Source organism: Delftia sp. BGA-UO-ETr-SB1, assembly GCF_059567865.1.
On the sequence record NZ_JCAQOW010000006.1, the window covers coordinates 1,438,322 to 1,663,036 of the forward strand.

Here is a 224,715-nt window from a genome sequence, read left to right on the forward strand (position 1 = left end):
GGTGCGCATCGCCGACCTGGCCCTGCTCTATGTGCTGCTGGCACTGGGCCTGAACGTGGTGGTGGGCTATGCAGGCCTGCTGGACCTGGGCTACGTGGCGTTCTACGCCGTGGGCGCCTACATGTTCGCGCTGATGGCCTCGCCGCATCTGGCGGAGACCTTCGAGGGCTTTGCCGCCATGTTCCCTGACGGGCTGCATACCTCCATCTGGCTGGTGATACCGCTGGCGGCGCTGCTGGCGGGCATCACGGGAATACTGCTGGGCATCCCGGTGCTCAAGCTGCGCGGGGACTACCTGGCCATCGTCACGCTGGGCTTCGGCGAGATCATCCGCATCTTCATGAACAACCTGGACCAGCCGGTCAACATCACCAACGGCCCCAAGGGCATAGGCCAGATCGATTCGGTGAAGATTCTGGGCCTGGACCTGGCCAAGCGCCAGGAGATCTTCGGCTACGACATCAGCTCGGTCACGCTGTACTACTACCTGTTCCTCTTCCTGGTGCTCGTCAGCATCGTGATCTGCTGGCGCCTGCAGGACTCGCGCATCGGCCGCGCCTGGATGGCCATCCGCGAGGACGAGATCGCCGCCAAGGCCATGGGCATCAACACGCGCAACATGAAGCTGCTGGCCTTCGGCATGGGCGCTTCCTTCGGTGGTGTCTCGGGCGCCATGTTCGCTGCCTTCCAGGGCTTCGTCTCGCCCGAGTCGTTCAGCCTCATGGAGTCCATCATGATCGTGGCCATGGTGGTGCTGGGCGGCCTGGGCCATTTGCCGGGCGTGATCCTGGGGGCGGTGCTGCTGTCGGCCCTGCCCGAGGTGCTGCGCTATGTGGCCGGTCCCTTGCAGCAGATGACCGACGGGCGGCTTGACGCCTCCATCCTGCGCCAGTTGCTGATCGCGCTGGCCATGATCGTCATCATGCTGATGCGTCCGCGTGGCCTGTGGCCGTCGCCCGAGCATGGCAAGAACCTGCCGCACCAGTCCTGAGCATGGAGACAACGCAGATGGCGAACACGGCAGACAACGGCTCCACCTCCCCGGTGCTCAGGGTTTCGGGCATTTCCAAGCGCTTTGGCGGACTGCAGGCCCTGTCCGATGTGGGCATGACCATTGGCCGTGGCCAGGTCTACGGCCTGATCGGTCCCAACGGCGCGGGCAAGACCACTTTCTTCAACGTGATCACGGGCCTGTACACGCCCGACAGCGGCAGCTTCGAGCTGGCCGGCAAGGCCTACGAGCCCTCGGCCGTGCACAAGGTGGCCAAGGCCGGCATTGCGCGCACCTTCCAGAACATCCGGCTGTTTGCCGAGATGACGGCGCTGGAGAACGTGATGGTCGGGCGCCATGTGCGCACGCATTCGGGCCTGATCGGCGCGGTGTTCCGCACGCCAGGCTTCAAGGCCGAGGAAGCCGCGATCCGCGCGCGGGCCCGCGAACTGCTGGACTACGTGGGTATTTCCAAATACGCCGACTTCAAGGCCCGCACGCTGAGCTACGGCGACCAGCGCCGCCTGGAGATCGCGCGGGCGCTGGCCACCGACCCGCAACTGATCGCGCTGGACGAGCCGGCCGCCGGCATGAACGCCACCGAGAAGGTGCAGCTGCGCGAGCTGATCGACCGCATCCGCCGGGACCAGCGCACCATCTTGCTGATCGAGCACGACGTGAAGCTGGTCATGGGCCTGTGCGACCGCGTCACCGTGCTGGACTATGGCAAGCCCATCGCCGAAGGCACGCCGGCCGAGGTGCAGAAGAACGACAAGGTGATCGAAGCCTATCTGGGCACCGGAGGACACTGAACCATGGGTGAGCAAGTGCAAGACAAGGGCGTGTCCGCGCCGGTGCTGTTGAAGGTCCATGGACTGAAGGTGGCCTATGGCGGCATTCAGGCCGTCAAGGGCGTGGACTTCGAGGTCCGCCAGGGCGAGCTGGTCTCGCTGATCGGCTCCAACGGTGCGGGCAAGACCACGACCATGAAGGCCGTCACGCGCAGCCTGCAGATGGCGGATGGCGACGTGCACTACCTGGGCCGCAGCATCCGCAACGTGGGCGCCTGGGATCTGGTGGCCCAGGGCCTGGTCATGGTGCCCGAGGGGCGCGGCGTATTCGCGCGCATGACCATCACCGAGAACCTGCTCATGGGCGCCTACACGCGCAACGACAAGGCCGGCATTGCCGCCGACATCGAGCGCATGTTCGGCATCTTCCCGCGCCTGAAGGAGCGCCGCGACCAGCTGGCCGGCACCATGTCGGGTGGCGAGCAGCAGATGCTGGCCATGGCGCGCGCGCTGATGAGCCAGCCCAAGGTGCTGCTGCTGGACGAGCCCTCCATGGGCCTGTCGCCCATCATGGTGGACAAGATCTTCGAGGTGGTGCGCGATGTGCATGCGCTGGGCGTGACGCTGGTGCTGGTCGAGCAGAACGCCAGCCGTGCGCTGGCGCTGGCCGATCGCGGCTATGTGATGGAGTCCGGCCTGATCACCATGACCGGGCCCGGCCAGACCCTGCTCAGCGATCCGCGCGTGCGGGCCGCCTACCTGGGCGAGTGACCACCGGGGTCGCCGCCTGCGCACAGGTTGCTGGAATGTCCCGTGCCATCGACGGGATATGGCAAAAATATGACGATTTGATGAAGATTCATCGAATGCCTATTGATGCGGGATGTTGCGTATCTGTGCGATGAAGCAGGTTTTTCAAGAAAATTCGCGCAAAAAAGCAATTTTTGGAAAGCAATCGAAAACCCGGCTTCTGGCACTGCGGGCGCGATAATTCAGGCCTTCCAGCACCCGGGCGCACCTCAGATGAACTGGCTCCAACACATCCCCGTCGGGCTGCAGACCGTGGTCCTGCTGGCCATGAGCAATGTCTTCATGACGTTTGCCTGGTATGGGCACCTGAAGAACCACGCCTCGTCGCCCTGGTACGTGGCAGCCCTTGTCAGCTGGGGCATTGCGCTGTTCGAGTACCTGCTGCAGGTGCCCGCCAACCGCATAGGCCACACGCAGTTCAGCGTGGCGCAGCTCAAGATCATCCAGGAGGTGATCACGCTGTCGGTGTTCGCGCCTTTTGCCGTGCTCTATCTGAACCAGCCCCTCAAATGGGACTTCCTCTGGGCCGGCCTGTGCATGGTGGGCGCGGTGTATTTTATTTTTCGCAGCGGCTGACAAGGCGGCGCGCCGGCGCGCAAAAACGCGCTTGGGACTCAAGAGTACACTTCGCCCCGTTCAAGCCGGGAAGCCATGCCAAGCATCCGCAATGTGACGCAGTGAGTCGCCTGGTTCCCACTTTTCCCGGTAAGGAGCATTCATGCTTTTTGGCAAACTATTGCCACGCGAAGGCAATTTCTTCGAGATGTTCAACCAGCATGCCGACCGCATCGTCGATGCCGCGCATGCCTTCTCGCAGCTTGTCGCCAACTACAACGATCCTCATCTTCGCGAGAAGTACAACGAGGACGTGAACAACGCCGAGCGTGCCGCCGACCGCGTGACGCATGACGTCACCAAGGCGCTGCACAAGACCTTCATCACGCCGCTGGACCGTGAGCAGATCCACTCGCTGATCAACACCATGGACGACGTGGCCGACCTGATCCAGGACTCGGCCGAGACCATGGCGCTGTACGACGTGCGGCACATGACGGATGAGATCACGCGCCTGACCGACCTGTGCGTACGCTGCTGCGAGCGGCTGCGCGATGCGGTCAAGCTGCTGTCGCGCATCTCCGATCCATCGGTGGTGGACGCGGCGATGAAGACCTGCGAGGAAATCGACCGCCTCGAATCGGACGCCGACCGCGTGATGCGCTCGGCCATGAGCAAGCTGTTCCGCGAAGAGCCCGATGTGCGCGAAGTCATCAAGCTCAAGGCCATCTACGAGCTGCTGGAGACGGTGACCGACCGCTGCGAGGACGTGGCCAACCTGATCGAGGGCATCGTCCTCGAGAATTCCTGAGCCCTCGCGGAGTCGTTTCGTTATGGAATCCGTACAAGCGGCCCTGTGGGTCGTGATCCTGCTGGTGGTGCTGGCCTTGCTGTTCGACTTCATGAACGGCTTCCACGATGCTGCCAACTCGATCGCCACCGTGGTCTCCACGGGCGTGCTCAAGCCCACGCAGGCCGTGGCCTTCGCGGCCTTCTTCAACGTGGTGGCGGTCTTTGTCTTCCACCTCAGCGTGGCGGCCACCGTGGGCAAGGGGATCGTCCAGCCCGGCATCGTGGACACGCACGTGGTCTTCGGCGCCCTGGTCGGTGCCATTGCCTGGAACGTGATCACCTGGCACTACGGCATCCCCAGCAGCTCCTCGCATGCGCTGATCGGCGGCATCGTGGGCGCCGTGATCGCCAAGGCCGGCGCGGGCGCACTGATCGCCAGCGGCATCTGGAAGACCGTGGCCTTCATCTTCGTCTCGCCGCTGCTGGGCTACCTGCTGGGCTCGCTGATGATGGTGCTGGTGGCCTGGATCTGCCGCCGCGCCGCTCCCAACCGGGTGGACCGCTGGTTCCGCCGGCTGCAGCTGGTCTCCGCCGGCGCCTACAGCCTGGGCCACGGCGGCAATGATGCGCAAAAGACCATCGGCATCATCTGGTTGCTGCTGATCGCCACCGGCTATGCCAATGCCGGCGACGCGGAGCCGCCGCTGTGGACCATCGTCAGCTGCTACCTGGCCATCGGCCTGGGCACCATGTTCGGCGGATGGCGCATCGTCAAGACCATGGGCCAGAAGATCACCAAGCTCAAGCCCGTGGGAGGCTTTTGCGCCGAAAGCGGCGGCGCGCTGACGCTGTTCTTCGCGACCTTCCTGGGCGTGCCGGTCTCGACCACGCACACCATCACGGGTGCCATCGTCGGCGTGGGCTCCACCCAGCGTGCCAGCGCCGTGCGCTGGGGCGTGGCGGGCAACATCGTCTGGGCCTGGGTGCTGACGATTCCTGCCAGCGCCTTCGTGGCTTCCATTGCCTACTGGATCAGTCTCCAGCTGTACTGAGCCAAGGCAAGTGCCTTCAAAAAGAAAGACCGCCGATGGCGGTCTTTCTTTTTTTGGGGGAGTCACGCGCTGGCGTACCACGGCGAAATCTGCATGGTGAAAACTTCACTGAGAAGTCTTCACTGCGAAATCTTGCGCGCTTCCTCCACCTGGTGCTCGAAGTAGTGCTGGAAGCTGTAGGCAATGCTGGCCATGAGCACGGCGGCGCCCAGCATCAGGGACAGCGCAATGGCAAAGATGGTGGACCAGCCCGTGCGCCCGGCCTGCGCCTGCACGTCAATGCCGGGGTTGTGGCGCCGGTTCCAGGCTTCGGTGTCGGTCAGCCCGTAGAGGATGGCGCGCAGCGCGCAGCCGGCGATGGTGAAGCCCAGCAGCGGAATCAGCAGCCAGCTGAGCTGGTCGTCCTGCCCCAGTTGCTGGACGCGCTCGATGCCGTACACGCCCAGCGCCGTGGGCACGGGCAGCAGCCAGCCCAGCCAGTCGCCGAAGCCATGCAGGTAGAAGCGGTGCAGCCCCAGCGGCCCGCCGACGAAGGCCAGCCAGGCCGTCAGGGTCTTGCTTTTGGAGCGCGCAGCCCCCTGCTGTGCTTGAGCGGGCTGAGGCAAAGGCGTGCTGGGTCGGTTCATGCACCCATTATTCGGGCGAACTGCGGTTGCCGTCTCCCAGGGTCTTCTCCATGAGAACGATGTCCAGCCAGCGGCCGAACTTCCATCCCATGGAGCTCAGCGTGCCCGCCGGGGTGAAGCCCGCGGCGCGGTGCACGCCGATGGAGCCGGCATTGGCCGAGTCGCCGATCACCGCCAGCAGCTTGCGCACGCCGGCCGCCTCGCATTCGCGCGACAGCGCATCGAGCAGCAGGCGGCCCACGCCCTGGCCGCGCGCCGCGTCATGCACGTAGATGGAATCCTCGGCGGAGAAGCGATAGGCCGGGCGCGGCTTGAACCAGTTGGCGTAGGCAAAGCCCAGCACCTGGCCCTGTTCGTCCACGGCGACCAGATAGGGCAGGCCCTTGGCCAGCACGTCCGCGCGGCGCGTTGCCATGTCCGATTCGGCAGGGGGATCGGTCTCGAACGTGCCCGTGCCGTGCAGCACGTGGTGGCGGTAAATGGAGGTGATGGCGGCAAGATCGCCGTCCAGGCTTGAGCGAATGGTAGGCATGGAAAGGGAAGTTGGATATAATCGCTGGTTTTACGGCGTGTCGCTGGCCGGGTGGCCATGTCGCGTGTCTCAAACGCCGCAAAACATGTGCAGCCATTCATTGTCTAGTTAATTGTGTGGTGGCTGCGCCCACCCGAAGGAAAATCATGGTCGTCATTCGACTCTCTCGCGGCGGTTCCAAGGCCCGTCCGTTCTACAACATCGTTGCCGCCGACAAGCGCGTGCGCCGCGATGGTTCGTTCATCGAACGCCTGGGCTTCTACAACCCCAACGCCCGTGGCGGCGAAGAGGGTCTGCGCGTTGCTCTGGACCGCGTGAACTACTGGAAGGGCGTTGGCGCGCAGGCTTCCGAGACCGCAGAGCGCCTGATCAAGCAGGCCACCCAGAAGACTGCTGCCTAATTCAGCATCCCTTCTGAAATCGGGTTCCGTTGGCTTGTCTGACGGAGCCCGTTTTTGTTTTCCCCTCCGGATCGCCTTGCACGGATCTGCAACGATCTGCATTGACTGTCCATCTACTGCCTACCGACTGCCATGAGCCACATGCCTGAACTCGAAGCCAGCGTCCTGCCCGCCGATGCCGTGGAGGTCGGGCGTATCGCCGATGCCTGGGGCATCAAGGGCTGGTTCAAGGTGGCCGCCTTCAGTGCCGACCCCGAGGCCCTGTTCACCGCAAAGCAGTGGTATCTGCAGCCCCCCGAGAAGGGTGCGCGGCAGTTCACCGGTACGGTGCTGCTGCCGGTCAAGCAGGCGCGCGTCCACTCCGATTCCGTCGTCGCCACATCGCCTGTCGTGAACGACCGCAATACCGCCGAGGCCCTGCGTGGCGCGCGCATCTTCGTGGCGCGCAGCGATTTCCCGCAGCCCGAAGATGGCGAGTATTACTGGGTCGATCTGCTGGGCCTGTCCGTGGTCAACCGCGAGGGTGTGGCCCTGGGCGTCGTCCGCGACCTGCTGTCCACCGGCCCGCAGACCGTGCTGGTGCTGGCCTATGAAGAGGATGGCAAGGAGCGCGAGCGCATGATTCCCTTTGTCGATGCCTATGTGGACAAGGTGGATCTGCCGGGCAAGACCATTGTTGCCGACTGGCAGCCCGACTATTGATCGCCGACCTCCATGCGCTTCGACATCATCACGCTGTTCCCTGAGCTGTTCACACCGTTTCTTGAAAGCGGCGTCACGCGCCGTGCCTATGCCTCGGGCCAGGTCGGCGTGCACCTGTGGAATCCGCGCGACCATGCCCAGGGCAACTACCGGCGCGTGGACGATCGCCCCTTTGGCGGCGGTCCGGGCATGGTGATGATGGCCGAGCCGCTGCAGCGCTGCCTGGAGGCGGCCCGGCAGGCGCGCCGTGATGCAGGCGAGCCCGAGCCGGCTCCCGTGGTGCTGTTCTCGCCGATCGGCACCACGCTGCGCCATGCCGTGGTGGCCGACTGGGCGCAGGGACAGGGCGCGATCTTGCTGTGCGGCCGCTACGAGGGCCTGGACCAGCGCTTCATCGATACCCATGTCACGCACCAGTTGAGCCTGGGCGACTTCGTGCTGTCTGGCGGCGAGATCGCTGCCATGGCCCTGCTGGATGCCGTCGCACGGCTGCAGCCCGGCGTGCTCAATGACGAAGGCAGTTTCCAGCAGGACAGCTTCAATCCGGCGCTCGACGGCCTGCTCGATTGCCCGCACTACACCCGCCCCGAAGTCTGGGAAGGGCGGGAAGTGCCGGCGCCACTGTTGTCCGGCCACCACGCGCAGATCGAGCGCTGGCGCCGCGACCAGCGCCTGTCCATCACGGCCAGGCACCGGCCCGAGCTGATAGAGCAGGCGCGCGCCCAGGGCCTGCTCAACGCCAAGGACGAGGGGTTTTTGGCAAAAAACGTCTCCGGGCTATAATCCGCGATTCTTCGATCCTCTATCCGGCCGCTGCTACGAACAAAGCAGCCATGGCGCCAATCCCGGCGCTTGCCAATCCTGGCGCGGACAAGATCGATTGGATGTTGACCATGAATCTGATCCAGATCCTCGAGCAAGAGGAAATCGCCCGTCTGAACAAGACCATCCCCCAGTTCGCCCCCGGTGACACCGTCATCGTGAGCGTGAACGTGGTCGAAGGCAGCCGCAAGCGCGTGCAGGCTTACGAAGGCGTGGTGATCGCCAAGCGCAACCGTGGCCTGAACAGCGGCTTCACCGTGCGCAAGATCTCCAGCGGTGAAGGCGTGGAGCGTACGTTCCAGACCTACTCGCCCCTGATCGCCGGCATCGAAGTCAAGCGTCGCGGTGATGTGCGTCGTGCCAAGCTGTACTACCTGCGTGAGCGCAGCGGCAAGTCGGCCCGCATCAAGGAAAAGCTGCCGTCGCGTGTCAAGGTTTCTGCCGAAGCCTAAGCACCTGCGTCACAGCTGGAAAGCCGCTACAGTCGCCTGTAGCGGCTTTTTTGTTGTCCGGCCGTTTCCCCATCACAAGCCTTCATTCGTGTCCTCTCTGCCCGATACCGCCATTCCCGTGCCGACCGGCGGGCCAGTGCCCGCAGCCGTGCCGTCGATCGCCGACCCGCGCATGGCGCAACTGATTGGCAAGGACAGCCACCTGCCTGCCGTGCCCCCCGAAGCCCGTACGCCCGAGGCCCTGCGCCAGCGCTTTGCGCTGCCGCCCCAGTGGGCTCCCGAGGTGGTGCGCGAGAAGCGCTTCAGCGATCGCCAGCCCACCGATGCCGCCGTGCTCGTGCCCATCGTGATGCGCCCCGAGCCCACGGTGCTGCTGACCGAGCGCACGGCCCACCTGTCCACGCATTCGGGGCAGGTGGCATTTCCGGGCGGCAAGCGCGATCCGGAGGATGCCTCTGCCCAGGCCACTGCCCTGCGCGAGGCGCATGAGGAAGTCGGACTGGCCGCCAGCGATGTGCAAGTGCTGGGCACGCTGCCCATTTACATCACGGGCACGGCCTTCCTGATCACGCCGGTGGTGGCCCTGGTCGATCCCCGGGCGCGCCTCAATCCCAATCCCTACGAAGTGGCGGATGTGTTCGAGGTGCCGCTGGCCTTCCTGCTCGATCCTGCCAACCATGAGCGCCACTCCATGGTCTGGAACGGCGTGCCGCGCGAATGGTTTGCAATGCCCTACCAGGATGGTGATCGCCAGCGCTACATCTGGGGCGCCACGGCCGGCATGCTGCGAAATCTTTACCGATTCCTGTCGGCCTGATGCCCGGATCGGGGGCCGTGCCACCCCGGGGTCACTGACCTGTCTGCATGCGCCAGTATGATGGCCGGATGAGTTTCTTTGCCATTCTGATCGCCTTGCTGATCGAGCAGGCGCGCCCGTTGACGCCGGCCAATCTCGTGCACACAGGCTACAGAGCCTGGACGGTTTCGGTGCGCCGCAACTTCGATGCCGGCCAGGCGCACCATGGCTGGCTGGCTTGGACCGTGGCGGTGGCATTGCCCTGCGTGCTGGTGACGGGCATCTACCTGCTGCTGCTGTGGGGCGTGGGCTGGCCGCTGGCCATGGTCTGGAATGTGGCCGTGCTCTATGTGACGCTGGGCTTTCGCCAGTTCAGCCACCACTTCACACGCATCCGCGATGCGCTGGATGCAGGCGATGAGTATGCCGCGCGCGAGGCGCTGGCTCACTGGCAGCAGGTCGATGCCAGCGAGGTGCCGCGCAGCGAGGTCGTGCGCCATGTGATTGAGTACTCGGTGCTGGCCGCGCATCGCCATGTGTTTGGCGTTCTGTTCTGGTTCTCTGCGCTGGCAGCGCTGGGGCTGGGCCCGCTCGGCGCCGTGTTCTACCGCATGACCGAGCACCTGTCGCGCTCCTGGTCGCGCAAGGGCCTGGTGGGCGGCACCCAGGTCAGCCCCCAGTTGCAGCACACCTCCCGGCTGGCCTGGACCGTGATCGACTGGTTGCCTGCACGGTTGACGGCGCTGTCCTTTGCCGTGGTCGGCAGCTTCGAGGAAGCCATCGAAGGCTGGCGCTTCCATGCCCAGCGCTTTCCCAACGACAACGATGGCGTGATCCTGGCCGCCACCTCGGGTGCCATCAATGTGCGCCTGGGCGGCGAGGCACTCAAGCGCCGCGAAGGCATCTCGGTGACCCGCGACGACGGCGAGGAGATCGATCTCGATGTGGACAGCGAAGCCACGCCGGGCCGCGAGCCCGAGATCGGCCATCTGCGCAGCGTGGTCGGCCTGGTCTGGCGTTCGGTCGTGGTCTGGCTGCTGCTGCTGGCCCTGCTGTCGCTGGCGCGTTTGCTGGGCTGATCGCTGCGCCGCAGAAGGCGAGCCCTGCCCTGTCTTGCCAGGCAGCAGCCCGCCCTTCCTGATGCAGCCGGGTCGTTGTTTTGAGGAGGTCAGTACTTCTGCGCCTGGCTCAATTCATCGAACAGCTCGGCGTAGATGTAGTAGCGGTTGGCGCTGATGTCGTGGTCGGCATCCATTCCGGTTTCCTCGTCTTCCACGCGCGGCATGACGGCGCATCCCGGCTCGTGCAGGTGGGTGCAGTTGTAGAACTTGCATTCCTGCGCATGGGCGCCGATGTCGGGCATGCAGCGGGGCAGGTCCGTGGGCTCTATGTGGCGCAGGCCGAATTCCTGGAAGCCCGGTGAGTCGATCAGCGCCGTGGTGCGCTCTTCGTCCATCCAGTACCAGCTGGTCGTGGTGGTCGTGTGCTTGCCGGAGTTCAGCGCCTGCGAGATCTCGTTGGTGGCCGCGCGTGCGCCGGGCACCAGCAGGTTGATCAAGGTGCTTTTGCCCGAGCCGGAGGGGCCCAGGACCAAGGTGGCCTTGCCCTTGAGGTGTTGCATCAGCAACTGCCGGTCGGCCTCGCCTTCGTTGGCCAGCGACAGCGACAGCACCTCGTAGTGCGGCGTTTCCTGGCCCAGGTACATCTCGCGATAGGGCTTCAGGCGCTCCCAGGCATCGGCGAAGGGCTCGGCCAGGTCACGCTTGTTCAGGGCGATCAGGGGCTTGATGTGGGTGGCTTCGGCGGTGATGAGGGCACGGGCCAGCTGGCTTTCGGAGAACACCGGCTCGGCCGCGATCAGGATCAGCACCTGGTCGATGTTGGCCGCAAAGGACTTGGTGCGTATCTCGTCCTGGCGGTAGAACAGGTTGCGCCGTTCCAGCACCTTCTCTATGGTGCCTTCCTCGCCCTGGCCGGCGGGTGGCAATTGCCAGCGCACGCGGTCGCCGACCACGGTCTGGCTCTTCTTGCCGCGCGGATGGCAGATGTGGCGTGCGCCTTCTTCGGTCTCGACCACGCAGTGGCGGCCATGGCTGGAGACGACCAGGCCTTCTCGCAATGCGGAGCGCTCAGCCATGGGATGCCGGGGTGGGATTCATGGACGCTCCAGCAGCGCATCGATGCGCCTTGCGCACTCGATGTCGGTGGACGAGATGCCGTTCACGTCATGCGTGTTCAGGCGCACACCGCAACGGCCGTAGCTCACGGTCAGGTCGGGGTGGTGGTCCTGCTGGTGGGCGATCAGGGCCAGCGCGTTCACGAAGGCCATGGTCTCGTAGTAATTGGCAAAGGCGTAGCTCTTGGCGATGGCATCGCCATCGAGCTGCCACCCCGGCAGGTCCGCCAGTGCGGTGCGCAATTCGTCCGGCGTCAGCGCGCGGCGCTGCTGGGTGGACCAGTCCTGTTGTTGCAAGCGTTGTGTGCTCATGGTGGATGTGAAAGGGTCAGGTCGGAGAGGGCATGCGCGCCAGCCGGGCGAGGGCGGGCGGATGCGAGTAGTAAAAGCCCACGTACCAGGGATCGGGCGTGAGCGTTGAAGCATTGTCCTCGTACAGCTTGAGCAGTGCCGAGGCCAGATGGGCGCCGCTGGCCTGTTGCATGGCATAGGCATCGGCTTCGAACTCGTCGCGGCGCGACAGGGCCGAGAACAGCGGGGTGACAAAGAAGCTGAATACCGGCACGGCCAGCAGGAACAGCAGCAGTGCCACGGCCTCGTTGCCGGCGCCTATCCCGCCATGGCCCAGCGCAAGGTCCAGACCCGGGCGCACGCCCAGGCCCAGGTAGAACCACAGCTGCTGCGACAGCCAGCCCAGCAGTGCGAAGCCGGCCAGGCTGGCGGCGAACATCAGCAGCATGCGCTTGAGGATGTGGCGGTGCTTGAAGTGGCCCAGCTCGTGCGCGAGCACGGCCTCCACCTCGTCGGCGTCAAGCTGCTTGAGCAAGGTGTCGAAGAACACCACGCGCTTGGAATGGCCGAAGCCCGTGAAATAGGCATTGGCATGGGCCGAGCGGCGGCTCCCATCCATCACGAACAGGCCTTTGGCCGTGAAGCCGCAGCGCTGCATCAGCGCGCTCACGCGCTCCTTGAGCGTGCCTTCGGCCAGCGGTTCGAACTTGTTGAACAGCGGTGCGATGAAGGTCGGAAAGATCCACATCAGCAGCAGGTTGAACGCCGTCCACACGGCCCAGGCCCACAGCCACCACAGGTCGCCGGCCGAGCCCATGAGCCACAGGATCAGCGCCGCCAGGGGAAGGCCGATGGCCGCGCCCATGGCGGTGGACTTGATGGCATCGGTCAGCCACAGCCGCAGCGTCATCTGGTTGAATCCAAAGCGCTGCTCCAGCACAAAGGTCTGGTAGAGCGACAGCGGCAGCTCCACCAGCCCGGAGATCAGGGCAAAGCCGGCCAGCAGTGCCAGTTGCTGCCACAGGCCGGCGCCCATCAGTTCCAGCAGCCACTGGTTGAGCGCGTCGAGCCCGCCCAGCAGCGTCCATGCGAGCAGCACCACGGCGCCCAGCGTCATCTCGATCAGGGCGATGCGGGCCTTGGCCAGCGTGTAGTCGGCGGCCTTTTGATGGGCCGCGAGGCTGATGCGTTGCGCAAAGGCCTCAGGCACCTCGGCCCGATGGCGGGCCACATGGCGGACCTGGCGCGAGGCCAGCCAGGCGCGCAGCAGCCACTGGGCGAGCACGGCTGCGGCAAACAGCAGGGACAGCGTCGAGGAAAAATCGGGGTTGAAGGCCATGTGGCCGCAGTGTAGGCGACAATTTGGGCCATGTCCGAAGCCTCCGAAGCCGCCAGCGCTTGCATTCCCGTCCCCGCCGAACCCGGCACGTCCATCACCCTGGCCAAATCCGATCTCAACCTCGTCTGGCTCGACTGCGAGATGACCGGGCTGCAGCCCGATACCGATCGCATCATCGAGATCGCCGTGGTCGTCACCAGTCCGGACCTGGCCATTCGCATCGAAGGGCCGGTATTTGCCATCCATCAGGCAGATGCGCTGCTCGATGGCATGGATGCCTGGAACAAGGGCACGCATGGCAGGAGCGGCCTGATCGATCGCGTCAAGGCATCGACCACCAGCGAGGCCGATGCGGAGGCTGCGCTGATCAAGTTCCTCTCGCAGTACGTTCCCAAGGCCAAGGCCCCGCTGTGCGGCAACAGCATCGGGCAGGACAGGCGCTTCATGGAGCGCTACATGCCCAAGCTCAACAACTTCTTCCACTATCGCAATGTCGATGTCAGCACCCTCAAGGAATTGGCCAGGCGCTGGAAGCCCGACGCCTATGCTTCCTTCAAGAAGGCCCAGCGCCACACCGCATTGGCCGATGTGCACGAGTCCATCGATGAGCTGGCGCACTATCGCGCGCGCCTGCTAAGCGTCTGAATCTGGCGGCCCCGGCCATTTTTTGTGCCAGGGGCTTGCGGGAAAACCCGGGGAGTGCGACAATCTACAGCTTGCCCCCATCAACAAGGGGCAATTTGCACATCTCCATCACACAAGGGCCCCTGCGCTGTGTGTCTGCGGTCGGTGTCCATAGACCACCATGATGGCTTTCATGGATGGCGGGACCACCGGTTTCGGACCAGCCGAAAATGCCCATCCGCCCTTTTGCGAAGGGCCGGTTAAGTCTGACGGTGGATGTTGACCCAACCGTCGAGAAAAGCATGCCAGATCGCTGACTGCGCGTGCTTTTCGTTAGAGCCATTCATGAACGATATCTCTCAAGAGCAGGGCATCATTGCCGCTGCCGATTCCTCTTTTGCTTCCGCCGCTGAAGCATCTTCCGTGCTGAACGCCGCCGTTGCCAGCGCCGAGCAGGCCGCCGAATCCTTGGCCGCCGCCGAAGTCGTGGAAATCGCCGAAGGCGCCGAGGCTGTTGAAGCAGCCCCCGAATTGCCCAATGCCTTCATCGAGCTGGGCCTGGCTGAAGAACTGGTCCGTGCCGTTGCCGATCTGGGCTACACCCAGCCCACGGCCGTGCAGGCGCAAGCCATTCCCCTGGCCATGGGCAGCGATGACCAGGCCTTCATCGACCTGATGGTGTCCAGCCAGACCGGCTCGGGCAAGACCGCTGCCTTCCTGCTGCCCGTGCTGCACACGCTGATCCAGCAAAAGGCTGACGAAGAAGCCGCCATCCGCGCCGAATATGACCGCCAGTGCGCCGAAGCAACGGCCAGCGGCCAGCCCACGCCCAAGCGCAACAAGCGCAAGGACCCCACGAATCCCCGCAACTTCAAGGCAGCCGTTCCCGGCGCCCTGATCCTGTGCCCCACGCGCGAGCTGGCACAGCAGGTGGCGCATGACGCCATCGAGCTGGTCAAGCACTGCCGCGGCATCCGCATCGCCAACGTGGTGGGCGGCATGCCCTACCAGCTGCAGATCGCCAAGCTGCAGAACGCCAACCTCGTGGTGGCCACTCCCGGCCGTCTGCTGGACCTGCAGCGCTCGATGCAGATCAAGCTCGACCAGGTTCAGTTCCTGGTGGTGGACGAAGCCGACCGCATGCTGGACCTGGGCTTCTCGGACGATCTGGCCGAAGTCAACGACCTGACGGCACAGCGCAAGCAGACCATGATGTTCAGCGCCACCTTCGCGCCCCGCATCCAGCAACTGGCCATGCGCGTGATGCATGACGGCGGCTCCGGCGTGAAGAAGGTCACCATCGACACGCCCCAGGAAAAGCACGCCAGCATCAAGCAAGTGCTGTTCTGGGCCGACAACTCCCAGCACAAGCGCAAGCTGCTGGACCACTGGCTGCGCGACACCACGATCAACCAGGCCATCGTTTTCGCATCGACCCAGGTCGAGTGCGACGGTCTGGCCAATGACCTGCAGCAAGACGGCTTCTCCGCCGTGGCACTGCACGGCGCCCTGAGCCAGGGCCTGCGCAACCGCCGCCTGATGGCGCTGCGCAGCGGTCAGGTGCAGGTGCTGGTGGCTACCGATGTGGCGGCACGCGGCATTGACGTGCCCACCATCACCCACGTCTTCAACTACGGCCTGCCCATGAAGGCAGAGGACTACACCCACCGTATCGGCCGCACGGGCCGTGCCGGTCGCGAAGGTGTGGCCGTCACGTTCGCGGAATTCCGTGACCGTCGTCGCATTTTCGATATCGAGGCCTACAGCCGCCAGCAATTCAAGGCCGAAGTGATTCCTGGCCTGGAACCTGCACAGCGCGCACCCAGCAGCAACGAAGGCCGTGGCGGCCGTCGTGGCGGCGGTGGTTTTGAAAGCCGTGGCGGCGATCGCCGTGGTGCCGGCGGCGGTGGCCGTGGCGGTTTCGGTGGTGATCGTGGCTTTGGCGGCGATCGCGAGCGCAGCTTCGGTGATCGCGGTGGCGATCGTGGCTTCGGCGCACGCCGTGATTCCGAAGGCTATGGCCGCAAGGCTGGCTTCGGTGGCTTTGGCGGTGGCCAGCGCGAAGGCGGCTTTGGCCAGGGCCAAGGTCAGCGCGAAGGCGGCTACAGCCAGGCTCCGCGTGAAGGCGGCTACAGCCAGGCCCCGCGCGAAGGCGGCTTTGGCCGTGGCGGTGAAGGCCGTGGCTTCAGCGGCGACCGTGGTGCTCCGCGTGGCGGCGATCGCCGTGACGGCGCTCCCCGCGAAGGCGGCTTCCGTGGTGCATCCGGCGAGTCGCGCGGCTTTGGCGGTGGCGAATCCCGTGGCGGCTTCGGCGGCGGCGAGCGCCGTCCTGCCTTCGGCAAGAGCGCTCCCAAGCCTTACTCGCCCCAGGGCGGTGATCGCAAGCGCGTCGTGCGCTGATCGATCTCGGCATTGCATGCAGACCGGCCCTTCGGGGCCGGTTTTTTTTCGGCCATCTGCGTCCTCGCGTGGTGCGGCCTGTCCTTGATGGTGCAGAACCTGCTGTCTGGCGGGCTCTGTGACTGCCATAATCGCGGCGCGGAGGTGCCCTGTGGAGTCTTTGATCGCGTCCAGTGTGGATTTTGAACACATGTTCGAACTGGCCCCCGTCTCGCTATGGCTGGAGGACTACAGCGCGCTCAAGCGGCTGCTCGACCAGTGGCGTGCACAGGGCGTGACCGATCTGCAGGCGCATTTCCTGGCCCACCCTCAGGCGCTGCAGCAGTGCAGCGCGGCGCTCAAGGTGGTGCGCGTCAACCAGCGCACGCTGGACCTGTTCGGCGCCAGTGACCAGCAGACCTTTCTTGCCAGCCTGGGCCAGGTGTTCCGCGATGACATGCACGCGGGTCTGGCCTGCGAGCTGGAGGATCTGTGGCAGGGCTCTCTGAGCTTTGCCAACCGCACCGCCAACTACACGCTGGACGGGCGGCGGCTCGATGTGCAGATCCGTGGCCGCATCCTGCCCGGTCATGAAGCGCTTTGGGACTGCGTGCTGGTGTCGCTGGAAGACGTGACGGCCGAGATGCGCAGCGCGCGCCAGCTGCACCGCAGCGAACAGTACTCGCGCGACCTGTTCGAGTACTCGCCCGTGTCGCTGTGGGTCGAGGATTTCAGCGCCATCAAGCGCCTGCTTGACGATGTGCGCGCCCAGGGCATCAGCGACTTCGCCACCTTCCTCAAGGTGCACCCGGAATTCGTCTCGCGCTGCATGCAGGAGATTCGCGTCGTGGACGTGAACCGCCAGACGCTGCGCATGTTCGGCGCCACCGACAAGCTGCAACTGCTGAGCCGGCTGGGCCGCATCTTCCGTGACGAGATGATCGACTCCTTTGCCGATCAGTTGCAGGACCTTTGGAGCGGCAAGCTCGTGCAGCACCGCGAAGTGGTGAACTACGCCCTGTCAGGCGACGCTCTGCACATCCACATGCAGCTGGCTGTGCTCGATGGCCATGCCGATGACTGGGGGCTGGTGCTGCTGTCGCTGGTGGACATCACGGCGCGCAAGAAGGCCGAGGCCTACCTCGAATACCTGGGCAAGCACGATGTGCTGACCCAGTTGCGCAATCGCGCCTTCTATATCGAGGAACTCAATCGCCTGGCACGCAAGGGGCCCTGGCCGCTGGCGGTGATTGCCATCGACATGAATGGACTCAAGGAGGCCAATGACGAGCATGGCCATGCTGCAGGTGACGACATGCTGCGCCGCGTGGGCGAAGTGCTGACCAAGGCCGTGGATGCGCCTGCCTGCGCGGCGCGCATAGGCGGCGACGAATTCATGGTGCTTTTGCCGGCTTCGGACGAGCGCGGCGCCGAGGCGGTCAAGGAGCGCATCCTCTCGCTGCTGGAGCTCAACAACCAGTTCTATCCGGGCCAGGCGGTCAGCCTGTCCATGGGCGTGGCCTGCTGCGATTCGGGCAGCCAGGTCGAGGCCACCGTCTCGCGCGCCGACCAGGCCATGTATGCCGAAAAGGCGCGCTACTACAAGGAAAGAATGCTGGACCGCCGCGCGGGCCGCGCTTAGCGGTCTTGCACCGCAGTGCCTATCAGGCCTCCGAGGCGTGCCGCCCGATTTCGGGCCAGCGGTGGTGCAGGTAGATCCAGGACGCCAGCCCGATCAGCATCATGCTGATCGAGCCCAGGGCCAGTAGTACGGTCGAATGCATCACCAGCGGTGCAATCATGCCGGCCACGATGCCATTGGCCGTGGAGCCGACCACGGCCTGCAGCGATGAGGCCAGGCCGCGCCGCTCGGGGTGGATGTCCAGCACCAGCAAGGTCACGACGGGCACCATCATGGCCCAGCCGAAGGCGAACACCCCCACTGGAATCAGCGCCCAGCTCACGTGGGCGGGCCAGATCAGGTTGGCGACCAGGTTGATGATGGACACGACGAACATGATCAGAAAGCCATGGCGGATCTGGTGCTTGGGCGGAATGCGCCCGGCCAGACGACCGCTCACCCATGCGCCGCCCATGATTCCCGAGATCGAGATCACGAAGAACCAGAAGAACTGCTGCGGCTGCAGGTGCAGCAGGTCGCCCAGGAAGGCGGGCGCCGACAGCACATACAGAAACATGCCGTTGAACGGCACGCCGCTGGCAAAGGCCAGCAGCACAAAGCGCGGATCGCTGCACAGCTCCTTGTAGCCGTGCATCAGAGGCTTGAAGCGGAAGGGCTGGCGCTGCGCCTGTGGCAGGGATTCCGGCAGGAATCGCCAGTTGATGCCCCACAGCAGCACGCCCACGAGGGTCAAAAACCAGAACACTGCCGCCCAGCCCAGGTGTATGAACAGCCAGCCGCCCATCACAGGGGCCAGGGCTGGCGCGATGCCAAAGAAGATGGTGATCTGCGCCATCACGCGCTGGGCCTGGGCGGGTGGAAACAGGTCGCGCACCACGGCGCGCGACACCACGATGCCGGCACCCGTGGACAGGCCCTGCAACGCGCGAAACAGCACCAGCTGCGTGATGTTCTGCGACAGCGCACAGCCCGCCGATGCCAGCGTGAATACGGCCAGCCCCCACAGCACCACGGGCCGGCGGCCAAAGCTGTCGGCCATGGCGCCGTGGAAAAGGTTCATGAAGGCAAAGCCGAACAGATAGGCCGACAGCGTCTGCTGCATCTGCAGCGGCGTGGCGTTCAGGGCCTGGGCGATGCCGGAGAAGGCGGGGATGTAGGTATCGATCGAGAACGGCCCCAGCATGCCCAGGATGGCAAGCAGGACGGCCAGGGCCCAGCGCGGGCCCTGCCAGAGCGGGGAAACATTTTGTGGCATGCAGGCGAGGCGGTTGTGCGTTGCGGGAGACCGCAGGCGCAGAAAAAGGCCGCGCGCCCTTGCGCCTGCGGCAGGGTGACACTGTAGCGGCTTGGCTGGAATCCGGTGTGACGGATGGCTTGGCGAATGACCTGGGCGATGGAATGGATCGATAGTTTGTATCTAAATGATGTAAATATCGATAGAATTTATCTTTTGCGCCAGCATGCACAGGTCCGCCGTGGGGTGGATGGCATGGTTCTGGGCGCTTTCGCCAAGGATCTTTCATGACTGTTTCTCGCCGCACGTTGATATCGGGTCTGGCCCCGGCTGCGTTGCAACTGACCGCCGGCGCTGCCTGGTCCAAGGGCCGCCGACTGCAGCTCTCGGCGGCCTATGGCGACGGCATCTTTCACACGCAGAATCTGCGCAACTTCGCGGCGCGCGTGGGTGCCGATACCCAGCAGGCGCTGGAGATCGATGTGGTGTCCAACTCTGCGCTCAAGCCCATGGGGCAGGTGCTTCCTGCACTCAAGCGCAATGAAATCCAGTTCGGCGAAGTTCTCATGTCGTCCTATGTGGATATCCATCCGCTGCTGGCCATGGACTCGCTGCCTTTCATCGTGCGTGGCTTTGAAGAGGCTGCGCACCTGTGGCAACTGACCCGCCCCGTGCTGCAGGAGTTTTTGCTGGCTCAGCAGGGTGTGCGCCTGCTGTTCGCCGTGCCTTGGCCGGCGCAGGGCCTGTTCTGCCGGCGCCCGGTCAACAGCATCGTGGATCTCAGGGGGCTCAGGCTGCGTGTGCAAAGCGATGCGACCAAGCGGCTGGCGGAACTCTGGGGAGCGCAGCCGGTGGTGCTCGCGGCCGGTGATCTTGGCATGGTGCTGGAGCAGGGCGGTATTGACGCCATGGTTTCATCCAGTGCCACCGGCGTCGACAGCCAGGCTTGGAAGACCATGAAGGTGTTTCTGGACATCAAGGCCTGGATTCCCAAGAACATGTTGTGCGTCAGCGAACTTGCCTGGAAGGGCTTTGCCGAGCCGGAACGCCAGGCCATCAGCCGCGCCGCCGCGCTGGCCGAGAAAGAAGGCTGGGCGCTGGCCCAGCAGGCCGATGAGCTGGGCAAGAAGGTTCTTGTCGACAACAAGATGTCCGTGGCCGCGCCATCGGCGGACCTGCGCCGCATGCTGGATTTGATGGGGGAGCGCTTTGGCCGGGAGTGGGTGGCCAAGGCTGGCAGCAGCAATATGTCTGTGCTGATGGAATACAACAAGAAAAGGCACTGAGCGCTGTCGCGCCGAGTGCCTTGTTCTGGGTATTGGTGGTGGGCCCTGAGTGATTCGAACACTCGACCAACGGATTAAGAGTCCGCTGCTCTACCAGCTGAGCTAAGAGCCCACGTATTTCTGCGTGGATGCCTGATGAGATCAGGCAAAAAATTCTTGGTGGGCCCTGAGTGATTCGAACACTCGACCAACGGATTAAGAGTCCGCTGCTCTACCAGCTGAGCTAAGAGCCCCCTCGGGTATTCCGAAGGAATCAGCCTGGATGAATCCAGGCTGAAAAGGAATTTTTGGTGGGCCCTGAGTGATTCGAACACTCGACCAACGGATTAAGAGTCCGCTGCTCTACCAGCTGAGCTAAGAGCCCCAAAAACAAGTCTGCGCTGCAAACGAGACCGCAATTATGCGGCATTTTTTGTGCGCTTGCAGGAAGACGCGCCAAATTTTTAGTTCATGGCATGGTGGCGCTGAGCCGGGCCCGCGTGCCACCCGGTGCGCAGCCGCAAAAAAGGCGGCCGAGGCCGCCTTTGGGGTGCTGGCGCGCAGCGCGCTTACATCAGCAGATGTTCGCCTGCGTTGTCACCGCCCAGGATCACGTAGTTGACCTTGCGGATGTCCATCAGCTTCTTGCCGCCGGAGTAGCTGATCGAGCTTTGCACGTCCTGCTCCATCTCGATCAGGGTGTTGGCCAGAAGGCCCTTGACGGGTTCGAGGATGCGCTTGCCCTCCACGTGCTTGTACTCGCCCTTGTTGAAGTCCGAGGCCGAGCCGTAGTACTCCTTGAAGCGTTGGCCGTTTTCCTCGACGGTCTGGCCCGGCGATTCCTCGTGGCCCGCGAACAGCGAGCCGATCATCACCATGGTGGCGCCAAAGCGCACGCTCTTGGCGATGTCGCCGTGGCTGCGGATGCCGCCATCGGCAATGATGGGCTTGGTCGCCACGCGCGCGCACCACTTGAGCGCCGACAGCTGCCAGCCCCCCGTGCCAAAGCCCGTCTTGAGCTTGGTGATGCAGACCTTGCCGGGGCCGATGCCGACCTTGGTGGCGTCAGCGCCCCAGTTCTCCAGGTCGATCACGGCTTCGGGCGTGCCCACGTTGCCGGCGATCACGAAGGACTTGGGCAGCTTTTCCTTGAGGTAGCCGATCATGTTCTTCACGCTGTCGGCATGGCCGTGGGCGATGTCGATGGTGATGTATTCGGGGCACAGGCCTTCGGCGACGAAGCGGTCCACGGTGTCGTAGTCGGGCTTCTTGACGCCCAGCGAAATGGAGGCGAAGCAGCCCTTGCCCTGCATCTCGCGCACGAACTGCACGTTGTCCAGGTCAAAGCGGTGCATCACGTAGAAGTAGCCGTTCTGGGCCAGCCAGGTGCAGATGCTCTCATCCACCACCGTCTTCATGTTGGCCGGCACAGCCGGGATGCGGAAGGACCGACCGCCCAGCTCCACGCTGGCATCACACTCCGAGCGGCTTTCCACGCGGCACTTGCGCGGCAGCAGCAGGATGTTGTCGTAGTCGAAGATTTCCATTTGATTCCAAGCTCCATGAAAGGTCGCGGCAGGAACATCCCTCCGCGATGGGGCGCTTGGCTTGGAGGCCGGTCTTGCGGGCGGCGCGGGCGGGCCGCGTCGCCAGGGCGGCTGTGGCCCGGGCACAAAAAACCGGACCGCAAGAAACTTGGGCCCGGTGATTGATTCTATACGTTGCCGGCGACGGGCCTGGGCACCCTGTCGATATAGCGGTTATAGGGATGGCGTTATGAACCTGCAAGGGCGCGCTGCGCGTGCCGATTTTGGGCCGATTGCGGGAAATGCGGCGTCGGTTTCCCTGGGGAGCAAGGTGCTTTCTACAATGCCAGGATGTTCCCGATCGATCTGCTCGACGGCACCTCCGGTGCCGCACCCGCCTCCAACTCCCCTTTGCTGGCTAACCTCAACGAGGAGCAGCTTGCTGCCGTCACGCTTCCGGCCGGCCACGCGCTGATCCTGGCCGGTGCGGGCTCGGGCAAGACGCGGGTGCTGACCACGCGCATCGCCTGGCTGCTGCAGACGGGCCAGGCCACGCCGGGCTCCATCCTGGCCGTGACCTTCACCAACAAGGCGGCCAAGGAAATGCTGGCCCGCCTGTCGGCCATGCTGCCCTACAACGTGCGCGGCATGTGGATAGGCACCTTCCATGGCCTGTGCAACCGGCTGCTGCGCGCCCACCACCAGGCGGCAAAGCTGTCGTCCACCTTCCAGATCCTGGACACGCAGGACCAGCTGTCGGCCGTCAAGCGCCTGTGCAAGCAGTTCAATGTGGACGACGAGCGCTTCCCGCCCAAGCAGCTGCAGTACTTCATTGCCGGCTGCAAGGAAGAGGGCATGCGCCCCGGCGACGTGGTGGCCAATGACCCGGACACGCGCAAGAAGGTCGAGATCTACCAGCTCTACGAGGAGCAGTGCCAGCGCGAAGGCGTGGTCGATTTTGGCGAGCTGATGCTGCGCTCCTACGAGCTGCTGCGCGACGATGCCGCGCTGCGCGCCCACTACCAGCGGCGCTTTCGCCACATCATGGTGGACGAGTTCCAGGACACCAACAAGCTGCAGTACCAGTGGCTCAAGCAGCTGGCGGGCGACATGGTGGATGGCCGCCTGCAGGCCACGGGCAGCGTGATCGCAGTGGGCGACGACGACCAGAGCATCTACGCCTTTCGCGGTGCGCGCGTGGGCAACATGCAGGACTTCGTGCGCGAGTTCGACGTGCGCCAGCAGATCAAGCTGGAGCAGAACTACCGCTCCTACAGCAACATCCTGGACTGTGCCAACGCGCTCATCAGCCACAACAGCCAGCGCCTGGGCAAGAACCTGCGTACCACCCAGGGCCCGGGCGAGCCCGTGCGCATCTACGAGGCGCCCACGGACATGGCCGAGGCGCAGTGGATGGTCGAGGAAATCCAGCAGCTTGTGAAAAAGGACGGCTGGCAGCGCCAGGAAATCGCCGTGCTCTACCGCAGCAATGCGCAAAGCCGGGTGATCGAATCGCAGCTGTTCAATGCCGCCATTCCCTACCGCGTGTACGGTGGCCTGCGCTTTTTCGAGCGCGCCGAAATCAAGCATGCGCTGGCCTACCTGCGCCTGCTGGAGAACCCGCACGACGACACCAGCTTTCTGCGCGTGGTGAACTTCCCGCCGCGCGGCATTGGCGCGCGCAGCGTGGAGACGCTGCAGGACGCGGCGCGCAGCGCGGGCTGCTCGCTGCACGATGCCGTCTCGGCGGTGCCGGGCGCGCCGGGCACCAAGCTCGCAGGCTTTGTCGCCAAGATCGACGTGCTGCGCGAGCAGACCCAGGGCCGCACGCTGCGCGAGATCATCGAGGCCATCGAGGAAGAAAGCGGCCTGCTCGAGCACTACCGCAACGAAAAGGAAGGCGCCGACCGCATCGAGAACCTGCAGGAACTCGTGAACGCGGCCGAGAGCTTTGTCACCCAGGAAGGCTTTGGCCGCGATGCCGTGGCCCTGCCGCTGGACGAGCACGACGGCGCCAGGGCGCTGACGCAAAGCCCGGCCAGCCAGGGCCTGGACCCTGCGCTGCCGCTGCTGGACACGCCGCTCACGCCGCCGGCCGGCACCGTGGCCGGCATGGTCGATGCCGATACCGGCGAGACACTGTCGCCGCTGGCCGCCTTCCTGACGCACGCGGCGCTGGAGGCTGGCGACAACCAGGCCCAGGCCGGCCAGGACGCTGTGCAGCTGATGACCGTGCATGCCTCCAAGGGGCTGGAGTTCGACGCCGTCTTCATCGGCGGCGTGGAAGAGGGCCTGTTCCCGCATGAGAACGCCATGATGGACCGCGGCGGCCTGGAGGAAGAGCGCCGCCTGGCCTATGTGGCCATCACCCGCGCGCGCAAGCGCCTGTACCTGAGCCATTCGCAGACGCGCATGCTGCACGGGCAGACGCGCTACAACGTCAAGAGCCGCTTCTTCGACGAGCTGCCCGATGAGGCGCTCAAGTGGATCACTCCCAAGCAGGGCGGCTTTGGCAGCTACGCGCCCCGCCCCGGTGGCGGCGGTGGTGGCGGCTATGGTTCACGCGATCGCGGCGGCTTCGGCAACAAGGCCGAAGGCTGGCGCAGCGAGGTCTTCGCCAGCCCGCCCGTGCCGCCGCAAAAGGCCGCTCCGGGCCACGGCCTGCGCGTGGGCCTGAACGTGTTCCACAACAAGTTCGGCGAAGGCAAGGTGCTGGCCCTGGAGGGCACGGGCGACGATGCGCGCGCCCAGGTCAGCTTTGGGCGCCACGGCACGAAGTGGCTGGCGCTTTCCATTGCCAAGCTCACAGTCGTGGAGTGAGGCGCGGGCTGCCGCGCGCGGCGCTCAGGGCTTGACTTCGAAGCTCAGCGTCGTGGTGTGGCGCACGTCGGTGTACTTCTTGCCGTCCAGCGTGACCGAGCCGTTGTCCACGCGCGCCGTCACCTCCAGCACGTACAGGCCCGGGAAGTAGGGCTTGAAGCTCACCGTGCCGTCCTGCGATGGCGTGAGCGTGCGGTACCAGCCCTCGCTGGTCTGCACGTTGACCTGGCTGGCCGCGACCTTGCGGCCCTTGAACACCAGCTGGAACGTATCGCCTCCCGCCGTGGTGGGCACCAGCTCCAGGTCGTTCACGGCCTTGGTGTCGTTGCGGCCGAAACGGGCCTGGTAGTAGGTCAGCACGCCATTGGCGCCGGGGCGCGTGGCGGCGATGCGCACATCGCCCTGGCCTGCGTCCGCGGTGAAATGATTGGCGTCGGCCTTCAGGGGAAGGCTCTTGCCGTCGGGCAGGACCTGCTTGGCGTCTTCCAGGGCCGGCAGCTGTTCCAGCGGCTTGCGCAGCTCTCCGGCATAGGCCCGGGCCTGTCCTGCGTCCTGCTGCAGCCAGAGATAGTCGGCATGCGCGGCCGGCACCGCCAGAGCGGCGGCGGCGGCCAGCCATGCGGCGGTGCTGCGAAGGATGCGGGAAGGTTCGGTCATGGAGTTTCTCCTGTGGTGTGGCTCTGCGTGCGCCTGCCGGGCCTTGAGGGGCGTGATCCGGCGGGGCTGAAGATGGTGCGATGGCGGGCGAGCGACGCCGCAATGCATCAGAAATTATAGCGATCAGGTGAGAATGACTCTTGTTTTGCACGCTAAGAGTCGGGTTCATGACATCCATGCAATTGCGGCGCAGACATGCAAAAAGGCCATGGAAATCCATGGCCTTTGTGTGGCGGCGCCACTCGCCGCAGGGCGGCGGGGCGACGGGGCGCTATGGCGGCGGTCAGGCCGACAGCTTGGGCTGGGCAGCGGTGCCCGTCAGGTAGCCGACGGCGGCGCCGAACTTGCCGCGATAGTTGGCGCTGATCAGCGGGTCCAGCGTGGGCTTGACCACGTTGTGGATGGCGCCCCAGTCACCGGCGTGCTGGAAGTTGCTCATGATGTAGGTCCAGCCGTTGATCTCGTCCACGGCATGCAGGCCGGTGGATTCGCCGCCGGCGGGAATCGACATCAGGCGCGACAGCTGCTTGGTGTCGATGTTGTAGGCCCACAGGAAGTTGTTCACGTGCTGGCCGCTGTCCTCGCCGATGAACAGGGTGCGCATCTTCTCTGAGAACTTGAGGTTGTCGGGGTTGCAGATCTTGTTCGGGTTGCCGGTGTTGCCCAGCGCGTCGGCGCTGATGTCTTCGCCGGCCAGCAGGGCCTTGGTGTCCACGGGCATCCACTCGCTGTTGATGGCGGCGCCTGCCGTGTCCTTCTGGCCGCCGCGCAGGTTCAGTGCCATCACGGCGCCGGCCTTGAGCTGCTTGGGGATGGACACGCCGTTGCCGGCCACATTCAGCGCATCACCGGCCACCATGGACTTTTCGCAGTTTTGCAGGGCCGAGTAGGCCACCTTGTCCTTGGCGTTGACGGTCGTGCCTTCCATCTTGGTGAAGCCCATGCTTGCGCCCTTGAAGGCGGCGTAGCGGTGGGTTTCCAGGAAGGCGGCAGCCTTGTCCATGCCGGGGTTGATCTTGATCCACTCGACCTTGCCGTTGGCCGTGATCTTGGTGTAGCTGGCGTCGCCCGGATCGGTCTTGGCCACGGTCATGATGTCCGTGGGCTTGAGCGTGTTGGCCAGTTGCTCGATCTCGGCGCTGGTGGCCGAGCCCAGCTTGATCCAGGTCAGCGCGGCGGCGCTGCCCGATGCGGGGTCGATGGAGAAGCCCGCGCCCACCTTGGCCACGTACAGCGAACCCGAAGACAGGTCCTTTTCCTTGTCGGCCACGAAGACGAAGTAGCCGCTGTTGGTGGCGTCGTCGCCCATCAGCGCCGTGCGCTGGTCGGGCATGACCTGGACCAGCTCGTGCGAGATGCGGCCCATGCAGAAATGCTTCTTGATGCTGGCAGTGCCGTCCACGTTGACCGTCACTTCGGGCATGTGGCCGTAGTGGTAGGGGTTGGCCTTGTTCTGGTCGCCATACAGGTTCTGGCTGAAGGCCAGCAGCTGGGCATTGCCGGTGGCGAAGGCGTCGGGCTCGTACTCTTCGCTGGACAGGTGGGTGCCCCAGGGCGACAGGCTGGCGCCGCAGGTGATCCACAGGCCGTGCACCTTGGAGGTGTCCACGTTGTGGTACTTGACCAGGCTGAGCTTGCCGGTGGTCTGGTCCTGGTCCAGCGTCAGCACGGCGATGGGCGAGGGCAGCTTGCCGTACATGTCGGTCTTGCCGTCCTGCGCCCAGGTGGTGTATTCGAACTGCACCACGGCGAACACGGGCTTGCCCTTGACGCCGTCCACCTTGGCATTGGGCACGGTCAGCAGCGAGGTGCCGTCGGGCGAATCGGAGAAGAAGTGGCGCTCGCTGCCGGCCACGGTGCGGTCGATGATCTTGTTGTTGTTGATGTCGTAGTAGCCGCCGGCCAGGATCTTGCCGCCCTTGCCGTCGGACACTTCATCGCCGGTCACGAAGAAGGGCTGGTAGCCCAGGTCGAAGCTCTGCTCGCTGTTGTCGCTGAACTGCACCTTGAGCTGCGAGGCCACGGTCATCTTGGCCATGGCCTGGGGGTTGGCCAGCGTGGGCGCTGCCATGGAGGTGAAGCTGGCCGCCACATAGTTCTTCGCGGGGCCGTCGTCACCGCCGCCGCAGGCGGTCAGCAGGCCGGTGGCGGACACGGCGGAGCCGAGCGGCAGCAGGGGGGCGCCGGTCAGGAATTGCAGCGCCTTGCGGCGGGAGAGCATCGTGGATTGGGACATGGGGCTTCCGTTATGGGTTTGTCAGCGTCAACCCATCGGGGGCGGGATGGGCCGGGATGCCGCCGCGCACTCGCTGGCTTGACATCCGCACGGCATGCTAGGCAGCCGGTGTGACAGAGCGATGGCATCCGCATGACGAAATCGTGACAGCGTCATATGACAGCCGCCAGGCGAGGGGTGCCAGGCGATACGGCCAGTCAAAAACCAAAGAAGAGGCGCGAAGAAGTACCCGAAGAAGGGCCCGAAGAAAAAGCCCCTTGAAAGGGGCTTGGGGGGTGCAGTGGCGAAGCGCTCAGCCGGACAGTCCGGGCGGCGCAGGCGGCTCGGTGCCGATGGCGTCGCTGCCATCGCTTTCATCGGGCGCTGCAAAGCAGTCACGGAAGGTGAAGACGATGGAGGTGAAGAACATGGCGGCCAGCAGCATGGCCGTGCCGATCATCAGGCCGTTGGCAATGCTGCCCAGCACCTGGGCCAGCACGGCCGAGATCAGTGCCATCACGATGCCGGCCACGATGAACACGCCCATCCAGCTCAGGCCGAAGACCACCAGCGCGCCGATGTTGCGCACACAGGCCACCAGACTGAAGAACACGGCCTTGACCGGGGGCACGTTGTGCCAGTGCACCAGCCCCGGCGCGTGCCAGAACAGCAGGGACAGCGGCAGGTACAGGCCCATGCTCAGCCACATGGCGGCCTGGAAGTCGGGCGACTCGGCGATCTCGCGCGTCAGCGGCTCGCCGCCCAGGTAGACGTTGGCAAACTGGCCGTCGTCCACCAGCATGGACAGGCCCATGATCAGCAGGAAGCCTGCCGCATACATGGCGCCCAGCGTGAGCATGGAGTTCAGGCGCTGGCGCCCGGTACGAAAGGCCACCAGCAGCAGGGCCGGCGTGGGCGCACGCCCGTGCGATGCCTCGGCCGCCGCCACCATCATGGCCAGCGAGGTGGCCGGCAGCAGGCCCAGCGCGATCACGGGGCCGATCAGCGGCAGCACCGTGACCAGCGACATGGCCGCCATCGACAGAAAGAACAGCGCCGCCAGTGCCAGCGGCTGCTGGCGGAAGGTGCGGATGCCCTGCTGCACCCATTGCAGGCCGGTACGGGCGGGAACGATGAGAAGTTTCATGGGGTGAGGAAGTCGGGGCGCCTGGATGGGGCATGGCCTCTGGCATGGGCCGCGCCGCTGGCGCCCGAACGGGGACTGTACCCGAGGACGCGCGGCCCGTGGACCGCAAAGCCCTCTGTCGGCCGCGCTGTGGCGGTCTTCGGACGTCAGTCCAGCGCCACCGGGTGGGCCAGGCGCTGGCGCAGCACGCGCTCGAAATGGGTGGGGTCGTGGGGCACGAGCATGGAGGCCTCGCGCGGCAGGTGGAAATCCCACAGGCGGGAAATCCAAAAGCGCAGCGCGCCCGCGCGCAGCATGGGGTTGAACAGCTCGCGCTCGGCGGCGGTCAGGGGGCGCACCGACTGGTAGGCGTCGATCATGGCCTTGGCCTTGGTGGCGTCATGGGCGCCGGTGGCGTGTTCGATGCACCAGTCGTTGAGGCACACGGCCAGGTCGAACAGCCAGCTGTCCACGCCTGCGAAGTAGAAGTCGAAGAAGCCGGTCAGGCGCTCGCCATCGAACATCACGTTGTCGCGGAACAGGTCGGCGTGCACGGGGCCGCGCGGCAGCGCCGCATAGGCGGGCGAGGCGGCCACATGGTTCTGGAAGGCCAGCTCGGAGCGCAGCAGGTCGGCCGTGGGTGCGTCTATGTGCGGGATGACCGTGGGCACGGTCTCGTTCCACCAGGGCAGGCTGCGCAGATTGGGCTGCTGGCGATCGTAGTCGCGTCCGGCCAGGTGCATGCGCGCCAGCATCTCGCCCACGGCGGCGCAGTGCGCGGGCTGGGGCGCCAGCTCGCTCTTGCCGGGCAGGCGGTTGACGATGGAGGCCGGCTTGCCGCACACGCTCAGCAGGATGTCGCCGCTGCGCGTCTCGGCCTGCGGGTCGGGCACGGGAATGCCGGCCTGCGCCAGGTGCTTCATCAGGTACAGGTAGAAGGGCAGTTGCTCGGCCGTCAGGCGCTCGAACAGCGTCAGCACCCACTCGCCCTGTTCGGTGGTGAGAAAGTAGTTGGTGTTCTCTATGCCGCCCTGGATGCCGCGCAGCTCCTTGAAGGAACCCAGGGACATGCGGCGCAGCAGCTCGCGCGCGTCTTTGTCGGAGACTTCGGTGAAAACGGCCATGTTGCATTGCCGGCCTTCAGGGCGCGGCGGAAATCGTTGTCGTCAGATATGGAAAGAGGGCAGCGCCGTCAGGTGCTGCCCCCTGGGATGCCGCCGGGCCGGGGGCCCGGACAGTCCGGTGAGGATCAGAACTTCTTGAGGTTCCAGACGCGCGTGCCATTGGTGCCGTCGCCATCGCCGCGGTTGCGCGAGGAACGGGCGCCGTCGTTGGACTGCACTTCATAGGAGGGCATGTCGCCGACCTTGGGCTGCACGGTGATGCTGCGGGTCTGGCCGCCCACGCGCAGCTCGTCAACGCGGCTGCCGCCATCTTCCACATGGATGTGTTCCACGCGTTGGTTGGTTCGGTCGCGGCCCTCGGGCTTGGCCGTGTCCGGCGCGGTCTGCTCGGTCGCCGTCGCAGGAGCGGTTGAGGCAGCCGGGGCAGGCGTGGGGTTCTGGGCCAGCACGGAGCTGGCGGCCAGGGTCAGGAAGATGAAAAGTGGAGCGGCGCGCATAGGCTCCATTGTAGAACTTGCAGCGGGCGCTGTCCCGCCCTGTCACCCTGCCGGCGCGTGCACAATCGGCGCATGAGCAATTCCAAGACCCTGGTGCTGATCGACGGCTCCAGCTACCTCTACCGCGCCTACCACGCCATGCCGGACCTGCGCGCCGAGCCCGGCAACCCGGAAAGCCCTGCCACGGGCGCCATCCGCGGCATGATCAACATGCTCCAGGCGATCAGGAAGGAAGTGGCGGCCGACTACGCCGTCTGCGTGTTCGATACCAGCGGACCCACCTTCCGCGACACGCTCTACCCCGAATACAAGGCGCACCGCTCGCCCATGCCCGACGATCTGCGCTCGCAGATCGAGCCCATCCATGAAGTGGTGCGCCTGTTGGGCTGGCCGGTGCTGGCCATCCAGGGCGTGGAGGCCGACGACGTGATCGGCACCCTGGCCAAGACGGCCGCCGCCCAGGGCGTGAACGTGGTGATCTCCAGTGGCGACAAGGACCTGTCCCAGCTTGTGGACTCCCACATCATGGTGATGGACACCATGAGCGGCAAGCGCCGCGACGTGGCCGGCGTGACGGCCGAGTTCGGCGTGCCGCCCACGCAGATGATCGACTACCAGGCCCTGGTCGGCGATGCCGTGGACAACGTGCCCGGCGTGTCCAAGGTGGGCCCCAAGACGGCCGTCAAGTGGTTGGCCGAGCACGGCTCGCTCGACGGCCTGATTGCTGCGGCCGACGGCATCAAGGGCGTGGCCGGCCAGAACCTGCGCGATGCCATCGCCTCGGGCCAGCTGGCGCTGAGCCGCCAGTTGGTCACCATGAAGACCGACTGCGACCTGACCGCCGAAGTGCCCACCCTGCCGGTGCTCGACGCGCTGGCGCCGCGCGAGCCCGATACCGCGCCGCTGCGCGACTTCTATGAGCGCTACGGCTTCAAGGGCCTGGCGCGCATGCTCGGCGGTGCCGCGCCCGAGCCCGATGCGCTGCAAGCCGTCAAGGCCGGCCGCAAGCCAGCGGCCAAGCCGCGTGCCGACCAGTCCACGGGCGACATGTTTGCCCAGGAGCAGGCCGAATCCGACGACGCCACCACCGAGGCCGAGGCCGTCCAGCAGCGCCCGCTGGACTATGACGTGGTGCTGACCTGGGAAGCGTTCGACCAGTGGCTGGCCAAGATCAACGCCGCCGAACTCACGGCCCTGGATACCGAAACCACCTCGCTGGACGAGATGCGCGCCGAGATCGTGGGCATCTCGCTGAGCGTGGAGCCCGGCGCCGCTGCCTACATCCCCCTGCGCCATGCCGGCCCCGACGCGCCCGAGCAACTGCCGGCCGACGAAGTGCTGCAGCGCCTCAAGCCCTGGCTGGAGGATGCGGCCCGGCCCAAGCTGGGCCAGCACGTCAAGTACGACCGCCATGTCTTCGCCAATGCCGGCATCGAGGTGCACGGCTATGTGCACGACACCATGCTGCAAAGCTATGTGCTGGAGGTACACCGCCCGCACGGCCTGGCCAGCCTGGCGCTGCGCCACACCAACCGCACGGGCATCAGCTATGAAGACCTGTGCGGCAAGGGTGCCCACCAGATCCCGTTCGCCCAGGTGCCCGTGGACAAGGCTGCCGCCTATGCCTGCGAGGATGCCGACCAGACCCTGGACGTGCACCGCGTGCTGTGGCCGCAGCTGCAGGCCAACGACGGCCTGCGCGGCGTCTACGAGCTGGAGATCGCCACCAGCGAGGCCCTGTTCCGCATAGAGCGCAACGGCGTGCTCATCGATGCCGCCACGCTGGCCAGGCAGAGCAACGACCTGGGCCAGCGCATCGTGCAGCTGGAGCAGGAGGCCTACGACATCGCGGGCCAGCCCTTCAACCTGGCCAGCCCCAAGCAGCTGGGCGAAATCTTCTTCGACAAGCTGGGCATGCCCGTGGTCAAGAAGACGGCCACCGGCGCACGCAGCACCGACGAAGAGGTGCTGGAGAAGCTGGCCGAGGACTATCCGCTGCCCGCCAAGCTGCTGGAGCACCGCAGCCTGTCCAAGCTCAAGGGCACCTATACCGACAAGCTGGCCCAGCTGGCGCTGCCGCGCACGGGCCGCGTGCACACGCACTACGCCCAGGCTGTGGCCGTGACGGGGCGCCTGTCCAGCAACGACCCCAACCTGCAGAACATCCCCATCCGCACGCCCGAAGGCCGGCGCGTGCGCGAGGCCTTCATTGCCGCGCCCGGCCATGTGATCGCCAGCGCCGACTACTCGCAGATCGAGCTGCGCATCATGGCCCACCTGTCGGGCGACGAGTCCCTGCTGCGCGCCTTCCACGAAGGCCGCGACGTGCACCGTGCCACGGCATCGGAAGTCTTCAACGTGGAGCTGGAGCAGGTCAGCAGCGAGCAGCGCCGCTATGCCAAGGTCATCAACTTCGGGCTGATCTACGGCATGAGCAGCTTTGGCCTGGCCAAGAACCTGGGCATAGAGACCAAGGCCGCGGCCGCCTACATCGACCGCTATTTCCAGCGCTATCCGGGCGTCAAGCGCTACATGGACGAGACGGTGGAATTCGCGCGCGACCACGGCTACGTGGAAACCGTCTTCGGCCGCCGCCTGTACCTGGTGGACATCAACGGCGGCAGCGGCCCGCGCAAGAAGGCGGCCGAACGGCAGGCCATCAACGCGCCCATGCAGGGCACGGCGGCCGACCTGATCAAGAAGGCCATGGTGGCGGTGCAGGCCGAGCTCGATGCCAGGCAGTCCGAGGTCCGCGTCATCATGCAGGTGCACGACGAACTGGTGTTCGAGCTGCCCGAAGGCGAGTCGGACTGGGTGCGTACCGAGATCCCGCGCCTGATGGCCGGCGTGGCCGACCTGAAGGTGCCGCTGCTCGCCGAGGTGGGCCTGGGACCCAACTGGGACAAGGCACATTGAGCTTCACGCAGGCATCGTAGACTTGGCCGGTTCTCAACCACCACCAAGGAGAGATGCATGCGTGACGATCAGCAGCAAGACCTGAAGGCCCTGGTTCCGGGGCGCAGCAGCGAAGAGGGGCCCACGCGGCGCCTGGCATTGCAGACGGCCCTGGGCCTGGGCTATGCCGCAGCGGCCACGCCGCTCATGGCGCAGACCGCCATCTCCACGCCGGCCGACGGCCTGACGGCCGGCGAGGTGCATTTCACCGTGAACGGCTTCAAAGTGCCGGCCTACCGCGCCGCGCCCGCCGGCAAGAAGAATGTGCCCGTGGTGCTGGTGATCTCCGAGATCTTCGGCGTGCATGAATACATTGCCGACACCTGCCGCCGCCTGGCGCGTGCCGGCTACCTGGCCATTGCCCCCGATCTGTATGCACGCCAGGGTGACCCCAAGACCTATACCGACATCGCCAAGCTCATGAGCGAGCTGGTCTCCAAGGTGCCCGACGAGCAGGTCATGGCCGACCTGGACGGCGCCGTGCAATGGGCCGGCACCCAGGGCGGCGACACGGCGCGCGTGGCCATCACGGGCTTTTGCTGGGGTGGGCGCATCACCTGGCTGTATGCGGCCCATGGCCCGGTCAAGGCCGGCGTGGCCTGGTACGGCCGGCTGGAAGGCGCCAAGACCGCGCTGCAGCCACGCCATCCGCTGGAGCTGGTCTCCAGCCTCAAGGCGCCGGTGCTGGGCCTGTATGGCGGGCAGGACACGGGCATTCCGCTGGAATCCGTGGAGCGCATGCGCGAGGCGCTCAAGCAGGGCTCGGCAGCGGCCAAGGCCTCGGAGTTCGTGATCTACCCGGAGGCGCCGCACGCCTTCCATGCCGACTACCGGCCCAGCTACCGCGAGCAGGCTGCGCGCGACGGCTGGCAGAAAATGCTGGCCTGGTTCAATAAGCATGGGGTGACCCCCTGAGCGGCTGCGCCGCTTCCCCCGTTGCACGGCGCCCTCTCTCGCTTCGCGGGAGGGGGGCGTCCGGGCAACCGGCGACACCCTCGGTGCGGGGCGGCGCGGCCGGCGTAGGCCCTTCCTCGGTGTCCCTGGTGTGAGGACGCGCCAGTTTTTAAGGTATTGCTGACTAGCTTTCAACTTTATTCGCGCAGGGGGGCTTGACAGCTTCTGTAGGCTGAAACCGAGGGCACCCGACACCGTGGCCTGCTTCCTTCATGGGATCGCAGGCCACGGCTGCGATGGGTCCTGTCTTTCTGCGAGAATTCGCGGGTTTCGCCTGCAAGGGCATACGGTTGAAGCACAAATCGCTATGACATTGGTAGCAATCATTCTGGCCACCCTGGCCGCCGGTATTGGCAGCGTCTGGGTGGCCGCGTTGTTGATGGGGCTGGGAGGCAATCGCTCGCCGGGCATGATGCCGCAGCGGCTGTTGAGCCTGGCGGCGGGCGCGCTGCTGGCCACGGCCTTCATGCACCTCTTGCCCGAAGCCTTCGAGAGCGAGGCCGGGGCGCATGACCTGTTCGTGACGCTGCTGGTGGGCCTGGTGTTCTTTTTCCTGCTGTCCAAGGCCGAGCTGTGGCACCACGGGCACGAGCACGGCGCGCCGCCGGCCCATGAGCACGATCATCACGATCACCAGGGCCACGCCCATGACCATTCCCATGATCACCATCACGGCCACCGCCACGGCGGCTGGGCGGTGCTGACCGGCGACAGCGTGCACTGCTTCGGCGATGGCGTGCTGATCGCCTCCGCCTTCATGGCCGACATGCGTCTGGGGCTGATCGCGGCGGTGTCGGTGCTGGCCCACGAGGTGCCGCACCACATGGGCGACATCGTGGTGCTGCGCCAGTCCAGCTCCAACCGGCGCGTGGCGCTGATCAAGGTGTCCATGGCCGGGGCCGTGACCACGCTGGGCGGCATTGGCGGCTATTTCCTGGTGGGACAGCTGCAGGAACTGCTGCCGTACTTCCTGGCCGTGGCCTCCAGCAGCTTCATCTACGTGGCGCTGGCCGACCTGATTCCCCAGCTGCAAAAGCGCCTGAGCGCGCGTGAGACCGTGGCCCAGGTGGGCTGGCTGATGCTGGGCATCGTGCTGGTCACCGTGGTCAGCCGCGCGGCGCACGCGCACTGAGGCTGATGTTGAGGCTGAGGCGCGGGTCCTAGCCTGCGCGGGCCTCCTGGGGTGCCGTCCCCAGCAGGTCGGCGTAATCCACCGCGTACTTGATGAAGGCCGCATGGCCGTCGATGCGCAGCTTGCGGCGCAGGTGCAGGCGGTGGGTTTCCACGGTGCGCACCGAGGTGCCCATGAGCGCGGCGATTTCCTTGTTGGAGCGGCCCTCCGAGATCCACTGCAGCACGCTGGCCTCGCGCGGCGTGAGGGCGCGCCGGGGCCCGGACGCGCTGCCGTCTTCCTCGGCCACGGGCTGCAGGCCGGGGCTGAAATACAGGCCGCCGGCGTAGACCCGGTCTATGGCCTCGATGAGCTGCTGCGCAGGTGCGTCCTTGAGCACATAGCCGCGTGCGCCCAGCGCCACGGCGCGGCGCACGTATTCGGGGTCTTCGTGCATGGACAGCACCAGCACGCGCACCAGCGGGAACTGATCGCGGAACAGCGCGGCCAGGTCGATGCCGCTGGCGCCCGGCATGCGGATGTCGGTGACCACCAGGTCGGGCGACAGCTCGCGGGCCAGCGGCAGGGCTTGGTCCACGCTGGCGGCCTCGCCCACCACACGGATATGGTCCGTGGCCTGCAGGCGCATGGACACGCCGTCGCGCACGAGAGGGTGGTCGTCCACCAGGAGGATGCGGATCATGGGGTTCATGCAGCGGCCCGTGGGAGTTCGAATTCCGGTGAGGGAGACAGCGGCATGCCGCCATCGCGGTAGAGCACGGCGACCAGCCGGGTGCCGCGGCGCCCCGAACTGATGGACAGGTGGCCGCCCAGGCCTTCGATGCGCTCGCGCATGTTGCGCAGGCCGATGCCGCCCTGGCGGTCGCGCTGCACGCGGCGCATGTCGAAGCCCTGGCCGTCGTCGCTGACCTGCAGCACCACGCGGCGGCGCTGAAAGTGCAGGCTGACATCGATGCGCGTGGCCTGGGCATGGTTTTGCGCATTCGTCACGGCCTCCTGGGCCACGCGGAACAGGGCCGTGGCGTGGCTGGGCGGCAGAAAGCGCGTCTCGCCGCGGCAGCCGAATTGCATGCGCAGGCCGTCCTCGGCCTGCATTTGCTGGCTCATCAGCGCCAGGGCCGGGGCCAGGCCCAGGTCGTCCAGCAGGGCGGGGCGCAGGCCGTGGGAGACACGCCGTATCTCCACCAGCGCGTGGTTGAGCTGCTCCAGGCCCTGGTCCACCATGCGCTGGGCCGTGGCCGGGTCCTGCGCGGCCAGCCGCCTGAGCTGTGCCTGGGCCGTCTCCAGCAGGAACTTGGAGGAGACCAGCACCTGCACCACGCCGTCATGCAGGTCGCGCGCCACGCGCGTGCGTTCCTCTTCCTGCGAATGCACCACGCGCTGGGCCAGCCGCTGCAGCTTGTTGCTGGACACGCGGTGATCGCTGAGATTGAAGACCAGCCCCGCCACGCCGATGAGCACGATGCACAGCGCCGCAATGCCGAAGATGCGCCAGCGCGTGGCCGCGATGTTGGCCTGGGCGCTTTCGTCGATCTGGCGCAGCGCCTGCTCGACATCGTCCAGGTACAGGCCCGTGCCCAGCGACCAGCCCCATTCGGGCACCGTGGCCACGTAGGCGAGCTTGGCCTCGGTACGCAGCGATGACGGTTTTTGCCACTGGTAGCGCACCAGGCCGCCGCCGCTGCGCGCGGCGTCCAGGATGATCCTGGCGGGTCCTGCGCCGCCCGGGCTGTTGGGATCGCACAGGTCCACGCCCGACAGGCCCATCTGGCGCGCATCCAGCAGCACGTTGCCGTGTTCGTCGTAGACAAAGAAGTAGCCGTCCTCGCCGAACTGCATGCGCGCCAGCGTATCCAGCGCCTGGCGCCGCTGCACGGATGGCTCCTCGCCGCTGGACTTGATGCGCGTGAGCGCCGTGGTCGCCAGCTGGACGTAGTGGCGCAGCTCCGTCTCCTTGCTGTGCAGGTAGGCGGTCTCGACCAGTTCCCGTTCCTGGTGGGCCAGCTCCAGGGTCTGGTGCTGCACGGTCGCCGCGACCAGGCCCAGGGCGAGCGCGATGGCGGCAATCGACAGAAGTGCAAGTTTCAGCGGAAGTTGCATGGGAGCCTGTGTGGGGTGCACCGACGATCTTTTCCGCCCAGTGGCCGGGCCTTGTCAACAGGGCTTGCGCGCATGCCGCCAGCGTCAGGGCGGCGGCCTTTGAATGGCAGGCGCTGTATTTTCCAATGGCCTGCGCGCCCCGTATATCCACACGGATTCACGCGCGCGTGAAAAGGCGTTTGAATATCCCAAGGGAAACGCCATGGAAAATGGTTTTTGGGCGCGAAACAATATCCCATGGATACTGGAAATCCGAGATGCATTTTCTTGGTGCGTACTCCCCTTTTTGGGGTTTTGGATAATCGTTTTGCCGTATTGTGGTGCGCCGTCCCTCTGATGCCTGATGTGCTGCTTGTTGTTGAGCAGATTCCGTGCCAAACCATTGTTTTCAAAGAATGTTGAAGGGTTGCGTAGCACTGCGTGGGTCCGTGTGCGTAGTGGTGCGTAGGGGAAAATTCATTATCGAATGCCCCAGATCCCTGCCTAGAATTTCTCCGTGAAATCACGAATTCGAATCATTTTGTATCGATGATTCAGGTCACCTCTGAGGACTGGGTTAATGGTGACAAAGTGTTTCCATAACGCCAATGCAGTAATGCGTGGCACGGCAGTGGCAGCTTGTATTTTTGTTTGAGAAGGGCAATACCATGGATATTCGAACGAACCTGGGGCGCATGGCGCTGGCATGCGGGGTGGCGGTGACGGCGGCGGCGCTGGTGGGTTGCGCTGCGCCCAACAAGCGCGAGGTGCTGTCCACCACGCAGATCTACCCGGCCATCGGCCCGTACTCGCAGATGGTGGCGCATGGCAACACCATCTACTTCTCGGGCGTGCTGCCGCTGAACGCACAGGGCACGGCCATCCAGGGCGCCACCATCGAAGAGCAGACGCGCGCCGTGCTCGACCACATCGGCGCCAAGCTCAAGTCCCAGGGACTGGGCTATGAGGATGTGCTCTCGACCTCGGTCTTCATGAAGGACCTCAACGAGTTCGCCGCCATGAACAAGGTTTATGGCGAGTACTTCAAGACCGGCGCCCCCGCTCGGGCGACGGTGGAAGTGGCGCGCCTGCCGCGCGATGTGAAGATCGAAATCTCGGCCATCGTCGGCCGCCGCTGACCGCTTGCGCAACGACAGGAGGACCGCATGAACGCACGACACCCCCAGATCGCGGCCGAGCAGGCCACATCCCTCACCGCCACTGCGGCCGCCGGCGAATCCGGCTATCCCGCGCGCTGGACTTCCAAGCGCCGCGACTTCCTGCGCATGCTGGGCTACGGCACCGGCGCCGCCACGCTGGGCCCGCTGCTCGCCGCCTGCGGCAGCGGCAACGCCCAGACCTCGGCGGCCGCGCTGCGCGAGCAGCTCATGCGCGACGAAGCCTTCTGGACCGACGTGCAGAGCATGTTCATCCTCAAGCCCGAGAAGACCTACATGAACATCGGCACGGCCGGCTCCATGCCCAAGCTGGTGCTCGACGTGTTCGATACCGAAAACCGCAAGAAGGCCGCCGACTCGGGCAACGGCTACAGCAACCTGCTGGACCTGCGCAAGCAGGTGGCGCCGGGCTTTGGCGTGGATGCCGACGAGCTGGCCTTCTCGGCCAATACCTCCTCGGGCATGTGCCATGCCATCCTGGGCATCGACTGGCAGCGTGGCGACGTGGTGGTCACCACCAACCACGAGCACGGCGGCGGCGACACGCCGCTGAAGATCGCGCAGGACCGCTACGGCATCGAGGTCTCGCGCATTGCGCTGCCCGTGGGCAACAACCAGACGGCGGCCACCTACGTGAACCTGTTCGACGAGCGCATCCGCGCGCTCAAGGCCCAGGGCAAGCGCGTGCGCGCCATGATGTGGTCCTCGCCCACCTACAAGACCGGCACCATGCTGCCCATTGCCGACCTGATGGGCGTGGTCAAGGCGCATGGCCTGATCAGCATCGTGGACGGCGCCCACCTGCCGGGCATGATGGCCTACAACTATGCGGAGCTGGGCATGGACTTCATGTCCGGCGCGGGCCACAAGTGGCAGTGCGGCCCGGGCTCTACGGGCATCCTCATTATCCGCAACAAGATGCGCGCCTCCAACCCGCTGCCCCTGCCCAAGTGGTACCCGGTGCACACCAGCGCCTACCCGGCGCTGGAGCGCACGACCACGGCCAAGGAGACCTACGACATCGCCGCCTCGGTCACCTCCTGCGGCAGCGTGCACACGCCCATGTTCATGGCGCTGGCCCAGGCCTGCGCGCAGTGGGACAGCATCGGCCGCAAGAAGATCGAGACCTATGATCTGACGCTGTCGTCCTACCTCAAGGAAAAGATCGTCGAGCGCTGGGGCGTGGACTCGCTGTACTCGCCCAAGGACGATCCCAAGCTGCTGTCGGCGCTGACCTGCTTCAACCCGTTCCAGAACAAGGACGACGTGATGAACGGGACCAAGTCATCGACCTTCGTGGCGCGCATGCTCAGCGACTATCCGCAGGGCTTCGTGATCCGCAACTCCAACTTCCCCGTGATCGGCGCGGCGGCAGACCACTACGGCGTGCGCGTGTCCACGCACCTGTGGCATGACGCGAGGGACGTCGATCTGCTGGTGGATGCGATGTGGGATCTGTCTAGAAAGATGGCTTGACCCCCCTGAGCCGCTTCGCGGCTTCCCCCTTCTCGCTTCGCGGAGGGGGACGACACCCTCGCTGCGGGGCGGCCCTTGCTCGGTGTCCCTCGCGTTGGGCCATGCTTGTGTTGGGGGCGCGCTTTTAGGCGCGGAGCGCTGTCCTCAGCCTTTCATCGTCAGCCGGGCTGTCCTTCGTCGCGGATGGCGGCGCGGACCTGGGGGAGCTGGCGGCGGGAGACCATGAGCAGTTCGGGGATGCCGTGCAGGCGCAGGGCCCAGCCTTCGCCTTCGGTGGGGTCGTCGTGGCGTTCCAGGGCGCGCAGGGCGCTGCGGGCCACGAGGGCGTTGCGGTGCACGCGCAGCAGGTGGTCGGCGTGGCGGGTCTCCAGGTCGGCCAGGGCGCCGTCGAGGATGTAGCTGCGGCCCACGGTGCGCACGGTCACGTATTTCTGTTCGGCCTTGAGGTAGAGCACTTCGGACAGGGGCAGGCGCACGGTGGTGCCCCGGTCCTGTATCAGCAGCACGGGGCCGCTGTCGCGCTCGGCCGTCTGGTGCACCGCCGTGCGTGCGGCCTTGGCCAGGGCCTGCTGCAGGCGCTCGCGGCGCACGGGCTTGGTCAGGTAGTCGGCGGCGTCCAGGTCGAAGGCCTCGACCGCATGGCCGGCATGGGCGGTGACGAAGACCACGGCAGGCGGCAGCGGCAGGCGGCGCAGTGCGTGCGCCAGGGCCAGGCCGTCCTGGCCCGGCATGTGGATGTCCAGCAGCGCCAGTTCCACGGCGCGCGGGCCCGGCGCCTGCAGCACGGCCATGGCCTGGCGCGCGTCTGCCGCTTCACTGACCTGGTGCGGGCCGGTGCCCGTGCAGGCTTCCACATCGGCCAGCAGGGTGCGCAGTCGCGCGCGGGCCAGGGCTTCGTCGTCAACGATCAGGATGTGCATGGTCCTTCTTCTTCGATACGGCCTTCGTGGGGTGGCTGGCAGGCGCAGCCAGCGGCAGGCTGATGCGCACCACGAAATGGCCCTTGAGCGTGCGCGCCGTGAGGTGGGCCTGCAGGTCGTGCAGCAGCGACAGCCGGGCGCGCACATTGGCCAGCGCAATGCCGTTGCCGCGCGTGCCAGCTGCGCTGGCGGAATCGATCTCGGTGGGCAGGGTGTTGGTGATGCGCACCTCCACCAGATCGCCACGGCGCTCGGTGCGCACCTGCAGCTTGCCGCCGCGCGCGCTGGGCTCCACGCCGTGGCGTATCGCGTTTTCCACCAGGGGCTGCAGCAGCAGCGGCGGCAGCAGGGCGCCGTGGGCGGCAGGGTCCAGTTGCCAGCGCACCTGCAGCCGTTCGCCGAAGCGCACCTGCTCGATGGCCAGGTAGCGCTGGGCCAGCTCGATCTCCTCGGCCAGCGTGGTCGTGCTGTGCGGCTCGGCCAGTGCGTAGCGGAACAGGTCGCTGAGGTCTTCCAGCAGGGCCTCGGCCTTGGCGGGCTCGGCGCGCACCAGGGCGATGGCGCTGTTGAGCGTGTTGAACAGGAAATGCGGACGTATGCGCGACTGCAGCTCGGCCAGCCGCGCCTGCGTGTCGGCGGGGGTGTGGCCGCGTGCGCGCAGCACCAGGGCGGCCACCAGCAGGGCCGCCAGCAGTCCGCCGGACATGGCGCTGGCCAGCCAGGGGGCGCTGGTGCCGCCGGCCAGTTGCAGCATGGCGCAGGCATACAGCCCGGCCGCCATGCCCAGCAGCACGCCGGCTGCGTACTGCCCGGTGGACGGCAGGCGCTGCAGCGGATGCTTGAGCAGGCAGGCCGCCACCAGCCAGACCAGGGTGCCGGGCAGGCTGGCGCCGGTCAGCAGCGCCATGTTCTCCAGCCACTGCAGCAGCGAGTCGGCGCCGAACATCGCAGCCGTGGCCGCCACGGCCTGCACGAAGAGTACGGCGCGCAGCACCACGCCGACGTTGCAGGCGTCGAAGACCAGCGCCGCAGGCAGGGGCGGAGGGGCGGTGGTGGGGGTCGGCTGGGTCGGCAAGGGGCGGCAGGTAGTGTTTCGGCGGGTGGGGGTCGCGCCGCATGCCCGGATTATGGTCATGCCGGGCGGGCCTGCACAGCGGTCACACCGCCCATGCAGGCCCCTGCACGGGCGTGGCGCCTCCCAGGTCGATAGAATCTTCGCTTCCTGCCCGCGCGGGGGCGTGCCGCCCGCCGCCTGCACCGCCTAATCGAAGATCGCGTCCTCACATGTCTGCCAATCAACCAACGTCCGCCTCGCACAACCAGCTCGACACCAAGGCCCAGGCCTGGTCCGCTCTCTTTGAAGAGCCGATGAGCGATCTGGTCAAGCGCTATACCTCCAGCGTGTTCTTCGACAAGCGCCTGTGGCAGGCCGACATCACGGGCAGCCTGGCGCATGCCGAGATGCTGGCGGCCCAGGGCATCATCGCCGCCGCCGACCACGAGTCCATCCGCAAGGGCATGGCGCAGATCACGCAGGAAATCGAGTCCGGCCAGTTCGAGTGGAAGCTCGACCTGGAAGACGTGCACCTGAACATCGAGGCCCGCCTGACCCAGCTGGTCGGCGACGCCGGCAAGCGCCTGCACACGGGCCGCAGCCGCAATGACCAGGTGGCCACCGACGTGCGCCTGTGGCTGCGCGGCGAGATCGACCTCATCGAAGGCCTGCTGGGCGAGCTGCAGCTGTCCCTGGTCGAAGTGGCCGAGAAGAACGTGGACGTGATCCTGCCCGGCTTCACCCACCTGCAGGTGGCCCAGCCCGTGAGCTTTGCCCACCACCTGCTGGCCTATGTGGAAATGTTCAAGCGCGACGCCGAGCGCATGCTGGACCTGCGCCGCCGCGTCAACGTGCTGCCGCTGGGCAGCGCGGCCCTGGCCGGCACCACCTACCCGCTGGATCGCGAGCGCGTGGCCCGCACCCTGGGCATGGAAGGCGTCTGCCAGAACTCGCTGGACGGCGTCAGCGACCGCGACTTCGCCATCGAATTCACCTCGGCCGCCAGCCTGTGCATGGTGCACGTGAGCCGCCTGTCCGAAGAGCTGATCATCTGGATGAGCCAGAACTTCGGCTTCATCCGCATCGCCGACCGCTTCACCACGGGCTCGTCGATCATGCCGCAGAAGAAGAACCCCGACGTGCCCGAACTGGCACGCGGCAAGACCGGCCGCGTGGTCGGCCACCTGATGGGCCTGATCACCCTGATGAAGGGCCAGCCCCTGGCCTACAACAAGGACAACCAGGAAGACAAGGAGCCGCTGTTCGACACCGTGGACACCCTGAAGGACACGCTGCGCATCTTCGCCGAGATGATCGGCGGCCAGGCCGACCCGGCCACGGGCGGCAAGAAGGGCGGCATCACCGTCAACGCCGAAGCCATGCGCGCCGCCGCACTCAAGGGCTACGCCACCGCCACCGACCTGGCCGACTACCTGGTCAAGAAGGGCCTGCCCTTCCGCGACGCGCACGAGACCGTGGCCCATGCCGTCAAGCTGGCCTCGCAAAAGGGCGTGGACCTGACCGAGCTGCCGCTGGCCGAACTGCAGGCCTTCAACCCCGGCATCGAGGCCGATGTCTTCGAGGCGCTCAGCCTGGAAGGCTCGCTCAATGCGCGCAACACCCTGGGCGGCACGGCGCCGGCCCAGGTGCGCAAGCAGCTCGCAGGCCACCAGGCGCGCTTGAATGCACGCCTGAACGCACGCCTGGGCTGATCCCCCCGTTCGCCGGAGCCGCGCCATGACATCTTCCCGCCGCCAACTGCTGACCGGGGCGCTGCGCGCCGCCGGCGCAGTGACTGCCGTTGCCGCCTCGTCGGCCCTGGCTCCGCTGGCCTGGGCACAGCCCGGGCAAGCCATACGCATCCTGGTGGGCTTTCCGCCGGGCGGCGGCACGGATGCCATCGCACGCCTGCTGGCCGACCGGCTCAAGGACGTGCTGGGCACCACGGTGCTGGTGGACAACCGCCCCGGCGCGGGCGGGCAGATCGCGGCGCAGCAGCTCAAGGCGGCTGCGGCCGATGGCCACACGCTGTTCCTCACGCACGACCACACCATCTCCATCCTGCCCCAGGTGGTGAAGAAGCCGGGTTTCGACCCTGGCCATGATTTCGTTCCCGTGGCCGGCTTTGCCACCTTCGTGAACGCGCTGGCGGTCTCCGCCAACACGCCGGCGCGCAACCTTGCCGAGTATGTGGAGTGGGTGCGCCAGGGCGCAAAGCGCGGCAGCATCGGCATTCCCGCGCCCGCGTCCACGCCGGAATTCCTGGTCAGGCTGCTGGGCGAGCACTACAAGCTCGACCTGGTGGCCGCACCCTACCGGGGCAGCGCGCCCATGCTGGCCGACATGCTGGGCAACCAGATTCCGGCCGGCATCGCCTCGGTGCAGGACTTCATGGAAAACCACAAGGCCGGCAAGCTGCGCGTGATCGGCGTGCTGGGTACGCGCCGCCAGGCCACCATGCCCGAAGTGCCCACGCTGGCCGAGCAGGGCGTCAAGGGCTTCGAGGACACGCCCTACTACGGCATCTACGCGCCGCGCGGCACGCCCCAGGCCTTCATCGACCGCTTCTCCGCCGCCGTGGCCACCGTGCTCAAGCAGCCCGATGTGCACGAGCAGCTCACCGCCCTGGGCCTGACCGTGGGCCACATGCCGCCCGCCCAGTTGGCCGAGCGCGAGCAGGCCTATACCCAGGTCTGGAAACGCATCATCCAGACCAGCGGCTTCCAGCCGCAGTAAGACATGCGGACTGCGGGGCGACAGCCTCCGCGGCCGGCAAGCGCTGTGTTTTGGTACGGCCATCGCCGGAGCTGACGGTGCAGTGGGTTGCGCGAATCCTTGTGATCGGACATATATGACGCCTTCATGCGTCGATGTCTTACAGATGGATACACCGCAGACCCGGTTCCGGGCACCCGCAGCAGGGCCTGCAGCGGATGCGGGCCGGTATCATCCCGCGCAGTGGTTTTCAGCCGCAGCGGATGCGGCCCTGCATTCGGTGCATGCGGGCGACAGGCCTGCGCCTTGTTCCAGCCCTTGCCGCCGAGCCCTGCCTGCAGCGCAGGGTTTTTCATTTGCAGCGTGTCATGCGGACAGCTCGCGTCGCAGTGCTGAAAGCCTGCTCATTCCAAGAAAACAGCGGGCCATCTGAGCCCGACAGAAGGGATTGCCATGGGGGTGCTTCGCACGAAAGCGATCAGTGGGTTGCAGGGGGCTCCGGCGCACAGCCGGCCCTGGAGCCGGTGGGGGTTGGGGCTGCTGCTGGGATCGGCGGCGCTGACGGCGCAGGCCGTGGGCGTGCGCCAATTCAGCCCGCAGGGAGAGGTGGCCAAGGTCGAGCAGGTGGTGGTGCAATTCGATGGCACGGCCGTGCGCTTTGGCGACCCCAAGGCGGCCGCGCCGGTCACGCTCAGCTGCAGCGATGCGGCGGCCACCCAGGGCACGGGCCGCTGGAACAGCGACCGGGAATGGGTGTTCGACTTCAAGCAGGCCCTGCCGCCCGGCGTGCGCTGCACGGCCCAGCTGGTGGCCGGCTACAAGTCGCCTGCGGGCACGGCCGTGACGGGCGCTGCCAGCTACCAGTTCCAGACCGGCGGCCCGGCCGTGCTGGACATGGCGCCCGACACCTATGAACAGATCGACGAGGAGCAGTACTTCGCGCTGCGCCTGTCGGGCCCGGCCACCGTGCAAAGCCTGCAGCAGCACATGTGGTGCACGGCCGAAGGCGTGGGCGAGCGCATACCCGTGCGCCTGATCGACGGCAAGGAGCGCGACGAGCTGCTCAAGCACCGCGGCTGGGACAAGGCCGCCGCCAAGAACCCTCTGCAGTACGCCACGCTGGCCTGCAACCGCCGGCTGACGGCGGGCACGACCATGAAGCTGGTTTTTGGCGCCGGCATCGCCACGCCCAATGGCGTGGCCAGCCGCCAGGACAAGCGCTTCGAGTACCGCGTGCGCGAGCCCTTCGCGGCCGAGTTCAGCTGCGAGCGCGAGAACGCCCAGGCCGCCTGCCTGCCGATCCGCCCCATGCGCCTGAACTTCAATGCCCCCGTGCCGCGCAAGCTGGCCGAGGGCATTCGCCTGAGCAGCGGCGCCTCCAAGGTGGCGCCCGTGATCGACGGCGAATACGGCGAAAAGCTCAGCGAGGATTCGCTGGTGCAGAACCTGAGCTTCCCGGCCACCATGCAGGCCCAGGCGCGCTACACGGTGGAGCTGCCTCCGCAGTTCAAGGACGCGGCAGGCCGCAGCCTGAGCAATGCCGACATGTTCCCGCTGCAGGTGGCCACGGGCGCGCTACCGCCGCTGGCCAAGTTCGCGGCCTCGCCCTTCGGCATCGTCGAGCGCTATGCAGAGGGACCGGACGGCCCGGCCCTGCTGCCCGTGACGCTGCGCAATGTGGAGTCCGAGCTGGCCACCAAGTCCCTGGATGCCAGCCGCGTGAGCACCAAGCAGCCCGGCAGCGATGCCGAGATCATTGCCTGGATGCGCCGCGTGGCGGACTACGAGTCTTCCGACATGGACCGCAAGCGCGCCTCGCGCGACATCAAGGGCCCGCTGCCGCCCGTGATCGACAACGAAAACCGCGACTATGTGCAGACGCGCATGCTGTCGCTGCTGGCCGGCCAGGGCGACGTCAAGACGCTGGAGCTGCCCAAGCCCGTCAAGGGCGATCCGCGCCCCTTCGAGGTGGTGGGCATTCCGCTCACGCCGGGCTTTCACGTGGTCGAGATCGCCTCGCCGCTGCTGGGCCAGTCGCTGCTCGATGAGCGCTACGGCTCGGCGCGCAGCATGTATGTGCGCACCTCGGCCCTGGTGACCAACCTGTCCGTGCACTTCAAGCTCGGCCGCGAGAACGCGGCCGCCTGGGTGACCACGCTGGACAAGGGCCAGGCCGTGGCCAATGCCAAGATCCAGGTCTCCGACTGCAATGGCAAGGTGCTGACCTCGGCCACCACCGACGCCAGTGGCGTGGCGCGCCTGGACGGCCTGTCGCCCGAGCCTCCCCAGTGCACGGGCGGTGTCGGCTACCGCTCGCCGGCCTACTTCGTCAGCGCACGCGCCCAGGGCAAGGACGGCCAGCAGGAGCTGGCCTTCACCTGGAGCGACTGGCAGCGCGGCATCGAGTCCTGGCGCTTCAACGTGCCCACCAGCCGCAGCGCCCAGCGCGACGAGGTGGCCCACACCATCTTCGACCGCACGCTGCTGCGCGCCGGCGAGACCGTGTCCATGAAACACCTGATGCGCACCCAGACCGGCATCGGCCAGGGGCAGGGCGGCTTTGCGCTGCCCGAGCAGCGGCCCACGCAACTGGTCATCACCCATGAAGGCAGCGGCCAGCAGTACACGCAGCCGCTGCAGTGGCGTTCCACGGGCACCGGCGGCCTGAGTGCGGAAAACAGCTTCTCCGTGCCCAAGGGCGCCAAGCTCGGCTCGTACTCCGTGGAGCTGCGCGGCGATGGCAACGGCTCGCGCGGGCGCAACAATCGCTTCGGCACGGGCAGTTTCCGTGTCGAGGAATTCCGCCTGCCCGTGCTCGAAGGCCGTGTGGGCCCCGAAGGCAAGCAGGCCCTGGTCGGCGTCTCCAGCCTGCCGGTGCAGGTGCAGGTGAACTACGTCTCCGGCGGCCCGGCGGCCAACCTGCCGGTGCGCGTGTCCGCCCTGGTGCGCTCCACCTGGATGGACCGCAGCGACTGGCAGGGCTTCAGCTTCTCGGCACCGCGCAGCGCCCAGGACACGGGCCAGAGCGATGACGAGGAGGCCACGGCCTCCCAGGACAGCAAGGTGGTGGCCGACAAGCTGCCCGTGACGCTGGACCGTGAAGGACTGGGCAAGCTCAAGATCGAGAACCTGCCCAAGCTGCGCGAGCCGCGCGAGCTGCTGATCGAGGCCACCTATGCCGATCCCAATGGCGAGGTGCAGACCCTGCGCAGCACGCAGATGCTGTGGCCCGCGGCCATCGTGGCCGGCGTGCGCGCCGAAAGCTGGATCACCACGGGCCGCAAGCTCCAGTTCCAGGCGCTGGCCCTGGGCGTGGACGGCAAGCCCCAGGCCGGCGTGCCGGTCAAGGTGGAGGCCATCTCCCGCGTCACCACCAGCAGCCGCAAGCGCCTGGTGGGGGGCTTCTACAGCTATGACAACCAGACCACGCTCAAGTCCATGGGCACGGTGTGCACGGGCAACAGCGATGCCCAGGGCATGGTGCAGTGCGAGGCCCAGCTGTCGCAGCCCGGCGAGGTCGAGCTGATCGTCACCGCCTCCGACAAGGATGGCCGGCCCGCCCAGGCCGCCTCCAGCGTCTGGGTCACGCGCCAGGGCGAACTGTGGTTCGGCGGCGAGGACCATGACCGCATGGACGTGCTGCCCGAAAAGCGCAGCTACGAGCCCGGCGAGACCGCGCGCTTCCAGGTGCGCATGCCCTTCCGCTACGCGACGGCCCTGGTCGCCGTGGAACGCGAAGGCATCGTCAGCACCCAGGTCATGCAGCTCAATGGCCAGAACCCCACCGTGGAGCTGAAGGTCCAGCCCGACTGGGGCCCCAACGTCTACGTGAGCGTGCTGGCCCTGCGCGGGCGGCTGCGCGAGGTGCCCTGGTACAGCTTCTTCACCTGGGGCTTCAAGGCGCCGCGCGAGTGGTGGAACGCCTTCTGGCATGAGGGCAAGGAGTACATCGCGCCCACGGCCCTGGTCGATCTGTCCAAGCCCGCCTATCGCCTGGGCATGGCCGAGATCCGCGTGGGCACCAAGGCCCATCGCATCGACGTCAAGGTCACGGCCGACCAGGCCAGCTACCAGGTGCGCGGCACCGCCAAGGTCACCATCAGCGCCACGCTGCCCGACGGCAAGCCCGCCGCTGGCGCCGAGGTGGCGCTGGCGGTCGTGGACCAGGCCCTGCTGGAGCTCATGCCCAACACCAGCTGGCAGCTGGCCGACGCGATGCTGCGCCGCCGCGAGTGGGGCGTGCAGACCTCGACCGCGCAGATGGAGGTGATCGGCAGGCGCCACTACGGCCGCAAGGCCGTGGCCGCTGGCGGCGGCGGTGGCCGCAGCCAGACGCGCGAGCTGTTCGAGACGCTGCTGCTGTGGAATCCGAGCGTGGTGCTCGATGCCCAGGGCAAGGCCCAGGTCAGCGTGCCGCTCAACGACTCGCTGACCACCTTCCAGGTGGTGGCGGTGGCCGACCATGGCGTGTCGATGTTCGGCACGGGCCAGGCGCCCATCCGCACGGCCCAGGACCTGCAGATCATCAGCGGCCTGCCGCCGCTGGTGCGCGAGGAGGACCAGTTCCGTGCCATGGTCACGCTGCGCAACACCTCGGCCAAGGCCATGAAGGTGCAGGTCACGCCGCGTGCCACGCTGCTGGAGCTGGCAGCGCAGACCGTGGAGATTCCCGCAGGCGAGGTGCGCGAGGTGGCCTGGAACGTCACGGCGCCGGCCCAGCTGGGCCAGACGCGCGCCGAGGCGCTGATCTGGGAGATTGAGGCTCGCGACACCGCAGGCGGTGACAAGCCGGCCAGCGACAGGCTGAAGGTCAGCCAGCGCATCATCCCGGCCGTGCCGCTCACGGTGCAGCAGGGCACGCTGATGCAGGTCGATGGCAGCATCAACCTGCCCGTGCAGCTGCCGGCCGATGCGCTGTCCGGCCGCGGCGGCCTGCGCATGTCGCTGGCGCCCAAGCTGGCCGAAGGCCTGCCCGGCGTGCGCGACTGGTGGGCGCGCTATCCCTACAGCTGCCTGGAGCAGGTCACCAGCAAGGCCGTGGGCATGAGCGACGCCACGCTGTGGCAGTCCACCATGGGCCAACTGCCCAGCTACCTGGACAGCGACGGCCTGGCCAGCTACTTCCCGCTGGCGGGCGACGGCTCGGGCCGTGCGGCCCGCGGCAGCGATACGCTGACGGCCCACCTGCTCAACCTCTCGGCCTTGGCACAGGGCGTGGACAAGCGCTTCGTGCTGCCGGCGGCCGAGCGCGAGCGCATGGAAAACGGCCTGATCGCCTTCGTCGAAGGCCGCATCCAGCGCAGCTTCTGGAGCCCGCGCAAGGATCTGGACATGCGCAAGCTGGCCGCCATCCAGGCGCTGGCGCTGACGGGCCGCGCCAATCCGCGCATGCTCGACAGCATCACCATCGCGCCCAATGACTGGCCCACGCATGCCGTCATCGACTGGGTGGCCCTGCTCAAGCACATGCGCGAGCTGCCCCAGCGCGAACAGCAGCTGGCCCAGGCCCAGCAGATCCTGCGCGCCCGCCTGAGCTACCAGGGCACGCGCGTGGCCTTCAGCAACGAGCAGGACGACCAGTGGTGGTGGCTGATGCAGGGCCCCGAGGTCAACCTGGCCCGCCTGATGCTGGTCAACATGGACGACCCGACGTGGAAGGAAGAGCTGCCGCGCCTGGCCAATGGCTTCATCTCGCGCCAGAGCAACGGCGCCTGGGGCACGACCACGGCCAACCTGTGGGGCGCGCTGGCACTGCAGCGCTTCTCGCAGCAGTTCGAGGCCACGCCCGTGACGGGCGCCACCCAGGCGGCTTTGGGCGCGTCCCAGGCCCGCGTGGAGTGGAGCCAGGTCACGCGCATGCGCGCCAGCGACACCGAGGGCGCGGCGCACCAGGCGTCCAGCTTCGGCGCGACCACGGTGGTCGGCGGCCTGCGCAACAACACCATGTTCCTGCCCTGGAGCGCGGTGGGTGATGCCCGCAAGGGCCAGCTGACGGTGACCCAGCAGGGCACCGGCAAGCCCTGGCTCACGCTGCAGTCGGTGGCGGCCGTGCAGCTGAAGGCGCCGTTCAGCGCCGGCTACACCGTCACGCGCACGGTCAAGCCCGTGGAGCAGGCCGACAAGAGCCTGCCCGCAGGCCAGTACTCGCGCGGCGACGTGCTGCGCGTCACGCTGGAGGTGCAGGCCCGCACCGACATGACCTGGGTGGCCATCACCGACCCCGTGCCCACGGGCGCCACCATCCTGGGCGGCGGTCTGGGGCGCGACTCGGAGATCGCCTCGGGCGGCGAGCGCGCAGAAGGCGCGGGCTGGCTGGCTTATGAAGAGCGCAGCTTCGAGGCCTACCGCGCCTACTACCAGTACCTGCCCAAGGGCAATACGCGCGTGGAGTACACCGTGCGGCTGAACAATGCCGGCGACTTCGCGCTGCCGCCTACGCGGGTGGAGGCGCTGTATGCGCCCGAGATGTTCGGCGAGGTTCCCAACGCCCGCATCAAGGTGAGCGACAAGCGCTGATGCAGCGTTGATGGCGCCCTGACAAGGGGGCGGTCCTGCGGCCTATGATGGCCGCGGGACCGCCCCTTTTTTTCATCACCCTCCGCTCCATGGCACAAGTCATCCTCTCTCCGGTTCCCGCAGGCAGCGCCCTGCAGCACCGCCTCAAGACCGCCTACTTCCACGACAGCTACCAGCTGCAATTGCCGGACGACGGCAGCAGCCCCATGGCGCTGTACCTGCGCTGCGTGGGCCGCACGCCGGGCTGGATCGACTTTCTGATGCGCCTGCGCAACCGCGTGGTGGCGCCATTCGGCATCAAGGACCTGGGCACGCTCAGCGGCGTCGATGCGCAGCGCCAGCCATCGAGCTACCGCGTGGGCGACCGCGCCGGCATCTTCCGTGTCCATGCACTGAGCGACAGCGAAGTGGTGCTGGGCGACAGCGACCGGCATCTGGACGTGCAGGTCTCCCTCATGCGGCTGCCCGGCCCCGAGGGCGCGCCGTCAGGCACCTTCACCGCCGCCATGTCCACCGTGGTCCATGTGCACAATGCCTTGGGCCGCATCTACATGCTGGGCGTGGCGCCGGCCCACCGCGTCATCGCCCCGGCCGTGGTGGCCAAGCTGGCCGGCTGACTTGGCCTGAAGGCAGCACGTCAGCAAAACGGAAGCCTTCAGGGCCTGCGTCCGACGCGCGCAGACGCGGCGAATCACGATACTTGCGGCCTTTGCCCGGCGGACATCCCCCGAGCAGGGAACGCGGCCCGCCCCACAAGGGCAGGGCCGCCACCATTGCGAATCGGTTCCCGGGCACACCATTGATCACAAGAGAGAGGGTATATGCCAGACACGACCACCGATCACCGACCGGCGCCACCCGCGCCACCAGTGGCTGCGCCACCGGATACGCCGCAAGCGGCCACGCCATCGCCTGCCGAGCCTGCACCGCGCATCACGTTCTCGGGCCCCGTTGTCATTCCTTCCCTGCTGGTGCTGGGCCTGCTGCTGCTGTACTGCGGCCTCATGCCCGACAGCGCCGACCGGCTGTTCTCCAGCGCCCAGGACTGGGTGGTGGGGCACATGGACTGGTTCTATGCCGTCTCGGTCACGCTGTTCCTGGTCTTTCTGATCTTCGTCGCGTCCAGCCGTTTCGGTGATATCCGCCTGGGTCCCGATGATGCGGAGCCCGAGTTCAGCTTCATCTCCTGGACCGCCATGCTGTTCGCCGCCGGCATGGGCATCGGCCTGATGTACTTCGGCGTGGGCGAGCCGCTGCAGCATTTCCTCAAGCCGCCCACGGCCGTGCCTTCCACGCCGGCTGCCGCGCGCGAGGCGCTGCAGTCCACCTTCTTCCACTGGGGCTTCCATGCCTGGGCCGTCTACGGGACCATGGGCCTGGTGCTGGCCTATTTCGGCTTTCGCTACAACCTGCCGCTGACCATGCGCTCGGGCCTGTACCCGCTGCTGGGCAAGCGCATCAACGGCCCCATCGGCCACAGCGTGGATGCCTTCGCGCTGGTGGGCACCATCGCGGGTATCGCCACCACGCTGGGCTATGGCGCGCTGCAGCTGGCCGCCGGCCTGCACACGCTGACGGGCTGGGACACCTCCACGGCGCTGTTCCGCATCTCGGTCATCGTCATCGTGGTCGGCCTGGCCGGGCTGTCGGCCGTCTCGGGCCTGGACAAGGGCGTGCGCCGCCTGAGCGAGTTCAATCTCGTGCTGGCCTTCATCCTGCTGGCCTTCGTCATCGTCGCGGGGCCCACGGTCTTCCTGTTCGAGGCGCTGAGCGAGAACATCGGCAACTACCTGTCTGGCCTGGTCCAGCTGTCGTTCCGCACCTTCGCCTACGAGCCGCCCAGCCAGGAAGGCTGGTTCGGCGGCTGGACCATCCTCTACTGGGCCTGGTGGATCTCCTGGTCGCCCTTCGTGGGCATGTTCATCGCGCGCATCTCGCGCGGGCGCACCATCCGCCAGTTCGTGACCGGCGTGCTGCTGGTGCCCACGGCCTTCAACCTGCTGTGGATGACGGCCTTCGGCAACAGCGCCATCTGGATAGACACCCACGTGGCCATGGGCGCGTTGGGGCAGACGGCCTCGAACGTGGATGCGCTGCTGTTCCGCTTCTTCGAGTACCTGCCCTGGTTCAAGCCCGTGGCCTGGCTCACCATCGTGCTGATCGCGGTGTTCTTCGTCACCTCGGCGGACTCCGGGGCCTTCGTGGTGGACAACATCGCCTCGCGCGGCCATGCGCGTTCGCCGGTCTGGCAGCGGCTGTTCTGGGCTGCCGTGCTGGGCGTGACGGCCATGGTGCTGATGCTGGCCGGCGGCCTCAAGGCGCTGCAGGCCATGACCCTGGTGGCGGCCCTGCCGGTGGCCGTCATCATGCTGGCCCTGTGCTACGGGCTGTGGCGCGGGCTGCAGGCCGACCGCGCGCACTTCTCGCCCGACCTGGCTCCGGCCACCAGCTTCTGGAGCGGCCAGCACTGGCGCAAGCGCCTGGAGCAGATCGTGCACCAGCCCTCGCGCGCCGATGTGCGCAGGTTCCTGGCCGGAGTGGTGCTGCCCGCCATGAACGAGGTGGCCGCCGAGATGCAAAGGCGCGGCGTGCAGGCCGTGGTCACCGAGGACCTGGATGGCGAGGGCGCCGTGCGCCTGACCGTGCCCGATCCCTCGCTGCGCGACTTCGTCTACGGCGTGCGCGCCACGCGCCGCACGGTGCCCACCTTCCTGGTGAGCGAGGCGGCCAGCGAGCAGGAGCGGCGCCATGTCTACGAGCCCATCACCTTCTTCGAGGACGGTCGCCTGGGCCACGACATCCAGTACCTGCGCAGCGAGGAAGTCATCGCCGACATCCTGCGCCACTACGAGCGCTACCTGTCGCTGAGCGCCGACCAGCGCACGCATCTGCTGAACCGGGCTCCGGGCCACAGCTGAGCCGTGCTGCGCAGTGCCGCCGTCGCGGCACCCCGGGCCTTTGGGTAAACACCGGGGTGCCAGCCGGCGGCCGCCTGCGGATACTGGGCGCTGCCATGCAGCTCGAATACTCCACCCATTCGCAGGAGCCACGCCATCGTTTCGACTACTGGCACGAGGTGGTCTGCCGCCACTGCATCCCTGCCGACAGCCACCGCGCGCAGGGGGATGGTGCCGGTCCCGGCGGCTTCGGGGCCACGCTGTCCGTGCGGTCCCTGGGACTGCTGGAGATCAGTGCCATGTCGGCACCCAGCCACCGCTGGGTGCGCAACGCAGCCCACCTGCGCCTGCATGCCCGCGATGAGCTGTGGCTGGGCTATCTGCTCCAGGGCCAGGCCGAGGTGCGCCAGGGCGGGCAAGTGGCCCGGCTGAGTGCGGGCAATCTGGTGCTTTATGACGCTGCGCAGCCTTTCGAATTCTCGGTGGCGCCCCGCGATATCCTGCTGATGCGCATTCCGCGCAGCGAATTGTTGAATCGCTTTGCCCGTGCACCCTTGCACGCGGGCCGGGTGCTGCATGGCCATGCCCCGGCCGTGGCGCCGCTGCGGGCCATGCTCGGCGAGGCCATGGCCATGCCGCCTGCGCCGCACGGTGATGCCTTGGCGCAGCGCTTCGGCATGGCGCTGCTCGATGTGCTGGCCCTGGCGCTGGAGATGCAGGAAATGGCCGTGCAGCCCCGCGCGGAACGGGACCTGCACGGCCGCATCCAGGCGTTTATCCAGGACAACCTGGGCTCGCCCGAGCTGTCGCTGCAATGGCTGGCGCAGCAGCACAACGTCTCGCCGCGTACCGTGACGCGGGCCTTTGCGCGGCGCAACCAGACGCCCATGGGCCTGGTATGGCAGCTGCGGTTGCAGGCCAGCCGCCAGGCCCTGATGCAGGGGCGCTGCTCCAGCGTGACCGAGGCGGCCTTCGCGCATGGGTTCTCCGATGCGGCGCACTTCAGCCGAGCCTTTCGCAAGGCGTTCGGCTGCACGCCCCGCAGCCTGCTGGCCGCCTGAGCAAGGTCGCTGACCCTCCCGAACAAGCGTGGGTGCCGCCGGCTCCCTAGCATGGGCCTGCCGTGCGTCCCGTGCGGCTTTTCCAGTGCAACAACGGTGGCGCCCCGGAGCCGGGCGCCGGGAGACATGCCATGAACGACAGCGAACTGCACCATCTCGAACTGCTGGAGGTGGGGCGCGAGATCCAGTCCCGCCGCATTTCCTCGGAAGAGGTGACCCGCCACATGCTGGCGCGCATCGAGGCCGTGGATGCGCGGCTGCACAGCTACGTGACGGTGATGGCGCAGCAGGCGCTGGAGGACGCCCGCCGCGCCGACGCCGAGATCGCGCAGGGCCGCCGCCGCGGTGCGCTGCACGGCGTGCCGCTGGCGCTCAAGGACCTGCTGTGGACCCGGGGCGTCCCCACCACGCATGGAATGACGCTGCACCGCGACCATCGCCCCACGGAAGATGCCACCGTGGTGCGCAGGCTGCGCGAGGCCGGCGCCGTCATCCTGGGCAAGCTGCAGCAGACCGAAGGCGCCTTCGCCGACCACCATCCCGAGATCACTGCCCCCGTCAACCCCTGGGGCGCCCAGCTATGGCCCGGCGCCTCGTCCAGCGGCTCGGGCGTGGCCACGGCGGCGGGGCTGTGCTTCGGATCGCTGGGCACGGACACCGGGGGCTCCATCCGCTTTCCATCGGCCGCCAACGGCATCACGGGGCTCAAGCCCACCTGGGGCAGGGTAAGCCGCCACGGCGCCTTCGAACTGGCCGCGTCCCTGGACCACATAGGCCCGATGGCGCGCAGTGCTGCCGATGCCGCAGCCATGCTCGCGGCCATCGCCGGGGCGGACCCGCTGGACCCTACGGCCAGCCAGTGCAGCGTGCCCGACTATCTGGCCATGATGACGCGCGGATTCTCCGGCCTGCGCCTGGGCATGGACTGGCAATGGGCACTGGACGGCGTGGATGCCCCCTCCCGCCAGGCGGTGGAGCAGGCCCTGGCGGTGGCGCAGCGCCTGGGGGCCAGCGTGCAGGAAGTCCGCTTTCCCGATGCCACCCAGGCGGTGGAGGACTGGCCGGCGCTGTGCGCGGTAGAGACCGCCGTGGCGCACGGCGCCACTTTCCCTGCACGGCGCGAGGCCTATGGCCCCGGGCTCGCCGGGCTGATCGACCTGGGGCTGGGCCTGTCTGCCACCGACTACCAGCGGCTGCTGCTGCGCCGCGCGGACTTCACGGGCCGGGTGCGTGCACTCTTCGCGCAGGTGGACCTGCTGCTGGTTCCCGCCACGGCCTTTGCGGCCCCCACGCTGCAACGCATGGCGCATTTCGGCTCCGATGCCGAGCTGTTCTCGGGCATGCTGCGCTACACCTGCCCGTTCGACCTGACGGGCAGCCCCACGATCACGCTGCCCGGCGGACGCACTCCCGAGGGCGCGCCCGTGGCCTTCCAGTTCGTGGCCCCCGACTTCCGCGAAGACCTGCTGGTGCGCGCGGGCTGGGCGTTCCAGCAGGCCACGGACTGGCACAGACAGCACCCTGCTGCCTGAGCTGCCTGAGCTGCCTGAGCCGCCAGGCCGGTGGCGCGACACGGGCCTGTCACACAGCCTTCCTAGACTGGCGTGATGTCCTTGATCGAGATGGAAGGTGTCGCCAAGTCCTGGGGCGGCACCACGGCACTGCAGGCGCTGGATCTGCGCATTGAACCCGGATCCTTTTGCGTGCTGCTCGGTCCCTCGGGCTGCGGCAAGTCCACCACGCTGCGCATCATCGCGGGCCTGGAAAGCGCCACGGCGGGCCGCGTGCGCATCGATGGGCAGGACGTCACCCAACTGCCGCCCGCACGGCGCGGCATTGCCATGGTGTTCCAGAACTACGCGCTGTTCCCGCACCTGACGGTGGCGCAGAACATCGGCTTCGGCCTGTCCGTGCGCAAGGTCCCGGCGGCCGAGGCGCGACGGCGCATCGACGAGGCCGCCGCGCTGCTGGGCCTGGACGCGCTGCTGGCGCGCCGGCCCGGGCAATTGTCGGGCGGCCAGCAGCAGCGCGTGGCGCTGGGCCGTGCCCTGGTGGCCCGCGCCCGCGTCGGCCTGATGGATGAGCCGCTGTCCAACCTCGACGCCCAGCTGCGCCAGGAAATGCGCACCGAGCTGCGCGAGCTGCAGCGGCGCCTGGGCCTGACCGTGGTCTATGTCACCCACGACCAGGCCGAGGCCATGGGCATGGCCGACCAGGTGGTGCTGCTCAGCCAGGGGCGCGTGGAGCAGTGCGCCGCGCCCCAGGAGATCTACAGCCGGCCCGCCACCACCTTTGCGGCGCGCTTCATTGGCACGCCGGCCATGAACATCGCGCGCCTTGATGGCCTGCTCATCGCGGGCAGCCATGCCAGCGCCGCGCCCGCCGGCCTGCAGCAGCCGGGCCAGGCGCGCTGGCTGGGCGTCAGGCCCGAGGACATGCGCCTGTCGCTCCATGGCGATGTCGGCAGCGGCCCCGTGGTGGCTGCCGACATCGAAAGCCTCGAGTACCTGGGCGCCGACCTGGTGCTGCGCTGCCGCGTGGGCAGCGAGCAACTGATGGTGCGCACCGCTGGCAGCCAGCTCGGCGGCCTGCAGCCGGGCCAGCTCGTGGGCCTGCGCTGGGCGCGCGAGGCCACGCATTTCTTTGACGAAAAGGGGCGGCGCTGCACGGCCTGAGGCCGTGGCACCACTCCTATCTTCCTCCGCAGTTCCACCGTTTCAGCCGTTCCGGCTTTCGCATCCGAAGCACCTTCCAGGAGAGTCCGCCATGCAACGCCATGCCTTCCTCAAAACCCTCGCAGCCGCTGCCGCCCTGGCCGCCACGGGCCTGCTGAACACCGCCAGCGCGCAGACGCCGCTGGAGGTGCCGTTCTACTACCCCGTGGCCGTGGGCGGCCCCATCACCAAGGTGATCGACGGCTATGCGGCCGAGTTCAACAAGGCCCATCCGCAGTACCGGATCACGCCCGTCTATGCGGGCACCTACCAGGAGACCATCGTCAAGGCGCTGACGGCCCACAAGTCGGGCAAGCCGCCGGCCAGCTCGGTGCTGCTGTCCACCGACATGTTCACGCTGATCGACGAGGACGCCATCGCCCCCATCGACGACTTCGTGAAGACCGATGCCGACCGGGCCTGGCTCAAGGGCTTCTACCCGGCCTTCATGGCCAACAGCCAGGCGGGCGGCAAGACCTGGGGCGTGCCCTTCCAGCGTTCCACCGTGGTCATGTACTACAACAAGGAAGCCTTCAAGGAAGCCGGCCTGGACCCGAACAAGGCGCCGCAGAACTGGAAGGAACTCAAGGAAGCTGCGCACAGGCTGACGAAGAAGGACGCCAGCGGCAAGGTCGTGCAGTACGGCATACAGATCCCGTCCACGGGCTTTGCCTACTGGATGCTGCAGACGCTGACCACGCCCAATGACGTGCTGCTGGCCAACGAGGCCGGCACCCAGGTCACGCTGGACAGCCCCCGGGTAGTGGAGGCGCTGGACTTCTGGGTGGGCCTGGTCAAGGAAGGCGTGCACCCGGCCGGCGTGGTGGAGTGGGGCACGACGCCCAAGGACTTCATGGAAAAGAAGGCCGCCATCATCGTCACCACCACGGGCAACCTGACCAATATCCGTGCCAATGTCAAATTCGACTTCGGCGTGGGCCAGATCGCAGGCAATGTGCGCAAGGGCTCGCCCACGGGCGGCGGCAATTTCTACCTGTTCAAGAAGGCGCCCCGGGAGCAGCAGGAGGCGGCCTTCCAGTTCATGAAGTGGGTCACCCAGCCCCCGCTGGCCGCGCAGTGGAGCATGGACAGCGGCTACGTTGCCGTCTCGCCCGCCGCCTATGACACGCCCGCGCTCAAGAAGTACGGCCAGGACTTCCCGCAGGCCCTGGTGGCGCGCGACCAGCTGCCGGTATCGGTGGCCGAGTTCTCCACGCATGAGAACCAGCGCGTGACCAAGGTGCTCAACGACGCCGTGCAGGCCGCCCTCAACGGCAGCAAGACCTCGGCCCAGGCCCTGCAGGATGCGCAAAGGGAAGCAGACCGCATCCTGCGCCGCTACAAGTGATGGCGCAGTGCCGCTAACCGCATGAGCTCCGCTCCCGCTACCCTTGTCCGTGGCCGCCAGGCCGTCCATGCCTGGCTGATGCTGCTGCCGGCGCTGGTGCTGCTGGTGGCCTTCACGCACTGGCCGGCCGTGGCCACGCTGATCGACAGCCTGCATGCCACGCCGCGCGGCGGCCAGCCGGGGCCGTGGGTGGGGCTGGAGAACTACGCCGTCATGGTGGACGACCCGGTGTTCTGGCAGGCCGTGCGCAACAACCTGTGGTTTGCGGCGGCCACGATTCCGCTGTCCATGGCGCTGGCGCTGGCCATGGCGCTGTGGGTCAACGAGAGGCTGGCCGGCCGCGCCTTCGTGCGCATGGCGTATTTCACGCCCACGGTGCTGCCCATGATTGCCGTGGCCAATATCTGGCTGTTCTTCTACACGCCGCAGTACGGGCTGCTGGAGCAGCTGCGCGGCGCACTGGGCCTTCCCGCGCACAACTGGCTGGGCGACCCGTCCACGGCGCTGGCCTGCGTGACCGTGGTGGCGGTGTGGAAGGAGGCGGGCTTTTTCATGATCTTCTACCTGGCCGCGCTGCAGACCCTCAACCCCAGCCTCAAGGAGGCGGCGGCCATCGAGGGGGCCTCGCGCTGGTACTTCCTGCGCCGCGTGCAGTGGCCGCTGCTGATGCCGACCACGCTGTTCGTGCTGGTCAATGCGGTGATCAATGCCTTCCGCCTGGTGGACCATCTCTTCATCCTCACGCGCGGCGGGCCGGACAACGCCTCCACGCTGCTGCTCTATCACCTGTACGAAGTGGGCTTCAAGTTCTGGGACACGGGCTATGCGGCGGCCCTGACCGTGGTGCTGGTCGCCGTGCTGGCGGCTGTGGCGCTGCTGCAGTTCTTCGTGCTCGACAAAAAGGTGCACTACCAATGAGCGCCGCACCCATTGCCCCGCGCCATGCGCCGCCCGCGCTGTACGGCGCCACCTGGCTGGACACGCTGGCCGCCTGGCTGCTGGCCCTGCTGTGGATACTGCCGCTGGCCTATGCGTTCTGGACGGCCTTCCATCCGCCCGAATACTCGGCACGCTTCGACCTGGCCGCGCCCTGGACGCTGGAGAACTTCCGCCGTGCCTGGCAGGCCGCGCCCTTTGCGCGCTATTTCCTGAACACGGCCGTGCTGGTGGTCATGATTTTGGCGGCCCAGCTGGTGCTGGGCACGCTGGCGGCCTATGCCTTTGCGCGCTACCGCTTTCGCGGCCAGGGCCTGGCCTTTGCCCTGGTGCTGGTGCAACTGATGATCATGCCGGACATCCTGCTGGTGGCGAACTACCAGACCCTGTCGCGCCTGGGCGCCGTCGATACGCTGCTGGGCATCGGCCTGCCGTACTTCGCATCGGCCTTTGCGATCTTTTTGCTGCGCCAGACCTTCCTGGGCATTCCCCGGGAACTGGACGAGGCCGCGCGGGTGGAGGGCGCCAGCACCCTGCAGATCCTGTGGCGCGTCTACGTGCCGCTGGCGCGGCCCGTGTACCTGGCGTTCGCGCTGGTGTCGGTGAGCTTTCACTGGAACAACTTCCTGTGGCCGCTGATCATCACCAACAGCGTGCAGGCGCGCCCGCTCACGGTGGGGCTGCAGGTGTTCTCCAGCGTGGAGTCGGGCGTGGAATGGGCCACCATCACGGCCGCCACGCTGATGAGCTCGGGGCCGCTGCTGGTGGCCTTCGTGCTGTTCCAGCGCCAGTTCGTACAGAGCTTCATGCGTGCGGGGATCAAGTGAGGGCGGTGCTAAAGTTCCTTGTCCCAGCCTTTCACCCCGAGGTCCACCATGTCCGGTCCCGCATCCGCAGGTCTGTTCATCTACGCCAAGCAGCCTGACCGGCTGGCGCTGTTCTACATGGAGGTGCTGGCCATGCGCATGCTGCACCACACGAGCGAGCTCATGGTGCTGCAGTCGCCGGACCTGCAACTGGTGCTGCACGCCATTCCCGAGGCGATTGCGCGGCACATCACCATCACCGAGCCACCCCAGCCGCGCGAGAACGTGGCCCTCAAATTCTTTGCCACCGTGACCAGCTTCGCGGCCGTCCGTCCCCTGGTCATCGCCCATGGCGGCCAGCTGTGGGAGCAGTCCTGGCAGGGTCCGGGCTTTCGCGTCTGCAACGCCATGGACCCCGAAGGCAACCTGTTCCAGCTGCGCGAGCCGCTGCCCGCATGATGCAGATCCTCACCTGGAACACCCAATGGTGCCTGGGCCTGGACGGCTGCATGGACCCGGAGCGCATCGTGGCGCATGCGCTGTCCATGGCCGATGTCGACGTGCTGTGCCTGCAGGAAATCGCCATCCACTATCCCGGCCTGCAGGGTGCGCCCGGCGACCAGGTGACGCAGATCCGCCAGGCCCTGCCCGAAGGCTGGAAGGTCTTCTTCGGTGCCGCCGTGGACGAGTTCACGGCCGTGGGCCGGCAGCGCTTCGGCAACCTGGTGGCCACGCGCCTGCCGGTGCTGCAACTGGCCCACCACCGCCTGCCGTATCCGCACGATGGCGGCGTGCGCAGCATGCCGCGCTGCTGCACGGCGGCCACGGTGATGGATGCCGCGCTGGGCCCCGTGCGGGTGATGAGCACCCACCTCGAATATTTCTCGCGCCGCCAGCGCATGGCCCAGGCGCTGGCGCTGCGTTCCCTGCAGATCGAGGCCCTGGGCCAGGCCGAGGCGCCGCCCCAGCCCGCCAGCGACGGCTCGCCCCAGCAGACCAAGCCGCACACGCCGCATGCCGTGCTCTGCGGCGATTTCAACTTCGAGCCGCATGAGGACGAATACGCCGGCCTGTCCGCCCCCTGGGCGGCCGGCGAGCAGGGAGCCCTGAGCGCCGGCCAGTGGCACAACAGCTGGAGCGTGCTGCACCCGGACCAGCCCCAGCCGCCCACCTTCCGGTTGTTCGACCGCCAATGGGGCCCCGAGCCCGGCGCCTGCGATTTCGCCTGGGTCAGCGACAGCCTGCGCGGCCATGTGCGTGGCTGGGCCGTGGACAGCGACACAAGGCTCTCCGACCACCAGCCCGTGCTGCTGCAGCTGGATTGATCCAGGTCAGGGTCCGCCGCCAAGCCGGCCTTGGCCTACAGACAGTGTGGCGGGCCTGCTCCAAGGTCATGGGGACTGTTTTGAAGGAGCATCCATGAGCCCCAATCCGCTGTCCACGATTCTTCACCGCACCTGGTGGGTGCTGCTGCTGCGCGGCCTGGTCGCCATCGCCTTCGGCGTGCTGACCTGGGCCCAGCCGGCGGTATCGCTGGCGGCGCTGGTGCTGACCTTCGGCGCCTTCACCTTTGTCGATGGCCTGCTGGGCGTGTACTCGGCCATCCAGGGGCGCGACCAGATGCGCCATTGGTGGGTGCTGCTGCTGTGGGGCCTGGCCGGCGTGGTGGTGGGCGTGCTCACCGTGGTCGCGCCCGGCGTCACGGCGCTGGTGATGACGCTGTACATCGGCGCCTGGGCCCTGGTCACGGGCCTGCTGCAGATCGTGGCGGCCGTGCGGCTGCGCAAGGAGATCACGGGCGAGTGGCTGCTGATCCTGGGCGGCGTGCTGTCCGTGCTGTTCGGCGCCTTCGTGCTGGCCCAGCCGGGCGCGGGCATGATGGCCATGCTCTGGGTGCTGGCCACGTATGCGGTGGTCTTCGGCGTGCTCATGGTGCTGCTGTCCTTCAAGCTCAAGAAGGGCATACGCCATTCTTCCTGAGCCGCTGGTGCAAAGGCGGACAATGCCGGCTCCATGATCGAATCCCGGCGACCTTCTCCCTTCATGCGTCTTCCCCGCGCGGCCCTGGCGGCCGCGCTGCTGTTCGCGGCGGCCGGTGCCGCCCAGGCGCTGCCCAGCTTTTCCGAGGTCCGCGAGGGCCACCGCTCCTCCGAGACCGAATTGCTCTCGCGCGAGGGCGAGGTGCTGCAGCGCCAGCGCACCGACGCCAGCGTGCGCCGTGGCGACTGGGTGGCCCTGGCCGACATCTCGCCCGCGCTGCGCACGGCCCTGGTGCTCAGCGAGGACAAGCGCTTCTACGAACACAGCGGCGTGGACTGGGCGGCCGTGTCCTCCGCCGCCTGGGGCAACCTCTGGAACCAGCGCACGCGCGGCGCCAGCACCATCACCATGCAGTTGGCGGGCCTGCTGGACGGCGACTGGCGCCAGGGCCCAGGCGGGCGCAGCGTGGTGCAGAAACTGGGCCAGACCGTCTCGGCCCAGGTGCTGGACCGGCGCTGGCGCAAGGACCAGATCCTGGAGGCCTACCTGAACCTGGTGCCCTTCCGTGGCGAGATCGTGGGCATCGATGCGCTGTCGCGCACCCTGTTCGGCAAGGCCGCGCACGGGCTGGACGCGCGCGAGGCCGCCATTGCCGCCGCCCTGGTGCGCGCGCCCAACGCCTCGCCCGAGCGCGTGGGCCGGCGCGCCTGCGGCGTGCTGCAGTCGCTGGCGCCCGAGGATGCGGCGGCGCGCGACTGCACGGCCATGGAACTGCTCACCGCCAGCGTGCTGCTGCGCCGGCAATGGGCGGCCAGCGAAGGCCAGGCCCCGCATCTGGCGCGCCGCTTGCTGGCCGAGCCGCAGTCCAAAGGCCAGGCCCGCGTGCGATCCACGCTGAGCGCGCCCGTGCAGCGCTTTGCCGTGCAAAGCCTGCAGCAGCAACTGCGTGAGCTGCAGGGCCGCAACGTGGAGGACGGCGCCATCGTCGTGCTGGACAACGCCACGGGCGAGGTGCTGGCCTGGGTGGGCTCGTCGGGCGAATTGAGCCAGGCGGCCGAGGTGGATGGCGTCACGGCCATGCGCCAGCCCGGCTCCACGCTCAAGCCCTTTCTCTATGCCCAGGCGATTGCCGAGCGGCGGCTGACGGCGGCCTCGCTGATCGAGGATTCATCGGCCCACATTCCCACGCAGAACGGGCTCTACATCCCGCAGAACTACGACCGGCGCTTCAAGGGCTGGGTCTCGGCGCGCACGGCGCTGGCATCCTCGCTCAACGTGCCGGCCGTGCGCACCCTGGTCATGGTCACGCCCGATGCCTTCTTCTCGCAACTGCAGCGCCTGGGCCTGCCGCTGCGCGAAAGCGGCGGCTACCACGGCTTCAGCCTGGCGCTGGGCAGCGCCGAGGTGCCGCTGCTGCAGCTCACCAACGCCTACCGCGCCCTGGCCAACGGCGGGCAACTGACGCCCGTGCGCTGGGCGGCGCAGCCCACGGGCGCGGGGTCCGCAGCGCAAAAGTCGGCTGCGCCCGTGCAGGCCATCGACGCACGCGCGGCCTTCATCGTGGGCGACATCCTGTCCGATCCCATGGCGCGCGCGCCCACCTTCGGCACGGACAGCGTGCTGGCCACGCGCTTCTGGTCGGCCGTCAAGACCGGCACCAGCAAGGACATGCGCGACAACTGGGCCGTGGGCTGGTCGCAGCGCTACACCGTGGGCGTGTGGGTGGGCAATGCGCGCGGCGAGGCCATGCACTCGGTCAGCGGCACCAGCGGCGCGGCACCTGTCTGGGCCGCCGTGATGGGCTTCCTGCATGCCCGCACACGCAGCCGCGCGCCCAAGGCACCGGCGGGTGTGCTGCAGCAGGCGGTGCGCTTCGGCCCCGATGCATCGGGCCTGCCGCTGGAGAGCGCGCGCAGCGAGTGGTTCGTGGCGGGCACGCAGCAGAGCCTGTTCGCCATGGCGGGCAGCGGCCTGCCTGCCGCATCCGCATCAACACGCGGGACTTCGGCGGCCTCGCCCGTGCGCATTGCGCGCCCGGCCAACGGCACCATCCTCGCGCTGGACCCCGACATTCCGCCAGACCGCCAGCGCGTGCAGCTGTCGGCCCGGCCCTCGGGCACGGCCGCCACGCAGGAATGGCAGGATGCCAGCCTGCGCTGGCGCATGGTCAGTGCTGCCGCGCCCGGCGCGGCCGAGCCGCCGCCCAAGGAGATCGGCCGGGGTGCTGCCGCTGCCTGGATGCCCTGGCCCGGCCGGCACCGGCTGGAACTGGTCGATGCCAAGGGGCAGGTGCTGGACAGCGTGCAGGTGGAGGTGCGCGGCGCCGGCGTGGTGGCTTCGCGCGCGGGCGGGCGCTGATCAGGCGCCGGTCGTGATCACTGCGCCGCGCGGGGGCCCGCCGCGCGGATGCCCGCCGCACGGAAGCCCGCCGCAGTGAAGGCCACCAGCTCGTCGATCACATGCTCCACGGGGTCGGCGCGGTGGCCGCCGCCCAGCATGCGGCTGACTCGGCCGTTGTCGGAGCGGATGTACATCATGGCGCCGTACATGCATTCCAGGCGCCACTGGAAATCGTGCTGCGACAGCTGCGGCAGAGCCTGGCGCAGCAGGGCCGCAAAGCGTTTGGCAGCCTCGTCGTAGGCGGCAAACACCACCTCCCTGACTGCCTGGTCGGGATCGACCGAGCACAGGGCCGTGACGCGGTTGAAGTCGGCCTCGCCCTCGCTGTGGGCGGCGCGCAGCGCAGGGGCGATGAAGGCCCGAAGAATGTCCTCCACGGCGGGCTGCGGCGACTGCTGCTCCAGCCTTTGCAGCAGCGCATGGCGCTGTCCGTTGACGGCCATCACGCGCTGCTCGAACAAGGCCTTGAGCAGGCCCAGCTTGTTGCGGAAGTGGTAGTGGATGGCGCCCGTGTCCACATCGGCCAGCGCCATGACGGCGCGCAGCGACGTGCCCGCGTAGCCATGCCGCGCAAACAGCTGCTCGGCGGCTTGCAGAAGGCGTTCGCGGGCCTGGGCGCGGGGTTCCTCGGCCGCGGTGTCATCGGTGCTGGACGTCATGGCTGCGGATCATAGACAGCGCCAGGCCCTTGCCGCACCAAACCATGGCATGGTGGTGACATGGATTGATTCAGTCGACTGACTGAATTAACATGCGCAGCCATCACACAACGACAAGGAGACACAGCATGACCACCCGCAAGTGGCTCGGCGCCCTGATGGCGCTGGGCTGCACCCTGGCCACCGCGCAGGAGCCGTTCCCGTCGCGGCCGCTGACCCTCATCAACCCCTGGGCGGCGGGCAGCTCCACCGACGTGATGGCGCGTACGCTGGCCGAGGAATTCCGCAAGCAGCTGGGCCAGAGCGTGGTCGTGGTCTCGCGCGACGGGGGCTCGGGCGTGATCGGCATGAATGTGCTGGCCCAGGCGCCGGCCGACGGGCTGACGCTGGCCTTCACGCCCATGACCCCCATCACCGTGCAGCCCCACTACGTCAAGGGCCTGAAGCTGGGGCCCGACAGCGTGCAGCCGCTGTGCGGCGTGACGGAGAACATCCTGGGCGTCAGCGTGCGCGCAGACAGCCCTTTCAAGACGATAGGCGAGCTGGTGGCGGCGGCGAAGAAGGGCTCGCTGAGCTACGGATCGCCGGGACCGAACTCGGCGCCCTTCCTGGCCATGGACCAGCTGGAGCGCGACCAGGGCCTCAAGCTCGTGCATGTGCCCTACAAGGGCGATGCCGGCTCGATACAGGAATTGCTGGCCGGGCGGCTGGACTTCGTCAGCAGCATCGCGGCCTCGGCTGCGCCCCAGATACGCGCGGGCAAGCTGCGCCTGCTTGCCGTGGCCTCGGAGCGCCGCCACCCGGCCTTCCCCGAGGTCCCCACCTTCAAGGAACTGGGCATGGCGGTGCAGGAGGAATCGTTTGCGGGCCTGTTCGTGCCGCGTGGCGTGTCCGAGGCGGTGCTGGGCCGGCTGGACGCCGCCTGCGCCGCCGCAGCTCGGTCCGATGCCGTCAGGCAGGTGGCCCAGCGCGGCGACCAGGTGGTCTTCCACCAGGACCGCCGCCAGTGGGACCGGCGCATCCACGACGAATTCCGCAAACAGGGCGCAGCGGCCGAACGCCATGCGCAGTGACCTCCTTTCCGCCATCTCTTCATCCATGACCGATTCCAGCCTGCCCCCCATCCGCCGCGTGATCACGGCCAACGACGCACAGGGCCGCTCCTTCATCGCCGAGGACGGCGCCTCGCCCGCCGTGCGCCTGGTCGAGGAACGCCCCGGCTACCGCATCACCAACCTGTGGCGCACCGATGCCTCACCCGCGCAGATCAATGCGCCCGACACCATTGCCATCCACCAGGGCGTGGCACCGCCGCCCTATGGCACGGTGCTGCGCATCCTGGACATTCCGCCCGAACCTGCCGATCCGCAGGAGCTGGCGCGCGCCCTGCATGCCACCTTTACACGCATGTACGGCGACGCCCACCGCAACGTGCAGCCCGGCGAGCATCCGGGCATGCACCGCACGGATACCGTGGACTACGCGCTGATGCTGGAGGGCGAGCTGGTCGCCATCCTGGACCGCCAGGAAACCGTGCTGCGCGCCGGTGACGTGCTCATACAGCGCGGCACCAACCATGCCTGGGCCAACCGCTCGGGCCGGCCTGCGCGCATTGCCTTCGTGCTGGTGGCGGGCGAGCAGGGCTCCTGACTCAGGGGGCCTGGCCTGCCCATGCCGCCACGGCAGGGCGTGGCCGCACGAAGCGCTGCTCGATCACGGTCTCGCCCCATTGCTGGCCCGGCCATTCCTCGGCCAGGGTGAAGCCTGACGATTCGTAGAGCCGGCGTGCTGCATCCAGGCCCCGGAAGGTCCACAGCTGGGTGGCCTCGAAGGCCTGCTGGTCGCAGAACGCCAAGGCCTGCTGCAGCAGCTGGCGCCCCGTGCCGGCGCCGCGCAGGCCGTCTTCCAGGATGAACCAGCGCAGATGCGCCTGGCGGCCCTCGGGGTGCTTGCCAAGGTCCTCTCCATCGATGGCCACGGAGCCCACGATGCGGTCGCCGTCCAGCGCCGTCCACAGCTGGTTGCAGGGCTTGTCCAGCCGGCCCGCGAACTCGGCCAGGCCGCTGGCCACGCGGCTTTCGAAGAAGACGCCAAAGCCTGCGTGGCGCGCATAAAAGCGCGCATGCATGTCCACGATGCGGCCCAGGCAGCCGGGCCGGTATCCGGGCAGGACCTGTATTTGCGCGGGTACGGGCTGGGGCAGGGGCTCCTCCTGCCGGTGCGCCTGCAGCGCCCGGGCGTACAGTGCCAGCCCTTGGGCGACGGCCTGCTGCTGCGGCGCCTGCATGCGGTCCAGCGCCGCCGTCACCTGCTGGCGCCCGAAGGCCTCGATGGCGGACAGCGTACGCCGGCCCTTGGCGGTCAGGGCCAGCTGCTTGACGCGGCCATCCTCGCCATCGGCGGCTTCCTTCAGCTCGCCCGCCTCCACCAGCTTGCGCACCATGCGGCTGACGCTGGATTTCTCCAGCCCCAGGACCAGGGCCAGCTGCGAGGCCGCCATGCGCCCCTGTGCGCCGATCTCCAGGATGGCATGCACGGCCGAGGGCGGGTAGTCCGTGGCCGCCAGCGTGGCCTGCATGAAGCCCAGCTCGCGCACCATCAGGCGCGAGGCGGCGCGGATGCCATCCACCAGGGAAAGATCGTGCTGCGGCATGGGTGCTCCTTGGGGCCGTGCAGGGTTTGAATATGGTTGCATGGTACAACCATAAATGCCGCTGCGCATCTGTTGATGCAGCGATGCGTACCCCAGGCGTAAAAAAGCCGCCCGGCGCATGCGGGCGGCTGGGGCCTGGCGCAGATGCGCAAGGCTCAATTGACCATCAGGCGGAACGGCCAGACATAGGCCTGCAGCGTCACGAAGATGCCCATCAGGCAGGCCAGGGCGACGGAGTGGAAGAACACGTAGCGCAGGATGTCGCCCTCATGGTTGAACCAGCGCGTGGCCGTGGAGGCGACGACGATGGACTGCGCATCGATCATCTTGCCCATCACGCCGCCCGAGCTGTTGGCCGCGCCCATGAGGTTGGGCGACAGGCCCAGCTGCTCGGCCGCCACCTTCTGCATGCCGCCGAACAGCACGTTCGATGCCGTGTCCGAACCCGTCAGCGCCACGCCCAGCCAGCCCATCAGGGTGCCGAAGAAGGGGTAGAACACGCCCGTGTTGGCGAAGGCCAGGCCCAGCGTGGTGTCCGTGCCCGAGTAGCGCGTCAGCGTGCCCAGGGCCAGCATCAGCACGATGGTGATGAGCGAATAGCGCACCAGCCAGATGGTGCGCACGAACTGGTTGACCAGCTGCACGGGGTTGTACTTCATGACCAGGCCGCCCACGATGGCCGACAGCAGGATGCCCGTGCCCGTGGCCGACAGCAGGTTCAGCGTGTAGATGGCGCCTTCCTTGGTGGGCTGGCGCACGACGGGCGGCACTTTCTCGATCAGGTTGTGCAGGCCTTCCATGGGAAAGGCGGGCGCGAACAGGCCGTTGAGCGCGGCCTTGACCGAGGGCAGGCCCCAGATGAAGACGAAGACCGTGAGGATGGCCCAGGGCGTCCAGGCGCGGATCACGTCGGCGCGCGGGTGCTGGGTCACGGCGCGGGGCGCCTGGGCCTCGCCGCCGCTGTTCTCATGGCCCTTGAGCGAGGTCGAGCGCCAGATGGTCCTGGGCTGCCACATGCGCAGGAAGCCGACCGTGCAGACCATGGAGACGATGGCCGCGATGATGTCCACCAGCTCGGGGCCGATGAAGTTGGACACCAGGTACTGTGGAATGGCGAAGGACACGCCGGTCACCAGGATGATGGGCCAGATCTCCATCATGGCCTTGCGCCCGGCAAAGGCCCAGATCAGCCAGAACGGCACCAGCACCGAGAAGAACGGCAGCTGGCGGCCGACCATGGCGGTGACTTCCATCAGGTCGTATCCATGGACCTTGGCCAGCGTGATCACCGGCGTGCCCAGCGCGCCGAAGGCCACGGGCGCGGTATTGGCGATCAGCGACAGGCCCGAGGCGGCCAGCGGCGAAAAGCCCAGCCCGATGAGGATGGCCGCCGTCACGGCCACGGGCGTGCCGAAGCCGGCCGCACCCTCGAAGAAGGCGCCGAAGGCGAAGGCGATCAGCAGCAGCTGGATGCGCCTGTCCTCGGTGATGCCGGCAATGGAGTCCTGCAGGATCTTGAAGCTGCCGTTCTTCTCGGTCAGCTGGTGCAGGAAGATGATGTTCAGGACGATCCAGCCGATGGGCAGCAGCCCCGTGAAGCCGCCGAACAGCGCCGCGCGCCCGGCCATGCCTGCCGGCATGTTGTAGACGAAGACCGCGATCACCAGCGCCGCAATCAGCCCGGCGCCGGCTGCCAGGTGGGCCTTCATGTGCAAAAAGCCCAATCCCACCAGCATGACCACGACCGGGATGGCCGCGAGCAGTGTGGACAGCCACATGTTGGAAAGAGGGTCGTAGACCTGCTGCCAAACCATAGGAGCGTCTCCTGAAGAGTTTTTAGGATGTTGTGCGGGGCGGATCGTCGCTCTCATGGCTGGTTGGCACACTAGCGTTAGCCCTCGGTTGGGCTGCGAGAGAGAAAATTTCAATCGGCGCACAAATCACTTCAAACCCGAACGGGTGACTGGAATGCGCCCTGCGCACTACCATGCTCGGCAGTCCCGCGGCATGCGGGTTCCAGAAAGCCAGAAAACGTGTCCACCGACCTTTCCAAAATCACCTGCATCGAAGACCTGCGCGTCGTGGCCCAGCGCCGCGTGCCGCGCATGTTCTATGACTATGCCGACTCGGGCTCCTACACCCAGGGCACCTACCGCGCCAACGAGGACGACTTCCAGAAGATCAAGCTGCGCCAGCGCGTGGCCGTGAACATGGAGGGGCGCAGCACGCGCACCACCATGATCGGCCAGCAGGTGGCCATGCCCGTGGCCATTGCGCCCACGGGCCTGACCGGCATGCAGCACGCCGATGGCGAGATCCTGGGCGCGCGCGCGGCCCAGGCCTTCGGCATTCCGTTCACGCTGTCCACCATGAGCATCTGCTCCATCGAGGACATTGCCGAGCACACGGCCCGCCATCCGTTCTGGTTCCAGCTCTATGTGATGCGCGACCGCCGGTTCATGGAGCGCCTGATCGAGCGCGCCCGTGCCGCCAACTGCTCGGCCCTGGTGCTGACGCTGGACCTGCAGATCCTGGGCCAGCGCCACAAGGACATCAAGAACGGCCTGTCCACGCCCCCGAAGCCCACGCTGCGCAACCTGGCCAACCTGGCGACCAAGCCGCACTGGTGCCTGGGCATGCTGGGCACCAAGCGCCGCACCTTCGGCAACATCGTCGGCCATGTGGATGGCGTGGCCGACATGAGTTCGCTGTCGTCGTGGACAGCCAGCCAATTCGACCCCAGCCTGAACTGGGGCGATGTGGAGCGCATCAAGAAGCTCTGGGGCGGCAAGCTCATCCTCAAGGGTGTCATGGACGCCGAGGACGCGCGACTGGCGGCCGACAGCGGCGCCGATGCGCTCATCGTCAGCAACCACGGCGGCCGCCAGCTCGACGGCGCACCCTCGTCCATCGAGGCGCTGCCCGGCATTGCCGAGGCGGCGGGCAAGGACATCGAGGTCTGGATGGACGGCGGCATCCGCAGCGGCCAGGACGTGCTCAAGGCGCGTGCCCTGGGCGCCCAGGGCACGATGATCGGCCGCAGCTTCCTCTACGGCCTGGGCGCCTACGGCCAGGACGGCGTGACGCGTGCACTGCAGATCATCCAGAAGGAGCTGGAGACCACGATGGCCTTCTGCGGCCATACGCAGATCGATACCGTGGACCGCAGCATCCTGCTGCCCGGAACCTATCCGGGTGCCGTTCGCTGAACCGGCAAAAGCCGCACGAAAAAAGGACCGCCTCGGCGGTCCTTTTTCCTTTCAGGCTGCGCCTCAGGCTTGGGCAGGTACGCGCCGGCTTTCCGGCTGCGCCGCCACCAGCCGGCCCGCCGCATGCAGCACGGCCAGGATGGACGCGGTCACGATGTTGGCATGGCGCCCCGCGCCGAAGCGCGTGCCCGCCACGCCGGGCAGGGCGGCCTCGACGATGGCCAGCGCCATGGCCCCGGCACCCTGGCCCAGGCTGCGCTCCTCGTAGTGGTCAATGCGCAGCGCCACGCCCAGGTGCTGGCCAATGGCGGCGGCCACGGCATCGATGGGGCCGCTGCCTTCGCCATACAGCTGCAGCCGAAGGCCGTCTGGCCGCACCACTTCCAGCGCAATGCCCTGGCCCTGGGCGCTGTCGAACAGGTGGTGGCTGCGGTGGCACCAGGGAAGCTGCAGGGGTGCGAGGTAGGTCGCCTCGAACAGCTTCCACAGGTCGTCGCTGGCCAGCTCGGCCTCGCAGGCGTCCGCCTGTTTTTGCACCACGGCGCTGAACTCCACCTGCATGCGGCGCGGCATGGTCACGCCATGGTCGCGCTGCAGCAGGAAGGCAATGCCGCCCTTGCCCGACTGGCTGTTGACGCGAACGATGCTGTCGTAGGTGCGGCCCAGGTCCTGCGGGTCGATGGGCAGGTAGGGAACGCGCCAGGGCGCATCGGGCCGCTGCGCCGCAAAGCCCTTGGCGATGGCGTCCTGGTGCGAGCCCGAGAACGCCGTGAACACCAGGTCGCCCACATAGGGGTGGCGCGGGTGGATGGGCAGGGCCGTGCATTCCTCCGCAATGCGCGCCACGGCGGCGATGTCCGAGAAGTCCAGTCCCGGCGCGATGCCCTGCGTGTACAGGTTGAGCGCCAGCGTCACCACATCGAGGTTGCCGCTGCGCTCGCCGTTGCCGAACAGGCAGCCTTCCACGCGCTGAGCGCCGGCCAGCAGCGCCTGCTCGGCGCAGGCCACGCCCGTGCCCCGGTCGTTGTGCGGGTGCACGGACAGCACGATGTGCTCGCGCCGTTCCAGGCGGCGGTGCATCCACTCGATCTGGTCGGCGAAGACATTGGCCGTGCTCACTTCCACCGTGGTCGGCAGGTTGATGATCATGGGCCGCGCGGGGCCTGCATCCCAGGCGCGGATGGCTGCGTTGCACACGGCCAGCGACACGTCGAGCTCGGCCATGCAGAAGGTCTCGGGCGAGTACTGCAGCACCCATTCGGTCTCGGGGTGGGCATCGGTCAGTTCGCGCAGCAGGGCGATGTGGTGCTCCACCATGGCGATGATCTCGGGCACCTGCATGCCGAAGACGATCTCGCGCCAGGCCGGGGCAATGGCGTTGTAGAAGTGCACGATGGCGCGCCGCGCTCCGGCCACGCTGTCCACCGTGGCGCGGATCAGGTCCTCGCGCAGCTGGGTGATGACCATGGGCGTCACGTCGTCGGGGATCAGCCCGTTGTCGATCAGGTGGCGCACGATGCCGTAGTCGGTCTGCGAGGCCGAGGGAAAGCCCACCTCGATCTCCTTGAAGCCTATGCGCACCAGTTCGTGGAACAGGCGCAGCTTGCGCTCGCGGTTCATGGGCTCGAACAGGGCCTGGTTGCCATCACGCAGGTCGGTGGACAGCCACACGGGCGCCTGGCTCAGCTGGCGTGAGGGCCATTGGCGCTCGGGCAGGTCGACGGCGGGGAAGGGAAGGTATCTGGACGCGGGATTCTTCAGCATGCGGGCCTCGCAGGAAATGCTGGGGTTTGCAGCCACCGGATCGGCCGGCGGCCCCGCTCTCCTGGCTTCCCGGTGTGGGGAAGCTGCGCCAGGCCGGGATCAGGGAGAGTCGGTGCGAAATGCGGCGCCTGCGCAGGCGCCCGGACCCCGGCCATGGGCCAGGGGTGGTAGGGAGGGCGAGGGCAGGCGGTGCATGGTGCGATGGCGGTGAATCACAGGGAACGGGTGCCAGTTTGCGGGCAAGGTGCCTGTCTGTCTCTATAGAATTTCTCATTTTCTATATGGATCTGGACAATATGCGCACGACCCATGCCCCGGCTTCGGCAGCCGCCGTTCCCTGCAGCCATGCCGGGCTGCCCGAGCTGCAGGCCGCCGCACCGCTGCCGGTCACGGGCGTGGCCGCCGACTATCCGGCGGGGCTGGAGGTGGAGGAACACTCCCACGAATGCTGCCAGCTGCTCTACGCCGTGCAGGGGGTGCTGGAGGTGCGCGCAGGCAGCGGGCGCTGGGTGGTGCCGCCCACGCGCGGCGTCTGGCTGCGCTCGGGCGTGCCCCACGGCCTGCGCATGCGCGGCGCGGTACAGGTGCGCAGCCTGTTCGTCGATGCGCAGGCCGCTGCAGACCTGCCGGGTACGGACTGCGTGATCGAGGTCTCTCCCCTGCTGCGCGAGCTCATCAGCGAGGTGGCTCGCTGGCCTGCATCGGCATCGCCGGGGCGGCGTGAATCCATGGTGGTCGAGCTATTGCTGCAGGAGCTGCGCCAGCCGCCCGTGGTGCCGTTTCACCTGCCCTGGCCGCAGGATGCGCGCATGGCCGCTGTCTGCCATGCGCTGGCCGAAGGAGACGGGGCGGATGGCTTTGCAGCCACGGCCGCCACAGCTGCCACAGCCGGTGATTGGGCCGCACGGCTGGCCATGGGCGAGAAGACCTTCCACCGCCATTTTCTGCAGGCCACGGGAATGAGTTTTGGCCGCTGGCGTCAGCGCGCACGGCTGCTGTCATCCATGCAGGCGCTGCTGGCCGGAAGGCCCATCGTGCAGGTGGCGCTGGAGGCCGGCTATGAAAGCCACAGCGCCTATTCGCTGGCCTTCAGGCGCCAGTTCGGCATGCCGCCCTCGGCCTTCGGGGCCAGGGGCGACAGGCCGTAGGAGGGCCGGGCCGCGTCAGGCGGCCTTCCAGATGATGTAGTCGGCCTGGTACTGGACGACCTGCTTCTGGCCCAGCGTGGAGCTGTTGCAGGCCATGGCAGGGGCCACGCCGCCGCGCGTGGCCACGCGCTGGATATAGGTCACGCCCTGCATGGCGCCCATGCCGGTGGCGGGCTCGGCCTTGACCAGTTGCATGGGGATGTTGCCCGCGCTGGACGGCGCCACGGCGACCTGGGTGGCCGTGACCTTGGAGCCGTCCTGGTGCGCCCAGGTGGCGGGCGGGCCGAAGTAGCGGCCGATGACGCGGCCCTGGCGGTCCGTCAAACGCGCATCGGGGCCGACAAAGGCCCATTCCTGCTCCATCGCCTGGTCCTTCTTGGCGCGGCATTCATAGGTGATCTGGCCTATGCCCACCGTCTCCATGGCAACCTTGTGGCCTGCGGGCACCTGCACGGCGGCCGGCAGGTCGGACTGGGAATAGCTCTTGCCCATGTCCATGGAGGAGCAGGCGCCAAGGGTCAGTGCGGCCATGGTGGCCAGGCCGAGGGGGAGGATGTAGCTCATGAAGGTCTCCAGGTCGATGGGTTGAGGGGTGTCGCCTTGGACCGCTTTCCGGGGCGCGACACAGGGAATACGCAGCAAGGCAGCGGCTGGATTCACCTGAATGGAAAAAAAAATTTATCCGCATCCGGTTCGCAATGCGCTGCGTATTGCTCACGGAGAGCCGGTGCAAGCCGGGAGACCCCCGCCAGACCTTCTGCAAACCCCCGGCTGAGCACCAATATGCCGCTTGAATCCGATCGAAAGACAGAACAAGCCCCCGGGCGGCCACGCAACAGTGCGGGCCACGGGGCCGCCCGCTCGCCCACAATGCGTGCATGGGCACCACACCAACCGACCAAGAGCTGATGGACCTTCTGGACCGCATCGCAGCGCAGGACGAGCCCGCGCTCCGCAGCCTGTACGAGGCCACCTCGTCCCGGCTGTACGGGCTGGCGTTGCGCATCCTCCGGCACAAGGACTGGGCCGAAGACGTGCTGCAGGACAGCTACCTGCACATCTGGCGCAGCGCCTCGGGCTACCGGGGCACGCTCAGCCCGCCGCTGGCCTGGATGGGCCTGGTGGTGCGCAGCCGGGCCCTGGACTTTCTGCGCCGGCGCCGCGCCGAACGCCTGCACCTGAACGAAGAGTTCGACGAGGCGCAACTGGCGGCCCATGGCGGTGGGGACGATGAAAGCCAGGGCCCGCTGCAACTGGCCGAGGCCAGCGAACAGGCCGTGGCGCTGTACCAGTGCCTGGAGCGGCTGGAAGGCCGCCAGCGCGAGGTGGTCAGCCTGGCCTATCTGCGCGACCTCAGCCATGGCGAGCTGGCGGGCCAGCTGCAACTGCCGCTGGGCACGGTCAAGACCTGGATACGGCGTGGCCTGGAGCAGCTGCGCCGCTGCCTGTCACGCCATGCGTGAAGCAGTTGACATGCTCTGAGTGGCCAAAGGATTTGCCATGAATATTTCCCGACACCCCGAACTGCTGGACCGGCTGGCCGCCGCTTACGCCCTGGGCACGCTGCGGGGCGCGGCACGCCGCCGCTTCGAGCAACTGGCCCGTGACCAGGCCCCGGTGCGCGCTGCCGCCCTGCTGTGGCAGGGCCGCTGGTCGGCCCTGTCCGAAATGCAGGCGCCCGTACGCCCTGACGATGCGGTCTGGGTCCGTATCGACAACCTGCTGCAGGCCGAAAAGGCCCGCGCCGCCCAGGCGCACCGGCGGCGCGCCGACGATGCGCCTGGCATGGCCCGGCGCACGGAATCCGCCGTGGGCCGCGCCCTGGCCTGGTGGCGCGGCGCCGCCGTGCTGGGCGCCTGCGCCACCGTGGCGGCCGTGGCCGTGGGGCTGTGGTCGCACCAGGACCTGCGCCAAAGTGGCGAGCGCCAGCTGGCCGTGCTGAACAACCAGTTGCAGGCCACCCAGGCTGCGCTGCAGGCCGCGCCCCAGATCCAGTACGTGGCCGTGCTGGCCGACGACAAGGCCGATGCCTCCATGCTCGTGACCTTCGACCCCGGCAAGAACACCCTGGTGCTGCAGCGCGTGGGCGACTTCCATGAGGCCTCCGACAAATCACTGCAGCTGTGGGCCCTGCCGCCCCAGGGCGGCCCGCAATCGCTGGGCGTGCTGGGACGCGACAAGCTGGTCAAGCTGACCGCCGCGGCCGCCGAGGTCCAGGGCGTGCCTGCCCTGGCCATCAGCCTGGAGCCCAAGGGCGGCGTGCCCAGCCAGACCGGGCCCACGGGACCGGTGCTGTTCAAGGGCGCTTTGATCCGGCGCGACCTGTAGCGCGCCGCGCAGGCCCGCTCGCCATTGGCGACGGCCGTGCTGCTGCACAACGCAGCCTGCTTGCCCTGGCCAGAGCAGGGCGCGAGTGCAGCGCTGGCTGGCCGGCCTCTGTTTCGCTGCCGGGCGCGGCAGCCTTCTCCAAGCGCGTGCGCCTGGTGCCCGACCGGCGGCTATGCTGGCCGGCACTCAGTCGCCCGCGCCTTGCCGGCGGTGCCTTCCCTTTTTTGCCGACATGCTTTCTTCCCTCCAAGACCTGACCTGGCTGTGGGTGCCCGTGGTGCTGTTCGCCGCAGCCGCCCAGACCGTGCGCAACACGGCGCAGCGCTCGCTGACCGCCGAGCTCGGCACCCTGCCGGCCACCCTGGTGCGCTTTCTGTACGGCCTGCCGTTTGCAGGCATCTACCTGCTGGCGCTGTACCTGGGAGGCGATGGCGCCTGGACGCTGCCCCGGTTCTCATGGGCCTACCTGGGCTGGATCGCGCTGGGCGCCTTCTTCCAGGTCGCGGCCACGGCGGCGCTGCTGCTGGCCATGAAGGAGCGCAACTTCGCCGTAGCCGTCACCCTGTCCAAGACCGAGGTGCTGCAGGTGGCCCTGTTCGCCGGCATCTTCCTGCATGAGATGCCCACGGTCGTGGCCCTGTTGGCCATGGGGCTGGCCACCTTTGGCGTGCTCATCCTGTCGCTGCCGCCGCGCGGCCAGATGCTGTCGCTGTCGGCCTGGGCCAGCCGTTCGGCGCTCTACGGCCTGGCCTGCGGTGCCTGCTTTGCCATCGCCACCGTGGGCTATCGGGGCGGCGCCGTGGAACTGGCGCGCCTGGGCGAGATATCTCCCTGGCTGTCGGGCGCCTGGGGCGTGCTGATCGCCCAGCTCATGCAGACCCTGGGCCTGGGCGCCTGGATCGCTCGCACCCACGCGCAGGGCCTGCGCCCCATCTTCCGTGCCTGGCGCGTCTCGCTGCTGGCCGGCGGCATGGGCGCGGCCGCCTCGCTGGCCTGGTTCACCGCCTACGCCATGCAGGGCGCGGCACCCGTGCGCACGCTGGGCATGGTCGAGGTGGTGTTCAGCTACATCGTCTCGCGCCGCGTGCTCAGCGAAAGCCTGAGCCGCCAGGAAATGATCGGCATGGCTCTGATGGTGCTCGGACTGGTGCTGATCTGCCTGCAGGGATGAATGGTCCAGGGCCTGTGTGAACAGGCCTTGCAGGCTGTATGAATGCACAGTTGCCGCAATAATGGCGGCGTGCCTGAAACGACACCCACGACACCCACGACACCCGCAAGCCCTGCCGATGCTGCGCCCCCGCGCCGCATCGCCCACCTGGACATGGACGCCTTCTATGCCTCGGTGGAGCTGCTGCGCTATCCGCAGCTCAAGGGACTGCCCGTGGTCATCGGCGGCGGACGCCGCGCGCACGACGAGGCGCTGGATGCGCGCTACGCCGGCCGGCTGCACGAGATTCCGGTGGACGAGTTCTCGCGCCTCAAGGACTACGTGGGCCGGGGCGTGATCACCACGGCCACCTACCCGGCGCGCCAGTTCGGCGTGGGCTCGGCCATGGGCATGATGAAGGCCGCGCGCCTGTGCCCCCAGGCCATTCTGCTGCCCGTGGACTTTGCCGAGGTGCGGCGCTTCTCACGCATGTTCAAGGAAATCATCGTCTCCATCGCCCCGCTGATGGAGGACCGCGGCGTGGACGAGGTCTACATCGACTTCACCGACGTGCCCGGCGGCCAGCGCGAAGGCGGGCGCGTGCTGGCGCGGCTGATCCAGAAAACCATCACCGACGCCACGGGCCTGACCTGCTCCATCGGCGTGGCGCCCAACAAGCTGCTGGCCAAGATGGCCAGCGAATTCAACAAGCCCAACGGCATCTCCATCGTCCAGCCCGACGATCTGCAGGCCGTGATCTGGCCGCTGGCCTGCCGCAAGATCAACGGCATAGGCCCCAAGGCCGACGCCAAGCTGCAATCGCTGGGCATACAGACCATTGGCGAGCTGGCCAAGCAAAGCCTGCCCCAGCTCGTGCAATGGTTCGGCCGCGCCTACGGCAACTGGCTGCATGGCGTGTCCTGGGGGCGCGATGAGCGGCCCGTGGTCACGCACAGCGAGCCCGTCTCCATGAGCCGCGAAACCACCTTCGAGCGCGACCTGCACGCCGTGCGCGACCGGGCCGAACTGAGCGCCATCTTCACCGACCTGTGCGAACGCCTGGCCCAGGACCTGCAGCGCAAGGGCTACATGGGCCGCACCGTCGGCATCAAGCTGCGCTACGACGACTTCAAGACTGCCACGCGCGACCACACGCTGGAGCTGCCCATGGCCGATGCCGCCACCCTGCGCCGCGCCGCAGGCCAATGCCTCAAGCGCGTGCCCCTGGCCAAGCGGCTGCGCCTGCTGGGGGTGCGCGTGGGCAACCTCGTTCGCACGGCCGACTGGAACGCCACCGCCCACGACCCGCTGGCGCGCGAGCAACTGCTCAGGGGACCGGCCCAGCCCGCGCCGGACAGCGATCCCTTTACACCTCAACTGTTCTGAATCATCACCACAAATCTGGCGCACACGCTGTAAACCCATGCACCAGTTCCGAGCATGGGACTGCGGTTGCCGTGCTGTGAGATGATTTGGAAATGTGAATTTGTGTTTCCGTTTGATGGATTCCGGTGGCTTCTGAGCGTTTTGCCATGCCATTTCACAAGAACAAGAGACATCCCAAAGGAGTGGTACCCATGCGCGTGAATTTGCCCGTCAGCCAGCTCAACTACGACTTTCCGGGCGATGAGCTGCTGGTATCCGTCACCAACACCAAGGGCGAGATCACCCATTGCAACCCGGCCTTCGTGCGGGTCAGCGGCTATTCCTACGAGGAACTGATCGAGCAGCCGCACAACCTGATCCGCCACCCGGACATGCCGGCCGCCGCCTTCAAGGACATGTGGCGCACCATCGCCCACGGCTACCCGTGGACTGCCCTGGTCAAGAACCGGCGCAAGAACGGCGACCACTACTGGGTGCGCGCCAACGTCACGCCCATCATGGAAGGCGGCCGTCCGCGCGGCTACCTTTCGGTGCGCACCAAGCCCCGGCCGGACGAGATCGAAGCCGCCGAAGCCCTCTATGCCCGCATGCGCGCCGAAGCCGATGCCGGCCAGGAAACCCTGCGCCTGCGCGGCGGTGAACTGCGCCGCCTGGGCCTGGCAGGCCTGTGGGACCGCCGCAGCGACCTGGGCCTGACAGCCCGCATGGCGCTGATGCTGGGCGGCGTGGGCCTGGCGGCCATGCTGCCCGACCTGCTGGGCTGGCAGGGCGCCGCAGCCTGGGGCACGCGCCTGGCCGCCTTGCTGGCGGGTGGCAGCTTTGTGCTGTGGCGCTTCCAGCAGCGCTGCGTGGCGGGCCTGGAGCAGGCCAGCGGCTTTGCCGCCGACATTGCCAGCTGCCAACTGGGCACCAACATGCAGCACGACTACAGCGGCCCCATGGGCGCCCTGATGCAGCGGCTGCAGCAGATCCAGATCAACCTGCGCGCCGTGGTCGGCGACGTGCGCACCGAAATGCGCGGCTTTGCCACCACCGCCCACGAGATCGCCCAGGGCAGCTTCGACCTCGCGCAGCGCACAGAATCCCAGGCCACCAGCCTGCAGCAGACGGCGGCCTCGATGGAAGAGATATCGGGCACCGTGGCGCAGACCGCCGACACGGCCCAGCTCATGGCCCATGAAAGCGACCAGAGCCGCCAGGTCGCGGGCAAGAGCGGCGCCGCCATCCAGGAAGTGGGCTCTGCCATGGAGCACATCCGCGGCTCCTCGCGCCGCATGGGCGAGATCATCGGCGTCATCGAAAGCATTGCCTTCCAGACCAACCTGCTGGCCCTGAATGCCGCCGTCGAAGCAGCACGCGCAGGCGAGCAGGGCCGCGGCTTTGCCGTCGTTGCCGGCGAAGTGCGCGCCCTGGCCCAGCGCAGCGCCTCCGCCGCCAAGGAAATCAGCGGCCTCATCAACCGCACCGTGGACGGCATCAACGACGGCAACGCCCGCATGGACGCCGCTGGCCGCACCATCGACGGCATGGTCGACGCCGTGGGCCGCGTCAGCGACCTGGTCCACCAGATCAGCATCGCCACGCGCGAACAATCCGTAGGCATCGCCCAGGTCAACGACGCCGTGGCCCAGCTGGACTCCGTCACCCAGCAAAACGCCGCCCTGGTCGAACAATCGGCCGGCGCGGCGGGCTCGCTGCGCGCCAGCGCCCAGTCGCTGGAGCGGTCGCTGGAGGTGTTTACGTTGCGGTGAGGGGAAGGGCCGGCCGCCTCTTTTACTGCCGCGCCGAGCGCACGTTGGCCGGCAAGGCGCCAGGATGGCTGGTGCGGAATGGGTTGATGTCCAGGCCGCCACGGCGCGTGTAGCGTGCGTAGACCGAGAGCTTGAGGGGGCGGCAGCGGGTCCAGATGTCCATGAAGATGCGTTCCACGCATTGCTCATGGAATTCGTTGTGGTTGCGGAAGCTCACCAGGTATTGCAGCAGGCCTTCCTGGTCGATCTGCGCGCCGCTGTAGCGGATCTGCACGCTGCCCCAGTCGGGCTGGCCTGTGACCAGGCAGTTGCTCTTGAGCAGGTGGCTGACCAGGGTTTCGGTGACGGGGCCTTCTTCATGGTTGGCGCGCAGCAGCTCCGGCGCGGGCTGGTATTGCGTGCACTCCACATCAAGGCGGTCCAGCAGCAGGCCGTCGAGCTCCTGCACCATTTCCTGGTCGAAGCGGTCCAGGCCGATGATCTTCACGCCGATGCTGCCCTTTTGCTCGCTGCCGCGCCACAGCGCTTCGGCCAGGTCGGTGCGCAGGCGTGCCTGGACTTCGGCCGCGTCGGCCAGGCGGGTGTTGTTGAAGCTGTTGAGGTAGAGCTTGAAGGACTTGCTTTCGATGAGATTGGGGGTCTCGCAGGGAATCGTGAAATGCACAAGCGCCACCTGCGGCTTGCCGCGCAGGTTGAGCCAGGACAGCTCGAAGGCTGTCCACAGGTCGGCGCCGAAGAAGGGCATCTGGCTGCCTTGAATGCCGATTTCTTCGCGCTTGGGCGCGCGGGGCAAGGGAAACAGCAGCGAGGGGGCGTACTGGTCGATGTAGGCAGAGCTTTTGCCCAGCTGGGATTGTTCGGGAGTGTTCATGGAAAAAGGGCCGGCCGTGCCGGCGCTGGTCAGGCCTGGACGGTCCGCGCGGAGCGCGTGGACCCAGGCTTTGAAGCTAACTGAATTTCCATGCCCGCAGGCATGGGCGGCCATATAAGGTCAATAAGGGTCGGGGCGCCCGGGTTCGCTGGCTCTTCAATGGAATTCGCGCTCGCGCAGCCATTTGGTGGCGATCCATTTTTCGCCGGCCAGCACGGGCGCGCCGCCGTGCAGGGTACGCGTGGAGGGGTCGGGGCGCTCATAGCTGAAGAAGACGGCGTTGCCCCGGCGCGGCACCACTTGCAGCGGCACTTCGGGGAAGATGGTTGCGCCACCGCGCTCGGGCTCGTTCAGGTAGATGACCAGGGTGCCCACGCGCTGGCCGCCGCGTTTGAGGATGGTGGGCGTGCCGGGTTCGCCGGGCGCGAAGTAGTCGTGGTGGGGCTTGTATTCGGCGCCAGGGCCGTAGTGCAGCACCTGCAGGCCTTCGCCATGGTCCAGCGGCCAGCGCAACAGGCGGGCGATGCGTTCTTCCAGCTGGCTGACGATGCCGGTTTCCCCGCGCTGGAAGAACATGCCGTTGCTGGTTCGGTCGTCATTGATCTCTTCGCCGCCGCTTTGCGTGGCCACGGTGAGCGAACGCGCCATGCGCGGGCGTGCGGCGGCGATGATGGCGTCGCACTCCTCATGCGAGAGCAGGTTGCCGAAGACCACGATGCGCGGGTTGCGCATGCTGACCAGCACCTGGACCTGGCGGTCGCCGACATCGATGCTGCTGGGGTCCTGGGCAAGGTCCGGTTCGGGCAGGCTCGAGGCCGAGACCACGACGGCCGGTGGCGACACCTCGCCCTGTTCGGGCAGGTCCAGCGCCCGCCTCGCCAGTTCTTCGCTCCAGCCCACGTCGCGCATGGAGCGCAGCAGGGCCGCAGGCCCTATGCCGGATGCGCGCTGGTCGCGCACCCATTGCATGAGTTCAGGCGTGAGACCCACGGGCAGGTCCTGCGCGGTGGTCTGGGAATCTGGTGAGGATTTGAGGCTCATGGCGTGCAGTGCGGCCCTTGCCGCAGTGAATGGACTCCAAAGGCATCGAGGCCGGGGCCGGCCGGTGTGGCCGGCGAGGCTCAGTCAGCGGTCTTGCGACGGAACACCAGGCGCGCAGGCGTCGAGGAAGCTGGCGCCAGCGCGTAGCCCTCCAGATCGAAGGCTTCGAGTTCAGCCGCGCTGCGAGCGCGTCGTTGTATGGCAAATCGTGCCATCAGCCCGCGCGCACGTTTGGCATGGAAGCTGATGATCTTGTAGGCGCCGTTCTTGTAATCCTCGAATGCGCATTCCACCACCGGGGGCTTGAGGTGCTTCAAGTCTACCGATTTGAAGTATTCCTGCGAAGCCAGGTTGACGATGACGCGCTCGCCCGCCGGCTGCCGGGCCGCGCGCTGGTTCAGGTGCTCGGCAATGCGGCTGCCCCAGAACTGGTAGAGGTTGCTGCCATGCGCGGTTTCCAGCCGGGTGCCCATTTCCAGGCGGTAGGGCTGCATGCGGTCCAGCGGACGCAGCACGCCGTACAGGCCGCTGAGGATGGCCAGGTGCTGCTGTGCCCAGTCCAGGTCCTCGGCATCCAGGCTGCGTGCCTGCAGGCCCTCGTAGACATCGCCGTTGAAGGCCAGCAGCGCCTGCCGGGCGTTGGTGGCCGTGAAGCGCGGGCTGAAGGCCTCGTAGCGCGCCACGTTGAGCGCGGCCAGCTTGTCGCTGATGCCCATCAGTTCCGACAGTTGCTGGGGCGACTGGCGGCGCAGCACTTCGATCAGCTCCAGTGGCTGTTCGGAGAAGACGGGCAGCGTGTGCGGCAGTTTCGGGGGCAGTGGGGTGTCGTAGTCCAGCGATTTGGCGGGGGAGAGCAGCAACAGCATGGCGGGACGGAAGCTCCTGGAAAGAGGTGGACGGAAGGCGTGGGGAGACGTATGAGGTGAGGGCGGAGGCGGAAACAAACAGGGGCCGCGAGGGCCCCTGTGTTGTCACTGTCTGTGGTCAGACCTGGGCCGCGCCCTGTGGCTGCGGCTGCTGCTCGAACGGCAGTTGCAGCTCGCTGAGGTCCTTGCGTGTTTCCACGAGGATCAGCGGGCCGTCATCCAGAGCGACCACGGGTGGGCGCTCGCGCACGACGCGCTCGGGCTGCGGTTCGGCGGCGATGGCTGCCTGGGCTGCCGCCACCTTGTCGGCATCGGAGCCCACCCATTGCAGGCCCGAAGCGGCGGCCAGCGCCTGCAGCTCGGACATGGGCAACTGGTAGGCCTGGACCTTGGGCAGGCCGCGTTCGGCGGTTGCTTCAACGGCCTTGGCTGCTGCGGGCTCGACTGCCACTGCGGCAGGTGCGGCCACGGGTGCAGGTGCTGCCACGGGTGCCACCACGGGGGCGGGTGCGACCGGCGCGGGGGTCACCGCAGCCACAGGCGCGGGAGCGGCAACCTGCTGCTCGGGCACGGGGGCCGCGACGGGTTGCTGCACCGCTTGGGCTGCTGCAGCTGCTGCGGGCTGCGCAGGCACTTGCGCTTCGGCCATGGCTTCAGGAGCCTGGGCTTCGGCGGCAGGGCTGGCTGCGTTGAAGTAGCTGCGGCGGGCAGGCTGGTCCTGCTCGGGAGCGGCGGCTTCGAAGGATTGGACAGCTTCGCCCTCCGCTTCGCGCGGTGCGCGCTCTGCACGGTCACCGCGATCGCCACGCTCGCGGCGGTCACGGCCATAGCGGTCGCGCGAACGGCGCTGGCGCGGCTGCTCTTCGCCGGAGGCGGGGGCAGCGTTGTCCAGGGACGGGTCCTGTTGCTGGGCCTGGTTGTCCAGGTTCTCTTCGGTCTCGGGAGCGACTTCGAACTGGCGGGGCTGGCGCTCGCTGCGTTCGGCGCGTTCACCACGTTCACCGCGCTCGCCACGTTCGCGGCGGCCTTCACCGCGCTCCTGGCGCTCGCCACGCGGGGCGCGCTCGGGACGCTGCTCGATGGTGCTGCCATCTGCAGCGACAGCGGCCACGCCGTTCACGGCTTCCAGCGGCTGGCGGCTTTCACCGTCACGGCTGCGTTCACCACGGCCACGGCGTTCGCCGCGGTCGGCGCGCTCGCCACGATCCGGGCGCTCTCCACGCTCCGGGCGTTCACCGCGTTCAGTGCGCTCGCCACGCTCGGCATTGCGGCGGTTGCGGTCACCGTTGCCGGCCTGGCGTTCGGCATTGGGGGCGCCAGCGCGCTCGCCATTGCGCTCCGAGCGCTCGCCACGCTCACCATTGCGTTCGTTGCGGCGGCCACGGTTGTCGTTGCGGCCGTCACGGCGTGCTTCGCGAGCGGGGGCTTCGGCGGCCGGAGCGGGCGCTGCGACCGGCGCAGGTGCCGCGCTAAAGCCGAACAGGCTCTTGAGCCAGGCAAAGAAGCCTTGCTCGCGGACCACGACGGGAGCGACGGCCGGTGCGGGCGCTGCAGCGGTTGCCGCAGGCTTGGCATCGCGCTGCTGGCCGTTGGCCGGGCGGTTGCGGCTGCCTTCGGGACGGGGCTCGGCGATGGGGGCCGGCATGTCGGGCAGCACGCCCTTGATCATGGGCGTCTGCTTGTTGGTGGGCTCCTGCGAGCGGCGCGTCACCGTGGTTTCCGCGTCCAGCTCCTCGGCCAGCTTGTAGCTGGCTTCCATGCTTTCCAGGCGCACGTCGTCGTGCTTGAGGCGCTCGAGCTTGTAGTGCGGCGTGTCCATGGACTTGTTGGGAACCATGATCACGTTGACGCGCTGCTTGAGTTCGATCTTGGTGATCTCGCCGCGCTTTTCGTTGAGCAGGAAGCTGGCCACTTCCACGGGCACCTGGCAGTGCACGGCGGCCGTGTTGTCCTTCATGGACTCTTCCTGGATGATGCGCAGGATCTGCAGCGCCGAGCTTTCCGTGTCACGCACGTGGCCGGAGCCACCGCAGCGCGGGCAGTTGATGTGCGCGCCTTCGGACAGGGCGGGCTTGAGGCGCTGGCGGCTCATCTCCATGAGGCCGAACTTGCTAATGGTGCCGAACTGCACGCGGGCACGGTCCTGGCGCAGCGCGTCGCGCAGGCGGTTCTCGACCTCGCGGCGGTTCTTGCTCTCCTCCATGTCGATGAAGTCGATGACGATCAGGCCGCCCAGGTCACGCAGGCGCATCTGGCGCGCGACTTCGTCGGCGGCTTCCAGGTTGGTGCGGGTGGCGGTTTCCTCGATGTCGCCGCCCTTGATGGCGCGGGCCGAGTTCACGTCGATGGAGACCAGCGCTTCGGTGTGGTCGATGACGATGGCACCGCCCGAGGGCAGGGTCACGGTGCGTGCGTAGGCCGATTCGATCTGGTGCTCGATCTGGAAGCGGCTGAACAGCGGGGCGTCGTCACGGTAGCGTTTGACGCGGGCGGCATGCTCGGGCATGACGTGCTGCATGAACTGCTGCGCCTGCTCGTAGATGTCGTCGGTGTCGATGAGGATGTCGCCGATGTCGCCGTTGAAGTAGTCGCGGATGGCGCGGATCACCAGGCTCGATTCCTGGTAGATCAGGAAGGCGCCCTTGGCCGACTTGGCGGCGCCGTCGATGGCGTTCCACAGCTTGAGCAGGTAGTTCAGGTCCCACTGCAGCTCGGGCGCGGTGCGGCCGATGCCGGCGGTGCGCGCAATGATGGACATGCCCTTGGGGTACTCAAGCTGGTCCATCGCCTCCTTGAGTTCGGCACGGTCCTCGCCCTCGATGCGGCGCGAGACGCCACCGCCGCGCGGGTTGTTGGGCATCAGCACCACGTAGCGGCCGGCCAGCGAGATGAAGGTGGTCAGGGCCGCGCCCTTGTTGCCGCGCTCTTCCTTCTCGACCTGGACGATCAGTTCCTGGCCTTCGCGGATGACTTCGTTGATGCGGGCCTGGCTGGGGGAGACGCCTTCGGCGAAATACTGCTTGGAGATTTCCTTGAAGGGCAGGAAGCCGTGGCGGTCCTCGCCGTAATCGACGAAGCAGGCCTCGAGGCTGGGCTCCACGCGCGTGACCACGGCCTTGTAGATGTTGCCCTTGCGCTGCTCGCGCCCTTCGATTTCGATTTCGTAGTCGAGCAGCTTCTGGCCATCGACGATGGCAAGGCGACGTTCTTCCGACTGCGTGGCGTTGATGAGCATCCGTTTCATGATGCGTTTCCTTTATTCGTTTTCTCTGGGGCGCGCCGGAGTGCAGCCTCTGCTGCCAGACCGTCACGCCTTTGACTCGTAATCAAAGACAGGCTCGCGAGGGAGCCGAGATGCCGGACTGACGCGTCGAAACGAAAGGAATCGCCGGATGCCTTGATGCTTGAGACCTGGCTCAAGTCAGCAATGGGGGCAAGGGCAGGGGGACGAGAGCGATGAGAGAGGCACGCCGTCCAGCTTCAAGCGAAGCTGCTGCACGTGCGGGGCAGGCGGGAGGCTTGGGGGCGGCAATGATCCTGGGCGCAGGCGTTTTCCTGCTCCACAGCGTGACCATCCATGCCCAAAAGATCCACATGCTCGCTTTTGATCCGCTGGCAGCGGTGGACGCCAGGTCCGACCCCTTCTGCCAGCTTGAGATTCCGTATCAGTGTTTCAATTCGTCAGCCACAACCGATGCAACGACGAACTTCGCAGGCCATCTTTTCCTGCTGTTTCGCGTGCATGACACCGGATGGCATCGACCTGCCTGTGCGGGGAAATGGTTGTTTGGACTAAACTCCATGAGAATCAACCACTTATAAATAGTTCGGCACAGGTGAAACACATTATAGAGGGCAAACCGGCAGACGACCGTTCCCTGAACGCAGCCACTGCCGCAGTGCGGCTGATCGAAGTCGATGACGATTCGGCCGGACAGCGGTTGGACAACTTTCTCATACGCCATCTCAAGGGCGTTCCCAAGACCCATGTCTATCGCATCATCCGCAGTGGAGAAGTGCGCATCAACAAAGGGCGCGTCAGTGCGGAAACCCGCGTTTCTACCGGCGATATCGTCCGCATACCGCCCGTGCGCATTTCCGAAAAAGTCGCCGAAAAGGCCGAGCGGCCAGCGCCAGCGAGGGATTTCCCCAGTCTGCTGGAAGACGAGCACCTGATCGCCATCGACAAGCCCGCCGGTGTGGCCGTGCATGGCGGCTCGGGTGTGAGTTTTGGTGTCATCGAGCAACTGCGCCAGGCGCGGCCGCAAAGCCGTTTTCTGGAGCTGGTGCATCGGCTCGACCGAGAGACATCCGGCATCTTGCTGGTGGCCAAGAAGCGCTCGGCGCTGACGCATCTGCAGGACCAGTTCCGCGAGCGCGAGACCGGCAAGACCTACCTGGCCCTGGTCCAGGGCACCTGGCCGGCCAACCACAAGGTGATTGATCTGCCGCTGCACAAATACCTGCAGGCCGACGGCGAACGCCGCGTACGGGTGACCACGGCCGATGATCCTGACGGCATGCGTTCCGTCACGCTGGTGCGCGTTCGCAGCACGCTGGCGCCCCAGCCACTGCTGGGACTGCCGGCCATGAGCCTGCTGGAGGTGACCATCAAGACCGGGCGCACGCACCAGATCCGCGTGCACCTGTCCAGCCAGGGGCACCCGATTGCGGGCGATGACAAATATGGCGACTTCGACCTGAACCGACGCCTGCAGAAACAGGGGCTCAAACGCATGTTCCTGCACGCATGGCGGCTACAGTTCACCCACCCGGCCAGTGGCGAGCGGGTGGAGCTGCGCGCCGAGCTTCCCGAAGAACTGGCCCGTTTCGCCGGCTGACGCTGGCTCCGACTCCTTGTAGATATGACAAATCCTGGTTCTTCCGAGATGCACCGTGCGCGCCGCTTCGATCTCATTGCCTTCGACTGGGATGGGACGCTGTCGGATTCCACCGCGGTGATCGTCAAGTGCATTCAGGCGGCCGTGGCCGATGTGGGGGGCACGCCTCCCAGCGATGAGGCGGCGTCCTATGTGATCGGCATGGCGCTGATGCCCGCATTGGCGCGTGCAGCTCCCGATGTGCCGCCCGAAAAATACCCCGAGCTGGGCAACCGCTATCGCCACCATTTCATCAAGCACCAGGACGACATCAGCCTGTTCGCCGGCGTGCTGCCCATGCTGGCGGCGCTGCGCGAGCGAGGGCACCTGCTGGCCGTGGCCACGGGCAAGAGCCGCCGTGGTCTGAACGATGCGCTGCAGGACCCGCAGTTGCGCGGCATGTTCGACAGCTCGCGCACGGCGGACGAGACCGCCGGCAAGCCGAATCCGCTGATGCTGCAGGAGCTGATGGCCGAGTTTGGCGCGGACCCTTCGCGGGTGCTGATGATCGGCGACACCACGCACGACCTGGAACTGGCCCGCAATGCAGGCTGTGCCAGCGTGGGCGTGGGCTATGGCGCGCATCCCACCGACGGCTTTGGCGTGCTGAAGCCGTTGCATGTGGCGCAGAGTGTTGCGGATTTGCATCAGTGGCTCTTGGCCCATGGCTGAGTCGTCATGCCCGCGTCAGCGCGTGGATTCATGCTCGTGAGGTGTGCCGTTGACCGTTGAACGCATCGTTCTGTGCGCCAGCGATGCCCTGCAGGAAGGGGCGAATGCCGTGCCTTTCGACGTGGTCTACGCGGGTCATGCCTGCCGCGCATTCGCCATCCGCTTCGAGGGACGGGTGCATGCCTATCTGAATCGCTGCACCCATGTGGCCATGGAGATGGACTACCAGCCGGACCGCTTTTTCGATGACACCGGACGCTGGCTGCTGTGCGCCACCCATGGAGCGGCCTACGCGCCCGACAGCGGCGCCTGCGCTGGCGGGCCCTGCCGTGGCGGCCTTGTGAAAATCTCCCTGAGCGAAAGCGCGGGGGTGGTGCACTGGCATACTGCCGATAACCTGAAACCCGTCGAGTTCTGACATGACTTCCCCCATACCTCCGGAAAATCCTGGCTCCGCATCGCACCCATCCCCGGGGGCGGACCTGTGGGCCCGGGCCACGCCCGCCACGGCGGCTGCCGATGCGCGCACGGCGGCATCGAGCGGCTGGGAGCGGGAGGTGCTGGAAAAGCTGGTCTTCGCCACCATCAACGAGCAGCGTGCCTCGCGCCGCTGGCGCCTGTTTGGCCGCCTGCTGTGGACGGCGCTCATCCTCGTGGTGCTGTGGGTGCTGTTTGCCAAGGACACGGCGACCACGACCAGTTCCTCCCCGCACACGGCCGTGGTCGAGGTCAAGGGCGAGATCGCCGCAGGTGCCGACGCCAGCGCGGAATTCGTGGTGGCCGCCATGCGCAGTGCCTTCGAGGATTCGGGCTCGCGCGCCGTGGTGCTGCTGATCAACTCGCCGGGCGGCAGCCCTGTGCAGGCCGGCATCATCAATGACGAAATCGTGCGGCTCAAGGGCAAGTACGACAAGCCCCTGTATGCCGTGGTGGAAGAGACCTGCGCTTCGGCCGCCTACTACATTGCTGCCGCCGCCGATGAGATCTTTGTGGACAAGGCCAGCATCGTGGGCAGCATCGGCGTGCTCATGGATGGCTTTGGCTTCACCGGCGCCATGGAAAAGCTCGGCGTGGAGCGCCGCCTGCTGACGGCTGGCGAGAACAAGGGTTTCCTGGACCCGTTCAGCCCCATGTCCGAAGGGCAGCGCGAACATGCCCACAAGATGCTGGGCCAGATCCACTCGCAGTTCATCAACGTGGTCAAGGCTGGCCGTGGTGACCGCCTGCATGAGACGCCCGAGACTTTCAGCGGCCTGTTCTGGACCGGCCAGCAGGCGGTGGAGATGGGCCTGGCCGACAAGCTGGGCAGTCTTGACTATGTGGCCCGTGAAGTGGTCAAGGCGGAAGAGGTGGTGGATTACACGCGCCGCGACAACGTGGCCGAGCGCCTGGCCAAGCGTTTCGGCGCGGCTTTTGGCGGCGGTGCGGTGCAGGCACTGCGTTCCAGCCTCCCGGCTCTGCGCTGATTCTTGCGGGGTTCCCGCTCGATCTGCCAAGACGAAAAAGCCCGCCTTCCTGTCGAAGGCGGGCTTTTTCGCTGATGGGCGGCTTCAGCGGCCGATGGAGAACACCACCGGCGTGCGGTTGTCCGGCGCTTCCTTGTGCTGGCGCCATTCGCGCACCAGCCGGCTTTCGATGCGGGCGCTCTCCAGTGTCAGTCCGCAGGCCAACGCCAAACGGGTATGGGGTTGCAGCGTCTGCAGCAGGGCTTGCCAAAGCGCGGCGTTGCGGTAGGGCGTCTCGATGAACTGCTGGGTCTGGCCTTGGCGCAATGCCAGGGCTTCAAGCTCCTTGATGCGCTGCACCCGTCCGCCGGCATCCTGGGGCAGGTAGCCCACAAAGGCATAGTTCTGTCCGTTGAGCCCGCTGGCGGCCAGCGCCAGCAGCAGCGATACGGGTCCGATCAGCGGCACGACACGTATGCCCAAATCGTGCGCGGCGCGCACGATGGAGCTGCCGGGGTCGGCCACGGCGGGCATTCCGGCCTCGCTGACCAGTCCCATGTCGTGTCCGGCCAGCAAGGGAGCGAGCAGTGGCTTGGCGTCAAAGACGGCGGCACCCTTGTCGCCATGGTCCCCCTTCTTGTGGGCCTCGCGCGGCAGCTCGGTGATCTGCTGGGTCTGCAAGGGCTGGGCCAGTGCATGCAGCGCGTCGATGCGCTTGAGATAGGCGCGTGTGCTCTTGGCGTTTTCGCAGATCCAGTGGGTCAACCGTGCAGCGGTGCGCAGTGTCCCATCGGGCAGGACCTGCGTCAGCGGCGTTTGCTCATCGCAGCCGAAGTCCAGCGGCGCGGGCACCAGGTAGAGCGTTCCTGTCAGGGGCTTGGTGATGGCATCGCTCATGGCAGCACGGCTCCTGCGGCGCGCAGCAACTGGCATGTGCGGATCAGCGGCAGGCCGATCAGTGCCGTGGGGTCGTCGCTGACGATGGCGTCGAGCAGGGCAATGCCCAGGCCCTCGCTCTTGGCGCTGCCTGCGCAGTCATAAGGCTGCTCGGCGCGCAGGTAGCGCTCGATTTCCGCATCGTTGAGATCGCGAAAGCGCACCTGAACCGTCACCACGTCGGTCTCGGAAAAGCCGGCTTCCTGGCAGACCACGCTCACGGCAGTGTGGAAGTTCATCTGGCGCCCGCTCATCTGGCGCAACTGTTCGGTGGCGCGTTCATGGTTGCCGGGCTTGGACAGCGGCAGGCCATCGAGCTCGGGCACCTGGTCGGAGCCGATGACAACGGCGCCGGGGTGAAGCGCAGCCACGGCCTGGGCCTTGGCCAGGGCCAGGCGCAGGGAAAGGGCGTGCGGTGTCTCTCCGGCCAGAGGTGTTTCATCGACTTCCGGGGAGACGGTCTGGAATGGCAGCCGCAGCCGCTCCAGGAGTTCGCGGCGGTAGCGTGAGGTGGAGCCAAGGATCAGGGGACGCGCCAGGCCGGGAGCCTGGGCTAAGGCGGGGTGGGGAGCTTGCATGCCCGGATTCTCTTACACTGCCCGCATGAGCAAGGAATTTTCTGCGGCCCGCCTCGATGTTCGCGCTTTCGCGCAATCGCAGGGCCATCTTCAGGACCAGACAACACTGTCAGTCTTCCCGCGTCTGGCCCAGGATGCGCAGCCGGATGCCGGTGATGCGCACGGCCAGGTGCACTGGCAGGCGGACGGCGAGCTGGTCGAGCAGACCGGCGGCCCCGGTCAGGTGTGGCTGCATCTGCAGGCCGATGCCGTCGTGCCCATGGTGTGCCAGCGCTGCCTGGCCCTGGCGCCCATCACCCTGCAGGTTGATCGGTCTTTTCGCTTTGTTGCGGATGAAGCCACAGCCGAGTCCGAGGACGATGAAAGCGATGAGGACCTGCTGGTGCTCAGCCGCGAGTTCAATCTGCTCGAGCTCATAGAGGACGAGTTGCTCATGGAGCTGCCCGTGGTGCCGCGTCACGATGTCTGCCCCGAGTCTGTGAGCTTGCAGTCCAGCGACGCGGACTTCGAGCAGGCCATCGAGGACAAGCCCAACCCGTTCGCCGTCCTGCGCGGCCTGGATGTGGGCAAATCCGCAGACTGATCGAGATGCCCGGAAAAAAGGTCGAGGCCGGGAAAAGCGATTGCGCTATAATCAAGGGCTTCGCGCGAAACCCCCTCGTGTCTTTAATGGGCTGATCGCGTTTTTTACCAACCCTTTTCAGATACACAGGAGCCATCATGGCTGTTCAGCAGAACAAGAAGTCCCCCTCCAAGCGCGGTATGCACCGTTCGCACAATGCACTGAATGTGCCTGGCATCGCCGTGGAACCCACCACCGGTGAAACCCACCTGCGTCACCACATCAGCCCCAACGGCGTGTACCGCGGCCGTCAAGTGCTGAAGAACAAGTCCGAAGCCTGACCTTCGACCGTTCCCGCAGAGCCCGCGGCTACAGTTTTCGTAGCGCGGGCTTTTGTTTTTTCTGATGGCCGTTCCTATCTTTCCAGGCCTTGCAACAGGCTTGCCAGTCGCTCATGATCACTTTGGCCGTTGACTGCATGGGGGGTGATCACGGCCCCCGCGTCACGCTCGCGGCGTGCCGCCAGTTCCTCGATTCCCATTCCGACGCCCGGCTGCTGCTGGTCGGCCAGCCCGATGCGCTGGCTGGCTTTGCGCATGAGCGCGCCAGCGTGGTGCCGGCCTCGGAAGTCGTCGGCATGGATGACCCGATCGAGGTGGCGCTGCGCAGGAAGAAGGATTCCTCGATGCGCGTCGCCATCCAGCAGGTCAAGGATGGCCAGGCTGCTGCTGCCGTGTCGGCTGGGAATACGGGTGCGCTGATGGCCATCTCGCGCTACCTGCTCAAGACGCTGGATGGCATCGATCGCCCCGCCATCGCTCCCCAGTTGCCCAACGCCAAGGGTGGTGCCACCACGGTGCTGGACCTGGGTGCCAACGTGGATTGCTCGGCTGAGCATCTGCTGCAGTTCGCCGTCATGGGCTCGGCTCTGGTGTCTGCGCTGAACAACGAAGAGGCGCCTTCGGTGGGCCTGCTCAATATCGGCGAAGAGCAGATCAAGGGCAGTGAAGTCATCAAGCGTGCGGGCGAACTGTTGCGCGCGGCAGGCAAGGCCGGTCACCTGAACTTCTACGGAAACGTCGAAGGCAACGATATCTTCAAGGGCACGACCCAGGTCGTGGTCTGTGACGGCTTTGTGGGCAACGTGGCCCTCAAGTCTTCCGAGGGGGTGGCGTCCATGATCTCCAATGCCCTCAAGCAGGAGTTCAAGCGCAACATCTTCACCAAAATGGCTGCAATCGTTGCCTATCCGGTGTTAACTGCGCTGATGAATCGCGTGGACCATCGGCGTCACAACGGTGCGGCGCTGCTGGGCCTTCGTGGGCTGGTGTTCAAAAGCCATGGGTCAGCCGATGCCTTGGCTTTCGAGCACGCGCTGAACCGCGCGTATGATGCGGCCCGCAACAACCTGCTCGACCGTGTCCGTACCCGCATCTCCGCAGCCCTGCCTCTTTTGCTGGCTGCGCAGTCGGAATCGGGACCGTCGGCGCCCTAATACAGATGAGACGCTACGCACGCATCACCGGCACGGGCAGCTACCTGCCACCCCGCCGACTCACCAATCACGATCTGGCAGCCGAACTGGCCCAGCGTGGCATCGAGACCTCGAACGAGTGGATCGTCGAGCGCACCGGCATCCATGCCCGTCACTTTGCCGCGCCCGACGTGGCCAGCAGCGATCTGGCCCTGGAGGCGTCGAAGAAGGCGCTGGAGGCCGCTGGCTGCCAGCCACAGGACATCGACCTGATCATCGTCGCCACCTCGACGCCCGACATGGTCTTCCCGTCCACTGCCTGCATCCTGCAGAACAAGCTTGGCGCCAACGGCTGCGCGGCCTTTGACGTGCAGGCTGTGTGCAGCGGCTTTGTCTACGCTCTCACGGTGGCCGATGCCATGATCCAGTCCGGCGCCGCAAGCCGCGCGCTGGTGGTGGGTTCCGAAGTCTTCAGCCGCATTCTTGATTTCAACGACCGCACGACCTGCGTGCTGTTCGGCGATGGCGCCGGCGCGGTGGTGCTGGAGGCGTCCGAGCAGCCTGGGATCCTGGCGTCCGACCTGCATGCCGATGGCAAGCATGTCGGCATCCTCTGCGTGCCGGGCAATGTGTCCGGCGGACAGGTGCTCGGTGATCCGCTGCTGAAGATGGATGGACAGGCCGTGTTCAAGCTGGCGGTCGGCGTGCTGGAAAAGGCCGCCCGCGCGACGCTGGACAAGGCCGGGCTCATCGATGCCGACATCGACTGGCTGATCCCTCACCAGGCCAACATCCGCATCATGCAAAGCACGGCGCGCAAGCTCAAGCTGTCCATGGACAAGGTGGTGGTGACCGTGGACCAGCATGGCAATACCTCGGCCGCCTCAATCCCGCTGGCGCTGGACCACGGCGTGCGCAATGGCCAGGTCAAGCCTGGGCAGACCGTGCTGCTGGAAGGCGTGGGCGGTGGCTTCACCTGGGGTGCGGTGCTTCTCAAGATGTGATGCGGGATGCCTGCCTGTCGGCAGGCTCCCATGGCGCGGCTTTTATTTTTGAAAATATGAAGAAGTTTGCATTCGTCTTTCCCGGCCAGGGCTCGCAATCGGTGGGCATGCTCGACGGATGGGGTGACCATCCTGTCGTGGCGCAGACGCTGGCCGAAGCCTCCGAGGCGCTGGGTGAAAACATCGGCCAGTTGATCCAGCAAGGACCGAAGGAAGCCTTGGCGCTCACCACCAACACCCAGCCCGTTATGCTGGTGGCCGGTGTGGCCGCCTGGCGCGTGTGGCAGGCCGAAGGCGGTGCGCTGCCCGATGTCGTGGCAGGCCATTCGCTGGGCGAGTATTCCGCCCTGGTCGCCTCGGGCGTGCTGACACTGGCCCAGGCTGCCCCGCTGGTGCGCCTGCGTGCTGCAGCCATGCAGGAGGCCGTGCCCGTGGGCACGGGCGCCATGGCGGCCATCCTGGGTCTGGACGCCGACAAGGTGCGCGCAGGCTGCGCCGAGGTCACGGCTGCCCTGGGTGGCGCTGAAGTCGTCGAAGCCGTCAATTTCAACGATCCTTCGCAGACCGTGATCGCCGGCAGCAAGGCTGCTGTCGAAAAGGCCTGCGAAGCCCTCAAGGCCGCAGGCGCCAAGCGTGCCCTGCCGTTGCCCGTGTCGGCGCCGTTCCATTCCAGCCTGATGAAGCCTGCGGCCGAGAAGCTCAAGGCGGCGCTGGCTGCCACGGCGCTGGCTGCACCGCAGATTCCCGTGCTCAACAACATCGACGTGACGGTCGAGCAGGACGCCGACGCCATCCGCGATGCGCTGTATCGCCAGGCCTTTGGCCCGGTGCGCTGGGTGGAATGCGTTCAGGCCATGAAGGCGCGCGGCATCGTGCATCTCGTCGAGTGCGGTCCCGGCAAGGTGCTCATGGGCCTGACCAAGCGGATTGACGCGGACCTGACGGCCGCTGCCCTCTATGATCCGGCCACGCTGGCCGACGTGAAAGAATCCCTCGCATGACTGACAACCAGAACAAGCCCCAGGTTGCCCTGGTGACGGGTGCCTCGCGTGGCATTGGTGCTGCCATTGCCCAGGAGCTGGCAGCGCGCGGCTACCGCGTGATCGGCACGGCCACTACCGACGGTGGCGCGGAAAAGATCGGCCAGGCCCTGTCGGCCCATGAGGGCTGCCGCGGCGTGAACCTCAATGTCACGGATGGGGCGGCCGTCGATGCCTTGATCGACAGCATCGTCAAGAATGACGGCGGCCTGCATGTGCTGGTCAACAACGCCGGCATCACACGCGACACCCTGGCCATGCGCATGAAGGACGACGACTGGGATGCGGTGATCGACACCAATCTCAAGGCGGTTTTCCGAGTCAGCCGTACGGCCATTCGGCCCATGATGAAGCAGCGTTTTGGCCGCATCATCAACATCACCAGCGTCGTTGGCGCCTCCGGCAACCCCGGCCAGGCCAACTATGCAGCCGCCAAGGCCGGCGTTGCCGGCATGACGCGCGCGCTGGCCCGTGAACTGGGCAGCCGCGGCATCACGGTCAACTGCGTGGCGCCTGGCTTCATTGCCACCGACATGACGGCGGAGCTGCCCGAAGAGCAGAAGAACGCCCTCAAATCGCAGATCGCCATGGGCGATCTGGGTCAACCCAGCGACATCGCCCATGCCGTGGCCTACCTCGCATCTGCGGGTGCGGGATACGTCACCGGCCAGGAATTGCACGTCAACGGCGGCATGTACATGTAAGTGCAGCGGCGGCTTCGGGCAGACCCCTGCCAGAAGCCGGCGTTGCTTGCAACAGAAGAGGCCGTTTCCTCGCGACGGCCGGCTGAAGAGGGCCTGAGGCCCGAAGCAGCTAGAATCGCGGGTTCATTCACAACCCCCAGAGGGAAACCATGAGCGATATCGAAGCACGTGTCAAAAAAATCATTGCCGAACAACTCGGCGTTGAAGAGTCTCAAGTCACCAACGAAAAGGCCTTCGTGGCTGATCTGGGTGCTGACTCCCTGGACACGGTGGAGCTGGTGATGGCCCTGGAAGATGAATTCGGCATCGAGATCCCCGACGAAGACGCGGAAAAGATCACGACGGTGCAAAACGCCATCGACTACGCCAACACCCACCAGAAGGCCTGATAGGGCCCTGACCCGAGCGATCAGCAGAAGGTTTTACGCATGAGCCGTCGTCGCGTTGTCGTGACCGGCCTGGGTTGCATCTCCCCCGTGGGTAACACGGTGGGCGACGCCTGGGCCAATCTTTTGGCCGGCCAGTCCGGCATTGACCTCATCACCAAGTTCGATGCCTCGAACTTTGCCTGCAAGATTGCGGGTGAGGTCAAGGGATTCGATGTGGAGTCGTACATGAGCGCCAAGGATGCGCGCTCCATGGACACCTTCATCCATTACGGCATCGCTGCTGCGGCGCAAGCCGTGCAGGACTCAGGTCTGCCCACGGGCGAGGCCTTGTCGGATGATCTGGCCACGCGCATCGGCTGTGTGATTGGTTCGGGCATCGGCGGCTTGCCGCTGATCGAGAACACCCACGCGGAACTGGCTGCGCGCGGACCGCGCCGCATCACGCCGTTCTTCGTGCCTGCCTCCATCATCAACATGGTGGCTGGCCATGTGTCCATGCGCTTCGGCTTCAAGGGGCCGAATCTTGCTGTTGTGACTGCCTGCACGACCGGGCTGCACTGCATAGGCGAGGCGGGACGCATGATCGAATACGGCGATGCCGATGTGGTGGTGGCTGGTGGCACGGAAGCCACGGTCTCCCCCCTGGGCGTCGGCGGCTTTGCCGCCATGCGCGCCCTGTCCACGCGCAATGATGATCCCAAGGCCGCTTCGCGCCCCTGGGACAAGGACCGCGACGGCTTCGTGCTGGGCGAAGGCGCGGGCGTGCTGGTGCTGGAAGAGTACGAGCATGCCAAGGCCCGCGGTGCCAAGATCTACGCCGAACTGTGCGGCTACGGCATGAGTGCCGATGCCGGCCACATGACGGCACCCAACATGGACGGCCCGCGCCGCGCCATGCTGGCAGCTTTGCGAAATGCCGGCATCAATGCCGACCAGATCGACTATCTGAACGCGCACGGCACTTCCACGCCGCTGGGCGACCTCAACGAGACCAACGCCATCAAGGCGGCTCTGGGCGATCACGCCAAGAAAATCGTTGTCAGTTCGACCAAGTCCATGACAGGCCACCTGCTGGGCGGTGCTGGTGGTATCGAGAGCGTCTTCACCGTGCTGGCACTGCACGAGCAAAAGATTCCTCCGACCATCAACCTGGACAACCAGGACCCGGAGTGCGATCTCGACTACTGCGCCAACACGGCGCGGGACGCTACGATCGAGGTGGCGGTGAAGAACAACTTCGGCTTCGGAGGCACCAACGGAACGCTGGTGTTCAAGCGGATCTGAAGCCTGCGCAACGCACATGAAAAGTCCGCCCCGCAAGGGAGCGGGCTTTTTTATTTCGCGCATGTGCCAGGTGAAAGCAGGATAAATGTCGGTCATGCTGCGGTTTTGCGACACTGCAGGCATGCCGTCTCGCCATGCGCCGCCCGCAGTTCGCCATCCGTTGAAGCCATCGCGCACCGTGGCAGTGTGTCTTTGTGCGCTTTGGCTGCTGGCCGCCATGCTTTTGCTGGCATGGGCCTTGAATCTCCAGTCAGGGTGGTGGCCTGCAGCTGTGGCCGTTGCGGTTTGCCTGGTTGCTGCTGCAGGCATGTGGCATGGATGGCACAGCCTGGGTAAGGGTTTCATCGCCTGGGATGGCGTGCAGTGGTCGATCGGCGAGGCGGACCCAGGCCAGGCTGCGCAGCCGGTGCTGCTGCAGGTGCGAGCCGATGGTGGATCGTGGTTGTGGGTGCAGGTCCGTCCCCTGGTTTCCATGGTGCCGGCGGGGCCCTTGCGTTGGCACAGCTCCCGCTGGCTTCTCCTGTTGTGCAGGCAGAGTCCGGAAACCTGGGGTGATTTGCGGCGTGCTGTATATTCCCCGGCCAGACCTACAGAACGGGCGCAATGACTGCGCCAGGGCCGCCGCGGCCCGTCTTCACCGATTTCATGACGCCTCCCGAATTCCCGCCTTCTTCTGCCGATAGCGACCTGGCTCTGGTCGAGCGCACCAACGCAGGAGACATGCGGGCCTTCGAGCTACTGGTCATCAAGTACCAGCGCCGCATCGAGCGCCTCATCGGCCGCATGGTGCGCGACGTGGACCTGGTGCCGGACATTGCGCAGGAAACCTTCATCCGCGCCTATCGTGCCCTGCACCAGTTTAGGGGTGATGCCCAGTTCTATACCTGGCTGTACCGCATTGCCGTGAATACTGCCAAGAAGGCGCTGCTGGACATGAAGCGCTCGCCGCTGATCACCGAAAGCGCGTTACACAACGGGGATGACGATGATGAAACTTCCCGGGTCAGCCAGGAACTAACCACCGAAGAAACGCCCGAAACGATCCTGGCAGCCCAGGAAATTGCCCAGGCAGTCAACGCCGCCATGGAGGCTTTGCCCGAGGATCTCCGACAGGCTGTCACGTTGCGGGAAATCGAAGGCCTGAGCTACGAGGAAATCTCGAACGCCATGGGTTGCCCCATCGGCACCGTGCGCTCACGGATTTTTCGCGCACGGGAAGCGATTTCAGCCAGGGTCAAGCCTTTGCTGGAGCGCCAGTCGGGCAAGCGTTGGTAGGCCTAACGGGGTTGTGGCCGCCGGGTGGTGCATTTTTTGGGTACAGGGTCTCAAAGCAGACAAGCAGGTGATTGATCATGAATGACGATCTGACGAAGCGCGAACAATTGTCGGCATTGGCTGATGGTGAGCTCTCTGCCGCAGAGTTGCAGGCCGCGCTGGCCTATGCGGAAAGCGATGCAGGCCAGCAGGAGTGGCGCATGTACCACCTCGTGGGCGATGTGCTGCGTTCCCCGGAATTGGCGCATCACAGCCGGCACGATGTGCTCTCCGGAATCCGCGCCCAACTGGCCAACGAGCCTCGCCGTCCGCTGGTTTCCGTGGCCACTGAAGAGCTGGCGCAAATTGCGCATCCGGCGCAGGACCGGGCTGTGATCAATGGCGCGCCGCTGCGCGAGGCGGCCAATGCCTCGGTATTTCGCTGGAAGATGGCGGCGGGCTTTGCCTCCGTGGCGGCCGTGGCTGCCATTGGCTGGAGCGTGATGCTGGGCGCGCCTGCTGGTCCCGGCGCGGCGCCGGGCCGGGCCCTGGCGGCCCTTGAGACGGGTGCTCCGTCGGCGCCGGTTGCAGTGGCTGGCAATGCCCAGGATTTCCCGCTTGGCGATACGGCCCAGTCTTCCTCGGTCGTGGCGGTGGCCGGACCCTACGGGCAGAGCGTGATGCTGCGAGATCCGCGCCTGGATGCGCTGCTGGCCTCCCATCCGCAGTACAGTGGGCCGGCCACGCTGCAGATGCCTGCCAGCTTCCTGCGCAACGCCAACTTCGCCTCGGCACCGCGCGCCAACCAGCGCTGAATCTCACAGGAGAGCATGGCTCTCCTGCCTTCTTTTGCACCCGCGTCCAGCCTTTCGGCATTGAAATGGACGCGGGTGCAGTCATTTGTGCTCCATGCACGGCGGCCCGCGCCCCATGCATGCTGCCGATTCGGGAACTAACCGCGTCTTTCAGGCTTCTGAGCCATCGTCTGGCCGATGCTCGCCAGGACTGCGCCAGAATGTGACGTTCGTCCGAAAGCAAGTCGGCTGCCATGTGTCCGAACAAACCGCCTGGGCGCGATGGCGTCGGGGCAACGTAATGATTGAGATGGAAAGGATGACCATGACCACTGTTCGATGGAAGACGCTGCAGTCCTGCACACTGGCCGGCGTTCTGGCGCTTGCTGCGGGCAGCGCAGGAATGCTGGTGCCGGTGAGTGCCGCCCATGCGCAAAGTGGCGCCGTGGTGCGGGGGCTGCCGGACTTCACCGATCTGGTCGAGCAGGTCGGCCCTTCCGTGGTCAACATCCGCACGCTGGAGAAGGTATCCGCCAACTCTGCCGAGGCGCTGGGCATGGACGAGGACATGCTCGAATTCTTCCGCCGCTTCGGCCTGCCCGTGCCCAATGTGCCGCGCCAGCGCCCACAGCCGCGTTCGCAGCCTGACGAGGAGCAGCCGCGCGGCGTGGGCTCCGGCTTCATCCTGACGGCCGATGGCTTTGTGATGACCAATGCCCACGTGGTTGAAGGCGCTGACGAAGTCATCGTCACGCTGACCGACAAGCGCGAGTTCAAGGCCAAGATCGTGGGCAGCGACAAGCGCACCGACGTTGCCGTGGTCAAGATCGACGCCACAGGGCTGCCGGCCGTGAAGATCGGCGATGTGAACCGCCTCAAGGTCGGCGAGTGGGTGATGGCCATCGGCTCGCCCTTCGGCCTCGACAACTCCGTCACGGCGGGCATCGTCAGTGCCAAGCAGCGCGATACGGGCGACTATCTGCCGTTCATCCAGACCGATGTGGCCATCAACCCCGGCAACTCGGGCGGCCCGTTGCTGAATATGCGCGGCGAGGTCGTGGGCATCAACAGCCAGATCTATTCGCGCTCCGGCGGCTTCATGGGTATCAGCTTCGCGATTCCGATCGATGAGGCCGTGCGTGTCAGCGACCAGTTGCGCGCCACCGGCAAGGTCACGCGAGGCCGCATTGGCGTGCAGATCGGTCCGGTCACCAAGGACATTGCCGAATCCATTGGCCTGGGCAAGGCGCAGGGCGCACTGGTATCGGCCGTCGAGCCGGATTCGCCCGCTGCCAAGGCGGGCGTCGAGGCCGGTGACGTGATCATCAAGTTCGACGGCAAGGCCATCGACAAGGTGGCCGACCTGCCGCGCCTGGTGGGCAATACCAAGCCCGGCACACGCAGCACCATCACCGTGTTCCGTCGCGGCGCGGCCAAGGATCTGACCATGGTGATCGCCGAGGTCGAGCCCGACGGCGCGGCTCCGCAGGCCAAGGCCACCGGAAAGGGCAGCACCCTGGTTTCCCAGCCGCTGGGCCTGACGCTGGCCGAGCTCACGGATGCCCAGAAGAAGGAGCTGGGCATCAAGGGCGGCGTGCGCGTGACGGCGGCCGTCGAGGCTGCGGCACGTGCGGGCCTGCGCGAAGGCGATGTGATCCTGCAGCTGGCCAATGTCGAGATCACGGGGCTCAAGAGCTTCGAGGCCACGCTGGCCAAGGTGGACAAGAGCAAGCCGGTGAACCTGCTGGTGCGCCGTGGGGAATGGGCACAGTACGTGCTGATCCGTCCGGCGCGCTGAGGCCGCAGGGGAGGGCGGTTTTCCGGATCCTGGGGAATACCCTCGGAATCCTGACCCGGAGCCGCCCATGCCCCTTGGGGCATTGGGTAAAATGCCCCACCAAAGCGTGACGGCTCAAGGCGTCAGAAACCTGTTTTCAAAGGGGATTGTTGCGGTGCAAAAGCACCGCACTATCCGGTGATCGACGGGCGAGAAATGGCTCGGCGGTTCTGTTGATAAACTGTTGATAAATAATTGTGACAGATCAAGCCCGGACCTTTGCAGGCCTTGTCAGGGCTTGGTTTTCAGCCCGTTTTGCCTACAATAAAGTCCCAACTATCGCAGTTGCCAGAGATTGTTGGTTCGGGGCGCGTCGTTCATGGACGCGCCCTTTTTTCTTGCGCGCCGGCCCTGTCGTTTTCCACTTTCACTAGCAGTCCTTCCCGTTGATGAACCACATCAGAAATTTTTCCATCATTGCGCACATCGACCATGGCAAGTCGACGCTGGCTGACCGCCTCATCCAGCGTTGCGGAGGCTTGGCTGACCGTGACATGGAAGCCCAGGTGCTGGACTCGATGGATATCGAGAAAGAGCGCGGCATCACCATCAAGGCGCAGACCGCAGCCCTGCAGTACAAGGCCAAGGATGGCCAGGTCTACAACCTCAACCTCATCGACACACCCGGCCACGTGGACTTCTCGTATGAAGTCTCGCGTTCGCTGTCCGCCTGCGAGGGAGCGCTGCTGGTGGTGGACGCCTCGCAGGGCGTCGAGGCGCAGACCGTGGCCAACTGCTACACCGCGCTGGAACTCGGCGTGGAAGTGACGGCTGTTCTCAACAAGATGGATCTGCCCCAGGCCGATCCCGAAAATGCCAGGGCCGAGATCGAGGATGTCATCGGCATCGATGCCAGCGACGCCATTCCCTGCTCGGCCAAGACCGGCATGGGCATCGAGGAGATCCTGGAGGCGGTGGTCGCCAAGGTGCCGCCGCCAAAGGGCGATCCCAATGGCCAACTGCGCGCCATGATCATCGACAGCTGGTTCGACACCTATGTCGGCGTCGTGATGCTGGTGCGGGTGGTCGATGGTGAACTCAAGCGTGGCGAGCGCTTCAAGATGATGGCCTCGGGCGCTGCCTATGAAGCCAACAACCTGGGCGTGTTCACCCCGGCCGACGTGCCGCGCGACGTGCTGCGCGCCGGCGAGGTGGGCTACATCATTGCCGGCATCAAGGAGCTCAAGGCAGCCAAGGTGGGCGACACCATCACGCTGGAAAAGAAGCTTCCCAACAATCTGGGTCCTGCCACCGAGGCCCTGCCCGGCTTCAAGGAAATCAAGCCCCAGGTGTTCGCGGGTCTGTACCCCACCGAAGCCAGCGAATATGACCAGCTGCGCGATGCGCTGGAGAAGCTGCAGCTCAACGATTCGTCCCTGCAGTTCGAGCCTGAAGTCTCGCAGGCGCTGGGCTTCGGCTTTCGCTGCGGCTTCCTGGGCCTGCTGCACATGGAAATCGTGCAGGAGCGCCTGGAGCGCGAATTCGACCAGGACCTGATCACCACCGCGCCCAGCGTGGTCTACGAAGTGGTCAAGGGCGATGGCGAGGTCATCCAGGTCGAGAACCCGTCCAAGATGCCCGATGCCGGCCGTATCGAGGAGGTGCGCGAGCCCATCGTCACCGTCCACCTGTACATGCCCCAGGACTATGTGGGCCCGGTGATGACGCTGGCCAACCAGAAGCGCGGCGTGCAGATCAACATGCAGTACCACGGCCGCCAGGTGATGCTCACCTATGAGATGCCGCTGGGCGAAATCGTGCTGGACTTCTTCGACAAGCTCAAGTCGGTCTCGCGCGGCTACGCCTCCATGGACTATGAGTTCAAGGAGTACCGCGCCTCCGACGTGGTGAAGGTGGACATCCTGCTCAACGGCGAGAAGGTCGATGCGCTGTCCATCATCGTGCACCGCTCCCAGGCCACGTACCGCGGCCGGGCCGTGGTGGCCAAGATGCGCGAGATCATCAGCCGCCAGATGTTCGATGTGGCCATCCAGGCCGCCATCGGCGCCAACATCATTGCGCGGGAAACCGTCAAGGCCATGCGCAAGAACGTGCTGGCCAAGTGCTACGGCGGCGACATCACCCGCAAGCGTAAGCTGCTGGAAAAGCAAAAGGCCGGCAAGAAGCGCATGAAGCAGATCGGATCGGTGGAAGTGCCCCAGGAGGCCTTCCTGGCCATCCTGCAAGTGGAGGATTGATGCAAGCCATGCAATGGATTACGGCCGTCGTACTCGCGGCCTTCGTGGGCTATATCGGCGCCTGGTACACAGGCTTCATCGAGGGCAACTTCGCGCTGCTGCTGTTCCTGGCCACCGTGGTCACGGGCCTGTACTGGGTGGCCGAGCGGCTGTACTTCCTGCCGCGCCGCCGCCGCGCTGCCGTGGCCATCGAGGAGGCTGCCGTGGCACGCCGCGCAGAACTCGACCGCATGGGCATCGCCAAGACCGACATCGATGTGTCTGAAGAGGCCAAGGGCCGCATCCTCATGCAGCCCTGGTGGCTGGACTGGACGGCAGGCCTGTTCCCGGTGATCGCGATCGTCTTCGTGCTGCGCTCGTTCCTGTTCGAGCCGTTCAAGATCCCGTCTGGCTCCATGATCCCCACGCTGCTCGTGGGCGACCTGATCCTGGTGAACAAGTTCACCTATGGCGTGCGCCTGCCGGTGATCAACACCAAGATCACGCAGGGAACGCCGCTGCAGCGTGGCGATGTGGTGGTGTTCCGCTACCCGCCCCAGCCCAGCCTGGACTACATCAAGCGGGTGGTGGGTCTGCCGGGCGACGAGATCGCCTACCTGAACAAGCGGCTGACGATCAATGGCAAGGAAGTCCCGGTCAATGCACTGCCCGACTTCTTCGACAAGGATGCGATGCGCTACTTCAAGCAGTACGAGGAGTCGCTGGGCGACAAGCCGCACCGCATGATCGTGAACCAGGACGTGCCCGCCTTCATCCAGGGCGCCAGCGGCTTCGAGTTCCGCGAGAACTGCCGTTACAGCGTCGAAGGCATCACCTGCAAGGTGCCGGAGGGCCAGTACTTCATGATGGGCGACAACCGCGACAACTCGCTGGATTCCCGCTACTGGGGCTTTGTGCCCGACAAGAACATCGTGGGACGGGCTTTCTTTGTCTGGATGAACTTCGGGGATTTCAAGCGCATCGGCAGCTTCCATTGATCAGGTGCATGCCTGAGGACCGAATCGGACCGGGCATGCGCGAGGGATTCGCATCGGAGGAGGAAAAAGCATGTTGACATCGAACAACCGGCGTTCGCGCCAGCGCGGCCTGTCCTTTCTGGGACTGGTGTTTGTGGTTGCCCTGGGCGTGGGTGTGGTGGCCGTAGGCGCACAATCCCTGCCCGTCCTCCTGGAATATCAGGCCATCGTCAAGGCTGCCAACAAGTCTGCCCGCGAGGGAACTTCTGTGGCGGACGTGAAAGCCAACTTCGACCGTGCCGCCCAGATTGACGACATCAAGTCGATCGCTGGTGAGGACCTCGAAGTGACCAAGGTCAATGACCGCATTGTGGTGGGGTTCGAATATTCGCGCGAGATCCATCTCGTGGGCCCTGCCTACCTGACTTACCGTTTTAAGAAGCAGACCCAATAGGTGCCTCCCTTACTGAATGCGCTGCAGCTGAGGCTGCAGCATCAATTTGCCGAGCCTGCATTGCTGCAGCGTGCCGTCACGCACCGCAGCTTCTCGGCAGACAACAACGAGCGCCTGGAATTCCTCGGTGACTCGGTGCTGAACCTTGCCATTTCCAGCCTGCTCTACCAGCGGCTCAGTTCCATGCCCGAGGGCGATCTGTCCCGCGTGCGCGCCAACCTGGTCAAGGAAGGCACGCTGCACCAGATCGCGCTGAGGCTGCAGTTGCCCGATCTGCTGCGCCTGGGCGAGGGTGAATCCAAGTCGGGCGGCAAGCAACGCCCTTCCATCCTGGCCGATGCGGTCGAGGCCCTGATCGGCGCGGTCTATCTGGATGCCGGCTACGCGGCGGGCGAGAAGGTGGTACACCATCTTTTCGAGGGCGTGGACATCAATCCCCACATGCGCGCAGCCGAAAAGGATGCGAAGACGGCCCTGCAGGAATGGCTGCAGGGACGGCGCATGAAGCTGCCGCAGTACGAGGTGGTCGCCACCACGGGAGCCGCCCACCGCCAGACCTTTGAAGTGGCCTGCGCGATTGCCGAGCTGCAATTGCAGGCCCGGGGAACGGGTGCCTCGCGCAGAGCCGCAGAGCAGACGGCTGCCACAGCCATGCTGGAACTATTGAAAGCAAGACACGCATGAACCAAGACAAACCTCCGGCGCCGGCACAGACCGCCGCCGAACTCGATGCCCTGCTGGCCGCGGCCAAGCCCGGCGCCGGCGCAGCACGCACGGCATCCGCCCCTGATGAAGCCCAGGCACCCGAGGTGCCGACGGGCCCGCAGCGCTGCGGCCTGATCGCCATCGTCGGCAAGCCCAATGTAGGCAAGTCCACGCTGATGAATGCGCTGGTGGGCCAGAAGATCAGCATCACCTCGCGCAAGGCGCAGACCACGCGCCACCGCATCACGGGCATTCGCTCGCGCGCCGCGACGCAGTTCATCTTCGTCGATACACCGGGTTTCCAGACCAAGCACAGCACGGCGCTGAACAAATCGCTCAACAAGACCGTGATGGGCGCCATCGGCGACGTGGACCTGATCCTGTTCGTCGTGGAAGCCGGCCAGTTCACGCTGGCCGATGCCAAGGTGCTGTCGCTGTTCAAGCCCGGCATTCCCACGCTGCTGATCGCCAACAAGCTCGATACCGTGGGCCGCCGTGCCGAGATCGCCCCCTGGCTCAAGAGCATGCAGGAGCGCCATCCGTTTGCCGAGTTCGTGCCCATGTCGGCCAAGAGCAAGGGCGACATCGAGCGCCTGTTCGGCATCTGCGAGAAGTACCTGCCCGAGCAGGACTGGATGTATGCGCCCGACGAGCTGACCGATCGCAGCGAGAAGTTCCTCGCCTCGGAAACCGTGCGCGAGAAGCTGTTCCGCTTCACGGGCGACGAGCTGCCCTACACCTCCACGGTGGTCATCGACAAGTTCGAGGAAGAGGCCAGCAAGCAGCACAAGCGCTTCATCCGCGTGGCGGCGACCATCGTGGTCGAGCGCGACGGACACAAGGCCATGATCATCGGAGAGAAGGGCGAGCGCCTCAAGCGCATCAGCACCGAGGCGCGCCAGGAGCTGGAAAAGCTCATGGATGCCAAGGTCTTCCTCGAAGTCTGGGTCAAGGTGCGCTCGGGCTGGGCCGACGACGAGGCCCGCGTGCGCTCCTTCGGTTACGAGTGAGAAACCTTCCCGCAAGGCCCTCTGTCCATGGCTAGCGCCAAGCGTGTCTCGGATGAGCCGGCCTATGTGTTGCACAGCTATGATTGGAGCGAGTCCAGCCTGATCCTCGAGGTCTTCACGCGGCACCGGGGCCGCGTGGCGCTGGCGGCCAAGGGCGTCAAGCGACCGACCTCGAACTTTCGCCCCGTGCTGCTGCCGCTGCAGCCGCTGAGCCTGAGCTACAGCCTGGGCGGCGAGGGCAATGCCGAGATCCACACCCTCAAGGGTGCCGAGTGGGTGGGCGGGCATGTCATGCCCCAGGGCGATGCCCTGATGTCGGGCCTGTACCTCAACGAGCTGCTGATGCGCCTGCTGGCGCGAGACGATCCCTATGCGGCGCTGTTCGACATCTATGCCGGCGTGGTGCGCGTGCTGGCGGGCCAGCATGGCGATGCCATCGAGCCCGTGCTGCGCACCTTCGAGCTGCTGCTGCTGCGCGAACTGGGCCATCTGCCCGCCTTGAATGAGGAAAGCGCCACGCTGGCGCCGCTGGCCGAAGGCCGCCGCTATGCGCTGGTGGCCGAAGGCGGCCTGCGCCCGGCGCTGCAGGGCGAGCGCGCCGTGCTGGGCGCTGCGCAATGGCAGGCCATTGAAAGCGCGCTGCAGGCCCGGCAGGCCTTCAATGCCACGCTGCATGTGGTGGCCCAACCCGAGCAGGCGCTGGCCCTCAAGCCCCAACTGAGGGCCCTGCTGCAATACCATTGCGGCAGTCCCATGCTGCGCACCCGCCAGCTGATGATGGATCTGCAATCGCTATGAATCTTTCCCACGCTTCGCAGCGCACGGCGCTGTCGGTCAATGTCAACAAGGTTGCGCTGCTGCGCAACACGCGCCACCTGGGCATTCCCAGCGTGACGCGCGCCGCGCGCATCTGCCTGGAGGCCGGTGCCCAGGGCATCACCATCCATCCGCGTCCCGACCAGCGCCATATCCGCAGCGAGGATGTCTATGAACTGCAGGCGCTGATGAAACAGTGGCCGCAGGCGGAGTTCAACATCGAGGGCAACCCGACGCAGAACCTCATGGACTTCATCCGCGACACGCGCCCGCACCAGGCCACCTTCGTGCCCGACAGCGAGGACCAGTTCACCAGCGACCATGGCTGGAACTTCCCGCAGGACGCCGAGCGCCTGAAGCCGCTGATTGCCGAATGCCGCCAGCTGGGCGTGCGCGTCAGCCTGTTCATGGACCCCGTGCCCGCCCAGATGGCCGCTGCGCGCGCCGTGGGCGCCGACCGGGTCGAGCTGTATACCGAACCCTACGCAGCTGCCTGGGGGACGGCAGACCAGGAAGCGCAACTGCAGGCCTATGCGGCGGCGGCCCGGGCGGCTTTGGATGCCGGGCTGGGCATCAATGCCGGCCACGACCTCAGCCGTGACAACCTGGCCGCCTTCGTGGCGCGCGTGCCGGGCCTGCTCGAAGTCTCCATCGGCCATGCGCTGATCGCCGACGCGCTGGAGCTGGGCTACGCCGAAACCGTGCGCGCCTACCAGCAGTGCATAGACCAGGGCATGGCGGCGCGCGCCTGAAGCTTTCGCGGAGCGAATCCATGATCTACGGCATCGGTACCGACATCTGCGACGTGCGCCGCATCCGCGCCAGCCTGGAGCGCCATGGCGACCGTTTCGCCGAGAAGGTGCTGGCCGAGGGCGAGCTGGCCACCTGGCGTGCCCGCCGCGCGCGCTGGCCTGAGCGCGGCATCCGCTTCGTGGCCACGCGCTTTTCCGCCAAGGAGGCCTTTTCCAAGGCCATAGGCATGGGCATGGTCATGCCCATGACCTGGCGCAGTTGCGAGGTCATCAAACTGCCCAGTGGCCAGCCTGCCATCGTGCTGCACGGCGCGCTCAAGGAATGGTTCGAGGCGCGCAACCTGCAGGTGCACCTGTCCGTGACCGACGAGAGCGACTACGCGGCCAGCTTCTGCGTGGTCGAGCGCCGCGCCTGATACCCGGCCAGCATGACGCTGGCTTTTTTGACTCCACAGGATTCATAGGAACTCCCGGCATGACCGAGCACGCACCCCTCATCATCGACATCGCCGGCAAGGCACTCACCGATGTGGACCGCCAGCGCCTGGCGCATCCGCTGGTCGGCGGCATCATCCTCTTTGCCCGCAACTGGGAAAGCCGCGATCAGCTGGTGCAGCTGTGCGCCGATATCAAGGCGGTGAAGCCCGATTTGCTGATCTGCGTGGACCATGAGGGCGGGCGCGTGCAGCGTTTTCGCGCTGACGGCTTCACGCACCTGCCGCCCATGCGCGCCTTCGGCCAGATGTGGATGGACGACGGCAAGGGCAGCAAGCACCGTGAAGGCAGCGGCGCCCTGGCCGCCATGAATGCCGCCACGGCGGCCGGCTACGTGCTGGGCACCGAGCTGCGTGCCTGCGGCGTGGATTTCAGCTTCACCCCGGTGCTGGACCTTGACTACGGTGCCAGCAGCGTCATCGGCGACCGCAGCTTCCACCGCGACCCGCGCGTGGTGGCCGCGCTGGCCCGCAGCCTCATGCACGGCCTGCTGCAGGCCGGCATGGGCAACTGCGGCAAGCACTTTCCCGGCCACGGCTTCGTCAAGGCTGATTCGCATGTGGATATTCCGGTCGATGGCCGCAGCCTCACCGCCATCCTGGGCGAGGACGCCGCGCCCTATCCCTGGCTGTCCAGCGTGCTCACGGCCGTGATGCCGGCCCATGTGATCTACCCCAAGGTGGACAAGCGCCCGGCCGGTTTTTCTGCCAAGTGGCTCAAGGACATCCTGCGCAGCCGCCTGCGCTACGACGGCGCCATTTTCAGCGACGACCTGAGCATGGAGGGCGCGCGCCGCATCGACGGCCAGCTCATCGGCTACACCGACGCGGCGCTGGCCGCGCTGGAGGCGGGCTGCGACATGGTGCTGCTGTGCAACCAGAGCCTGGGCCTGGGCGAGCATGTGGACGAGCTGCTGGCCGGCATGGAGGCCGCGCAGCGCAGCGGCCGCTGGCAGCCCGATGCCGACAGCGAATCGCGCCGCGTGGCCCTGCTGCCGGAGACCGTGCCCCAGCCCTGGGACGACCTCATGCGCCAGCCTGCCTATCTGCAGGCGCTGGACCTGCTGCCTTGATGGATTGAAGAATGCCGCCGCTGGCCGCTCCGAGGGCCAAGGCGGGCTTTGCAAAGGCATGCGCGTGTTGTAAAGGGCGCGTCGGCCGGTGTTTCACAGGAGAGTTTTCCCATGCGCGTTGGCGTGCTGACCGGAGGTGGCGACTGCCCCGGCCTGAATGCGGTGATCCGTGCGGTCACCAAGTCCCTGATCAACCACGGCCAGTGCGAGGTGTTGGGCATTGCCGACGGCTTCGAGGGCCTGATGCTCGACCCGCCCGGCGTCAAGCCGCTGGGCTGGGACGAGGTCTCGGGCATCCTGCATGTGGGCGGCACCATCCTGGGCACCAGCAACAGCGCCAACCCCCTGCGCGATGCGGCCACGCTGGAGCATGTGGGCCGCAATGTCCGGGCGCTGGGCCTGGACGTGGTGGTGGCCATCGGCGGCGACGGCACCATGAGCCTGGCGCATGGCCTGGCCGAACAGGTGGGGCTGACCTGCGTGGGCGTGCCCAAGACCATCGACAACGACATTGCCAATTGCGAGCGCAGCTTTGGCTTCGACACCGCCGTGGCAACGGCCACCGAGGCGCTGCGCCGCATCGAGAGCACGGCCAACAGCCACCACCGCGTGATGATCGTCGAGACCATGGGGCGCCATGCCGGATGGCTGGCGCTGGAGGCCGGCATTGCCGGCGCGGCCGACGTCATCCTGCTGCCCGAGATCGATTACGACCTGCAGGCCATCGTCGATTTCTGCCGGGGCCGCGAGCAGCGCCAGCGCTACACCATCATCTGCATCGGCGAGGGCGCCAAGGAAAGCGGCGCCAGCCTCACGGTGCGCGAGCGCATCGAGCAAAGCCCCGACCCGGTCCGCCTGGGCGGTGTCGGACATGTGCTGCGCGAGCGCCTGCAGCCCCACCTCAGGAGCGAGGTGCGCACCACGGTCCTCGGCCATGTACAGCGCGGAGGCGACCCCACGCCCTTTGACCGCGTGCTGGCCACGCAGTACGGCCACCATGCGGCGCAACTGGTGCTGTCGGGGCGCTTCGGCCGCATGGTCACGCTGCAGGGTGGCGAGATCGGCAGCGTGGAAATCTCCCGCGTGGCCAATACCCAGCGCACCGTGCCCCTGGACCACGGCCTGCTCACCATGGCGCGCGACATAGGCATTTGCCTGGGCGAGCCAGGCAAGCAGGATGCGCGGCCGGCCGCAGCCGGCAGCCACTGAGCCCGCCATGCGGCAGCAGGGACGTCTCACCGGCTGGAAGGACGAGCAGGGCTTTGGCTTCATCGAACCCGATGGAGGCGGCGCGCAGGTCTTTGTCCATATCAAGTCCTTCACCGATCGCCGCCGCAGGCCCGAGGGCGGAGAGCGTGTCAGCTATGTGCCCAGCCGCAACGCCCAGGGAAAATGGTGCGCGCAGGATGTGGCCTTCATTGGCGAACCAAGGACCGGCCGCCCGCAGCCTGCGCGGCGAAGCCGTGCCGGCATGCCTTCGCGGCCTCACCCACCTGTGCGAGGCCCGGTGGCGGTGGGCCTGGCCGCTGCCTTCTTCTGCGTGCTGCTGGCTGTTGCCTGGAGCGGCCGCATGCCCTGGACACTGGTCGGCCTGTATGGGGCGGCAAGCTTTGTGACCTTCATGGTCTATGGATTCGACAAGTCCGCCGCCAGGCACGACCGCTGGCGCACCAGCGAAAGCCGTCTGCACCTGCTGGCACTGCTGTGCGGCTGGCCCGGCGCGCTGCTCGCGCAGGGGCTGCTGCGGCACAAGTCCAGCAAGGCTTCATTCCAACTGGTGTTCTGGATTACCGTGGTGATCAACTGCGGCCTGCTGGCATGGCTGCTGTCATCGGCAGGTGCGCCGCTGCGGGCGCTGGCGCCCGGCATCTTCTGAAAATTGAAGGAACTGGCGATGACCCATGCTGGACCACGGCCCCAAATGCCCTCCGCCAACGATGCATCGCTGCAGACCTGGCAGGCGTCTTGGGATAGCGCCTGGTCCGCACTGGGTGCCAGCGCTCCGCAGCCTGTGCTGGCCCAACTGCTGCAAAGCTACAGCGAGCCCCAGCGCCACTACCACACGCTGCAGCATTTGGGCGAGGCCATGGGCCTGCTGCAACCGGCGCTGGGCCTGGCCGAGCACCCCGGCGAGGTGGCACTGGCGCTGTGGTTCCATGACGCTGTCTACCAAACACAAGCCAAGGACAACGAGGCGCGTAGCGCCGACTGGGCCGCCGCCGTGCTGCGTGAGCAGGGTCTGCCTGCCGATGTGGCCGGGCGCGTGCACGGCCTGATCATGGCGACTTGCCACGCTGCACAGCCGTCCGGAATCGACGCCCAACTGCTGGTGGATGCCGACCTGGGCATTCTGGCGGCCGACCCCCTGCGGTTTGCTGAGTACGAAGTGCAGGTGCGGGCCGAGTACGAATGGGTGCCCTTGCCGCTGTACCGCGCCAAGCGCCGCGAGGTGCTGCAGGGCTTCATGCAGCGCGAGGCCATCTACTGCACCGACTGGTTCCGGCAACGGCTGGAGGTGCGGGCGCGGCGCAACCTCGCGCAGGCGCTGGGTTTGTAGGCGGCGCCTGCGTCGGCGTCCTATGATCGGGGGCTGCTGCGGGCCGTGCAGGCCTGCCTCCCTCTCTTTCTTATCTTGCCCAGGCTCCGCCTGGCTCACAGGACGCGCAGATGACCACCCTTGGAACCCCTTACTCCCCCCATGCCACCAAAGTCATGCTGCTGGGCAGCGGCGAACTCGGCAAGGAAGTGCTGATCGCGCTGCAGCGCCTGGGCGTGGAAACCATTGCCGTGGACCGCTACGAGAACGCGCCCGGCCAGCAGGTGGCCCACCACGCGCGCACCATCACCATGAGCGATCCGGCCCAGCTCAAGGCCTTGATCGAGGCCGAGAAGCCCGACCTGGTCGTGCCCGAGATCGAGGCCATTGCCACGTCCATGCTCGAAGAGCTGGAAGCAGCCGGTGTGGTCACCGTGATCCCCACGGCCCGCGCCGCGCGCCTGACCATGGACCGGGAAGGCATCCGCCGCCTGGCCGCCGAGACGCTGGGCCTGGCCACCAGCCCTTATCGCTTCTGTGATTCGCAGCAGGAGCTGCAGGCCGCCATCGACGGCACCGATGGCCAGCCCGCCATCGGTTTCCCCTGCGTGGTAAAGCCCGTGATGAGCAGCTCGGGCAAGGGCCAGAGCAAGCTGGACGGCCCGGACGACGTGGCCAAGGCCTGGGACTACGCCATGGCCGGCGGCCGCGTGAGCCATGGCCGTGTGATCGTTGAGGGCTTCATCGACTTCGACTACGAAATCACCCAGCTCACGGTGCGCGCCAAGGGTGCGGACGGCCAGGTGCAGACGCATTTCTGCGATCCGATCGGCCACATCCAGCAGTCCGGCGACTATGTGGAGAGCTGGCAGCCCCATCCCATGCACCCGGCGGCGCTGCAGAAGTCGCGCGACATCGCCAAGGCGGTGACCGATGACCTGGGCGGCCTGGGCCTGTTTGGCGTGGAGCTGTTCGTCAAGGGCGAGCAGGTCTGGTTCAGCGAAGTCTCGCCGCGCCCGCACGACACGGGGCTGGTCACGCTGGCCACGCAGTGGCAAAGCGAGTTCGAGCTGCATGCGCGCGCCATCCTGGGCCTGCCCGTGGATGCCTCGCTGCGCAACCCCGGAGCCAGCGCCGTGATCTATGGCGGGCAGGATGCCGAAGGCCTGGTGTTCGACGGCGTGGACGAGGCCTTGGCCGTGCCGGGCACGGACCTGCGCCTGTTCGGCAAGCCAGAGAGCTTCGTCAAGCGCCGCATGGGCGTGGCCCTTGCGCGCGCCCAGGATGTGGAGCAGGCGCGCACCAACGCCAAGCTGGCCGCCAGCAAGGTCCGGCCGCGCAAGCCCTGAGGCGCGCTGCTCAATGGCGAAGCCGCCGTCCCTTTGCCGGGCGGCGGCTTTTTTCATGCGGTGTCGGCCTTAGTTGGTCGTGTGCATGGGCGGCTGCGAGGGCTGGGCATCATGCGGCGTGGTCAGCCGGATGGCGCGCTCCTCCTCGCCATGGCTGGCATGCTCGCCATCCACACCCAGGCCGCCCTTCCAGCGCCGGACCACGCGCTGGAAGATCAGCGAGTTGGGGATCTGCAGCAGGTTGGGTGAGCCATCGGGCGCATGGGCGTCCTGCAAGGTGGTGTAGAGCATGTTGATGTCGATCACGCGGCCCTTGGCACCGGGCTTTTCGGCCGTGTCCAGCACCTCGATGTAGTCACCCAGGCGAAAGGGCCCGACGATGACGATGAGCAGGGCGCAGAACAGGTTGGACAGCACGCTCCAGGCCGCGAAGAAGGCCACGGCGCCCACGGTGGCAAAGCCGGTGAAGGCCGTCCACAGCACGGTGGCCGAGACGCCCAGGCGCTCCAGTACCAGCGGCACGGTGGCGGCGATGAGAATCCAGCGGAACACGCCGCGCAGCGGCACCAGCAGCTCCGGCGGCAGGCCGTAGTGCCGGCCCGCGCGTGCGATCAGCCGGCGAACCAGGCGATTGAGCAGCCAGGCCGCGCCGATGATCAGCAGGATCTGGGCACCGGGGATGATGAACTCCAGCCAATCCTGCATCCAGGTGGGCAGGTGCGCTTGAAAACGACGCATAACTTCAAACATTCAGGAAACAGGAATCCGCTTTCGGGACCCGGATGCGCAGCTCGCGCGCGCCCGGCGTTGAGCTGCGATCGTAAGCGCAGGCGCAAGGCCCGGCAGTCAGGTGCGGCGCTGCTCCACCGTGTCCATCTGCATCTCGAAGCTGAAGAAGCGGTCGCGCCCCTGCGCCTTGGCCGCGTACAGTGCCTGGTCGGCGCGCATGAGCATGGCTTCGGCGCTGGTGTATTCGTCGGGAATGCAGGTGGTGATGCCGCCCGACAGCGTGAGACCCGATTCATGGGGCGAATCGGGGTGGCGTATGCGCAGCACGCGCAGCATCTGGCCCACGGCGCGCGCAAACGTCATGGCGCCCGAGCGCGGCGTGCGCGGCAGGATGAGCGCGAATTCCTCGCCGCCATAGCGCGCCGCCACGTCACGGGGGCGTACGCAGACCTCGCGCAGCAGGCGTCCGATCTGTTTCAGGCATTCATCGCCATGCACGTGGCCATAGGTGTCGTTGTAGCGCTTGAAATGGTCCAGGTCGCAGAGCATCAGCGTCAGCGGCTGGCCTTCGCGGCGGGCCGAGGCGATCTCTGCATGCAGGATGCGGTCGAAGCCTCGGCGGTTGACCAGGCCCGTGAGCTGGTCGAGCTCGACCATTTCGTTGAGCTTCTGGTTGGCCTCGTGCAGCTCGGCCGACAGCGATACCAGGCGCCGGCGCATGTCCAGCAGGCGGCGCATGGCGCGCAGCTTGGCCACGAGCACGATGGGCTTGACGGGCTTGACCAGGTAGTCGTCGCCTCCGGCCTCGATGCCGCGCCACACATCCAGGTCATTGTCCAGGCCGGACAGGAAGATGACGGGCGTCCACTCGCCGGGCTCGGCCTCGCGCAGCTGGCGGGCAACCCAGTAGCCATCCTCGCCGGGCAGGCGGATGTCCAGCAGCACCAGGTCGGGGCGCTGCTCGCGGAACAGCACCAGGGCGCTGGGGCCATCGGCGGCCTCCAGCACGCGGGTCACACCCGCGTGCAGCAGCTCGCTGACCAGGCTGGTGCGCACCGAGGCCTGGTCTTCCACGACCAGCACGCAAAAGGGCGCGGACTCGTCCGTTGGCTTGGCGAAGCGTGCTCCGCTGGGCTCGATGGCGGGGGAGTCGGCGCTGTCGGTGGGCAGGGGAGGTGGGGCGGGGGGCATGGCCTTCATGGTTGCGAAACCAGGAATGGATCAAGGGGCCGCGCAGTGCGCGGCGGGGGATGGCGCCAGTGTAAGTCGGGTGTCGCGTCCGTGTGCGATTGTGTGCAACGGGGCTTTTGCTAGGCCAGCGGCAGATCCGTGCGGGCGCGGCTGGCCTCGTCATGCCACTGCACAAAGGCGTCGGCAGCCGGGCAGATGCGCGGGTTGCCCAGTTGCTGCAGCAGCCTGCAGGCAGCAAAGCACTGGGCTTTGCTGTCATAGGCAAGTGCCCACTGGCGGCGCTCCTCTTGCCGGTCTTCGGGAATGGGCCAGCTGCGCAGCGAGGTGGATAGGCCGGTCAGGCCCATGCGCCAGGGCTTGCCGGAGACACGTGCGCGAAAGCATTGCTGGCGCTCGCACAGCAGGGCATAGAGCGGATCCACCTGCAGGGCGTCGAACAGCCGCCCGACGGCCGGATCGTCCGATGCGAAATCGGCATGCGTGACGATGACGCGCAGGCCCTTGGGTGTTTCGTAGACGCGCAGGCCCCAGTCGGGGTGGCTTTGTTGGAAGGTCTGCACGCGCTCCATGGCGCGGGTGGCCGGCGAGTCCGTGGCCGCACGCTGGCGCGCCTGGCGTGCTTCCCACCAGCGCTGCACGCGCCGCATGGCCAGGAACAGCAGCAGCACGACCAGTGCCGTGGCCACCATCCGCGAATTGTTCTTGTGCGGTGCCAGCCGGGCCAGCCAGATGGCGACCGAAGCCAACAACAGCAGGGTCACGACGGGAAAGCGCACGGCGCTGGGCGGCTCGGGCAGGTCGATATCGGCGATGGCCACGCCCTCGGTGTTCAGGCAGTGGGCGCCGTAGCTGTTGCGCGTCATCACCGTGCCGTCGCGGCGCTGCAGGACTTCTTCGCGGATGGGGGTGGTGAAGCCGTCGAGCGCGTACTCGTTCTTCCATTCCATGCGAGGCTCGCCCTTTGGAAGCGCCGCATTGCGGGCGGCTTCCAGGGCCTTGGCGGCACGCTCCTGGGCGTGGGCCTGGGCGGCTTCCTGGCTGGTGTCGGACCATCCCCAGCGCTGGACGGTGATGCCGTGGGTGGGGCGGCTTTCATGCCGCAGGCGCGCCTGCGCCCAGTAGGTGGGGATGTGCATGGCGAGCCAGTATAGGGAAAAGCCGCCTGGCTCCCAAGGGAACGCAGGCGGCTTCAGTTGGTAACGCGCGCAGGCGCTGGATGCCGTGGGTTTTACTGTTCGCGGCGCAGGGCAGGGAACAGGATCACGTCGCGAATGCTGGCGCTGTCGGTCAGCAGCATCATCAGGCGGTCGATGCCGATGCCGCAGCCGCCCGTGGGGGGCATGCCGTACTCGAGGGCACGCACGAAGTCGTGGTCGAAGTACATGGCTTCGTCGTCGCCACCGTCCTTGGCCTGGACCTGGGCATTGAAGCGCGCGGCCTGGTCCTCGGCGTCGTTGAGCTCGGAAAAACCGTTGCCGAATTCGCGGCCCGTGATGTACAGCTCGAAGCGCTCGGTGACCTCGGGGCGCTCGTCATTGGCGCGCGCCAGCGGCGAGATCTCGGTGGGGTGCTCCATGATGAAGGTGGGCTGCCAGAGCTTTTCTTCCACCACTTCCTCGAAGTACAGCACCTGCAGGCTGGCCAGGGTGCGGGCGGACAGGCGGTCCTTTTCTTCCGTCATGCCCAGCTTGCGCAGCGCATTGGTCAGCCATTCGCGGTCGGCCACCTTGTCGCCGGCTTCGGTGAACTTGACGATGGCCTCGGGAATGGTCAGGCGCTGGAAGGGCTGGGACAGGTCCACGGGCTTGCCGCCGTAGGTCAGCTGCAGCGTGCCCACGGCCTTTTGCGCGGCGTCGCGCACCAGGGCCTCGGTGTAGTCCATCAGGTCGCGGTAGTTCCAGTAGGCCGCGTAGAACTCCATCATGGTGAACTCGGGGTTGTGGCGAACCGAGATGCCTTCGTTGCGGAAGTTGCGGTTGATCTCGAACACGCGCTCGAAGCCGCCGACCACCAGGCGCTTGAGGTACAGCTCGGGCGCGATGCGCAGGTACATCTCCTGGTCCAGCGCGTTGTGGTGGGTGACGAAGGGCTTGGCGTTGGCGCCGCCGGGAATGGGGTGCAGCATGGGCGTTTCCACTTCCAGGAAGCCGTGCTCCACCATGAATTCGCGGATGCCCGAGACGGCCTTGCTGCGTGCGATGAAGCGGCGGCGGGCCTGCTCATCCATCATCAGGTCCACGTAGCGCTGGCGCACCTTCTGCTCCAGGTCGGCCATGCCGTGGAACTTGTCGGGCATGGGGCGCAGGCTCTTGGTGAGCAGGCGCAGCGTCTGCACCTTGACCGACAGCTCGCCGGTCTTGGTCTTCATCAGCGTGCCCTCTGCGCCCAGGATGTCGCCCAGGTCCCAGCGCTTGAAGGCCGCATAGACCTCCTCGCCCACGGTGTCGCGCGTAATGTACAGCTGGATGCGGCCGTGCGTGGGGCCCAGCGATCCGTCCTGGATGGTGGCAAAGCTGGCCTTGCCCATGACGCGCTTGAGCATCATGCGGCCGCCCAGGCTGACCTGCACGGCTTCGGCGTCCAACTGCTCGGCGCTCTTGTCGGCATGGGCCTGCTGCAGCGCCTCGGCGCGGTCGGCGGGCTTGAAGTCGTTGGGGAAGGCCACGCCGCCCTGTTCACGGACCTGTTCGCGCAGGGCCTTGAGTTTTTCGCGGCGCTCGGCGATGAGTTGGTTTTCGTCCTGGGGAGCGGTCTGGTCCGCTGCGGATGGGGTGTTGTGTTCGGTCATGACAATGAGCGCCAGCGCAAAACGCCGAGGGGCCGGAAAAAAGCCGGGGGAAAAAAGCGGGAAAAGCCGAAAAAAGCCAGGCGCAAAGGGCTGGAGGGCGCAGAGGCGGCAGCAAATGCCACCGGCAAGCCCCGCAGCTGGCGGGCTGAATCCGCGATTTTAAGTTTTTTGGCGCGCTTTCGGTGCGCGGTGCTGCCAATGTGCCGGACGCCGCTGCGGTATGACGCTGCAGTCCTGCCAAATCGTCAGTGCCCGGCGGACGGGGAGCCGGGTGCCGGGCCCTGGGCATGGCCTATGCCGCTGCGCTCCAGCACATCGGCCACGAGCTCCAGCCGCACCAGCGGGCTGTCCAGCGCCATCAGTTGCTGTTTGATGGAGACCGGCATGGGCAGCAGCTCGGTCCAGCGGTTGGCCACCCAGCCGCAGTCGCCCATCTGTTCGGCGCTGGGCAGCCGGGCATGGTCTGCGTCTGTGGAGCGCGCGTGCAGCTGCATCAGCACCTGGGCCAAGGCCTGGGCGGTGGCGAGCAGGTGGCTGGGGATGGGTACAGCGGCATCGGCAGGCAGCATCTGCACATCGGCCACCCACAGGCCGTGGGGCAGTTGGCGGTGCTCCTGCATGCGAAAGCGCTGCGTGCCTTCGCACTGCAGGTGCAGCAGGCCGGGCTGGGGCTGCTGCAACTGGACGATGCGGGCCAGCGTGCCCACGGCGTGCAATTGCTCGGCGGCAGCGCCAGCCTTGCGCACTTCGCTGCCGGCCTGCAGCGCCACCACGCCGAAGGGAGCGCCCGTGCGCTCGCACTTGCGGATCATGTCCAGATAGCGGACTTCAAAGACGCGAAGGCTCAGCAGGCCTTGGGGAAAGAGGACGCTGCCCAGGGGGAACAGCGGCAGGGAGTGCAGTGCGGTAGGGGCGGTCATGTGATGGGCGGGATGCGGCAGCTATCATCCCATGCTGTGCCAAGGCCGGATGGCCGTGGTCCGATCTTCCTCCCGCAGTCCTACAACGCCATGCTTTTTCAGATCGTTTCCTTTTTGCTCGACGTGGTCGTTGGCCTGTTGACCGGCGTATGCCTGCTGCGCATGTACATGCAGGCCCAGCGCGTGCCCTTCGGCAACCCCGTGGGGCAGCTGGTGTTTGCGCTGTCCGACTGGATCGTGATGCCGCTGCGCCGCATCATCAAGCCGGCCGGGCGCTGGGACATGTCCAGCCTGATCGCCGCCTTCCTGCTGCAGATGCTGCAGTTCGTGCTGCTGTGGCTGTTGATGGGTGGGCAGTCCACCGTGGTTGCCCTGCCCTGGCTGGCGCTGTGCGGCCTGGCGCGCGTGGCGCTGTCGGGCATGGTGGGCGTGCTGCTGATCTATGCCATCTTGTCGTGGGTGCAGCCGCAGTCGCCGATGTATGGCGTGCTGCAGCGCCTGTCCGAGCCCATGCTGCGGCCCATCCGCCGTGTTGTTCCGCTGATCGGCGGTATCGATCTGTCGGCACTGGTGGCTCTGGTGCTGCTGCAGATCGCGCTGATGGTGCTGGGGTATATCCAGGGTTCGGGCCTGATGCTGCTGGCCTGATTTCCCTGGTTTCCTGGACGTGAAAAAGCCGCCGCAGGCATCAACCTGCGGCGGCTTTTTTTGTGTCTGCGCGAGGCTTTACTGGACCGCGTCGGCCGGCAGGCGCTGCAGCATGGCAAGCGATGCGGCGATGCGGTCGCGCAGCTCGCGGCGGTCCACGATCATGTCCACGGCGCCCTTGTCCTGCAGGAACTCGGCGCGCTGGAAGCCTTCGGGCAACTTCACGCGCACGGTGGTCTCGATCACGCGCGGGCCGGCGAAGCCGACCAGGGTCTTGGGCTCGGCAATGACGATATCGCCGACGAAGGCAAAGCTGGCGGAGACGCCACCGAAGGTGGGATCGGTCAGCACCGAGACGTAGGGCAGGCCCTTCTTGGCCAGGCGCGTGAGCGCGGCATTGGCCTTGGCCATCTGCATCAGGCTCAGCAGGCCTTCCTGCATGCGCGCACCGCCCGTGGCGGTGAAGCAGATGAAGGGGACCTTCTGCTCGATGGCGGTCTCGACACCGCGCACGAAGCGCTCGCCGACCACAGAGCCCATGGAGCCGCCCATGAACTCGAACTCGAAGCAGGCTGCGACCACGTTGACGCTCTTGATGGCGCCGCCCATGACGACCAGGGCATCGGTCTCGCCGGTGTTCTCCAGCGCTTCCTTGAGGCGCTCGGGGTACTTGCGGCTGTCCTTGAACTTCAGGGCATCGACGGGGATGACTTCCTGGCCGATTTCATAACGGCCTTCGGCATCCAGGAAATGGTTCAGGCGGGCGCGGGCGCCGATGCGGTGATGGTGGCTGCAGCTGGGGCAGACGTTCTGGTTTTTCTCCAGATCGGCCTTGTAGAGCACGGTCTCGCAGCTCGGGCACTTGATCCACAGACCCTCGGGGATCTGCTGGTGGCGATCCGTGGGGTTGGTTTGCTGGATTTTGGCAGGCAGGAGTTTTTCAAGCCAGGACATGGTGTTTCCTTTTCAGGCGCAGGGCATGCGGCACCGGGCCGCATGCAAGGGCTGCATTATGCGACCTACGCGTCGAGTGCCTTGCGCACGCCGCGCAGGAAGTCGATGGTCAGGGGGACGATCTTTTCGTGGGGCTGGCCGTCCAGCATCTCGATGATGCGGCTGCCGATGACCACGGCATCGGCCACCCGGCCAATGGCCTGGGCCGTGGCCGCGTCGCGGATGCCGAAGCCCACGCCCACAGGAATGCTCACATGCTCGCGGATGCGCGGCAGCATGGCTTCCACGGCCGCCGTGTCGAGCGTGCCTGCTCCGGTCACGCCCTTGAGCGAGACGTAGTAGACATAGCCGCTGGCCACGCGCGCCACCTGCTGCATGCGCTCGGTGGTGGAGGTGGGCGCCAGCAGGAAGATGAGGTCCATGTCGCGCGCACGCAGTTGCGCGGCGAACGCCTCGCACTCCTCGGGCGGGTAGTCCACGATGAGCAGGCCGTCGACGCCGGCCTCGGCCGCATCGTCCACGAAGCGGTCATTGCCGTGGATCTGGTCGTAGCGCTCCACCGGGTTGGCGTAGCCCATCAGCACCACGGGCGTGGTCTGGTTCTTCTGGCGGAACTCGCGCACATAGGCCAGCACCTGCACCAGGCCCACGCCATTGGCGATGGCGCGGTCGCCTGCCTTCTGGATGGTGGGGCCGTCGGCCATGGGGTCCGAGAAGGGCACGCCCAGCTCGATCACGTCGGCGCCGGCCTCCACCATGCCGTGCATCAGCGATGGCGTGATGGCCGCGAACGGGAAGCCTGCGGTGATGTAGGGGATCAGGGCCTTGCGGCCTTCTTCCTGGAGTTTGGCGAAAGTCGTGGTGATGCGGCTCATTGAGCTGCTCCTCCCTTGACCGTGAGCCCGCGCATGGAGGGACGGTCGTAGTAATCGGCGCCCGAGAGGTCGGCCACGGTGCCGATGTCCTTGTCGCCGCGACCGGACAGGTTCACGAGGATGGACTGGTCGGCGCGCATGGTCTTGGCCAGTTGCATGGCATAGGCCACGGCATGGCTGGACTCCAGGGCGGGAATGATGCCTTCGGTGCGGCACAGGTAGTGGAAGGCGTCCAGCGCCTCCTGGTCGGTGATGCCCACGTACTGGGCCCGGCCCAGTTCCTGCAGCCAGGCGTGCTCGGGGCCGACGCCGGGGTAGTCGAGGCCGGCGCTGATGCTGTGCGTCTCGGTGATCTGGCCGTTCTCGTCCTGCAGGATGAAGGTGCGGTTGCCGTGCAGCACGCCGCTGCTGCCGCGCTGCAGCGAGGCCGAGTGCTTGCCGCTGTCCAGGCCTTCGCCGGCCGCCTCCACGCCAATCAGGCGCGTGTTCTCGAACGGGATGTAGGGGTGGAAGATGCCCATGGCATTGCTGCCGCCGCCCACGCAGGCGACCACGGCATCAGGCTGGCGGTCGGCGCCCAGGAATTCGGGCATCTGCGTCAGGCATTCCTCGCCGATCACCTTCTGGAAGTCGCGCACCATCGCCGGGTAGGGATGGGGGCCGGCAACGGTGCCGATGATGTAGAAGGTGTTGTCCACGTTGGCCACCCAGTCGCGCATGGCCTCGTTGAGCGCGTCCTTGAGCGTGCGGCTGCCCGACTCCACCGGCACCACGGTGGCGCCCAGCAGGCGCATGCGGTAGACGTTGGGGCTTTGGCGCTTCACGTCCTCGGCACCCATGTAGACGATGCATTCGAGGCCGTAGCGCGCGCAGATGGTGGCCGTGGCCACGCCGTGCTGGCCGGCGCCCGTCTCGGCAATGATGCGGGGCTTGCCCATGCGCCGGGCCAGCATGGCCTGGCCGATCACGTTGTTGATCTTGTGCGCGCCCGTGTGGTTGAGGTCTTCGCGCTTGAGGTAGATCTGCGCGCCGCCCATCTCGCGCGACATGCGCGCCGCGTGGTAGACGGGCGAGGGGCGGCCGACGAAGTGGGCCAGCTCGGACTGGAATTCGGCAACGAATTCCGGGTCGTTCTGGTACTTGGCGTAGGCGTCGCGCAGCTCGGTCAGAGCGTGTGTCAGGGTTTCGCTGGCAAAGCTGCCGCCGAAGCGGCCGAAGTGGCCGGATGCGTCAGGGTACTGGTATTCGAACATGGCTTGTCTGCAAAAGTTGGTCATCGGCCGCGCGCACGGCGGCGATGAATCGGTGTATCTTGCCGGCGTCCTTGATGCCCCTGAGGGGCTTGCCGTCGGGACCATCGGCCTCGACGCCGGAACTGACATCAACGGCCAGCGAGAGTCCTCGCGGGCGCACTTGCAAGATGCCATCGGTCACGTTTGCAGGCGTGAGTCCACCAGACAAAACGAGGTGAGAGGCGACGTTTGGTGGAAGGAGTGACCAATTGAATGCTTTTCCGCCACCACCATAGCCGTCGACATGGGCGTCGAGCAGTATGGCCTGGGCTTTCGAGTAACGCTGGGCATATTCTACGAGGTCGAAGCGCGCGGCGTCGGGACCAAGGGGAATGCGTGCGGCGCGCAGGAAGGCGCGGGTGCCGCCCGATGTGGCGGCAAGGCAGTCCTCGGGGGACTCGTCGCCGTGGAACTGCACGCAGGCGCCCGGGATGGCGGCGCAGGCAGCCATCACGTTGGCGGCGCTTTCATTGACGAACAGCAGCACCGGGGTCACGAAGGGCGGCAGGCGCCGCGCCAGTTCTGCAGCGCGCTGCACCGTCACGGCGCGCGGACTGGGGGCGTAGAGCACAAAACCCACGGCATCGGTGCCCGCAGCCACGGCGGCGTCCACGTCCTGTTCGCGGGTGAGTCCGCAGATCTTGATTCGAGTGCGCTGCATGGGGACTGAAGAATGGGGGAGGGCTTGTCCGTTCACGGGAGCCAATCATAGGCCGGGCTGCGCGAAGGAAGGCCCCATGAAGGATCGTATACGGGGCCCAGAAAGTACAGGCCGTCGGGCGAGAAGGTGGGCGCGGCGGCATCGCGGGAACGGGCGTCCAGTACCTGCTGCATCCACTGCGGCGCATATGCGCCCTGGCCGATGGCGATCAGGCAGCCCATGATGTTGCGCACCATGTGATGGAGGAAGGCGCTGCCTTCGAACTCGAAGCGCCAGTAGCAGCATTCCATGGCCGCGTCGCCGGGCCGCATGGAGCTGGCTGCGGCCATCTGGGCGCCATCGCCTGCCATGCGGCGGGTGATGGACAGGCGGTGCAGCGTCTTGACGGGGGACTTTGCCTGGCAGCCCGACGCGCGGAACGAGCTGAAGTCGTGCTCGCCCAGCAGGTGCCGGGCGGCGGCCTGCATGGCATCACCATCGAGCGCATGGAACACCCAGCCCACGCGCCCGGCCTCCACGCTGGGGCGCACGGGCGATTGCAGCAGCACATAGGCATAGCGCCTTGCCGTGGCACAGGCGCGCGAATGGAAGGCATCGGGCACGGGCTGGGCCCATTGCACGGCAATGTCCGGCGGCAGGAAGGTGTTGGTGCCACGGACCCAGGAGAACGGGGCCCTGTCCAGCGGCGTGTCGAAGTGGACGACCTGCATGAGGCCGTGCACGCCGGCATCGGTGCGGCCCGCGCAGAGGGTGTGCACCTCCTGAGCGGCAAAGCGGCCCAGGGCCGCTTCGAGATGGTCTTGAATGGTGTTGCCAGACAGCTGGCTTTGCCAGCCGCTGTAGCGCTGGCCGTTGTAGGCGACGCCGAGGGCTACGCGCATTGCGAGGCCTCCGGCATGGGTTGGGTGTGCATCAAGTTGTCAGTTTTCCATGGCGGCTTGCACCACCCTGTCACGCGAAACCGGTGCGGCGCCTGGGCAGGCGCCGCCGGGCTTCAATCTATCTCGGCCAGCAGGCGCTGGGCCTTGGCCTTGAGATCGCCGTGGGCCTCGGCGATCACTTCCTCGATCAGTGTACGGGCTCCGTCACTGTCGCCGATGGCGTTGAACTCCTGGGCCAGTGCGAGCTTGGTGGCCAGCGGGTCCTCAGGAGCCGAGGGCGGGGTTGCCACGGCAGGGGTGTCGTTGCCCAGGTCCAGGGACAGGCTGCCCAGGTCGAATTCCAGCGACTCGGCCGGTTCCGGCTTGGCCTTGGCCGCCGTCTCCAGCACGCCGCCTGCCTGGGGCGTTGCCGGCGTTGGGGCGGGTGCCTCCGTGCTCAGGCCTTCCAGGTTGAACTCCATGGCGTCCAGGGACAGCAGCTCGGTCTTGGCATGGCTGTCGTCCGTGGTGGAGCTGGTCAGGGGCGAGGGCTCGGTGGCCGGGAAGCTGTCGGCCGCCTGCGTGCCGGGCATGTCCAGCGACAGCATCTCGGTCGGCTGCATGCCGTCCATGGCGTTGCTGTGGTTCAGGGCGTCCGTCAGCGAGGCGTGGGCCGTGGGCTGGAAGCTGGGCATGTCCAGCGATGCAACGGGTGGCTCGACGTGGGGCTCGATGCGAGGTGTGTCGTCCTTTGCGGAGGGCGTGGCTTCCAGCGGCGCGCGCAGCGTGGGCTCCAGCGCTGCGAAGTCCTGTTCGCTGGGCATGGGGGCCGGTGCGGGAAGGGGGCTGGCGTGCTGCGCGGGCAGGCTGGCATCGGCCAGGCCGCCGGGCAGGTCCATGTTGAGGTCCATGTCCAGGTCCATGGGCAGGGTGGCAGGGCCTTCGCGGTGCGCATCCATGTCCAGGGGGCGGCTGGCCAGCGAGGCGGCAGCCAGTCCGGCAGCAGCCACTGCGGCGCCACCGGCAACGGCGGCACCAGACAGGGGCGCGGCGCCTGCAGGCTGGTAGAGGGCGTTTTCCGGGTCCAGGATGCGGCCCTGGTCGGCCAGGCGCTGCCAGTCCACGCCCTTGCCCTGGGTCAGGCCATGCAGGGTCTGCGCGACGGCCTCGAAGGCCTTGCGGTCATGGCGCTTGGCGTAGATGTCGGCCAGCTTCTGGTGCAGTGCGGTGCGGTTGGGGTCGGTGCGCAGCGCTTCCTTGAGGATTTCCTCTGCCTGCAGGTCGCGGCCATAGGCCAGGTAGACGTCGGCCTCGGCCACGGGGTCCACATCGCCCGCATCAAGCTGGCTGGGCGAGTAATGCATGGAGGTGCCGGACAGCTGGCTCGAAGTGCCGGTGTCCACGCGTTGGCCGCCGCTGGCGCCAAAGAAGGAGTCGGCTGCCAGCTGGCTGTCGCCAAAGGCGCTTTCGCTGGAGGCGGCAGCGGCGCGGCGGCGCTGCATGACGCGGTAGCCGCCATAGCCCAGCAGCAGGGCCAGCAGGGCAGCACCGGCCAGCGGGATGGTGGGGTCTTCCAGCAGCGTATCGATGAAGCTGGGCTCGGCGATCGGCGCGACGGGGGCGGGTGCCGGCTTGGGCTTCGGCGGCTCGGCCGGAGCGGGCGTGGCGGGCACGGCTTCTGCAGCAGGCGCTGCCGAGCCGGCTGCATTGGCTGCGGCGTCTGGAGCAGCGGTGGGCGCAGCGGCCGCAGCAGCTGCATCGGCAGGCGCCGCCGGGGCCGCGGGAGTTGTCTGGGGTGCTGCAGCTTCAGGCGCTGCAGGCACGGTCGGCGCGCCCGGCACAGCGACGCCGTTTGCCGTGCCGCTGGCTGCCGAGGCAGGTGCTGCAGCACCACCTTCGGCCGGCTTGGTGGCGGCGGCGATCTGGCTCAGCTCGGACATGTTGCGCTGCAACTCGGCCGTGCGCGATGCCTGGTCGTCCGACTGCTTTTGCTTGGCCAGGCGCTCGTCGGCCTCCACGCCCTTGACGGCGCCCTTGGACAGGGTGAGCTTGTCGGGTGCTGCGGTGGACGGCTTGCGGTCTTCGACCTGGGCCTGGACGCTGCCCGATGCTTCACGATTGGCCGATGCCACGGGCGCGGCCGGCGCGGCGCTGGCCAGCTGGCGGCGGAACTGGTTGAAATCGCGGGACTGGGCGGCAACGATCTGGCGCGCTTCGCGCGGCGAGGTGGCCTGGGCCGTGGCTTCGTCCGGCACGGTGAGCACGGCGCCGGAGCGCATGCGGTTCACATTGCCGTTGATGAAGACCTTGGGATTGGTGCGCAGCATGGCCACCAGCATCTGGTCCAGCGAAACGCCGGCTGGCAGGTGGGCGGCGGCGATGCGGCCTGCCGTGTCCCCAGCCTTGATGCGGACTTCGGAGGCCTCGGACGACGCGGGAGCCGCTGCGGCGCGCTCGCGGGCTGCCGGGGCGGCACGGCGCGCGGCTGCTGGCGCGGGGCGGCTTTCCTCGGTGTTGCCTGCAGCGGCTTGCGATGCAGCGGGGGCTGCGCGGCGCGGCGCGGCGGCAGGCTCGGGTGCCGATGCCTGGGCTGCAGCCGTCACGGCAGGCGGGAGCTTTTGCAGGGTGGGCGGGTCCAGCAGCAGGGTGTAGTTGCGCTGCAGGTTGCCCGAAGCCCAGCTGGCGTCGATCACCAGATCGACAAAGGGTTCGTTGACGGGCTGTGTGCTTGTGAGGCGCAGCACGGCCGAGCCATCCGCGCGGCGCTGCACGCTGACGCGCACCTGGCTGGCGGTGGCGTTGTACTCCATGCCCTGGGTGCGGAAGACGCCGGGAGAGGCCACGCCCACGCGCAGGCCTTCGGCTTCAGCGGCGGTGATCTGGGGGATTTCGACTTCGGCACGCAGGGGCTCGCCCAGGGCCGATTGCACGTTCACCCGGCCCAGAGCCAGTGCCCAGGCCTCGGAGGCGGGCAGTGCGACCGAGACGACGGCCGCAGTGGCCAGCACAGAGAGTTTCCAACGATGCATAAAGCGTCAAACCTGTGTGGATGCAATTGGGCAGGCACTATTGTTATTGTGGGAATGCCCGCGCTTGCACATGTAATTGAAATTTACCCGGGGATAGATGGCACGCCATCTACCAAGGTGCTTGGGTCGCATTGTCGGCCACGCTATAGGATCGCAAGCGTCTGGTTGCCGGCGAACGCCAATAGTTGTTGTCGAACGGCAACGAGAAGAAACACAATGTATCTTTGGTGATTGTAGGCAACCACCTACAGCCAATGGACAAGAGACCTGGGCATTGTGCCCAATTGCCCAGGGCTTAAAGCCGAAAAAAGCGCCATGTCCCGGCCCGGGACATGGCGCTTTTTGTGTTGGCTCAAGCCGGCGATGCTCAGGCGGCGAGCAGGATGCGCAGCATGCGGCGCAGCGGCTCGGCGGCGCCCCACAGCAGCTGGTCACCGATCACGAAGGCCGACAGGTACTCGGGGCCCATGTTCAGCTTGCGCACGCGGCCCACGCCGACTTCCAGGCCGCCGGTGATGGCGGCAGGGGTCAGTTCCTTGACGGTGATGGCGCGGTCGTTGGGAACCCACTTCACCCAGGGGTTGCCGGACTTGATGATGGCTTCCAGCTCTTCCAGGGGCAGGTCCTTCTTGAGCTTGAGGGTCAGCGCCAGGCTGTGGCAGCGCATGGCGCCGATGCGCACGCACAGGCCATCGACAGGGATGGTCTGCTCGGTGCCCAGGATCTTGTTGACCTCGGCCTGGCCCTTCCACTCTTCCTTGGACTGGCCGTTGTCCAGCTGTGCATCGATCCAGGGGATCAGGCCACCGGCCAGCGGTGCGCCGAAGAATTCGGTGGGCACGTCGGTGCGGATGGTCTGGGCCACCTTGCGGTCGATGTCCAGGATGGCGGATGCGGGCGTGGCCAGTTCGTCGGCCACGGCAGCGTGCACCACGCCCATGCCCTTGAGCAGTTCGCGCATGTGGTTGGCGCCGCCACCGGAGGCTGCCTGGTAGGTCATGGAGCTGACCCATTCCACGAGACCGGCCTTGAACAGGCCGCCAAGGCCCATCAGCAAGATGGAGTTGGTGCAGTTGCCGCCAATCCAGTTCTTGCCGCCCGCGGCGAGCTTGGACTGGATCAGGCCTTCATTGACGGGGTCGAGCACGATGACGGCATCGCCTTCCATGCGCAGCGACGAGGCGGCATCGATCCAGTGACCGTTCCAGCCCGAGGCGCGCAGCTGGGGGAAGACTTCCTTGGTGTAGTCGCCGCCCTGGCAGGTGATGATGATGTCGCACTTGGACAGCTCGGCAATGTCGTTGGCATTGCGCAGCTCGGTGTGGGTCTTCGCCATGGCCGGGGCCTTGCCGCCGGCGTTGGAGGTGGAGAAGAACACGGGCTCGATCAGGTCGAAGTCGCCCTCTGCCTGCATGCGGTCCATCAGCACGGAGCCGACCATGCCGCGCCAGCCGACGAGGCCTACCAATTGCTTGCTCATTTTTGAAACGCCCTTTCAGTGTGAAAACAGTGCTTGATCAAGACTGTTGTCGCCCGGCTCGTCTAGGCCAGGTGAGGGCGCACGACGAACCGGGCTGGGTCAGCCTTTGATTGTCGTAATGGTTGTGGAGGTGATTGCGCGCGCAGCCACACCAGCCAGGGCGGCGGGTGCAATGTTCAGCAGGAGGAACGGGCGGGCGGCAAACATAAGAGACGTCATTCTATCGAATACGCCAGGAAAGAGAATGTCTGTTTTGATGAATATCTTCGTCGAATCGGCGAAAACCGAACGTCTATTTTGACGTTTTGCCATGTTGTGGCGAAGCAGGGCAGTGCCTGCCCGCCACAGGGACAGCCGCAAGCCGGGAGGCTGGCGGCCGTCATGGACTTCAGGCCAGTGCGGCCACCACGGCATCGCCCATCTCGCGGGTGGAGACCTTGGTCGTGCCTTCGCTGTAGATGTCGGCCGTGCGCAGGCCTTGGGCCAGCACCTTTTGAACGGCGGCTTCGATGCGCTGGGCGGCGGCTTCCTGGTTCAGCGAAAAGCGCAGCATCATCGCGGCCGACAGGATGGTGGCCAGCGGATTGGCAATGCCCTTGCCGGCGATGTCGGGGGCCGAGCCGTGGCTGGGCTCGTACAGGCCCTGGCCCCTGGAGTTGAGCGATGCCGAGGGCAGCATGCCGATGGAGCCGGTCAGCATGGAGGCTTCGTCGGACAGGATGTCGCCGAACATGTTGCCCGTGACCACCACGTCAAAGCGCTTGGGTTCCTTGACCAGCTGCATGGCGGCGTTGTCCACGTACATGTGGTCCAGTTGCACATCGGGGTACTGCTGGCCCACTTCGGTGACCACGTCCTTCCAGAACTGGAAGGTTTCCAGCACGTTGGCCTTGTCCACGCTGGTCACGCGCTTGCTGCGCTTTTGCGCGGCCTGGAAGGCGACATGGGCGATGCGCTCGATCTCGGGCTTGGAGTAGCGCATGGTGTCGAAGGCTTCCTCGGCACCGGGGAAGTGGCCGTCGGTGGCCACGCGGCGGCCGCGCGGCTGGCCGAAGTAGATGTCGCCGGTCAGCTCACGGATGATGAGGATGTCCAGGCCCGCGACCAGCTCGGGCTTGAGGCTGGAGGCGTGGGTCAGTTCCGCATAGCAGATGGCCGGGCGGAAGTTGGCGAACAGGCCCATGTGCTTGCGCAGGCCCAGGATGGCCTGCTCGGGGCGCAGCGGGCGGTCCAGCGTGTCGTACTTCCAGTCGCCCACGGCGCCGAACAGCACGGCGTCGGACTCCATGGCCAGCTTCAGCGTGGATTCGGGCAACGGGTGGCCGGCAGCTTCGTAGGCAGCGCCGCCCACGGGGGCCGTCTGCATGTCGAAGTCCAAGCCCAGGGCGCCCAGCACCTTCACGGCTTCCGCAACGATTTCGGGGCCGATGCCATCACCGGGCAAGACTGCGATTTTCATGGTGTTCCTTTTGAGAGACTGTTCGGATGGTGGAAGGCCGCCGGCGACTGGTTCAGCAACGCCTGCGGCCCATTGATGCGCGCAAGTGGAGATCGATCAGCGCTGCACCAGCGTGTGGGCCAGCCAGGGCTTGGTGGCCAGGCGCTCGGCCTCGTAGGCGCGGATCTTGTCGGCGTGGCGCAGCGTCAGGCCGATATCGTCAAAGCCGTTGAGCAGGCAGAACTTGCGAAAGGCGATGACATCGAAAGGGATCTCCTCGCCATGCGGGCGCACGATCACCTGGCGATCCAGATCAATGGTCAGCTCGTAGCCGGGGAAGGCTGCGATCTCGTTGAACAGCATGTCGATCGTGGCCTCGGGCAGCACGATGGGCAGCAGGCCGTTCTTGAAGCAGTTGTTGAAGAAGATGTCGGCAAAGCTGGGCGCCAGGATGGCGCGAAAGCCGTACTGGTCCAGCGCCCAGGGCGCGTGCTCGCGGCTGGATCCGCAGCCGAAGTTCTTGCGTGCGACCAGGATGGAGGCGCCCGCATAGCGGGGCTGATTGAGCACGAAGTCGGGGTTGGGCTTGCGCGAGGCCGGGTCCTGGCCGGGCTCGCCATGGTCCAGGTAGCGCCATTCGTCGAACAGGTTCACGCCGAAGCCGGTCTTCTTGATCGACTTGAGGAACTGCTTGGGAATGATGGCGTCGGTATCGACGTTTTCGCGGTCCATGGGGGCGACAAGGCCCTTGTGCACGGTGAATTGTTGCATGGCTGTATCGGATTCAGGGTTCAGCGGGCGGCGCGTTCGATGGCGCTGCCCGCGCTTTGCACGTCCTGGCCAATGCCCTTGACGGTATTGCAGGCGGCCAGGGTGAAGGCCAGGCCGATCAGGAGGATCGAGAAGGAGGGCTTCATGGTGTGCAGGCGGGGCAGTTGCGGGATCGGATCAGGAGAACCTGCGGATGTCCACGAAGTGGCCGTGGATGGCGGCGGCTGCAGCCATGGCGGGGCTCACCAGGTGGGTGCGTCCGCCCGCGCCCTGGCGGCCTTCGAAGTTGCGGTTGCTGGTGGAGGCGCAGCGCTCGCCGGGCTCCAGGCGGTCGGCATTCATGGCCAGGCACATGGAGCAGCCGGGCTCGCGCCATTCAAAGCCTGCCGCCTTGAAGATCTGGTCCAGGCCTTCGCGCTCGGCCTGTTCCTTGACCAGTCCGGAGCCGGGCACGACCATGGCCAGCTTGATGTTGCGCGCCACCTTCTGGCCCAGCTTCTTGACCACGGCGGCGGCCTCGCGCATGTCTTCGATGCGGCTGTTGGTGCACGAGCCGATGAAGACCTTGTCCACGAAGATGTCGTCGATCGCCTTGCCGGGCTCCAGCGCCATGTAGGTCAGCGCGCGTTCGATGGCGCCGCGCTTGCTGGCATCCTTTTCCTTGTCGGGGTCCGGCACGCGGGCATCCACGCCCAGCACCATCTCGGGCGAGGTGCCCCAGGTGACCTGAGGCACGATCTCGCTGGCCTGCAGCTCGACCACGCGGTCGAACTTCGCATCGGCATCGGAGTGCAGCGTCTTCCAGTAGGAGACGGCGGCATCCCATTCGGCGCCGGTGGGGGCCAGCGGGCGGCCCTTGACGTACTGGATGGTCTTGTCGTCCACAGCCACCAGGCCTGCGCGCGCGCCGCCTTCGATGGCCATGTTGCAGACCGTCATGCGGCCTTCCATGCTCAGGTCACGGATGGCTTCGCCGGCGAACTCGATGGTGTAGCCCGTGCCGCCGGCCGTGCCGATCTTGCCGATGATGGCCAGCACGATGTCCTTGGCCGTGATGCCGGGGGCCGCCTTGCCGCTGACGTTGATCAGCATGTTCTTGGCCTTCTTGGCCAGCAGGGTCTGGGTGGCCATCACGTGCTCGACTTCGGACGTGCCGATGCCGTGGGCCAGTGCGCCGAAGGCGCCGTGCGTGGACGTGTGGCTGTCGCCGCAGACCACGGTCATGCCGGGCAGGGTGGCGCCCTGCTCGGGGCCCATGACGTGGACGATGCCCTGACCCTTGTCCATGAAGGGGAAGAAGGCCGCAGAGCCGAACTCGCCGATGTTGGTGTTCAGCGTGGTGATCTGTTCCTTGCTGATGGGGTCGGCAATGCCGTCATAGCCGCGCTCCCAGCCGTCGGTGGGGGTGTTGTGGTCGGCCGTGGCGACCACGGAGCTGATGCGCCACAGCTTGCGGCCGGCCATGCGCAGGCCTTCGAAGGCCTGGGGGCTGGTGACTTCGTGCACCAGGTGGCGGTCGATGTAGAGGACGGCGGTGCCGTCATCCTCGGTGTGGATGACGTGCTCGTCGAAGATCTTGTCGTAGAGGGTGCGTCCCATGGCGTTCTCGAATGGTTGGTGTCGTGGGGAAATTTTTGGGGGCATCCAGCGGCCAAGTGGCCTTCAGGATGCGCTGGCCGGCGGGCTCAGGTGCTCGACCAGCAGGCGGGCCGTGACGGGTAGCGCGTCGAAGTCACGCGCCACGATGCTCAGCTCGCGCCGAGCCCAGTCGTCGCTGAGCTCCAGTGCGCGCAGATGGCCCACGCCGTGCATGAGCTCGAAGGCGCGGTCGGGAATCAGTCCCACGCCCAGGCCGTTGTCGATCATGCGGCACATGGCATCCAGGCTGGTGACCTGGATGCGCTGGTGCAGCGCATGCCCCGCCTGTGCGGCGGCCGCGCGCATGGCCAGGCTGATGGAGGAGCCGGCCTGCAGGCTGACGATGTCCCATTCGAGCACATCGGCAAAGGCCACGCTGTCGCTGTGCGCCAGCGCGTGCTGCTCGGGGACCACGACGACCAGGCGATCCTCGCGGTAGGGGCGGTGCTGCAGTACGGGAGTGGCCTGGCCATTGCCCAGCGGCATGTACGCCATGGAGCAGATGCCGATGTCGGCCGTGCCTTCCTGTACGGCAGCCAGTACGGCGGGGCTGAGCTGCTCCTGCAGGTCGATCTTGACCTGGCCGTGCTTGCGCGCGAACACGCCCAGGTCTTCCGGCAGGAACTGCACGATGGCAGACATGTTGGCGTGGATGCGCACATGGCCGCGCACGCCATCGGCGTACTCGGACAGCTCGCCCTGCATGCGCTCCAGGCCGTACAGCACGTTGCGGGCATGGTGCAGCAGGCTTTCGCCGGCCGGCGTCAAGGTCACGCCACGGCTGTGTCGGTACAGCAGGGCTGTGTCCACCGTGGCTTCGAGATCGGACAGGCGCTTGCTCACCGCCGAGGCTGCAATGAACTCACGCTCGGCCGCGCGGCCGATGCTGCCAAGTTCGCAGACAGCCACGAACAGCTGCAAGGAGGTAAGGTCTATGCGCCGTGCAAAACTGCGCTCTGAATTCTTCATGTGGTGGGGTTCAGGCTTCTCATTAGGAGAAGTTGGATGGATTTTCTCGCACAAGTCATCGATCTGTCATCTTCAAGCGCGATGTCTTTGGTGATGTCGCGCGATTTCATGGAGATGGGGGTCATGCCTTCTGGCGATGGCTGCGGGCAGCCTTTCCTGTCGGAACGCCGGTTGCATACTGAAAGAATTTGTCAATCTTTGCGCCAGTCGCCTGCATGGATTGCTGCAAAAATAAGAGCATATGAACGATCGATACCCGACGGGCCTGCGAGCCCTGCCTGCAGGCCTGTCATTGCTGCTGGCCGCAGCCCTGTCCTGCATGGCCGTCCCGGCGTCTGCCAAGCCGCAGCCACCAGCGAAGAACACGGCCAAGAGCGGTGCGAAGGCACCGGCCAAACCTGCAGCCAGACCTGCGGCCAAAGCGGCAGCCAGGCCAGCGGGCAAGGCCGCCGTCAAGACCGGGGGCAAGTCGGCGCCCTCTCCAACCCGCAATGCGCCGGCCAAGGCCGCCGCCGCTGGCGTGGCGGCAGGGGCTGTTGCGGCCGGAACTGCCGCAGCCGCAGTGGGCCATGCCCCCAAGGGCGAGCCCGGCCTGAGCCCGGCCGAGGTCGCAGCGCTGCACCAGCATGCCGAGCAGGGCGAGGCCAGCGCCCAGTACGCGCTGGGTTCGCTGTACAAGCGCGGCCAGGGCGTTGCCCTGAGTGCCGAGACGGCGGCCCAGTGGTATGAGAAGTCTGCGCAGCAGGGCTATGCGCCAGCCCAGTCCGACCTGGGGTTGATGTATGCGAATGGCCGTGGCGTGGCGCGTGACGATGCCCAGGCCGTGCAGTGGTATCGCAAGGCTGCCGAGCAGGGCGATGCCGTGGCCCAGAACAACCTGGGCCTGATGCTGGCCGAGGGGCGCGGAGCCGCCAAGGACCCCGCGCAGGCCGTGCAGTGGTTCCAGCGCTCGGCTGAGCAAGGTGAAGCGGCCGGTCAGTACAGCCTGGGCGTGATGTATGCCACGGGCCGGGGCGTGGCCGAGGACGTGGCGCAGGCGCTGCGCTGGTTTGTGGCGGCGGCAGGCCAGGGTCATGCCGATGCGCAATTCAATGCCGGCATGCTCTATGCCGAGGGTGGCGTGGTCGATCGCGACATGGCGCAGGCCGCCCACTGGCTGGAGAAGGCGGCCGAGCAGGGCAATGCCGCAGCCCAGTCCAACCTGGGCGTGCTGTATGCCAATGGCCAGGGCGTGCCCGCCAGCGACGAGAAGGCCGCGCGCTGGCTGGAGCGTGCCGCCCAGCAGGGCGATGCGCTGGCGCAGTCCAATCTCGCCAGTCTTTATGCGTCGGGCAAGGGTGTGGAGCGCAGCCCGTCCCAGGCCTATTTCTGGATGCTGCTGGCGGCGGGCAGGGACAGCTCGCTGGCCGCCAAGCGTGACAGCATGGCCCAGCCGCTGAGCGCGGCCGAGCGTGCACGCACCGAGCGCCAGGCGGCGGCTTGGAAGGCCAAACCCGCTCCCTGAGTCCTGTTGAGCAGGCACCAATGAAAAACGCCTCGGAAGAGGCGTTTTTGTTGGGGGCTCAGTGCTGCATCAGCTGAAGAAGCTCTTGAGCCTGTCGGTCCAGCTCTCGCCGCTGGGCGAGTGCTTGGCGCCGCCCTTCTTGAGCGATTCCTCCAGCTCGCGCAGCAGCTTGCGCTGGTACTCGGTCAGCTTGACGGGCGTCTCGACCACGATGTGGCAGTAAAGGTCGCCTGGATAGCTGGAGCGCACGCCCTTGATGCCCTTGCCGCGCAGGCGGAACTGCTTGCCGGCCTGGGTGCCTTCGGGGATGTCGATGGCCGCCTTGCCCGACAGGGTGGGTACCTCGATCTCGCCGCCGAGCGCCGCCGTGATGAAGCTCACGGGCACGTTGCAGTGCAGGTCGTCGCCGTCGCGCTCGAAGATGTCATGGTCCTTGATGCGAATCTCGATGTAGAGATCGCCCGCAGGCCCGCCATTCGTGCCGGGTTCGCCATTGCCGGAGGAGCGGATGCGCATGCCGTCGTCGATGCCGGCCGGAATCTTCACTTCCAGTGTCTTCTGGCGCTTGACCTTGCCCTGGCCGCCGCAGCTGGTGCAGGGCTCGGGAATGATCTTGCCCGTGCCCCGGCAGTGCGGGCAGGTCTGCTGCACGCTGAAGAAGCCCTGGCGCATCTGCACGCTGCCCATGCCGTTGCAGGTGGTGCAGGTCTTGGCGCTGGTGCCGGGCTTGGCGCCGCTGCCGTGGCAGGTGTCGCAGCCATCCCAGCTGGGGATGCGGATCTGCGCATCCTTGCCGTGGGCGGCTTCCTCCAGCGTGATCTCCATGGCGTAGCTGAGATCGTTGCCGCGGTAGACCTGGCGGCCGCCACCGGCGCCGCCGCGTCTTCCGCCACCCTGGTTGAACATGTCGCCAAAGATGTCGCCAAAGGCTTCGGCAAAGCCACCAAAGCCTTCGGCGCCGCCGCCCATGCCGCGGTTGGGGTCCACGCCTGCATGGCCGTACTGGTCGTAGGCCGCGCGCTTGTTGCTGTCGGAGAGCATCTCGTAGGCCTCCTTGGCCTCCTTGAATTTCTCTTCCGCCCCGCTTGCAGCATCCCCCTGGTTGCGGTCAGGGTGGTACTTCATCGCCAGCTTGCGATAAGCCTTCTTGATGTCGTCGTCCGAGGCGTTCTTGGCAACGCCGAGGACCTCGTAAAAATCGCGTTTGGACATGGTGTTTGCTAGCCAGTCAGTGAGAACAGGAACGCCGCGTCAGCCCCTTGGCAGGGCCGAGCGCGGCGGCAAGCGGTCGTCAAGGGACCACGCGCTGGGTTCAGTCCTTCTTGACTTCCTTGACTTCGGCGTCAACGACGTTGTCGTCCGCGGCTGCTGCACCGGCCGAGGCGCCTGCTGCACCGGCCGCAGCGGCGGCTGCTGCTGCCTCGGGGCCGCCGGCTGCCTGCGCATCGGCGTACATCTTCTCGCCGAGCTTCTGGCTGGCCGTCATCAGCGCCGTGGTCTTGGCGTCGATGGCGTCCTTGTCCTCGCCCTTGAGGGCCTCTTCCAGATCCTTGACGGCGCTCTCGATGGCGGTCTTCTCGCCAGCGTCGAGCTTGTCGCCATGCTCGCCCAGGCTCTTCTTGACGCTGTGCACGGCAGCTTCGCCCTGGTTGCGGGCCTGGACCAGTTCCAGCTTCTTCTTGTCGTCGGCTGCGTTCAGCTCGGCGTCCTTCACCATCTTCTGGATCTCGTCCTCGGACAGGCCCGAGTTCGCCTTGATGGTGATCTTGTTTTCCTTGCCCGATGCCTTGTCCTTAGCGGACACGTTCAGGATGCCGTTGGCGTCGATGTCAAAGGCCACTTCGATCTGGGGCACGCCACGCGCTGCGGGCGGAATGCCTTCGAGGTTGAACTCGCCCAGCATCTTGTTGCCCGAAGCCATCTCGCGCTCACCCTGGAACACCTTGATCGTCACTGCCGGCTGGTTGTCGTCGGCCGTCGAGAAGGTCTGTGCGAACTTCGTCGGGATGGTCGTGTTCTTGGTGATCATCTTGGTCATCACGCCACCTAGCGTCTCGATGCCCAGCGACAGCGGCGTCACGTCCAGCAGCAGCACGTCCTTGCGGTCACCCGACAGAACCTGGCCCTGCACGGCGGCGCCCACGGCCACGGCTTCGTCGGGGTTCACGTCCTTGCGGGGTTCCTTGCCGAAGAATTCCTTGACCTTCTCCTGCACCTTGGGCATGCGGGACATGCCGCCGACCAGGATCACGTCATCGATGTCGGACACGGACACGCCTGCGTCCTTGATGGCCGTGCGGCAGGGCGCAATGGTGCGCTCGATCAGGTCTTCGACCAGGCTTTCCAGCTTGGAGCGGGTCAGCTTGATGTTCAGGTGCTTGGGACCCGAGGCATCGGCCGTGATGTAGGGCAGGTTGATGTCGGTCTGGGCCGAGTTCGACAGCTCGATCTTGGCCTTCTCGGCGGCTTCCTTCAGGCGCTGCAGGGCCAGCACGTCCTTGGCCAGATCAACGCCCTGGTCCTTCTTGAACTCGGTGATGATGTAGTCGATGATGCGCTGGTCGAAGTCTTCGCCGCCCAGGAACGTGTCGCCGTTGGTGGACAGCACTTCGAACTGCTTTTCGCCGTCCACATCGGCGATTTCGATGATGGACACGTCAAACGTGCCGCCGCCCAGGTCATACACCGCGATCTTGCGGTCGCCCTTGTCGATCTTGTCCAGGCCGAAGGCCAGCGCAGCTGCCGTGGGCTCGTTGATGATGCGCTTGACTTCCAGGCCGGCGATGCGGCCGGCATCCTTGGTGGCCTGGCGCTGGGCGTCGTTGAAGTACGCGGGCACGGTGATCACGGCCTCGGTCACGGGCTCGCCCAGGTAGTCCTCGGCGGTCTTCTTCATCTTGCGCAGCACTTCGGCGGAAATCTGCGGCGGGGCCAGCTTCTGGCCGCGCACTTCCACCCAGGCGTCGCCGTTGTCGGCACGCGAGATGGTGTAGGGCATCAGGTCGATGTCCTTTTGCACTTCCTTCTCGTCGAACTTGCGGCCGATCAGGCGCTTGGCGGCGTAGATGGTGTTGCGGGGGTTGGTGACGGCCTGGCGCTTGGCCGAGGCGCCGACGAGGATCTCGCCGTCTTCCTGGTAGGCAATGATCGACGGCGTGGTGCGTGCACCTTCGCTGTTCTCGATCACGCGCGTGGTGTTGCCGTCCATGATGGCCACGCAGCTGTTGGTGGTGCCCAGGTCAATACCGATGATTTTTCCCATTTTGAGTTCTCTCCGCGTTCTGTGAAATGTTTGAATGACTGCTAACTTGTGGCCGGCAGGCGCTGCTTCAAGGGGCTTTGCCTCTTTTTTGTCAGCGATGCCGTGAGCGCACGCTTACTGGGGCTGGGCCACGGTCACGAGGGCCGGGCGCAGGATACGGTCGGCAATCAGGTAGCCCTTTTGCAGCACCGACACCACGGTGTTGGCTTCCTGCTGGGCAGGCACCATGCTGATGGCCTGGTGCAGGTTGGGGTCGAATTTCTCGCCGGCTGCCGGGTTGATGGTCACGACCTTGTTGCGCTCCAGGGCCGAGGTCAGCTGGCGCAGCGTGGCGTCGGCGCCTTCGCGCAGCTGCTCTGGCGTGGCCTGCTGGATGGCCAGTGCGGCATCCAGGCTGTCGCAGACGGGCAGCAGGCTTTCGGCAAAGCTCTCGATGCTGAACTTGCGGGCCTTGGAGACTTCGTCTTCCGCGCGGCGGCGCACATTCTCTGCCTCGGCCTTGGCGCGCAGGAACTGGTCGGCCAGCTCGGCGCTCTTGGCCTTGAGTTCGGCCAGCTCGGCCTGCAGGCGCTGCAGCTCGTCGGCGGCGTTGGCCGCCATGGCGGCTTCGATTTCTTCCGGGGCTGCGTCTTGAAAGGGGTTGGAGTTTTGTTCGGACATGGATGGAGACTTCAGCTACAAAACAAAAAGATCGCCGCGCTGGAGGCCAGACTTGGCGATTGCACGATCTTGAATCGAGATGCGAGCGGATCGGTGTATTTTCAAGGGCTTTGTGCCTGTGCATGCGCACTGCAGGTGCACACGGTGGGGGCAAAAGCCGTGCGAAGGGGCAAAAGCCCCACACGAATCCGGGGTCTCGGGCAGTGCGGAGTGTACAGATGGAAGAGGGCTGCGCTAGAATCCAATGCTTTGCCTTGCCGCACCGCTACAAGACGCAGTGGGCGGCGTTTTCCCAAAAGGAGTCGATATGCGTCATTACGAAATCGTTTTGTTGATCCACCCGGATCAGAGCGAGCAGGTTCCCGCCATGCTGGAACGCTACAAGGGCATGATCACCGCTGGCGGTGGCAAGGTCCATCGCGAAGAAGACTGGGGCCGTCGCCAACTGGCTTACATGATCAACAAGCTCGCCAAGGCCCACTACCTGTGCCTGAACATCGAAGCCGACCAGGCTGTGATGGCTGAGCTGGAGCATGCCTTCAAGTTCAACGATGCCGTGCTGCGTCACCTGACGGTTCAGAAGAAGAAGGCCGACACTGCGCCTTCCTCGATGATGAAGACCGTCGAGCGTGAAGAAGCCCGCAAGGCCAGCCAGACCGAACAGGCCTGAGCCCAGCCCTTTCAGAACCTGAAGGAGTGGAGAACCACGTTGCACTGACGGCAGCCATCGCAGAGCTTCAAGCACTGCGCTACACGCCGGCAGGGCTGCCCGCCCTTGAACTGCGACTCGAACACGCGTCGCGGCAAAAGGAAGCAGGAAGCGAACGCAGCGTGACGGCATCTGTCAAGGCGGTGGCCTTTGGCGCGCTGGCTGAAAAGCTGGCCCGCCAGGCGCTCGGCAGCCAGTGGAAGTTCCAAGGCTTCCTGGCAACGCCCCGCAACGGCAAATTGCTGGTTTTCCACATCCAGGACATTCAACAAAACTAATTTTCAAGAGGTCCAGAAATGGCCACGTTCAAGAAATTCAACAAGGACAAGCGCCCCAAGCGCAACACGCAGTCGCTGCTGTTCAAGCGCAAGCGCTTCTGCCGCTTCACCGTCGCCGGCGTCGAAGAAATCGACTACAAGGATGTGGACACCCTGCGTGACTTCATCGGTGAAAACGGCAAGATCGTGCCCGCTCGCCTGACCGGCACGCGCGCCATCTACCAGCGTCAGCTGAACACGGCCATCAAGCGCGCCCGCTTCCTGGCTCTGGTTCCTTACTCTGACCAGCACAAGATCTAAGGAATACAACCATGCAAGTCATTCTGCTCGACAAGGTTGTGAACCTCGGTGGCCTCGGCGACATCGTCAAGGTCAAAGACGGCTACGCCCGCAACTTCCTGATCCCCACGGGCGCTGCCCGTCGTGCCACGGCTTCCGCCAAGGCCGAGTTCGAAGCCAAGCGCGTCGAACTGGAAAAGCAAGCGGCTGAAAAGCTGGCTGCTGCTCAGCAACTGGGCGAAAAGCTCAACGGCGCAAACGTCAAGCTGACCCAGAAGGCTGGCGTTGACGGTCGCCTGTTCGGCTCGGTGACCAACGCCGACATCGCCGAAGAACTGACCAAGGCCGGCTTTGCCGTTGCCAAGTCGCAAGTTCGCCTGGTCAACGGTCCCATCAAGACCGTGGGCGACGCCACCGTGGTCGTGGCACTGCACACCGACGTCAGCGTCGAAGTGACGGTGTCGGTCTACGGCGACCACTCCTGATCCGGGGCTTGTCCCGTATCACCAAAAAGCCGCCTTAGGGCGGCTTTTTGCTTTGCCGTGCCAGGGTGATGACGCCGGGTGGCGCGGCCTTTTGCCAGCCGCTACGATGGCGGGCTCATCTCCAGGAATTCCATGTCGTCCGTAATGCCCCCGCTCGATCTCGATGATGCGTTCGCACCGCTGCCTGCTGGCGACCAGCAGGTGGCCCAGTTGCGCGTGCCGCCGCATTCGATGGAGTCCGAGTCCAGCGTTCTAGGGGGGCTGCTGCTGGACAACAACGCCTGGGAGCGTGTTGGTGATCTGCTGGTGGATGGTGATTTCTACCGCCATGAGCACAAGCTGATCTACGAGGCCATCGGCAAGCTGATCAACGGCAGCAAGCCGGCCGATGTGATCACGGTCTACGAGCATTTGCAGAGCATGGGCAAGGCCGAGGAAATCGGCGGCCTGCTGTACCTGAACCAGCTGGCGCAGTACGTGCCCAGCGCCACCAACATCCGGCGCTATGCGGAGATCGTGCGGGAGCGCTCCATCCTGCGCAAACTGGTGACCGCCAGCGACGACATCGCCACCAATGCCTTCAATCCGCAGGGCAAGACGGTCGATCGCATCCTGGACGAGGCCGAGCAGAAGATCCTGGCCATCGGCGAGGAGGGTGCGCGCAACAAGCAGGGCTTCCAGTCGCTCGACACGCTGGTGGTGGACTTGCTGGACCGTGTCCAGGAGATGGCCGACAACCCCATGGACGTGACCGGCGTGCCCACGGGTTTCGTCGATCTGGACCGCATGACCAGCGGCTTGCAGGCCGGTGACCTGGTGGTGCTGGCTGCCCGTCCCTCGATGGGCAAGACCTCGTTTGCGGTGAATATCGCCGAGCATGTGGCGCTCAACGAGGGCCTGCCGGTCGCCATTTTCTCCATGGAAATGGGCGCGGCCCAGCTGGCGGTTCGTATCGTCGGCTCCATCGGCCGCGTCAACCAGGGCAATCTGCGCACGGGCAAGCTCAACGACGACGAGTGGCCGCGCCTGACGGAAGCCATCGAGCGGCTGCGCACGGTGTCCCTGCACATCGACGAGACACCGGGTCTGTCCCCCACGGAACTGCGCGCCAATGCGCGGCGCCTGGCGCGCACCTGCGGCAAGCTGGGCCTGATCGTGGTGGACTATTTGCAGCTGATGAGCGGCTCGGGCTCGGCTGCCAGTTCCGACAACCGTGCGACCGAGCTAGGCGAGATTTCGCGGGGCTTGAAAATGCTGGCCAAGGAACTGCAGTGCCCGGTGATTGCCCTGTCCCAGCTCAACCGCTCGGTGGAGCAGCGCACCGACAAGCGTCCCATGATGTCCGACCTGCGCGAATCGGGCGCCATCGAGCAGGATGCCGACATCATCATGTTCATCTACCGTGATGACTACTACAACAAGGACAGCAAGGAGCCGAACATTGCCGAAGTCATCATCGGCAAGCAGCGTAACGGTCCCACGGGAACGGTGAAGGTGTTCTTCCAGAAGAACCAGACGCGCTTCGAGAACCTGGCCGTGGGCTACGGTGGCGGCGACGAGTACTGATCGGGATACCCGGGCTTTGTGCCCGCAATGAAAAACGGCCCCGAGGGGCCGTTTGCTTTGGGTGGTTGGCGATCTACATGCGCCAGACCTGGATCAGCAGGCCCGCCACGCAGACGCCAAGGATGGCGCATGCCCAGGCCAGCCGCTGGGCGCCCGTGCGCAGCGCGCCCACGGTGGCCACGATCTGGGCGTTCTGCTCGGCCAGCTTTTCGATCAACTCCAGCGACTGGCGCTGGGATTGTTCCAGTTGCACGATGCGTGCGTCCTGGGCCTGGATCAGCTGCAGCGCCTGTTCGCCAGCCGAGCGCGGCGGTGCCAGCGGCTCGACGGCCGCAGGATGCTGTGCATCGAGCTCCTGCGCAGCGTCCTTCTTGCGCAGCAGGTTCTTGGCGGCCTTGACGACCTGGGGCGTGGCCTCGATGACATCGCCCCAGGGCACCAGCTTCAACGCGGTGATCCAGCTGATCGCCATGGCTTAGAGCACCTCGCTGGCGAAGTCTGCCAGGCGCGAACGCTCGCCGCGCGCCAGCGTGATGTGGCCGCTGTGCGGCCAGCCCTTGAAGCGGTCCACGGCGTAGGTCAGGCCCGAGGAGCCTTCGGTCAGGTAGGGCGTATCGATCTGCGCCAGATTGCCCATGCAGATGATCTTGGTGCCGGGGCCGGCGCGCGTGATCAGGGTCTTCATCTGCTTGGGCGTCAGGTTCTGGGCCTCGTCGATGATGACGTACTTGTTCAGGAAGGTGCGGCCGCGCATGAAGTTCATGCTCTTGATCTTGATGCGGCTGCGGATCAGCTCATTGGTGGCCGCGCGGCCCCATTCGCCGGCATTGCCGCCATCGCCCTTGGCCAGGAATTCGAGGTTGTCGTCGAGGGCGCCCATCCAGGGACCCATCTTCTCTTCCTCGGTGCCGGGCAGGAAGCCGATGTCCTCACCCACGCTCACCGTGGCGCGCGTCATGATGATCTCGGTGTAGCGGCGGTCGTCCAGCACCTGGGACAGGCCGGCAGCCAGGGCCAGCAAGGTCTTGCCGGTGCCGGCCGTGCCGGTCAGCGTGACCAGGTCGATGTCCGGGTTCATCAGCAGGTTCATCGCGAAGTTCTGTTCGCGGTTGCGCGCCGTGACGCCCCAGACGGCGTACTTGGGATTGCCGAAGTCCTTGAGCGTCTTGAGCACGGCCGTCTTGTCGCGGATCTCGGTCACGCGCATGAACAGGCTGGGCTCGCCCGGAGCCTCGTGGTAGACGAACTGGTTGATCATCAGCTGGTCGACGATGGCGCCGCTGATGCGGTAGTAGGTGATGGCGCCTTCCTGCCAGCTTTCGACGTTCTTGCCCGCCTTGGCCCAGAAGTCCTGAGGCAGGGCCAGGGCACCTGCGTACAGCAGGTCGCCGTCGTCCAGTACCTTGTCGTTCTGGTAGTCCTCGGCCGCCAGGCCCAGCGCGCGTGCCTTGACGCGCATGTTGATGTCCTTGGACACCAGCACGACTTCGCGCTCGCTGAACTTCTTGCGCAGCGCGGCGACCACGCCCAGGATCTGGTTGTCCGCCTTGCCCTGGGGCAGGCTGTCGGGCAACGAGGTCTCCAGCGGTTCCGTCTGGAAATACAGCATGCCCGTGGCGCTGCGCTGGCCCGTGGCATTCAGCGGCAGGCCCTTGTCCAGCGTTTCGGAGGGCTGGGAGGCGACCAGCGAATCCAGCGTGCGGCTGACCTGGCGGCCGTTGCGCGCCACTTCGGTCATGCCCTTCTTGTGGCCGTCGAGTTCTTCCAGCACCACCATGGGCAGGAAGATGTCGTGTTCCTCGAAGCGGAACAGGCTGGTCGGGTCGTGCAGCAGCACGTTGGTGTCGAGCACGAACAGCGTCTTCGGCCCTGTGCGCGTGCGGCGCGGGCGAACCGGCGCTGCCAGCAATGCTGCCGGCTTGGCTTCTGTGGAGGACCTTTTGGCCGAGCGGGTGCTGGACGGCGCTGCCGTTGCGTTGGAATTGTCGGTTGCGCGGCGCTGTCGATTGGCAGGGGCTGCAGTCGCGGGCGCAGGTGCCGGTGCCGGTGATGCTGGCTTGGTGTTGCGGCCGCGCGCCGGTGCGGGCTTTGCAGCTGTGGCGGTGTTGTTGGAGGCGGGGGCCGGGGCCGGCTTGCGCTTGCGCGTCGCGGCGGCAGCTACGGCCTCGGCTGCATCGGGAAGATCGTCAGCGGGCAGGGGGTCTGCGTGCTGGGCACCGCGCACGGGAAGAAAGGCTTCGGGGGAGAGCTTGGCGGCACGGCGGCCGGGTGCGGGGGGCAGGGGCATAGTGGACGAACCGTTCCTCAACAGGGATCAAAAAGCACAAAGCCGCCTGGAAACCGAGGCGGCTTTGGTGGGGTGACAGGGAAAAGCGTCTTTGCTAAGAGGCATCGTCCCATTATGCATAGGCTAATGGCCTGAATATGTCGGCCGGCGCTTTGTCGCCTGTCAGATTGTCGCTATCAGGCGGCCTGCTTCAGTGCCTTCAGGGTCTTGACAGCCTTGAGCACCTCGTCAACGTGGCCGGGGACCTTCAGGCCGCGCCATTCCTGCACCAGCAGGCCATCGGTGCCCACCAGGAAGGTGGAACGCTCGATGCCCTTCACCTTCTTGCCGTACATGATCTTGTTCTTGACCACGCCGAACATGTGGCACATCTTCTCTTCCGTATCGGCGATGAGCTCGAACGGCAGTTCCAGCTTTTCCTTGAAGTCGTCGTGCGACTTCATGTTGTCGCGCGAGACGCCAAACACGGTGGCACCAGCTTTCACGAAGTCCTTGTACTTGTCGCGGAACTGCATGGCTTCAGTGGTGCAGCCAGGCGTATTGTCCTTTGGGTAGAAATACAGGATCAGAATCTGGCCCGTGTGGGAGGTGTTGGTCACCTTGATCCCGCCGGTAGCGTTGGCTTCAAATTCGGGAAGGGGTTTGTTGACAACGATCGCCATGCGCTTATATCTCTCGGGTGTAGTCGTTGAAATGCCGAGGGCCGTGTTTGTGTTTTTGCTTTTATCGGAAATGCCCCCAACCGCAACCTGCAATTTTACCCTGAAAACGGGATTTCACCCAATCAGGGGGGCAGGAGTCTACTCCAAGAGTAGGGCCGCGACGACGTTACGGCCTTCGCTGGCAAGGATGTTGTAGGTGCGACACGCGGCCTGCGTGTCCATGCTTTCCAGGCCTATGCGCCGGGCCATGAGGGGGCGCAGCCAGGCCGCCGGTGGGAAGCGGTTGCGCTGGCCGCTGCCCAGGATGATGACCTCGGCATCCAGTTGGGACAGCGCCTCGAAATGCTCGGGCGTCAGGTCCTCGAAGCGGACGCAGTCCCAGGCTTGGCGCAGGCCCTTGGCGCCTACCAGCAGGCTGTGCTCGAATTTTTCCCTGTCCACGGCGACCCAGCCGGGGCCATAGCCCGTGATGCTCTGTGCTTCGGATTTGTCGGCGTGGAATTTCATGGATGAGGGTGGCGCGGTCTGCGCGAAGGGGGTGGCCGCCACATGGCCGGGGCCAGGGCGATGCTGCATTGCGGAACTGTGGTCAAATTATAGGTTTCACCAGGGTGCATGGGGCACTTTGGCGTGCATGAAGGCCGCAAGCCCGCGCCGGCCACTTTCATATTCTCAGCATGAAAACCGTTCTCAAATCCGCAAAACTAGCCAACGTCTGTTATGACATCCGCGGGCCCATCATGGACGCGGCGAAGAAGATGGAAGAGGACGGTCAGAAGATCATCAAGCTCAATATCGGCAACCTGGCCGTGTTCGGCTTCGATGCCCCCGAGGAAGTGCAGCAGGACATGATCCGCAACCTGCCCAATTCGGCAGGCTACTCGGACAGCAAGGGCATCTTCGCGGCGCGCAAGGCCGTGATGCACGAGACCCAGCGCCAGGGCATCCTGGGCGTGACGCTGGACGATATCTACCTGGGCAATGGCGCATCCGAGCTGATCAGCCTGGCCACGAACGCGCTGCTGGACGACGGCGACGAGATGCTGCTGCCGGCGCCGGACTATCCGCTGTGGACCGCCGTCACCAGCCTGTCGGGCGGCACGCCCGTGCACTATATGTGTGACGAGTCCAATGGCTGGATGCCCGACCTGGAAGATATCCGCGCCAAGATCACGCCGCGCACCAAGGGCATCGTCGTCATCAATCCCAACAACCCCACGGGCGCCCTGTACAGCAAGCAGCTGCTGCAAAGCATCGTGGCGCTGGCCCGCGAGCATGGCCTGGTGATCTTTGCCGACGAGGTCTATGACAAGGTGCTGTACGACGACGTGGTGCACACGCCGCTCGCCAGCCTGTCCACCGACGTCCTGACGCTGACCTTCAACTCGCTGTCCAAGGCCTACCGCAGCTGCGGCTACCGCGCGGGCTGGATGGTGGTCTCGGGCGACAAGAAGGCGGCCCGGGACTATATCGAGGGCCTGAACATGCTCTCCAACATGCGCCTGTGCGCCAATGTGCCCGGCCAATGGGCCGTGCAGACGGCGCTGGGCGGCCACCAGAGCATCGACGAGCTGGTGCAGGAGGGCGGCCGGCTGCGCGTGCAGCGCGATCTGGCCCACAAGCTGATCACCGAAATCCCCGGCGTGAGCTGCGTCAAGCCGCAAGCCGCGCTGTACATGTTCCCGCGCCTGGACCCCGAGATCTACCCGATCAAGGATGACCAGGCGTTCTTCCTGGAAGTGCTGCAAGAGACCAAGGTCATGCTGGTGCAGGGAACAGGCTTCAACTGGCCGCACCCCGACCATTTCCGCATCGTCTTCCTGCCGCACGACACCGACCTGCGCGAGGCCATCCGCCGTCTCGCAGTGTTCCTCGAGAAATACCGCAAGCGCCACGGCACGGACCGCGGCTGAGCTGTGCGGGCCGGTGGAGGAGAGGGCCTTCCGCCGGCCATTGCTTTTTACCGGCTGCCGGCGCGCACCTTCTGGGCGCCGCAGCGTTTTTTGACTGGCAAGTAGTTTATGAAACCGATCCAAGTAGGCCTTCTGGGCATTGGCACCGTGGGCAGCGGCACCTTCAACGTGCTGCAGCGCAATCAGGAAGAGATCCGCCGCCGTGCGGGCCGCGGTATTGAGATTGCCATGGTGGCCGACCTGGATACGGAACGCGCCCGCTCCGTCGTGGGCGACACGGCCAAGGTGGTCGGCGATGCGCGCGAGATCATCGCCAACCCCGAGATCGACGTGGTGATCGAGCTGATCGGAGGCTACGGCATTGCCAAGGCCCTGGTGCTGGAAGCCATTGCCGCCGGCAAGCATGTGGTCACGGCCAACAAGGCCCTGCTGGCCGTGCATGGCAGCGAAATCTTCAAGGCCGCCGCCGAGAAGGGCGTGATGGTGGCCTACGAAGCGGCCGTGGCCGGTGGCATTCCCATCATCAAGGCGCTGCGCGAAGGCCTGACGGCCAACCAGATCCAGTGGGTGGCCGGCATCATCAACGGCACGACCAATTTCATCCTGTCCGAAATGCGCGACAAGGGCCTGGACTTCGACGTGGTGCTCAAGGAAGCCCAGCGCCTGGGCTATGCCGAAGCCGATCCGACCTTCGACATCGAAGGCGTGGACGCCGCCCACAAAGTCACGCTGATGAGCGCCATCGCCTTCGGCATTCCCGTGCAGTTCGACAAGGCGCATGTGGAAGGCATCACCAAGCTGTCTGCGGCCGACATCAAGTACGCCGAGCAACTGGGCTACCGCATCAAGCTGCTGGGCATCACCAAGCGCACGGACAAGGGCATCGAGCTGCGCGTGCACCCCAGCCTAGTGCCGACCAAACGCCTGATCGCCAACGTGGAAGGCGCGATGAACGCCGTCGTCGTCCATGGCGACGCCGTGGGCACCACGCTGTACTACGGCAAGGGCGCAGGCTCCGAACCCACGGCCAGCGCCGTGATCGCCGATCTGGTGGACATCGCCCGCCTGCACACGGCCGACCCCGAGCACCGCGTGCCCCCGCTGGCCTTCCAGTCGAACACGCTGGTCGCCGCAGGTGGCGAGCTGCCCGTGCTGCCCATGAGCGAGGTGGTCACCAGCTACTACCTGCGCATCCGCGTGGCCGACGAAGCCGGTGTGCTGGCCAAGATCACCAGCATCCTCGCGGGCATGGGCATCAGCATCGACGCCCTGCTGCAGCGAGAGGCCGGCGAAGTGAGCGGCGACAGCGAAGGCAGCCAGGGCGTGCCGCAGACCGACCTGATCATCCTGACCCATGCCACGCGCGAAGGCGATATGGACACGGCTCTGGCCCAGATCCAGCAACTGCCCACGGTGCTGGCCCCTATCAACCGCATCCGCAAGGAAGAGTTGAACTAAGACACCCCCTGAGCGGCTGCGCCGCTTCCCCCTCTCTCGCACGCGGGAGGGGGACGACGCCCTCGCTGCGGGGCGGCCCTTGCTCGGCATCCCTGGCATCGGCCGCGCCCCGTCTCACAGAATACTGACGAGGAAGCGACATGCTTTATCTTTCCACGCGCGGCCACGCGGACCGCAAGCGCTTTTGCGACATCCTGCTCGAGGGCCTGGCGCCCGATGGCGGGCTGTACCTGCCCGAGCACTATCCGCAGATCGATGCCGCCCGCCTGGGCGAGCTGCGCAGCATCTACAAGGAGCAGGGCTACGCAGCGCTGGCCTTCGAGATCCTGAGTCTGTACATCGACGACATCCCGGCCGAGGATCTGCGCGCCCTGTGCGCCAAGACCTATACGCAGCAGGTGTTCGGCACGGCCGAGATCACGCCGCTGCGCCCGCTGGAAGACGGCCTGTGGCTCGAAGCCCTGTCCAACGGCCCCACGCTGGCCTTCAAGGACATGGCCATGCAGCTGCTGGGCAACCTGTTCGAGTACGAGCTGGGCCGCCGTGGCGAGGAACTGAACATCCTGGGGGCCACCAGTGGCGATACCGGCAGCGCGGCCGAGTACGCCATGCGCGGCAAAAAGGGCGTGCGCGTGTTCATGACCAGCCCGCGCGGCCGCATGAGTCCCTTCCAGCAGGCCCAGATGTTCAGCCTGCAGGACGCCAACATCCACAACATCGCCATCGAAGGCGTGTTCGACGACTGCCAGGACATCGTCAAGGCCGTCTCCAACGACCACGCCTTCAAGGCGAAGTACAAGATCGGCACGGTCAACTCGATCAACTGGGCCCGCCTGCTGGCCCAGGTCGTCTACTACTTCGCCGGTTACCTGCAGGCCACGCAGAGCAATGACCAGAAGGTCAGCTTCACGGTGCCCAGCGGCAACTTCGGCAACATCTGCGCCGGCCACGTGGCGCGCCAGATGGGCCTGCCGATCGCACGCCTGGTGGTGGCGACCAACGAGAACGATGTGCTCGACGAGTTCTTCCGCACAGGCGCCTATGTGGTGCGCGGCAGCGAACATACCTACGAGACATCGAGCCCCTCGATGGACATCTCCAAGGCCAGCAACTTCGAACGCTTCGTGTTCGACCTGCTGGGCCGCGATGGCCAGGCCACGCGCGAATTGTTCGCCGAGGGCGTGGCGCGCCAGGGCCGCTTCGACCTGGGCGGTAATCCGCTGTTCCAGGAAGCTGCTGCCCGCTACGGCTTTGTCAGCGGCAAGAGCACGCATGCCGACCGCCTGGCCACCATCCGCGATACCTTCGAGCGCTTCGGCACCATGATCGACACGCACACGGCCGACGGCGTCAAGGTGGCGCGCGAGCAGCTGCAGTCCGGCGTGCCCATGATCGTGCTGGAGACGGCACTGCCCATCAAGTTCGCCGCCACCATCGAGGAAGCCCTGGGCCGCCTGCCCGATCGCCCGGCCAAGTTCGAAGGCATCGAGGACCTGCCCAAGCGCGTGACCGACTTGCCGGCCGACGCCGAGCAGGTCAAGGCCTATATCGCCCGGCATTGCGACTGATGCGGCAGCCGGGCTGCCCAAAGGTCCGCAGCAGGAGTGCATGGCGATGAAGGTCATAGGCTTCGCCGGCTACTCGGGCTCGGGCAAGACCAGCCTGGTGGAGCCCCTGATCACGCTGATGCGTGCGCAGGGGCTCAGCGTTTCGGTGGTCAAGCATGCCCACCACCATTTCGATGTCGATCACGAGGGCAAGGACAGCTGGCGCCACCGCAAGGCGGGCGCCTATGAAGTGGTGCTGGCCTCGGATCGCCGTCTGGCGCTGATGCGCGAATTCCCCCGTCCCACGGAGCTGTCGGTGCATGACATGCTGGCCGAACTCGATCCGCGCGTGGATTGGGTGCTGGTCGAAGGCTTCAAGCACGCCGACCTGCCCAAGATAGAGATCTGGCGCGATCAGCCCGAGCGCGCCAGCGCCGGCAAGACCCAGGCGCCCCTGTATCCGCACGACCCCCATGTGCTGGCCATTGCCACCGACGCACCGCAGCGCTTGCCAGAGCCGCCACGTCAGCCCGTGCTCGATCTCAATGCGCCAGGGCAGATACTGCAATGGCTGCTGGAGCATGCGCAGCAACTGCGCTACCGTGCCCCAGGCCTCCCTCGAAATTAGGAAAACACCATGCGAGCCCCGCTCAAGCCCCTTGACGAAGCGCTGGCCGAATTGCTGGCCCAGGCACTGCCGCTGGCCGGCGATGACACCGTGGACAGTTTCGATGCCGATGGCCGTGTGCTGCTGGCCGATGCCGTCTCTCCGCTGCAAGTGCCGCCCCAGGACAACAGCGCCATGGACGGCTACGCCGTGCGCAGCGCCGAATGCACCCAGGGCAATGCCGAGCTGCCCGTCTCGCAGCGCATCCCCGCAGGCGCCATGGGCCAGCCGCTGGCCGTGGGCACGGTGGCGCGCATCTTCACGGGCGCTCCGGTGCCCGAAGGTGCCGATGCCATCGTCATGCAGGAAGACTGCGAAGTCCTGGAAGACGGCCGCGTGCGCATCAAGGCGCGGCCCGAGGCCGGGCAATGGATACGCCGCTCTGGCGAAGACATCCGGCGCGGCGCCACCGTCATCGCGGCCGGCACGCGCCTGTCGCCGGCCGAGCTGGGGCTGGCGGCCAGCATCGGCCTGGCCTCTTTGCGCGTGGCGCGCAAGCCGCGCGTGGCCCTGTTCTCCACAGGCGACGAGCTGGTCATGCCGGGCACCGTGGCGCCCGAGCAGATGCCGCCCGGCAGCATCTACAACAGCAACCGATTCTTCCTTCGCGCCCTGCTGCAGCGCATGGGCTGCGAGGTCACCGACTTCGGCATCGTCCCCGACCGGCGCGAAGCCACTGTGGATGCTTTGCGCGAAGCGGCCCGCGCGCATGACCTGATCCTGACCAGCGGCGGGGTCTCTGTCGGCGAAGAGGACCATGTCAAGCCCGCCGTGCAGGCGCTGGGCCAGCTCGACCTCTGGCAGATCGCCGTCAAGCCCGGCAAGCCCTTCGCCTATGGCCGCGTGAACCGCGAGGGCGAAGGCTTTGCCCACTTCATCGGTCTGCCCGGCAACCCGGTCTCCAGCTTCGTCACCTTCCTTTTGCTGGTACGCCCCTTCGTGCTGCGCCTGCAGGGCGTGCAGCAGGCGCTGCCGCGCTCGGTCGAGGTGCGCGCCGACTTCCATTGGCCGCGCGGGGACAAGCGCCGCGAATTCCTGCGCGTGCGCTACAACGACAGCGGCGGGCTGGAGCTGTTCCGCAACCAGAGTTCGGGCGTGCTGACCTCGGCGGCCTGGGGCGATGGCGTGGTGGACAACCCGCCGGGCAAGGCCATTGCGCCGGGCGACCGGGTGCGCTTCATCGCCTTTTCGGAGCTGCTGTCATGAGCCAGGCCGTCCCCATCACCATCACCGTGCGCTATTTCGCCTCCATCCGCGAAGCCCTGGGCACGGGCAGCGAAACCCTGTCCACCGAGGCCGCCACCGTGGGCGCGCTGCGTGAGGAACTGATTGCGCGTGGCGGTGCAGCCGCCGAAGCGCTGGCCCCTGGCAAGGCCGTGCGCATGGCGCTGAACCAGGTCCTGTGCGATGCCGGTGCCGCCATTCGCCAGGGGGACGAGGTGGCTTTCTTTCCTCCCGTGACCGGAGGTTGACCCAAATGACCACCGACAAGCCCGTGGACCAGGCCATCAGTGCACGCACGCGCAAGGCCCTGTCCGAAGCCAAGGCGCGCGGCGTGCAACTGGGCCGTGCAGGCGCAGACAACCTGCGCGCCACCGTGGAAAAGCGCAAATCCACGGCCGATGCCTTCGCCCAGCAGCATGAGGCGCTGTTCGCCGAACTGCAGGCGCGCGGGCTGACGCACCGCGCCATGGCCGCCGAACTCAATGCCCGCGGCATTGCCGCGGCCCGGGGCGGCGAGTGGACGCACGGTCAGGTGCAACGCATCCTGAACCGCTATGCCGACCTGCGCTCGGCAACACCGTCTGCAGACGGCAGCAGCGGCAGCTGAATCCCGGCCAGCCGCTGCGCCAGCGCGGCCGATGCAGCCTGCATGGGCGCCCGCAGCGTTGCCCGCATTCGGCCCTGCTGCGCCAGCAAGGCCTTGATGGGTGCGGGATTGGGCTCGGCGAAGCAGGCGGCGATGTGCGGCTGCAGCGGCTGCCACAGCGCGCGGGCAGCGGGCAGGTCGCCGCGCTCCAGGCATTGCATCAACGCGACGAAGTGCCGTGTATGCGCGTGCGCGCTGGCAGCAATCGCTCCCACTCCGCCCAGGGCCAGCGTGGAAAAGATCTGCGCGTCTTCGCCGGCCAGCACCTGCAGTTGCCCATCGGCGATCAGTGCCTGGGTCTTGGCGGCATCGCCCCCGCAATCCTTGATGGCCACGATGCGCTCATGTGCGGCCAGCGCACGCAGCGTGGCCAGCTCCAGCACCACGCCGGTGCGGTAGGGAATGTCGTAGACGATGACCGGATGGGCGCTGCGCTCGGCAATCGCCGTGAACCACAGCAGCAGCCCTGCCTGCGACGGGCGTATGTAATGCGGCGCGGGCACCAGAATGCCGGCCAGCGGCAGGGCGTTCAGTGCCTGAACGCGGGCCAGCGCATGCCCCAGATGGCAGTCGGAAACTCCCATGACCACGGGCATGCCCTGGGCCGCTGAGAGGATGGTGGACAGGGCGGCATCGTGCTCCGCTTCGCTCAGCGCGGCGGCCTCGGCGGTTGAGCCGCAGGCCACGTAGCCGGCGATGCCGGTGGCGTTGTAGTGCTGCACAAGGGCGCGCAGCGCCCCGTGGTCCACCGCCGCCTCATCTCCAGGAAGAAAGGGCGTGACCAGCGGAAGCCACAGCCCCTGGAATCGGGCTTGCGGCGAGGTGGTGGAAGGCAAAGACATGGAAGATCCCTTCGGGTGATTCAAACAATGAACGACCGGACGCAGCCACCGGCCAGACCGAGGGCGGAAAGGCAGGCGCCTGAAGGGATGCGGGAAGGGGAGATGGAGGCTGCCGGGCCGGTTCCGTCGCTCATCTGGACGGAACCTCAGCTCCGGTCAGACGAGCTGGGGTTTGCAGGCTTTGCCCAGGCACAGGCGCACGGCATCACCGTGGCATGTGGGGAAGGCAAAGATTGCAGGCATGGCGCGCAGTGTAGCGCGCCTGAGCGCCTGGGTGAGGGGTGGCGGGTGGCCTTCAGGCTGCGCCGTCGGCGCCGGGAGGGGGTGATGCATCGGGCAGCAGCGGTGCCTGCCACTCCAGCAGCTCGGCCAGGCGCTGCACGATCCAGCGCGCCTCGCCAGGGCTGACGATGGAGCCCTCGGCCGCCAGGCCCGCGTGCATGCCCAGCAGCACGCCTTGCTCCGAGGAATTGCCGGAGTGATAGAGCGTCTGCGCCTGCTCGACCAGGTGGCTGGCCAGGTCCTCGCACAATTCATAGCGCCCGACCACGTCTGCAATCGATGCCTTGAGCCGGCCGTGCCGGTCGGCATACAGGGCGGCAAAGCTCGGCGGCGGCTGTATCTGGCTGGTCTCGTCCATGGCGCGCCTCAATCGGGTTCGAACAGGCGCTCGAAGCGAGCAAGGTCCTCGGCCAGCTCGCAGCTCACGAGCTGGCCCATCTTGCCGTCGGCCAGGCGGTGGGCTGCGAACAGCGTGGCCTTGCCGCGAAAGTTGTAGTCGGGCAGATGGATGATGGTGTAGGGATGGGACACGAACAGCTGATGCTCGTAGACCACGCGCTGCTCGTTGCGCGGCGACGGGTAGAGCGTGTATTCGGGGGTAGTGATCGTGAGTGTGGCCATGCATGGCCCGCTGCAGCAAAAGGCCGGCGGCGGGGGAGGGCAATGCTACCGCGTTCGCCAGTCCCTGGTGCGCCCTGGTGCGCCGCCGCCCTGCGACAATGCGGGCATGCAAGCAGCCCGTGTATCCATCCAGACCGAGGATTTCGACGTATCGGCCGAACTCGCCGCCCTGCGCGGCGGCGACGCGCGCGTGGGCGCGGTCTGCAGCTTCATCGGCACGGTGCGTGACCGCAACGAGGGCGCCGCCGTGGCCAGCATGGAGCTGGAGCACTACCCGGGCATGACCGAGAAATCCATCGAGGCCATCATCGACGAGGCGGTCCAGCGCTTCGACATCCATGGCGCGCGTGTCATCCACCGCATCGGTCCGCTGCAGCCCATGGACCAGATCGTGCTCGTGGCCGTCACCGCATCGCACCGGGGCATGGCCTTCCAGGCCTGCGAATACATCATGGACTACCTCAAGTCGCTGGCGCCTTTCTGGAAGAAGGAACAGACGCCCGAGGGCGCGCGCTGGGTGGATGCGCGCGTCAGCGACGAAGAGGCGCTGGCGCGCTGGCGCCAGTGAGGCGGCGGGCCTTCAGGCCTTGAGCGCAGCACCCCGCAACCATTGCGGCGGGCGGAACACCAGCAGGTTTCCGAACATCACCAGCAGCAGCCCGCCCACGGCCAGCGGCGTCCAGACATAGCCCTCGAAAAGCGCCGAGATGCTGAGCGCGACGATGGGGAACAGCACCGTCGCATAGGCCGCCTTCTCCGGACCCAGCCGGCCCACCAGGGTCAGGTAGGCCGTGAATGCAATCACCGAGCCTGGAATGGCCAGGTACAGCCAGGAGCCCACATAGGTGCAGCTGGTATCGAAGCGCCAGGGCAGGCCTGCCACCAGCGCATAGCCGGTCAGCAGCAGCGTGCCGGCCAGCATGCCCCAGGCATTGGTCTGTGCGGGCCGCCAGCCCATGGACTGCAGCGAGGCAGACAGCATGTTCCCGCAGGAAAAGCACAGCGTGCCCAGCACCGCCCAGGCCAGGCCAGGCAGGCTGGCATGCCGGCCTGCGCGCAGCTCGGGCCAGAACAGCGCCACCAGGCCTGCAAGGCCGAAGAGGCTGCCGGCCAGCACATGGGGTGCCAGCCGGCGGCCGTGGATGATGCGCGCCAGCAGCGCGTTCCAGAGATTGGTGCTGGAGAACACCACGGCGGCCAGGCCGCTGGCCAGCGTCTCGCTGGCATGCATGAAGCACACGAAGTTGAAGCTGAACAGGCACAGGCCCTGGGCCAGCACGCGCGGCAGCGCCGGGCCGCGGGGCACGCGCAGCTGCCGCGACCAGGCCAGCCAGGCGAACATCAGCACGGCGGCCAGCGCAAAGCGGTAGGCAATGGACAGCTCCACGGGCACGGCGCCCAGCTGCAGTTTCAGGGCGATCCAGGTCGAACCCCAGATCAGCACGACCAGGGCATAGAGGGTGGCAGTCATGGCCGGTGATGATGGCGCCGCAGGCTGGGCGGGCATGGCAGATTCCTGCGGTTTGATGGCCTGGCGCCATGCGTCGGTATGGCTGCGGGACCACAATCGCTGCCATGACGCCCACGCCGCTGCCCGAGCTGCCCTCCAGCCACCTGTGCCAGGTGCTGTCACGCTCCAAGGCCCGGCTGCAGCGGCGCGTGCGCCTGAGCGAAGGGGTGGAGCTGGCCGTCTGGGCCAATGTGGACGACGAGGTGCGCTACTGCCAGCCCGGTCACCACACGCTGTCGGTCTACCTGGCCGGGGGCGAGGGCTCGCAGCTCAAGGCGCGCCCCGAGGCCATGGGGGCGCCGGGGCGCATCTGCATCTTCACGCCAGAGGACGAATCGCACTGGCTGGTGCGCTCGCCCGTGCAGTTCCTGCACCTGTATGTGTCCGACCTGGCCTGGGCGGGGCGCGTGGTCCGCATGCTGGATGCCGAGCCCCGCTCGCGCACCTTGCGTGCGCAGATCTATGGGGACGATCAGGCCTTCCACGCCGGTGCCCGTGCGCTGATGCAGCTGGACTGGCAGGACCCGCAGCAGCAACTGGCGGCCGATGCCATTGGCCAGCAGCTGGTGGACCGGCTGGTGCTGCAGTCCGCCACGCAGCGACAGCTGCAGGCGCTGCAGCGGCCGCTGGGCGGGCTTTCTGCGGCCATGCGGCGCAGGGTGCTGGCCCATGTCGAGGCGCATCTGCATGACTCCAAGGCCGTGTCGCTGCCGGCACTGGCGAGACAGGCCTGCCTCTCCGAATTCCATTTCGCACGCATGTTCCGCCAGAGCATGGGCTGCACGGTGCACGAATGGGTGCTGCAGCAGCGCCTGGCCCGGGCACGGCGTGCCCTGTCTGCGCGCAACGTGCCGCCGCTGGCCGAGCTGGCGCTGGATTGCGGCTTTTCCAGCGCCAGCCACCTGGTGCGCAGCTTCCGGGCGCATTTGGGCGTTACGCCTACGCAGTTCTCAATCTTTCAGCGCAATGCTTGAGAAGGATGGCCGGCCTCGCCGGCCTTGATCTGGCGCAAGCGTCTGTCCTTGCAGACCGGGCATGGCTTGAAATTTGCCCTGCCGGTATCAGATAAATCGCAATGACCCTGTTTCAGGAGCGAAAAGAAACACCATGCGAATCGACAAACTGACAACCAAGTTCCAGGAAGCCCTGGCCGACGCGCAAACGCTGGCCCTGGGCGGTGACCAATCCAATATCGAACCCCTGCACCTGCTCGTGGCGCTGCTGCGCCAGGACGATGGTCCGCGCTCGCTCTTGCAGCGCGCCGGCGCCAACGTGGGCCAGCTGCAGGCCGCAGCCGAGAAGGCCCTGGCCGATCTGCCGCGCGTGCAGCACCAGGACCAGGTGCAGGTCGGCTCCGAGCTAGGCCGGCTGCTGCAGGCAACCGAGAAGGAAGCCCTCAAGCGCGGCGACCAGTTCATTGCCAGCGAGCTGTTCCTGCTGGCGCTGACCGACAGCAGCGGCTCTTCCACGCGCGCAGGCCAACTGCTCAAGGAAAGCGGCGTGACGCGCTCCAGCCTGGAGTCGGCCATCAACGCCGTGCGCGGCGGCCAGACCATGGACAGCGCCGAAGGCGAAGGCCAGCGCGAGGCCCTCAAGAAATACACCATGGACCTGACCGAGCGCGCGCGCATCGGCAAGCTCGATCCGGTGATCGGGCGTGACGACGAAATCCGCCGCTCCATCCAGGTGCTGCAGCGCCGCAGCAAGAACAACCCCGTGCTCATCGGCGAGCCCGGCGTGGGCAAGACCGCCATTGTCGAGGGCCTGGCCCAGCGCATCGTGGCCGGCGAGGTGCCCGAAAGCCTCAAGAACAAGCGCGTGCTGTCGCTGGACATGGCGGGCCTGCTGGCCGGCGCCAAGTACCGTGGCGACTTCGAGGAACGCCTGAAGTCCGTGCTCAAGGAAGTGGCCCAGGAAGAGGGCCGCATCATCCTGTTCATCGACGAGATCCACACCATGGTCGGTGCCGGCAAGGCCGACGGTGCCATGGACGCGGGCAACATGCTCAAGCCGGCACTGGCGCGCGGCGAGCTGCACTGCATCGGCGCGACCACGCTCGATGAATACCGCAAGTACATCGAAAAGGATGCGGCGCTGGAGCGGCGCTTCCAGAAGGTGCTGGTCGAGGAGCCTTCCGTGGAGGACACCATCGCCATCCTGCGCGGACTGCAGGTGCGCTACGAGGCCCACCACGGCGTGGACATCACCGACCCGGCCATCGTGGCTGCGGCCGAGCTGAGCCACCGCTACATCACCGACCGCTTCCTGCCCGACAAGGCCATCGATCTGATCGACGAGGCGGCGGCCAAGATCAAGATCGAGATCGACTCCAAGCCCGAGGTCATGGACAAGCTCGAGCGCCGCATGATCCAGCTCAAGATCGAGCGCGAGGCCATGAAGAAGGAAAAGGACGAGGCCTCGCAAAAGCGCCTGCAACTGATCGAGGAAGAACTCGGCAGCCTGGAGCGCGAGTACGCCGACCTGGAAGAGGTCTGGAAGAGCGAGAAGGCCAGCGCCCAGGGCTCCGAGCAGATCCGCAAGGAGATCGACCAGATCCGCATCCAGATCGAGGAGCTCAAGCGCAAGGGCGACTTCAACAAGGTGGCCGAGCTGCAGTACGGCAAGCTGCCCTCGCTGGAAAAGCAGCTCAACGAAGCCCAGGCCAACGAGCAGGGGCAGGGCGGCGCGCCCGCCCACAGGCTGCTGCGCACCCATGTCGGCGCCGAGGAAATTGCCGAAGTGGTCAGCCGTGCCACCGGCATTCCCGTGGCCAAGATGATGCAGGGCGAGAAGGACAAGCTGCTGCGCATGGAAGACCGGCTGCATGACCGCGTCGTCGGCCAGGACGAGGCCATCTCGGCCGTGGCCAATGCCATTCGCCGCTCGCGCTCGGGCCTGTCCGATCCCAACCGGCCCACCGGCTCCTTCCTGTTCCTGGGCCCCACGGGCGTGGGCAAGACCGAGCTGTGCAAGGCGCTGGCCGGCTTCCTGTTCGACAGCGAAGACCATCTGGTGCGCATCGACATGAGCGAGTTCATGGAAAAGCATTCCGTGGCCCGCCTGATTGGCGCGCCGCCGGGCTACGTGGGCTACGAGGAAGGCGGTTACCTGACCGAGGCCGTGCGCCGCAAGCCCTACAGCGTGTTGCTGCTCGATGAGGTGGAAAAGGCCCACCCCGACGTGTTCAACGTGCTGCTGCAGGTGCTGGACGATGGTCGCCTGACCGATGGCCAGGGCCGCACCGTGGACTTCAAGAACACGGTCATCGTGATGACGAGCAACATAGGCTCTTTGCTGATCCAGGCCATGGTCGGCGAGGATTACGATGATGTGAAAGATGCGGTCTGGGGGGAACTCAAGAACCATTTCCGACCCGAATTCCTCAACCGCATCGACGAAACCGTGGTCTTCCACGCGCTCGACGCGAAGAATATCGAGTCGATCGCAAGGATTCAGCTCAAGCTGCTGGAGCGTCGTTTGGAGAAAATGGACCTTGCGCTGCAGGTGTCCGACCAGGCATTGGCCGAACTGGCCAAGGTGGGCTTCGATCCCGTTTTCGGGGCCCGGCCGCTCAAGCGCGCGATACAGCAGCGGATCGAGAATCCGCTGTCGAAACTGCTGCTCGAGGGGCGCTTCCCGCCCAAGAGCACGATTGCGGTACATGTGGACCCGGTGCTGGAGCCGGGCGTATTCCGGTTCGATGCGGCAGACCCCGCCTGACGCACCGGGCCAGCCAAGAAAGGCTTTGCTTTGAACGATTTTGTCGCCACCCTGACCCGCTGGGCCGTTCGCATCCTGCTGATGCTTGTGGGCCTGGTCTTCTTTGTCAGCCTGCTGACCGCCGCGGCGCTGCTGGCCCTGGTCTGGGCCGTGAGAGCGCTGTGGGCCAGGATCACCGGCCAGCCGGTGATGCCCTGGGCCATGCGCATGAGCCCGCGGGCGGGCTGGCAGACCGTGTACCGCTCCGGCTCCGAGTGGATGGCACAGCGTCCGCAGCGCGCCTATGGCGCTGCCGAGGGCGGCGGCCGCCGCGCCGGTGCCGGCGTACTGCCGGGTGCGGGCGAGGTGACCGACGTTCAACCCCGTGAAGTGCGCGAGCCCTGAAGCGTCTTGCTGCAGCCTTTACGCGGCCTGCGCATCTTCGTGCCCAGGCCGCGCGTGGCGGCCCGTATAGTCTGAAACCCTCGGGAGCCCGTGCAAGGCTCCCTTTTTTTTCCTGCCGCTGCATGCCAACATGTGCCGCGACGCATCCTTGGAATGCGGCGCATGCAAGTGTCTTCTTACCATTGAGCCTATGACCCAGCTGGATCTCCACCGCGTCTTCGACCTTCAGTACCAGGCCAGCCGGGCGCAGGTGGACGTGCCCCTGCTGGTACGCCGCGAACGCCTGCTGCGCATGCAAAAGCTGCTGGACGAGCACGGCCCCGTGCTGGCCGCCGCCGTGCAGGCCGACTTCGGCATGCGCTCGCCACGGCTGACCGAGATGGTGGAGCTGTTCGTGCTGCGCAACCTGCTCAAGCACACGCTGCGCCATCTGGCGCGCTGGTCGGGGCGCCAGCGGGTGCGAACGCCGCTGATGCTCATGCCCGGCCGGGGATGGATAGAGCGCCAGCCGCTGGGCGTGGTGGGGGTGATTTCCCCGTGGAACTATCCGGTGCAGCTGGCGCTGGGGCCGGCCATCACGGCCCTGGCGGCGGGCAACCGCGTCATGCTCAAGCCCAGCGAACTCACGCCGCACACCTCGGCCCAACTGGCGGCGCTGGTGGGGCAGTTTTTCGCGCCCGAGGAATTCGCCGTCATCGAAGGCGATGTGAGCATTGCCACGCAGTTCTCGGGCCTGCACTTCGACCATCTGCTGTTCACCGGCTCGACTGCCGTGGGCCGTCGCGTGGCCCAGGCGGCGGCGGCGCACCTGACGCCGACGACGCTGGAGCTCGGTGGCAAGTCGCCCTGCATCATCTCCACCGACTGCGACCTGAAGGAGGCCGCGCTCAAGATCGCGCATGGCAAGCTCGTCAACGCGGGCCAGACCTGCATCGCCCCCGACTACGTGCTGCTGCCGCGCGGGCAGGAGGCGGAGTTTGCCGAGGTCTTTCGCACCGCGGCGCGGCGGCTGTTCCCGCGCTTTGCCGGCAATCCGGACTATGCGGCCATCCTCACCAAGCGCCACCTGGCGCGCCTGCGGCAGATGCTGCGCCAGGCCCAGGGCATGGGGGCGCATGTCGAATGGATGGAGGATGGCGGAGCCGGCCAGGAGAGCGCCGACATGGCCTGGGGCGATGCCGTGGAGCGCCAGATGGCGCCGGCCCTGGTCTTCAATGCCACCAGCCAGATGCAGCTCATGCAGGAGGAGATCTTCGGCCCCATCCTGCCCGTGATCAGCTACGACAGGCTGGATGACGTGGTCTCGGCCATCAATGCGGGGCCCAGGCCGCTGGCGCTGTACTGGTTCGGCCGCGATGAGAAAGTGCGTGATGCCGTGCTGTCACGCACCATCAGCGGCGGGGTGACGGTCAACGACACCCTGCTGCACTTCGCCCACGAGAACCTGCCCTTCGGCGGCGTGGGCGACAGCGGCTGGGGGGCCTACCATTCGGAGCAGGGCTTTGCACGGCTGAGCCATCAGAAGGCGGTGTTCGTGCAGTCGCGCTGGTCGGGGGCTTCGATGCTGTATCCGCCCTACGGCGCAAGGTTCGACCGCATCATGGAGTTGATGCGCCGCTGGCTGTGAGCGAGGGGGTGATTTCTCGCCGTTGCCGGGCTTGCCTGCATCGTGAGAAATTGTCAACTGATTCCCTGCCAAGCCTTGTGTCGCGTGCACCAGCTGCTCTTTTTTGGAGAGCACATAGCACATCCCAATGCCGAGGGCAAGAAAACGAGCACAGCCGTACTTGCGTGCATGGCTAAGAGCCGCAACGCACGCAAAAAGCGCGATTCCTGTGAAAATCACGCCCTTCTATTTTCACCTGTTTTCGTTTCGGTTTTTCCATGTCTAGTATCCAGGTTCGTCCAGCCACTCTCCGCGATGCAAAAGCGATTGCCCAGATCCATACTGCTTCCGCCATGGAGGCTTATCGCGGTCTGGTTCCCGATGACCAGCTCAAGAGCATGTCGTCGGTAGAAAAACGCCAGGCCTATTGGCGCGAAGCCATCGAATTTTGCGAACCCCAGGTTCAGGTTGCCATCGACGGCGACAAGATCGTCGGCTTCGTCGGTTTCGACCGCTCGCGCGATGAGAAGTCGCGCCAGACCACCGGTGAAATTTGGGCCATCTATGCCTCTCCCACGCACTGGAATCAGGGTGTGGGCGTGGCCCTGTGGGACGCCGCACGCGACGGCCTGCTTGAAGAAGGCTGCACCAATGTCACCTCGTGGGTGCCGCTGCGCAATGAACGCGCGCTGCGCTTCCATGAGCTCGCCGGCTTCAAGCGCGAAATGTCCACCGCCAAGACGGCCCAGGTCGGCGCTCTCAAGATCGAGGAAGTGCGGCTCAAGCGCGCACTGAACTGATCGATTCGCCAAACCATCCACCCATCACTCACGGAGCAGCAGGCCTTGTCCTCTTCCCAGAACTGGTCCCTGCTGCAGTGGCAGGAGCACGAGGCCACCCAGGTTGCCCTGTGGCGCGCGGACAGCACCATGACCGCACCGCGCCGCATCATCATCGCTGACGACAGCCTGGCCGCCGACAGTGCCTACCGCCTGGCCTGCGAAGGCCAGGCCATGCTGTGGCGCGGCGATTTCCAGAATGCCCGGCAGTTGCTGTCGGCCCTGGGCCGCCGCCTCGACAAGCCCGCACGTGAGACTTCCGCCAAGGCGCGCCAGCGCCGCGCCGGCAAGGAAGACGCCAAGCCGGTCTTTCCCCACGCCTTCCACCTGCACCGCCAGGCACTGGCGCAGCGTGCGCGCATCCTGTCCAGCGTGATGATCGAGCTCGATACCCGCTGGCACTGTGCCCTGCGCCGCGCGCCGGACTGGAGCGAAGCCTGTCGCGAAGCCTGGGGCGAGATTCCCGCCGACCAGGGTGCGCACAGCGTGATCGTTCCCCTGCGTGAACTGCTGGGTGCCCTGGGCGCACATGAGTGGCGCAAGAAGGGCGTGGCCCTGGCCGTGCCGGGCATGCCGGAGTTCAGCATTCATCCGCACTACGGCGTGTTCTCCCCGGTGCGCGGCGAGTACCTGGATCTGGTGGCGCAGGCGCCCCTGCCCGCCGTGGCCCAGCAGGCCGACGCCGCGGTCTGGGATATCGGCACGGGCACGGGTGTGCTTTCTGCCCTCTTGCTGCACCGTGGCGTGCGGCAGGTGGTGGCCACCGACTTGAGCGACCGGGCACTGGCCTGCGCGCAGGACAACCTTCAGCGGCTGGGTCTGGCGCAGCGCGTGAGCCTGCGCAAGGCGGACCTGTTCCCTGAAGGCCGGGCCGCCTTGGTGGTCTGCAATCCGCCGTGGCTGCCGGGCAAGGCCAGCTCCTTGCTGGAGCAGGCCGTCTATGACGAAGGCAGCCGCATGCTGCGCGGTTTTGTCGAGGGCCTTGCTGCACATCTGCTGCCGGGCGGCGAAGGCTGGCTGATTCTGTCGGATCTGGCCGAGCACCTGCAGTTGCGCTCGCGCGAGGAACTGCTGGGCTGGATCGATGCCGCAGGCCTGCAGGTCCTGGGCCGCGAGGACATCCGCCCGCGCCATGGAAAGGCTGCGGACTCCACCGATCCGCTGCACGCGGCACGCGCCGCCGAGCTCACCTCGCTGTGGCGCCTGGCGCCGCGCTGATCGCGCGCGCGTCCACCCTTCGTTTCGTCTAGGCGCCCTGTGCCGTCGCTGCCTCCTGGGGCAGCAGATGCCGCAGGCGCTCGCGCAGGGCATCGGCGCGCTCGTCGCCCGCATGTTCCTGCACGGTCTGCAGCAGCTGCAGGGCGGCGGCCTGCAGTGCCTCAAGATCGCGCGCCTCGCGCAGCAGATGGCGCAGCACCTGGGCCTTGTCCTCATGGCGGTTGGCAAACATGCGCTCGCACATATCGAACAGGTACATGCGTGTGCCGGCAAGATTCAGCGTGGCAGCGGGGCCGGGCGGGGTGGATTCCTTCGCAGCGGCCGGTGCCATGGAAGGGGCCTGGGGCGATGACGCGGCGGCTTGGCCAGCCAGGCGCTGCAGGTGGCCGCTGGCGATCAGTTGCTCGATCAGTTCGCCGGCATGTGCGCCCAGGACCTGCTGCAACTGCTCCTCGGTGCGGCCATCGGCCATCAGCAGCACCGAGCGCTCGCGCAGCGGCAGGCTGCGGCGGCCGGGCTGCAGCTCTTCAAGGGCCTTGGCGGTTTTTTGCAGCAGCATGGTGGGGGCAGGGAGTCCGACAAGCCCCGATTGCACGTTACATGAATGACCGTGGCGTGAAGAAGCCATGACAACTGGTCCACCCGGTGCTCTGCGGCAAGCGCACAATCGCCTGCCATCGCATGGGCGGGCTCTGATCTGCAGGGGCTGGCGGCCGATGCCGGTCGCAGAAATATTGTTTGATCTGTAACAGGAAGACGGGGCGCAGGCCCCGCGACATAGGTGATGAGACTGTTGCTGGCGCCCATGGAGGGCTTGCTTGATTTCGTGCTGCGCGATGTGCTCACGCGCGTGGGCGGCGCAGACCGCTGTGTCTCGGAGTTCATCCGCGTCACGGGGACCGTGCTGCCCGACAAGGTGTTTCTGCGCACCATGCCGGAGCTCAACAACGGCAGCCGGACGCTGGCCGGTGTGCCCGTGCGTGCGCAGCTGCTGGGCTCGGACCCGGACAGCATGGCGGCCAATGCGGCCAATCTGGCGCGCCTGGGTCCGGAGGGAATCGATCTGAACTTCGGCTGCCCCGCCAAGGTGGTCAACCGCCATGGCGGCGGTGCTGCGCTGCTGCAGGACCCTGAGCAGATCGCGCGCGTGGTGGGGGCCGTGCGTGCTGCCGTGCCGGCGGCCATGCCTGTGTCGGCCAAGATGCGCCTGGGTTTCAACGACACGACCCTGATGACCGAATGCGCCCAGGCCATGCAGGCCGGTGGCGCCTGCGAAATCGTCGTCCACGCACGCACCAAGCTCGACGGCTACCGTCCGCCTGCCTACTGGGACATGATCCCGCGCATCCGCGAGTCCGTGACCGTGCCCGTGGTGGCCAATGGCGAGATCTGGACGGTGGAGGATGCGCTGCGCTGCCGTGAGCAGTCGGGCTGCGGCGATCTGATGCTGGGCCGGGGAATCGTTGCCGACCCAGGCCTGGCGCTGGCCATTCGCGCTGCCGTGGAAGGCGGGCAGATGCCAGCAGAGCATGTTGAAGCACAGGTGTTCTGGAGCGATCTGGTGCCGCAGGTCCAGCGTTTCTGGGACATGGTCTGCGAGGATCTGGAGCCGCGCCAGCGCGCAGGCCGCCTCAAGCAATGGCTGAACCTGCTGCGCCGCCGCTTTCCCGAAGCCGAGCAGGCCTACCAGGAAGTGCGCACGCAGACTGACCAGCGCGAGATCACGCTGTGGGTGCAAGCGCTGGCGCGGCGCCAGGAGTGGGCCGGGCTTTAGCGCGATCGGCCGGTCACAGCAGATGGTCGGGCGCCAGCGGGCCAATGAGCTTGAGCATCAGGCGCAGGCCCCAGCTGGCATCGGGCTCGCTGTGCTCGTCACCGCGCTCGCTGTCTTCCGAGGCCCGCCACACCAGCTCGCCATCCTTGTCGATCTCGACGCGCCAGCTGCCATCCTGCAGGCCCTCGTCAATGCTTTGCGTGGCCAGGCGGCCGAACTCGCGGCTGGCGATGAGCAGTGCAATCTCGGTGTTCTGCAACTGGGAGCGCAGATCCAGGTTCATCGAGCCGACTGCCACCAAATGCCCATCCACCACCAGCAGCTTGGAGTGCAGCATCGCACGCGAGGCGCCTGTCGAGCCGGAAGGACCGCCACCACCCGTGCTGCCCGAGCCGAATGCAGAGCGGACACTGGCCGCCGTGCTGCGCATCTCGTACAGTTCAACGCCCATCTCCAGCAGCGCCTTGCGGTGGCGCGCATAGCCGGCATGGGCCAAAGGTGCATCGTTGGAAGCCAGCGAATTGGTCAGGATGCGCACGCGCACTCCGCGTTGCCGTGCGCCACGAAACGCCTCCATCATGTCCGGGCCCGGCACGAAATAGGGCGAGACCACCAGCAGATCGCGCCGGGTCTTGCGCACCAGGGCCAGCAGGCCATCGACCACCGAATCGGCCTCCAGCACCGGACGCGCCGCCTGGCGCAGGGCGCCAGCCGGCTGGCCCATGGACAGCGTGCCGGCAGGCCTGGCCTGCGGGCCGTTCGGCGCGGGGCTGGCCTGTGCGGACGCATCCGTGCCAGCGCTTGTGATGGAGCCTGGGCCGTCATCCCTGTCCAACGGAATTTTGGCGGGCTCATCTACCAGCACGGCGGCCGATGCCCAGGTCCAGCGAGCCTTTCGCAAATCCATGGGCTGCTGGTCCCAGATGATCCGGCGCTGCTCGGCCGTCTGGTCATCTGCCTTTGTCTCCTTTGGGGGAACGGCAGGTGTGGGGTCCTCCTCCTGCGCCTGGTCATCATCGCCCGCAAAGCGCTCGCGCAACTGCTTGAGTTCCTTGAGGCTGATCAGCGACTGGACGGGATAGGCGCGCTGGTTGTTCCAATAGCTGTCAAAGCTGCGTGACAGGTCGCTGACCACCGGCCCCGCCGCCAGCACGTCGAGGTCCACGAAATTGCTGGCGCTGTCCGCATCGAAATACGCATCGCCCAGATTGCGCCCCCCGATCACGCCCATGGCGTTGTCGGCGATGAACAGCTTGTTGTGCATGCGCTGCTGGGCGCGCTGGAAATCGGTCAGCAAGGTATAAGCGCGGCCCAGCGCCGAACTGCGCGCGCCCGCCAGGGGGTTGAACATGCGCATCTCAATACCCGGCACAAAGGCCAGGCGCATGACCTGCGCATTCGCGCCCGTGCTGTGGAAATCGTCCAGCAGCACGCGCACGCGCACGCCACGCCGGGCTGCCTCGACCACGCCGCGCAGCAGGCGCTGCGTGCTCTCGTCGGCATGGATGGCGTAGTACTGCAGGTCCAGCGTCTGCTGCGCTCCCTCGACCAGTGCCAGCCGGGCGCCATAGGCCGCCTGGGCGCCGGACAGGAGGGTGAAGGCGGAGGTTTGCTTGCTTCCCGCCTCGGAGCGCTGCTGTTGGATCAACTGGCCCAAGGAGGTGTTCTGCGGGGAATCCAATGCCTTGGTGACATGCCGGTCCACGCCTTGGGGCAGGCCGCCGCATCCTGCCAGCGCAATGCAAAGAAGCCAGGGCCGAAGCCAACTCAGGGGGGGAGATCGCAGGGGCATGGCGCGCTTCGGTTGGTGGGCTGTCCGGGTTTGCTGTGAGATCCGTCAAGGATTCTGTCATGTCCCCTGCAGGGCAGGCGTCGCCGAAATGGAGCGTTCGCCTGCCAGACCCGTCCGTCGCCCGGATCGGCGGCGCGTCGGCGCCGCCAAGCGGTCACTTGTAAGCAGATGAGAACCGTGACAATAACGTATGGCTAAATGCAAGCATTGGTTTTCGGCGCGGCCCAGGCACAGCGGCTTCACCTTGATGGAGCTCATGGTGACGCTGGCTATTGCAGCCATTCTGGCCGGGCTGGCCGCGCCGTCGATCAGCGAGTTCATCGTGAAGAACCGGATGAATGGCGTGGCCAGCGAATTTTCGGGTGGAATTCTGCGTTCCAGGAATGAGGCAGTGAGCAGGAACACCTGCGTCACGTTGTGCATGAGCAGCAGTGCAGCCGATGCAGCACCTGCTTGCACGGTCGCAGGCAAGAACTGGCAGGTCGGCTGGATTGCCTTCCTCAATACCAGCTGTGACGCGAGCCGGGGCGCGCCTGCCGCGAGCAATGACCTGATCTTTGCCAAGGTGGGCAGCGGTGGCGAGATTCTGCTGGACTCCACGGATGACACACCGGTACGGAAAATGATGTTCAACGCCTCCGGCGCTCCGTCGCTTCCCAGCTCCTCCAACTTCAGCTTGCTCTACAAAGATGTGCAGAACACCTACACCAAGAGCTACGGGGTCAATATCTGCATCGATGCCCAAGGGCGTTCCAGATTGATTCCCAGCGACAAGAAATGCAGCAACTTCTGAGACATGACCATGCCGCTCTCCTCCATTGCTGACCGCAGGATCGCCAGGGGGCTGACCCTGGTGGAAATGATGGTGGCGCTGGTCGTGCTGTCCATCGGCCTTCTGGGCGTGGCGGGACTGCAGGCCTCCACCACCAAGTACCGAATCAACACTATGGCGCGTGCGTCCATGACCGGTCTGGTCTTCGATCTGTCGGAAAGAATCCGGGTTAATGCCGATTCTGCAGGGGCCAACTTCTTGCAGCCCGGAACCGAGAAGGACGATTCGCTGTACGTGATTGCTTCGGACTGGGCAACCCAGCAGACCGAATCCATAACGACCAATAAGAACTGCGTGACTGACATCTGCACCACGGCGGAGCGGGCCGATTACGATGTAAAGATCTGGCGGCAGAAACTTCGTGATTCCATACCCCAGGGGGCTGCCATGCTGTCGGGGGACAGGCGCACTGGCGTGCTTCTGACCCTCATGTGGTTCGACAAAGAACTCACTGACAAGGCCACCGCGAGCGACGGTACCTCGACCATCACCCTCAAGAAGGCGCCGGTATGCAATGCACAGCAGACCGGTATGGCGCAACAGAGCTGCTGTCCTGAAGAGGCCAAGGCCCCTGAAGGGGTGCGTTGTTCCCGCTTCTCCTTTGTGCCCTGACCCCATGAAATATCAACGCAGATCCCAATCGGGGTTGACCTTGGTCGAACTGCTTGTCGCGATGGCCATCAGCCTGATGATCATGGCGGCTGCGATTTATGTCTATATTGCCTCGAGCGACTCTCAGCGTGTGCTGGACCGCAACACGGCAAGCAACGAAACCGGCGTGTTTGCCATGCAGATGCTGGGGCGTGCCATCATGAATGCCGGATTCTATCCGGCGCCTTCCAAACCTATTCCGGTTGATGTCACGCAGACGGGAATGTATGACACCTATCCGCCTATTTCCGCCACAAAACGGGCTGTCACTGATTGGGCTAATCCTGAAGTCAATTGGCCTCCCGCAGCTTTCCAAACCGGAATCTATGGCTGTGATGGTGCGAAGTTGAAACCGTCCAGCAGTGCCTGCGATGATGCAAAAGATGGTGCGGCAGATACGCTGGTCATCAACTATTTCACCGCAGATGCGATGGGGGGGGCGTCGGGCTCTCGTTTCGACTGTACCGGAACGGATGTTGCAAAGGATCCCAGCAATCTGGAGCGCAACAAGAGTGCCAGCGGTGATGCGGTTGTCGATGGCAGTCCGCCGCGGCTGCCGCTGTTCGGCTCCAACCGCTATACGCTTCAGCTCAGTAAAGCCTATATCGGGCGTGCCGAGGTCGAGACAAAAAGCCTTGTGTGCAGCGGAAACGGGAAAAGCCCCCAGGGAGCGTCTGATGACGATGCCTACCAGTCGCTGCTGTCTGGGATAGAAGACATGCAGTTCTCCTATGGTGTCTATTCGACAGAGAAGACATTGAATCCCGATAAATTTTATACTGCCACTGAGGTCAATGGGTTGGATAGGGTGAATATCAATGGCCAGATGCTGACAGGTTGGCAGCGCGTGGTGGCGGTCAGGGCCTGTATCCTGACAAAAACACTTCAAGGAAGGACACGTATTGGAGATGCGAAGGGGAGTGAGAAAACGTATTTGAACTGCCAGGGAGTAACCAAGCAACAGCCTTCTGGGGAAACATACACCCGGCTTGTGCAGGTGTTTGGCGTACGCAATGGCTTGAAGCAAAGCTACTAGGTCGGAAATATGTCTGCGCCAAGAGCAATCAAAAAACAAAGCCAGCACGGAATGGCCTTGGTCATGGTCATGCTAGTGTTGGTTGCAATCACCAGCATCACGCTGTGGATGGTCAAGCAATCCACATTGTCGGAGGGGATGGCCCGCAACCAACTTGATCAGGAGGCCGCGCGGCAGGCGGCCGAGTCTGCATTGCGGGATGCGGAGCGCGATATCATGGCGCCTACCATGGCCGCACGGGATAATGCATCCTGCTCGCGCCAGACGGATGAAATCAACCCCAATGATTTTTCCGCTACCTGCAATGCCGGTCTGTGTGCCAAGGAAGACTCCAGCTATGGTCTGACCGATTGGACCAAGGCTTCTGAACGCAATACTACAGTGGCCGAGCCATGGTGGCCCACCAACAAGGGTGGTCTTTGGAATGATGTTCCGAGTTCCAAGCCTGGGCGTGTGCCTGTGAATAGTAACAACTGCACAGGATTCACTGGTGGTGTCCCACTGGGAACCTATACGGGTGTGGCCCCGATTACGGGTGTTGCCCAGCAACCCGAATATCTGATCGAGATTTTTCGGCGCAAGCATGTGCGCATGAATCTCGACGAAACCCGCGTGACTTCTTCTGGAGAGAACGCAAACCAGTGGTCTTACATGTATAGAGTTACTGCGCGGGGCTTTGGATACTCTCAGCGTACACAGGTCGTTTTGCAGACGATTTACTTTCCTTGATGAAGGCCGAGGAATAAATGACTAAAACAAAATCATTTCTGCTCTCTTTGGGGGGGGCATGCGCGATATTTGCGTATGTGGGCATTGGAGCCACGCCGGTAGATGTCTCTGCGCCGCGCGAAGGAGTTCCTCCAAATATCGTCACAACGGCCAACAAGCCTATGGTGATGCTAACTGCATCCAAGGACCATACGTTGTTCGGACCGGTGTATACGGACTTCGAAGACCTGGATGGTGATGGTGTCATCGATACCACCTTCACTCCCACGTTCAAGTATTACGGATATTTTGACGCCACAAAATGCTACGCCTATGAAAGCGGAACCTTTGTTCCCAAGGTGCTTGCCAACAAGGATGTGACGACGGTGAATTCCGTCACGAAGACCAGCTATACCTGTTCAGCAAGTCAGTCCTATTGGAGCGGGAATTTTCTCAACTGGGCCACCATGACCCGGCTCGATACAGTGCGCAAGATGCTGTATGGCGGATACCGCAGTGAAGATAAAGATGGGTCAACCATTCTCATGGGATCCCGCTTGGTACAAGACGCGCACTCCTTTGTCAAATACTACAAAGGCGATGACATCAGAAAATATACTCCGTTCAGTACAGATAATCTGAAAAAGGCAACGGGTGTGAATAAAGGTGATTATGCCGGGCTGAGCATGTGCGTCACTGGCAGCAGCGAAGACCCCAAGGCTTCGCAGCCTGTCATACGCCTGGTCAAGGGCAATGTCAGGTTCTGGTCCACGGTGGAGATCAAGCTGTGCCGCTGGAGCGATGCGCCTGATAATTATAATTCTGGTACTTTTGGTCCAAAACTCGCACGATTCTATGGCGACGTCGACAAAGGTAATGGCGGTGTCAAGCATGAGGACAAGATACCGTCGCGAGTCAATGATGGCGCCACCTATTCCGGTATAGGGCCAGACCTGAATGTCAATGTCAAGGTCTGCGATCCCAATCTCCTGGGGGATGAGCGGTGCCAGCCGTTTCCGGCGGATTCCACGAGAAACTATAAACCCTATGGCTTGTTGCAGGAGTTTGGCTATCCCAGCAGCAGCAACTCTGCTGCTCGTGTGGAGTTTGGACTTATTACCGGTAGTTATGATATGAATCATACGGCCGGGGCATTGCGCAAAAATATTCGCGACCTGGATGACGAGATCAATAGGAATACCGGGGTTTTTTGCCATAGTGCCAGCGCAGGTTGCTCTGCGAAAGTGGATACCCGGGACACAGGCAAGGGTGCCATCAAGACCTTTGACTCCATCATTTTGTATGGTCGCAATGGAACCTCCTACGGAAGTGGCAAAAATCCCAGTGGATCTCCCGATGGAGATTTGCCGGCCTGGGGGAATCCCATAGGGGAAATGGTGGTCCAGGCGCTGCAATACTATGCCTACAACGGCTCCGCGCCCTCGCCCACCAATCCCAGCAGTACCTCGAATGACAGCAATGCAGGCCTTCCTGTTGTGAAATGGGAAGACACGCTTGCCAATACCGATGCCAGAGCCAAGTACGGCAATGCCATCTGCCGACCGCTCAATATTCTCGCCTTCTCGTCGAATGCGTTGAGTTTCGATGGCCAAGCAGATACCCCCTTCACCACTTTGTCGAATCGCAGTGGAAGCCTGGACTCCTATGTCAACAATATCGGCACTGCCGAAGGGCTTGCGGGTTCGCTGCGTTCGGTGGGCTCGGTCTCGGGCAAGGGTCTGACCACCAACGACGACAAGAACTCTTGCTCTGCCAAAACCATTGGCCAGCTGTCGAACGTCAACGGCATCTGCCCCGAGGCGCCGGCCATGGGTGGAACCTATCAGGTTGCCGGTGCAGCCCTTTACGGAAACACCAGCAAGATCCGAACTGTGAGCAATCCGCCCTCCGATCTGGCGAATGTGGAAAATGCGCTGAAGGTGCGCACCATGGCGGCATCGCTGACCGGTGGATCTCCGCGTATCGACGTACCCATCCCTGGAACCAATCCCACGAAGTATGTCTACATCACCCCCGAGAGCGTGCAGAACAATGGTGCCGTCAGTGCACCGCTGACCTTTGCTTCCATCAGCTCCGGGCCGAACAACGTTAAGGGAATGTATGGTGCGTTCATCGTGACGTGGAACGACATCCTGATGGGCGGTGACTACGACATGGATATCACGGGCTATGTGCGCTACGACACTACTCCCAACCCCAAGTCTCCGTCTGGCTGGGATATCTCGATCACTACTGATATTCCCGGAGTCTGCGGTGGCGCTGCAGGTACCCATGGCTTCAGTGTGATTGGTGTCCAGAACAATGGGGTCTCGGCCAATGGTCGCTACCTGACCCACCAGCACAATAGCGGCGGCATCCTGTCCAACATGCCGGCAACCTCCGAATACCTGTGTGGCGACCCTACCTACCGCGCCACAAAGTTCGGTACCAACGAAACCTATGCCACCACTGTCTGCAATGTGACGGGCGACGGATCGGTCATATTTGCAGACAATTCAAAAATTACTCTGCCGTCTTATTGCACGGTCAAGAATAGGGACTTCCTGGTCACCAAGACCTTCAACATGGTCGGAGAGACCGATGCCCTGGTGAAGGACCCGCTCTGGTATGCCGCGAAGTACGGATATTTCAAGTCCAGCGAAAAGCTCGCCGATGGAACCTACCGTACCCTGAGCATGCCGCCGGACCAGTCCAGCTGGGACAGCGTGGGCAGCGATGGCACGGCTGGTGCTGATGGCGTTCCCGATGGCTACTTCCTGGCTCGCAGGCCGGAGTTGCTGGAATCCCAGTTGAGGCGTGTGCTCGAAGCGGTGGCCAAGGATTCGAATGCTGCACCGGCGGTTTCATCCACGCAGTTCACGGTTGGCAGCTTCAAGTATGTGGCCAAGTTCGACAGCGCAACTTCTTCAGGCGCCTTGGAAGCCTACAAGGTGGATGACGACGGCAATGTGAGCACGGCTTATTCCTGGGAAGCCGGCATGCTGCTGAAAACAGCGGCGGCCGGTGACCGGCGCAAGATCATCACGAACAGTGGTGGCGTGGGTGTTCCCTTCCGTTGGAATTCGTTGCCTGCGGCTTACAAGGATCAGATGACGACGGCCTCCGTCAACAAGCTGTCGACAGACAATGCCCAGGTGGCGCTCAACTATGTCCGGGGTGATCAATCACAAGAGGGCGCCACGGCCCTGCGCCAGCGCGGGTCCACTCTCCTTGGGCCTATCATCAATGGATCGCCCTGGATCCAGGATCGGCCCAGGGCGTTTGTCGTGGACGACCCGAAGAGAAGCTACGCCAAGTACTACAACGATAACAGTGCGCGGCCCAAGGTGTTGTGGGTGGCTGCCAACGACGGCATGCTGCATGCATTCAAAGCCGATACGGGTGTCGAATTGCTGGCCTATGTGCCAGGTGCGCTGGCCAATCGCTTGGCCGAGCTTCCGTTGCAACGCGGAACGAGCAGCCGCACGAAACTCAACAATGCCAATTTCACATTGGGATCGTCGGAAACAGTGCCCTCTGGCACCGCATGGCCTTATGTTGACGGCAATCCGTTCACTGCCGATGTCCAGGTGGACTCAGGTGCTGAGGATCCTGTCTGGAAGACCTACGCCTTCTCGTCCCTGGGACGTGGTGGACGCGCCGTGTTCGCCCTGGATGTCACGGCAACGGATCCATCGACCTTCTCCGAGGCCGGCGCTGCGAATATCTTCAAGTGGCAGTTCACTTCGGATGATGATGCGGACCTGGGCTACATCACGGGCGAAATCAATATCCATACCGCGACCAACCAACCGGCCCCGGTAGTCAAGCTCAACAACGGCAAGTATGCGTTGCTGCTGGGCAATGGCAACAAGTCCACCAACGGCAAGGCAGCGCTGTTCATCCTGTACATGGATGGGCCTACGGCAGGCAGTTGGAGCGGCCGGTACACGAAGTTCGTCGTGGACGACGGCTCGGGCAACGGCCTGTCCATGCCCCATTGGGAAGATGTGGATGGCAACGGCACGGCGGACGTGGTGTATGCCGGCGACCTCAAAGGCAACATGTGGAAGTTTGATCTCTCTGACCCCACGGGTGCCAAATGGGGTGTGGCCTACAAGCTCTTCCGCGCCGTGCAGACCACGGTGAATGGCAATACCACCACGATCACACCGTTGCCGATCACCACGGCGCCGCGGACCATGTTCATGGGCCGTGGCGGCATCATGGTGATGTTCGGCACGGGCAATGCGTTTGAGACTGGGGATTTCCCGGCGGCAGGGGTGACCCAGAAAGTCTATGGCATCTGGGATCGGGGCAGCGCGATTGCAGACGACAGTACGCTGGTGACGAGAACCTATACGCGTGACAGCGCTGGAAATGTCTATCTGGCATCTGGGCTTGAACTGGACTGGAGCAAGAATAATGGCTGGGTCATGGCATTGCCGGGCTCTGCAGAAGCCGTGCTGTCCGACCCTTCGCTGGATGCCGGGGTCATGACCATGGTGGGTGTGAGGCCCAGGACCGGGACCAACCAGTGTTCGGACACCCCGAATGCCACCATGTACACCATCGACCCCATTTCGGGTCGTGCAGAGCGCAATGTGCAGGGAACGATGGTGGTCAATGCAAATAAGGTGAACATTGCCGGTCGTGAGATCGGTGACCAGAAAATCAAGGTGGTGAATGACCGCTCGAAGAAGCCGTTTGACAAGAAGTGCAAGGCCGGTGACCCCAATTGCGCCTGCAAGGGCGACAAGTGCGAGAAACCTCCGACCTGCGGGCCGGGCCAACTGGCCAAGCGCGCGATCGGGCGCAATGCGGATGCCGTCATGTGCTACAGCACGTCGCCTCGCATGCAGTGGCGTGATGTTCCGGGGCTGAGGACCAATCAATGAAGAAGCGTTTTTCCCCTCAACAAGGGTTCACCTTGATCGAGATGATGTTTGTTGTGGCAATTGCTGCCATTCTGGCCTCCATTGCTTATCCTTCCTATAAGGAGTATGTAGCGAAGGCGAAGCGAGCCGAAGTGAGTGCGATGATCTCTTCCGCGCAGCAGTGGATGGAACGTTTCTATTCGGAGAATTTCAGATATGACATAAATAGCGCGGGTGTCGCGGTCACGGACAAGGAGCAGTTCCCTAAGTATTTCTCGGTTTCACCTGCGCCTGGGCAGGGAGGGGCGCTGTACGAGGTCTCTGTGGTGGTAACAAAGGATGTACGTGACGTGTACTCTCTCAAGGCTGTGCGCAAGGCCGGCAGCAACATGGCCGGGGATCGTTGCGGGGACTTCTATCTTGACCAGTATGGGCGCAAGGAGCTCAAGGACTACAGCAGTAGCCAGTTCGCGACCCTGCAGGCCGCGTTGAACTACTGCTGGAAGTAGGTCATGGTTTTGGGAGGTAAATTCAGGCAACTTTCTTACTGTCTGAAAAGAGATTGAATTTGTCCTCCCACTGGATGGCGCAAGCCTTGGAACTGGCCACGGGTGCCTTGTTCAGAACTTCCCCCAACCCTCGGGTTGGCTGTGTCATCGTTGGTGCACAGGGCCGTTTGCTGGGGCAAGGGTCAACCCAACGCGCAGGCCAGGCACATGCGGAAGTCATGGCTTTGCGCGATGCCCAGGCGCAAGGGTATTTCCTTCGGGGCGCCACTGCCTACGTGACCCTGGAGCCCTGCGCCCACCATGGCCGCACAGGGCCTTGCTGCGATGCGCTGATCGAGGCTGGCATCGGCAAGGTCGTGGCGTCGTTGATGGATCCCAATCCCCGCGTGGGTGGACAGGGCTTTGAGAGGCTGCGCGCCGCAGGTGTCGAGGTTGAGATTGGTGATGGCGCAGATCAGGCGTGGGAACTGAATCTGGGATTTTTCAGCCGCATGCTTCGGGGTAGGCCTTGGGTGCGCGCCAAAGTGGCAGCTTCTCTGGATGGCATCACTGCATTGAGCAATGGGCAGAGTCAGTGGATCACCTCTGCCGAAGCCCGACATGATGGCCATGCCTGGCGCGCGCGCTCCTGTGCGATTCTCACGGGCATAGGCACGGTGCTTGCCGATAACCCTCGCCTGGATGTCAGGGAGGTCGAAACGTTTCGGCAGCCTGCCCTCATCGTGGCGGATAGCCAGCTTCAGACACCTCCGGACGCAGCCTTGTTTGCGGCGCAACGCAAGGTGGTCATCTACACAGCAGTCAGTGATCTGGCGTCAAGCCGTGCGCTTGCGCTGGTGGAGCGTGGAGCGCAGTTGCTGTGTATGCCTGATGGGCAGGGGCGTGTGGATGTTCGGGCCATGATCCACGATCTGGCGAGGCTGGAAGTGAATGAACTGCACGTCGAGGCGGGTCATCGACTCAACGCAGCGCTTGTCGAGGCAGGGCTGGTGGATGAGTGGTTGGCCTATCTGGCCCCCAAGCTTCTGTGGGGCGGGGCTGGTTGGGCCGATGTGCCCTCTTTGAGCAGGCTCGCCGATGCGCAGGCCATGTCATTCCAGTCGGTCGCAAGCGTGGGCGACGACTTGCGGGTGATTCTTCGGAAGGTAGGAGCGGATCGGCTTGGTGTGGACGGCTCCACCTGAGGCATCGCACGCGGTCGCAGCTACCGTCCCCAGCACTCTATCGCTTTGGTATTCGCGCCCAGGTTCCGTGCATCGCGCTCGCCCGTATGGGTCAGTGTGAAATCGCCGCATCGGTCATTGAGCTGGGAGCCACGGCGCGTGGCGATCAGGGTGTAAGTGTCGTCGTCGTGGCCGCTGGTTGCCAAAAAGTCGATGGTGTAGCGCTTGCTGGAATCGTGGATCCAAGTCAGGTCTGCAGGCAGCTTGGTGGGGTAGACCCCGTTGGCCGTGGCTGCGCGCTCCAGCCATTGCTGGGCCTGAAGCAGGCCGGCGCGGGCATCGGCACGGTGGACTCCGCGGATGTATTCGTTGTAGCTGGGCACGGCGACGGTGCCGAGGATGACTATGACGGCCACGACGATCATGAGTTCTATGAGTGTGAAGCCCGGGGGAGGAGGGCGGCGCATTGTGCGGCTCATTTCATTTGGCGCCAACTGGGGCGCAGGGATTGCTCGGGCATGCGGGCGAGGACGTTGCGGCGGCCATCGGTGTCGTAGCCAATGGCGTGATGGCCTTTTTTGAGCAATGTCTGGGATCCCCCGGAGACGGTTGCGCGCGAGGCTTCCTGATCGGCCGTGTCGTAGACGCCGTCGCCGTTGCTGTCCATCAATGGAACACTGGGCCGCTTGCCATCCATGATGTTCATGAGCGTCAGAAATTGGCTTTCCTCGCTCACATTGCAGGCGTCAGCGGGGCGGCTCATGGCTTCACCAGGACGCTTGGAGGATCTTGCGGGTATCTGGCTGTAGATCGCGAGGAGGTTGCTGCCGTCGTAGAAGCTCATCGGCTTGAGCAGGCGCTCGCCTGACAGGGGAAGGTCCACGTACCAGCCTTTGTGCCGCGTCCAGTCGAGGTCGGTGGTGGAGTCCACACGCCAGGTGCCATGACCTACGGCCCATTGCGTCTGATGGCTCACCGAGCGTTTGGCCAGCTCATTGATGCCGGATACAGGGACTGGACGCTCCCCTGCAGGCCGCTTGCACTCAGAGTCCGAGTCACCCGTGCAAGGCTGTACCCGGCCGTCCGCGAGCAGCTTGTAGCGGGTGCTGTCGAGGATGGAATAGATGCTCTGCACCGCCGTGCTGCCAGTGTCCTGCTGGGTGATGTTGCGTCCTGTGCCGAATGCCACCAGCAGGCCGCCCACAGTCACGCGCTCATCGCTTCCCGAGGGTTCTGTGGTGACGCTGTACCGGTCATTGGCGCGTACGGACGAAGGGGCGGTAATGGGCTGGCGCAGTGCGCGAGAGGCCGTTGGCGAACTGCCACCCATGGCGGTGTACAGCGGCCGGCCGTTGAAGGCCATGCCCCAAGCGGAGGAGGCATCGCTGGCGATGATGAATTTCCACAGATTGCCCTGGAGGTCGCCCGCATAGACCACGTCGGGCCGGCCATCGCCATTGATGTCCACGAGGCGTGGTGCGGAGAGCCCATTGTTGGTGGTCTCCGGTGTGGTGCCGGTGGGGATGTCGCCTGTGGCCACGATGCGCAGCAGCTCCTGGTTGCCATCGAGGTACTGGATCAGCAGCACGGGTCGCTGGTTGATGCTGTGGTAGCCGTTGCCTGTCACCAGAGCCCAGCGGTTGTTGTTCAACTGCGTGATCTGGGTGCTGCGTTGCGGGTTGGCATCGTCTCGTACGGGCGCTGCAAGGATATGGCCCAGGTCCTTGTCTTCCTGGCAAGTGGTGCGCTGCCAGAGGTCGGCGGAGATGGCGCAGTCACCGGGATCGCTGTTGCGGGTCTGGGTGCGGTCCAGCAGGACCAGCGTGCCGGCGCTGTGTTCGTTGAAAGCCTCTGGGTGCGTGATGTCCAGCACAAAGTAGCCTTTGGCACCGGCGCCCGGCATGCCTGCCAGCACGGTGCGCCACTGCGGGGATGCATGGCTGCCTGAGTTGATGTCGCCGCTCATGGCAGAGCCATCCACGAAGTAGCGATGCCGGGTGTCGTATTCGAGGTCGGAAAGGCGTGCCAGCCCCGAAATCACGCCACGGGGGATGTAGGCGATCTTCTCGCTGCCGTCAGTGGCAGAAAAGCCGTGCAGCATGCCGTCGTTGCCGCCCACGTAAATCATGGGCTGGCGCTTCTGCTGGGCGAGCGTATAGGCTGCGTAGCCCGGCAAAGGCGAGTTGTCCACGGGGCGGCCGGTATGCCAGATCTGGGAGTTGACGATATCGCCCTGGCGCGAGCCGCGTTGGCGAAAAGGGTGGGCCGGGTCAGGGCGCTGCGGTTGTCCCGCAGCTTCCATGCGGCGGTCGCCACGTATGAAGTTGAACCTGTGCTTGCCCAGTTTGTCTGCCCTGCCTTCGGCATCGACGCTGAAAGAGGCCTTCTGGGGGTGGTCCAGCTCATGCCATTGGAAGGACACGCCCCTTTGCAGTCTGTCACTCCAGGTCAGGATCAGGCGTTCATTGAGTACCTGTTGATCACTGAGTGCATCCAGGTGGTCAGCCGTACTCTTGCCTTGCCAGCCGGCTGCTGCGGTGATGCTCCCGTCGGCTTGGACCGTTTCTGCGTTGATCCAGCCGCTCCAGGCGGCTTTGGCACTGTAGCGGGCCGTGAATATGTCCACGCCTGCCTGTGCAATCACGCTGCTGTTGGAAGTGGCGGAGCTGCTGCGGCCCTTGGTATCGGCTGTCTGGCCTGTCGGGCAGTCTTCAATGGGCGTGGCAAATTCGTTGTCTTCTCTCTGAGCCGGGGAAACTGGCGTGCCTGCCTCAGAGAAACTTTGGGCCTGGCTGTTTTGCGCGGCCAGGACTGCGGCAATCACGGCTGGCAGCAGGAGGGGTCGGAGCCCAGGGTGGAGGAGATAAGGCATGTCAGACGTTCTGAATCAGTCGCGGCGCTTCTGGCGCGCATAGGTCTGTTGCAGCACCACCTGGGTGCCGTTCTTGCGGCCGTGAGCGATGGCTGTGATGCGATAGATCACCTGCGGCTGCATGTATAGGGCCAGACGTGGAGAGTCGTTGGCGATGAGGCCTGAGTTCCCTGCGTTGGCGTCATAGGGCAGGATCTCTATCCAGTACCAACCCCCCTTTCCTGTCTCACGGGTTGCCAGGATGGGATTGCTCTTGCCTCCAGAAATGGCGCCCGTGAACTGGCCGTAGCGCGCGGCTACATCGGTGGCGGTCATCTGGCTCAGCGTGATCCCTTTGGTCTCGTCCACGTTGTTCCAGAAGTCCTGAGGCCCTGTGCGCTTGGTGCACAGGGCGTCTCGGCAGCTTGTGGGGGTGGCTCGGTTCAGGTTGGCCAGCAGCAGACCTACCTGCTGGGTTTCCTGGGGAAACTGGGTGATGGTTGCAGCGTTGCGGCAGACGGATGGACGGCTGCTGTTGGCGATGCAGGCGGCGCCGTTGGCCTGTTCGCCTCGAATGTCCAGTTCGGCATCCTGCAGCAATGCCTGTGCAGCTTCGAGGGCGCGTTGGTAGTCGGCATCGTTGCCCACGAACATTTCGTTGAACAGGGCGCTGCGCGATGCCCAAAGTGCCAGCAGCATGGAAAGCATGACCAGGGTGATCACGATGAACAGTGCGACGCCTTTCTGGCGCTGCGCGGCACAGGTGTGGGCATGCCGCATGCCTGCTGCTTTGGCGGTCATCCAGTCATCCCCTGGCTGCGCAACTGATACACGCTGCGAAAGACCATGTGCAGGCGCCGGGTCCTGGGCGCCGGCAGCGTGGTCATGTCGATGGATTCGGCTGTGCCGTCACTGCTTGCGCAATCGGTGTAGCGGCTGTCGGCGGGCATGTTGATGACTTCGATCCCGAAAAGCACCAGACAGACCTCCGCGGCAACGACGCGTGACCAGTCCTGGCCCACGGCGGCTGCGTTGACGTACTGCAGGCGTGCATCACCTTTCGGCGACTGGATCAGATAGCGCACCTGGAAGTTGGCAACGTTCTGGGCCAGTGGCTGGGCTCCCGCAGAGGGTGCTCCGGTGCAGCGCAGGGTGTTTTTGCGGGCGTCCAGCGCAAAGCGGCTCAGGATCAGGTTGTTGCTGTTGGTCTGGCCCAGGCAATTGCGCTGCAGTGAGGTTTCGATGGCCGAGCCGTGCAGCGGTTGCGTGTAGTTGCTGTAGCCCACGGTGAGCTTGTATTGAGCGCGGCCTGGCGCATCAAGGCCCAGGATGGTGTCGTGCGCAGGGTCGAAATCTTGTGCGCTCGCCTCGAATGCAACGGGGTCCGCCACGTCAACGGTGTCTGTTCCCTTTTTTGCAGACGAGAGAAGCAGCCGAAGAGATCCTGCCTGCCGGATCTGCCGGCCCATGACGCGGAAGATGTGGGATGCCTGCTGCTGCAGCTGGCTGGCATCGCTGACGGTGCCGGAGACGGCGCGTGATGCCATGAGTGCGCCCAGGGCCACGCCGATGATCAACAGTCCCAGGAGAAGGCCCACCAGCAGTTCGACCAGGCTCAGGCCCCGTTGACCAGGCTGCACCAGCGTTGCGGCGGCGATGTGGGTGTGCTTCATGGGCTTGCGCAGAAGAACTGGACTGCGTTGTTGGCAAGATATGGCGCGCAACGAGCGCTGAGCGCTATGTATTGCAGGTGGCAGGTTCTGCCGGTGGGGCAGGCCATGGCTTCGTCGCCGTGTGTGCCATCGCTATGGAGTCCGATGGGTTTTTTGTAGCCGGCTTTGCTGGATTTCTCGTTTTCACGCCAGCTGATCACGATGCCCAGGTGGCGTCCGTTGCTGGTGTCGTCTGCTGCAGGGAAGACCTTGGCGGCTCCGCCTGGCAGCAGTTGGTGCACGGAAGCCTTCCACAGCGCGAGGTTGTAGCTGGCCAGCGTTTCCGGGTCGCATGGTGTGGCGCTGCAGTCGGCGGTGGATTCAGGGGGGTGATCCCAATCGGATTCGTAGTTGCCCATCTGTCCGAGGGAATTGGGGTTGGCGTGGGTGCGCTCGCTGAAGTCTTCGATCAGCCGGATGGCCTGAGCGCGGCGCACGCCGCTTTGGGTGTCGGCCAGGGTGCGCATCTGCAGGCTCAGGATTCCCAGAACACCCAGGGCCGTGACGACGGTGGCAACCAGGGTTTCGATCAGGGTGAAGCCTTTGGCGTGCCGAGCGTGGGTGCTTGTCAGGCGCATGGAATGCCCTCCCGGCCGACCACCCGGATACGTCCGCCGGACGAAACGCAGACGCCTTTCGCTGCAGCAGAGACGAGGCCGGCGGAAGACGGGGCGACGGCGAAGCCCATGGCAGTGAATCCACCCATTTGCCCCCACCGGTCCACACTGATGATGGCGGCGGATCTGGAGCGGATGACAAGGGTGCGTGCGGGAGTGTCGAAGCGCTGTAGTTCTTCCCGGGGATCCCAGCGCTTGTTGCCATTGCGGTCAACGAACACCACCCAGCCACAGCCCCAGTCCGCGTGACGTGCAGCCAGAGTGCAGCCGTTGGTGCCTTGGGGTAGTTTCTGGATGAAGACGCCGCCCCCGCGCCGCACGGCTTCGGAGCGCGCGTATTGCAGCGTCGACTGCAGGCCCTCGACGGTCTGGCGAACACGCCATCGCTCGATGATGAGGTGGAAGCTGGGTGTGGCCAGCGTGGTGAGCACGGCGAGGATGGCGACGACCACCATCAGCTCGATGGCCGTGAAGCCTTTTGCGCCCGGGTGGGCCTGAGGCCAGGTCGATGACATGTCTTGAATCCCTCCCCCACGATCTGCTTGCGAAGCGCTGGTTGTTTTTGCGCGCTGCTCAATCTATTGGGGTTCTTCGTGCATGTCTTTCGGACAAATCTGTTTCTGTCCTCAACAATTAGGAGTCGTGCCGTTTGTGTAGGGTCATCCGGCATGACGATGCGTCAAAAAATCCAATGGTGACAAGGAGTTGTTGGCTTTGCACTATTGGACTCCGGGGTAGGACTGTTTTTGTTGGGGGAACGCTCAGCGCTGCTGTCTGCCGGGTGGCGGCCGGGTATATCCGGCGCATGCCCCGGCGTTGTGCCGGCCCTGGCATTCGCGGTACAGCCGCTTGTCGCGTTGTTCGGGCGATTCCTCGGAACTGCTGCGCTGGGTTGGAGTACGGACTCGCTGTCCACCTTTTTTGCGCTTGGCGCCTTGCGCAGCCGATGTGTCGGAGCGGTGAGGGCTCGCCTGGGCCGGTAGGGCCAGGCATAGGGCCGCGACCAGGCAGAGCAGGGTGCATTGCTGCCGATGTGCGCGCCAGGTTGCAGCAGTGAATGAAAAACGCGTCGCCATGGTGTTGCCCTCCCGTGATCTATGAATGTCTGCAGGTTTCGCGGCATTCTGGGCGGGCTGTCGGCCGGCGCGGTGTGGGGCCACAAAGCATGTGTGGAAGCTGGACAGGGCGCGCTTGTTATAATCCCAGGGTTTTGCATGGTGCAAGACGCACGTCGGGGCCTTTCCAGTCCCGGCGCAAGTAACCAAGGCTGCCTCCCTGCTTTTGTCTGTGAGGGGCCAATTTCAAAGGAAAAAAATGATCGCATCTTCCGTGAAGGCTGAAGTCGTCAAGTCCAACGCACGCTCTGCCAACGATACTGGCAGCCCAGAAGTGCAAGTGGCTCTGCTGACCGCACGCATCAACGAGCTGACCCCTCACTTCAAGCAACACGCCAAGGACCACCACGGTCGTCGCGGCCTGCTGCGCATGGTGAGCCGTCGTCGCAAGCTGCTGGACTACCTCAAGTCCAAGGACGCTGATCGCTACACCGCACTGATCGCCAAGCTGGGCCTGCGCAAGTAAGCACGGTGGGAGATCAAAACGCCTGAGTTAGCCTGTCTAGCTCAGGCGTTTTTTACTTCGGAGAATGCAAGACAGAGCGAAGCTGTGTCATTCCAGTGCTGCTGATTTGATAGCAGTGAATCCAGCACTGGAATGGCATCGTGTTCTGAATTGCTCTCCATCATGGCCCGATGAGTGCATCGGGCCACCCATTCCAAAGGAGCAACAATGTCCATCTTCAACAAAGTCACCAAGACCTTCCAGTGGGGCCAGCACACGGTCACCATGGAAACCGGAGAGATCGCCCGCCAGGCTTCCGGCGCCGTGCTGGTCAACATCGATGACACCGTGGTGCTGGCCACCGTGGTGGCGTCCAAGCAGGCCAAGTCCGGCCAGGACTTCTTCCCGCTGACCGTCGATTACATCGAGAAGACCTACGCCGCAGGCAAGATCCCCGGCAGCTTCTTCAAGCGCGAAGCCAAGCCCAGCGAACTCGAAACCCTGACCAGCCGCCTGATCGACCGCCCGATCCGCCCGCTGTTCCCCGAAGGTTTCTACAACGACGTGCACGTGGTCATCCACACCGTGTCGCTGAACCCCGAAGTCGATGCCGACATCGCCGCCCTGATCGCCACCTCGGCTGCTCTGTCCGTGTCGGGCATCCCCTTCAATGGCCCCATCGGTGCTGCCCGCGTGGGTTACATCAATGGCGAGTACGTGCTCAACCCCGGCCAGACCCAGCGCAAGGATTCGCAGATGGATCTGGTCGTGGCCGGCACCGAAGCCGCCGTGCTGATGGTGGAGTCCGAAGCGCAGCAACTGCCTGAAGACGTGATGCTGGGCGCTGTGGTCTTTGGCCACGAGCAAGGCCGCATCGCCATCGACGCCATCCATGAGCTGGTGCGCGAAGCCGGCAAGCCCGTCTGGGACTGGGTCGCTCCCGCCAAGGATGAAGAGCTGATCGCCAAGGTGGCTGCACTGGGTGACGAAGCCCTGCGCACGGCCTACCAGATCCGCAACAAGCAAAGCCGCACGCAAGCCTGCCGCGAAGCCTACGCCGCCGTGAAGGCCGGCCTGACGGCCCAGGGCGTGGAGTTCGACGGCGTCAAGGTCGAAGGCATGCTGTTCGACATCGAGGCACGCATCGTTCGCAGCCAGATCCTGGCCGGCGAGCCGCGCATCGACGGCCGTGACACGCGCACCGTGCGCCCCATCGAAATCCGCAACTCCGTGCTGCCCCGCACGCACGGCTCGGCCCTGTTCACGCGCGGCGAGACGCAGGCCCTGGTCGTGTCCACGCTGGGCACCGAGCGCGACGCGCAGCGCATCGACGCGCTGGCTGGCGAGTTCGAGGACCGCTTCCTGTTCCACTACAACATGCCTCCCTTTGCCACCGGCGAAGTGGGCCGCATGGGCTCGACCAAGCGCCGCGAAATCGGCCACGGCCGCCTGGCAAAGCGCGCCCTGGCGGCCTGCCTGCCCAGCAAGGAAGAATTCCCCTACACCATCCGCGTGGTGTCGGAAATCACCGAGTCCAACGGCTCCTCGTCCATGGCTTCGGTCTGCGGCGGCTGCCTGTCGATGATGGATGCAGGCGTTCCGATGAAGGCCCACGTGGCCGGCATCGCCATGGGCCTGATCAAGGAAGACAACCGCTTCGCCGTGCTGACCGACATCCTGGGTGACGAAGATCACCTGGGCGACATGGACTTCAAGGTGGCTGGCACGACCAGCGGCATCACCGCACTGCAGATGGACATCAAGATCCAGGGCATCACCAAGGAAATCATGCAGGTCGCCCTGGCCCAGGCCAAGGAAGCGCGCATGCACATCCTGGGCAAGATGCAGGAAGCCATGGGCGAAGCCAAGGCCGAGATCTCGTCCTTCGCTCCCAAGCTGTACACGATGAAGATCAACCCCGAGAAGATCCGTGACGTGATCGGCAAGGGCGGCTCCACCATCCGTGCGCTGACCGAAGAGACCGGCACGCAGATCGACATCGGCGAAGACGGCACCATCACCATCGCCTCCAGCGATGCCGCCAAGGCTGACGAAGCCAAGCGCCGCATCGAAGAGATCACGGCCGAAGTCGAAATCGGCAAGATCTACGAAGGCCCGGTCACCAAGATCCTGGACTTCGGTGCTCTCGTGAACCTGCTGCCCGGCAAGGACGGTCTGCTGCACATCAGCCAGATTGCCCACGAGCGCGTGGAGCGCGTCGCCGACTACCTGCAGGAAGGCCAGATCATCAAGGTCAAGGTCATGGAGACCGACGAAAAGGGTCGTGTCAAGCTGTCGCTGAAGGCGCTGACCGAGCGTCCTGCCGGCATGGAGCGCAGCGAGCGCCCCGCGCCTGCCGAGCGTGAGTTCCGCCAGCCGCGTGAGCCCCGCCAGCAGCGCGAGTTCCGCGAGCCGCGTGAACCCCGCGAGCCCCGTGACGGCGGCCGTCCGGCTGCCGAGGGCGAGCAGCAACAGCAACAGCAGCAGTAATGCCCGGCAAGGCCATTGCCCAAAAGGGGGTGGCCTTGCAGGTGCATGTGGTGACTGGCAAAAAGCGCTGACCTGTTCAGCGCTTGTGGCATTTTTGACAGGGATTGCGAGGTCGAAAGATGGAAAAGCAAATCATGCGTGCCGTGGAACTCACGGACTTTGGTGCTCCCGAGGTATTGCGCCTGGGCGAGCGTCCGCTGCCCGTTGCGGGTGCGCAGGAGTTGCTGATCCAGGTGTCGGCCAGTGGTGTCAATCGCCCTGATGTGTTGCAGCGCAAGGGGCACTATGCTCCGCCGCCTGGCGCCTCCGACCTGCCCGGGCTGGAAGTGGCTGGGGTGATCGTGTCGGGCGACGACGAAGCCATGCGGCTGGCAGGCCTGCGCGTGGGAGACCGCGTGTGCGCGCTGCTGGCCGGTGGTGGCTATGCGGAGTACTGCGTTGCGCCCGTGGCCCAGTGCCTGCCCATCCCGGCAGGGCTCAGCGAGGTGGAGGCTTCGGCATTGCCCGAGACCTTCTTCACCGTCTGGAGCAATGTGTTCGACCGCGGTGCCTTGCAGGCAGGTGAAACCCTGCTGGTGCAGGGTGGCAGCAGCGGCATCGGCGTGACGGCCATCCAGCTGGCCAAGGCGCGCGGCGCCACGGTCATCGTGACCGCTGGCTCCGATGCCAAGTGCGCCGACTGCCTCAAGCTGGGTGCCGACCATGCCATCAACTACCGTACCCAGGACTTTGCCGCGGAGGTGCAGCGCATCACCGAAGGCAGGGGCGTGGACGTGATCCTGGATATGGTGGCGGGTGGCTATGTGGCGCGCGAAGTGCAAAGCCTGGCAGAGGATGGCCGCCTGGTCATCATTGCGGTGCAGGGTGGCATCAAGGCAGAGTTCGACGCGGGCCTGGTCCTGCGTCGCCGTCTGCTGGTGACGGGCTCCACACTGCGTCCGCGGCCTGTGGCTTTCAAGGCAGCCATCGCCCAGGCCCTGCGCCGCGAGGTCTGGCCGCTCATCGAGGCAGGCGGCATTCGTCCTGTGATCCATAGCACCTTTGCTGCCGCTGATGCCGACAAGGCGCACGCGCTGATGGAGTCGAGTCAGCACACCGGCAAAATCGTTTTGACGTGGTAACCATGAAGAAGAAACTCATCGTCGGCAACTGGAAGATGAATGGCAGCCTGGCTGCCAATGCCGTTTTGCTCAAGGCCCTCAAGGAGGGTCTGCCCGAGGGGGGTAATGCGGGCGTGGCTGTGGCCGTGCCCGCCGTCTATCTGGCCCAGGCCCAGGCCGAGCTTGAAGGCTCGGCCATCGGTGTGGCCGCGCAGGACGTGTCGCAGCATGAATCGGGTGCCTATACGGGCGAGCTGTCGGCGGCAATGCTTCGGGATTTTGGCGTGCGCTATACGCTGGTGGGGCACTCGGAACGTCGCCAATACCATGGCGAAACCGATGCCGTGGTGGCGCTGAAGGCGCAGGCTGCGCTGGCCAAGGGCGTCACGCCCATCGTCTGTGTGGGTGAAACGCTGGCGGAGCGCGAGGCGGGGCAGACCGAAGAAGTGGTCAAGCGCCAACTGGCGGCCGTGATCCACCAGGTGGGCCAGTGCATCAATGAGCTGGTCGTGGCCTATGAGCCCGTCTGGGCCATTGGCACCGGCAGGACCGCCACGCCGGAGCAGGCCCAGCAGGTGCATGCCGTGCTGCGCGCCCAGCTGGCGGCTGCCAGCCAGCAGGCCGATCGCATCGCCTTGCTGTACGGCGGCAGCATGAATGCCTCCAATGCAGCCCAGCTGCTGGCCCAGGCCGACATTGATGGTGGCTTGGTGGGCGGAGCCTCGCTCAAGGCGGCCGATTTCTTGACCATCATCGCTGCGGCCCAGTAAGCCGGGGCGGTTTTTCCATTCGCTTTTTTTAGCTCTCGCGTTACTAGCAGGTACAACCAATGAATGCATTCGCAAGCGTGATCCTCGCCGTTCAGATGCTGTCGGCTCTCGGCATGATCGGCCTGATCCTGATTCAACACGGCAAGGGTGCCGACATGGGCGCCTCGTTCGGCAGCGGCAGCTCCGGCAGCCTGTTCGGTGCCTCGGGCAGCGCCAACTTCCTGTCGCGCTCCACGGCAGGCCTGGCCACGGTGTTCTTCGTGGCAACACTGGCGCTGGCCTATCTGAGCAATGCGCGTCCCGTCAGCTCGGGCAGCGTGCTGGAAGGTGCCGCACCCATCACGGCTCCGGCTCCTGCGGCCTCTGGCGCTGCTGGCGAAGTGCCTGCTCCTGCTGCAGGCCAGGCGCCTGCTGCCAGTGCTGAAGGCGCTGCCCAGATCCCCACGAAATAATTTCGAACAAAGTCCTCGGTCCTCTGGGTCCGAGGGTTTTTCAGAGTAGAATCTAGAGATTGTTCGGTAGGCGGAATCTTTGCAACGGAGATAAAGAGCCAGCCGAAATCAAGACTTGCCGTCGTGGTGAAATTGGTAGACACGCTATCTTGAGGGGGTAGTGGCGAAAGCTGTGCGAGTTCGAGTCTCGCCGACGGCACCAAGATATAACTAAGAGCCTGCCCTGCTGATCAGGCTGATCGGTGCGGGCATGCCTTTCAAGGTAGCCGCACACGATGAACATCGACCAGTATCTTCCCGTTCTTTTGTTCATTCTCGTCGGCATGGGTGTCGGCGTAGTCCCCCTGGTACTGGGGTATGTGCTGGGTCCGAACCGGCCCGATGCCGCCAAGAACTCCCCCTATGAATGTGGCTTCGAGGCCTTCGAAGACGCGCGCATGAAGTTCGATGTGCGCTACTACCTCGTCGCCATCCTGTTCATCCTGTTTGATTTGGAAATCGCCTTTCTGCTGCCCTGGGCCGTTGCGCTTCGGGACGTGGGTGGGGCTGGTTTCGCCGCTGTCCTTATTTTCCTGACCGTTCTCGTCGTGGGCTTTGTCTACGAATGGAAGAAGGGTGCGTTGGACTGGGACTGAAGCGGGTTCACTAAGGAAACACGATGATCGAAGGCGTGATGAAAGAAGGCTTCATCACCACGAGTTACGACTCTGTGGTGAACTGGGCCAAGACGGGCTCGCTGTGGCCCATGACATTTGGTCTGGCCTGCTGCGCGGTGGAGATGATGCACGCTGCGGCGGCGCGTTACGACATCGGTCGCTTTGGCTCGGAAGTCTTCCGTGCCAGCCCGCGGCAGTCGGACCTGATGATTGTGGCCGGCACCCTGTGCAACAAGATGGCGCCCGCCATGCGCAAGGTCTATGACCAGATGTCCGAGCCCCGCTGGGTCATCTCCATGGGCTCGTGCGCCAACGGCGGCGGCTACTACCACTACAGCTATTCCGTGGTGCGCGGCTGTGACCGCATCGTGCCGGTCGATGTCTATGTGCCTGGCTGCCCCCCCACGGCGGAAGCCCTGATCTACGGCATCATCCAGCTGCAGCAGAAGATCCGCCGCACCCATACCATCGCTCGCGTCTAAGGGCTAGATGATGACTGCTATTGCGATTCACCCCGAAGTGCTTCGGGATGTGGTGGCTGCTGCCTTGGGCGACAAGGCGCGCAGCGTGACCGTGGCCCTGGGCGAGGTGACGGTCGAAGTGTCCGCCGCCCAGTATCTGGAGGCCATGCAGGTTCTGCACACCGCCCCGGATTGCCGGTTCGAGGTCCTGGTGGACCTGTGCGGCGTGGACTACTCCACCTATGCAGAAGTCGGGCGTGAAGGCCCGCGCTTTGCCGTGGTATCCCACCTGCTGTCGATCAGCCTGAACCAGCGCCTGCGCGTTCGTGTCTTTTGCACCGACGACGATTTCCCGGTGGTGGCTTCCGTCACTTCCGTCTGGGCGGGTGCGAACTGGTTCGAGCGCGAGGCGTTCGACCTGTTCGGTATCGTCTTCGACGGCCATGACGACCTGCGCCGCATCCTGACCGACTACGGCTTCATCGGCCATCCCTTCCGCAAGGACTTCCCGCTGTCGGGCCATGTGGAAATGCGCTATGACCCCGAGCAACAGCGCGTGGTGTACCAGCCGGTCACCATCGAGCCCCGCGAGATCACGCCGCGGATCATCCGCGAAGACAACTACGGGGGCCTGCACTGAAGGCGCTCCAGGCGCCTTTTTGATGGACGACCATGGCTGAAATCAAGAACTATTCCCTGAACTTTGGTCCGCAGCACCCGGCAGCGCACGGCGTGCTGCGCCTGGTGCTGGAGCTCGACGGTGAAGTGGTGCAGCGCGCAGACCCGCACATCGGTCTGCTGCACCGTGCGACAGAAAAACTGGCAGAGAGCAAGACCTACATCCAGTCGCTGCCCTATATGGACCGGCTGGACTACGTGTCCATGATGTGCAACGAGCATGCCTACTGCCTGGCCATCGAGAAGCTGCTGGGCATCGAGGTGCCCATCCGCGCCCAGTACATCCGCGTGATGTATTCGGAGATCACCCGCATCATGAATCACCTGATGTGGCTGGGCTCCAGCGGCAACGATGCGGGCAGCTCCACGACGCTGATCTACACCTTCCGTGAGCGCGAAGACCTCATGGACATGTACGAGGCGGTTTCGGGCGCTCGCATGCACGCGGCCTATTTCCGTCCGGGCGGCGTCTACCGCGACCTGCCCGACACCATGCCTCAGTACAAGGCCAGCAAGGTGCGCAATGCGCGCTCGGTCGAGATCATGAACCGCAACCGCCACGGCTCGTTGCTGGACTTCATCGACGACTTCACGCAGCGCTTCCCCAAGTGCGCGGACGAGTACGAGACCCTGCTGACCGACAACCGCATCTGGAAGCAGCGCAACGTGGACATCGGCGTGGTGACGGCCGAGCGCGCCATGAACCTGGGCCTGACCGGCCCCATGCTGCGTGCCTCCGGCGTGGCCTGGGACATGCGCAAGTCGCAGCCCTATGAGGTCTATGACCGCATGGACTTCGACGTGCCTGTGGGCAAGACCGGCGACTGCTACGACCGCTACCTGGTGCGCGTGGCCGAAATGCGCCAGTCCAACCGCATCATCAAGCAGTGCGTGGACTGGCTGCGTGCCAACCCGGGCCCGGTGATCGTGGACAACCACAAGATTGCCCCGCCGCCGCGCGAAGGCATGAAGTCCAACATGGAAGAGCTGATCCACCACTTCAAGCTCTTCACCGAAGGTTTCCGCGTGCCCGAAGGCGAGGCTTACGCGGCCATCGAACACCCCAAGGGGGAGTTCGGCATCTACATCGTGAGCGATGGGGCCAACAAGCCCTACCGCCTGAAGATCCGTCCGCCGGGATTCGCCAATCTGTCCGCCATGGACGAAATGTGCCGAGGCCACATGCTGGCCGACGCCGTGATGGTGCTGAGTACCCTGGACATCGTGTTTGGAGACGTTGACCGATGATTACCGAAGCGACCAAGGAGCGCTTTGCGCGCGAGGTGGCCAAGTACCCGGCCGACCAGAAGCAGTCTGCCGTGATGGCCTGCCTGTCCATCGTGCAGCAGGAGCAGGGCTGGGTCAGCGCCGAGAGCGAGGCCGTGATTGCCGAGTTCCTGGGCATGGCCGAGATCGCGGTGCATGAAGTCACCACGTTCTACAACATGTACAACCAGCGCCCCACGGGCACGTACAAGCTGAACGTCTGCACCAACCTGCCTTGCCAGCTGCGCGACGGCTACAAGGCGCTGCACCATCTGGAATCCCGCCTGGGCATCAAGATGGGCGAGACCACGCCTGACGGCATGTTCACGCTGCAGCAGTCCGAGTGCCTGGGCGCCTGTGCGGATTCGCCGGTGATGCTGGTGAACGACCGCTGCATGTGCAGCTTCATGAGCAACGAGAAGCTCGACGAATTGATCGACGGCCTGCGCGCCGCGGAGGGCAAGGCATGAACGCCGCCGCACAATCGGTCCTGGCCAAGTTTGCCTCTTCGGGCAGCGAGACCTGCTTTCACGACCGCCACATCAATCCGCAGATCTACGCCGACCTGACCGGCGCCAACTGGTCCATCAAGGACTACGAGGCACGCGGCGGCTATCAGGCGCTGCGCAAGATCCTGGGCAAGGATGGCAGCGAAGGCCTGACCCAGGACCAGGTGATCGCCACCGTCAAGGAATCGGGCCTGCGCGGCCGCGGCGGCGCAGGTTTCCCCACGGGCCTGAAGTGGAGCTTCATGCCCCGCCAGTTCCCGGGCCAGAAGCACCTGGTCTGCAACTCGGACGAAGGCGAGCCTGGCACCTGCAAGGACCGCGACATCCTGGTGCACAACCCGCACATCGTGATCGAGGGCATGATCATCGCCGCCTACGCGATGGGCATCTCCCTGGGCTACAACTACATCCACGGCGAAATCTTCGAGGCCTATGAGCGCTTCGAGGCTGCGCTGGAAGAAGCCCGTGCCGCCGGCTACCTGGGTGACAACATCATGGGCAGCAGCTTCAGCTTCCAGCTGCACGCGCACCATGGCTTCGGCGCCTACATCTGCGGCGAAGAGACAGCGCTGCTGGAGTCGCTGGAAGGCAAGAAGGGCCAGCCGCGCTTCAAGCCGCCGTTCCCGGCCAGCTTCGGCCTGTACGGCAAGCCCACCACCATCAACAACACCGAAACCTTTGCGGCCGTTCCCTGGATCATCCGCAACGGCGGCGCTGCGTACCTGGAGTGCGGCAAGCCCAACAACGGCGGCACCAAGATCTTCTCGGTCAGCGGCGACGTGAACCTGCCCGGCAACTACGAAGTGCCGCTGGGCACGCCCTTCAGCAAGCTGCTGGAGCTGGCCGGTGGCGTGCGCACGGGCCGCAAGCTCAAGGCGGTGATCCCCGGTGGATCGTCCTCGCCCGTGCTGCCGGCTGACATCATCATGGAATGCACGATGGACTACGATTCCATCGCCAAGGCCGGCTCCATGCTGGGCTCGGGCGCCGTGATCGTGATGGACGACTCGCGCGACATGGTCGAGAGCCTGCTGCGCCTGTCCTACTTCTACCAGCACGAGTCCTGCGGCCAGTGCACTCCCTGCCGCGAAGGCACGGGCTGGCTGTGGCGCGTGGTCAACCGAATCGAGCACGGCGAAGGCCGTCCTGAAGACATCGAGCTGTTGGACTCGGTGTCCGTGAACATCATGGGGCGCACGATCTGTGCGCTGGGCGATGCGGCAGCGATGCCGGTGCGCGCCATGATCAAGCACTTCCGCCACGAGTTTGAAGCGAAGATCCAGAACGCTTCCAAGCAGACGGTCCACGCCGCCTGATCGCGAGAAAAGCATATGGTTGAAATTGAACTGGACGGAAAAAAGGTGGAGGTCGCCGAAGGCTGCATGGTCATGCATGCAGCCGAGAAGGCAGGCACCTACATCCCGCATTTCTGCTATCACAAGAAACTTTCCATCGCCGCCAACTGCCGCATGTGCCTGGTGGATGTGGAAAAAGCCCCCAAGCCCATGCCCGCCTGCGCCACGCCCGTGACGCAGGGCATGATCGTGCGCACCAAGAGCGAGAAGGCGATCAAGGCACAGCAATCGGTGATGGAGTTCCTGCTCATCAATCACCCGCTGGACTGCCCGATCTGCGACCAGGGCGGCGAATGCCAGCTGCAGGATCTGGCCGTGGGCTACGGCAGCTCCGCCTCGCGCTACGAGGAAGAAAAACGCGTGGTCTTCCACAAGGACGTGGGCCCGCTGATCTCCATGCAGGAGATGAGCCGCTGCATCCACTGCACCCGCTGCGTGCGCTTCGGACAGGAAGTGTCCGGCGTGATGGAGCTGGGCATGATCAACCGCGGCGAGCACTCCGAGATCACCACGGTGGTGGGCGATACGGTGGACTCCGAGCTGTCGGGCAACATGATCGACATCTGCCCCGTGGGCGCGTTGACCAGCAAGCCCTTCCGCTACAGCGCCCGCACCTGGGAGCTGTCGCGCCGCAAGTCGGTCTCGCCCCATGATTCCACGGGTGCCAACCTCATCGTCCAGGTCAAGAACCACAAGGTTCTGCGCGTAGTGCCCTTCGAGAACGAAGAGGTCAACGAGTGCTGGATCGCCGACCGCGATCGCTTCTCCTACGAAGCCCTGAACAGCGACGAACGCCTGACCCGCCCCATGCTCAAGCAAGGCGGCGAGTGGAAGGAAGTCGATTGGCAGACCGCCCTCGAATACGTGGCCAATGGCCTGCGCCAGATCAAGAACGACCATGGCGCCTCCGCCATCGGTTCGCTGGTCAGCCCGCACAGCACGCTGGAAGAGCTGTACCTGGCAGGCAAGCTGGTGCGTGGCCTGGGCAGCGAGAACATCGACTACCGCCTGCGCAATGCCGAGTTCACCGCCGCCCAGGGCGTGCAGTGGCTGGGCACGCCCATCGCGTCGCTGTCCAAGCTGCAAGGCGTCCTCGTGCTGGGCTCCAACCTGCGCAAGGACCATCCGCTGTTCGCGCAGCGCATCCGCCAGGCTGCCAAGCAGGGCTGCGCCGTGCTCGCCATCAATGAGCGTGTCTACGACTGGGCCATGCCGGTGACGGCGTCCATCGTGGCTGCCCCGGACTGGGCCCAGGCGCTGGCCGATGTGGCCGCCGCCGTGGCGCAGGAAAAGGGCGTTGCCGCTCCCGTGGCCGCCGCCGACGTGCATGCCGAGGCCCAGGCCATCGCCGCCGCGCTGCTGCGCGGCGAGCGCAAGGCCATCTTGCTGGGCAATGCCGCTGCGCACCACGCACAGGCATCGACCCTGCTGTCGCTGGCCAACTGGATTGCCGAGCAGACCGGCGCCTCGGTCGGCTACCTGACCGAAGCCGCCAACACGGTGGGCGCACAGTGGGTGGGCGCACAGCCTGCCGCCTCGGGCCTGAACGCAGGCCAGATGCTGGCCGGCGGCCTCAAGGCCGTGCTGCTGCTGAACAACGAACCCGTGTTCGACTCCGCTGCCGGCGCCCGCGCCGCGGAGGCACTGGGCAAGGCCGAGATGGTCGTGACCCTGAGCCCCTTCAAGGCCAACATGGAATTCAGCGACGTGCTGCTGCCCATCGCCCCGTTCACGGAAACCTCGGGCAGCTTCGTCAACGCCGAAGGCCGCCTGCAGAGCTTCCACGCCGTGGTCAAGCCGCTGGCCGAAGCCCGTCCGGGCTGGAAGGTGCTGCGCGTGCTGGCCAACCTGCTGGGCGTGCAGGGCGTGGACTACGAGACGTCGCAGGACGTGCTCGCAGCCGCCACGGCCGCTGCCACCAGCGTGCCGGCCAACCTGCTGGGCAACGGTGCGCCTGCCGTGAATTCCATCGCCAACGGTGCCGGCCATGCCGCGCCCGTGGTGGCCAGCATTTATCAGCTCGACAGCATCGTGCGCCGCGCGACATCGCTGCAACTGACGGCAGATGCACGTCAGGCTCGTGAGGGAGGCGCCGCATGATTGACGCACTCAAGACGGCCGGTGCCGGCCTGATCGCCGCACCCTGGTGGACCGACGTGGCCTGGCCCGTGCTCTGGATCCTGCTGGGCATCGTTGCCATCGTCGCCCCGCTGATGGGCGCCGTGGCCTACCTGACGCTGTGGGAGCGCAAGCTGCTGGGCTTCATGCAGGTTCGCATGGGTCCCAACCGCGTGGGTCCCTTCGGCCTGCTGCAGCCTCTGGCCGACGGCCTGAAGCTGCTGACCAAGGAACTGATCCAGCCCACGGCTGCTGCCAAGGGCCTGTTCTACGTGGGCCCGGTGATGGCCATCATGCCCGCCCTGGCGGCATGGGTGGCGATCCCCTTCGGTCCCGACGTGGCCCTGGCCAACGTCAATGCCGGCCTGCTGCTGATCATGGCCATCACGTCCATCGAAGTCTATGGCGTGATCATTGCGGGCTGGGCCTCCAACTCCAAGTACGCCTTCCTGGGTGCGCTGCGCGCCTCGGCACAGATGGTCAGCTATGAAATCGCGCTGGGCTTCTGCTTCCTGGTGGTCATCATGGTCACGGGCAGCATGAATCTGACGCAGATCGTGCTGAGCCAGGGCCAGGGCCAATTCGCCAGCATGGGTGTCAGCGTCCTGTCGTGGAACTGGCTGCCGCTGCTGCCGATCTTCGTGGTCTACCTGATCTCGGCCGTGGCCGAGACCAACCGCCACCCCTTCGACGTGGTCGAAGGCGAAGCCGAAATCGTGGCCGGCCACATGGTCGAGTACTCGGGCATGGGCTTTGCCATCTTCTTCCTGGCCGAATACGCCAGCATGTGGCTGGTGTCCATCCTGGCCGTGGTGATGTTCCTGGGCGGCTGGCTGCCTCCGTTCGACTTCCTGTCGTTCATCCCAGGATGGATCTGGCTGGCGGCGAAGACTTTCCTGGTCGTGTCCATGTTCATCTGGATCCGTGCCACCTTCCCGCGCTTTCGCTATGACCAGATCATGCGTCTGGGCTGGAAGATCTTCATTCCCGTCACCCTGGTGTGGCTGGTCGTCGTGGGTGGCTGGATGCACTCGCCTTGGAACATCTGGAACTGAGCGGAGCAAGAATGTCTGCGGTTGCTGCTACCCCATTTTCGATCAAAGATTTCCTCAAGAGCTTCATGCTCTGGGAACTGGCCAAGGGCATGGCCCTGACTGGCCGCTACACCTTCCGCCGCAAGGTCACGGTGCAGTTCCCCGAGGAAAAGACACCCCTGTCGCCGCGTTTTCGCGGACTGCACGCCCTGCGCCGTTATGACAACGGCGAAGAGCGCTGCATTGCCTGCAAGCTGTGCGAGGCGGTGTGCCCGGCCATGGCCATCACCATCGAGTCCGATGTGCGTGACGACGGCTCGCGCCGCACCACGCGCTACGACATCGACCTGACCAAGTGCATCTTCTGCGGCTTCTGCGAGGAAAGCTGCCCAGTGGACTCGATCGTCGAGACGCATATCTTCGAATACCACGGAGAAAAGCGCGGCGACCTGTACTTCACCAAGGACATGCTGCTGGCCGTTGGCGATCGCTACGAACCCGAGATTGCCGCCGCCAAGGCTGCGGACGCCAAGTACCGCTGAAGCGGCTCCTTGATCACTTGAAAAGATTCGATCCATGGACGCCAAAACTGGTTTCTTCTATCTGTTCTCGGTCGTGCTGCTGTTTGCAGCCTTCCGGGTCGTCACGGCGCGCAACCCCGTGCATGCCGTGCTCAACCTGATCCTGGCCTTCTCGCAGGCTGCCGGCATCTGGCTCCTGCTCAAGGCCGAGTTCCTGGGCGTGACCCTGGTGCTGGTCTACCTGGGTGCCGTGATGGTGCTGTTCCTGTTCGTGGTGATGATGCTGGACATCCGCATCGACGCCGTGCGCCAGGGGTTCTGGAAGCATTTCCCCTTCGCTGCCCTGATCGGCGCACTGATTGCCTTTGAAATGGGCATGGTGCTGATGGGCGGCTTCAGCGGCGTCGAGGAGCCCAAGGCCATTGCGGCCACGGTCAACGCTGCCGGCCAGACCGTGCAGTACTCCAACACCCAGGCCCTGGGCAAGCTGCTGTACACCGAATACCTGTACCCCGTCGAGATCGCTGCCGTGATCCTGCTGGTGGCCATGATTGCCGCCATCGCCCTGACCCTGCGCAAGCGCAAGGACAGCAAGGCAGTGAACCCGGCCCAGCAGATCCGCGTGCGCGCAAAGGATCGCCTCGAGCTGGTCAAGGTGCCGGTCACCCAGGCGCCGCAGGCACCGGCCGCCGAGGCAACCCCCGCCGTGGAGACAAAAGCATGACGTTGACTTTGGGCCATTATTTGACGCTGGGCGCCATGCTGTTCGCGCTCTCCGTCGTTGGCATTTTTCTGAACCGCAAGAACCTGATCGTGCTGCTGATGGCCATCGAGCTGATGCTCCTGGCCGTCAACACCAACTTCGTGGCGTTCTCCAGCTATCTGGGTGACATGCACGGCCAGGTGTTCGTGTTCTTCATCCTGACAGTGGCAGCCGCCGAGTCGGCCATCGGTCTGGCGATCCTGGTGCTTCTGTTCCGCAACAAGACCAGCATCAATGCGGAAGATCTCAACTCCCTCAAGGGTTGAGTCCGCCGTAACTTGCAAGGTTCTTAAGAATGAGTCAAACACTCTCTGCATCCATGCTCCTGGCGGTGCCGCTGGCACCGCTGGCGGGCTCCGTGCTCGCGGGCATCTGGGGCACGGCCTTCGGCGGCAACAAGATCGGTCGCGGCGGCAGCCATACCCTCACCATCGCGGGCGTGCTGATCGCCTTCATCCTGTCGGCCATCACGTTCAACAGCGTGATCTTCGACGGCGCGCGTTTCGACCAGTCCATCTACACCTGGATGGAAATCGGCGGCCTGAAGATGGAGGTCGGTTTCCTGATCGACAGCATCACGGCCATGATGATGTGCGTGGTGACCTTCGTGTCGCTGATGGTGCACATCTACACCATCGGCTACATGCAGGAAGATGACGGCTACAACCGTTTCTTCTCCTACATCTCGCTGTTCACCTTCTCCATGTTGATGCTCGTCATGAGCAACAACCTGCTGCAGCTGTTCTTCGGCTGGGAAGCCGTCGGCCTGGTGTCCTATCTGCTGATCGGCTTCTACTACAACAAGCCCACGGCCATCTTCGCCAACATGAAGGCCTTCCTGGTCAACCGTGTGGGTGACTTCGGCTTCATCCTGGGCATCGGCCTGATCGCTGCCTACACCGGCACCATGAACTACGGCGAAATCTTCGCCAAGCTGCCCGAGATCCAGAACACCCTGCTGCCGGGCACCGGCTGGCTGCTGGTGACGGTGACGGCCATCTGCCTGTTCATCGGCGCCATGGGCAAGTCGGCACAGTTCCCGCTGCACGCCTGGCTGCCCGATTCGATGGAAGGCCCGACCCCCATCTCGGCACTGATCCACGCCGCCACCATGGTGACGGCCGGTATCTTCATGGTCTCGCGCATGTCGCCGCTGTACGAGCTGTCGGACACGGCACTGAGCTTCATCCTGGTGATCGGCTCCATCACGGCGCTGTTCATGGGCGTGCTGGGCATCATCCAGAACGACATCAAGCGGGTGATCGCGTACTCCACGCTGTCGCAGCTGGGCTACATGACCGTGGCCCTTGGCGCCTCCGCCTACTCGGTGGCCGTGTTCCACCTGATGACCCACGCCTTCTTCAAGGCCCTGCTGTTCCTTGGCGCCGGTTCGGTGATCATGGGCATGCACCACAACCAGGACATCCGCTGGATGGGTGGCGTGCGCAAGTACATGCCCATCACCTGGATCACCTTCCTGCTGGGCAACCTGGCGCTGATCGGTACGCCGTTCTTCTCGGGCTTCTACTCGAAGGACGCCATCATCGAAGCCGTGCACGCCACGAACCTGCCGGGCGCAGGCTTCGCGAACTTCGCGGTGCTGGCCGGCGTGTTCATCACGGCCTTCTACTCCTTCCGCCTGTACTTCATCGTCTTCCACGGCAAGGAGCGCTACGACCAGAACCCGGACGCGCACCACGATGACCACCACGGTCACGATGACCACCACGGCCATGGCCACGATGCCAAGCCGCACGAGTCGCCCCTGGTCGTGACCGGTCCGCTGATGCTGCTGGCCATCCCCTCGGTGGTGATCGGTGCCATCGCGCTGATGCCCATGCTGTTCGGTGACTTCTTCAAGGGCGTGATCCACGTCGATGGCGCAAAGCACGGCGCCATGGCCGAACTGGCCGAGAAGATCCACGGCTGGGTGCCCATGGCACTGCACGGCTTCACGGCCGCGCCGTTCTGGCTGGCACTGGCAGGCGTCGTCGTCTCCTACCTGTTCTACATGGTCAAGCCCGAAGTTCCTGCGGCCATCAAGTCGGCCATGCAGAAGATCGGTGTCTACCAGGCACTGGAAGGCAAGTACGGCGTGGACTGGGTCTACGAAAACATCTTCGCCCGTGGTGCTCGCGCCTTCGGCAGCTTCTTCTGGAAGGTCGGCGACCAGGCCATCATCGATGGCGCCATCGTCAACGGTTCGTGGAAGCTCATCGGCCGCATCGGCCAGTGGGTGCGCAAGCTGCAGTCGGGCTATCTCTATCACTACGCGTTGGTCATGCTGCTGGGCGTGTTCGCTCTCATGACGTATTTCGTGTGGCTCAACAAGTAGTAGAGGAAGAACAAAAATGCATTGGTTGAGTCTTTCAATCTGGGTGCCGATCGCATTCGGCGCCCTCCTGCTGGCCCTGGGCCGCGAGGATCAGGTCAAGGCAGTGCGCTGGCTGGCCCTGGTCGGCGCCCTGGCCGGCCTGGCGGTCACGCTGCCGCTGATCCAGCAGTTCGACAACAGCACGGCTGCGATGCAGTTCGTGGAGAAGGCGCTGTGGATCGAGCGCTTCAACATCTACTACCACCTGGGCGTGGATGGCATCTCGTTCTGGTTCGTGCCGCTGACGGCCTTCATCACCGTGATCGTCGTGATCGCGTCGTGGGAAAACATCACCGAGCGCGTGAACCAGTACATGGGCGCGTTCCTGATCCTGTCCGGCCTGATGGTCGGCGTGTTCAGCGCACTGGACGGCCTGCTGTTCTATGTGTTCTTCGAAGCCACGCTGATCCCGATGTACCTGATCATCGGTATCTGGGGCGGCCCCAACCGCATCTACGCGGCCTTCAAGTTCTTCCTGTACACGCTGATGGGTTCGCTGCTGACCCTGATCGCGATCATCTATCTGTACACCCAGTCCGGTGGCAGCTTCGAGATCCTCGACTGGCACAAGCTGCCGCTGTCCATGACGGCCCAGACGCTGATCTTCTTCGCCTTCTTCGCGGCCTTCGCCGTGAAGGTGCCGATGTGGCCGGTGCACACCTGGCTGCCCGACGTGCACGTGGAAGCGCCCACCGGCGGCTCCGCCGTGCTGGCTGCCATCATGCTGAAGCTCGGTGCCTACGGTTTCCTGCGCTTTTCCATGCCCATCGCCCCTGATGCATCGCACAAGTGGGCCTGGCTGGTCATCGCGCTGTCGCTGGTCGCCGTGATCTACGTGGGCGTGGTCGCCCTGGTGCAAAAGGACATGAAGAAGCTGGTGGCCTACTCGTCCGTGGCCCACATGGGCTTCGTGACCCTGGGCTTCTTCATCTTCAACCCGCTGGGCGTTGCCGGCGGCATCGTGCAGATGATTGCCCACGGCTTCGTGTCGGGCGCCATGTTCCTGTGCATCGGCGTGCTCTACGACCGCGTGCACTCGCGTGAAATCGCCTCCTACGGCGGCGTGGTCAACACCATGCCCAAGTTCGCGGCCTTCGCACTGCTGTTCGCCATGGCCAACTGCGGCCTGCCCGCAACGGCCGGCTTCGTGGGCGAGTGGATGGTGATCCTGGGTGCCGTCCAGTACAACTTCTGGATCGGCCTGGGCGCTGCCACTGCGCTGATCTTCGGCGCCGCCTACACCCTGTGGATGTACAAGCGCGTCTACCTGGGTCCGGTCACCAACGACAATGTGCGCGGCCTGACCGACATCGGCAACCGCGAGTTCCTGGTGCTGGGTCTGCTGGCCATCGCCGTGCTGTACATGGGTCTGTATCCCAAGCCCTTCACTGACGTGATGGATGTGTCCGTGGCCGAGCTGCTCAAGCATGTGGCCATGAGCAAGCTGCAGTGACCAGACTGAAACGAGAGAATCGAGATGATTGACAACATCAGCTGGCTGGCCATCTATCCGGAGATCCTTCTCCTGGTCATGGCCTGCGTGATCGCCCTGGTGGACCTGGGCGTCAAAAGCCCGCGCCGCACGGGCACCTATGTTCTGACGCTGCTGACCCTGGGCGTGGTGGCCGTGCTGCAAGGCATGTACGCCTCCAGTGGCAACACCTTCTATGGCTGGGGCAACATGGTGGTCTCCGACGCCATGGGCAACTGGCTCAAGTGCTTCGCCACCGTGGCCATGATGGTCACCCTGGTCTACGGCCGCCCCTACGCCGCCGACCGCGACATGCTTCGCGGCGGAGAGCTGTTCACGCTGGCCATGCTCGCGCTGCTGGGCATGTTCATCATGATCTCGGGCAACAACTTCCTGGTCATCTACCTGGGCCTGGAGCTGCTGACGCTGTCCAGCTACGCCCTGGTGGCCCTGCGCCGCGACCACACGGCGTCGGTCGAGGCCGCGATGAAGTACTTCGTGCTCGGCGCCATGGCCAGCGGCTTCCTGCTGTACGGCATGTCCATGCTCTACGGTGCGACCGGCTCGCTGGACATCGGTCAGGTCTTCAAGGCCATCAACTCGGGCGAGATCAAGCACCAGGTGCTGGTGTTCGGCCTGGTCTTCGTGGTCTCCGGCCTGGCCTTCAAGCTGGGCGTGGTTCCCTTCCACATGTGGGTTCCCGACGTCTACCAGGGCGCTCCCACGGCCATCACCACCATGATCGGTGGCGCGCCCAAGCTGGCCGCCTTCGCCATCGTCATCCGCCTGCTGGTGGACGGCCTGCTGCCGCTGGCCATCGACTGGCAGCAGATGCTGGCGGTGCTTGCCATCGCCTCGCTGCTGGTCGGCAACCTGGCCGGCCTGCAGCAGACCAACCTCAAGCGCATGCTGGCCTACTCGACCATCTCGCAGATGGGCTTCGTGCTGCTGGGCCTGATGTCGGGTGTGGTGGATGGCAAGGTCGATCCGGCCACCATCGAGAACGCCTACAGCTCGGCCATGTTCTACGTGGTGACCTACGTGCTGACCACGCTGGCCGCCTTCGGCGTGATCCAGCTGCTGGCCCGCGAAGGCTTCGAGAGCGAAGAGGTCGCCGACTTTGCCGGCCTCAACCAGCGCAGCCCGCTGTATGCCGGCGTGATGGCGATCTGCCTGTTCTCCATGGCCGGTATCCCCCCCCTGGTGGGCTTCTACGCCAAGCTGTCGGTGCTGCAGGCACTCGTGGCATCGGGCCACAGCCTGTACATCGCGCTGGCCGTGTTTGCCGTGGTCATGTCGCTGATCGGCGCCTTCTACTACCTGCGCGTCGTCAAGGTCATGTACTTTGACGAACCCATCACCGCCACCAGCGTTTCCGCTTCGCTGGACGTGCGCGTGGTGCTGACCCTCAACGGCGCCCTGGTGCTGGGGCTGGGCCTTCTGCCGGGTGGCCTGATGGCCCTGTGCGCCGACGCCGTCGTGCGCGCCCTGGCTTCCTGATCCACTTTCCCGATGCGGGGCCCTGCACGCAGGGCTTCGCGGTGAGGACATCGGCTTGTCGCAAACCGCTTCGATCTGGCTCGTGATATTGGCTGCCCTTGTGGCAGCCAATTTGCCTTTCTTCAACGCCCGCTGGCTGCAGCTAGGGCCGCTGCGCGCCCAGCGCAAGCCGCTGGCCATGTGCCTGCTGGAGATGGTGCTGCTGTACTTCATCGTCGGCGGCGTGGCGCTGCTGCTGGAGCGCCGTGTGGGGCAGATCGCGCCCCAGGGCTGGGAGTTCTATGCCGTCACGGGAGCGTTGTTCCTGACGCTGGCCTTCCCCGGTTTCGTCTATCGTTTCCTGATTCACCGCCGCGGCTGAGGCTGCGGTGCCGGTTGTCTCATGGGTGGGGGTGCGTGATGAAAGTGCTCGACCTGCATTGCCCGCACGGCCATCTGTTCGAGGGCTGGTTCGCCTCGGAAGATGATTTCCAGGGCCAGTTGCAGCGCCAGCTGGTGCTGTGCCCCGTCTGCGGCCACAGCGACATCACCAAGCGACTGAGCGCCCCCCGCATCAATCTTGGCGCCAAGCCCGCAGCCATGCCCCCGGCTGCAGCGGCTGAACCTGCTGCAGCCGCCTCGGCTGCCAGTGCGGCAGCCGTTCCCTCACCGTCCATGCCGCCCCAGGCGCGCGAGCAGCTGCAGGCCATGCAGGCCGCCTGGCTGAAATGGTCGCGCCAGGTGGCGCAGCAGACCGAGGACGTGGGCGAGCGCTTTGTCGATGAAGCCCGCCGCATGCACTACGGCGAGACGGACGAGCGCGCCATCCGCGGCAAGGCCAGTCCCGAGCAGGCCATGCAATTGCTGGATGAAGGCATTGCCGTCCTTCCATTGGCCTTGCCCGAAGGCAGCAAGGAAACGCTGCAGTAAGTGGCGACTGGCACGTGCTGTCTTGGCGACGACAATTGCGCCCATTGCAATGGATCGGCAGTTTCCAGGCCAGGCCTTTGCTTGTTGCTATTGATTGAGTAGCGTCCCGACTGACTTTGTCGCCCTTCAATTGAAGAGACGACAAACTCAAGCATATCCGCGGCTTTTCGCATAGTGACTGAGCAGGCCACAGGGAGATTGCCGACCTGGGTGTTTCCCGTAAGGCAGCGGACATTGGCCGCTGCCCTGTAAGTCGCAAAAAGGGTAGTTTGCTATCGCTTTGGAAGCGCTCTGGCCTTCCGTGTGGGCCGCGCCGGGCCGAGATGCTGGAGAACCCTAGGCTCTGCCTGTCACCGCGGCACCTTACAGCCCCGTGTGTGCTTGATTATTTCAAGTGTGAGTGGTTGCTTCTATCGTTTGCGAAGACCAGGCTTGATGCGCCATGCTGCAGTGCGGGGCAGGGCCTGTGCTTAGGAGCACCTACGTAGGCGTTTTCCCGCTGCGGTGCACAACGTCGGCAAGCCTACGATGCGTCCGACCCTGCACAACGCCCGCCAGAGCCTCTGGCGACGCGTTGGGGGCTGGCAGCATCAACGGAGCAGGCGAAGCGCACATGAGCGACGTTATTCTCGAAACCCGGAACCTGACCAAAGAGTTCAAGGGATTTACGGCGGTGAGCAAGGTGGACCTTTCGGTGCGCCGTGGCTCCATCCATGCCTTGATCGGCCCCAATGGCGCAGGCAAGACCACCTGCTTCAATCTGCTGACCAAGTTCCTGGAGCCCACCTCCGGCACCATCCGTTTCAATGGCGAGGACATCACGCGGGAAGCACCGGCGCAGATTGCGCGCCGTGGCGTGATCCGGTCCTTCCAGATCTCGGCCGTGTTCCCGCATTGCACGCTGCTGGAGAACGTGCGCATCGGCCTGCAGCGCAAGCTGGGCACGGAGTTCCATTTCTGGCGCAGCGAGAAGAGCCTGTCGCAGCTCGATGACCGCGCCATGCAGTTGCTGGCCGAAGTGGGCCTGCAGGATCTGGCCGACGAGGTCACGGTCAACCTGCCCTATGGCCGCAAGCGTGCGCTGGAGATTGCCACCACGCTGGCCATGGAGCCCGAGCTGATGCTGCTGGACGAACCCACGCAGGGCATGGGCCACGAAGACGTGGACCGCGTGACCCAGCTGATCAAGAAGGTCTCGGCCGGCCGCACGATTCTCATGGTGGAGCACAACATGAAGGTGATCTCCACCATTGCCGACCGCATCACGGTGCTGCAGCGCGGCGCCGTGCTGGCCGAGGGGCCGTACGAGGAAGTTTCGCGCAACCCGCAAGTGATGGAAGCGTATATGGGCACCACCGACGGCCAGTTGCAGGGAGCGCATTGAGATGACTGCACCGGCATTGGACATCAAGGGCCTGCAGGCCTGGTACGGCGAATCCCATGTGCTGCACGGCATGGACCTGGTGGTCCAGCCCGGCGAGGTGGTCACGCTGCTGGGGCGCAACGGCGCGGGCCGCACATCCACGCTGCGCGCCATCATGGGTCTGACGGGCGCGCGCAAGGGCTCCATCCGGATCAACGGCGTGGAGGCCATCCATCTGCCCACGCACCGCATTGCCCACCTGGGCGTGGGCTACTGCCCTGAAGAGCGCGGCATCTTCTCCAGCCTCTCGTGCGAGGAGAACCTGATGCTGCCGCCGCCGCTCAAGACCGGCCAGCCGGGCATGAGCGTGGATGAGATCTACGCCATGTTCCCCAACCTGGCCGAGCGCCGCCACAGCCAGGGCACGCGCCTGTCGGGTGGCGAGCAGCAGATGCTGGCCGTGGCGCGCATCCTGCGCACGGGCGCGCGGCTGCTGCTGCTCGACGAAATCTCGGAAGGCCTGGCACCCGTCATCGTGCAGGCGCTGGCCCGGATGATCACCATGCTGCGCACCAAGGGCTACACCGTGGTCATGGTGGAGCAGAACTTCCACTTCGCGGCGCCGCTGGCCGACCGCTTCTACGTGGTCGAGCACGGCCATGTGGTCGAGCGTTTCGGCGCGTCCGAGCTGCAGGCCAAGATGCCCGTGCTCAACGAGCTGCTGGGCGTTTGACCCGGATATCCATCGTGGCCGGCGCCTGGGGCTCGCCGGCTGCATTCCTGCCATGGCCCTGTGACAAAAACCCAAGACATCAACGCGAAGGAGACACCAATGAAAGCAAAACTGACCGCACTGTCGTGCATGCTGGCTGCGGCCGGCCTGGCCAGCCCGCTTGCCATGGCACAGGAGAAGGTGAAGATCGGCTTCGTGACCGACATGTCCAGCCTGTATGCGGACGTGGAAGGCAAGAACGCCGTCACCGCCATGCAGATGGCCATCGATGACTTCGGCGGCAAGGTGCTGGGCCAGCCCATCGAGCTGCTGAGCGCCGACCACCAGAACAAGGCCGACATCGCCGCCTCCAAGGTGCGCGAGTGGGTGGACACGCAAGGTATCTCGCTGGTGTTCAGCGGCACCAACTCCGGCACGGCCCTGGCGGTGTCGCAGGTGGCCAATGAGAAAAAGCGCGTGCACTTCAACAGTGGCGCGGGTTCCTCGGCACTGACCAACGAGCAGTGCAATGCCTACACCGTTCACTACGCCTATGACACCGTGGCCCTGGCCAAGGGCACGGGTACGGCCGTGGTCGAGCGCGGCGGCAAGGACTGGTTCTTCCTGACGGCCGACTACGCCTTCGGCCACGCGCTGGAGAACGACACCACGGCCGTGATCAAGGCCAAGGGCGGCAAGGTGGTGGGCGGCGTCAAGCACCCGCTCAATGCCTCGGACTTCTCGTCCTTCCTGCTGCAGGCGCAGGCCTCCAAGGCCCAGATCCTGGGCCTGGCCAACGCCGGTGGCGACACCATCAACGCCATCAAGGCGGCCAAGGAATTCGGCATCAACAAGAGCATGAAGACCGTGGGCCTGCTGGTGTTCCTGACCGACATCCACAGCCTGGGCCTGAAGAACACCGAAGGCATGCAGTTCACCACCAGCTGGTACTGGGACCAGAACGATGCCACGCGCAAGTTCGGCGAGCGCTTCTTCGCCAAGACCAAGCGCATGCCCACCTCCATCCAGGCTGCCGACTACTCGGCCGTGACCAGCTACCTCAAGGCCGTGCAGGCCGTGAAGTCCACGGATGCCGACAAGGTCATGGCCTACCTCAAGAGCACGCCCATCGACGACTTCTACGGCAAGGGCTCGATCCGTCCCGATGGCACCTTCGCCCACGACATGTACCTGGTCGAGGTCAAGAAGCCCGCCGAATCCAAGAAGCCCTGGGACTACCTGAAGGTCGTGGCCACACTGCCCGCCGACCAGGTCTGGACCACCAAGGCCGAGACCAAGTGCGCGCTGTGGAAGTAACGCTGCGCCGCCACTGACCCCCAACCGCCACCCGGCCAACCACGACAGCTGCATCCCATGGAAATCTTTGGTGTTTCCCTGCCAGGCCTGATGAGCCAGCTCCTTCTGGGGCTGGTCAACGGCTCGTTCTACGCCATCCTCAGCCTGGGGCTGGCGGTGATCTTCGGCCTGCTCAACGTGATCAACTTCGCCCACGGCGCGTTGTTCATGCTGGGCGCCATGGTCACCTGGATGGCCATGAGCTACTTCAACATCAACTACTGGGTGATGCTGGTGCTGTCGCCGTTGCTGGTGGGCCTGCTGGGCGTGCTGATCGAGCGCTTTTTATTGCGCTGGATCTACAAGCTCGACCACCTCTACGGCCTGTTGCTGACCCTGGGCCTGTCGCTGCTGATCGAGGGCCTGTTCCGCTCGGTCTACGGCGTCTCGGGCCTGGGCTACGACACGCCCGAGCTGCTGGAAGGCGCGACCAACCTGGGCTTCATGATCCTGCCCAACTACCGCGCCTGGGTGGTGCTGGCCTCCATCGTGGTCTGCGTGGCCACCTGGTTCATGATCGAGAAGACGCGCATCGGCGCCTACCTGCGGGCCGGCACCGAGAACCCGCGCCTGGTCGAGGCCTTCGGCGTCAACGTGCCCGTGATGATCACGCTGACCTATGCCTTCGGCGCGGCGCTGGCGGCGTTTGCTGGCGTGCTGGCGGCGCCCGTCTACCAGGTCACGCCGCTGATGGGGCAGAACCTCATCATCGTGGTCTTCGCCGTGGTGGTGATCGGCGGCATGGGCTCCATCATGGGCTCCATCCTCACCGGCCTGGGCCTGGGCGTGATCGAGGGCCTGACCAAGGTCTTCTGGCCCGAGGCTTCGTCCACCGTGGTGTTCTTCATCATGGTCATCGTTTTGCTCATCCGCCCCGCCGGCCTGTTCGGCAAAGAGAAATAACAAGAACGAGGACAAGGGGCCGACCACATGAAATCCAAGACTCTCGTTCAACGCATCGCCCCCTGGGGCTATGGCCTGCTGCTGCTGGGCCTGCTGGCGGCGCCCATGCTGGGTGCCTACCCGGTGTTCGTGATGAAGCTCATGTGCTTCGCACTGTTCGCCTCGGCCTTCAACCTGCTGCTGGGCTACACGGGCCTGCTGTCCTTCGGCCACGCGGCCTTCCTGGGCGGCGCGGCCTATGTGACGGGCTATGCCATCAAGGGCTGGGGCTTCACGCCCGAGCTGGCCATGCTGGCCGGCACGGCCGGGGGCGCGCTGCTGGGGCTGATCTTCGGCTGGCTGGCCATCCGCCGCCAGGGCATTTATTTCTCGATGATCACGCTGGCGCTGGCCCAGATGCTGTTCTTCGTGTGCCTGCAGGCGCCCTTCACGGGCGGCGAGGACGGACTGCAGGGCGTACCGCGCGGCAAGCTGTTCGGCCTCATCGACCTGACCAGCGACCTGACCATGTACTACGTCACGCTGGTCATCGTGGTCCTGGCCTTCCTGCTGATCGTGCGCACCATCCACTCGCCCTTCGGCCAGGTGCTCAAGGCCATCAAGGAGAACGAGCCGCGCGCGACCTCGCTGGGCTATGACGTGGCGCGCTTCAAGCTGCTGGCCTTCGTGATCTCGGCCGCGCTCACGGGCCTGGCCGGTTCGCTCAAGACCGTGGTGCTGGGCTTTGCCACGCTGTCGGATGTGCACTGGACCACCTCCGGCCACGTGATCCTGATGACGCTGATGGGCGGCCTGGGCACGCTGTCCGGCCCCATCCTGGGCTCGGCCGTGGTGGTCATGCTGGAGAACAAGATCGGCGAGTTCGGCAGCTTCCTGCAGCGCCTCACGGGCGTGGAGTGGTTCTCCACGCTGGGCGAGTCGGTGACCATCGTCACCGGCCTGATCTTCGTGGTCTGCGTGCTGCTGTTCCGCAAGGGCATCATGGGCGAGCTGATCGCCTGGCTGCAGAAAAAGCGTACCCCTTGAGATCCTGAAGACCGCACCGAGCGGCGGGAAGGGCAGGCCACCAGGACCGCATCTGATCCTGGCGGCCTGCCCTTATCCGTTGTCGGGTTCCTGCATCCATGCCGGCAGGTCCCGCTGGCCGTGCAGCACACGCCATACATCGACGTGATGGGCGTGCTCCACATAGAACACCATGTACGGGTAGCGCGTCAGCGGCCAGGCGCGCAGACCGGGCAGATGGAGTTCATGGGCATAGCGCAGCGAGCCTGTGGAGGGGTGGCGGCCTATGTGTGCGTAGGCCTTCTCCAGCGCGTCGATGAAGCCCAGGGCTGCGTTTGCGGCCTCCTCGTCCAGGTACCAGGCAAGTATCTCTTCGACGTCCCGGTTGGCCTGCTCGCGGGGGACGATGGCCTTGGCCTTCACCTCCTGGCCTTTGCCCGCTCACGCAGTCCATCGAAATAGCCCGCATCCACCGCCGCAGCCGGCGCCGAACCCGCTCCAGCCAACAGCAGGTTGCGCAGTTGCAGGCGCTCCTGATCCCTGCGGATCAGCTCGCGGACATACTCGCTGCTTGTGCCGTAGCCACGCTGGCTGACCTGCTCATCCACAAAGGACTTGAGGGTGTCAGGCAGGGAAATGTTCATGGTGCTCATGACGCCAGTGTGGGTCGCTTGGCAAAAATTGGCAAGATTCCCATTCAGCCACTGCAGTTTGAAAAGGTTTTCATAGCTGCAGCGGCCGGGCGTAGCCCGTCATCTCCAGGTATCCCTGACCGGCTCGCGCCTCCTGGCCCGGGCCGGACAGCTTTTGGAGGCTGCACAGGCCCTCCCAGTAGATGGCGCCGGTGGAAGCGCTGCTGTCCAGCTCCTGGTCATCGACCTGGGCGTTCACGGTGAAGCGGCCAGCGGGCGTGTCCACCTGCCATTGCACGGGGTAGCGCGCGCCGCTGGCGGGGCTGCTCCAGTGGCGCAGCGGTGTGAACCGAACGGCATCGTGGGCGAAGACCTGTACCTTGCCATCGGCGCCGCGCAGCGAGCCTCCGGCCCACAGCGCGTTGCCATCGCCCCGGCGCACTCGGAAGGCCGTGAGCGCACCGCCGTCGAACAGGTTCATGCCTATCCAGTCCCAGCCCACGGCCTCGGGGTGCATCAGGGCCTGGCTCCATTCATGGTCCAGCCAGGCGCGGTTGTCACCGGGTTCGCGCGCGGCTTCGATCTCCATGCGCTGGCCTGCCAGCTCCAGCGTGCCGCTCACCTGCAGTTGCGGGCGGCTGTAGTAGTAGCTGGCCTGCTCGGGTTCCGGCCCCTTGCGCGAGAGGCCGGCGCGGCCCTGCAGCAGCGGGTGCTCGCGGGTCTCGAAGCGCAGGTCCAGTGCGAATGCGGTGCTGCGTATGCGGGTGGTGTAGCGTTCGGCCTCGCCGTTACCGGTGTCTTCATCGGTGCGCTGCAGCGACCAGTCCTGCAGCCGCACGTCGGCATCGGCCTCGCTGGCCTGGGCAATGCCAAAGCCTGCGCGCGCGATGCGCTGGTCGTGGTGCAGGCGGGCGCCCTGCACATCGCAAAGCGCCGCATGGGCAAACAGCAGCTGGCGCGCCGCAAATGCGGAGCGCAGCTCCTGCGTGGCCTGCACGCGTGACCGGAAGAAGGTGATCTGGAAACCCCAGGCCCGGCCCGCCGCGCGTGCCTGGCCGGTGATGTACCACCACTCGGTGCGCAGCCCGGGATGGCTGCCATGGTCGCGCGGGAAGACCAGCGTGCGTGGCGGCAGTGCCTGGGCGGGCAGTCCTGCCGCCCCCAGGCCCAGGCCTGCAGCCAGGCCCAGCAGATGGCGGCGGGGCAGTGGCATCACGGATCAGCTTTGCAACTGCGCGATGCGCGCCTGGGCCGGCCCGCAGTCGCCGATGCGCTGCATCACCCAGTCCGCATCATGGTAGGTGGGCAGGTAGCGCTCGCCCGCATCACACAGCAGCGAGAGGATGGAGCCCTGCTCGCCGCGCTGGCGCATCTCGCTGGCCAGCCTGAGCATGGCCACGTAGTTGGTGCCCGTGGACGGCCCCACGCGCCGGCCCAGCAGTGCGGACAGGCTGCGCATGGCGGCCAGGGAATCGCAGTCCGCCACCTCCTCCATGCGGTCCACCAGGGTGCGCACAAAGCTGGGCTCCACGCGCGGGCGGCCTATGCCCTCGATGCGCGAGCCCGGCGCGGTGAGGGTGGCATCGCCCGTGCGGTGGTAGGCGGCGAACACCGAGCCCTCGGGGTCGGCCACGCAGATGCCCGTGGCATGGCGCTGGAAACGCACGTAGCGGCCAATGGTGGCGCTGGTGCCGCCCGTGCCCGCGCCCACCACGATCCAGCGCGGCACGGCATGGCGCTCGCGCCGCATCTGGGTGAACATGCTCTCCGCAATATTGTTGTTGCCACGCCAGTCGGTGGCGCGCTCGGCATAGGTGAACTGGTCCATGTAGTGGCCGCCGGTCTGCGCGGCCACGGCGCGTGCCTCGTCGTAGACCTGGCCTGCGCTGTCCACCAGATGGCAGCGACCGCCGTAGAACTCGATCAGCGCAATCTTCTCGGCCGAGGTGCTGCGCGGCATCACGGCCACGAAGGGCAGGCCCAGCAGGCGCGCGAAATACGCCTCGCTCACGGCCGTGGAGCCGCTCGATGCCTCGACGATGGTCGAGCCCTCATGCACCCAGCCATTGCACAGCGCATAGAGAAACAGCGAGCGCGCCAGCCGGTGCTTGAGGCTGCCCGTGGGGTGGGTGGATTCGTCCTTGAGGTAGAGGTCGATCCCCAGGCCGGCAAAGCCGGGCAGGGGCAGCGGGATCAGGTGCGTGTCGGCACTGCGCTGGTAATCGGCCTCGATGCGGTTGATGGCCTCATGCAGCCAGGAAGAGGTGGTGTGCGGCATGGCGGCCATTGTCGCAGGCTGCCCTGCCCACGCGGCTACAGGCCGTAGAACGGGCGGTTGGCCTCGATGCGTGTCTGCTCGCTGGCGGGGTAGCGGCGTTCGGCCAGCAACTGCTGCAGCGCGGCGCGGCCCAGGTCGCGCAGCGGGGTGTAGAAGGCGCTGACGGCCAGCTCGTCCAGCGCGCGCCAGGCGTAGACCTGGGCGTCGATGAACAGGATGTCCTCGGCCGGGCGCGGCAGCGCGGCGGCCTGGCGCGCATAGAGGCAGGCCAGGGCGAACTCGGACCGCTCGCGGTGGTAGCGCGCCAGCTCGCACAGGGGCTCGGCCCGCTGTGGTCGCGCGGCATAGGCGGTGAGATAGGCCTCGCGCACGGCGGCCGGCTCGGCGCCCGAGCGCTCCAGCAGCACGCCGACCTGGAACAGCGCAAACCACTGCTCCTCGGCCCAGCCGCCCATGGCAGCGCGCTGCCGGTACCAATGCAGGCTGGACTCGATCTGGCCCGCATCGCGGTGGCTTTGCGCCAGATAGAACACGTTGCGCGTGTTGCCGGGCTGCTCGCGCACGGCCTTCTCGAGCACGGCGATGTCGCGCAGGTAGGTCTGAGGGTCCCGGGCCCGCGCACCATCGTGCGAGACATCGATGAACGGCCCGGCCAGCATCTGCCAGGGCTGGTGCGCAGGCGCGGTCAGGTACTCGTGCAGCACGCCTTCCCAGCGCCAGTCCACGCGCGTGGCGATCAGCGCATTGCGCTGGTATTCGGTGCCCGCCATGTGGCAGGACAGCATGCAGCCGTCCGCCTCCAGCGCCGGCCATGCAAAGCCTTCGGGCACGCGCAGCTGCTCGTCGGCATCGATGAACAGCAGGTAGTCGCCGTGCGGCCGCGCCAGCTCCAGCGCCTCGTTGCGGTTGTGGGCAAAGTCCACCCAGGGCCGCTCGTGCAGGCTGCCGGGCACGCCTTCCATGCACTCGCGCACCAGGGCCTGCGTGCCATCGCTGGAGCCCGTGTCCACGATCACCCAATGGTCCATCCACGGCTTGACCGAGGCCAGGCAACGCGCGATCACCGGGGCCTCGTTCTTGACGATCATGTTCAGGCAGATGCGTGGGCGCGTGCCGGGCCGTGCTGGTGCGATGGAGTCGGCCATGTCTGATCAGCCGCCTGTGGGCTGGTGTAAACCGATGGCTCCCGCCAATCCACGGCCCACGGCTGGGCTGGCCGGCATCGTGGAACCTGCGAGGCGGAAGATGCCTGCGCTGATGCACAGGGTCCAGAAAGGACGGGGAGGAATGAGCGAAGTGCAGCGGTCCATGGTTCAGGAGATGCTTGGATGGATACGCGCAGAAGGCTGGCACCAGCGTTGCTGGTGCCAGCTTGGAAGGAAGTGGCTGTTGCTCAGGGCGACGAGAACTGCAAGGGCCAGGAGATAGTGGCAGGCAGGCCCATGCTGGTGAGCGGTGTCTCGACGAGCGGGAAGACGGTCTGGGGTGAAGATGAGGCTATGCAGGCGCCTGTCGAATAATCTTCAGCCGATTGGATGGTGCCGTTGATGCCCAGGCTCAACTGCGTCTTGGCCTGCACCACGCCATTGGCGTCTGCTCCACCCAGTACATAGAATTTGCCGGCATTCTTCGCATACACCAGCGTCCTGGCAAAGCGCGGATACAGCTGCGTCGAGTTGAGTGACGCCAGGTACGGCTGTCCCGTGCAATCGGTGCTGGCAAAGAGCAGATTGGTGTCGTTCTGATAGCCGCCTTCGGGGCGGAACTTGACGAGATGGAAGGTCGAGGTGAGCACGCTGATCGTGCTGTAGTTGGTGGTAGCGAGGCCGACCACCGTACCCAGTGCTGCGCCGCCGCTGTCCCTCAGCGTGACACCGCCCCCGCCTGCTGGGCCGGTCGCTCCGGTGGAGCCCGTATTGCCTGTGGCGCCCGTGACACCTTGCACGCCCTGGATGCCTTGGGGACCCGTGGGACCCGCCACCCCCGCCCCTGTGGGGCCGGTAACTCCGATAAGGCCCTGCACCCCCTGCGGACCGGTCGGCCCTGTGACTCCGGCACCCGTGGGGCCTGTGGCACCCGTGATGCCGGTGGCCCCAGTGGGGCCGGTGGGACCGGCTGCGCCTGTGACTCCCGTGGCGCCTGCAGGGCCGATGGCACCTGTCGAACCTGTGGCCCCCGTGGCGCCTGTCGCTCCCGTGGCACCTCCACCCACGCCCGCCGCGCAATGCGTGAGCTGACCAGAGACGCCATCAAAACACAGCAGCTGGTTGCTGGTGGCCGTATCGGCCGGCAAGGCCGGCACCAGTACCTCGCCGGTACGCTGCACGCGCAGGCGCTCGGCGCCCACGGAGTTCTTGATCACGAAATCGCCATTGGCTGGCAGGGTGATGGAGACATCGGCCGCGAGTGCTGCGGAGGTGTGCAGGCCTGCGCCCGCAAACATCGCAAGCAGCAGGGCCGGGACAGGGCGACGGTTCTGGTGCATGTCCGCTCCTCAGATCCGTGTGTTGCGGCGCTGGCGGTGCAGGGCCATGCCGCCGAGCAGCAGGCTCATCAGCATCAGCCCGTAGGTGCTGAGCGTGGGGATGCTGGCTGGAGCCACCACCACCGGTGCGCCAATCTGCACGTTGCCAGGGATCCCGCTTCCGCTGGGGTTGGAAACTGTGGCCAAGGGGCCCAGCGTGACCACGGCAGTGCCGGGACCGGACGAGGCCAGCACCACCGGCTTGCCGGGAGAGCCCAGCGTGAGCGTGCCCAGCACGGTGAGATTGGTACCTGCGGGAAGAACGATGGTCGGGGGTGTCGGGCCGGTGCTGATCAGTGTCAGATCCTTCACGACGATATTGCCGCTGAGTGTCAGGGTCGTTCCGGGTGCACAGGTGTCTGAAAGCACAACGCTGCTGGTGCCGAGATTCAGTGCCGCCGCGCTCGTCAGGTCGCCGCCGATGTTGAGCTGGCCGCCCGTGCCGGTCACCGTGGAGCCCGCGTCAAAGGCAAAGGACCCCGAATCGAAGGTGCCCGTGCCCAGGGCCAGTTCCCCGCCCATCGAAACGGGGACGCAAAACGAATTGAACGAACCGCCAGCCAGATCGATGCCGGAGCCTGGAGGAAAAACAATCTGCCCCCAGGCCGAGCCGCACATTGCCGCGCCCAGGGCCAGCGACGCCGCCCAACGTTTTCCGAAACCTGCCATGAGTCCGATCTCCCGAGTACAGGCGGTGGTGCACCTGCTGTTTTGTTGAGGCAGGGCGCTCCTGTAGATGGGAAGCGCTCCTGCCGAAGTCGGGCAAATGATCAGATAGAAAATGATTCTCTTGTAAGAAAAATTAACAATTGATTATGCGTTTTCATTTTTAGCAGGCTATCGGTTTGCGCGGAGGGATGGGGTTTACCAATCCTCCTTGACCGCCAGCACCGCCTCACGCCCTGCAGCCGCACGCCCGGCCAGCCAGGCCGTCAGCGTGCCTGCTGCGATCACGCTGGCAGCCAGCGCCAAAAGGCGGGGCCACGGCAGGGACAGCTCCATGGTCCAGTGAAAGCTTTGCGGATTCACCACGTGCACCAGGATCACGGCCACGCCCAGGCCCAGCAGGCTGCCGGCGATGGCGCCCGCCGTGGTCCAGGCCATGCCTTCGCCAGCCACCACGGCCAGGATGTCGCGCCGCGTTAGGCCCAGGTGGGCCAGCAGGCCGAATTCCTTGCGCCGTGCCAGCACCTGGGCGCTGAAGCTGGCCGCGATGCCGAACAGGCCGATGCCGATGGCCACGGCCTGTAGCCAGTAGGTCACGGCAAAGCTGCGGTCGAAGATGCGCATGGAGCGCTCGCGCAGTGCGCCGCTGCTGGCGAACTCCAGGGCCTGCGCGGCGCCCGGCCCGGTCAGCAGCGACTGGATGCGCGCCTGAAGCTGCTGCGCCGTGGCCGTGTCGTCGCCGTCCGGCCAGATGGCGATTTCGGTGGGGCCTGCCGTGTTGGCGCTGCCGTCGGCAAGCCGTTGGTAGTCGTCCCAGTCCATGGCGATTGCGCCGAACTGGCGCACATAGTCGCGCCAGATGCCGGCCACAAACACGCGGGAATCTTCGGACGGCAGGGCCTGGGCCAGCAGAGGCCACTCCTGGCCCGGCCGCACGCCATAGAGTTGGGCCACGGCTTCACTGACATAGACGGGCGTGCTGCCAGCAGGCGCTTGCACGGGGCCTTGTATCCACGGCAACTGCTGGCCCTGGGGGCCATGCAGCGGACGCAGCAGCAGGCTGACGGCGGGGCGATCCGGGCTGAGCCACAGGCTGGTGCTGCGCATGGGCTGGGCGCGCTGCACGCCAGGCAGGGCGACAATGCGCGAGGCCAGATCGGCGGGCAGGGGCGCGGCATCGGCACGGCCTGCGCTGCCGGCCGTGCGCAGGTACAGCGGGGCGGGCAGCACGGCGTCCAGCCAGGCGATCATGCTGTCCCTGAAGCTGGCCACCATCACGGTCAGTGCCACGGCCAGGCTCAGGCTGGCCACCACGCCGCCCACGGCCACGGTGGTGCTGCGGCGCATGCGCCGTGCGCGCTCCACGGGCAGCAGGGCCAGCGGCTGGCGCAGCAGCGATTGCGGCACCAGGCGCAACAGCTGGCCCAACAGCCAGGGCAGGGCGGCCATGCCGCCCAGCAGCAGCAGGGCCACGGCGGCATAGGCGGCCAGGGGAATGCCGGCCACGGGCGGCACAAAGGCCAGGGCCACGCTGGCTGCCATCAGCAGCAGGGCCGGCAGGCCGCGCGCCGCGCGTTCGGAGCCCGCGCCCTGGCCCTTGAGCGTGGCCGCAGGCGGCAACTCCATGGCCTGGCGCGCCGGCCACCAGCCGCCAGCCACGGTGGCGGCCACGCCCAGCAGGCCAAAGGTCAGCGCGGCGCTGGCGCTCCACTGCAGCGCGGGCTGCACGCCGGCAAAGTAGCCGCCGCCCAGGTCACCGCCCAGCAGGTGCAGGGCCAGCCAGGCCAGGCCCGCTCCCAGCGCAATGCCGGCCGCGCTGCCCACAATGCCCAGCAGCAGCGATTCCAGCAGCACCAGGCCCAGGCGCTGGCGCGGCGTCAATCCCAGCACGGCCAGCAGGGCGAACTGCGGCGCGCGCTGGGCCACGCTGAGCGCCAGCACCGAGAACACCAGGAACGCCCCCGTGAACAGCGCCACCAGGGCCAGCACCGTGAGGTTGACGCGGTAGGCGCGCGACATCTCGGCTATGCGCTGCTGGTCGTCGCCGGGGCGGCTGGCCAGGGCCTGGGCGGGCCAGTCGGGCAGGCGGCGCAGCTCGGCCAGCAGGGACTCGCGCGTGGCGCCTTCGGCCAGCAGCACATCGATGCGGTCCACCTGGCCCCAGCGCTGCAGGCTGTCCTGCAGCCCGCCGATGTCCATCACGGCCAGCGGCGGGCCGGATGCGGCCACCGTGCCCGCGATGCGCAGGGTCTGCGCGCGCCCGCCCAGTTGCCATGACAGGGGCGTGTGCCGCGCCTGCTCCGGCGTCAGGCCCAGGGCTTCGAGTGCCGTTGCATTGAGGAAGACCGCATCGGGCGCGAACAGGTCCAGCCGCCCGCCGCCATCGAACAGCCGGGGCATGAGCGCAGGCGCCACGGGCGCCAGCCGCAGCGCATCGCCGCCCAGCACGCGCAACTGCACCGGCGTGGCGGTGCCTGCCAGGGCCGTGGCTTCGATCCAGGGTGCGGCCAGGCTGACCTGGGGCTGCTGCGCAACACGGCCATAAAGCGATTCGGGCAGGCCGCCCTGCATGGCACGCAGCTCCAGGTCCGGCTGGCCGCTGACCGTGCGCACGGCGCGCGAGAACTCATCGAGCGCGGACTGGTTGATCACGTGCACGGCAAAGCCCAGGGCCACGCCCAGCATGATGGCCACCAGGGCGGTGGCCGTGCGCCAGGGATGCTGGCGCAGCTCCTGCCAGGAAAAGGTGCGAAGCAGGGCGAGCATGGGCGGATGGTCTCTGGCGCTAGGCGGGCTGCATGCCCTGTGCGGTCAGGCGCAGCACGCGGTCGGCACGGCGCGCGGCCTCGATGGAGTGCGTGACCAGCACCAGGGCGGCCTGGTGTTCCCGGGTCTGCTGCAGCAGCAGCTCCATGACCTGTGCGGCCGTGCCGGGGTCCAGGTTGCCGGTGGGCTCGTCGGCCAGCAGCAGGGCCGGGCCGTGGACCAGGGCGCGTGCAATGGCCACGCGCTGCAGCTGGCCGCCGCTGAGCTGCCAGGGCAGGCGCTGCTCCAGCCCCTGCAGCCCGACGGCCTGCAGCAGTTGCTGCACGCGCTGGCGGCCCGCCGCATCCAGCCGCTGCAGCAGCATCAGCGGCAGGGCCACGTTGTGCCAGACATCCAGGTGCGGCAGCACATGGAAGGCCTGGAACACGAAGCCCACATGGCTGCGCCGCCACAGCGCACGGCCGGTTTCATCCAGGGCCGACAGGTCCTGGCCTTCGTGCAGCACGCGGCCCTGCTGCCACTCATCGAGCCCGGCCAGGCAGTTGAGAAAGGTGGACTTGCCCACGCCCGAGTCACCCACGATGGCCACGAACTCGCCGCGCGCCACGCTGCAGTCCACGTTCTCGAAGACGGCGGTTTCCGTGCCGCCGTCGTTGCGGTAGCGCCGCGCCAGGCCCTGGACCTGAAGCAGCGGCGGCTGAGTCAGTGGCGTGTTGTCCCGGGGCGCGGCAGTCATGAAGGCGGTTTCCTGTTCAGCCGTTGCGGGCCTGGGTTGATGCGGCCACCACGGCCATCGCTGCCTGCAGCAGTTGCTGCTGGGCATCGGGCGCATCGCAGGCAATGGCATGGCGGGCGGGCATGCTGCGCAGCCAGGTGATCTGGCGCTTGGCCAGCTGGCGCGTGGCGGCAATGCCGCGTTCGCGCAGCGAGTTCATGGAGTACAGGCCGTCCAGCGATTCCCAGGCCTGGCGGTAGCCCACGCAGCGGATGGAGGGCAGGTCCAGGTGCAGGTCGCCGCGCGCGCGCAGCTGTTGCACTTCGTCGATGAAGCCGGCGTCGAGCATGGCGTCGAAGCGCTGGGCGATGCGCGCATGCAGCCAGGCGCGGTCCTGCGGCTCCAGCGAGAAGAAACCGCCGGGGCTGATCAGGCCCTGTGCCGCATCCTTGCCCGCCCGCGTATGAAAGCTGGACAGCGGCTTGCCCGACACGTGCCAAACCTCCAGCGCGCGCTGTATGCGCTGGCTGTCGGCCGGCGCCAGGCGCGCGGCCGTGGCGGGATCGACCTGGGCCAGCAGCGTATGCATGGCGGGCCAGCCGATCTGCGCGGCCTGGGCGTCCAGCCGCTCGCGCACGGCGGGGTCGGCGGCCGGCATGTCGTCAATGCCATCCTGCAGGGCCTTGAAATACAGCATGGTGCCGCCCACCAGCAGCGGCAGGGCGCCGCGCGCGCGGATCTCGGCCACCAGGCGCTGCGTGTCCTGCACGAATTCGGCCGCGCTGTAGGCCTGCAGCGGGTCGCGGATATCGATCAGGTGATGGGGGCAGGCAGCCAGTTCTTCGGGCGTGGGCTTGGCCGTGCCGATGTCCATGCCGCGATAGACCAGGGCCGAGTCCACGCTGATGATTTCTGCGGCCTGGCCGCGTTCGGCCAGCAGCCTGGCCAGGGCCAGGGCGGCAGCGGTCTTGCCAGAAGCGGTGGGGCCGGCGATGGCCAGGCAGGGGAGCGGGGAAGCGGTGGACATTCGAGAAACGGGAACGCAGGAAAGTGGAATCAGCGGTGGCCATCGACCCGCCCGTGGCGGCGCACCAGCCCCCAGGCGACCAGGGCCGTGCACACGCCCCAGAACCAGATGCCGAAGGCCATGGGCCGGGTGGACTGGCCGTCCAGGTGCAGGCCCAGCCAGTGTCCCATGGCAAAGGCGATGAGCATCATGGTGAAGCCGTTGAGCGCCGAGGCCGTGCCCGCCGACTGCGGGAAGGGCGCGATGGCATTGCTCTGGCCGCAGGGCATGTGCACGCCATGGGCGATCTGGAAGATATAGAAGGGCAGGGCATAGGCCCAGAGGCTGCGCGCATCGGCCAGCGCCGCAATGCCGATGGCCGTGGCCGACAGCAGGCTTGCCAGCCCGGCAATCTGCACGGCGCGCCGCACATCCATGCGCTGCAGCAGCCAGCGGCACAGGAAGGTGCCCGCGATGTAGCACAGCGCATTGCTGCCCATCAGCAGGCCGTAGCCCGTGCGGCTCACGCCCAGCACATGGATATAGGTGAAGGAAGATGCGGCCAGGTTGGTGAACAGGGCCGCATAGGTGCAGCAGGTCAGCAACTGGTAGGACTGGAATCCCGGGTGGCGCAGGATAGTGATCCAGTTGCGCGCCAGGGCCAGCGGCTGCAGCGCCGTGGGATTGGTGCGGGCCAGTGTCTCCGTGAAGCGCAGTGCCACCAGCAGCAGGGCCAGCGCACCCATCACGGCCTGGGCCAGCATGGTCGAGCGCCAGCCCAGCGAATCCACCAGCAGGCTGCCGCTGACGGGGCTCAGGAAGGCGATCACGCCCAGCCCGGTCAGCGCCTTGGACATGACCTGGGCGCCCAGGTGCGGCGCGAACAGGTCGCGCACCATGGCGCGTGCACACATCACGCCGGCGCCCAGCGATGCCCCCTGCAGCGCGCGCCAGGCGATCAGCGACTCCATGGTCTCTGCACTGGCGCTGCCCAGCGCGGCCAGCACGTAGATGGACATGCCCGCCAGCAGGATGGGCCGGCGCCCGAAGCGGTCGGACAGCGGCCCCCAGGCCAGTTGCGAGCAGCCGAAGGCCAGCAGGAACGCCGTCAGCGTGAGCTGCACCTGGGACACCTGGGTGGAGAAGGCCGTCTGTATCGACGGCAGGGCCGGCAGGTACAGGTCGGTGGCCAGCGGCTGCAGTCCCAGCAGCAGGCCGAGCAGGACGACGACCAGGACGGGGGACATTGCCGGCTGCGCTTGCGCGGCGGCGGGAGACAGGGGCGCTGACATAGGCGACCGAGGGTAGCAGAGAACAAGGGGTGCCGCTGTCCATGTTCGGGCGGTGCATATCCATCTGCGGATTGCGCAGTTGGGAACCGGCCGGGCCCTGCCTACATTGCATTGCAGAGGAATCAACCCGATCAACGCAACTGTGAACAAAGGACCGCAATGGCAACGCTGACCGCTTTCTCCTCCCTTCCCGCCGCGCTGCGCCAGGGGGCGTGCACCCTGCTGTGGGGCGTGGCCCTGGTCGGTGGTGCGGCCCATGCCAATGCGCCTGTGCCCGAAGGCCCGCTGGTCAGCACCGAATGGCTGGCGGCCAACCTCAACCGCGCCGATGTGCGCATCGTCGAGGTAAGCGTCAACCCCGGCCTGTACGAACGCTCCCATGTGCCGGGCGCCGTCAACTTCTCTTGGCACAACGACCTCAATGACAAGGTGCGCCGCGACATCGTGGGCAAGGAGCAGTTCGAGAAGCTGCTGTCCCAGGCCGGCGTGAAGGAAGGCAACACGGTCGTGCTGTACGGCGATACCAACAACTGGTTCGCAGCCTGGGGGGCCTGGGTCTTCGACATCTATGGCGTGCAGAACGTCAAGCTGCTGGACGGCGGCCGCAAGAAGTGGGAGGCCGAGAACCGCCCCCTCAACAACCGCGCCCCCGAATATGCGGCCACCACCTACCGCGTGGGCAAGGTCAACACCGCGCTGCGCGCGCGCCTGACCGATGCGCTGGCCTCGGCCGAAGGGCGCAGCGACGCCAAGCTCGTCGACATCCGCTCGGCCGACGAATACCAGGGCAAGGTCTTCGCCCCGGCCGGCGTGCCGGAACTGGCCATCCGCGCCGGCCACATCCCCGGCGCCGTCAACGTGCCCTGGGGGCAGGCCGTGCGCGAGGACGGCAGCTTCAAGTCCGCCGAAGAACTCAAGAAGCTCTATGCGGGCGTGGGCATCGACGGCAGCAAGCCGGTCATCACCTACTGCCGCATCGGCGAGCGCTCCAGCCACACCTGGTTTGCGCTGTCCAAGATCCTGGGCTATCAGGTGCGCAACTACGACGGCTCGTGGACCGAGTACGGCAACTCCGTGGGTGTGCCGATCAACAACCCGGCCGGCACGGTCTGGGCCGCGAAATGATCCTGCAGTCGATCAACCTGTCTTGAAGGCGGGGGCCGGGCGAGGGGTGTCGGTGCTCTTGGTTCGACGGA

The 224,715-nt window shown here is 65.8% G+C and carries 206 protein-coding genes and 4 tRNA genes (1 of these 210 running past the window's edge); 132 read left to right on the plus strand and 78 right to left on the minus strand.

All coding sequences use genetic code 11. From position 1 onward, the window contains the following. The 6 genes from AC57B5_RS25275 to AC57B5_RS25300 form a co-directional block, all read left to right on the plus strand. Window positions 1-991, plus strand: the 3' portion of a protein-coding gene (locus AC57B5_RS25275) for an ABC transporter permease subunit (protein ID WP_013800924.1). The gene continues 89 nt to the left of window position 1, outside the view; only the last 991 of its 1,080 coding nucleotides appear in the window; its start codon lies off the left edge, out of view; the stop codon is at window positions 989-991. Window positions 992-1,008: 17 nt separating this feature from the next. Next, window positions 1,009-1,803, plus strand: coding sequence for an ABC transporter ATP-binding protein (locus AC57B5_RS25280; RefSeq protein ID WP_012207150.1), 795 nt, complete (start codon window positions 1,009-1,011; stop codon window positions 1,801-1,803). A 3-nt stretch (window positions 1,804-1,806) separates the two neighbouring features. Continuing rightward, window positions 1,807-2,553: an ABC transporter ATP-binding protein gene (locus AC57B5_RS25285; protein WP_096913852.1), complete on the plus strand. Its 747-nt coding sequence runs from the start codon at window positions 1,807-1,809 to the stop codon at window positions 2,551-2,553. A gap of 252 nt (window positions 2,554-2,805) precedes the next feature. Beyond that, window positions 2,806-3,168 (plus strand): DMT family protein, encoded by a 363-nt coding sequence (locus AC57B5_RS25290; RefSeq protein ID WP_012207148.1) that lies wholly within the window; start codon window positions 2,806-2,808, stop codon window positions 3,166-3,168. A gap of 142 nt (window positions 3,169-3,310) precedes the next feature. Then, complete coding sequence (locus AC57B5_RS25295; RefSeq protein WP_013800926.1) at window positions 3,311-3,958, plus strand: DUF47 domain-containing protein; 648 nt, start codon at window positions 3,311-3,313, stop codon at window positions 3,956-3,958. Window positions 3,959-3,980: 22 nt separating this feature from the next. After that, window positions 3,981-4,991, plus strand: coding sequence for an inorganic phosphate transporter (locus tag AC57B5_RS25300; protein ID WP_012207146.1), 1,011 nt, complete (start codon window positions 3,981-3,983; stop codon window positions 4,989-4,991). 119 nt (window positions 4,992-5,110) lie between these two features. On the opposite strand, the gene AC57B5_RS25305 is transcribed toward AC57B5_RS25300, so the two are convergent. After that, on the minus strand, window positions 5,111-5,617 hold the full coding sequence (locus AC57B5_RS25305) for a TM2 domain-containing protein (RefSeq protein WP_192366230.1): 507 nt from the start codon (window positions 5,615-5,617) through the stop codon (window positions 5,111-5,113). Between the two features lie 7 nt (window positions 5,618-5,624). After that, entirely contained in the window at window positions 5,625-6,149 is a 525-nt protein-coding gene (locus AC57B5_RS25310) for a GNAT family N-acetyltransferase (protein WP_013800927.1), read from the minus strand. Between the two features lie 146 nt (window positions 6,150-6,295). On the opposite strand from AC57B5_RS25310, the gene rpsP reads away from it, so the two are divergent. The 6 genes from rpsP (at window position 6,296) to AC57B5_RS25340 (ending at window position 10,401) form a co-directional block, all read left to right on the plus strand. Next, the gene (gene rpsP / locus AC57B5_RS25315; protein WP_012207143.1) at window positions 6,296-6,550 is read left to right on the plus strand and encodes a 30S ribosomal protein S16; all 255 of its coding nucleotides are present in this window, start codon (window positions 6,296-6,298) and stop codon (window positions 6,548-6,550) included. A gap of 132 nt (window positions 6,551-6,682) precedes the next feature. After that, window positions 6,683-7,252, plus strand: a complete 570-nt coding sequence (rimM, locus tag AC57B5_RS25320) for a ribosome maturation factor RimM (RefSeq protein ID WP_013800928.1) — start codon at window positions 6,683-6,685, stop codon at window positions 7,250-7,252. 12 nt (window positions 7,253-7,264) lie between these two features. Then, window positions 7,265-8,035, plus strand: coding sequence for a tRNA (guanosine(37)-N1)-methyltransferase TrmD (gene trmD / locus AC57B5_RS25325; protein ID WP_071956676.1), 771 nt, complete (start codon window positions 7,265-7,267; stop codon window positions 8,033-8,035). A 110-nt stretch (window positions 8,036-8,145) separates the two neighbouring features. Next, window positions 8,146-8,526: a 50S ribosomal protein L19 gene (gene rplS / locus AC57B5_RS25330; protein WP_013800930.1), complete on the plus strand. Its 381-nt coding sequence runs from the start codon at window positions 8,146-8,148 to the stop codon at window positions 8,524-8,526. An 88-nt stretch (window positions 8,527-8,614) separates the two neighbouring features. Then, window positions 8,615-9,343, plus strand: coding sequence for a CoA pyrophosphatase (locus AC57B5_RS25335; protein WP_269198357.1), 729 nt, complete (start codon window positions 8,615-8,617; stop codon window positions 9,341-9,343). Window positions 9,344-9,411: 68 nt separating this feature from the next. Next, a complete protein-coding gene (locus AC57B5_RS25340; protein ID WP_034398910.1) occupies window positions 9,412-10,401 on the plus strand; it encodes a CobD/CbiB family protein in 990 nt (329 codons plus the stop codon). 89 nt (window positions 10,402-10,490) lie between these two features. Here AC57B5_RS25340 and rsgA read toward each other — a convergent pair whose 3' ends face one another. From rsgA to AC57B5_RS25355, 3 genes are read right to left on the minus strand one after another with little or no spacing between them, the layout of a single operon-like run. Beyond that, a complete protein-coding gene (gene rsgA / locus AC57B5_RS25345) occupies window positions 10,491-11,459 on the minus strand; it encodes a ribosome small subunit-dependent GTPase A (RefSeq protein WP_013800931.1) in 969 nt (322 codons plus the stop codon). A gap of 18 nt (window positions 11,460-11,477) precedes the next feature. Next, window positions 11,478-11,810, minus strand: a complete 333-nt coding sequence (locus tag AC57B5_RS25350; protein WP_013800932.1) for a 4a-hydroxytetrahydrobiopterin dehydratase — start codon at window positions 11,808-11,810, stop codon at window positions 11,478-11,480. A 16-nt stretch (window positions 11,811-11,826) separates the two neighbouring features. Further along, window positions 11,827-13,128 (minus strand): M48 family metallopeptidase, encoded by a 1,302-nt coding sequence (locus tag AC57B5_RS25355; protein WP_043782752.1) that lies wholly within the window; start codon window positions 13,126-13,128, stop codon window positions 11,827-11,829. 30 nt (window positions 13,129-13,158) lie between these two features. Here AC57B5_RS25355 and orn point away from each other — a divergent pair, with 30 nt between their 5' ends. From orn to AC57B5_RS25370, 3 genes are all read left to right on the plus strand, one after another. Beyond that, complete coding sequence (orn, locus tag AC57B5_RS25360) at window positions 13,159-13,773, plus strand: oligoribonuclease (protein ID WP_063328171.1); 615 nt, start codon at window positions 13,159-13,161, stop codon at window positions 13,771-13,773. A 324-nt stretch (window positions 13,774-14,097) separates the two neighbouring features. Continuing rightward, window positions 14,098-16,152, plus strand: coding sequence for a DEAD/DEAH box helicase (locus AC57B5_RS25365; protein ID WP_065345610.1), 2,055 nt, complete (start codon window positions 14,098-14,100; stop codon window positions 16,150-16,152). A 151-nt stretch (window positions 16,153-16,303) separates the two neighbouring features. Beyond that, on the plus strand, window positions 16,304-17,773 hold the full coding sequence (locus AC57B5_RS25370; protein ID WP_330873353.1) for a sensor domain-containing diguanylate cyclase: 1,470 nt from the start codon (window positions 16,304-16,306) through the stop codon (window positions 17,771-17,773). A 22-nt stretch (window positions 17,774-17,795) separates the two neighbouring features. On the opposite strand, the gene AC57B5_RS25375 is transcribed toward AC57B5_RS25370, so the two are convergent. After that, window positions 17,796-19,028 carry a multidrug effflux MFS transporter gene (locus tag AC57B5_RS25375; RefSeq protein ID WP_012207132.1) on the minus strand — a complete coding sequence of 411 codons (1,233 nt, stop codon included), beginning with the start codon at window positions 19,026-19,028 and terminating at the stop codon, window positions 17,796-17,798. Window positions 19,029-19,166: 138 nt separating this feature from the next. Between AC57B5_RS25375 and AC57B5_RS25380 the strand changes: the two genes are divergently transcribed. Both AC57B5_RS25380 and AC57B5_RS25385 read left to right on the plus strand, forming a co-directional pair. Continuing rightward, on the plus strand, window positions 19,167-19,298 hold the full coding sequence (locus AC57B5_RS25380) for a hypothetical protein (protein ID WP_267908915.1): 132 nt from the start codon (window positions 19,167-19,169) through the stop codon (window positions 19,296-19,298). Further along, window positions 19,295-20,293, plus strand: coding sequence for a TRAP transporter substrate-binding protein (locus AC57B5_RS25385; protein WP_269198361.1), 999 nt, complete (start codon window positions 19,295-19,297; stop codon window positions 20,291-20,293). The genes AC57B5_RS25380 and AC57B5_RS25385 overlap by 4 nt, the downstream gene beginning before the upstream one ends. Window positions 20,294-20,329: 36 nt before the next feature. Here AC57B5_RS25385 and AC57B5_RS25390 read toward each other — a convergent pair. The 4 genes from AC57B5_RS25390 to AC57B5_RS25405 form a co-directional block, all read right to left on the minus strand. Then, window positions 20,330-20,405 (minus strand) — tRNA-Lys (locus AC57B5_RS25390). A gap of 45 nt (window positions 20,406-20,450) precedes the next feature. After that, window positions 20,451-20,526, minus strand: a tRNA-Lys gene (locus tag AC57B5_RS25395). Between the two features lie 55 nt (window positions 20,527-20,581). Next, window positions 20,582-20,657, minus strand: a tRNA-Lys gene (locus AC57B5_RS25400). A gap of 184 nt (window positions 20,658-20,841) precedes the next feature. Beyond that, window positions 20,842-21,819, minus strand: a complete 978-nt coding sequence (locus tag AC57B5_RS25405; RefSeq protein ID WP_013800939.1) for a GMP reductase — start codon at window positions 21,817-21,819, stop codon at window positions 20,842-20,844. 330 nt (window positions 21,820-22,149) lie between these two features. On the opposite strand from AC57B5_RS25405, the gene AC57B5_RS25410 reads away from it, so the two are divergent. Next, window positions 22,150-24,618: a UvrD-helicase domain-containing protein gene (locus AC57B5_RS25410; protein ID WP_216294110.1), complete on the plus strand. Its 2,469-nt coding sequence runs from the start codon at window positions 22,150-22,152 to the stop codon at window positions 24,616-24,618. Between the two features lie 24 nt (window positions 24,619-24,642). Here the strand turns inward: AC57B5_RS25410 and AC57B5_RS25415 are convergent, their stop codons facing one another. From AC57B5_RS25415 to AC57B5_RS25435, 5 genes are all read right to left on the minus strand, one after another. Next, window positions 24,643-25,275 (minus strand): hypothetical protein, encoded by a 633-nt coding sequence (locus tag AC57B5_RS25415; protein WP_013800941.1) that lies wholly within the window; start codon window positions 25,273-25,275, stop codon window positions 24,643-24,645. 283 nt (window positions 25,276-25,558) lie between these two features. Beyond that, window positions 25,559-27,511, minus strand: coding sequence for a PhoX family protein (locus AC57B5_RS25420; protein WP_496400566.1), 1,953 nt, complete (start codon window positions 27,509-27,511; stop codon window positions 25,559-25,561). A gap of 292 nt (window positions 27,512-27,803) precedes the next feature. Then, a complete protein-coding gene (locus tag AC57B5_RS25425; RefSeq protein ID WP_012207126.1) occupies window positions 27,804-28,637 on the minus strand; it encodes a BPSS1780 family membrane protein in 834 nt (277 codons plus the stop codon). Window positions 28,638-28,783: 146 nt separating this feature from the next. Further along, the gene (locus AC57B5_RS25430; protein WP_097201524.1) at window positions 28,784-29,740 is read right to left on the minus strand and encodes a homoserine kinase; all 957 of its coding nucleotides are present in this window, start codon (window positions 29,738-29,740) and stop codon (window positions 28,784-28,786) included. A 125-nt stretch (window positions 29,741-29,865) separates the two neighbouring features. Then, a complete protein-coding gene (locus AC57B5_RS25435; protein ID WP_043825094.1) occupies window positions 29,866-30,237 on the minus strand; it encodes a hypothetical protein in 372 nt (123 codons plus the stop codon). Between the two features lie 72 nt (window positions 30,238-30,309). On the opposite strand from AC57B5_RS25435, the gene polA reads away from it, so the two are divergent. From polA to AC57B5_RS25450, 3 genes are all read left to right on the plus strand, one after another. Then, window positions 30,310-33,153, plus strand: a complete 2,844-nt coding sequence (gene polA / locus AC57B5_RS25440) for a DNA polymerase I (RefSeq protein WP_496400567.1) — start codon at window positions 30,310-30,312, stop codon at window positions 33,151-33,153. 57 nt (window positions 33,154-33,210) lie between these two features. Next, window positions 33,211-34,107, plus strand: a complete 897-nt coding sequence (locus AC57B5_RS25445) for a dienelactone hydrolase family protein (protein ID WP_043825097.1) — start codon at window positions 33,211-33,213, stop codon at window positions 34,105-34,107. 346 nt (window positions 34,108-34,453) lie between these two features. After that, window positions 34,454-35,278: a ZIP family metal transporter gene (locus tag AC57B5_RS25450; RefSeq protein ID WP_230354982.1), complete on the plus strand. Its 825-nt coding sequence runs from the start codon at window positions 34,454-34,456 to the stop codon at window positions 35,276-35,278. Between the two features lie 28 nt (window positions 35,279-35,306). On the opposite strand, the gene AC57B5_RS25455 is transcribed toward AC57B5_RS25450, so the two are convergent. Together AC57B5_RS25455 and AC57B5_RS25460 are read right to left on the minus strand one after the other, a co-directional pair. Further along, window positions 35,307-35,969, minus strand: coding sequence for a response regulator (locus AC57B5_RS25455; RefSeq protein WP_097201526.1), 663 nt, complete (start codon window positions 35,967-35,969; stop codon window positions 35,307-35,309). Further along, window positions 35,966-37,378, minus strand: a complete 1,413-nt coding sequence (locus tag AC57B5_RS25460) for a cache domain-containing protein (protein ID WP_197944109.1) — start codon at window positions 37,376-37,378, stop codon at window positions 35,966-35,968. The genes AC57B5_RS25455 and AC57B5_RS25460 overlap by 4 nt, the downstream gene beginning before the upstream one ends. A 647-nt stretch (window positions 37,379-38,025) precedes the next feature. Between AC57B5_RS25460 and AC57B5_RS25465 the strand changes: the two genes are divergently transcribed. Together AC57B5_RS25465 and AC57B5_RS25470 are read left to right on the plus strand one after the other, a co-directional pair. Further along, entirely contained in the window at window positions 38,026-38,496 is a 471-nt protein-coding gene (locus AC57B5_RS25465; protein WP_012207118.1) for a Rid family detoxifying hydrolase, read from the plus strand. A 27-nt stretch (window positions 38,497-38,523) separates the two neighbouring features. Further along, window positions 38,524-40,011 (plus strand): aminotransferase class V-fold PLP-dependent enzyme, encoded by a 1,488-nt coding sequence (locus AC57B5_RS25470; RefSeq protein WP_012207117.1) that lies wholly within the window; start codon window positions 38,524-38,526, stop codon window positions 40,009-40,011. Window positions 40,012-40,169: 158 nt separating this feature from the next. On the opposite strand, the gene AC57B5_RS25475 is transcribed toward AC57B5_RS25470, so the two are convergent. Together AC57B5_RS25475 and AC57B5_RS25480 are read right to left on the minus strand one after the other, a co-directional pair. Beyond that, window positions 40,170-40,931 (minus strand): LytR/AlgR family response regulator transcription factor, encoded by a 762-nt coding sequence (locus AC57B5_RS25475; protein WP_012207116.1) that lies wholly within the window; start codon window positions 40,929-40,931, stop codon window positions 40,170-40,172. After that, a complete protein-coding gene (locus AC57B5_RS25480) occupies window positions 40,912-42,066 on the minus strand; it encodes a sensor histidine kinase (RefSeq protein ID WP_496400568.1) in 1,155 nt (384 codons plus the stop codon). Before AC57B5_RS25480 ends, AC57B5_RS25475 begins: the two co-directional genes overlap by 20 nt. Window positions 42,067-42,215: 149 nt before the next feature. Between AC57B5_RS25480 and argH the strand changes: the two genes are divergently transcribed. The 15 genes from argH (at window position 42,216) to pbpC (ending at window position 65,316) form a co-directional block, all read left to right on the plus strand. Then, on the plus strand, window positions 42,216-43,697 hold the full coding sequence (gene argH, locus AC57B5_RS25485) for an argininosuccinate lyase (RefSeq protein ID WP_012207114.1): 1,482 nt from the start codon (window positions 42,216-42,218) through the stop codon (window positions 43,695-43,697). 25 nt (window positions 43,698-43,722) lie between these two features. Beyond that, the gene (locus tag AC57B5_RS25490; protein ID WP_013800951.1) at window positions 43,723-44,721 is read left to right on the plus strand and encodes a Bug family tripartite tricarboxylate transporter substrate binding protein; all 999 of its coding nucleotides are present in this window, start codon (window positions 43,723-43,725) and stop codon (window positions 44,719-44,721) included. Window positions 44,722-45,153: 432 nt separating this feature from the next. Beyond that, on the plus strand, window positions 45,154-51,216 hold the full coding sequence (locus AC57B5_RS25495) for an alpha-2-macroglobulin family protein (protein WP_496400569.1): 6,063 nt from the start codon (window positions 45,154-45,156) through the stop codon (window positions 51,214-51,216). Window positions 51,217-51,305: 89 nt separating this feature from the next. After that, on the plus strand, window positions 51,306-51,833 hold the full coding sequence (locus AC57B5_RS25500) for a DUF2867 domain-containing protein (RefSeq protein WP_496400570.1): 528 nt from the start codon (window positions 51,306-51,308) through the stop codon (window positions 51,831-51,833). 204 nt (window positions 51,834-52,037) lie between these two features. Beyond that, window positions 52,038-54,134, plus strand: coding sequence for a BCCT family transporter (locus AC57B5_RS25505; RefSeq protein WP_216294119.1), 2,097 nt, complete (start codon window positions 52,038-52,040; stop codon window positions 54,132-54,134). A 95-nt stretch (window positions 54,135-54,229) separates the two neighbouring features. Next, window positions 54,230-55,174: a helix-turn-helix domain-containing protein gene (locus AC57B5_RS25510; protein ID WP_496400571.1), complete on the plus strand. Its 945-nt coding sequence runs from the start codon at window positions 54,230-54,232 to the stop codon at window positions 55,172-55,174. A gap of 131 nt (window positions 55,175-55,305) precedes the next feature. Then, on the plus strand, window positions 55,306-56,706 hold the full coding sequence (locus tag AC57B5_RS25515; RefSeq protein ID WP_496400572.1) for an amidase: 1,401 nt from the start codon (window positions 55,306-55,308) through the stop codon (window positions 56,704-56,706). Between the two features lie 75 nt (window positions 56,707-56,781). Further along, on the plus strand, window positions 56,782-57,849 hold the full coding sequence (locus AC57B5_RS25520) for an ABC transporter ATP-binding protein (protein ID WP_496400573.1): 1,068 nt from the start codon (window positions 56,782-56,784) through the stop codon (window positions 57,847-57,849). Between the two features lie 91 nt (window positions 57,850-57,940). Then, on the plus strand, window positions 57,941-59,236 hold the full coding sequence (locus tag AC57B5_RS25525) for an ABC transporter substrate-binding protein (protein ID WP_496400574.1): 1,296 nt from the start codon (window positions 57,941-57,943) through the stop codon (window positions 59,234-59,236). A gap of 21 nt (window positions 59,237-59,257) precedes the next feature. Further along, window positions 59,258-60,154 carry an ABC transporter permease subunit gene (locus tag AC57B5_RS25530; protein WP_492801863.1) on the plus strand — a complete coding sequence of 299 codons (897 nt, stop codon included), beginning with the start codon at window positions 59,258-59,260 and terminating at the stop codon, window positions 60,152-60,154. Continuing rightward, entirely contained in the window at window positions 60,151-60,999 is an 849-nt protein-coding gene (locus AC57B5_RS25535) for a carbohydrate ABC transporter permease (protein ID WP_012207102.1), read from the plus strand. The genes AC57B5_RS25530 and AC57B5_RS25535 overlap by 4 nt, the downstream gene beginning before the upstream one ends. A 48-nt stretch (window positions 61,000-61,047) precedes the next feature. After that, window positions 61,048-61,437, plus strand: coding sequence for a VOC family protein (locus AC57B5_RS25540; RefSeq protein ID WP_012207101.1), 390 nt, complete (start codon window positions 61,048-61,050; stop codon window positions 61,435-61,437). Next, window positions 61,434-62,303: an endonuclease/exonuclease/phosphatase family protein gene (locus tag AC57B5_RS25545; RefSeq protein WP_496400575.1), complete on the plus strand. Its 870-nt coding sequence runs from the start codon at window positions 61,434-61,436 to the stop codon at window positions 62,301-62,303. The genes AC57B5_RS25540 and AC57B5_RS25545 overlap by 4 nt, the downstream gene beginning before the upstream one ends. A 94-nt stretch (window positions 62,304-62,397) precedes the next feature. After that, window positions 62,398-62,958: an HdeD family acid-resistance protein gene (locus AC57B5_RS25550; protein WP_012207099.1), complete on the plus strand. Its 561-nt coding sequence runs from the start codon at window positions 62,398-62,400 to the stop codon at window positions 62,956-62,958. Between the two features lie 33 nt (window positions 62,959-62,991). After that, a complete protein-coding gene (gene pbpC, locus AC57B5_RS25555; RefSeq protein ID WP_496400576.1) occupies window positions 62,992-65,316 on the plus strand; it encodes a penicillin-binding protein 1C in 2,325 nt (774 codons plus the stop codon). A gap of 17 nt (window positions 65,317-65,333) precedes the next feature. Here pbpC and AC57B5_RS25560 read toward each other — a convergent pair whose 3' ends face one another. Beyond that, the gene (locus AC57B5_RS25560; protein WP_071956657.1) at window positions 65,334-66,017 is read right to left on the minus strand and encodes a TetR/AcrR family transcriptional regulator; all 684 of its coding nucleotides are present in this window, start codon (window positions 66,015-66,017) and stop codon (window positions 65,334-65,336) included. Window positions 66,018-66,145: 128 nt separating this feature from the next. On the opposite strand from AC57B5_RS25560, the gene AC57B5_RS25565 reads away from it, so the two are divergent. After that, the gene (locus AC57B5_RS25565; protein WP_496400577.1) at window positions 66,146-67,090 is read left to right on the plus strand and encodes a tripartite tricarboxylate transporter substrate binding protein; all 945 of its coding nucleotides are present in this window, start codon (window positions 66,146-66,148) and stop codon (window positions 67,088-67,090) included. A gap of 25 nt (window positions 67,091-67,115) precedes the next feature. Further along, window positions 67,116-67,667: a cupin domain-containing protein gene (locus AC57B5_RS25570; RefSeq protein ID WP_012207095.1), complete on the plus strand. Its 552-nt coding sequence runs from the start codon at window positions 67,116-67,118 to the stop codon at window positions 67,665-67,667. A gap of 1 nt (window position 67,668) precedes the next feature. On the opposite strand, the gene AC57B5_RS25575 is transcribed toward AC57B5_RS25570, so the two are convergent. Next, complete coding sequence (locus tag AC57B5_RS25575; protein WP_496400578.1) at window positions 67,669-68,670, minus strand: bifunctional helix-turn-helix transcriptional regulator/GNAT family N-acetyltransferase; 1,002 nt, start codon at window positions 68,668-68,670, stop codon at window positions 67,669-67,671. Between the two features lie 155 nt (window positions 68,671-68,825). Next, window positions 68,826-70,484, minus strand: a complete 1,659-nt coding sequence (locus tag AC57B5_RS25580; RefSeq protein ID WP_496400579.1) for an L-lactate permease — start codon at window positions 70,482-70,484, stop codon at window positions 68,826-68,828. Between the two features lie 219 nt (window positions 70,485-70,703). On the opposite strand from AC57B5_RS25580, the gene AC57B5_RS25585 reads away from it, so the two are divergent. Next, window positions 70,704-71,879, plus strand: a complete 1,176-nt coding sequence (locus AC57B5_RS25585; RefSeq protein WP_034396710.1) for an alpha-hydroxy acid oxidase — start codon at window positions 70,704-70,706, stop codon at window positions 71,877-71,879. A 63-nt stretch (window positions 71,880-71,942) separates the two neighbouring features. Here AC57B5_RS25585 and AC57B5_RS25590 read toward each other — a convergent pair whose 3' ends face one another. Continuing rightward, a complete protein-coding gene (locus tag AC57B5_RS25590; RefSeq protein WP_496400580.1) occupies window positions 71,943-73,643 on the minus strand; it encodes a 2-isopropylmalate synthase in 1,701 nt (566 codons plus the stop codon). Window positions 73,644-73,939: 296 nt separating this feature from the next. Here AC57B5_RS25590 and AC57B5_RS25595 point away from each other — a divergent pair, with 296 nt between their 5' ends. Then, entirely contained in the window at window positions 73,940-74,791 is an 852-nt protein-coding gene (locus tag AC57B5_RS25595) for an AraC family transcriptional regulator (protein ID WP_496400581.1), read from the plus strand. Between the two features lie 15 nt (window positions 74,792-74,806). Here the strand turns inward: AC57B5_RS25595 and AC57B5_RS25600 are convergent, their stop codons facing one another. Further along, window positions 74,807-75,355 (minus strand): DUF3455 domain-containing protein, encoded by a 549-nt coding sequence (locus AC57B5_RS25600; RefSeq protein ID WP_013800972.1) that lies wholly within the window; start codon window positions 75,353-75,355, stop codon window positions 74,807-74,809. A gap of 314 nt (window positions 75,356-75,669) precedes the next feature. On the opposite strand from AC57B5_RS25600, the gene AC57B5_RS25605 reads away from it, so the two are divergent. From AC57B5_RS25605 to AC57B5_RS25625, 5 genes are all read left to right on the plus strand, one after another. Beyond that, window positions 75,670-76,254, plus strand: coding sequence for an RNA polymerase sigma factor (locus AC57B5_RS25605; RefSeq protein ID WP_012207088.1), 585 nt, complete (start codon window positions 75,670-75,672; stop codon window positions 76,252-76,254). A gap of 37 nt (window positions 76,255-76,291) precedes the next feature. Then, window positions 76,292-77,119: an anti-sigma factor gene (locus tag AC57B5_RS25610; RefSeq protein ID WP_043821459.1), complete on the plus strand. Its 828-nt coding sequence runs from the start codon at window positions 76,292-76,294 to the stop codon at window positions 77,117-77,119. A 232-nt stretch (window positions 77,120-77,351) separates the two neighbouring features. Next, window positions 77,352-78,290 (plus strand): EamA family transporter, encoded by a 939-nt coding sequence (locus AC57B5_RS25615; RefSeq protein ID WP_496400582.1) that lies wholly within the window; start codon window positions 77,352-77,354, stop codon window positions 78,288-78,290. Window positions 78,291-78,332: 42 nt separating this feature from the next. Continuing rightward, the gene (gene dinB, locus AC57B5_RS25620) at window positions 78,333-79,655 is read left to right on the plus strand and encodes a DNA polymerase IV (RefSeq protein ID WP_099732968.1); all 1,323 of its coding nucleotides are present in this window, start codon (window positions 78,333-78,335) and stop codon (window positions 79,653-79,655) included. A 191-nt stretch (window positions 79,656-79,846) separates the two neighbouring features. Further along, the gene (locus tag AC57B5_RS25625) at window positions 79,847-81,406 is read left to right on the plus strand and encodes a methyl-accepting chemotaxis protein (protein WP_013800977.1); all 1,560 of its coding nucleotides are present in this window, start codon (window positions 79,847-79,849) and stop codon (window positions 81,404-81,406) included. Window positions 81,407-81,428: 22 nt separating this feature from the next. On the opposite strand, the gene queF is transcribed toward AC57B5_RS25625, so the two are convergent. The 4 genes from queF to AC57B5_RS25645 all read right to left on the minus strand — a co-directional run bounded on the left by queF (window position 81,429) and on the right by AC57B5_RS25645 (window position 87,428). After that, on the minus strand, window positions 81,429-82,277 hold the full coding sequence (gene queF / locus AC57B5_RS25630) for an NADPH-dependent 7-cyano-7-deazaguanine reductase QueF (protein ID WP_071956640.1): 849 nt from the start codon (window positions 82,275-82,277) through the stop codon (window positions 81,429-81,431). 156 nt (window positions 82,278-82,433) lie between these two features. After that, on the minus strand, window positions 82,434-83,318 hold the full coding sequence (locus AC57B5_RS25635) for a 2OG-Fe(II) oxygenase (RefSeq protein WP_043821464.1): 885 nt from the start codon (window positions 83,316-83,318) through the stop codon (window positions 82,434-82,436). A gap of 80 nt (window positions 83,319-83,398) precedes the next feature. Further along, window positions 83,399-84,184, minus strand: coding sequence for a peroxide stress protein YaaA (gene yaaA / locus AC57B5_RS25640; RefSeq protein ID WP_012207081.1), 786 nt, complete (start codon window positions 84,182-84,184; stop codon window positions 83,399-83,401). A gap of 118 nt (window positions 84,185-84,302) precedes the next feature. Further along, window positions 84,303-87,428, minus strand: a complete 3,126-nt coding sequence (locus AC57B5_RS25645) for an Rne/Rng family ribonuclease (protein ID WP_496400583.1) — start codon at window positions 87,426-87,428, stop codon at window positions 84,303-84,305. Window positions 87,429-87,963: 535 nt separating this feature from the next. Here AC57B5_RS25645 and AC57B5_RS25650 point away from each other — a divergent pair. From AC57B5_RS25650 to AC57B5_RS25665, 4 genes are read left to right on the plus strand one after another with little or no spacing between them, the layout of a single operon-like run. Next, complete coding sequence (locus AC57B5_RS25650; RefSeq protein ID WP_034396692.1) at window positions 87,964-89,025, plus strand: RluA family pseudouridine synthase; 1,062 nt, start codon at window positions 87,964-87,966, stop codon at window positions 89,023-89,025. Between the two features lie 24 nt (window positions 89,026-89,049). Next, on the plus strand, window positions 89,050-89,736 hold the full coding sequence (locus AC57B5_RS25655) for an HAD family hydrolase (RefSeq protein ID WP_012207078.1): 687 nt from the start codon (window positions 89,050-89,052) through the stop codon (window positions 89,734-89,736). A 49-nt stretch (window positions 89,737-89,785) separates the two neighbouring features. Beyond that, window positions 89,786-90,154, plus strand: coding sequence for a Rieske (2Fe-2S) protein (locus AC57B5_RS25660; protein ID WP_496400584.1), 369 nt, complete (start codon window positions 89,786-89,788; stop codon window positions 90,152-90,154). Window position 90,155: 1 nt separating this feature from the next. Continuing rightward, window positions 90,156-91,202, plus strand: coding sequence for a S49 family peptidase (locus AC57B5_RS25665; protein ID WP_012207076.1), 1,047 nt, complete (start codon window positions 90,156-90,158; stop codon window positions 91,200-91,202). Between the two features lie 84 nt (window positions 91,203-91,286). Here the strand turns inward: AC57B5_RS25665 and AC57B5_RS25670 are convergent, their stop codons facing one another. Next, entirely contained in the window at window positions 91,287-92,078 is a 792-nt protein-coding gene (locus AC57B5_RS25670; RefSeq protein WP_013800987.1) for an SAM-dependent methyltransferase, read from the minus strand. After that, a complete protein-coding gene (locus tag AC57B5_RS25675) occupies window positions 92,075-92,695 on the minus strand; it encodes a Maf family nucleotide pyrophosphatase (protein ID WP_496400585.1) in 621 nt (206 codons plus the stop codon). The genes AC57B5_RS25670 and AC57B5_RS25675 overlap by 4 nt, the downstream gene beginning before the upstream one ends. Window positions 92,696-92,720: 25 nt before the next feature. Between AC57B5_RS25675 and AC57B5_RS25680 the strand changes: the two genes are divergently transcribed. The 24 genes from AC57B5_RS25680 to purT all read left to right on the plus strand — a co-directional run bounded on the left by AC57B5_RS25680 (window position 92,721) and on the right by purT (window position 115,380). Further along, entirely contained in the window at window positions 92,721-93,278 is a 558-nt protein-coding gene (locus tag AC57B5_RS25680) for a YceD family protein (protein WP_180318954.1), read from the plus strand. A 137-nt stretch (window positions 93,279-93,415) separates the two neighbouring features. Beyond that, on the plus strand, window positions 93,416-93,598 hold the full coding sequence (gene rpmF, locus AC57B5_RS25685; RefSeq protein WP_012207072.1) for a 50S ribosomal protein L32: 183 nt from the start codon (window positions 93,416-93,418) through the stop codon (window positions 93,596-93,598). Between the two features lie 113 nt (window positions 93,599-93,711). Next, window positions 93,712-94,752, plus strand: coding sequence for a phosphate acyltransferase PlsX (plsX, locus tag AC57B5_RS25690; protein ID WP_013800990.1), 1,041 nt, complete (start codon window positions 93,712-93,714; stop codon window positions 94,750-94,752). A gap of 5 nt (window positions 94,753-94,757) precedes the next feature. Then, a complete protein-coding gene (locus AC57B5_RS25695; RefSeq protein WP_496400586.1) occupies window positions 94,758-95,735 on the plus strand; it encodes a beta-ketoacyl-ACP synthase III in 978 nt (325 codons plus the stop codon). 56 nt (window positions 95,736-95,791) lie between these two features. Beyond that, window positions 95,792-96,736, plus strand: coding sequence for an ACP S-malonyltransferase (fabD, locus tag AC57B5_RS25700; RefSeq protein WP_099751100.1), 945 nt, complete (start codon window positions 95,792-95,794; stop codon window positions 96,734-96,736). After that, complete coding sequence (fabG, locus tag AC57B5_RS25705) at window positions 96,733-97,479, plus strand: 3-oxoacyl-ACP reductase FabG (protein ID WP_013800993.1); 747 nt, start codon at window positions 96,733-96,735, stop codon at window positions 97,477-97,479. The genes fabD and fabG overlap by 4 nt, the downstream gene beginning before the upstream one ends. A gap of 149 nt (window positions 97,480-97,628) precedes the next feature. Next, complete coding sequence (acpP, locus tag AC57B5_RS25710; protein WP_003058049.1) at window positions 97,629-97,868, plus strand: acyl carrier protein; 240 nt, start codon at window positions 97,629-97,631, stop codon at window positions 97,866-97,868. Between the two features lie 39 nt (window positions 97,869-97,907). Beyond that, window positions 97,908-99,152 carry a beta-ketoacyl-ACP synthase II gene (fabF, locus tag AC57B5_RS25715; protein WP_013800994.1) on the plus strand — a complete coding sequence of 415 codons (1,245 nt, stop codon included), beginning with the start codon at window positions 97,908-97,910 and terminating at the stop codon, window positions 99,150-99,152. Window positions 99,153-99,797: 645 nt separating this feature from the next. Continuing rightward, window positions 99,798-100,427, plus strand: a complete 630-nt coding sequence (gene rpoE, locus AC57B5_RS25720) for an RNA polymerase sigma factor RpoE (protein WP_043783676.1) — start codon at window positions 99,798-99,800, stop codon at window positions 100,425-100,427. Window positions 100,428-100,504: 77 nt separating this feature from the next. Next, on the plus strand, window positions 100,505-101,221 hold the full coding sequence (locus tag AC57B5_RS25725) for a sigma-E factor negative regulatory protein (protein ID WP_496400587.1): 717 nt from the start codon (window positions 100,505-100,507) through the stop codon (window positions 101,219-101,221). A 304-nt stretch (window positions 101,222-101,525) separates the two neighbouring features. After that, complete coding sequence (locus AC57B5_RS25730; protein ID WP_043783674.1) at window positions 101,526-102,998, plus strand: DegQ family serine endoprotease; 1,473 nt, start codon at window positions 101,526-101,528, stop codon at window positions 102,996-102,998. A 428-nt stretch (window positions 102,999-103,426) separates the two neighbouring features. Continuing rightward, window positions 103,427-105,235: a translation elongation factor 4 gene (gene lepA, locus AC57B5_RS25735; protein ID WP_012207063.1), complete on the plus strand. Its 1,809-nt coding sequence runs from the start codon at window positions 103,427-103,429 to the stop codon at window positions 105,233-105,235. Further along, the gene (gene lepB, locus AC57B5_RS25740; protein WP_496400588.1) at window positions 105,235-106,212 is read left to right on the plus strand and encodes a signal peptidase I; all 978 of its coding nucleotides are present in this window, start codon (window positions 105,235-105,237) and stop codon (window positions 106,210-106,212) included. Before lepA ends, lepB begins: the two co-directional genes overlap by 1 nt. Before the next feature lie 70 nt (window positions 106,213-106,282). Next, window positions 106,283-106,645, plus strand: coding sequence for a DUF4845 domain-containing protein (locus AC57B5_RS25745; protein WP_496400589.1), 363 nt, complete (start codon window positions 106,283-106,285; stop codon window positions 106,643-106,645). Then, a complete protein-coding gene (rnc, locus tag AC57B5_RS25750; protein WP_012207060.1) occupies window positions 106,646-107,329 on the plus strand; it encodes a ribonuclease III in 684 nt (227 codons plus the stop codon). Next, on the plus strand, window positions 107,326-108,360 hold the full coding sequence (gene era / locus AC57B5_RS25755; protein ID WP_012207059.1) for a GTPase Era: 1,035 nt from the start codon (window positions 107,326-107,328) through the stop codon (window positions 108,358-108,360). Before rnc ends, era begins: the two co-directional genes overlap by 4 nt. A gap of 27 nt (window positions 108,361-108,387) precedes the next feature. Then, complete coding sequence (gene recO, locus AC57B5_RS25760; RefSeq protein WP_012207058.1) at window positions 108,388-109,158, plus strand: DNA repair protein RecO; 771 nt, start codon at window positions 108,388-108,390, stop codon at window positions 109,156-109,158. After that, window positions 109,155-109,928: a pyridoxine 5'-phosphate synthase gene (locus AC57B5_RS25765; RefSeq protein ID WP_353174844.1), complete on the plus strand. Its 774-nt coding sequence runs from the start codon at window positions 109,155-109,157 to the stop codon at window positions 109,926-109,928. The genes recO and AC57B5_RS25765 overlap by 4 nt, the downstream gene beginning before the upstream one ends. 20 nt (window positions 109,929-109,948) lie before the next feature. After that, on the plus strand, window positions 109,949-110,344 hold the full coding sequence (gene acpS / locus AC57B5_RS25770) for a holo-ACP synthase (protein ID WP_012207056.1): 396 nt from the start codon (window positions 109,949-109,951) through the stop codon (window positions 110,342-110,344). Between the two features lie 59 nt (window positions 110,345-110,403). Then, window positions 110,404-111,495 carry a beta-N-acetylhexosaminidase gene (gene nagZ, locus AC57B5_RS25775; protein WP_034396680.1) on the plus strand — a complete coding sequence of 364 codons (1,092 nt, stop codon included), beginning with the start codon at window positions 110,404-110,406 and terminating at the stop codon, window positions 111,493-111,495. Between the two features lie 111 nt (window positions 111,496-111,606). Then, window positions 111,607-112,704 (plus strand): 6-phosphofructokinase, encoded by a 1,098-nt coding sequence (locus AC57B5_RS25780; RefSeq protein WP_238002016.1) that lies wholly within the window; start codon window positions 111,607-111,609, stop codon window positions 112,702-112,704. A gap of 7 nt (window positions 112,705-112,711) precedes the next feature. Beyond that, on the plus strand, window positions 112,712-113,371 hold the full coding sequence (locus tag AC57B5_RS25785; protein WP_496400590.1) for a DUF1294 domain-containing protein: 660 nt from the start codon (window positions 112,712-112,714) through the stop codon (window positions 113,369-113,371). Between the two features lie 18 nt (window positions 113,372-113,389). Further along, window positions 113,390-114,052 (plus strand): HD domain-containing protein, encoded by a 663-nt coding sequence (locus AC57B5_RS25790; RefSeq protein ID WP_496400591.1) that lies wholly within the window; start codon window positions 113,390-113,392, stop codon window positions 114,050-114,052. Window positions 114,053-114,162: 110 nt separating this feature from the next. Further along, entirely contained in the window at window positions 114,163-115,380 is a 1,218-nt protein-coding gene (purT, locus tag AC57B5_RS25795; protein ID WP_097201547.1) for a formate-dependent phosphoribosylglycinamide formyltransferase, read from the plus strand. A gap of 69 nt (window positions 115,381-115,449) precedes the next feature. Here purT and AC57B5_RS25800 read toward each other — a convergent pair whose 3' ends face one another. The 5 genes from AC57B5_RS25800 to AC57B5_RS25820 form a co-directional block, all read right to left on the minus strand. Next, window positions 115,450-116,118 (minus strand): mechanosensitive ion channel family protein, encoded by a 669-nt coding sequence (locus tag AC57B5_RS25800; protein WP_013801006.1) that lies wholly within the window; start codon window positions 116,116-116,118, stop codon window positions 115,450-115,452. A 108-nt stretch (window positions 116,119-116,226) separates the two neighbouring features. Continuing rightward, complete coding sequence (locus tag AC57B5_RS25805) at window positions 116,227-117,309, minus strand: GGDEF domain-containing response regulator (protein WP_012207049.1); 1,083 nt, start codon at window positions 117,307-117,309, stop codon at window positions 116,227-116,229. Between the two features lie 110 nt (window positions 117,310-117,419). Next, a complete protein-coding gene (locus AC57B5_RS25810) occupies window positions 117,420-118,436 on the minus strand; it encodes a hypothetical protein (RefSeq protein ID WP_071956630.1) in 1,017 nt (338 codons plus the stop codon). 92 nt (window positions 118,437-118,528) lie between these two features. Next, complete coding sequence (gene lysS, locus AC57B5_RS25815; protein ID WP_013801009.1) at window positions 118,529-120,088, minus strand: lysine--tRNA ligase; 1,560 nt, start codon at window positions 120,086-120,088, stop codon at window positions 118,529-118,531. A 245-nt stretch (window positions 120,089-120,333) separates the two neighbouring features. Further along, window positions 120,334-121,008, minus strand: coding sequence for an LON peptidase substrate-binding domain-containing protein (locus tag AC57B5_RS25820; RefSeq protein WP_034396674.1), 675 nt, complete (start codon window positions 121,006-121,008; stop codon window positions 120,334-120,336). Between the two features lie 90 nt (window positions 121,009-121,098). On the opposite strand from AC57B5_RS25820, the gene AC57B5_RS25825 reads away from it, so the two are divergent. Then, complete coding sequence (locus AC57B5_RS25825; RefSeq protein WP_013801011.1) at window positions 121,099-121,656, plus strand: YggT family protein; 558 nt, start codon at window positions 121,099-121,101, stop codon at window positions 121,654-121,656. A gap of 78 nt (window positions 121,657-121,734) precedes the next feature. Here AC57B5_RS25825 and accD read toward each other — a convergent pair whose 3' ends face one another. The 13 genes from accD to AC57B5_RS25890 form a co-directional block, all read right to left on the minus strand. Beyond that, complete coding sequence (gene accD / locus AC57B5_RS25830) at window positions 121,735-122,610, minus strand: acetyl-CoA carboxylase, carboxyltransferase subunit beta (protein ID WP_012207044.1); 876 nt, start codon at window positions 122,608-122,610, stop codon at window positions 121,735-121,737. Between the two features lie 65 nt (window positions 122,611-122,675). After that, window positions 122,676-123,485: a tryptophan synthase subunit alpha gene (trpA, locus tag AC57B5_RS25835; RefSeq protein WP_013801013.1), complete on the minus strand. Its 810-nt coding sequence runs from the start codon at window positions 123,483-123,485 to the stop codon at window positions 122,676-122,678. Further along, window positions 123,482-124,738 carry a tryptophan synthase subunit beta gene (trpB, locus tag AC57B5_RS25840; protein WP_012207042.1) on the minus strand — a complete coding sequence of 419 codons (1,257 nt, stop codon included), beginning with the start codon at window positions 124,736-124,738 and terminating at the stop codon, window positions 123,482-123,484. Before trpB ends, trpA begins: the two co-directional genes overlap by 4 nt. Continuing rightward, on the minus strand, window positions 124,716-125,438 hold the full coding sequence (locus tag AC57B5_RS25845; protein WP_013801014.1) for a phosphoribosylanthranilate isomerase: 723 nt from the start codon (window positions 125,436-125,438) through the stop codon (window positions 124,716-124,718). The genes trpB and AC57B5_RS25845 overlap by 23 nt, the downstream gene beginning before the upstream one ends. Before the next feature lie 32 nt (window positions 125,439-125,470). Then, window positions 125,471-126,319 (minus strand): tRNA pseudouridine(38-40) synthase TruA, encoded by an 849-nt coding sequence (truA, locus tag AC57B5_RS25850; protein WP_034396664.1) that lies wholly within the window; start codon window positions 126,317-126,319, stop codon window positions 125,471-125,473. Between the two features lie 113 nt (window positions 126,320-126,432). Further along, window positions 126,433-129,327 carry a motility hub landmark protein FimV gene (locus AC57B5_RS25855; RefSeq protein ID WP_496400592.1) on the minus strand — a complete coding sequence of 965 codons (2,895 nt, stop codon included), beginning with the start codon at window positions 129,325-129,327 and terminating at the stop codon, window positions 126,433-126,435. 367 nt (window positions 129,328-129,694) lie between these two features. After that, window positions 129,695-130,807 carry an aspartate-semialdehyde dehydrogenase gene (gene asd / locus AC57B5_RS25860; protein ID WP_013801017.1) on the minus strand — a complete coding sequence of 371 codons (1,113 nt, stop codon included), beginning with the start codon at window positions 130,805-130,807 and terminating at the stop codon, window positions 129,695-129,697. 99 nt (window positions 130,808-130,906) lie between these two features. After that, window positions 130,907-131,119 (minus strand): hypothetical protein, encoded by a 213-nt coding sequence (locus AC57B5_RS25865; protein WP_156517057.1) that lies wholly within the window; start codon window positions 131,117-131,119, stop codon window positions 130,907-130,909. Window positions 131,120-131,195: 76 nt separating this feature from the next. Beyond that, window positions 131,196-132,266, minus strand: a complete 1,071-nt coding sequence (gene leuB, locus AC57B5_RS25870; protein ID WP_012207037.1) for a 3-isopropylmalate dehydrogenase — start codon at window positions 132,264-132,266, stop codon at window positions 131,196-131,198. 96 nt (window positions 132,267-132,362) lie between these two features. Further along, window positions 132,363-133,016: a 3-isopropylmalate dehydratase small subunit gene (gene leuD, locus AC57B5_RS25875; RefSeq protein WP_496400593.1), complete on the minus strand. Its 654-nt coding sequence runs from the start codon at window positions 133,014-133,016 to the stop codon at window positions 132,363-132,365. A gap of 20 nt (window positions 133,017-133,036) precedes the next feature. Beyond that, window positions 133,037-133,162: an entericidin A/B family lipoprotein gene (locus AC57B5_RS25880; RefSeq protein ID WP_012207035.1), complete on the minus strand. Its 126-nt coding sequence runs from the start codon at window positions 133,160-133,162 to the stop codon at window positions 133,037-133,039. A gap of 31 nt (window positions 133,163-133,193) precedes the next feature. Beyond that, the gene (gene leuC / locus AC57B5_RS25885; protein WP_034396655.1) at window positions 133,194-134,615 is read right to left on the minus strand and encodes a 3-isopropylmalate dehydratase large subunit; all 1,422 of its coding nucleotides are present in this window, start codon (window positions 134,613-134,615) and stop codon (window positions 133,194-133,196) included. A gap of 63 nt (window positions 134,616-134,678) precedes the next feature. Next, window positions 134,679-135,623, minus strand: coding sequence for a LysR family transcriptional regulator (locus tag AC57B5_RS25890; protein ID WP_012207033.1), 945 nt, complete (start codon window positions 135,621-135,623; stop codon window positions 134,679-134,681). 241 nt (window positions 135,624-135,864) lie between these two features. Between AC57B5_RS25890 and AC57B5_RS25895 the strand changes: the two genes are divergently transcribed. Next, window positions 135,865-137,127 carry a tetratricopeptide repeat protein gene (locus AC57B5_RS25895; RefSeq protein ID WP_496400594.1) on the plus strand — a complete coding sequence of 421 codons (1,263 nt, stop codon included), beginning with the start codon at window positions 135,865-135,867 and terminating at the stop codon, window positions 137,125-137,127. A 69-nt stretch (window positions 137,128-137,196) separates the two neighbouring features. Here AC57B5_RS25895 and dnaJ read toward each other — a convergent pair whose 3' ends face one another. From dnaJ to grpE, 3 genes are all read right to left on the minus strand, one after another. Continuing rightward, window positions 137,197-138,339 (minus strand): molecular chaperone DnaJ, encoded by a 1,143-nt coding sequence (gene dnaJ, locus AC57B5_RS25900; RefSeq protein ID WP_013801020.1) that lies wholly within the window; start codon window positions 138,337-138,339, stop codon window positions 137,197-137,199. Between the two features lie 100 nt (window positions 138,340-138,439). Further along, window positions 138,440-140,389, minus strand: a complete 1,950-nt coding sequence (gene dnaK / locus AC57B5_RS25905) for a molecular chaperone DnaK (RefSeq protein WP_034396649.1) — start codon at window positions 140,387-140,389, stop codon at window positions 138,440-138,442. A gap of 114 nt (window positions 140,390-140,503) precedes the next feature. Then, a complete protein-coding gene (grpE, locus tag AC57B5_RS25910) occupies window positions 140,504-141,049 on the minus strand; it encodes a nucleotide exchange factor GrpE (RefSeq protein ID WP_013801022.1) in 546 nt (181 codons plus the stop codon). Window positions 141,050-141,356: 307 nt separating this feature from the next. On the opposite strand from grpE, the gene rpsF reads away from it, so the two are divergent. The 5 genes from rpsF to dnaB all read left to right on the plus strand — a co-directional run bounded on the left by rpsF (window position 141,357) and on the right by dnaB (window position 144,366). After that, on the plus strand, window positions 141,357-141,719 hold the full coding sequence (rpsF, locus tag AC57B5_RS25915) for a 30S ribosomal protein S6 (protein ID WP_012207028.1): 363 nt from the start codon (window positions 141,357-141,359) through the stop codon (window positions 141,717-141,719). A 26-nt stretch (window positions 141,720-141,745) separates the two neighbouring features. Continuing rightward, window positions 141,746-142,036 carry a primosomal replication protein N gene (gene priB / locus AC57B5_RS25920; protein WP_012207027.1) on the plus strand — a complete coding sequence of 97 codons (291 nt, stop codon included), beginning with the start codon at window positions 141,746-141,748 and terminating at the stop codon, window positions 142,034-142,036. Between the two features lie 18 nt (window positions 142,037-142,054). Continuing rightward, the gene (gene rpsR / locus AC57B5_RS25925; RefSeq protein WP_012207026.1) at window positions 142,055-142,336 is read left to right on the plus strand and encodes a 30S ribosomal protein S18; all 282 of its coding nucleotides are present in this window, start codon (window positions 142,055-142,057) and stop codon (window positions 142,334-142,336) included. Window positions 142,337-142,347: 11 nt separating this feature from the next. After that, window positions 142,348-142,800 (plus strand): 50S ribosomal protein L9, encoded by a 453-nt coding sequence (gene rplI / locus AC57B5_RS25930; RefSeq protein WP_013801023.1) that lies wholly within the window; start codon window positions 142,348-142,350, stop codon window positions 142,798-142,800. Between the two features lie 132 nt (window positions 142,801-142,932). Beyond that, window positions 142,933-144,366, plus strand: coding sequence for a replicative DNA helicase (dnaB, locus tag AC57B5_RS25935; RefSeq protein WP_012207024.1), 1,434 nt, complete (start codon window positions 142,933-142,935; stop codon window positions 144,364-144,366). A 73-nt stretch (window positions 144,367-144,439) separates the two neighbouring features. On the opposite strand, the gene AC57B5_RS25940 is transcribed toward dnaB, so the two are convergent. The 4 genes from AC57B5_RS25940 to AC57B5_RS25955 form a co-directional block, all read right to left on the minus strand. Further along, the gene (locus AC57B5_RS25940; protein WP_013801024.1) at window positions 144,440-144,838 is read right to left on the minus strand and encodes a hypothetical protein; all 399 of its coding nucleotides are present in this window, start codon (window positions 144,836-144,838) and stop codon (window positions 144,440-144,442) included. A 3-nt stretch (window positions 144,839-144,841) separates the two neighbouring features. Continuing rightward, complete coding sequence (locus AC57B5_RS25945; protein WP_496400595.1) at window positions 144,842-146,653, minus strand: PhoH family protein; 1,812 nt, start codon at window positions 146,651-146,653, stop codon at window positions 144,842-144,844. Between the two features lie 176 nt (window positions 146,654-146,829). Further along, a complete protein-coding gene (locus AC57B5_RS25950; RefSeq protein WP_013801026.1) occupies window positions 146,830-147,315 on the minus strand; it encodes a peroxiredoxin in 486 nt (161 codons plus the stop codon). Window positions 147,316-147,453: 138 nt separating this feature from the next. Continuing rightward, window positions 147,454-147,822, minus strand: coding sequence for an Mth938-like domain-containing protein (locus AC57B5_RS25955; RefSeq protein ID WP_012207020.1), 369 nt, complete (start codon window positions 147,820-147,822; stop codon window positions 147,454-147,456). A 170-nt stretch (window positions 147,823-147,992) separates the two neighbouring features. On the opposite strand from AC57B5_RS25955, the gene AC57B5_RS25960 reads away from it, so the two are divergent. The 7 genes from AC57B5_RS25960 to AC57B5_RS25990 all read left to right on the plus strand — a co-directional run bounded on the left by AC57B5_RS25960 (window position 147,993) and on the right by AC57B5_RS25990 (window position 154,731). Then, the gene (locus AC57B5_RS25960) at window positions 147,993-149,228 is read left to right on the plus strand and encodes a pyridoxal phosphate-dependent aminotransferase (RefSeq protein ID WP_012207019.1); all 1,236 of its coding nucleotides are present in this window, start codon (window positions 147,993-147,995) and stop codon (window positions 149,226-149,228) included. 108 nt (window positions 149,229-149,336) lie between these two features. Further along, window positions 149,337-150,686, plus strand: a complete 1,350-nt coding sequence (locus AC57B5_RS25965) for a homoserine dehydrogenase (protein ID WP_012207018.1) — start codon at window positions 149,337-149,339, stop codon at window positions 150,684-150,686. Between the two features lie 140 nt (window positions 150,687-150,826). Then, entirely contained in the window at window positions 150,827-152,254 is a 1,428-nt protein-coding gene (gene thrC / locus AC57B5_RS25970) for a threonine synthase (protein WP_192366271.1), read from the plus strand. Between the two features lie 46 nt (window positions 152,255-152,300). Beyond that, window positions 152,301-152,861, plus strand: coding sequence for a molybdopterin-guanine dinucleotide biosynthesis protein B (gene mobB, locus AC57B5_RS25975; RefSeq protein ID WP_034396637.1), 561 nt, complete (start codon window positions 152,301-152,303; stop codon window positions 152,859-152,861). Window positions 152,862-152,870: 9 nt separating this feature from the next. After that, entirely contained in the window at window positions 152,871-154,106 is a 1,236-nt protein-coding gene (locus tag AC57B5_RS25980; RefSeq protein ID WP_496400596.1) for a molybdopterin molybdotransferase MoeA, read from the plus strand. After that, window positions 154,103-154,372, plus strand: a complete 270-nt coding sequence (moaD, locus tag AC57B5_RS25985) for a molybdopterin converting factor subunit 1 (RefSeq protein WP_496400597.1) — start codon at window positions 154,103-154,105, stop codon at window positions 154,370-154,372. Before AC57B5_RS25980 ends, moaD begins: the two co-directional genes overlap by 4 nt. 5 nt (window positions 154,373-154,377) lie before the next feature. Next, on the plus strand, window positions 154,378-154,731 hold the full coding sequence (locus AC57B5_RS25990) for a recombinase family protein (protein WP_016447744.1): 354 nt from the start codon (window positions 154,378-154,380) through the stop codon (window positions 154,729-154,731). On the opposite strand, the gene dapA is transcribed toward AC57B5_RS25990, so the two are convergent. The 3 genes from dapA to AC57B5_RS26005 all read right to left on the minus strand — a co-directional run bounded on the left by dapA (window position 154,677) and on the right by AC57B5_RS26005 (window position 156,515). After that, on the minus strand, window positions 154,677-155,612 hold the full coding sequence (dapA, locus tag AC57B5_RS25995) for a 4-hydroxy-tetrahydrodipicolinate synthase (RefSeq protein WP_496400598.1): 936 nt from the start codon (window positions 155,610-155,612) through the stop codon (window positions 154,677-154,679). The two genes, AC57B5_RS25990 and dapA, sit on opposite strands and share 55 nt — an antisense overlap. A gap of 295 nt (window positions 155,613-155,907) precedes the next feature. Beyond that, on the minus strand, window positions 155,908-156,252 hold the full coding sequence (locus tag AC57B5_RS26000; RefSeq protein ID WP_012207011.1) for a hypothetical protein: 345 nt from the start codon (window positions 156,250-156,252) through the stop codon (window positions 155,908-155,910). An 8-nt stretch (window positions 156,253-156,260) separates the two neighbouring features. Then, window positions 156,261-156,515 (minus strand): hypothetical protein, encoded by a 255-nt coding sequence (locus AC57B5_RS26005; RefSeq protein ID WP_012207010.1) that lies wholly within the window; start codon window positions 156,513-156,515, stop codon window positions 156,261-156,263. 106 nt (window positions 156,516-156,621) lie between these two features. Between AC57B5_RS26005 and moaE the strand changes: the two genes are divergently transcribed. Next, the gene (gene moaE / locus AC57B5_RS26010; protein ID WP_496400599.1) at window positions 156,622-157,083 is read left to right on the plus strand and encodes a molybdopterin synthase catalytic subunit MoaE; all 462 of its coding nucleotides are present in this window, start codon (window positions 156,622-156,624) and stop codon (window positions 157,081-157,083) included. Between the two features lie 12 nt (window positions 157,084-157,095). Here the strand turns inward: moaE and AC57B5_RS26015 are convergent, their stop codons facing one another. Next, a complete protein-coding gene (locus tag AC57B5_RS26015; protein ID WP_496400600.1) occupies window positions 157,096-157,986 on the minus strand; it encodes a DMT family transporter in 891 nt (296 codons plus the stop codon). Window positions 157,987-158,090: 104 nt separating this feature from the next. On the opposite strand from AC57B5_RS26015, the gene AC57B5_RS26020 reads away from it, so the two are divergent. The 6 genes from AC57B5_RS26020 (at window position 158,091) to AC57B5_RS26045 (ending at window position 165,792) form a co-directional block, all read left to right on the plus strand. Beyond that, a complete protein-coding gene (locus AC57B5_RS26020) occupies window positions 158,091-158,999 on the plus strand; it encodes a helix-turn-helix domain-containing protein (RefSeq protein ID WP_065347069.1) in 909 nt (302 codons plus the stop codon). 133 nt (window positions 159,000-159,132) lie between these two features. Continuing rightward, the gene (gene clpB, locus AC57B5_RS26025; RefSeq protein ID WP_012207006.1) at window positions 159,133-161,745 is read left to right on the plus strand and encodes an ATP-dependent chaperone ClpB; all 2,613 of its coding nucleotides are present in this window, start codon (window positions 159,133-159,135) and stop codon (window positions 161,743-161,745) included. Between the two features lie 30 nt (window positions 161,746-161,775). Further along, on the plus strand, window positions 161,776-162,129 hold the full coding sequence (locus tag AC57B5_RS26030) for a hypothetical protein (protein WP_496400601.1): 354 nt from the start codon (window positions 161,776-161,778) through the stop codon (window positions 162,127-162,129). 130 nt (window positions 162,130-162,259) lie between these two features. After that, a complete protein-coding gene (locus tag AC57B5_RS26035; RefSeq protein ID WP_496400602.1) occupies window positions 162,260-163,756 on the plus strand; it encodes a coniferyl aldehyde dehydrogenase in 1,497 nt (498 codons plus the stop codon). A 257-nt stretch (window positions 163,757-164,013) separates the two neighbouring features. After that, entirely contained in the window at window positions 164,014-164,535 is a 522-nt protein-coding gene (locus AC57B5_RS26040; protein WP_013801040.1) for a GNAT family N-acetyltransferase, read from the plus strand. 45 nt (window positions 164,536-164,580) lie between these two features. Then, on the plus strand, window positions 164,581-165,792 hold the full coding sequence (locus AC57B5_RS26045; protein ID WP_313234589.1) for a methyltransferase: 1,212 nt from the start codon (window positions 164,581-164,583) through the stop codon (window positions 165,790-165,792). A 28-nt stretch (window positions 165,793-165,820) separates the two neighbouring features. Here AC57B5_RS26045 and AC57B5_RS26050 read toward each other — a convergent pair whose 3' ends face one another. Next, window positions 165,821-166,351: a hypothetical protein gene (locus AC57B5_RS26050; RefSeq protein ID WP_313234590.1), complete on the minus strand. Its 531-nt coding sequence runs from the start codon at window positions 166,349-166,351 to the stop codon at window positions 165,821-165,823. A gap of 225 nt (window positions 166,352-166,576) precedes the next feature. Between AC57B5_RS26050 and AC57B5_RS26055 the strand changes: the two genes are divergently transcribed. After that, on the plus strand, window positions 166,577-167,566 hold the full coding sequence (locus AC57B5_RS26055) for a tRNA dihydrouridine synthase (protein WP_486641322.1): 990 nt from the start codon (window positions 166,577-166,579) through the stop codon (window positions 167,564-167,566). Window positions 167,567-167,579: 13 nt separating this feature from the next. On the opposite strand, the gene AC57B5_RS26060 is transcribed toward AC57B5_RS26055, so the two are convergent. Continuing rightward, on the minus strand, window positions 167,580-169,358 hold the full coding sequence (locus AC57B5_RS26060) for a phospholipase D family protein (protein WP_496400603.1): 1,779 nt from the start codon (window positions 169,356-169,358) through the stop codon (window positions 167,580-167,582). A 190-nt stretch (window positions 169,359-169,548) separates the two neighbouring features. Here AC57B5_RS26060 and AC57B5_RS26065 point away from each other — a divergent pair, with 190 nt between their 5' ends. The 7 genes from AC57B5_RS26065 to ribD all read left to right on the plus strand — a co-directional run bounded on the left by AC57B5_RS26065 (window position 169,549) and on the right by ribD (window position 179,155). Beyond that, window positions 169,549-170,151, plus strand: coding sequence for a GspH/FimT family pseudopilin (locus AC57B5_RS26065; RefSeq protein WP_496400604.1), 603 nt, complete (start codon window positions 169,549-169,551; stop codon window positions 170,149-170,151). A gap of 3 nt (window positions 170,152-170,154) precedes the next feature. Then, window positions 170,155-170,802, plus strand: coding sequence for a type IV pilus modification protein PilV (gene pilV / locus AC57B5_RS26070; protein ID WP_496400605.1), 648 nt, complete (start codon window positions 170,155-170,157; stop codon window positions 170,800-170,802). A 4-nt stretch (window positions 170,803-170,806) separates the two neighbouring features. Beyond that, a complete protein-coding gene (locus AC57B5_RS26075) occupies window positions 170,807-171,877 on the plus strand; it encodes a PilW family protein (protein ID WP_496400606.1) in 1,071 nt (356 codons plus the stop codon). 51 nt (window positions 171,878-171,928) lie between these two features. Beyond that, entirely contained in the window at window positions 171,929-172,606 is a 678-nt protein-coding gene (locus AC57B5_RS26080) for a pilus assembly PilX family protein (RefSeq protein WP_454706657.1), read from the plus strand. Window positions 172,607-172,623: 17 nt separating this feature from the next. After that, on the plus strand, window positions 172,624-177,483 hold the full coding sequence (locus tag AC57B5_RS26085; RefSeq protein ID WP_496400607.1) for a pilus assembly protein: 4,860 nt from the start codon (window positions 172,624-172,626) through the stop codon (window positions 177,481-177,483). Next, a complete protein-coding gene (locus AC57B5_RS26090) occupies window positions 177,480-177,971 on the plus strand; it encodes a type IV pilin protein (RefSeq protein ID WP_496400608.1) in 492 nt (163 codons plus the stop codon). Before AC57B5_RS26085 ends, AC57B5_RS26090 begins: the two co-directional genes overlap by 4 nt. 74 nt (window positions 177,972-178,045) lie before the next feature. Then, window positions 178,046-179,155 (plus strand): bifunctional diaminohydroxyphosphoribosylaminopyrimidine deaminase/5-amino-6-(5-phosphoribosylamino)uracil reductase RibD, encoded by a 1,110-nt coding sequence (gene ribD, locus AC57B5_RS26095; RefSeq protein WP_496400877.1) that lies wholly within the window; start codon window positions 178,046-178,048, stop codon window positions 179,153-179,155. A 20-nt stretch (window positions 179,156-179,175) separates the two neighbouring features. Here the strand turns inward: ribD and AC57B5_RS26100 are convergent, their stop codons facing one another. From AC57B5_RS26100 to AC57B5_RS26125, 6 genes are read right to left on the minus strand one after another with little or no spacing between them, the layout of a single operon-like run. After that, window positions 179,176-179,601, minus strand: coding sequence for a type IV pilin protein (locus AC57B5_RS26100; protein ID WP_496400878.1), 426 nt, complete (start codon window positions 179,599-179,601; stop codon window positions 179,176-179,178). Between the two features lie 8 nt (window positions 179,602-179,609). Then, window positions 179,610-182,006, minus strand: a complete 2,397-nt coding sequence (locus tag AC57B5_RS26105; protein WP_496400609.1) for a pilus assembly protein — start codon at window positions 182,004-182,006, stop codon at window positions 179,610-179,612. A 15-nt stretch (window positions 182,007-182,021) separates the two neighbouring features. Continuing rightward, window positions 182,022-182,786 (minus strand): pilus assembly PilX family protein, encoded by a 765-nt coding sequence (locus AC57B5_RS26110; protein WP_199959915.1) that lies wholly within the window; start codon window positions 182,784-182,786, stop codon window positions 182,022-182,024. Continuing rightward, window positions 182,783-183,658 carry a PilW family protein gene (locus AC57B5_RS26115; protein ID WP_496400610.1) on the minus strand — a complete coding sequence of 292 codons (876 nt, stop codon included), beginning with the start codon at window positions 183,656-183,658 and terminating at the stop codon, window positions 182,783-182,785. The genes AC57B5_RS26110 and AC57B5_RS26115 overlap by 4 nt, the downstream gene beginning before the upstream one ends. Beyond that, window positions 183,655-184,275: a type IV pilus modification protein PilV gene (gene pilV, locus AC57B5_RS26120; RefSeq protein WP_199959914.1), complete on the minus strand. Its 621-nt coding sequence runs from the start codon at window positions 184,273-184,275 to the stop codon at window positions 183,655-183,657. The genes AC57B5_RS26115 and pilV (AC57B5_RS26120) overlap by 4 nt, the downstream gene beginning before the upstream one ends. Continuing rightward, window positions 184,266-184,829: a GspH/FimT family pseudopilin gene (locus AC57B5_RS26125; RefSeq protein ID WP_199959912.1), complete on the minus strand. Its 564-nt coding sequence runs from the start codon at window positions 184,827-184,829 to the stop codon at window positions 184,266-184,268. The genes pilV (AC57B5_RS26120) and AC57B5_RS26125 overlap by 10 nt, the downstream gene beginning before the upstream one ends. A 799-nt stretch (window positions 184,830-185,628) precedes the next feature. Here AC57B5_RS26125 and rpsO point away from each other — a divergent pair. The 27 genes from rpsO to AC57B5_RS26260 all read left to right on the plus strand — a co-directional run bounded on the left by rpsO (window position 185,629) and on the right by AC57B5_RS26260 (window position 211,661). Next, window positions 185,629-185,895 (plus strand): 30S ribosomal protein S15, encoded by a 267-nt coding sequence (gene rpsO / locus AC57B5_RS26130; RefSeq protein WP_012206984.1) that lies wholly within the window; start codon window positions 185,629-185,631, stop codon window positions 185,893-185,895. A gap of 207 nt (window positions 185,896-186,102) precedes the next feature. Next, window positions 186,103-188,364 (plus strand): polyribonucleotide nucleotidyltransferase, encoded by a 2,262-nt coding sequence (gene pnp, locus AC57B5_RS26135; protein WP_043819231.1) that lies wholly within the window; start codon window positions 186,103-186,105, stop codon window positions 188,362-188,364. A gap of 119 nt (window positions 188,365-188,483) precedes the next feature. Then, window positions 188,484-189,485, plus strand: a complete 1,002-nt coding sequence (locus tag AC57B5_RS26140; RefSeq protein ID WP_012206982.1) for an NAD(P)H-quinone oxidoreductase — start codon at window positions 188,484-188,486, stop codon at window positions 189,483-189,485. Window positions 189,486-189,487: 2 nt separating this feature from the next. Continuing rightward, a complete protein-coding gene (gene tpiA, locus AC57B5_RS26145) occupies window positions 189,488-190,234 on the plus strand; it encodes a triose-phosphate isomerase (RefSeq protein ID WP_013801060.1) in 747 nt (248 codons plus the stop codon). A 59-nt stretch (window positions 190,235-190,293) separates the two neighbouring features. Beyond that, window positions 190,294-190,686: a preprotein translocase subunit SecG gene (gene secG / locus AC57B5_RS26150; RefSeq protein WP_496400611.1), complete on the plus strand. Its 393-nt coding sequence runs from the start codon at window positions 190,294-190,296 to the stop codon at window positions 190,684-190,686. 117 nt (window positions 190,687-190,803) lie between these two features. Next, window positions 190,804-190,888, plus strand: a tRNA-Leu gene (locus AC57B5_RS26155). Window positions 190,889-190,961: 73 nt separating this feature from the next. Further along, window positions 190,962-191,321, plus strand: a complete 360-nt coding sequence (locus tag AC57B5_RS26160; RefSeq protein ID WP_012206979.1) for an NADH-quinone oxidoreductase subunit A — start codon at window positions 190,962-190,964, stop codon at window positions 191,319-191,321. A gap of 23 nt (window positions 191,322-191,344) precedes the next feature. Beyond that, window positions 191,345-191,824 carry a NuoB/complex I 20 kDa subunit family protein gene (locus AC57B5_RS26165; protein ID WP_012206978.1) on the plus strand — a complete coding sequence of 160 codons (480 nt, stop codon included), beginning with the start codon at window positions 191,345-191,347 and terminating at the stop codon, window positions 191,822-191,824. Window positions 191,825-191,834: 10 nt separating this feature from the next. Further along, window positions 191,835-192,443, plus strand: coding sequence for an NADH-quinone oxidoreductase subunit C (locus tag AC57B5_RS26170; protein WP_043783660.1), 609 nt, complete (start codon window positions 191,835-191,837; stop codon window positions 192,441-192,443). 32 nt (window positions 192,444-192,475) lie between these two features. Next, window positions 192,476-193,729, plus strand: coding sequence for an NADH-quinone oxidoreductase subunit D (locus AC57B5_RS26175; RefSeq protein WP_013801061.1), 1,254 nt, complete (start codon window positions 192,476-192,478; stop codon window positions 193,727-193,729). Then, the gene (gene nuoE / locus AC57B5_RS26180) at window positions 193,726-194,217 is read left to right on the plus strand and encodes an NADH-quinone oxidoreductase subunit NuoE (protein ID WP_012206975.1); all 492 of its coding nucleotides are present in this window, start codon (window positions 193,726-193,728) and stop codon (window positions 194,215-194,217) included. Before AC57B5_RS26175 ends, nuoE begins: the two co-directional genes overlap by 4 nt. Next, window positions 194,214-195,572 carry an NADH-quinone oxidoreductase subunit NuoF gene (gene nuoF, locus AC57B5_RS26185; RefSeq protein ID WP_034396578.1) on the plus strand — a complete coding sequence of 453 codons (1,359 nt, stop codon included), beginning with the start codon at window positions 194,214-194,216 and terminating at the stop codon, window positions 195,570-195,572. Before nuoE ends, nuoF begins: the two co-directional genes overlap by 4 nt. Window positions 195,573-195,587: 15 nt before the next feature. Continuing rightward, the gene (nuoG, locus tag AC57B5_RS26190) at window positions 195,588-197,711 is read left to right on the plus strand and encodes an NADH-quinone oxidoreductase subunit NuoG (protein WP_013801063.1); all 2,124 of its coding nucleotides are present in this window, start codon (window positions 195,588-195,590) and stop codon (window positions 197,709-197,711) included. Further along, on the plus strand, window positions 197,708-198,784 hold the full coding sequence (nuoH, locus tag AC57B5_RS26195) for an NADH-quinone oxidoreductase subunit NuoH (RefSeq protein WP_013801064.1): 1,077 nt from the start codon (window positions 197,708-197,710) through the stop codon (window positions 198,782-198,784). Before nuoG ends, nuoH begins: the two co-directional genes overlap by 4 nt. An 11-nt stretch (window positions 198,785-198,795) precedes the next feature. Continuing rightward, window positions 198,796-199,305, plus strand: coding sequence for an NADH-quinone oxidoreductase subunit NuoI (gene nuoI, locus AC57B5_RS26200; RefSeq protein ID WP_012206971.1), 510 nt, complete (start codon window positions 198,796-198,798; stop codon window positions 199,303-199,305). Between the two features lie 34 nt (window positions 199,306-199,339). Further along, a complete protein-coding gene (locus AC57B5_RS26205) occupies window positions 199,340-200,008 on the plus strand; it encodes an NADH-quinone oxidoreductase subunit J (RefSeq protein ID WP_012206970.1) in 669 nt (222 codons plus the stop codon). Beyond that, the gene (gene nuoK / locus AC57B5_RS26210; protein WP_012206969.1) at window positions 200,005-200,313 is read left to right on the plus strand and encodes an NADH-quinone oxidoreductase subunit NuoK; all 309 of its coding nucleotides are present in this window, start codon (window positions 200,005-200,007) and stop codon (window positions 200,311-200,313) included. The genes AC57B5_RS26205 and nuoK overlap by 4 nt, the downstream gene beginning before the upstream one ends. A 29-nt stretch (window positions 200,314-200,342) precedes the next feature. Continuing rightward, window positions 200,343-202,382 carry an NADH-quinone oxidoreductase subunit L gene (nuoL, locus tag AC57B5_RS26215; RefSeq protein ID WP_012206968.1) on the plus strand — a complete coding sequence of 680 codons (2,040 nt, stop codon included), beginning with the start codon at window positions 200,343-200,345 and terminating at the stop codon, window positions 202,380-202,382. A gap of 16 nt (window positions 202,383-202,398) precedes the next feature. Then, on the plus strand, window positions 202,399-203,874 hold the full coding sequence (locus tag AC57B5_RS26220) for an NADH-quinone oxidoreductase subunit M (protein WP_012206967.1): 1,476 nt from the start codon (window positions 202,399-202,401) through the stop codon (window positions 203,872-203,874). A 24-nt stretch (window positions 203,875-203,898) separates the two neighbouring features. Then, window positions 203,899-205,392 carry an NADH-quinone oxidoreductase subunit NuoN gene (gene nuoN / locus AC57B5_RS26225; RefSeq protein WP_012206966.1) on the plus strand — a complete coding sequence of 498 codons (1,494 nt, stop codon included), beginning with the start codon at window positions 203,899-203,901 and terminating at the stop codon, window positions 205,390-205,392. A 55-nt stretch (window positions 205,393-205,447) separates the two neighbouring features. Continuing rightward, window positions 205,448-205,753: a DUF2818 family protein gene (locus tag AC57B5_RS26230; RefSeq protein WP_012206965.1), complete on the plus strand. Its 306-nt coding sequence runs from the start codon at window positions 205,448-205,450 to the stop codon at window positions 205,751-205,753. A 38-nt stretch (window positions 205,754-205,791) separates the two neighbouring features. Next, window positions 205,792-206,301 (plus strand): DUF1178 family protein, encoded by a 510-nt coding sequence (locus tag AC57B5_RS26235; RefSeq protein ID WP_043819224.1) that lies wholly within the window; start codon window positions 205,792-205,794, stop codon window positions 206,299-206,301. A 613-nt stretch (window positions 206,302-206,914) separates the two neighbouring features. Further along, complete coding sequence (locus AC57B5_RS26240) at window positions 206,915-207,685, plus strand: ABC transporter ATP-binding protein (RefSeq protein WP_012206963.1); 771 nt, start codon at window positions 206,915-206,917, stop codon at window positions 207,683-207,685. Between the two features lies 1 nt (window position 207,686). After that, a complete protein-coding gene (locus tag AC57B5_RS26245; protein ID WP_496400612.1) occupies window positions 207,687-208,397 on the plus strand; it encodes an ABC transporter ATP-binding protein in 711 nt (236 codons plus the stop codon). 99 nt (window positions 208,398-208,496) lie between these two features. Continuing rightward, the gene (locus AC57B5_RS26250) at window positions 208,497-209,693 is read left to right on the plus strand and encodes an ABC transporter substrate-binding protein (RefSeq protein ID WP_012206961.1); all 1,197 of its coding nucleotides are present in this window, start codon (window positions 208,497-208,499) and stop codon (window positions 209,691-209,693) included. A gap of 57 nt (window positions 209,694-209,750) precedes the next feature. Beyond that, window positions 209,751-210,635 (plus strand): branched-chain amino acid ABC transporter permease, encoded by an 885-nt coding sequence (locus AC57B5_RS26255; RefSeq protein WP_012206960.1) that lies wholly within the window; start codon window positions 209,751-209,753, stop codon window positions 210,633-210,635. A gap of 27 nt (window positions 210,636-210,662) precedes the next feature. Beyond that, on the plus strand, window positions 210,663-211,661 hold the full coding sequence (locus tag AC57B5_RS26260; protein WP_012206959.1) for a branched-chain amino acid ABC transporter permease: 999 nt from the start codon (window positions 210,663-210,665) through the stop codon (window positions 211,659-211,661). Window positions 211,662-211,733: 72 nt separating this feature from the next. Here the strand turns inward: AC57B5_RS26260 and AC57B5_RS26265 are convergent, their stop codons facing one another. From AC57B5_RS26265 to AC57B5_RS26315, 11 genes are all read right to left on the minus strand, one after another. Next, the gene (locus AC57B5_RS26265; RefSeq protein ID WP_065348120.1) at window positions 211,734-212,063 is read right to left on the minus strand and encodes a type II toxin-antitoxin system RelE/ParE family toxin; all 330 of its coding nucleotides are present in this window, start codon (window positions 212,061-212,063) and stop codon (window positions 211,734-211,736) included. Next, a complete protein-coding gene (locus tag AC57B5_RS26270; protein WP_012206957.1) occupies window positions 212,060-212,293 on the minus strand; it encodes a type II toxin-antitoxin system ParD family antitoxin in 234 nt (77 codons plus the stop codon). Before AC57B5_RS26270 ends, AC57B5_RS26265 begins: the two co-directional genes overlap by 4 nt. A gap of 70 nt (window positions 212,294-212,363) precedes the next feature. After that, window positions 212,364-213,488 (minus strand): lipocalin-like domain-containing protein, encoded by a 1,125-nt coding sequence (locus tag AC57B5_RS26275; protein ID WP_496400613.1) that lies wholly within the window; start codon window positions 213,486-213,488, stop codon window positions 212,364-212,366. Window positions 213,489-213,491: 3 nt separating this feature from the next. Then, entirely contained in the window at window positions 213,492-214,559 is a 1,068-nt protein-coding gene (locus AC57B5_RS26280) for a PLP-dependent cysteine synthase family protein (protein ID WP_043819214.1), read from the minus strand. Between the two features lie 26 nt (window positions 214,560-214,585). After that, window positions 214,586-215,695 (minus strand): glycosyltransferase, encoded by a 1,110-nt coding sequence (locus AC57B5_RS26285; RefSeq protein WP_496400614.1) that lies wholly within the window; start codon window positions 215,693-215,695, stop codon window positions 214,586-214,588. Between the two features lie 248 nt (window positions 215,696-215,943). After that, the gene (locus AC57B5_RS26290; protein WP_199959890.1) at window positions 215,944-217,035 is read right to left on the minus strand and encodes a collagen-like protein; all 1,092 of its coding nucleotides are present in this window, start codon (window positions 217,033-217,035) and stop codon (window positions 215,944-215,946) included. A 9-nt stretch (window positions 217,036-217,044) separates the two neighbouring features. After that, window positions 217,045-217,743 carry an IPTL-CTERM sorting domain-containing protein gene (locus AC57B5_RS26295; protein ID WP_063328094.1) on the minus strand — a complete coding sequence of 233 codons (699 nt, stop codon included), beginning with the start codon at window positions 217,741-217,743 and terminating at the stop codon, window positions 217,045-217,047. Between the two features lie 195 nt (window positions 217,744-217,938). Beyond that, complete coding sequence (locus AC57B5_RS26300) at window positions 217,939-220,506, minus strand: FtsX-like permease family protein (RefSeq protein WP_496400615.1); 2,568 nt, start codon at window positions 220,504-220,506, stop codon at window positions 217,939-217,941. Window positions 220,507-220,525: 19 nt separating this feature from the next. Beyond that, window positions 220,526-221,242: an ABC transporter ATP-binding protein gene (locus tag AC57B5_RS26305; RefSeq protein ID WP_013801071.1), complete on the minus strand. Its 717-nt coding sequence runs from the start codon at window positions 221,240-221,242 to the stop codon at window positions 220,526-220,528. A 16-nt stretch (window positions 221,243-221,258) separates the two neighbouring features. After that, window positions 221,259-222,248, minus strand: a complete 990-nt coding sequence (gene miaA, locus AC57B5_RS26310; RefSeq protein WP_496400616.1) for a tRNA (adenosine(37)-N6)-dimethylallyltransferase MiaA — start codon at window positions 222,246-222,248, stop codon at window positions 221,259-221,261. Window positions 222,249-222,277: 29 nt separating this feature from the next. After that, entirely contained in the window at window positions 222,278-223,474 is a 1,197-nt protein-coding gene (locus AC57B5_RS26315) for a multidrug effflux MFS transporter (RefSeq protein WP_496400617.1), read from the minus strand. 204 nt (window positions 223,475-223,678) lie between these two features. On the opposite strand from AC57B5_RS26315, the gene AC57B5_RS26320 reads away from it, so the two are divergent. Further along, on the plus strand, window positions 223,679-224,644 hold the full coding sequence (locus AC57B5_RS26320; protein WP_034396528.1) for a sulfurtransferase: 966 nt from the start codon (window positions 223,679-223,681) through the stop codon (window positions 224,642-224,644). The last annotated feature ends 71 nt before the right edge of the window (window positions 224,645-224,715 follow it).

Excerpts from the sequence above, each read along its gene's own strand:
- rpsF (WP_012207028.1), top strand. The coding sequence starts at position 141,357 with ATGCGTCATTACGAAATCGTTTTGTTGATCCACCCGGATCAGAGCGAG.
- AC57B5_RS25535 (WP_012207102.1), top strand. The coding sequence starts at position 60,151 with ATGAGCGCCGCACCCATTGCCCCGCGCCATGCGCCGCCCGCGCTGTAC.
- AC57B5_RS25445 (WP_043825097.1), top strand. The coding sequence starts at position 33,211 with ATGCGTGACGATCAGCAGCAAGACCTGAAGGCCCTGGTTCCGGGGCGC.
- AC57B5_RS25780 (WP_238002016.1), top strand. The coding sequence starts at position 111,607 with ATGCGCGTTGGCGTGCTGACCGGAGGTGGCGACTGCCCCGGCCTGAAT.
- AC57B5_RS25415 (WP_013800941.1), bottom strand. The coding sequence starts at position 25,275 with ATGACCGAACCTTCCCGCATCCTTCGCAGCACCGCCGCATGGCTGGCC.
- acpS (WP_012207056.1), top strand. The coding sequence starts at position 109,949 with ATGATCTACGGCATCGGTACCGACATCTGCGACGTGCGCCGCATCCGC.
- fabF (WP_013800994.1), top strand. The coding sequence starts at position 97,908 with ATGAGCCGTCGTCGCGTTGTCGTGACCGGCCTGGGTTGCATCTCCCCC.
- trpA (WP_013801013.1), bottom strand. The coding sequence starts at position 123,485 with ATGAGCCGCATCACCACGACTTTCGCCAAACTCCAGGAAGAAGGCCGC.
- trmD (WP_071956676.1), top strand. The coding sequence starts at position 7,265 with ATGCGCTTCGACATCATCACGCTGTTCCCTGAGCTGTTCACACCGTTT.
- AC57B5_RS26170 (WP_043783660.1), top strand. The coding sequence starts at position 191,835 with ATGACTGCTATTGCGATTCACCCCGAAGTGCTTCGGGATGTGGTGGCT.
- AC57B5_RS25820 (WP_034396674.1), bottom strand. The coding sequence starts at position 121,008 with ATGACCGCCCCTACCGCACTGCACTCCCTGCCGCTGTTCCCCCTGGGC.
- AC57B5_RS25505 (WP_216294119.1), top strand. The coding sequence starts at position 52,038 with ATGCCAGACACGACCACCGATCACCGACCGGCGCCACCCGCGCCACCA.
- AC57B5_RS26000 (WP_012207011.1), bottom strand. The coding sequence starts at position 156,252 with ATGGACGAGACCAGCCAGATACAGCCGCCGCCGAGCTTTGCCGCCCTG.
- AC57B5_RS25785 (WP_496400590.1), top strand. The coding sequence starts at position 112,712 with ATGCGGCAGCAGGGACGTCTCACCGGCTGGAAGGACGAGCAGGGCTTT.
- rimM (WP_013800928.1), top strand. The coding sequence starts at position 6,683 with ATGAGCCACATGCCTGAACTCGAAGCCAGCGTCCTGCCCGCCGATGCC.
- AC57B5_RS26235 (WP_043819224.1), top strand. The coding sequence starts at position 205,792 with ATGAAAGTGCTCGACCTGCATTGCCCGCACGGCCATCTGTTCGAGGGC.
- clpB (WP_012207006.1), top strand. The coding sequence starts at position 159,133 with ATGCGAATCGACAAACTGACAACCAAGTTCCAGGAAGCCCTGGCCGAC.
- AC57B5_RS25695 (WP_496400586.1), top strand. The coding sequence starts at position 94,758 with ATGAGACGCTACGCACGCATCACCGGCACGGGCAGCTACCTGCCACCC.
- AC57B5_RS26175 (WP_013801061.1), top strand. The coding sequence starts at position 192,476 with ATGGCTGAAATCAAGAACTATTCCCTGAACTTTGGTCCGCAGCACCCG.
- AC57B5_RS25645 (WP_496400583.1), bottom strand. The coding sequence starts at position 87,428 with ATGAAACGGATGCTCATCAACGCCACGCAGTCGGAAGAACGTCGCCTT.
- thrC (WP_192366271.1), top strand. The coding sequence starts at position 150,827 with ATGCTTTATCTTTCCACGCGCGGCCACGCGGACCGCAAGCGCTTTTGC.
- nuoN (WP_012206966.1), top strand. The coding sequence starts at position 203,899 with ATGATTGACAACATCAGCTGGCTGGCCATCTATCCGGAGATCCTTCTC.
- argH (WP_012207114.1), top strand. The coding sequence starts at position 42,216 with ATGTCTGCCAATCAACCAACGTCCGCCTCGCACAACCAGCTCGACACC.
- leuD (WP_496400593.1), bottom strand. The coding sequence starts at position 133,016 with ATGCAACAATTCACCGTGCACAAGGGCCTTGTCGCCCCCATGGACCGC.
- AC57B5_RS25305 (WP_192366230.1), bottom strand. The coding sequence starts at position 5,617 with ATGAACCGACCCAGCACGCCTTTGCCTCAGCCCGCTCAAGCACAGCAG.
- AC57B5_RS26255 (WP_012206960.1), top strand. The coding sequence starts at position 209,751 with ATGGAAATCTTTGGTGTTTCCCTGCCAGGCCTGATGAGCCAGCTCCTT.
- dnaB (WP_012207024.1), top strand. The coding sequence starts at position 142,933 with ATGTCGTCCGTAATGCCCCCGCTCGATCTCGATGATGCGTTCGCACCG.
- yaaA (WP_012207081.1), bottom strand. The coding sequence starts at position 84,184 with ATGCTGTTGCTGCTCTCCCCCGCCAAATCGCTGGACTACGACACCCCA.
- AC57B5_RS25455 (WP_097201526.1), bottom strand. The coding sequence starts at position 35,969 with ATGAACCCCATGATCCGCATCCTCCTGGTGGACGACCACCCTCTCGTG.
- AC57B5_RS26285 (WP_496400614.1), bottom strand. The coding sequence starts at position 215,695 with ATGGCCGACTCCATCGCACCAGCACGGCCCGGCACGCGCCCACGCATC.
- AC57B5_RS25625 (WP_013800977.1), top strand. The coding sequence starts at position 79,847 with ATGCGCGTGAATTTGCCCGTCAGCCAGCTCAACTACGACTTTCCGGGC.
- AC57B5_RS25410 (WP_216294110.1), top strand. The coding sequence starts at position 22,150 with ATGTTCCCGATCGATCTGCTCGACGGCACCTCCGGTGCCGCACCCGCC.
- AC57B5_RS26035 (WP_496400602.1), top strand. The coding sequence starts at position 162,260 with ATGTGCCGCGACGCATCCTTGGAATGCGGCGCATGCAAGTGTCTTCTT.
- AC57B5_RS25550 (WP_012207099.1), top strand. The coding sequence starts at position 62,398 with ATGAGCCCCAATCCGCTGTCCACGATTCTTCACCGCACCTGGTGGGTG.
- fabG (WP_013800993.1), top strand. The coding sequence starts at position 96,733 with ATGACTGACAACCAGAACAAGCCCCAGGTTGCCCTGGTGACGGGTGCC.
- AC57B5_RS25580 (WP_496400579.1), bottom strand. The coding sequence starts at position 70,484 with ATGGTTTGGCAGCAGGTCTACGACCCTCTTTCCAACATGTGGCTGTCC.
- AC57B5_RS25945 (WP_496400595.1), bottom strand. The coding sequence starts at position 146,653 with ATGCCCCTGCCCCCCGCACCCGGCCGCCGTGCCGCCAAGCTCTCCCCC.
- AC57B5_RS25845 (WP_013801014.1), bottom strand. The coding sequence starts at position 125,438 with ATGCAGCGCACTCGAATCAAGATCTGCGGACTCACCCGCGAACAGGAC.
- AC57B5_RS25980 (WP_496400596.1), top strand. The coding sequence starts at position 152,871 with ATGCGAGCCCCGCTCAAGCCCCTTGACGAAGCGCTGGCCGAATTGCTG.
- AC57B5_RS25290 (WP_012207148.1), top strand. The coding sequence starts at position 2,806 with ATGAACTGGCTCCAACACATCCCCGTCGGGCTGCAGACCGTGGTCCTG.
- AC57B5_RS25890 (WP_012207033.1), bottom strand. The coding sequence starts at position 135,623 with ATGAAGAATTCAGAGCGCAGTTTTGCACGGCGCATAGACCTTACCTCC.
- AC57B5_RS26090 (WP_496400608.1), top strand. The coding sequence starts at position 177,480 with ATGAAGAAGCGTTTTTCCCCTCAACAAGGGTTCACCTTGATCGAGATG.
- AC57B5_RS26080 (WP_454706657.1), top strand. The coding sequence starts at position 171,929 with ATGGCCTTGGTCATGGTCATGCTAGTGTTGGTTGCAATCACCAGCATC.
- secG (WP_496400611.1), top strand. The coding sequence starts at position 190,294 with ATGAATGCATTCGCAAGCGTGATCCTCGCCGTTCAGATGCTGTCGGCT.
- AC57B5_RS26085 (WP_496400607.1), top strand. The coding sequence starts at position 172,624 with ATGACTAAAACAAAATCATTTCTGCTCTCTTTGGGGGGGGCATGCGCG.
- accD (WP_012207044.1), bottom strand. The coding sequence starts at position 122,610 with ATGTCCTGGCTTGAAAAACTCCTGCCTGCCAAAATCCAGCAAACCAAC.
- AC57B5_RS26245 (WP_496400612.1), top strand. The coding sequence starts at position 207,687 with ATGACTGCACCGGCATTGGACATCAAGGGCCTGCAGGCCTGGTACGGC.
- AC57B5_RS25615 (WP_496400582.1), top strand. The coding sequence starts at position 77,352 with ATGCTTTCTTCCCTCCAAGACCTGACCTGGCTGTGGGTGCCCGTGGTG.
- AC57B5_RS26295 (WP_063328094.1), bottom strand. The coding sequence starts at position 217,743 with ATGGCAGGTTTCGGAAAACGTTGGGCGGCGTCGCTGGCCCTGGGCGCG.
- grpE (WP_013801022.1), bottom strand. The coding sequence starts at position 141,049 with ATGTCCGAACAAAACTCCAACCCCTTTCAAGACGCAGCCCCGGAAGAA.
- AC57B5_RS25610 (WP_043821459.1), top strand. The coding sequence starts at position 76,292 with ATGAATATTTCCCGACACCCCGAACTGCTGGACCGGCTGGCCGCCGCT.
- nuoF (WP_034396578.1), top strand. The coding sequence starts at position 194,214 with ATGAACGCCGCCGCACAATCGGTCCTGGCCAAGTTTGCCTCTTCGGGC.
- dapA (WP_496400598.1), bottom strand. The coding sequence starts at position 155,612 with ATGTCTTTGCCTTCCACCACCTCGCCGCAAGCCCGATTCCAGGGGCTG.
- AC57B5_RS25340 (WP_034398910.1), top strand. The coding sequence starts at position 9,412 with ATGAGTTTCTTTGCCATTCTGATCGCCTTGCTGATCGAGCAGGCGCGC.
- AC57B5_RS25310 (WP_013800927.1), bottom strand. The coding sequence starts at position 6,149 with ATGCCTACCATTCGCTCAAGCCTGGACGGCGATCTTGCCGCCATCACC.
- lepA (WP_012207063.1), top strand. The coding sequence starts at position 103,427 with ATGAACCACATCAGAAATTTTTCCATCATTGCGCACATCGACCATGGC.
- AC57B5_RS25805 (WP_012207049.1), bottom strand. The coding sequence starts at position 117,309 with ATGAAGGCCATGCCCCCCGCCCCACCTCCCCTGCCCACCGACAGCGCC.
- AC57B5_RS26270 (WP_012206957.1), bottom strand. The coding sequence starts at position 212,293 with ATGAGCACCATGAACATTTCCCTGCCTGACACCCTCAAGTCCTTTGTG.
- AC57B5_RS25940 (WP_013801024.1), bottom strand. The coding sequence starts at position 144,838 with ATGGCGATCAGCTGGATCACCGCGTTGAAGCTGGTGCCCTGGGGCGAT.
- ribD (WP_496400877.1), top strand. The coding sequence starts at position 178,046 with ATGGCGCAAGCCTTGGAACTGGCCACGGGTGCCTTGTTCAGAACTTCC.
- AC57B5_RS26065 (WP_496400604.1), top strand. The coding sequence starts at position 169,549 with ATGGCTAAATGCAAGCATTGGTTTTCGGCGCGGCCCAGGCACAGCGGC.
- dnaK (WP_034396649.1), bottom strand. The coding sequence starts at position 140,389 with ATGGGAAAAATCATCGGTATTGACCTGGGCACCACCAACAGCTGCGTG.
- AC57B5_RS25810 (WP_071956630.1), bottom strand. The coding sequence starts at position 118,436 with ATGCACATCCCCACCTACTGGGCGCAGGCGCGCCTGCGGCATGAAAGC.
- AC57B5_RS25880 (WP_012207035.1), bottom strand. The coding sequence starts at position 133,162 with ATGAAGCCCTCCTTCTCGATCCTCCTGATCGGCCTGGCCTTCACCCTG.
- AC57B5_RS25565 (WP_496400577.1), top strand. The coding sequence starts at position 66,146 with ATGACCACCCGCAAGTGGCTCGGCGCCCTGATGGCGCTGGGCTGCACC.
- AC57B5_RS25500 (WP_496400570.1), top strand. The coding sequence starts at position 51,306 with ATGGCACAAGTCATCCTCTCTCCGGTTCCCGCAGGCAGCGCCCTGCAG.
- recO (WP_012207058.1), top strand. The coding sequence starts at position 108,388 with ATGGCTAGCGCCAAGCGTGTCTCGGATGAGCCGGCCTATGTGTTGCAC.
- AC57B5_RS26105 (WP_496400609.1), bottom strand. The coding sequence starts at position 182,006 with ATGCCTTATCTCCTCCACCCTGGGCTCCGACCCCTCCTGCTGCCAGCC.
- AC57B5_RS25530 (WP_492801863.1), top strand. The coding sequence starts at position 59,258 with ATGAGCTCCGCTCCCGCTACCCTTGTCCGTGGCCGCCAGGCCGTCCAT.
- AC57B5_RS26280 (WP_043819214.1), bottom strand. The coding sequence starts at position 214,559 with ATGGCCGCCATGCCGCACACCACCTCTTCCTGGCTGCATGAGGCCATC.
- AC57B5_RS25960 (WP_012207019.1), top strand. The coding sequence starts at position 147,993 with ATGAAAACCGTTCTCAAATCCGCAAAACTAGCCAACGTCTGTTATGAC.
- AC57B5_RS25680 (WP_180318954.1), top strand. The coding sequence starts at position 92,721 with ATGAGCAAGGAATTTTCTGCGGCCCGCCTCGATGTTCGCGCTTTCGCG.
- acpP (WP_003058049.1), top strand. The coding sequence starts at position 97,629 with ATGAGCGATATCGAAGCACGTGTCAAAAAAATCATTGCCGAACAACTC.
- AC57B5_RS25745 (WP_496400589.1), top strand. The coding sequence starts at position 106,283 with ATGTTGACATCGAACAACCGGCGTTCGCGCCAGCGCGGCCTGTCCTTT.
- AC57B5_RS25765 (WP_353174844.1), top strand. The coding sequence starts at position 109,155 with ATGAATCTTTCCCACGCTTCGCAGCGCACGGCGCTGTCGGTCAATGTC.
- rpsO (WP_012206984.1), top strand. The coding sequence starts at position 185,629 with ATGATCGCATCTTCCGTGAAGGCTGAAGTCGTCAAGTCCAACGCACGC.
- AC57B5_RS25470 (WP_012207117.1), top strand. The coding sequence starts at position 38,524 with ATGAACGCACGACACCCCCAGATCGCGGCCGAGCAGGCCACATCCCTC.
- rsgA (WP_013800931.1), bottom strand. The coding sequence starts at position 11,459 with ATGGCTGAGCGCTCCGCATTGCGAGAAGGCCTGGTCGTCTCCAGCCAT.
- nuoK (WP_012206969.1), top strand. The coding sequence starts at position 200,005 with ATGACGTTGACTTTGGGCCATTATTTGACGCTGGGCGCCATGCTGTTC.
- AC57B5_RS25655 (WP_012207078.1), top strand. The coding sequence starts at position 89,050 with ATGACAAATCCTGGTTCTTCCGAGATGCACCGTGCGCGCCGCTTCGAT.
- AC57B5_RS25475 (WP_012207116.1), bottom strand. The coding sequence starts at position 40,931 with ATGCACATCCTGATCGTTGACGACGAAGCCCTGGCCCGCGCGCGACTG.
- plsX (WP_013800990.1), top strand. The coding sequence starts at position 93,712 with ATGATCACTTTGGCCGTTGACTGCATGGGGGGTGATCACGGCCCCCGC.
- AC57B5_RS25865 (WP_156517057.1), bottom strand. The coding sequence starts at position 131,119 with ATGGCAAAACGTCAAAATAGACGTTCGGTTTTCGCCGATTCGACGAAG.
- AC57B5_RS25420 (WP_496400566.1), bottom strand. The coding sequence starts at position 27,511 with ATGTCCCAATCCACGATGCTCTCCCGCCGCAAGGCGCTGCAATTCCTG.
- pbpC (WP_496400576.1), top strand. The coding sequence starts at position 62,992 with ATGATCGAATCCCGGCGACCTTCTCCCTTCATGCGTCTTCCCCGCGCG.
- nuoL (WP_012206968.1), top strand. The coding sequence starts at position 200,343 with ATGAGTCAAACACTCTCTGCATCCATGCTCCTGGCGGTGCCGCTGGCA.
- trpB (WP_012207042.1), bottom strand. The coding sequence starts at position 124,738 with ATGTTCGAATACCAGTACCCTGACGCATCCGGCCACTTCGGCCGCTTC.
- AC57B5_RS25990 (WP_016447744.1), top strand. The coding sequence starts at position 154,378 with ATGACCACCGACAAGCCCGTGGACCAGGCCATCAGTGCACGCACGCGC.
- AC57B5_RS25295 (WP_013800926.1), top strand. The coding sequence starts at position 3,311 with ATGCTTTTTGGCAAACTATTGCCACGCGAAGGCAATTTCTTCGAGATG.
- AC57B5_RS25575 (WP_496400578.1), bottom strand. The coding sequence starts at position 68,670 with ATGCCGCAGCACGATCTTTCCCTGGTGGATGGCATCCGCGCCGCCTCG.
- AC57B5_RS25595 (WP_496400581.1), top strand. The coding sequence starts at position 73,940 with ATGCGCACGACCCATGCCCCGGCTTCGGCAGCCGCCGTTCCCTGCAGC.
- AC57B5_RS25405 (WP_013800939.1), bottom strand. The coding sequence starts at position 21,819 with ATGGAAATCTTCGACTACGACAACATCCTGCTGCTGCCGCGCAAGTGC.
- AC57B5_RS26055 (WP_486641322.1), top strand. The coding sequence starts at position 166,577 with ATGAGACTGTTGCTGGCGCCCATGGAGGGCTTGCTTGATTTCGTGCTG.
- AC57B5_RS26020 (WP_065347069.1), top strand. The coding sequence starts at position 158,091 with ATGACGCCCACGCCGCTGCCCGAGCTGCCCTCCAGCCACCTGTGCCAG.
- dinB (WP_099732968.1), top strand. The coding sequence starts at position 78,333 with ATGCACAGTTGCCGCAATAATGGCGGCGTGCCTGAAACGACACCCACG.
- AC57B5_RS25955 (WP_012207020.1), bottom strand. The coding sequence starts at position 147,822 with ATGAAATTCCACGCCGACAAATCCGAAGCACAGAGCATCACGGGCTAT.
- rpoE (WP_043783676.1), top strand. The coding sequence starts at position 99,798 with ATGACGCCTCCCGAATTCCCGCCTTCTTCTGCCGATAGCGACCTGGCT.
- rpsR (WP_012207026.1), top strand. The coding sequence starts at position 142,055 with ATGGCCACGTTCAAGAAATTCAACAAGGACAAGCGCCCCAAGCGCAAC.
- AC57B5_RS26075 (WP_496400606.1), top strand. The coding sequence starts at position 170,807 with ATGAAATATCAACGCAGATCCCAATCGGGGTTGACCTTGGTCGAACTG.
- AC57B5_RS25460 (WP_197944109.1), bottom strand. The coding sequence starts at position 37,378 with ATGCAACTTCCGCTGAAACTTGCACTTCTGTCGATTGCCGCCATCGCG.
- nuoE (WP_012206975.1), top strand. The coding sequence starts at position 193,726 with ATGATTACCGAAGCGACCAAGGAGCGCTTTGCGCGCGAGGTGGCCAAG.
- AC57B5_RS26005 (WP_012207010.1), bottom strand. The coding sequence starts at position 156,515 with ATGGCCACACTCACGATCACTACCCCCGAATACACGCTCTACCCGTCG.
- AC57B5_RS26315 (WP_496400617.1), bottom strand. The coding sequence starts at position 223,474 with ATGTCCCCCGTCCTGGTCGTCGTCCTGCTCGGCCTGCTGCTGGGACTG.
- AC57B5_RS25510 (WP_496400571.1), top strand. The coding sequence starts at position 54,230 with ATGCAGCTCGAATACTCCACCCATTCGCAGGAGCCACGCCATCGTTTC.
- AC57B5_RS25365 (WP_065345610.1), top strand. The coding sequence starts at position 14,098 with ATGAACGATATCTCTCAAGAGCAGGGCATCATTGCCGCTGCCGATTCC.
- AC57B5_RS25490 (WP_013800951.1), top strand. The coding sequence starts at position 43,723 with ATGACATCTTCCCGCCGCCAACTGCTGACCGGGGCGCTGCGCGCCGCC.
- AC57B5_RS26205 (WP_012206970.1), top strand. The coding sequence starts at position 199,340 with ATGGACGCCAAAACTGGTTTCTTCTATCTGTTCTCGGTCGTGCTGCTG.
- AC57B5_RS25855 (WP_496400592.1), bottom strand. The coding sequence starts at position 129,327 with ATGCATCGTTGGAAACTCTCTGTGCTGGCCACTGCGGCCGTCGTCTCG.
- AC57B5_RS25725 (WP_496400587.1), top strand. The coding sequence starts at position 100,505 with ATGAATGACGATCTGACGAAGCGCGAACAATTGTCGGCATTGGCTGAT.
- moaD (WP_496400597.1), top strand. The coding sequence starts at position 154,103 with ATGAGCCAGGCCGTCCCCATCACCATCACCGTGCGCTATTTCGCCTCC.
- AC57B5_RS26160 (WP_012206979.1), top strand. The coding sequence starts at position 190,962 with ATGAACATCGACCAGTATCTTCCCGTTCTTTTGTTCATTCTCGTCGGC.
- mobB (WP_034396637.1), top strand. The coding sequence starts at position 152,301 with ATGAAGGTCATAGGCTTCGCCGGCTACTCGGGCTCGGGCAAGACCAGC.
- AC57B5_RS25450 (WP_230354982.1), top strand. The coding sequence starts at position 34,454 with ATGACATTGGTAGCAATCATTCTGGCCACCCTGGCCGCCGGTATTGGC.
- AC57B5_RS25800 (WP_013801006.1), bottom strand. The coding sequence starts at position 116,118 with ATGCGTCGTTTTCAAGCGCACCTGCCCACCTGGATGCAGGATTGGCTG.
- AC57B5_RS25895 (WP_496400594.1), top strand. The coding sequence starts at position 135,865 with ATGAACGATCGATACCCGACGGGCCTGCGAGCCCTGCCTGCAGGCCTG.
- AC57B5_RS25570 (WP_012207095.1), top strand. The coding sequence starts at position 67,116 with ATGACCGATTCCAGCCTGCCCCCCATCCGCCGCGTGATCACGGCCAAC.
- AC57B5_RS25670 (WP_013800987.1), bottom strand. The coding sequence starts at position 92,078 with ATGAGCGATGCCATCACCAAGCCCCTGACAGGAACGCTCTACCTGGTG.
- AC57B5_RS25385 (WP_269198361.1), top strand. The coding sequence starts at position 19,295 with ATGACTGTTTCTCGCCGCACGTTGATATCGGGTCTGGCCCCGGCTGCG.
- AC57B5_RS26015 (WP_496400600.1), bottom strand. The coding sequence starts at position 157,986 with ATGACTGCCACCCTCTATGCCCTGGTCGTGCTGATCTGGGGTTCGACC.
- AC57B5_RS26250 (WP_012206961.1), top strand. The coding sequence starts at position 208,497 with ATGAAAGCAAAACTGACCGCACTGTCGTGCATGCTGGCTGCGGCCGGC.
- AC57B5_RS25675 (WP_496400585.1), bottom strand. The coding sequence starts at position 92,695 with ATGCAAGCTCCCCACCCCGCCTTAGCCCAGGCTCCCGGCCTGGCGCGT.
- AC57B5_RS25605 (WP_012207088.1), top strand. The coding sequence starts at position 75,670 with ATGGGCACCACACCAACCGACCAAGAGCTGATGGACCTTCTGGACCGC.
- AC57B5_RS26300 (WP_496400615.1), bottom strand. The coding sequence starts at position 220,506 with ATGCTCGCCCTGCTTCGCACCTTTTCCTGGCAGGAGCTGCGCCAGCAT.
- pnp (WP_043819231.1), top strand. The coding sequence starts at position 186,103 with ATGTCCATCTTCAACAAAGTCACCAAGACCTTCCAGTGGGGCCAGCAC.
- AC57B5_RS26125 (WP_199959912.1), bottom strand. The coding sequence starts at position 184,829 with ATGTCATCGACCTGGCCTCAGGCCCACCCGGGCGCAAAAGGCTTCACG.
- AC57B5_RS25790 (WP_496400591.1), top strand. The coding sequence starts at position 113,390 with ATGACCCATGCTGGACCACGGCCCCAAATGCCCTCCGCCAACGATGCA.
- nuoG (WP_013801063.1), top strand. The coding sequence starts at position 195,588 with ATGGTTGAAATTGAACTGGACGGAAAAAAGGTGGAGGTCGCCGAAGGC.
- AC57B5_RS25355 (WP_043782752.1), bottom strand. The coding sequence starts at position 13,128 with ATGGCCTTCAACCCCGATTTTTCCTCGACGCTGTCCCTGCTGTTTGCC.
- AC57B5_RS25540 (WP_012207101.1), top strand. The coding sequence starts at position 61,048 with ATGTCCGGTCCCGCATCCGCAGGTCTGTTCATCTACGCCAAGCAGCCT.
- nuoH (WP_013801064.1), top strand. The coding sequence starts at position 197,708 with ATGATTGACGCACTCAAGACGGCCGGTGCCGGCCTGATCGCCGCACCC.
- AC57B5_RS25545 (WP_496400575.1), top strand. The coding sequence starts at position 61,434 with ATGATGCAGATCCTCACCTGGAACACCCAATGGTGCCTGGGCCTGGAC.
- pilV (WP_199959914.1), bottom strand. The coding sequence starts at position 184,275 with ATGCGCCTGACAAGCACCCACGCTCGGCACGCCAAAGGCTTCACCCTG.
- AC57B5_RS26040 (WP_013801040.1), top strand. The coding sequence starts at position 164,014 with ATGTCTAGTATCCAGGTTCGTCCAGCCACTCTCCGCGATGCAAAAGCG.
- polA (WP_496400567.1), top strand. The coding sequence starts at position 30,310 with ATGAGCAATTCCAAGACCCTGGTGCTGATCGACGGCTCCAGCTACCTC.
- rplI (WP_013801023.1), top strand. The coding sequence starts at position 142,348 with ATGCAAGTCATTCTGCTCGACAAGGTTGTGAACCTCGGTGGCCTCGGC.
- AC57B5_RS25280 (WP_012207150.1), top strand. The coding sequence starts at position 1,009 with ATGGCGAACACGGCAGACAACGGCTCCACCTCCCCGGTGCTCAGGGTT.
- AC57B5_RS26100 (WP_496400878.1), bottom strand. The coding sequence starts at position 179,601 with ATGCGCCGCCCTCCTCCCCCGGGCTTCACACTCATAGAACTCATGATC.
- AC57B5_RS25590 (WP_496400580.1), bottom strand. The coding sequence starts at position 73,643 with ATGCTGAAGAATCCCGCGTCCAGATACCTTCCCTTCCCCGCCGTCGAC.
- AC57B5_RS25495 (WP_496400569.1), top strand. The coding sequence starts at position 45,154 with ATGGGGGTGCTTCGCACGAAAGCGATCAGTGGGTTGCAGGGGGCTCCG.
- AC57B5_RS25560 (WP_071956657.1), bottom strand. The coding sequence starts at position 66,017 with ATGACGTCCAGCACCGATGACACCGCGGCCGAGGAACCCCGCGCCCAG.
- purT (WP_097201547.1), top strand. The coding sequence starts at position 114,163 with ATGACCACCCTTGGAACCCCTTACTCCCCCCATGCCACCAAAGTCATG.
- leuC (WP_034396655.1), bottom strand. The coding sequence starts at position 134,615 with ATGGGACGCACCCTCTACGACAAGATCTTCGACGAGCACGTCATCCAC.
- AC57B5_RS26140 (WP_012206982.1), top strand. The coding sequence starts at position 188,484 with ATGGAAAAGCAAATCATGCGTGCCGTGGAACTCACGGACTTTGGTGCT.
- AC57B5_RS25300 (WP_012207146.1), top strand. The coding sequence starts at position 3,981 with ATGGAATCCGTACAAGCGGCCCTGTGGGTCGTGATCCTGCTGGTGGTG.
- AC57B5_RS25380 (WP_267908915.1), top strand. The coding sequence starts at position 19,167 with ATGGAATGGATCGATAGTTTGTATCTAAATGATGTAAATATCGATAGA.
- pilV (WP_496400605.1), top strand. The coding sequence starts at position 170,155 with ATGACCATGCCGCTCTCCTCCATTGCTGACCGCAGGATCGCCAGGGGG.
- AC57B5_RS25600 (WP_013800972.1), bottom strand. The coding sequence starts at position 75,355 with ATGAGCTACATCCTCCCCCTCGGCCTGGCCACCATGGCCGCACTGACC.
- AC57B5_RS26320 (WP_034396528.1), top strand. The coding sequence starts at position 223,679 with ATGGCAACGCTGACCGCTTTCTCCTCCCTTCCCGCCGCGCTGCGCCAG.
- AC57B5_RS25665 (WP_012207076.1), top strand. The coding sequence starts at position 90,156 with ATGACTTCCCCCATACCTCCGGAAAATCCTGGCTCCGCATCGCACCCA.
- AC57B5_RS25515 (WP_496400572.1), top strand. The coding sequence starts at position 55,306 with ATGAACGACAGCGAACTGCACCATCTCGAACTGCTGGAGGTGGGGCGC.
- AC57B5_RS26260 (WP_012206959.1), top strand. The coding sequence starts at position 210,663 with ATGAAATCCAAGACTCTCGTTCAACGCATCGCCCCCTGGGGCTATGGC.
- orn (WP_063328171.1), top strand. The coding sequence starts at position 13,159 with ATGTCCGAAGCCTCCGAAGCCGCCAGCGCTTGCATTCCCGTCCCCGCC.
- AC57B5_RS26165 (WP_012206978.1), top strand. The coding sequence starts at position 191,345 with ATGATCGAAGGCGTGATGAAAGAAGGCTTCATCACCACGAGTTACGAC.
- asd (WP_013801017.1), bottom strand. The coding sequence starts at position 130,807 with ATGAGCAAGCAATTGGTAGGCCTCGTCGGCTGGCGCGGCATGGTCGGC.
- AC57B5_RS25635 (WP_043821464.1), bottom strand. The coding sequence starts at position 83,318 with ATGAGCCTCAAATCCTCACCAGATTCCCAGACCACCGCGCAGGACCTG.
- rpsP (WP_012207143.1), top strand. The coding sequence starts at position 6,296 with ATGGTCGTCATTCGACTCTCTCGCGGCGGTTCCAAGGCCCGTCCGTTC.
- AC57B5_RS25425 (WP_012207126.1), bottom strand. The coding sequence starts at position 28,637 with ATGAAACTTCTCATCGTTCCCGCCCGTACCGGCCTGCAATGGGTGCAG.
- rpmF (WP_012207072.1), top strand. The coding sequence starts at position 93,416 with ATGGCTGTTCAGCAGAACAAGAAGTCCCCCTCCAAGCGCGGTATGCAC.
- lepB (WP_496400588.1), top strand. The coding sequence starts at position 105,235 with ATGCAAGCCATGCAATGGATTACGGCCGTCGTACTCGCGGCCTTCGTG.
- AC57B5_RS25825 (WP_013801011.1), top strand. The coding sequence starts at position 121,099 with ATGCTTTTTCAGATCGTTTCCTTTTTGCTCGACGTGGTCGTTGGCCTG.
- AC57B5_RS26060 (WP_496400603.1), bottom strand. The coding sequence starts at position 169,358 with ATGCCCCTGCGATCTCCCCCCCTGAGTTGGCTTCGGCCCTGGCTTCTT.
- AC57B5_RS26290 (WP_199959890.1), bottom strand. The coding sequence starts at position 217,035 with ATGCACCAGAACCGTCGCCCTGTCCCGGCCCTGCTGCTTGCGATGTTT.
- era (WP_012207059.1), top strand. The coding sequence starts at position 107,326 with ATGAACCAAGACAAACCTCCGGCGCCGGCACAGACCGCCGCCGAACTC.
- tpiA (WP_013801060.1), top strand. The coding sequence starts at position 189,488 with ATGAAGAAGAAACTCATCGTCGGCAACTGGAAGATGAATGGCAGCCTG.
- AC57B5_RS26305 (WP_013801071.1), bottom strand. The coding sequence starts at position 221,242 with ATGACTGCCGCGCCCCGGGACAACACGCCACTGACTCAGCCGCCGCTG.
- AC57B5_RS26050 (WP_313234590.1), bottom strand. The coding sequence starts at position 166,351 with ATGCTGCTGCAAAAAACCGCCAAGGCCCTTGAAGAGCTGCAGCCCGGC.
- nuoI (WP_012206971.1), top strand. The coding sequence starts at position 198,796 with ATGTCTGCGGTTGCTGCTACCCCATTTTCGATCAAAGATTTCCTCAAG.
- AC57B5_RS25430 (WP_097201524.1), bottom strand. The coding sequence starts at position 29,740 with ATGGCCGTTTTCACCGAAGTCTCCGACAAAGACGCGCGCGAGCTGCTG.
- AC57B5_RS25350 (WP_013800932.1), bottom strand. The coding sequence starts at position 11,810 with ATGAGCACACAACGCTTGCAACAACAGGACTGGTCCACCCAGCAGCGC.
- AC57B5_RS25525 (WP_496400574.1), top strand. The coding sequence starts at position 57,941 with ATGCAACGCCATGCCTTCCTCAAAACCCTCGCAGCCGCTGCCGCCCTG.
- AC57B5_RS25520 (WP_496400573.1), top strand. The coding sequence starts at position 56,782 with ATGTCCTTGATCGAGATGGAAGGTGTCGCCAAGTCCTGGGGCGGCACC.
- truA (WP_034396664.1), bottom strand. The coding sequence starts at position 126,319 with ATGCGCGTAGCCCTCGGCGTCGCCTACAACGGCCAGCGCTACAGCGGC.
- leuB (WP_012207037.1), bottom strand. The coding sequence starts at position 132,266 with ATGAAAATCGCAGTCTTGCCCGGTGATGGCATCGGCCCCGAAATCGTT.
- miaA (WP_496400616.1), bottom strand. The coding sequence starts at position 222,248 with ATGTCCACCGCTTCCCCGCTCCCCTGCCTGGCCATCGCCGGCCCCACC.
- AC57B5_RS26240 (WP_012206963.1), top strand. The coding sequence starts at position 206,915 with ATGAGCGACGTTATTCTCGAAACCCGGAACCTGACCAAAGAGTTCAAG.
- AC57B5_RS25285 (WP_096913852.1), top strand. The coding sequence starts at position 1,807 with ATGGGTGAGCAAGTGCAAGACAAGGGCGTGTCCGCGCCGGTGCTGTTG.
- AC57B5_RS26115 (WP_496400610.1), bottom strand. The coding sequence starts at position 183,658 with ATGAAGCACACCCACATCGCCGCCGCAACGCTGGTGCAGCCTGGTCAA.
- AC57B5_RS26110 (WP_199959915.1), bottom strand. The coding sequence starts at position 182,786 with ATGACCGCCAAAGCAGCAGGCATGCGGCATGCCCACACCTGTGCCGCG.
- queF (WP_071956640.1), bottom strand. The coding sequence starts at position 82,277 with ATGAACACTCCCGAACAATCCCAGCTGGGCAAAAGCTCTGCCTACATC.
- AC57B5_RS25650 (WP_034396692.1), top strand. The coding sequence starts at position 87,964 with ATGGTTGTTTGGACTAAACTCCATGAGAATCAACCACTTATAAATAGT.
- nagZ (WP_034396680.1), top strand. The coding sequence starts at position 110,404 with ATGACCGAGCACGCACCCCTCATCATCGACATCGCCGGCAAGGCACTC.
- AC57B5_RS25965 (WP_012207018.1), top strand. The coding sequence starts at position 149,337 with ATGAAACCGATCCAAGTAGGCCTTCTGGGCATTGGCACCGTGGGCAGC.
- AC57B5_RS25375 (WP_012207132.1), bottom strand. The coding sequence starts at position 19,028 with ATGCCACAAAATGTTTCCCCGCTCTGGCAGGGCCCGCGCTGGGCCCTG.
- moaE (WP_496400599.1), top strand. The coding sequence starts at position 156,622 with ATGCAAGCAGCCCGTGTATCCATCCAGACCGAGGATTTCGACGTATCG.
- AC57B5_RS25950 (WP_013801026.1), bottom strand. The coding sequence starts at position 147,315 with ATGGCGATCGTTGTCAACAAACCCCTTCCCGAATTTGAAGCCAACGCT.
- AC57B5_RS25730 (WP_043783674.1), top strand. The coding sequence starts at position 101,526 with ATGACCACTGTTCGATGGAAGACGCTGCAGTCCTGCACACTGGCCGGC.
- AC57B5_RS25465 (WP_012207118.1), top strand. The coding sequence starts at position 38,026 with ATGGATATTCGAACGAACCTGGGGCGCATGGCGCTGGCATGCGGGGTG.
- AC57B5_RS25480 (WP_496400568.1), bottom strand. The coding sequence starts at position 42,066 with ATGACCATAATCCGGGCATGCGGCGCGACCCCCACCCGCCGAAACACT.
- lysS (WP_013801009.1), bottom strand. The coding sequence starts at position 120,088 with ATGACCGAACACAACACCCCATCCGCAGCGGACCAGACCGCTCCCCAG.
- rplS (WP_013800930.1), top strand. The coding sequence starts at position 8,146 with ATGAATCTGATCCAGATCCTCGAGCAAGAGGAAATCGCCCGTCTGAAC.
- AC57B5_RS25435 (WP_043825094.1), bottom strand. The coding sequence starts at position 30,237 with ATGCGCGCCGCTCCACTTTTCATCTTCCTGACCCTGGCCGCCAGCTCC.
- fabD (WP_099751100.1), top strand. The coding sequence starts at position 95,792 with ATGAAGAAGTTTGCATTCGTCTTTCCCGGCCAGGGCTCGCAATCGGTG.
- AC57B5_RS26220 (WP_012206967.1), top strand. The coding sequence starts at position 202,399 with ATGCATTGGTTGAGTCTTTCAATCTGGGTGCCGATCGCATTCGGCGCC.
- dnaJ (WP_013801020.1), bottom strand. The coding sequence starts at position 138,339 with ATGTCCAAACGCGATTTTTACGAGGTCCTCGGCGTTGCCAAGAACGCC.